Raw genomic sequence first — 226,768 nt, 5'->3', positions numbered from 1 at the left:
CCTGGGACGCGCATGACCGCCTTGGCAGCCCCGAAGGCGACCTCGCGCTGGCGCAGGTGGCGATCTACCTGGCCAGCACCGCCAAGTCCAACGCCGCCTATGTCGCCTTCGGCGAGGCGCGTGGCGACGTGGTGGCGCATGGCACCGCGGAGGTGCCGATGCACCTGCGCAACGCGCCAACGAAACTCATGAAGCAGCTCGGCTACGGCAAGGGCTACCAGTACGACCACGACCTGGAAGGCGGAATCGCCGCGGACCAGACCGGGTTTCCGGACGCGATGGGCGAGCGCGTGTACTACCGCCCGGTGGAGCGCGGCCTGGAGATCAAGCTGCGCGAGAAGCTGGAGCGGATCCGGGCGCGGCGGAAGTAACCGCCATTTCGCGCCGCGGTCCGTGCGACGGCCGCTACTCGCGAACCCGGCGCCCGCTGGCGTCGATCACCACCTCGCCGTCTTCCTTGGTGAACGGGCGGGACACCGGCGGCAGGATGTCGAGCACCACTTCAGAGGGCCGGCACAGGCGCGTGCCCAGCGCCGTCTGCACGAACGGACGGTTGATCAGGATCGGCTCGGCCAGCATCGCGTCCAGCAGCTGCGCATCGGACAAGGCGGGATCGTCGAGCCCGAGTGCGTCGTACGGCGTTCCCTTCCGTCGCAAGGCGTCGCGGATGTCCAGGCCCGCGGCCGCGATCAGCTCGACAAGGCGCTCGCGCGTGGGCGGATCCCGCAGGTACTCGATGACCACCGGTTCGATTCCGGCATGCCGGATCAGCGCCAGCGTGTTGCGCGACGTGCCGCAGGAAGGGTTGTGATAGATGACCGCGTGCATGGCTAGCTCTCCGCTGACGTTGCAACAGCGCCTGACGCCGCTGCCAGCTTCAGCGCGGCCAGGTCGCCCTTGCGCTCACTGTAGCGGCTGGTGAGGTAGTCGCTGCGGCCCCGCACCAGCAGCGTGAACTTGACCAGCTCCTCCATCACATCGACCACGCGGTCGTAATAGGGGGAGGGCTTCATCCGGCCGGCTTCGTCGAACTCCTGCCACGCCTTGGGCACCGACGACTGGTTGGGGATGGTCACCATGCGCATCCAGCGGCCCAGTTGGCGCAGGGCATTGACCACGTTGAACGACTGCGAGCCGCCGCAGACCTGCATCACCGCCAGCGTGCGTCCCTGGGTCGGTCGCATGCCGGCCTGCTCCAGCGGCAACCAGTCGATCTGGTTCTTGAATACCGCCGTCAGCGTGCCGTGGCGTTCCGGGCTCACCCAGACCTGGCCCTCGGACCACTGCGACCATTCGCGCAGCTCTCGCACCCGTGGATGGTCGTCACCCACGCTGTCCAGCAGCGGCAGCCCGTGGGGATCGAAGACGCGGGTGTCGGCTCCGAAGTGGCGCAGCAGGCGTTCCGCCTCGAGCGCGAGCTTGCGGCTGTAGGACTGCGGACGCAGCGAGCCGTACAGGATCAGGATGCGCGGAGGGTGCGCGGCTCCGTCCATGCCCAGCTTGTCGTGCGCAGGGATGTCCACCGCCGCGGGAGCCAGGTTGGCGAGATCGGAGGGCGCCAAGGCGATTGCTTCGTTCGGTTTCATTCCAGTATTCTAGAAACATGGAACTGAAGAACGCAACCACAGCGCTGGCCGCCCTCGGGCAACCCACCCGCCTGTCCATCTTTCGACTGTTGGTCGAGGCCGGCCCCGACGGACGCATGCCCGGCGAGATCGCCGAAGCGCTGGCGCTGCCCGGCGCGACGCTTTCATTCCACCTCAAGGAACTCAGCGCTGCAGGCCTGATCCAGGGAGAGCCGCGCGGCCGCCACATCTGCTACCGCGCCGACTTCGAGGCCATGAACGGCCTGGTCGAGTTCCTGACGCGCAACTGCTGCGGCGGTGACCCGGCGCGCTGCCAGCCTCCGGGCGCTGCAGCGGTCACGGCCAGGAAGGGACGGGCCCGCGCATGAGCAGCGTCAGCGAAGGCGTCGTCCCGGGCTCATCCCTGGCGCAGCGCATGGGACCGTTCGAACGCCACCTGACCTGGTGGGTGCTGGCCTGCATCGCGGTGGGCACCGGGCTGGGCTACGTGTTCCCGTCTGCATCCGCGGCGCTGGGTGCGATGGAGATCGCCCGGGTCAACCTGCCGGTCGCCGTGCTGGTCTGGCTGATGATCATCCCGATGCTGTTGAAGATCGACTACGGCGCGATGCGCGAGGTCGGCAGGCACTGGCGCGGCATGGGCGTCACCCTGTTCGTGAACTGGGCGGTCAAGCCGTTTTCGATGGCGCTCTTGGCTTGGGTCTTCATCCGCCATGTCTTTGCGCCGTACCTGCCGGCCGCGCAGCTGGACTCCTACGTCGCCGGCCTGATCCTGCTCGCCGCCGCGCCCTGTACGGCGATGGTCTTCGTCTGGAGCAACCTGTGCGATGGCGAGCCGGAGTTCACCCTGGGGCAGGTGGCGCTCAACGACCTGATCATGCTGTTCGCGTTTGCGCCGATCGTGGCGCTGCTGCTGGGCATTTCATCGATCACCGTGCCGTGGTCGACGCTGCTGCTGTCGGTGGCGCTGTACATCGTGGTGCCGGTGGTGATCGCCGGGCTCCTGCGCCGCTGGCTGCTGCGGCGCGGCGGCGAAGTCGCACTGCAGTCCACCCTGAAACGGCTGGGCCCGGTGTCGATGGCTGCACTGCTGCTGATGCTGGTGCTGCTGTTCGCCTTCCAGGGACGGCAGATCGTCGAGCAGCCGCTGATCATCGCGATGCTCGCGGTCCCGATCCTGATCCAGGTGTATTTCAACAGCGGCCTGGCGTACTGGCTCAACCGCAGGCTGGGCGTGGCGCACTGCGTCGCCGGCCCCTCGGCGCTGATCGGCGCCAGCAACTTCTTCGAGCTGTCCGTCGCCACGGCCGTGGCGGTGTTCGGCGTGCATTCGGGCGCGGCGCTGGCCACCGTGGTCGGCGTGCTGGTGGAAGTGCCGGTGATGCTGACCGTGGTGCGGATCGTCAATTCCAGCAAGGGCTGGTACGCGGCGGGTGCTGGGAACCGCCCGTCCTGAGTGCGGCGGGTCGGGCGCCGACCTCACTCAGCGCGTCGGCGGTGGCAGGCAGCCGAGCGCCGCCAGCGGCCCCGCCAGAGCCGGAATGTGCATCAGCCATGGCGCAACCATGGTCAGCACGCCGGCGGCGAGCACCACCAGGCCGAGTCCCAGACGCCACGAGCCGCGCTGCAGGTACTGGCCGATGCGCGCGCCCGACCACGTCAGCGACACCATCAGCGGCAAGGTGCCCAGGCCGAACGCGGCCATGGTCAGGGCGCCGTTGCGCGCATCGGCCTGCAGCCAGGCCGCGGCGAGCACGGTGGTGCTCAAGCCGCACGGCATCCAGCCCCACAGCACGCCAAGTGCGAGGCGCTTGGCGAGGGTGTCGGCTGGCAGCAACGGGCGCTGCAACGCGCGCAGGCGCTGCCAGATCGCCGACCCCGGGCGTCCGAGGAAGCCGAGGCGACCCTTGCGGTCGAGCAGCCGCAGCGCGACCACCACCAGCACCACGCCGACCAGCATGCGCGCGCCGAACGCGATCCACGGACTGCGCGCCACCGCCAGGATGCCGCCGCCGAGTGCTCCGGCGATCGCACCCGCCGCGACATAGCCGCCGACGCGTCCGAGGTTGGGCTGCAGCGCCGGCCACCAGCCGTTGCGGCCGCCCATCGCCGAAAAGCCGGTGGCGATGCCGCCACACATGGCCGCGCAGTGCACGCCCCCCAGCAGGCCGGCGAGCAGCGCGGCGCCGATGGCCAGCCAGTCAGTCGGCACGGTCCGGGCCTCCAGGTGGCCCGTTGCTGTCGCCGTCCACGGCCTGCGCGTTGCGTGGCGCATCCTCACCCGGCGCCCGGTCGTTGCTGTCGTCGCGCAGGATATCGATCGCTGCCGCGTCGAGGTTCTCGAACTGGCCCTTGCGCACCGCCCAGCGGAACGCCCAGACCGCGAGCAGCAGCAGCACCAGGCTCACCGGGATGAGGAACAGCAGGACGTTCATGGCGCGCGTGTCCGCGCCAGGCGCAACGCATTGAGGGTGACGATGAGCGACGACACCGCCATGCCCAGCGCCGCCACCCAGGGCGTGACCAGGCCAGCCGCAGCGAGCGGAATGGCGACGAGGTTGTAGCCCAGCGCCCAGGCCAGGTTCTGGCGCACGATGGCGCGCGTGCGACGCGCCAGGCCGATCGCGGCGGGAATGCGCAGCAGCGAGGGCGCGGTGAGCACCAGGCCGGCGGCGCGGTGGGCGAGGGCGGCGCCGCTGCCGATCGCGATCGAGACATCGGCTCCGGCCAGCACCGGTGCGTCGTTGAGGCCGTCACCGACCATGGCCACCACCTTGCCTCTGGCCTGCAACGCGCGCACGCCGCCGAGCTTGTCCTCGGGTGATTGGCGTGCAGCCGCATGGTCGATGCCGAGCATGTCGGCGAACGCAATCACCGTCGTCGCGGCATCGCCGCTCGACAGGTGCACTTCCACGCCCAGGTCACGGAGCGCGGCGATCGCCGGCGCCGCATCGGCACGCGCTGGCTCCTCGAGGGCGAAGCGGGCGGCAGCCTGCGCGCCGTCACCGAGCCACAGCGCGCCGTCGTCGACCCGTCCGGCGGCAAAGTCGGCGCGACCCATCCGCCAGGCGCGCCCCTCGACGGTGCCGGCGATCCCCAGGCCCGCGTGTTCTTCCACCGCAGCCACGGCCAGGCCGGCGTCCCGGCCTTCGAATGCGCGGGCAATCGGGTGGAGGCTGTCGCGCTCCAGCGCCGTCGCGATGCCGAGTGCGTCTTCGACATCGAGGCCGCCGAAGGCCTCCACGCGCGCCAGCGTGGGCCGGCCGCTGCCGAGGGTGCCGGTCTTGTCGAAGACGATATCGGTCGCCGCGGCGAGCGAGCCCAGCGCCTCGCCATCGGTCGACAGCACGCCGAGCTTCGCCAGCGTGCCGTGGGCGACGGCGAGCGCGGTGGGCACCGCCAGCGAGAGTGCGCAGGGGCAGCTGATCACCAGCAGGGCGATGGTCACCTCGAGCGCACGCGACGGATCGTGGATCCGCCAGCCGATGTAAACCGCTACCGCCGCCACCAGGATGCCGGCCACGAAGCGGCTGGAGAACGCGTCGGCCAGTTGCGCCGCGCGCGGGCGATGCGACTGCGCGCGTTCCACCAGCCACTCCAGCTCCGACAGCCGGGTGCCGGCGCCCACCTGTTCGACGCGAATGCGCGCCGGGGCTTCGCGGCAGACGGTGCCGGCGTAGATCGTGTCGCCCGGCGCATGCAGCACCGGATGGACTTCGCCGGTCAGCAGCGCCTCTTCGAACCGCGCGGCGGCATCGATCAGCGTGCCGTCAGCGGGCACGGTGTCGCCAGCCGCGATGCAGGCAATGTCGCCGGGCAGCAGGGCGGCAGTCGGCACCACCTCGCGGCTGCCGTCCGCCAGTTCGCGCGTCGCCAGCTCGGGGCGCGCACGCGCGAGCGTGTCGACCTGGGCCACGGCGATGCGCCGCGCGCGCTGCTCCAGCATGCGCGCGCCCAGCAGCAGGAACACGAACATCACCGCGGCGTCGTACCAGACGTGCGTGCCCCCGCGCAGCGTCTCGAACACGCTGGCGAAATACGCCAGCAGCGTGGAGCTGGCGATCAGCGTGTCCATGCCGAGGTGGCGGTTGCGCAGCTCGCGCAGCATGCCGGCGATGAACGGCCAGCCGCACCAGAACACCACCGGCGTCGACACCATGAAGGTGATCCAGCGCAGGAAATCGCGCGTGGGCACCGGCATCTGCTGGTAGATGTCCAGGTACAGCGCCTCGGCGAACATCATCGCCTGCATCGACGCCAGGCCGGCGATGCCCATGCGCAGCAGGTCGCGGTTGCGCTCGGCGCGGCGCGCGCGTTCACGGGCGATGCCCGAGGCGAGGTAGGGCACGTAGCCGAGCGCGGCCAGGCGCCGCAGCGGGCCGGAAAGCGTGGTGCGCGCCGGATCCCAGGCGATCCGGATGCGGCCGGTCACGGCGTTGGCGACGACCTCGCGGACGCCGGGCTCGCGCGCGACCGCGCGGTCGACCAGCCAGGCGCAGGCGGCGCAGCGCATGCCGTCGGTGAGTACGGTGATCTCGCGGCCGCCGTCCATGTCGCGCACGTGTCCGGCCTGGACATCGTCGCGGTCGAACGCGGCCAGCTGCGCCTCGAGATCGGTCGCGGCACGACCGCCCGACGCGGTGCGGAGGCGGTAGTAGTCCTCGAGGCTCGCGTCGCGGATCCACTGCGCGGCGGCGGCGCAGCCGTCGCAGCAGAAGCGACGCGGTTCGCCATCGATGCGCGCGGTGGCCGGCGCGGCCGGCAACGCTTCGCCGCAGTGGAAGCAGCCCGCGATGGTGGCGGGCGTGCCGCCCACGGCGGCGGCCGTGGCGACCGCGCCCGCGTTCACGTTACGGCTGCTCGCCGGAGATGGCCGGCTTCACGTGGGCGGCGCGCTGGCCCTTGGGCAGGCGTCCCTGGAGGCGCCACGGCCTGCCTTCGGGCATCACCTCGAGCTTCCAGTCGTGGTCGAGCGCGACTTCCGCCCCGGTGCGCCAGCCGTGCTCGCCCGGCAGCGCGCTCAGTTCGATGTCGTCTGCGGCGAGGGTCGGGTGGCGCAGCAGCACGCGAAGGTGCTGCGTGCGGTCGAACTTGCCGGTCACCGGCAGCACTTCGACGTAGCCCTCGTCGATGCGGACGATGGCGCTCAGGCCGAGCTCGCGGGCGCGGGCGTCAGGCCCCAGGTCGGAGACCTGGATCTGCGCGGTGCGCTGGACGACGTCGCCCACCGAATCGCTGGCGTCGCGGGTCGCCAGCCCGACCAGGATCACGCCGGCGACCACCGACAACAGCGGCAGCCCGATCACGAGCCACATCATCGGCTCGCGCCAGAAGGGACGTTTCTGCTGTTCAGTCATGGCATGGGTCCGAAGAAGCTGCTGTCGACCGTCTCGCTGGCATCGCCGGCGGCGGTTTCGACGCGGAAGGTCAGCGAGTGGCGACCCTTGAGGGAATCCGGCGCGACGACGATCACTGGGACGCTGATCACCTGCTGCGGGCCGGCGTGCACCGCATCCAGGCCGCTGCCGCGCAGCTCGATGCCGGGCGCGCCACCTTCGATCACGATGCGGTAGGTGCCGGCCTGGTCAGTCTTGTTGACCAGCTTGATGGTGTAGTCGTTCTCGACTTCGCCGCCGCCCACCGCGCGGTAGAGCGCATTGCGGTCGCGCAGCACTTCGACGATCAGCGGGCTGCGCATGTTCACGCCCGCGACCCAGGCGACGGACAGCACCAGCAGCAGCGCGCCGTACACCAGCACCCGCGGACGCAGGACACGCGTGGGCTTGTTGTCGATCGCATTCTGGGTGCTGTAGCGGATCAGGCCGCGCTCGAAGCCCATCTTGTCCATCACGTCGTCGCAGGCGTCGATGCAGGCGCCGCAGGCGATGCACTCGTACTGAAGACCGTTGCGGATGTCGATGCCGGTCGGGCAGACCTGCACGCACATGGTGCAGTCGATGCAGTCGCCCAGCGCCTCGGTGGCGAATTTCGGCAGCGGCTCCGCGACTTCGCCGATGCCACCGAGCGTGATGGTGCCCGCGGCCTGCACGCGGTTGTCGGCCGCGGTCGGATGCAGCGCGGCCCGGAACACGTAGTCGTAGGCGGTGATCTGGTCCAGCAGGCCGCGCGCGCGCTGCGCCACGCTGCCCAGGCCACGCCTGCGCGGGCCGCGCGGTTCGCCGCGCATCGGGTCGTAGGCGATGATCAGGGTGTTGCGGTCGAACATCGCGCTCTGGAAACGCGCGTAGGGGCACATGTACTTGCACACCTGCTCGCGCAGGAAGCCGGCATTGCCCCAGGTGGCGAGGGCGTAGAACAGTACCCAGAACGTTTCCCAGCCACCCCAGTCGAGTGTCGGCAGGCGCTCGGCCAGTTCGGTGATGGGCGTGAAGAAGCCGACGAACGTGAAACCGGTCCACAGCGCGAACACCACCCACAGCGTGTGCTTGGCGCCCTTGCGCAGGAGCTTCTCGCGCGTCCAGGGGCCGGCGTCGAGCCGCATGCGCTTGTTGCGCTCGCCCTCGGTCCAGCGCTCCATCCACAGGAAAACTTCGGTCCACACCGTCTGCGGGCAGGCGTAGCCGCAGAACAGGCGTCCGGCCAGCGCGGTGAAGAAGAACAGCGCCAGCGCCGCGATGATCAGCAGCAGCGCCAGGAACAGGAAGTCCTGCGGCCAGAACGTGAGCCCGAACACGTGGAACTTGCGCGCCGGCAGGTCGAACAGCACCGCCTGGCGGCCGTCCCAGCGCAGCCACGGAAACACGTAGAACATGCCGAGCAGCCAGAACACGGCGGCCACGCGCAGGGTGTTGAGGCGTCCGGAGACTTCGCGCGGATAGACCTTGCGCTCGCTGACATACATCGAGCCGCCATCGTCGCCGGCAAGCTCCAGGGGGATACGGCGGTTCATCAGTCTGGGGAGAGCGCCTTGTTGAACCGGCTGGCCGGGCGAAGCAGGATCCACGTGAACAGGCTGGACGCCGCGGTGGCCACCCAGAACATGAAGAACGCGATCGAATAGCCCAGGCTGCGACTGATCTCGACATCCGGGAATGTGATGTCACGCAGCATGAGCGGGTCGACGAAGGCGGAAAACACCATCGTCGCCACGGCCGCGGCGAAGAAACTCGGCCACAGGATCGCGCCGACCCGCTGCGCCATGGGGCGCGGCGGATGGTCGAACCCGGGGCCGGGCAGGTTGCTCATTGCGCGCCCAGTGGCTGGCCCTGGCTCGGCGTGGCCTCGGGGTTGGACAGCGACCATACATAGGAGGCCACCAGTCGCGAGCGGGTTTCGCCAAGCAGTTCGCGATGCGCCGGCATGACGCCGTGGCGGCCCTTGTTGACGGTCTCCATGATCGACTCCACCGAGTTGCCGTACATGGCGTAGCCGTCGGTCAGGTCGGGCGCGCCGAGGTCCTGGTTGCCCTTGCCGTCGATGCCGTGGCATGCGACGCAGACGCCCTCGTACAGGCCCTTGCCCTGTGCGGCGAAGAAGTCGTTCGCCGGGACGTCGCCGGCCAGTGCGCGGACGTAGGTGGCGACGGAGAGCACGGCGTTGTTGCCGCCCATGCCGGTGAGCACCGTGCCCCATTCCGGCATCACGCCCTGGCGGCCGTCGAGGATGGTCTCGAGGATGCGATCTTCCGACGCGCCCCAATGCCAGATGTCGTCGCTGAGGTTGGGGTAACCCACCGCACCCTGCGCGGACGAGCCGTGGCAGGTGGCGCAGGTGTTGGCGAAGATCGCCCGTCCCAGCTCGACCGCGCGCGGGTCGCCGGCAAGCTCGGAGATCGCACGGCCGTCGTAGGGCCGGAAGGTTTCAGCCAGCACCGCGTCCTGCGTGGCCTTGTCCGCGTCGTGCTCGATGGCCGAGCTCCAGTTGCCGAAGCCCTTGAAGTTGCCGAAGCCCGGATACCAGAGCAGGTAGGCGATCGCGTACAGGATCGTCAGGTAGAAGCCGATGATCCACCAGCGCGGCAGCGGCTTGTTGTACTCGGTGATGTCGCCGTCCCAGACATGGCCAGTGTCCTCGGGCTTGGGATCGCCCGGGTGGCGGCGGCTCGTCCACCTCAGCAGCGCCCAGCACCCCGCGAGGTTGAGCAACACCAGCGCGATGACGTAAATGCTCCAACCGGTGGTCATTGCCCGGGCTCCTCGGAATCGTCCTCAAGGGGCAGCCTGGCGGCCGCGTCGAACTCGGCCTTGTACGCAGGCCTCCAGATCCAGATCCAGCTGCCGACGAAGAGCAGCAGCAGCGCGAGGCTGATCAACCCGCCGATCATTGCGCCGCTCCCGTGGGTGCGTGCTTGCCCAGCCCCTGCAGGTACGCCACGACCGCGTCGAGTTCGGTCTTGCCGGCGACCGCGTCGGCCACGCCGGCGAGGTCCTCGTCGCTGTAGGGGTCGCCCAGGCGCCTGAGGCTGCGCATGTTGCGTGCAACCGCCTCGGCGTTGACCTCCGCATCCACCAGCCACGGGAAGGACGGCATGTTGGACTCGGGCACGACCGCGCGCGGGTCGATCAGGTGGACGCGGTGCCAGTCGTCCGAATAGCGGCCGCCCACGCGCGCCAGGTCCGGCCCGGTGCGCTTGGAGCCCCACTGGAACGGGCGGTCGTAGACCGACTCGCCGGCGAGCGAGTAGTGGCCGTAGCGCTCGGACTCGAAGCGCAGGGTGCGGACCATCTGCGAGTGGCAGTTGTAGCAACCCTCGCGGACGTAGACGTCGCGCCCGGCCAGCTCGAGCGCCGGATAGGGTTCGACGCCAGGCAACGGCTCGATGGCTTCTGCCTGGTACATCAGCGGCACGATCTCGGCCAGGCCACCGAACGAGACGGCGATCGCGACCAGCCCGATCAGCAGGCCGACGTTCCTCTCGATCTTCGCGTGCGGGTTCGGAGGCGGGGGAATCTTGTTTTCACTCATGTCAGGCAACCTGGCTGGAAGCGCGCGCGTCGGCGGGGTCGGGCGGCATCACCGGCTGCGGGGCCGGGGCCTTCGCCATCTGGAAGGTCTTCCAGGTGTTGACCGCCATCAGCAGCATGCCGGCGAGCACCAGCACGCCGCCGCCGAGGCGAACGAGGTAGTAGGGATAGGTGGCGTTGAGCGACTCGACGAAGCTGTAGGTCAGCGTGCCGTCGGCGTTGGTGGCGCGCCACATCAGGCCCTGCATCACGCCGGCGATCCACATCGCGACGATGTAAAACACCACGCCCACGGTGTGCAGCCAGAAGTGGGTATCGATCCACTTGATCGAGTACATCTCCTTCAGGCCCAGCACGCGCGGCATCAGCGAGTAGATGGAGCCGATGGTGATCATGGCCACCCAGCCCAGAGCGCCGGCGTGCACATGGCCGATCGTCCAGTCGGTGTAGTGCGACAGCGAGTTGACCGTCTTGATCGACATCATCGGCCCCTCGAACGTGGCGATCATGTAGAACGACAGCGCGACGATCAGGAACTTCAGGATCGGGTCCGTGCGCAGTTTGTACCAGACACCCGACAGGGTCATGATGCCGTTGATCGCGCCGCCCCAGCTGGGCGCCAGCAGCACCAGCGAGAACACCATGCCCACCGACTGCACCCAGTCCGGCAGCGCGGTGTAGTGAAGGTGGTGCGGGCCGGCCCACATGTACACCGCGATCAGTGCCCAGAAGTGGACGATCGACAGGCGGTAGGAGTAGACCGGGCGCCCGGCCTGCTTGGGCACGAAGTAATACATCATGCCGAGGAAGCCCGTGGTCAGCAGGAAGCCGACCGCGTTGTGGCCGTACCACCACTGCACCATCGCGTCGACCGCGCCGCTGTACACCGGGTACGACTTGCCCAGGCCCGACGGGATGGCGATGTTGTTGACGATGTGGAGCAGGGCGATGGTGATGATGTACGCGCCGAAGAACCAGTTGGCGACGTAGATGTGCTGCACGCGGCGCTTGACGATGGTGCCGAAGAAAAGCACCGCGTAGGCCACCCAGACCACGGTGAGCAGCCAGTCGATGGGCCACTCGAGCTCGGCGTACTCCTTGCCCTGGGTCATGCCCAGGGGCAGGGTGATGACGGCGAGTACCAGCACCAGCTGCCAGCCCCAGAACACGAACGATGCCAGCTTGTCCGAGATGAGGCGGACGTGGCAGGTGCGCTGCACCACGTGCAGGCTGGTGGCGAACAGGGCGCAGACGCCGAACGCGAAGATCACGCCATTGGTGTGCAGCGGGCGCAGGCGGCCGTAGCTCAGCCACGGGATGCCCTCGCCGAGCGTCGGCCAGTACAGCTGCGCGGCGATGAACACGCCCACGGCCATGCCGACGATGCCCCAGAAGACGGTCGCGACCGTGAACTGGCGCACCACCTTGTCGTTGTAATAGCCGGACCTGGCTGCTTCCTGGCCGCTGGCGGGCGTGGCCAGAGCGATGGCGGGGGGCGAGGACATTGTGCGGTGACCTTGGTTGCTTGGTGTGTATTCTCGGCTGCCCGTCGGGGCGCGACATTGATCGCGATCAATGCATGGCCCGCGGAGGCGGCGGCGGAGGCATTGCGCATGCGCCCGCCAGGCGCGAGGCGGCGGCGTTGCACCGCGCATTATAGACGCACCCCCTCCTGGAGGGGGCCCACCTCCGGCCCGCTACAGGTCAGTCCGTTGCAAGCGCGAGCTTGACCGCCGCCATGAAATCGGCGTCCGGGCGGCTGCCCATCCGCTCCGTGCGGGCGATGATGCGCCCGTCCGCATCCAGCAGTACCAGCGCACTGGTGTGGTTGAACTCACCGTCTTCCAGCAGCCGGTAGCGGATGCCGAGCAGTCCGGCGATGCTGCGCACGTCCTGTGGCCTCGGCCGGGCCAGCGTCCAGCGCGTGGTGTCGAGCTTACGCTGCGTGGCCACTTTCCTGAGCGCAGTGGGCGTGTCGCGCGCCGGGTCCATGCTGATCAGCAGCAGGCCCAGGCGTGCGCGCTCGGTGGCTGACAGCTGGCGTTCGATGGCCTTGCCGCTGTCGACGATCAGCGGGCAGATGTACTGGCACGAGGTGTAGAACATCGACACCAGTTGCACGGTCCCGCGCCGCTCGCGCCAGTCGAAGCTGCGTCCGTCCTGGTCCACCAGCGGCAGCGGGAGGGCGTAGACGGAGTCCTTGGGCGGCTGGGCCGCGAACGCGGGCGTGCAGACCAGCAGCAGGCACAGGCCGACGATGGCCAGCAACTTGTTCATGGCAGGTCCTTCGCGCAGCGGAAGCCCATGTTGGCAGTGGTATCGCGCGCACCGAGCGAGGACAGCATGGCCACCCGCATCAGCACCGCATAGTTGTCGCGATCGTCCATCGACAGCGCACCCGCGCCGCAGAAGCGCGCATTGTCGGCGTCACCCTGGTTGCGGTTGTCCTCGGCGATCATCAGTGCCGAGGCGTCTTCGGTCCATTCCCAGACCAGGCCGTGCAGTTCCTGCACGCCATAGGCATTCGGCGCCTGCAATCCGACCCGCTGCAGCGGCGCGTTGGACGGGCGCGAGTACCAGGAGAGGATGCGCTCGCGCCAGCGCGGGTCGCGGCGGGCGTCGGTGCGGGTTTCATCGGCCGCCGCTGCGTACTCCCATTCGTCCCAGGTGGGCAGCCGTGCGCCTTCGGCCTCGCAGTAGGCCTGCGCGGCGAACCAGCTGACCTGCACCACCGGCTGGTCCGGGCGCGCGGTCTCGCCAAGCGACACCGGGCCTGCCCAGTGAGACAGGTAGCGGGGTTCGGCCATCACCGAGGCGACGCGGTCACGCCGCCACTCCGGATGCGTGCGGACAAACGCGAGGAACCGTGCGTTGCTGACCGGAGTGCGCATCATCGCGAAGGGCGCGATGCGTGTGGGCCCGGTCCGGTCTTCGTACTTCAGCGCCGTGCGGAACGCCCCGCCGGGCAGCTTCACGTAGTCCCCGCCGCCGGCGGCGAGGCCGGCGAGGGGGAGCAGGAGCAGCAGCGCGGCGAGGCGGCGCATGGCTCAGTGGCCAGCTGAGGCGTTGGCGGGCTTGGTCTTGCGGATGGTCGCGGCTTCGGCCTTGGTCACGCGGCCACCGGGGTTGCCCCAGGTGTTGAGCACGTAGGTGGAGATGTTGGCGACTTCGTCGTCGGTCAGCTGCGACATCGGCGGCATGATCGAGTTGTAGTCGGTGCCGTTGACGGTCACCTTGCCCTCCAGGCCGTGCAGGATCACCCGCGCCACCGACGTCGGGTCGGCCGCGATGTAGTCAGACTTGGCCAGCGGCGGGAACACGCCCGCCATGCCTTCGCCGTTGGGCATGTGGCAGGTCGAGCAGGTGCCCGAGAACAGCGCCTTGCCGGCCGCGATCTGTTCCTCGACCGTCAGCTCGCCGGTCTTCTGCGCGGCCGCCGCAGTGGAGACGGCGGCGAGGTTGGGCAGCGCGCGGTCACCGATGTACATCTCGTCGACCTCGAGGCCGGAGTAGATCTCCTTGTTCTCCGGGCCGTCGGCCTTGAGGATGCCGAGCGCACCCTTGTTGAAGGCGCGGAACAGGCTGTGGTCGACCAGCACGTAGCTGCCCGGCACTTCCATGTGGAACTCCATCATCGCCGCGCCACCCGCAGGGATCAGCGTGGTCTGCACGTTTTCCTGGAAGTGCGTGCCGCCCTCGTACCAGACCTTGTCGAAGATCTCGCCGATCACGTGGAAGCTCGACACCAGGTTGGGGCCGCCGTTGCCGACGTACAGGCGCACCGTTTCGCCCACCTTGGTCGCCAGCGCGTTGTCGCCGGTGATGGCGCCTTCGCTGCCGTTGAACAGCACGTAGGTCGGGTTTTCATCGATCGCCCGCTCCATGTCGAACGGTTGCAGGCCCTTTTCGCGGTACTTGCCGGTCGTGTAGAAGTCGCCCTGCATCACGTAGTACTCGCGGTCCACCTTGGCCAGCCCCTCCGGCGGCTCGACCAGGATCAGGCCGTACATGCCGTTGGCCACGTGCATGCCCACCGGCGCGGTGGCGCAGTGGTAGACGTAAAGCCCGGCGTTGAGCGCCTTGAAGGTGAACTGCGTGCGGTGGCCCGGCGCGGTGAAGCTGGAGGCCGCGCCGCCTCCGGGGCCGGTCACGCCGTGGAGGTCGATGTTGTGGGGCATCTTGCTGTCGGGCATGTTGCGCAGGTGGAATTCCACCGTGTCGCCCTGTCGCACGCGGATGAAGCTGCCGGGCACCGTGCCGCCGAAGGTCCAGAAGGTGTAATCGACACCCTCGGAGATCGGCATCACCTTTTCGATGACGTCGAGCTCGACGATGACCTTGGCCGGGTGGCTGCGGCCGGTAGCTGGCGGCACGTGGGGCGGCGAGGTCAGCACGGCCTTGACCGGCTCGCCCTGCGGCGGCCCGAAGTCGCCCTTGCGCGAGCCACCGGTGTCCTTCTTGGCGGTTGTCGCGGCCTGCCCGGACTTGCCGGAAGCGGGAGCGCGCTCGCCGCTGTCGCAGCCGACGAGTAGAAGCGCGGCGAACGCCGCGACGAGAATCGTGGTCTTGCTGGCTGCACCCTTCATGGCTTGATTTCCTGGCGATCGGCTGGCTTGTGGAAACGGGACTGCGCGATACACATCATCCGTGGGCGGGTCGGACGGTCAGGCCGCGAACAGCAGCCAGAAGATGCCCGTCGGATGGTGGGTACGGGCGATCGTATATATGAATGCGAACACGGCCAAGCCCGCCAGGTAGCAGGCCAGGCGCACGCGCGGCGAGTTCCCACGCTTGAGCGCGAATGTGCCAAGCACGATATAGCCCACCAGCAGCACGACCTTGGCCACCAGCCAGCCGTTGGCGAACATCGCGCCGGGCAGGATGGTGAGCAGCATCAGCGCTGCGGTCAGCAGCGTGGTGTCGATGGTGTAGCTCAGGTAGCGCACGGGCGCGGCGAGTGCGAGGCGCGGCTGCCCGACCTGCACCAGAAGCCCTCGCGCGGCGAACAGCAGGCCGCTGGCCACCACCGTGGCCACGTGCACCGACTTGATCTGTGGATAGAACTCGATCATGGCTTACCCCGGCTTGCCGTCGGCACGTGGCGACAGGTAGATCCTCCCCAGCCGGAACACCCATGGCGCCAACGCCACGAGCCAGCCGGCCGCGGCCAGTGCCCACCATGCGGCCGCATCATCCACGACGTCGGCCGCGATGCGCGCCACGGTCACCAGTTGGATCCCTGCGAACGCGAACCAGGCCACCCCGGGCATCTCGATCTTCCGTCCCGAATGGCCCTGCGTGACCCGCGTCACCATGGCCACCAGGACGCTTCCGAAGAAACCGACGAACAGCGCATGCGCGGGTGCGCGCCCGAGGATGAAGCCCTCGCCGGCGAAGTAGACCAGGCTCTGCGCCGCGTAAAACGCGAACGTGACCGGCAGCCACGCCAGACCGAGGAACAGCACCGCGAGGATCCCGGGCTTGGGACCGCGCGGCCACCAGCGCCACAGCGCGGTCAATGACAACGCGAGCAGCGGCAGGTCGGCCAGCCATAGCCAGGCGTACGCATGCACCAACTCCAGACCGAGGTGCGCCAGGCAGGCTACCCAGAACGCGGCCAGCAACCAGAGCGGGCGCCAGGCCACGTAGCCCGGCACCACGTTGGCGGCGAAGAACGGGAACATCCGGTGCGCCACCGTCAGATACACCGGCAGCAGCAGCCCGAACGTACCGATCTTGATGCTGGCGAAGATCCACTGCGGCGACGCGCCGAGCAGGGTGGCCGCAAACGCCGCGATGCCGATCCAGCCCAGCACCAGCGCCGCGAAGCATGAGCGCGCGTGCCAGGTCGTGCCGCGTTCGCGCACCACCTGGTCGCCGAGGAAGCACAGGCCTGCAGTCCATCCGGCCAGCGTCATGATGATCCCGACTTCGATGCCCGCCGGAGCGCCCAGCGCCCCGGCCAGAGTGGCGACCTGTCCACCGAACAGGCCGAGGCCCACCGGCACGTAATGCCAGCGGGCCGCATCGGGCAGGGCCATCCAGCGCGGGAACACCGTCAACAGGAAACCGAAGATGAAGCTCGGCAGCATCTGGTACTGCATCACCAGCGCATGCAGCCAGCCCGCGTAGGGCTCGGGCTGGTGCATCTGCAGCAGCTGCGGCCAGCGCGACGACACCAGCCACGCCGTCCACCACGCCATCGCCAGCAGCAGGTTGCCGGTGCCGATGAAGAACAGCAGGCGGTGCGGCGCGACGGCCAGCCTCGCGAGCGGCGCCGTGGCGCCGTCGCGTGCCGTGGTGGGGGCAACGGCCATGCCTCAACCCGCCTCGGTTTCGCTGCCTGGCAGCACAGCCGGATCGCGACGGGGCGCGATCCACAGCCTGAGCACGAACCAGGTGAGGGCGAACGCACCCACGCTGAAGATCGTGTCGCCCGGAACCCGCATCCACACCAGCAGGTCCACGATCGGCTGCTGCATGAACTCCGCGGAACGCGCGTGCGCATAGCCGTGCTCGATCGCCGCCAGCAGCTGCATCGTGCCCAGCGGCAGCAGCGTCAGCAGGGCCATCAGCGCGAGGCCGATGTTGAGGCACCAGAACGAGACCTTCAGCGCCCGCGTATCCCAGACCATCTGCCCGCGCAGGCCGCGCAGGCAGAACAGCACCAGCGCTATACCGAGCATCCCGTACACGCCGAACAGCGCGGTGTGGCCATGCAGCGGCGTGAGGTTCAGGCCCTGCATGTAGTACAGCGACAGCGGCGGGTTGATGAGGAACCCGAACAGCCCCGCGCCCACCAGGTTCCAGAACGACACCGCGATGAAGAACATCACCGGCCAGCGGTAGCGCGCCATCCACGGCGTCGCCTTGCCGTGCTTCCAGGTCTGGTAGGCCTCGAAGCCGATGTAGGCCAGCGGCACGACTTCAAGCGCGCTGAAGCTCGCGCCCAGCGCCACCACCGCGGTCGGCGTGCCGACGAAGTACAGGTGGTGCAGGGTGCCCAGCACGCCACCGGCCATGAAGATGATGGTGGCGAACAGCACCGCCACCGTGGCCGTGGACGTCTTGAGCAGGCCCAGCTTGGTGAAGATCAGCGCCATCACCGCGGTCGCGAACACTTCGAAGAAGCCCTCGACCCAGAGGTGCACCAGCCACCAGCGCCAGTACTCGACCTCGGAAATGTGCGTGTGCTCGCCCCACATCAGCGCCGAGGCGAAGAACAGGCCGATCGCCGTGGTGGCCATGAACATCAGGCCGACGATATGCCGCGACTCGTTGTCCCGGTTGCGAAGTACGGGCCACAGCGCACGGCCCACCAGCGCCACCCACAGCAGCAGGCCGATGAACAGGTACCACTGCCAGAAGCGCCCCATGTCGGCGTACTCCCAGCCCTGGTGGCCGAACCAGAAGTTGTGCTCCAGGCCCAGCTTCTGCATTACCGCGAACCACTGGCCGGTGAACGAACCGACCACGATGATGATGAGCGACACGAACAGGAAGTTGACGCCGAACCGCTGGAACTTCGGTTCATGCCCCGACAGCAGCGGCGCGATGTACAAGCCGGTGCCCAGCCAGGCCACCGCGATCCAGAGCACGGAGAGCTGCGTGTGCCAGGTGCGTGACAGGGAGTAGGGCAGGATCTCCGAGAGCGCGAAGCCGTAGGCGTCCTGGCCTTCGACCTGGTAATGCGCGGTGATCGCGCCCAGCAGGATCTGCACCAGGAACAGCGCCAGCACCAGCCAGAAATACTTGGCCACCGCCCGCATCGAAGGTGTCAGGCGCAGCGCTGCGAACGGGTCGCTGGCCGGAATGGCGTGACCGCGCTCTTCCTTGTCGTGGCTTACCGCATGCCACCAGCCCAGCAGCGCGATGCCGGCGATCAGGAACAGCACGCTGAAGGCCGACCAGACCCACAGCGGCGCCGCCGGCCGGTTGCCGACCAGCGGCTCGCTCGGCCAGTTGTTGGTGTAGGTGACCTGCTGCGGCACCACACCGGACTTCTCCGGCACCATGCCGTCGCCGATCTCGCTGGGCCGCTCGGTGGTCGCCGCCCAGGCCGTCCACCAGAAGAACGCCGTCAGCGAACGCCGATGGTCGGCATCCGGAACGGTGTCGTTCTTCATCGCATAGGCTTCGCGGAGTCCGGCGGTGGCCGGATCGTTGCCGAACAGGCTCACGTAGTGCGATGCCACCTCGGTGATCGCCGACACGCGGTCAGCGTCGAGGGTGATCGTGCCGGTGGCCGCATCGTAGGTGTTGCGGCGGATTGATTCCTGCAGTCGCCCCTGCAGGCTGGCGCGCTCGACGGCGGGCAATCCGGCCCAGGTCGTGCCGCCGGCCTCACGTGCCCACAGGTCGAGCACGCCGACCGCCTCGCGGTGCAGCCAGTCCGCGCTCCAGTCCGGCGCGACATAGCCGCCGTGCCCCCAGATCGACCCCAGCTGCATGCCGCCGATCGATTGCCAGACCTGGCGGCCACGTTCGATGTCGGCGCGGGTGTAGACGACCTGGCCGGTCTCCGACACCACCTGTTCGGGCATTGGCGGAGCGGCGCGGAAGATCTCGCCTCCCGCCCACAGCAGCACGGAAAACGACGAGACCAGCAGTATTGCCAGCCCCAGCCAAAGCTTTCGATATATCCCCATGACACCCTCCGTTGCAGTCGGTGGATGATCGGCCCCACGCAGCGGATGCCGCCATGACCCAGGTCAAGCGCCCCGACTTGCATACCGTGGATCCGTCCCGCAACCACCATACCAACCCGCGCGGCGCGCCGTGAGGACTTGGTCTCAGGCCTGCGTCCAGAGCACCGGCGCGGCCAGCGCCTCGATCCGCTTGCGGTCGAGGATTTCCAGCTCTCGGCGGTCAACACCCAGCAGGCCATCGTCCTGCAGGCGCTTGAGTACGCGGCTGACTGTTTCCGGCGCGAGGCGCAGGTAATTGGCGATATCCGTGCGCGCCATGGTCAGTTGGAAGCGGTCGGGCGAGAACCCGCGCGCGGCCAGCCGGCGCGAAATCCCGATGACAAAGGCGGCCATGCGCTCGTCCGCGCTCCAGTCGCCGGAAAGCAGCGCCGCACGGCCGATGTCGCGGCTGAGCAGCCGGAACAGGTGCTTCTGCAGCCCTGGCAGTCGCGCGGCCAGCACCGAGATCTGCGGAAACGAGAACCGGCACAGCATCACCGTGTCCAGCGCCACCGCGTTGCAGGGGTAGGTGTCGCCGTCGATGCCGTCGAGGCCGATCACCTCGCCGGGCAGGTGGAACCCGAGCACGTGTTCACGGCCGTTGCGGTCGATGACGTAGGTCTTGACCGTGCCGGCGCGCACCGCCGCGATCGCCTCGAACGGGTCGCCGGTGCGGAACAGGTGTTCGCCGGCGTGCAGCGGACCGACGTGCTGCACCAGCATGTGCAGGTCACCCAGCGAGGCCTTGTCCATGCCCTCCGCCATGCACGCCTGGGAAAAGGCGCAGGTGGAGCAGAAGTGGTAGTCGTCACCGTCGTCGGCCAGCACGCTGGCGTCGAGGCGCGGAAACGCGACCTTGCTCACGCGATCGACACCCGCGGCGTCAGATGGCGCGGGAGAAGCGGGGCCGGGTGGAATCGGCCGGCGTGGCGTCTGGAGCGGGCAGGTAGTGGTCGAAGCACATCGCGATATTACGCAACAACAGCCGGCCGCGCGCGGTCACCACGATCCGGCCCGGCTCGAGGCGCACCAGGCCGTCCTCCTGGAGCGGGCGCAGGCGTTCGATTTCCGCCGCGAAGTACTCGGCGAACACGATGTCGTGGCGGCGCTCCAGCGCATCCACCGGCACCTCGGCCTGGCACATCAGTCGCTGGATGAGATCCGCACGCAGGATGTCGTCGGCACTCAGGCGCATGCCGCGGAACACCGGCAGCCGACCTTCGTCGATGGCGATCTGCCAACCCGGCAGGTCGCGCGGGTTCTGGCTGAAGGTGTCGCCGACGTGGCTGATCGCGCTGACGCCGAGGCCGATCAGGTCGCTGTCGGCGTGGGTGGTGTAACCCATGAAGTTGCGGTGCAGGCTGCCGCGCGCCTGCGCCATGGCGAGCTCGTCGTCGGGCAGGGCGAAGTGGTCCATGCCGATGTATTCGTAGCCGGCGGCGGACAGGCGCGTGATTGCCAGCTCGAGCAGGCCCAGTTTTTCCTCCGCGCCGGGCAGGTCCGCGGCATCGATCTGGTTCTGCGCGCGGAACAGCTCGGGCATGTGCGCGTAGCCATACACCGCCAGCCGGTCCGGCCGCATTTCCAACACCGTCTCGATCGTGCGCGCGAAGCCCGTCGGGTTCTGCTTCGGCAGCCCGTAGATCAGGTCCACGTTGACCGAGCGGAAGCCGTTGGCGCGGCAGGCATCGACCACCGCGCGCGTCTCCTCCACCGACTGGATGCGGTTGACGGCTTCCTGCACGATCGGGTCGAAATCCTGCACGCCGAAGCTCGCCCGGTTGAACCCGATGCGGCCGAGCTCGGCGATATCGGCTGGCGACACGAAGCGCGGATCGAGCTCGATCGAGATGTCGCTTTCCTCGGGCCGCGCGAAATGGAACTGGCGGCGCAACGTGTCGACCAGCTCACCCAGCTGGCCGGGTGCCATGAAGTTCGGCGTGCCGCCACCGAGGTGCAGCTGCACGACTTCGCGGTCGCGGTCGAACATCGACGCAACGAGGTCGATCTCGCGGTACAGGCGCGCCAGGTAGCTCTCGGCGCGCGACTTGTCGCGGGTGATGATGCGGTTGCAGCCGCAGTAGAAGCACGGGCTGACGCAGAACGGGACGTGGACATACAACGACAGCCGGCGCGGGATCGGGTCCCCGTTGCTGGCATCCACCGCTTCGCGCAGCTGGTCTTCCCCGAATGCGGCGCTGAACTGCGGCGCGGTCGGATAGGAGGTGTAGCGCGGGCCCGGGCGATCGTAGCGTCGCAGGAGCTCGGCGTTGAAAGGGAGGGAGGCGTCCATGGCGGATATCTTGTCCGCCAGCGGGGCAGGGCACCTTGATCGTGGTCAAGGCCTGCACACACCGTCTTCGACGTACGGAAACATGGGAATCGCGAACGGCTGCACAGGGCCGGGATCGGTGACATGCTGCGCGGGCGATTCCGCGGCGCGGTCGCGGTTTCGGTCACGCACCCCGGGACTGACTCAAGGACGAACACCATGGCAACGGAAAGGATTCCGCCGCAGAACCGTTTCACAGCGCCGGCGCTGGCTGGACTCCTGCTGCTGATGTGGGCGGCCTGGGCAATGCCTGCATGGGCGCAGACCGTGCAGAAATGCACCGGCCGCGACGGCCACGTCACCTTCACCAGCGGCGCCTGTCCCGACGGGCAGCGCCAGGCCGCGTCGTATGACGCGACGCCCGAGGTCATGACCGCGGAGCGAGCCGCCGAGCTGGAGCGTCGGCGCCGCCAGGACGACGCCAATTCCCGATATCTGGAATCGCTGACGCCACGCGGCGGGAGGTCGACGTCGGGATACTGGCCTTCACGGAGCGACGGCCGTCGCAGCGGATGCGATGCCGCGAAGGCACGTCGCGAAGACACGCTGCGCCGTGTGGGCCTCAAGCGCACGCACGATCTGCTGCGCAAGCTCGACGACCAGGTGTACGAGGCGTGCAAGTAGCGGAGCACGCAACAGGCATGGCGGCCGGGAACGATCAAGCCCGGTGAGGGGCGATGCGGGCACGTTCCTGGTTGCCTGACCTTCCCGTATTTACATAATGTGCATTATGCGAAGTTCTAGACATCCCTTGAACGTCGTCAAATCCCCACGGTCCCGAACAACTTCCCGATCCCTGCGGTCATCGCCATTGCCAGCGCGCCCCAGGCCAGGACGCGCAACGCGCCACGCGCGATTGCGGCCCCACCCATGCGCGCCGAGATGCCCCCGAGTACCGCGAGCAGGACCAGGGAGGTTGCCGCGATCACCAGCGGCAAGTTGCCCGCGGCCCAGAATGCCGCCACTGCCATGGGAGCTGCCGCGCCGACGCAGAACGAGCCCGCCGATGCCAAGGCAGCCAGCAGCGGTCGGGCCCGCGTTGATTCGAAGATGCCGAGCTCATCGCGCAGGTGCGCCGACAGGGGGTCCAGCGCGGTCAGTTCCCTGGCCACTTCGAGTGCCAATGAGGGACTCAGGCCCCGTTGCTCGTAGATGCCCGCCAACTCCTGCAACTCCGCCGCAGGCTGGGATTTCAGCTCTTTGCGCTCTTTCTCCGTATCGGCCCGCTCGGTATCCGATTGGGAGCTGACAGAAACATACTCTCCGGCAGCCATCGACAGCGCACCGGCAACGAGGCCTGCCAAGCCGGCGAGCAGGACACTCCTGATCGGGGCATCCGCGGCTGCCACGCCGACAATCAGGCTGCTCGTAGAGATGAGGCCATCGTTGGCGCCGAGGACCGCGGCTCGGAGCCATCCGATCCTGTGACTCCGATGCCGCTCCGCATGGCGCATAGCGTTCCGCCGGATTGTTGATGGATCCCAGGCCGATACCGGGTGCGTACTTACTGTACGCCGCATGGCCGAAGTCAGCACCTTCGATCGTTTTGCCAACGTAACCTCCCGCTTCGCGGGCCGGCTTTGCCGCTGCTTATTCCACTCTGCGTTGGGCCGGGATTTGCCACCTCCACCAGCAAAGCCATGACAGAGATGTCAACGACCCCGACCTCCGCCTTCCGCGTCACGTTCCTCGGCGCGGCCGGTACTGTCACGGGGTCCCGCTACCTGGTCGAGGCTGGCAGTTCACGGATCCTGGTCGATTGCGGCCTGTTCCAAGGCTACAAAGTGTTGCGGCTGAGGAACTGGGCACCCTTCCCTGTCGAGCCTGCGTCGATCGACGCGCTGATCCTGAGCCATGCGCATCTCGACCACAGCGGCTACGTGCCCCGACTGGTGCGTTCGGGATTCCGGGGGCGCGTGTGGTGCACGCAGGCGACCAGGAGCCTGTGCAATATCCTGCTGCCGGACTCTGGACACCTGCTGGAGGAAGAGGCGTCGTACGCCAACAAGAAGGGCAGCTCCAGGCATCATCCGGCAGAACCCCTCTACAGCGAGCAGGATGCCATCCTGAGCTTGCGGCGGCTGCAGGGCGTCGCGTTCGACGAACAGTTCGAGCCGGTACCCGGCGTGCAGGCAAGCCTGCGATACCAGGGCCATATCCTCGGCGCGGCAGCGGTGACACTCCAATATCAAGGCGGGCGCATCACCTTCAGCGGCGACATCGGGCGACCGGACGATGCGGTGATGCGTGCGCCTGCACCGCCTGCGGATTCTGACTGGATCGTCACCGAATCCACCTACGGCGACCGGACGCATCCGCCCGGCTCGCTCAGGGATGAGTTGCGTGACGTCCTGCGGCGTGTCGCCGCGCGCGGCGGCGTGGTGGTGATACCCGCATTCGCCGTGGGCCGCGCCCAGCTGCTGTTGCATCTCATTGCCCAGCTGCAGGGTGCCGGGGAGGTCCCGCCGATGCCCGCATATCTCAACAGTCCCATGGCCCGTGGCGTGACAGATCTGTACCGCGACTATCCAGAGCTCCATCGAATCGATGGAGTTGCGTTGGATGCGCTTCACCGGAATACACGGGTCGTCACCGACGCCGAAGAATCCAAGGCGCTCAACCGCCGCCACGGGCCGATGGTGATCGTGTCTGCAAGTGGCATGGCAACGGGTGGGCGCGTGCTTCACCATCTCGCTGCGTTCGCGCCGGATTCGCGGAACGCCATCGTCCTGTGCGGGTTCCAGGCGGGTGGCACACGTGGCGCGTCCATCGCTGCCGGCGCGACTACGGTGCGCATCTTTGGGCAGGACGTCCCGATCCGCGCCGAGGTCGTCCAGCTCTCCGCCGCGTCCGCACACGCGGACGCGGGCGAAATTCTCGACTGGCTGCGCTCTGCACCGCGTGAACCCAAGGGCGTGTTCATCACCCATGGCGAGCCCGGCGCCGCCGATGCACTGCGCGTCCGCATACAGCGCGAACTGGGTTGGCAGGCACATGTACCCGACTTCATGGAATCCGCAAGTTTGAATTGAAACGACGCGCCCTACCCACAACGCATCCGCATCGGATTCGCAGGCATCGAAGGAACAGGCATGAACCGCACCCTTGGCAAGACCTGTGTCGTCACCGGGGCCGCCCTCGGCATCGGTCGCGCGTGCGCGTTGCGACTGGCGGATGAGGGAGCCCGTCTTGCGCTGTTCGACGTCCTCGATAGCGACGGCATCGCACTACAGGACGAGATGCGCGCGAACGGGCACGAAGCGCGGTACTGGCACGTCGACGTCAGCAGCGAGGTATCCGTGCGCGCAGCCGTGGACGAGGTCGTCGCGCACTTCGGCGGCGTCGATGTGCTGGTGAACAACGCTGGCATATCCGGCATCAACAAGCCCACTCACGAGATAAGCGAGGCGGAGTGGGACCGGGTACAGGGCGTCAACGTCAAGGGCGTGTTCTTCTGCACCAAGCACGTGCTTCCGTGCATGCGGCGTGCCGGCAAGGGCAGCATCATCAACCTGTCGTCGATCTACGGACTGGTCGGCGCACCCGACGTGCCGCCGTACCACGCCTCCAAGGGCGCGGTCACCCTGATGACCAAGACCGATGCCCTGCTCTATGCGGCGGACGGGATCCGCGTCAACTCGGTACACCCGGGCTTCATCTGGACACCGATGGTGGCCCATTACCTGAGTTCCAGCGGGGCAACGGATCTGGACAGCGCGCGCAAAGAGCTGGGCAAGCTCCACGCACTCGGCCATGTCGGCGAGCCCGATGACATCGCCTGGGGTGTGGTCTACCTCGCATCGGACGAGTCGAAATTCATGACGGGAGCCGAACTGGTCATCGACGGTGGCTACACGGCGCGCTGACCGCGTCCTGTCTGGAAATGGGTATGCCGTCAGGGGGCTGCCCCTGCCGTGGCAACCGCAGCACCACCCGGGCACCACCCGCAGCGGAGCGCCCGGCGACAAGTGAGCCGCCGTGCAAGGTGGCGATCGCGTGCACGATCGACAGACCCAGGCCACTGCCGCTGCCGCCACTGCGGAGGAACCGGTCGCCCAGCCGCGAGACGTGTTCGTCGCGGATGCCGGCGCCGTCGTCCTCGACGCTCAGTTCGACCCAGTCGCCCCACCCCTGCACGCCGACCTGCACTTGACCGCTCCTGCGCCCGTGGATGATCGCGTTGTCCACCAGGTTGTGCACGGCGATCTCCAGCAGGCCGCGGCTGCCATGCACCATGGGCTCGCCTGGCGCCGAAAGCGACAGCGCGATGCCACGGGGAAGCGCGCGCTCGCCGGCCTCGGCCATCACCCTGCGCACCAGCGTCGCCAACGACAGCGGAGCGGCGTCCGGCAAGGCGTCCAGCGAGTCCACGCGGGCCAACGTCAGCAGTTGCGCCACCAGCCGCTCCATGCGCTGCAGGCTTTCACGGGCGCGCTGCAGGTGCAGCCGGCGGACCGCGGCGTCGCCGGCACTTGCGGCGAGGTCCAGCTCCATCTGAAGGACTGACAGCGGGTGTCGCAGTTCGTGCGCGGCGTCAGCGGTGAAGCGGCGCTCGCGCTCCAGGGCGGCGTTCAACGTGCCCACGAGCGCATCCACCCCTCGGGTCAGCTGCAGCAGCTCGTCGGGCACGTCGTCACGGCTCAGCACCGGCGTGAGCGCTGGCCGGGCGTCGATCGCGCGCGAGACCGCGCGCAGCGGCGCGAGGCCCGCGCGGAGCCCAAGCCAGGTCGCAAACGGCAGCAGGAACAGCAGCGCGGGCAGCGGCACCAGCATTGCCTGGACCAGTCCCCATAACAATTCGTCGCGATCGTGCAACGGCGCGGCGACCTGGATCCAATGCCGGCCTGCCGCGTCCCAGAGCTGGTACACGCGCCAGGCTTCGCCGGTGTGGCGCAGCGTGTGGAAGTGGGCGTCGCCCTCGTCGACATCGAGCGGCGGCAAGCTCGAAGCATCGAGCAGCACGCGGCCGTTGCGGTCGCACACCACGATCTCCGGGCGTGGACCCTCGTTGTCATGGTCGACGTCTTGCAGCCCGTCGCGCCGGATGAGTGCATCAGCGGGCATCGCGGCGATCACCGCGAATACGCTGGCGGCGGTGCGTTGCAGCTCGCGGTCGAACATCTCGGCTGTCTCGTGCTGCGCACCCTGGGCCAGCCACAGCCCCGCACCCAGCCACAGGACCACCACCGGCACGCCCACCCACCACAGCAGCCGGCGCTGCAGGGAGGGCCGCTTCACGGCTGCGTTCCGGCGGCATCCACCGCGGCATCCGGCGGATACAGCGCGTAGCCCACGCCGCGCAGCGTGCGCACCCAGCCCGGACCGAGCTTGCGGCGCAGGTGGTGGACATGGACCTCGATCGCGTTGCTGGCAACCTCCTCACCCCACCCGTAGACCGCTTCCTCCAATTGCGGGCGCGACAACGCCCGGCCGGGATGCGCGGCCAGCGACTCCAGCAGGGCGTATTCGCGCGGGGACAGTTCGAGCGGGGCACCCAGCAACTGCGCGCTGCGCGTGGACGGGTCGAGTTCCAGGGCACCGAGCCGTTGCTGCGGCGCCGGATCGCCGCCCCCGCGGCGCAGCAATGCGCGCATGCGCGCGGCCAGTTCCTCCAGGTGCACGGGCTTGACCACATAGTCGTCGGCTCCGCAGTCCAGTCCTGCAATGCGATCATCGATGGCATCACGCGCAGTCAGCAGCAACACGGGTGTGCGGTCGCCCCGGTGCCGCAGCGTGGCGATCAGCTCGACGCCGCTCATCCGCGGCAGGTTCCAGTCCAGGACCGCGGCCGCGTAGGGCGTCGTGTCGAATGCGTGCAATGCGTGCCTGCCGTCCTCGACCCAGTCGACCGCGTGGCCGAGGTGGCGAAGCCCGTCCGCCAGCGCGCGGCCCAGGGCACGGTCATCTTCAGCGAGGAGGATGCGCATGGCCCCACGCTAAGCCAGCGCTCCAGACACCGCCTTGATCCTGGGCAAGGGCCTGGCCCGCCCCCGCCCGGACCGACCGACGGGCGGAGGCACCCTGCGGCCCGACATCAGCGGGCGTCATCATCCAGCGCCCGCTTGCGGCCGTGCAGCATCGCGGCAATCAGGTTCTCGCGGTAATGCAGGCTCTCGGTGATCGCCGCCAACACGTGGAAGCCGATCAGGCAGAGCAGGCCCCAGGCCAGCGCCTCGTGCGTCTCCTCGAGCCACTCGGCGCCGCGGAACGCATCCCAGGTCTGCATCCAACCTGTCATGCCCACCGCGGCGACGCCTGCCATCAGCAGCAGCATCATCACCGCGGCGGCCGGGTTGTGGCCCAGTCGGCGGCGCGAGCGGCCGGCCAGCCGCTCGCGAACATAGCCCGCGACCGCGCGCGGCCCGCGCACCCAGTCACGGAAGCGCGCATGCCTGGGCCCGACCAGCCCCCACAGCACACGGAACGCGATCAAGCCCAGGGCGGTATAGCCCAGCAGCCGATGGGCGGTGTCACCCTCCTCCACCAGGAACGCAGCAAGGATGCAGGCCGCCAACGACCAGTGGACCAGCCGCAGCAGCGGATCCCAGACCTTGACCATCGGTTGGCCGGTGCCCTGACGGTGCCCGGCCGCGGAATGCAGGATCGTGCCCATCGCCGGCCTCCTCACTCATCGCCGCGTTGTTTGACGACGCGGCCATCGGTCGGGTCGTAGTAGATCTCCACTCGGCGGCGGTCCTTGTCCCTGCCGTAGATTTCGTAGCACGAGCCGGACACCTTGAACTTGTCGATGGTGTAGCCGGCCGCGGTGATGCGTTCTTGCATGGCATGTTCGGGCAGCCATTGGCTGCGCGGCGCATCGGTGCACTTCGGGCCGGCAAAGGCGGCTGGAGCCAGCAGCACGGCGGCAACGGCGACGGCGGGACGCAGGGCTTTCATGAAGGTTCTCCGTAAGCGGGCTGACTGCCCACGGAGGCATTGCAGCGCCACCGGCTTATGGGGCGCTTAAGAAGCGCCGGCCTCCCGGTCGCACGCGGTCACTTCTGTGGCGGCTTGTTGGTCTCGGGCCGGAACAGATCCTCGCTCGGAACCACGTGCATGCCGTCGGCGGCACCAACCGCCGCCTCGATCAGCGCCCTCGCGATGTTCGCAGCGGGATTGATCCGCCACCGCCGCGGCAGGATGGGCGCTGCAGCGCGGAGCACAGCTGCCATGGCGCGTTCACCAGGGCGGAACTCGTCGCGCTCGCCGCCGATCAGCCCGGGGCGCACGAACGTCAGCGACGTAAAACCGACCTGTGCCAGGTCGCGCTCCAGTTCGCCCTTGATGCGGTTGTAGAAGAATTTCGACGCGACATCCGCGCCCATTGCCGAGTTGAGCACACAGGTCGGCGTGCCGTGGCGCCTGGCGATGCGGGCGACGGCAAGCGGATACGCGTAGTCGACCTGGCGGAACGCCTCACGCGACCCGGCCGCCCGCAGCGTGGTCCCCAGCGTGCAGATCACGGCGTCCGCCTGCCACCAGCTGGCGGATTCTGGCAAGTGCTCGAAATCCACGCGGGGAGACAGCAGTCGTGGATGCGCGGGCAGGTCACGCCGCGCGGGAGCAGCCACGGATCCGATCCGGGGGTCGGCCAGCGCGAGCGCCAGGACGTGGCTGCCCACCAGCCCGGTTGCGCCCACAAGCAGCAGCTTCATGGATTACACCTACCTAATGTCATATGAATCCGTAGCTTATGCGATAGATCTCGAGTTGGTTATCACGCGAACCGCACCCCTGCTTGACCTTGGACCTTGCTCAAGGGTCCACACTACGCGCCATCAGGCACACCCGCGCACCCGGGGGCCATCCATCGTGGAGACTTCCCATGCATCGCTCGATCATCCGCAAGCGCCCGCGCACACTGCTCTTCCTGCTGCCGCTGGCGCTGCTCGCATGCAGCAACGCGAGCGTGCCCGCAGGACAGGCTTCACCCCGAGTCGCCGCAGCCGCACCGGCGAGCGCGGCCCTGCCCACGATGCTCGTGCACAAGAGCCCGAGCTGCGGCTGCTGCAGCGCGTGGATCGAGCACATGCGTGCCGCCGGCTTCGGCATCGAGGTGCGCGACGTCGACGACATGGGCCCGGTCAAGGAGTCACTCGGCGTGCCGTACAGCAAGGGGTCCTGCCATACGGCCGAGATCGGCGGTTACTTCATCGAGGGCCACGTGCCCGCGGAGGACATCAAGCGCCTGCTGGCGGAGAAGCCGGACGCCAGGGGCCTTGTGCTCCCGGGCATGCCGGCCGGCTCGCCGGGGATGGAAATGCCGGACGGACGGGTGCAGCCGTTCGTGGTCGAGCTGGTGGCGCGCGACGGCACGACGTCGGTCTACGCCCGCCACGGCGAGTAGGCGGCCATGCAGATCGGACAACTCAGCAAGCGCACCGACACGCCGATCGACACGATCCGCTACTACGAACGCAACGGCGTGCTGCCCGCGCCGGAGCGCCAGGCATCCGGCTATCGCAGTTTCGGCGACGACGATGTCGCACGGCTGCGCTTCGTGCGGCGTGCCAAGGGCCTTGGGTTCACGCTGCGCGAGATCCGCGACCTGCTGGCGTTGTCGTCCACCCGTGGCGAGGACATGGCGGCCGTGCGCCAGGCCGCGACCCTGCGCCTGGGCGAGGTCGAGCGCAAAATCGATGAGCTGGAGCGCATCCGCGACGGCCTGCGCGCCCTGGTGGACGCCTGCCCCGGCCACGGCGATGTCACGCACTGCCCCATCCTGTCCTCGCTTTCCGGTGAGGACCAATGACGAGGCATGACGAGGCCGCCACCCACGCCGGCAGTGCGTGCGACATGCACGCCGCCGGCGCCACTGCCGCGGCCAGGGACCCCGTGTGCGGCATGGCGGTCGACCCGGCGCGCAGCGCGCACCACGCCCGTCACGACGGCGTCGACCACCACTTCTGCTCCGCCGGCTGTCGCACGAAATTCGTGGCCGACCCGGTGCGCTACCTCTCCCCTGCCCCCGCCACCGTGTCTGACGCGCCGCCCGGCACGATCTACATCTGCCCGATGGATCCCGAGATCCGCCAGGAAGGTCCGGGCACCTGCCCGATCTGCGGCATGGCGCTCGAGCCCGAAATGCCGTCGCTGGAAGATAGCGGCAACCCCGAACTCGTCGATTTCTCGCGCCGCTTCTGGTGGACGCTGCCACTGACTGCGGCGGTCATGGTGCTGGCGATGTGGGGGCACCACCTGCACGCGCTGTCGACGGATGCGCGCACCTGGCTCGAGTTCGCGCTCACCGCGCCGGTGGTGATGTGGGCAGGTTGGCCGTTCCTCGAGCGCTGCGTGGCGTCGATCCGCAACCGCAGCCCGAACATGTGGACGCTGATCGGCGTCGGCGTGTCGGCGGCCTTCGTGTACAGCGCGGTTGCGACCATCGCGCCCGGACTGTTCCCGGAGGGCTTCCGCGCGCACGGCCGGGTCGGCGTGTACTTCGAAGCCGCGGCCACGATCATCTCCCTGACCCTGCTCGGCCAGCTGCTGGAACTGCGGGCGCGTGCCAGGACCTCGTCGGCGATGAAGGCGCTGCTGGGTCTCGCACCCACCACGGCGCGTCGGATGCGCGCCGATGGCGGCGACGAAGACATCCCGCTCGCGCACGTGCACGTCGGCGACCACCTGCGCGTGCGCCCCGGCGAAAAGGTGCCGGTGGACGGCGAGGTGATCGAGGGCCGCTCGCCGGTGGACGAATCCATGCTCACCGGGGAGCCGGTGCCGGTCGCCAAGGCACCCGGTGACCGCGTGGTCGGCGCCACGCTCAATGGCAACGGCGCGCTGGTGATCCGCGCCACGCAGGTCGGCGCCGACACCGTGCTGGCGCGCATCGTGCAGCTGGTCGCACAGGCGCAGCGTTCGCGCGCGCCGATGCAGCGGCTGGCCGACACGGTCGCCTACTGGTTCGTGCTGGCGGTGCTGGCGATCGCGGTGCTGGCGTTCTTCGCCTGGGGAATGTTCGGGCCGGAGCCGTCGTGGACGTTCGCGCTGCTCAACGCGGTGTCGGTGCTGATCATCGCCTGCCCCTGCGCGCTGGGCCTGGCCACGCCGATGTCGATCATGGTGGCGACCGGCAACGCGGCGAAGGTCGGCGTGCTGTTCCGCGATGCCGAGGCCATCGAGCGCCTTGCCGTTGTCGACACGCTCGTCGTCGACAAGACCGGCACGCTCACCGAGGGACGGCCGGCGTTCCGTGATGTGCTGGCTGCCGACGGCTTCGATGCCACGGAGGTCCTGCGGCTCGCTGCCAGCCTCGACCAGCTGAGCGAGCACCCGCTGGCCGATGCGATCGTCGCCGAGGCGCGTGCGCGTGGCCTGCCACTGTCAGCGGCCGAGGCGTTCGACTCCGACACGGGGACCGGCGTGCGCGGCCGCATCGACGGCCACGCGATCGCGGTCGGCAATACCGTGATGATGCGCGCAGCCGGCGCGGATCCCGCGCCACTCGCCGCTCGCGCCGACGCCTTGCGCGCGGAGGGCGCGAGCGTGGTCCACGTGGCCGTCGACGGCCGCCTTGCCGGCCTGGTGGTGCTGGCAGATCCGGTCAAGGCCAGCACCCACGAGGCGATCGCCGGCCTGCATGCCGCCGGCATCCGCATGGTCATGGCCACCGGTGATGGCGAAGCAACCGCACGCTCGGTGGCGCGCGAACTGGGCATCGACGAGGTCCACGGCGAGATGCGACCCGCCGACAAGTCGGCACTGGTCGCGCGCCTGCAGGGCGAAGGCCGTCGCGTGGTGATGGCTGGCGACGGCATCAACGACGCGCCGGCGCTGGCGTCCGCCGACGTCGGCATCGCCATGGGCACCGGCACCGACGTCGCCATGTCGAGCGCACAGGTGACGCTGGTCGGCGGCGACCTGCGCGGCATCGTGCGTGCACGGCGCATCGCGCAGGCCTCGGTGGCCAACATGAAGCAGAACCTCGGCTTCGCGTTCCTCTACAACGCGATCGGCGTGCCGGTGGCCGCCGGCGTGCTGTATCCGTTCACCGGCCTGCTGCTCAGCCCGATGCTGGCGGCGCTGGCAATGAGCCTGAGCTCGGTGTCGGTCGTCGCCAATGCACTGCGCCTTGGCGCGCGCCGCTTCCATTGAATCCCGGAATCCGCAGATGACACGAGACACACCGCTCGATCCCGCGCGCCGCCAGTTCGTCACCGGCGTCGCCGCCGCTGGCACGGTGCTGGCGTTCAACAGCTGGGCCGGCAACGGCCCCGCCATCGGGCGCGCGACGCCCGGCACCGAGCTGCGCGGCCGTGACTTCGACCTCGCCATCGGCTCCACCGAGGTCGACTTCACCGGCCGCGTGCGGCGTGCCATCACCGTCAATGGCCAGCTGCCCGCGCCGGTCCTGCGCTGGCGCGAAGGCGACACGGTCACCCTGCGCGTCGCCAACCGGCTGCCCGATGCGATGACCTCGATCCACTGGCACGGCATCCTGCTGCCGGCCAACATGGACGGGGTGCCGGGGCTCAGCTTCGACGGCATCGCGCCAGGCGAGGCCTGGCTCTACCGCTTCACGCTGCGCCAGTCGGGCAGCTACTGGTACCACAGCCATTCGCTGTTCCAGGAGCAGGCCGGGCTGTACGGCGCGATCATCATCGATCCGATCGCGCCCCTGCCCTACCGCTACGACCGCGAGCACGTGGTGCTGCTGTCGGACTGGACCGACCACGACCCCGCTGCGCTGTACCGGCGGATGAAGAAGCTGGCCGAGTTCGACAACTACTACAAACCGACTGTCGGCGATTTCGTGCGCGACGTGCGCAGCGACGGCCTGGCCGCCACCCTGCGCGACCGCGCCGCCTGGGGCCGGATGCGCATGACGCCCACCGACATCTCCGACATCAATGCACACACCTACACCTATCTCTGCAACGGCAGCACGCCGGCGGCGAACTGGACCGGGCTGTACCGCAGCGACGAAAAGGTGCTGCTGCGCTTCATCAACGCCTCCGCCATGACCTACTTCGACGTGCGCATCCCGGGCTTGAAGATGACCGTGGTCGCCGCCGACGGCCTGCCGATCCATCCGGTGAGCGTCGACGAATTCCGCATCGCGGTGGCTGAAACCTTCGACGTGATCGTGGAGCCGTCCGGCCAGGATGCGTGGACCATCTTCGCGCAGGACATGGGGCGCACCGGGCACGCGCGCGGCACGCTCGCCGTGCGACCGGGCCTGTCCGCGCCGGTCCCGGCCAACGATCCGCGCCCGCTGCTGACCATGGACGACATGGGCCACGGCGGCCATGCCGGCGGCGGCAAGGGCATGGAGGGCGGCTGCGGCGCGATGATGGCCGAGGGCGGCTGCGGCGCGCACATGGGCCATGGCGCAGGCGCCATGGCGATGCAGGCGCATCCGCCGCGCGAGGACGGCAGTCCGATCGTCGACATGCAGACCATGACGCCGGCGCCCAAGCTCGACGACCCCGGCATCGGCCTGCGTGACAACGGCCGGCGCGTGCTCACCTACGCGGACCTGCATTCGATCGGCGGCGATCCGGATGGCCGCGAGCCTTCGCGCGAGGTCGAGCTGCACCTCACCGGGCACATGGAGAAGTTCGCCTGGTCGTTCGACGCGCAGCCGTTCAGCGGCGCGGAGCCGCTGCGGCTCAACTACGGCGAGCGCATGCGCATCGTGTTGGTCAACGACACCATGATGACCCACCCCATCCACCTGCACGGCATGTGGAGCGATGTCGAAGACGCCGACGGGAACTTCCAGGTGCGCAAGCACACCGTCGACATGCCGCCGGGTACGCGGCGCAGCTATCGCGTGCGGGCCGATGCGCTCGGGCGATGGGCCTTCCACTGCCACCTGCTGTACCACATGGAGGCGGGCATGATGCGCGAAGTGCGCGTGGAGGAGTCCGCATGAGCCGCCTGGCGCCGATGGCAGCCTTCGCGACGCTGCTGCTGGCGGCTGGCGCGGATGCAGCTGCACAGCAGCACGCGCAGCACGCACAACAAGCGAAGCACCCGCAACCGCCGCAGCAGCATGGGGAGCCCGCGCCGGCTGGCCAGGCGACGCCGCCACATCACGCGCTCAGCCATGGCGACGACGCCAGCCAGCCGCACGTCCCCGTTCCCGCACCCACCGAGGCGGATCGCGCAGCCGCTTTCCCCGACCTCGCGCACGGCATGGAACACGCCTCGCCTCGCAACTGGCGCGTGCTGCTCGACCACTTCGAGTTCACCGACGGCGACGCTGGCCGCGGCCAGCGTGTCGAAGGAGAAGCCTGGTATGGCACCGACACCGACCGGCTGTGGCTGCGCGCCGGCGCGGAACGCGGCGGCGGGCGCACCCACCACGCCGACGTCGAGCTGCTGTACGGCCGCAGCATCGGCCCATGGTGGGACGTGGTCGCGGGCGTGCGCCAGGACATCCAGCCCGGACCGTCGCGCACCTGGGGCGCCATCGGCATCCAGGGCCTCGCACCCGGCCGCTTCGAGGTCGCCGCGACCGCCTATGTCGGCGAATCCGGCCGCACCGCAGCCCACCTGCAGCTCGAATACGACCTGCTGCTGACCAATCGCCTGGTACTGCAGCCGGTGCTCGGTGCCTGGCTGCATGGCGAGGACGACGCGGCGCGCGGAATCGGCTCGGGGCTGTCGTCGACCGAAACCGGCCTGCGCCTGCGCTACGAAATCCATCGCCAGTTCGCGCCCTACATCGGCATCGTCCAGGAACGGCGCCACGGGCACAGCGCAGATCTGCGCCGCGCGGCAGGTGCGGATGTCGACGACACGCAGTGGGTTGTGGGCGTCCGCTGGTGGTTCTGAAGAATTCGCATCACGCAGGTGTTGACGGTATCCGTCGCCACCCCTAGAATCTCGCGCTCACCAAGACGTGGGGCCATAGCTCAGCTGGGAGAGCGCCTGCATGGCATGCAGGAGGTCGGCGGTTCGATCCCGCCTGGCTCCACCAATCACAAGGTCCTTCGGGACCAGCGGTCAAAGATCCAGGTCCCCATCGTCTAGAGGCCTAGGACACCACCCTTTCACGGTGGACACCGGGGTTCGAATCCCCGTGGGGACGCCAACGTTGCATGAAAAAGCCCGCCATTGGCGGGCTTTTTCTTTATGCGGTGATCGCGCCGGCTGGCGCTGCGCGTTCAGCCGTGGTTTCCGCCGCCATCGCGGTTGGCGATCTCGGTCCAGTCGACCTCGATGCCCTTGCGATGCCCTTTTTCGACAAGCTTGAGGCCGGTCGCGTCGATGGTGAGGGTGTAGGCCTTGTCGCCGATCTGGACTTCGCGCTTCAGGGGCTTGTCGAGCTTGGTCGTCATGGAATCACCTCGGGGTGGGTTCTGGGGACGTGCCCGCCGATGCTAGCACCGCGCACGGCGCGTCGGATGAAGCCATGGCGGGCACAAGAGTCGCCACCCCGTGCCCCTGTTCGGCCAGGTATTGCAGCCATTTGCCGAGGAACGTGTTCATGCGCACGCGGTGGCCCAGCACCGCCTTGGGAGGCGGAAACATGCCGATGGTGTCCTGCCAGCGGCGCCCGACGTAGCAATGCGTCGCCTCCGCCTGGCGCGCATCGCGATACAGGCGTACGTAGACCGATGGATCCGGCTCGCCGGTCACCGGATCCGGCAGCGCGTCGTACGCCAGGCGCAGTTCGCTGGTGTAGGCATGGCGCGCGATCACGTCCAGCCGCAGGTCCAATCCGTCGCCGATCCGCGAAAGGTACGTGCCCCCGGCCAGGTCGCCGGGTTCGAACAGGCGCACCAGGCGCGCGTGGTTCTCGGCATACAGCGCCATCAGCCAGCCGAAGCGGCTGAGCTGCGGAACTTGGAGGTGGCGTGAGGCAAGACTGGACATGTCCCGATCCTACACGCAGCCGCCTGCACCGGGGCCGGGTCAGAACATCCCGCGGCGGATGCCCAGCGTGTTCATCACCTTGCTGGCGATTTCCTCGATCGAGGTGTGCGTGGTGCTCAGCACCGGCACGCGCTCGGCACGGTAAAGCGCCTCCGCCGCCGCCACCTCGCGCCTGCAGGTCTCCAGCTGCGAGTACTTCGAATTGGGGCGCCGCTCCTGGCGGATCTGCTGCAGTCGCACGGGGTCGATGGTCAGCGCGAACAGCTTGCTGCGGTGCGCGCGCAGCCGCGGCGGCAGGCGATCATGCTCCAGGTCCTCTTCGGTCAGCGGGTAGTTGGCGGCGCTGACGCCGTAATGCAGGGCCAGGTAGACGCAGGTCGGCGTCTTGCCGGCGCGGGAGACCGCGACCAGGATCACGTCGGCCGCGTCGTAGTTGATGGCGATGCCGTCGTCATGGGTCAGCGCGTAGTTCATGGCGTTGATGCGCCGGTGGTAGCTGTCGAAGTCGACCATGCCGTGCGCCTGCCCGACCCGCGATTGGCGCATCTGGCCCAGTTCAGCCTCGAGCGGCGCGATGAACGGCGCGAACACGTCCAGCACCAGCGCCCCACTCCCGGCGATCGCCTGGGTCAGGTCGGGATCCACGCAGGAATTGACCACGATCGGGCGCAGGCCGCTGGTCACGCCGGCCGCCTGGATGCGCGCGGCGATCTCGGTGGCGCGCTCCACGCTGTCCACGAAGGGAATGCGCTCGGTGGAGAAACGGGTGTCGGTGAACTGCGTCAGCAGGCTGTGGCCGATCGTTTCAGCGGTGATTCCGGTGCCGTCTGAGACATAGAAGACCGGGCGCGGCATTGTCATGCGTTGTTCCTGTGGGGAAAGCCGCGGGCATTGCGGCGTGCGGGCTTGCTAAAATAGCCAATGTCGGCCCCCGGCGCCCCTGGCGTCGTGGCTCCCTTCCCCGCGTGACCCCTTCGCATCTCCGGAGTGCCCGTTTTGAGCGCCAATATCCTGTGGCTTGACGACCTGCGCCTGACCGACCTTGCCCAGGTGGGCGGCAAGAACTCTTCGCTTGGCGAGATGATCGGCAACCTGGCGAGGCTCGGCGTTTCGGTGCCGGGCGGTTTTGCCACCACTGCGGATGCCTTCCAGGCGTTCGTCGCGCACAACGACCTGCACCAGCGCATCTTCGACAAGCTCGCGACGCTCGACGTCGAGGACGTACCGGCGCTCAACCGCGCCGGCACCGAGATCCGCGGCTGGGTGATCGACGCCCCGCTCCAGGCCGAGCTCGAGCAGGACATCCGCGACGCCTACGCCAAGCTCTGCGCCAGCAACGGTGGCGGCGAAGTCGCGGTGGCGGTGCGCTCATCGGCCACTGCCGAGGACCTGCCCGACGCCAGCTTCGCAGGCCAGCAGGAGACCTACCTCAACGTCACCGGTGCCGACGACGTGGTGGTCAAGGTCAAGGAGGTGTTCGCCAGCCTCTACAACGACCGCGCCATCGCCTACCGCGTGCACCACGGCTTCAAGCACGAGGACGTGTTCCTGTCGGCGGGCGTACAGCTGATGGTGCGTTCGGACATCGGCGCGTCCGGCGTGCTGTTCACGCTCGACACCGAGTCCGGCTTCCGCGACGTGGTGTTCATCACCTCCAGCTACGGCCTGGGCGAGAACGTCGTGCAGGGTGCGGTGAACCCGGACGAGTTCTATGTCTACAAGCCCACGCTGCGCCAGGGCAAGCCGGCGATCCTGCGACGCTCGCTCGGCGCCAAGCAGATCCGGATGGTGTATTCCGACCAGCCCGGCGAACGCGTGCGCAACGAGGACACGCCCGAGGCGCTGCGCAACCGCTTCTCGATCGACGATGCCGACGTGGCGGAGCTTGCCCGCCAGGCGCTGACCATCGAGGAGCACTACGGTCGCCCGATGGACATCGAGTGGGCCAAGGACGGCGCCAGCGGCAAGCTGTTCATCGTCCAGGCGCGCCCGGAAACCGTCAGGTCGCGTGCCAAGGCCACGCAGATCGAACGTTACCTGCTCGGCGCCCGTGGCCCCGTGGTGACCGAAGGCCGCGCCATCGGCCAGAAGATCGGCTCCGGCACCGCGCGCGTGGTGCGCACGCTCGACGACATGAACCGCGTGCAGCCGGGCGACGTGCTGGTCGCCGACATGACCGACCCCGACTGGGAGCCGGTGATGAAGCGCGCCGCCGCCATCGTCACCAATCGCGGTGGCCGCACCTGCCACGCCGCCATCATCGCCCGCGAACTCGGGGTGCCGGCGGTCGTGGGCACCGGCAACGCCCTGGACACGATCCAGGACGGCAGCATCGTCACCATCAGCTGCGCCGAGGGTGACACCGGCTACATCTATGACGGCGCCCTGCCCTTCGAGCGCATCACCACCGACCTCTCGTCGATGCCCGAAGCACCACTCAAGATCATGATGAACGTGGCCAACCCGGAGCGCGCGTTCGACTTCGGCCAGCTGCCCAACGCCGGCATCGGCCTGGCGCGGCTGGAAATGATCATCGCCGCGCACATCGGCGTGCACCCCAACGCCCTGCTGCAGTACGACCAGCAGGATGCGGACATCCGCAAGAAGATCGATGCGCGCATCGCCGGCTACGCGGGCCCGGTCGAGTTCTACGTCGACCGCCTCGCCGAGGGCATCGCCACGCTCACCGCGTCGGTTGCGCCGAACCCGGTGATCGTGCGCATGTCGGACTTCAAGTCCAACGAGTACGCCAACCTGCTCGGCGGCCAGCGCTACGAGCCGGAAGAAGAGAACCCGATGATCGGCTTCCGCGGTGCCAGCCGCTATGTCGATCCGTCGTTCTCCGATGCCTTCGCGCTCGAGTGCAAGGCGGTGCTGCGCGTGCGCGAGGAGATGGGCCTCGACAACCTGTGGGTGATGATCCCGTTCGTACGCACCCTGGACGAAGGCCGGAAGGTGCTCGACGTGCTCGAGGCCAACGGCCTGGTGCGCGGCCGCAACGGGCTCAAGATCATCATGATGTGCGAGGTGCCGTCCAACGCGCTGCTTGCGGACGAGTTCCTGGAGATGTTCGACGGCTTCTCGATCGGCTCCAACGACCTGACCCAGCTGACCCTGGGCCTGGACCGCGACTCGGCGGTCGTTGCCCACCTGTTCGACGAGCGCGACCCGGCGGTCAAGAAACTGCTGTCGATGGCCATCAAGACGGCGAAAGCCAAGGGCAAGTACATCGGCATCTGCGGCCAGGGCCCGAGCGACCATCCGGATCTTGCCGAGTGGCTCATGCAGGAAGGCATCGAGTCGCTGTCGCTCAACCCCGACACCGTGGTCGACACCTGGCTGAAGCTGGCCAAGTCGAAGGCCGCCGGCTGAGGCGAACGCCTGGCGCGGACATGCAAGGCCGGGCTTCGTGCCCGGCCTTCTTGTTGTTGGTGACCTAAGGAGCCCTGCGGTGGCCGCGAGGCCTTTGCGGCTCATGTCCCCCGGCATCCGCCTGGCGGCGGATACCTCCTCCTTTACTTCCCCGCGACGGCCTCACGGCCACTGCGGGGCTCTGTGCTGGCTGCCGGTACAGGAAGCATGCGCGAGATCGCGGGCCGTGGCTCTGCTTCTCGAACCACGGCGTATTGCGGCGCACCGGGTGCCAAGGCCCTTGAGGGGGAAGTCAAGGAGGAGGCGATGGCCGCAAGGCCATCGCCGGGGGACATGAGCCCTCAAGGGCCTTGGTATCCGGCGCCCGTAAGCAAGAGCGCCGCGCCCTTGTCTCTCCGGCGGATGAAGCGATGCGAGGGCGTTGGGAATCAGGCGCGGGGGGCGAAGGCGCCCATCGACTGGCGATAGTGGCGGAGCTCGGCGATCGAGTCCTGCACGTCGGATAGCGCGGTGTGCGTGCCGGCCTTGCGGATGCCCGCGAGGACCTCCGGAGCCCAGCGTCGCGCCAGCTCCTTGATCGTGCTCACGTCGAGGTTGCGGTAGTGGAAGTAGCGCTCCAGTCGCGGCATGCAGCGGTGCAGGAAACGGCGGTCCTGGCAGATCGAATTGCCGCAGATCGGCGACTGGTTCGGCCCGACCCATTCGCCGAGGAACGCCAGCGTGCGCTCTTCGGCCTCGGCCATGTCCACGCCTTCTTCGAGCACCCGGCGCCACAGGCCGGAGCGACCGTGCTGGTTGCGGTTCCAGTCGTCCATGGCTTCGAGCCGCTCGAGCGGATGCGCGATGGCCAGTTCGGGGCCGGTGGCCAGTACTTCGAGGTTGGCATCGGTGACGACAGTCGCGATCTCGAGGATCGAGTCCGCGCCGGTGTCGAGGCCGGTCATTTCAAGGTCGATCCAGACCAGCCTGTCATTCGCGCCCACGCCTGCTCCCTGCCATGTCTCGAGATGCGCATGATAACGCGCGGTCGCCGAGCTCAAGCCGTCGGGCGGCCGCGCTTGGCGCGGAAATACGCACGCAGCCGCGTGCCCGCTTCATCGGCCAGCACTCCGCCATGCACCACCACGCGATGGTTGTGGCGCGGATCGGCCAGCAGGTCGAAGACGCTACCCGCGGCGCCGGTCTTCGGATCCGTGGCGCCGAACACCACGCGTGCCACGCGCGCATGCACCATCGCCATGGCGCACATCGCACAGGGCTCAAGGGTGACGTACAGCGTGCAGCCGAGCAGGCGATGGTTACCCAGCGCCCTGCCCGCCTGGCGCATGGCGACGATCTCGGCGTGCGCGGTTGGATCGTGATCCCCGATGTTGCGGTTCCAGCCTTCGCCCAGCACCTGGTCCGCGGCGTCCACCAGGACCGCCCCTACCGGAATCTCGTCGAACTCGCGTTCCGCGCGCTCGGCCAGCGCGAGCGCGTGGCGCATCCAGCGCTGGTCGCGGTCGGCCTGGGTGTCGGTTGCGTTGGCAGGCATGTGCGCATTCTAGTGGCCTGCGCCCCCAGCCTGGAGCGGAAGCGAAGCTAGCGCGGCGAATGCCGCGGCTGGCGTCACTCCCACTCGATGGTGGCTGGCGGCTTGCCGCTGATGTCGTACACCACGCGCGATACGCCGCGCACCTCGTTGATGATCCGGTTGGACACCCGACCCAGGAATTCGTAAGGCAGGTGCGCCCAGTGCGCGGTCATGAAGTCGATGGTCTCCACCGCGCGCAGCGCGATCACCCACTCGTAGGCGCGCGCGTCGCCCACCACGCCCACCGACTTCACCGGCAGGAACACCGCGAACGCCTGGCTGGTCTTGTCGTACAGGTCCGCCAGGCGCAGCTCCTCGATGAAGATCGCATCCGCGCGCGCCAGCAGGTCGGCGTACTCCGGCCGCACTTCGCCGAGGATGCGCACGCCCAGGCCGGGACCCGGGAAGGGATGGCGGTAGACCATCTCGTGCGGCAGGCCGAGCGCCACGCCGATGCGCCGCACCTCGTCCTTGAACAGCTCGCGCAGCGGCTCCACCAGGCCCATCTTCATGTGCTCGGGGAGGCCGCCGACGTTGTGGTGGCTCTTGATGACGTGCGCCTTGCCGGTCTTGCTGCCGGCGGACTCGATCACGTCCGGATAGATGGTGCCCTGCGCCAGCCACTTGGCATTGGCGAGCTTGCCGGCCTGCTCGTCGAAGATCTCGACGAACAGGTTGCCGATGATCTTGCGCTTGGCCTCGGGGTCGGTGACGCCGGCGAGCGCCGCGAAATAGCGATCGCGCGCATCGACACGGATCACGCGGATCCCCAGGCCGTGCGCGTCGGACGCGTCGGCGAAGGTGGCCATGACCTGGTCGCCTTCCTGCCAGCGCAGGAGGCCGGTATCGACGAAGACGCAGGTCAGCTGGTCGCCGATCGCGCGGTGCAGCAGCGCCGCCACCACCGACGAATCGACGCCGCCAGACAGGCCAAGGATGACCTCGTCACCGCCGACGGCTTCGCGCACGCGCGCCACCTGGTCGTCGATGATGTGCTCGGCCGTCCACAGCGTGTCGCAGCCGCAGATCTCCACCACGAACCGGCGCAGCAGCTCCTGGCCCGACTTGGTGTGGGTGACCTCGGGGTGGAACTGCACGCCGTACCAGCGCTTGTCCTCGTTGGCGAAGGCGGCCACCGGCACGCGTGCGGTCCTGGCAGTGACGGTGAAGCCGGGCGGCGCGCGCGAGACGTGGTCGCCGTGGCTCATCCACACGTCCAGCCGCGGCGGCAGGCCGGCGTGGTCCTTCAGCTCGCCGAAAAGGCTGTCGGAGGCGACCAGCACGACTTCGGCGTGGCCGAACTCGCGCGCGTCGGCCGCCTCGGTCTCGCCGCCCAGCTGCTTGGCCATGGTCTGCATGCCGTAGCAGATGCCCAGCACCGGCACGCCGCTGTCGAAGACCTCCTGCGGCGCGACCGGCGCATCGGCGCCGGTGGTCGACTCCGGCCCGCCGGACAGGATGATGCCCTTCGGCGCGAACGCGGCGATCTCGGCCGGGTCATGGTCCCAGGCCCAGATCTCGCAGTAGGTGCCGAGTTCGCGCACGCGGCGCGCGATCAGCTGCGTGTACTGCGCGCCGAAATCGAGGATCAGGATCTTGTCGCGATGCGGGTCGGTCATGGGGTCTGGCTCGGTGGCGGCGCGGGAACTTCGCCGCCGTGGAAGGTGCATTGCTGGCGTTCGCGGTCCCAGCTGCCGGCGTTGCCGGTGCAGGAATCACGCAGCTGCCAGGCGCGGTACTCGCCGTAGGCGAACACGCCGGCGGCGACCAGCAGCAGCACCAGGAGTCCGGTGCCGAGGCGGCGCCGGCGCGGTGGCTTGCCGGAAGGTGCGGCCATGTCAGCCGGTCCTGTAGTTGGGCGGTTCCTTGGTGATCTGCACGTCGTGGACGTGGCTCTCGCGCTGGCCCGCGCCGGTGATCTTCACGAACTCCGGCCGGGTGCGCATGTCCTCGACCGTGGCGCAGCCGACGTAGCCCATGGTGGCGCGCAGGCCGCCGATCAACTGGTGGATCACGCCGCTCAGCGGGCCCCGGTACGGCACGCGGCCTTCGATGCCTTCCGGCACCAGCTTGTCGGCGTCGGCGGCCTCCTGGAAATAGCGGTCGCTGGAGCCCTTCTCCATCGCCGCCAGGCTGCCCATGCCGCGATAGCTCTTGTAGCTGCGGCCCTGGTAGAGCTCGGTTTCGCCCGGGGTTTCCTCGGTGCCGGCGAACAGGCCGCCGATCATCACCGTGGACGCGCCCGCGGCAAGCGCCTTGCCGATATCGCCGGAGTAGCGGATGCCGCCATCGGCGATCAGCGGAATGCGGTCCTGCAGCGCGGAGGCGACCATGTCGATCGCGGTGACCTGCGGCACGCCCACGCCTGCGACCACGCGGGTGGTACAGATCGAACCGGGGCCCACGCCGACCTTCACCGCGTCGGCACCGGCGTCCATCAGTGCCAGCGCAGCATCTCCGGTGACGATGTTGCCGCCGACGACCTCGATCTGCGGGTAGCGCTTCTTGGCCCAGGCCACGCGGTCCAGCACGCCCTGCGAGTGCCCGTGCGCAGTGTCGACGATGATCACGTCGACGCCCGCCGCGGCCAGCGCCTCGATGCGCGCCTCGGTGTCGCCGCCCACGCCGACCGCCGCGCCGACCAGCAGGCTTTCCGACGCATCCTTGGCGGCATTTGGGTTGTCGCGCGCCTTCTGGATGTCCTTGACGGTGATCAGGCCGCGCAGCTGGAAGTCGTCGTTGACCACCAGCACCTTCTCGATGCGGTGCTTGTGCAGCAGCTGCAGGACTTCATCGTCGGTAGCGCCTTCGCGCACGGTGACCAGGCGTTCCTTGCGCGTCATGACGTTGCGCACCGGATCGTCGAGCTTGGTCTCGAAGCGCATGTCGCGCCCGGTGACGATGCCGACCAGGTGGTCGCCGTCGACCACCGGCACGCCGGAGATGTTGCGCGCGCGGGTGAGGCGCAGCACCTCGCCGATCGAGGTCTCCGGGCCTACCGTGAACGGCTCGCGGATCACGCCGGCTTCGAAGTTCTTGACCTTGGCGACCTCGATCGCCTGGCGCTCGAGGCTCATGTTCTTGTGGATGATGCCGATGCCGCCGAGCTGGGCCATCGCGATCGCGAGCCTGGCCTCGGTCACGGTGTCCATGGCGGCCGACACGATCGGCATGTTGAGGCGCAGCGTGCGCGTCAGCCGGGTGGCGAGCGAGACGTCCTTGGGCAGGACGATGGAATGGGCGGGGACCAGCGAAATATCGTCGTAGGTCAGCGCTTCAGCCTGGATGCGCAGCATGGGCGGGCCAGTTGGGAGTGAAGCGCGCCATTGTACGCCGCCGCGGGCCGGCGGGTCGCCCCGCGCGGGCGGAACGCCCTATTCCGCGGCGTCGGCAGCCTCGGCGGCTTCCAGGGTGTTCTGCATCAGCGTGGCCACGGTCATGGGGCCAACGCCGCCAGGCACGGGCGTGATCCAGCTCGCGCGCGTGGCGGCTTCGGCAAAACCGACATCGCCGACCAGGCGGCCGTCGTCGAGGCGGTTGATGCCGACGTCGATCACCACCGCGCCCGGCTTGATCCAGTCGCCCGGGATCATGCCGGGCTTGCCCACGGCGACCACCAGGATGTCGGCTTCGCCCACGTGGCGGCGCAGCACCTCGGGCGGGGTGAACTTGTGGCAGCTGGTGACCGTGCAACCGGCGATCATCAGCTCCAGCGCCATCGGTCGGCCGACGTGGTTGCTGACGCCGACGATCGTCGCGCTCTGCCCGCGCACCGGGCGATCGGTCCACGCCAGCAGCGTGGTGATGCCGCGCGGCGTGCACGGGCGCAGCCCGAACTGGCGCAGCGCCAGGTGGCCGACGTTTTCCGGATGGAACCCGTCCACATCCTTGCGCGGGTCGATGCGGTGGATCAGGCGCGTGGCATCGGGGATGCCGGGCAGCGGCAGCTGCACGAGGATGCCGTTGACCGACGGGTCGGCGTTGAGCCGGTCGATCAGCGCCAGCAGTTCGGCTTCGCTGGTGCCTTCCGGCAGGTCGAAATCAAGCGCTCGGATGCCGACGATGCCGGCCGCGCGGCGCTTGTTGCGCACGTACGAGCGCGATGCCGGGTTGTCGCCCACCAGCACCACGGCCAACCCGGGCGGCGCGTGCCCGGCGGCGATGCGGCGGTCGACGCGCACCTTGAGCGCATCGAGGAGCTCATCGGCGATCCGCTTGCCGTCGAGGATGCGGGCCTGGCTGGAAGTCTCTGACATGCCTGTGCCGTGGGCGTGGGGCCGTCATTGTCCCCGATTCGGGGGTGCGCCTGCAGGGCAGCGCGGCACACCGGATCCAACCACGCAGTTGATGCAGCACTGCGGCGACGCAGGTGCCGCGGCAGGCGGCGGGACCGGGCGTGCCGGCAGCAATCGCGCCAACTCCGTCGCCGGACGCAGCTGCAGCAGCACCGCCCAGTCCTGGCGGTTGGCATTGCAGGCCGCCGGCGTGTCCGGTGTGCACGTGGCGCCATCGGCTGCACGCGCCGGCAGCTCGGCGAACTGCCCGCCAGGCGTGAGCGGCAGCAGTCGCATCGTCACGCCGTCCAGAACGTTGCCACCGACGAGATAGGCCGTGGCATCGCCCAGCTGCACGGCGACCACGATGTCGCAGTGCATGCCGAGCCCGGCGTCGTCGCCACTCAGCAGGCTGGCGAGCCCGGGGAACCCGTAGCTGCGCGCAGCCACACGCACGTAGCACAGCAGGTCGCCCTGCCCCGGCCGCACCGCACGCGGATCGGCAACCCGGTAGGCGCTGCCTTCGGGATCGCGATAGGCGTCGCGCACGTAGCCGACGTGACTTGCCGAACCCCGGAACCCCGGCAGCGCGGCGCGGCCCAGCACCCACGACACGAAAGCGGCCGACCACGGGGTGTCGACAATGAAGCCGCGGCAGGCGGGCGCCGCGTACGGGCCGCCGGCGCGCACGCAGTCGTTCGCGCCGGGGCGCTGAAGGGCCTGATACAGCAGGCCGCTGCCGCGCCAGTAGTCCACCACGCGCAGCCACGCCGGCTGGCCATTGGCGAGCAGCGCCGCCTCGGCCTCGCGCACCTGCGAGCCGGCCAGGCGCCCGTCGCGATCGATGAACGGCCGGAACCAGAGCTGGTGTTCGTCGCAGGCGATCGCGGCGACGCGGGTGACGGCGGCGGGCGCGCCCGTCTGCGCCCGCAGCAGCGGGCAGGGATCGGCGGCATGCGCGGGCCAGGCCGCGCCCAGCAGCCAGAAGACCATTACGCAACCCAGCACTCGCCAACTTGAAGGACTGGCCATCGATCGTCGCTCCCCGGATCAAGTACCCAGCCTAGGACATCGCGGCCGCCAGGCGCTCACGCGCTGGCGACAGCGGCGCGGCATCAGCCGCCGGCGCAGAACGCCGCGTAGTCGATGTAGCCGGGGAACGGCGTGCCCGGCGCGCATACCGCGCAGCCAGGATCCGCCGGCAGCCTGGTTTCGCGGAACCGCATGCCCAGGGCGTCGAAATGCAGCAGGCGGCCGGCGAGCGGCTCGCCGACGTGCAGCAGGAGCTTCAGCGCCTCGGTTGCCTGCAGCATGCCGATCACGCCCGGGAGTACGCCGAGCACGCCGGCCTCGCTGCAGTTGGGTGCGGACTCCGGCGGTGGCGGCTCGGGGAACAGGCAGCGGTAGCACGGCGCCTGACCGCGGTGGCGGCCCGCGTCGAACACGCTCACCTGGCCTTCGAAGCGGTGCACGGCGCCGTAGACCAGCGGTATGCCGAGCTTCACGCAGGCGTCGTTGAGCAGGTAGCGCACGGCGAAGTTGTCGGCACCGTCCACCACCAGGTCAATGCCCTCGAGCAGGCGCTCGACGTTGGCGGACGTGACCCGCTCGCGGATCGCCTCGACCTTGATGCGCGGGTTCAGCGCCGACAGGCGGGTCTCGGCCGAGTCGACCTTGGCCATGCCGATGTCGGCGTCGGTATGCAGGATCTGGCGCTGCAGGTTGCTGCGCTCGATGATGTCGTCGTCTGCGATGCGCAGGTGGCCGATGCCGGCCGCGGCCAGGTAGAACGCCGCGGGCGATCCCAGCCCGCCGGCGCCCAGCATCAGCACGTGGGAAGCCTCGAGGCGGCGCTGTCCACGCGAGCCCACTTCCGGCAGGAGCAGGTGGCGCGAGTAGCGTTCGTGGAAATCGCGGTCGACCTCGTGCGCCGCGGGACGCGTGACCGGCAGGCCTTCGGCGATCCAGCGCAGCGTGCCGCCGCGAACCGTGGTGACGTTGCGATAGCCGAGCCGCTGCAGCGCCTCGGCGGCGAGCATCGAGCGGCCACCGGTCTGGCAGATCAGCAGCAGCTCGGTATCGCGGTCCGGGAAGTGGAAGCCCGGATCGTCCTCGAGTTCGGCGCGGGGGATCCCGACTGCGCCGTCGGCCATGCCGGCTGCGTACTCGTGTTCTTCGCGCACATCGACCAGGCGGGCACCGGCAGTGAGTCGCCGCTGCGCTTCGCGCGGCGTGGTTTCGTTGGCAGGCATGCCGTGATTATCGCCCAACGCCGCCGCCTCGCCGACTGCGGGAAACCCGAGGTCGACATGATGCGCGCTTCGCGCGGTTCAGCACGGAAGCACGTCGACGAACGCTCCCGCGGGGTAGTCCCGCGCGCCCTCCTCGAGCACCAGAAGGACATCGGCATCCGCCGCCGCGCGCATCCGGTGCGAGCCGTCCGCGGGGCTCGGCTCGACCTCCGGAACACCGTCCGCGCCCTGCCCCAGCCGCCCGCGCAGGAACTCGAGGCGCTCGTGGCCCTTGTGCCACGGCGTCGCCAACCTTGCGCGCCAGCGCGGGCGTGCGGCGGTCCTGCCCTGCATGGCGTCGACCAGCGGGCGGCCGAGCGTCAGCCATGTCGCCAGCACCGAGACCGGGTTGCCGGGGAGGCACAGGAACAGCGCTTCGCCGAGGCCGCCGCCTTCCGCCAGCAGCACCGGCATGCCCGGCTTCATGCGGACCTTCCAGAACGCGATGCGCGCCTCGGCCTGCAACAGCGCCGGAATATGGTCCTTCTCGCCCACCGACACCGCGCCGCAGGTCAGCACCAGGTCGAAGGCATGCCCGGCGTGGCGCAGCGCGGATTCGACCTGCTCCGGATCATCGGGCAGCGTGGGCCACGCGACCGGCTCCAGGCCGTCGGCGCGCAGCAGGCCCATCAGCAGTTCGCGGTTGCTGTTGTGGATTTGCCCGGGCGCCAGCGGCAGTCCCGGCTCGACCAGCTCGTCACCGGTGGTGAATACGGCCACGGTCGGGCGGCGTGCGACTGGCAGCGTCGGAACACCTTGCGACGCGGCAAGCGCGACGCGCGCAGGGGTGAGCACCTCGCCCGCACGCAGCAGGAGGTCGCCGGGCACGCAGTCTTCGCCGGCCAGGCGCACGTGGCGGCCTGCCGCAGGCGCCACCAGCACATCAACCTTGTCACCGTCGACACGCGCGTCCTCCTTCATGGCCACGGTGTCCGTACCTGAAGGCAGTGGCGCGCCGGTGGTGATGCGGACGCACTCACCAGCGCCGACCAGGAACGGCTGCGCGCGGCCGGCAAACTGCTCGCCCACCAGCCGCAGCCGGGTGATGCCGTCGGGGACGAGGTCCACATGGCGCAACGCGTAGCCGTCCATCGCCGAATTGTCGAACGGTGGCTGGGCAATGCCGGCCACCAGGTCCGCGGCCAGCACATGGCCGTGCGCGCGCGCAAGCGACACGTCCTGCGCGCCCGTGGCACGGGCGACGCCCAGCGTGCGGACGATCGCCAGCGCTTCGGCGTGGCTGATCCGGCTCGGGAACGGGGCCTGATCGCTCATGGCGACGCGACGATGCCGGCGGCGGCCAGGTCCGCCGGCGTGTTGAGGTTGCCGAAGCGCACGCCTTCGAACCGCACACAGGCCATGGCGAGGCTCGACTGCAGGTCCTGCACCGCATGCGCGCCGGACGCGATGACTGCCGGCAGCGCCGCGCGCAGGGCGGCTACGCGCCACAGCGCGACCAGCGGCTGGACGCCATCATCGTCTTCGGCAAATGCGCCTTCAGCGCCCGCCGCACGCAGGCTGCGAAGCAGGCAGTCGTTCACCGAGAGCAGGTCGACCGGCAGCGTCAGCAGCCACGGCGTGGCGCATGCCTCGGCCAAGGCATCAAGGCCGCCGAGCGGTCCGATGCCGGTGAACCGGTCGGCGACGGCATCCATGTCGTGCGCCGCATAGCGGTCGTGATCGCGGTTGGCGCTGGCCAGCACCGCGTCCACTTCGCCACGGACGCGTTCCGCCAGCCGCAGCACCTGTGGCATGCCGCCGCGTTCGAGCCAGGCCTTGTCGATCCCGCCGAGGCGCGTGGCGCGTCCACCGGCCAGGAGCCCGAGCGTCGTCGCCCCGGCGTTCACTTCCCGCGCTTGACGTGGCGGATCATCCGCCGCTTCTTGACCACCTGCCGCGCGCTGAGCACGTTCTTGCGGTCCTTGTAGGGATTCTCGCCTTCCTTGAACACCAGTTGCACGGGCGTTCCGACCAGCTTGAAGCGCTTGCGGAAGAAGTTCTCGAGGTAGCGCTTGTAGCTGTCGGGCAACGTGCGCAGGCGCGTGCCGTGGATGACGATGGTCGGCGGGTTTTCACCACCGGGATGCGCGAAGCGCAGCTTGGCGGCATGTCCGCGCACCACCGGCGGCGGATTGGATTCGTACGCCACCTCGACCGCACGCGTGACTTCGGCGGTGCTGAACTGGCGCGTGGCCGAGGCGTGCGCGCGATGGATGGCGCGGAACAGCTCGCGCAGGCCGGAGCCGTGCAGCGCGCTGATGCGCACCGCCTCCGCCCACTCCACGAACGCCAGCTTGCGCGACAGCAGCGACTCGACCTGCTCGCGCTGGTAGTCGCTCTGCCCATCCCACTTGTTCACCGCCACCACCAGGGCACGGCCGGCATCGAGCACGGCACCCAGCACGCTGGCGTCCTGGTCGGTCACGCCTTCGTTGGCGTCGATCATCACCACGGCGACCTGGCACTGCTCGATCGACTGCAGGGTCTTGATGATCGAGAAGGTCTCCACCGCTTCGTCGACGCGCGACTTGCGGCGGATGCCGGCGGTGTCGACCAGCCGGTAGCGGCGGCCGTCGCGCTCGAGGTCGGCGGCAATCGAATCGCGCGTGGTGCCGGCGACTTCGGAGGCGATCATCCGCTCCTCGCCGAGGATGCGGTTGACCAGCGTCGACTTGCCGACGTTGGGGCGCCCGACGAAGGCGACGCGGACACGCTCCGGATCATTGTCCGGCACGGGGGCTTCGCCCTGCTCGGGCAACTTCGCCAGGATCTCGTCCACCAGGTCGTCGATGCCGTGGCGGTGCGCCGACGACACCGCGAAGACATCGCTGAAGCCGTAGCGCGAGAACTCCGCGAGCGATTCGCGCGCGTCGATGCCGTCGGTCTTGTTGACCACCAGGAACGTTGGACGCGACGCCTTGCGCAGCCAGGCGAGAATCTCGTCGTCGAGCGCCGAAGGGCCTTCGCGGCCATCGACGACGAACAGCACCAGGTCGGCCTCCTCGGCGCCGGCGCGGGCCTGGCGCGCGGTGGCGCCGGCCAGGTTGCCGGTTTCGAGATGGACATTGCCGGCAGAGATGCCGCCGGTATCGACCAGCGCGAAGGGACGGTCCTCGTCCAGCCGGCAGACCCCGTAATGGCGATCCCGGGTCACACCCGGCTGGTCATGGACCAGCGCGTCACGCGTGCGCGTCAACGCATTGAAAAGCGTCGACTTCCCGACGTTCGGGCGACCAACCAGAGCGACCAGTGGGAACATGGGTCAGTCAATGCGCCAGGCGCTGATATCGCCGTCGACGTCCTGCACCACGAGGATGCCGTCGGCCACCACCGGCGGACCAGCCAGGGCATTGCGGCCCGCACGCTCGCGCGCCACGAACTCGCCGTCCAGCAGGCGCATCCAGTGCAGGTAGCCATCGAAGTCGCCGACCACGGCATAGCTGCCGTGGATCCGCGCCGGACCCAGGTTGCGGTTGGTCAGAGCGGGCTGCCGCCAGTAGGAAGTACCGACGTACTTGTCGATGGCCCACACGGTGCCGGCCTTGTCACTCACGACGAGCCGGTCGCTGCCCACTGAAACGCCGCCTGCGCCACCGCTCTCCGCTGCCCAGATCGGGCGCCCGCTCGGCGCCTCGAAGGCCATCGTCCGGCCCTTGTAGCTGGTTGCGAACAGGACCGGGCCGTCGAGCACCGGAGCGCCGTCGACGTCCGCCATGCGATCGAGTTCGGTGCGGCCGTCGCCAAGCGAGATCGGTTGCTCCCAGAGCACCCGCCCATCGCCGAGCGCAAGCGCGACCACGCGGCCGTCGTCCAGGCCGACGAAGGCGTGCCCGGGCCCCAGGGTCACCGGCGCGTTGCCGCGCACGGTGAGCGAAGGCAGGTCCTGGACCCAGAACCAGCGCCGCTCGCCATTGGACGCGTCGAACGCGGTGACACGCCCTTCATTGGAGCGCACCAGTACCAGCCCCTGGCCGATCGTGGGCGCGGCAATGACTTCGCTGACGACCTTCGCCGTCCAACGTTCCGCTCCGGTGGCCGCATCCAGCGCCACCAATTCACCGTCGAGGCTGCCCACGACCACCAGCCCATCGCCGGCTCCCGGGCCGCCGGACAGGCGCAGGTCGCTTGCGTGATGCCAGGCCTGTGCCCCGGACTGCAGATCAAATGCGCGGACGCCGCCCTTGATCGAGGCAGCGAATACCCTGCCATCGGCCACTGCCGGGCCCTGGCGTACGCCGGTGGAGCCTTCGCCCTTGCCGGCGCTGGCCTTCCAGATGCGGGTGGGCGTTGCGGTGGCTTCGAACTTGACGAGCTCGGCCGGCTCGCCGGCCTTGGCGTCGTCGCCCTTGCCGCCAAACCAGCCCTTGACGGTGCTGCAGCCCGTGACCACGGCCAGGCAGACCAGGATGGTCGCGGCGCGGGTGGCGAATCGGGAACCGGCCCGGGTTGGGCTGGTGCGCTGTGCTTCGGTCATCGGGCGTCGCTCTCCGTGTGGGCCGGCACGCCGCCGGCATCGATCAACTTGATTTCGAGCAGGCGCCGCTGCGGCACCGCGGCGACATCAAGCGCGGCGAGGGCCGCGGTGTAGGCTTCGCGCGCATCGTCCGCACGACCGGCCACCATGTGTGCATCGCCTCGGGTTTCGAGGCTGCCGGCATCGGTGGCGTCGCCCAGCACCGCCAGCGCCTCGTCGGCCTTGCCCGCAGCGACATGCAGGCTCGCCAGGCGGCGCGCAACGACCGACTCGAGCGCGGGGCCCGGATCGGTGAGGGCGGACAGCGTCGCGGTGGCGGCTTCGGTGTCACCGGCATCGACCTGCGCTTTCGCCAGGTCAAGCGCGAGCAATGCCGCGAACGCGCCGTCGTGCAGGTCGGCAGCGGCTGCAAGCTCGCGGGCCTTGTCCAGATCACCGGCGGCAATGCTCGCGTTCACCGCGGCGTAGGCGTCGCTCTGCGCCATGCGCTGATCCAGGCGGTGGTCCTGCCACTGCTGGAAGCCCCAGACCAGGCCGAGTGCCACCGCAATGCCGGCGACAACGCCAAGGGCGTTTTCGCGCACCCACTGGCGAACACGCTCGCCCTGTTCGTGCTCATCGAGCAACTCGTCTACTGCCATGACCATCCGATCGGGCTGCGAGCCACCCGGCGTATCCGCGGGCAGCTATGGGAAGGAATGTGACCCGCGAACGGGTCCTCGGTTGCACGCGGATGGCCCGCCTTGCGGGCCACCGCTGCCGTGGCACCCCTGGTCAACGACCAGCGGGTACCAGCGATCCGTCAGAGGATACCGTAAAGCGGGCGACGTTCGCCCGAAGGAACGGTGCGAGGTCCAGCTCGGCCCCGTTGCGCCGCAGCTCGACCGCGGACGCGTTGCCGAACACCATGCCCCCAACCTCGCCGGTGGCGAAGCTGCGTGTGGTGCCTGCGCGCAGCAGCGACTGCTCGATGACGCGCCCGTCACTGCCGGTGATTTCCACCCAGCTGTCGTCGACCAGCCGCAGTTCGAGCGCCACCGCCGCGCTGCTGGAGCGCTGCGCGACCGGCGCCATCGAGGCAACCAGAGGCACAGGCTGGCGAGCCCCGGCGACCCCTGGCGCGCCGGACTGGCGAGCCGTGGAGGCCACAGGCACGTCAAGCGAGGCGGATTCGGCACCCTGCGTGGCGAGATGCGGTCTGGTGGCCAGCCACACCGGCAGTGCGATGGCTGCGGTGATCACCACGTACACCAGGCGCTTGGCGAACTGTTCGGCCACAATCTGCATGCGTGGCACGTAGGTGCGCGGCACCAGTGTCACCGGCTCCACCGGGGCGACCCCGACTACGGCCTGCATGGTGGCGGTGGACAGGCCCAGCAGGCGCGAATAGCTGCGCAACTGTCCGCGCACGTAGACCGGCGCGCCCAGCCGGCTCCAGTCCTCGGCCTCGAGCGACTCGACAACGCGCACCGGCATCCGCAGCCTGGCGGCAACGTCTTCGATGGAGAGGCCCGCGGCCTCGCGGGCATTGCGTAGGCGGCGGCCACAGCCGTAGTCGGCATCGGCGGCCACATTCTTGTCTGGCGGCATCATCGTGAACTGCTGTCCCCGGGCAGCACTGCCTGCGCGTGCGGGAATTCCGTCCGCAGGCGCTGAACATAACGAGCGGCGGCAGCCTTGTCGCCGAGCTTTTCCTCGATCTGTGACGCAAGTTGCAGCGCGGCCGGCGACGCCGGCCCCGCGTCCAGCCGACGTTGCGAGAATGCCCGCGCCTCGAAGTATTCCCCGCGCCCGTGCAAATGCCTGGCCAGCGCCTCCAGGCCGACGGCGTTGACCGGATCGAGGGCCAGTGCCGCGCGCAGGTCGCGCTCGGCGCGCCCCGGCTGGCCGCCGGCATCGGCACAGGCGCCTGCGTTGGCCAGCGCCGAGGCGGGGCTGGCGTAGCTGCGGTCGGCCAGGGCGCGGTCGAACCACGTGATCGACTCGGCGGCGCGGCCGTTGCGGCACAGCCAGGCGCCGTTGTTGTTCAAGGTGGCACCTGAGGGCTTGAGCTCGGCGGCGCGCGCATAGTGCTTGCCGGCATCGCGATCCTCGCCCTGGTTCTCGAGCGCCAATGCAAGCAGCGTGTGCGCATCGGCGTCGCGGCCGTCGACCTTCATCGCCTGTCGCGCCTCGCTGGCGGCGTCGGCGTACCGGCCCGCGTGCAATGCCTGTTCGCCACGCAGCAGGTGGCCGCGTGCGGACGTCTTGCCGCGCGACTTGCTGTCATCGCTGAAGTCGTACACGGGCGCGATCTGCGTCGAGTCGCCGCGCTGCGCGCTCGGCTTTATGAACGTGAGTCGCGAGCAGCCGGCGGCCACCAGCGTGCAGGCGATCACCAGGCCGAAGAATTCAAGCCGCCGCATCACCGCCCTCCCCGCCCGTGACCTGTTCGAGGTGCTTGCGGAACTCGGCCTGGCGGCGGGTGCGGTCGGCCACCTGGCCCTTGAGCTGGCCGCAGGCGGCATCGATGTCGTCGCCACGCGTGCGCCGCACCATGGTCAGCACCTGCGCATCGAGCAGCAGCTTCTGGAATGCGCGGATCTCGTCCTCGCCGGAGCGCTGGAAACGCGTGCCCGGGAACGGGTTGAACGGAATCAGGTTGACCTTGGCGGCATCCTTCACCTGGAGCGCGTTGCCGAACTGGCGCATCAGCCGGGCCAGCTGGCGCGCGTGCACCGGCTGGTCGTTGACGTCCTTCATCAGCGTGTATTCGAAGGTGATCGACGAGCGCGGCTTGCGGCGCACGTAGCGTTCGCAGGCGGCCATCAGCTCGGCGATGGGGTACTTCTTGTTGAGCGGGACGAGTTCGGTGCGCAGCTCGTCGTTGGCGGCATGCAGGGACACGGCCAGCGAGACGTCACTTTCTTCGGACAGCCGGTCGATCATCGGCACCATGCCGGCGGTGGAGAGGGTCACGCGCTTGTTGGCCAGGCCGTAGCCGAGGTCGTCGCGCATCACGCTCATCGCGCGCACCACGTTGTCGAAGTTCATCAGCGGCTCGCCCATGCCCATCATCACCACGTTGGTGAGGCGCCGCTGCTTGTGGGGAATGTTGCCGAGGTGCTTCGCCGCAACCCACACCTGGCCGATGATCTCGGCGGTGGACAGGTTTCGGTTGAAGCCCTGGGTCGCGGTGGAGCAGAACTGGCAGTTGAGCGCGCAGCCGACCTGGGACGACACGCACAGCGTGCCGCGCCCCTTGTCCGGGATGTACACGGTCTCGATGGCGTTCTTGCCATCCATGCCCAGCAGCCACTTGTGGGTGCCGTCGGTGGAAGGCTTGTCGAAATGCACCTGCGGCACGATCACCTCGGCGCGCTCCAGCAACTTCGCGCGCAGGGGCTTGCCGAGATCGGTCATCTCGTCGAAGTCGGTGACGTGGCGGTGGTGGATCCACTTCATCACCTGATGCGCACGGAAACGCTTCTCGCCGAGTTCGTCGGCGAAAAAGCGCTCCAGGCCCTCGCGATCGAGGTCGAGCAGGTTCTGCTTGTCTGTGGATTCGGTCACTGGGCTTCTAGGGTCAAGAGCATTTGCCACGGATCACGCGGATCAAGGGCGCGGCCACCGCGCAAATCCGTGGCAAAAAAGATCAACGAGCGTAAACGTCGGTCGACGGGAAGAAGTACGCGATCTCGACGGCGGCGGTATCCGCAGCGTCGGAACCGTGCACGGCGTTCGCGTCGATGGAGTCGGCGAAGTCGGCGCGGATCGTGCCCGCGGCGGCATCCTTCGGGTTGGTGGCGCCCATCAGGTCGCGGTGCTTGAGCACGGCACCCTCGCCTTCCAGTACCTGGATCATCACCGGGCCGCTGATCATGAACTCGACCAGTGCGTTGAAGAACGGGCGCTCGCGGTGCACGGCGTAGAAGCCTTCGGCCTCCGCGCGCGACAGCTGCTTCATTTTCGCGGCGGCGATCTTGAGGCCGGCCTTCTCGAAGCGGGCATAGATCTCGCCGATGACGTTCTTGGCGACGGCATCGGGCTTGATGATGGACAGGGTGCGCTCCAGCGCCATGGGAAATCTCCGGAAGGCGGGCCGCCATGTCTCAGGCAGTCCCAGAAGGTAACAGAAAAAACCCACGCAGGGCGCGGGTTTAGCCGATATGGCTAGTGTGATTCTACCGGAACGCACACGCCGCCTGCACGCACTTCCGACATGATCGGCGATTGACCGGAGCGGCGGCCTGCACCTAGTATCAAAACAAGCGTTTGATTCAGGAGCGGTTCCCCCGCAGCCATGGTGACCACCCAATTCTCGACCAAGGACAGGATCCTCGGAGCCGCCGAGGAACTGTTCGCGCTGCACGGCTTCGGCGGCACGTCGTTGCGCCAGGTGACCAGCCGCGCCGACGTCAATATCGCGGCGGTCAACTACCACTTCGGCAGCAAGGAAAACCTGATCAACGAGGTCTTCCGCCGCCGCATGGACGAGATGAGCCGGCGCCGCCTCGAACTCCTCGCCGAGGCCCGCGAGACCTCGCCCGGCGCCCTGGAGCCGCTGCTGGCGGCATTCATCGAGCCCGCGCTGGCGCTCGCCCGGGACCGCCAGGGCGGGGTTGCCTTCATCCGCGTGATCGCCCGCGCCTACGCCGAGAAAAACGACGGCCTGCGCAAGTTTCTGTCCGAACAGTACGGCCACGTGCTGCGCGAGTTCGCCAAGGCGATCGCCGAGTGCGTGCCGCAGCTGGACAAGGAGCAGCTCTATTGGCGCCTGGACTTCCTGGCGGGCGCGCTGACCTACGCAATGTCGGAGTTCGGCCTGATCAAGCGGCCCGCGACGGTCAGCGAGGTTGCGCACCGAAAGCGCGCCGCCGAGGAATTGATCCGCTTCGCGGCGGCCGGCCTCAAAAGCTGACGCGAGACCAACAATCAAATTGTTTGAAATCAATACACTGGAACATGTAGTTCAAGTTGATTGACAATCCACCAGGCCTCCCATCGGACGGCCTGGGCTGCATACCCGGCGATCCGCGCATGTCGGCACGGACCCGGACTGATGAACGAGTCCCTCATGGAGCCAGGAAACATGTCCGAGAAATTGCTTGTGCGCAGGGCCGCGGTACTCGGCGCCGGGGTGATGGGAGCGCAGATCGCGGCCCACCTGACCAATGCCGGCGTCGACACGGTGCTGTTCGACCTGCCGGCCAAGGACGGTGATCCGAACGGCATCGTCACCAGGGCGATCGCCAACCTCGGAAAGCTGAGCCCGGCCCCGCTGGCGTCGAAAGATCTCGCCACGGCGATCACCCCGGCCAACTACGAACTCGCGCTGCAGCGTCTCAAGGACTGCGACCTGGTCATCGAGGCGATCGCCGAGCGCATGGACTGGAAGCAGGATCTGTACGCGAAGATCGCGCCGTTCATCGCCGACCACGCCGTGCTCGCCAGCAACACCTCGGGCCTGGGCATCAACAAGCTGGCCGACGTGCTGCCGGAATCCCTGCGCAGCCGCTTCTGCGGCGTGCACTTCTTCAACCCGCCGCGCTACATGCACCTGGCGGAGCTGATTCCCGCGCGCAGCACCGACAAGGCCGTGCTCCAGGGGCTGGAGACGTTCCTGACCACCACGCTGGGCAAGGGCGTCGTGTACGCCCGCGACACGCCGAACTTCATCGGCAACCGCATCGGCGTGTTCTCGATCCTGTCGACCATCCACCACACCCGCGAGTCGGGGCTCGGGTTCGACGAGGTCGATGCGCTGACCGGGCCGCTGGTGGGGCGCCCGAAGTCGGCGACCTATCGCACGTCCGATGTCGTCGGCCTGGACACCATGGCCCACGTCATCAAGACCATGGCCGACACCCTGCCCGACGATCCCTGGCACAAGTACTTCAAGTCGCCGAAGTGGCTCGCCGCGCTTGTCGAGAAGGGCGCGCTGGGCCAGAAGACCGGTGCCGGCATCTTCCGCAAGGTAGGCAAGGACATCATGGTCGTCGACCCGGCGGCCGGTGATTACCGCCCCGCCGACCGCGCGGCGGCGCCCGAGGTGGTCGAAATCCTGAAGACGCGCGACCCGGTCGAGAAGTTCGCGAAACTGCGCGCCAGCGACCACCCCCAGGCCAAGTTCCTCTGGGCCACCTTCCGCGACCTGTTCCACTACAGCGCCTACCACCTGGCCGACATCGCCGAGACCGCGCGCGATGTCGACCTGGCAATCCGCTGGGGTTACGGCTGGTCGCTCGGCCCGTTCGAGACCTGGCAGGCGGCGGGCTGGAAGCAGGTCGCGCAGTGGATCGCGGACGACATCGTCGCCGGCAAGGCGATGAGCGACGCTCCCCTGCCCGACTGGGTGTTCGACGGCCGCGATGGGGTGCATTCGGCCGAGGGCAGCTACAGCCCGGGCAAGAACGCCCGGCTTCCGCGCTCCGCGCTGCCGGTATACAAGCGCCAGCGCTTCCCGGATCCGCTGCTGGGCGAGTCGTTCGCCAAGGGCGAGACGGTGTTCGAGAACGACGGCATCCGCATGTGGACCGACGGCAACGACGTCGCAGTGGCGTCGTTCAAGACCAAGATGCACACGGTGTCCGACCATGTGCTGGACGGCCTGCAGGAAGCGGTGGCGCGCGCCGAGCGCGATTTCGCCGGCCTGGTGATCTGGCAGCCGAAGGAGCCGTTCTCGGCCGGCGCGGACCTGGCCGGTGCGCTCGGGCTGCTGCAGGCGGGCAAGGTCGATGCGTTCGAAGCCATGGTGAAGAACTTCCAGGCCACCAGCCAGGCGATCAAGTATTCGCTGGTGCCGGTGGTGGCCGCGGTGCGCGGCCTGGCTCTTGGCGGAGGCTGCGAGTTCCAGATGCACAGTGCCCGAACCGTCGCCCACCTCGAGAGCTACGTCGGGCTGGTCGAGGCCGGCGTCGGCCTGCTGCCGGCCGGCGGCGGCCTGAAGGAGCTCGCGGTGCGGGCCTCGCAGGCCGCGGGGCCGAACGGCGACGTGTTCGCCGAACTCAAGCGCGTGTTCGAGACCGTCGCGATGGCCAAGGCTTCTGCCTCGGCGGTCGAGGCCAAGGAGCTCGGCCTGATGCGCGCCGGCGACCGGGTCGTGTTCAACGCCTTCGAGCTTCTGCACGTCGCGCGCCACGAAGCGGCGGCGCTTGCCGAAGGCGGCTACCGCCCGCCGATGCCCGCCCGCCAGGTTCGCGTGGCCGGTGACGTCGGCATCGCGACTTTCAAGATGCTGCTGGTCAACATGCTGGAGGGCCGTTTCATCAGCGAGTACGACTACGAGATCGCCAGCCGCATCGCCACCGTGCTGTGCGGAGGCGAGGTCGACCGCGGCGCGCTCGTCGACGAGGACTGGCTGCTGCGCCTCGAGCGCCAGCACTTCGTGGAGCTCGCGCAGCAGGAAAAAACCCAGGCGCGCATCGCGCACATGCTCAAGACCGGCAAGCCGCTGCGCAACTGACGCGCGCCCGACGACACAGGACAAGACCAACATGAGCAAGCAGATCCAGGACGCCTACATCGTCGCCGCCACCCGCACTCCGGTGGGCAAGGCGCCCAAGGGCGTGTTCCGCAACACCCGGCCCGACGACATGCTGGCGCACGTGCTGAAGGCCGTCGTCGCGCAGGCGCCGGGCATCGACGTCAACCGCATCGATGACGCCATCATCGGCTGCGCCATGCCCGAGGCCGAGCAAGGCATGAACGTGGCACGCATCGGCGTGCTGCTGGCCGGCTTGCCGGATGCACTGGCGGCGCAGACCGTCAACCGCTTCTGCGCCTCCGGCCTCCAGGCGGTCGCGCTGGCGGCCGACCAGATCCGGCTGGGCAACGCCGACCTGGTGCTCGCCGGCGGCACCGAGAGCATGAGCATGGTGCCGATGATGGGCAACAAGGTGGCGTTGTCACCCAGCGTGTTCCGCGACGACCACGTGGCCATCGCCTATGGCATGGGCATCACCGCGGAAAAGGTTGCCGAGGAATGGAAGGTCTCGCGCGAGGACCAGGATGCGTTCGCGGTCGACTCGCACCTCAAGGCGCTGGCGGCTGCCAAGGACGGCGAGTTCCGCGACGAGATCAGCCCCTACGAAGTGCTCTCGCGCCAGCCCGACCTCGGCGGCAAGACCATCCGCACGAAGAAGCTGCTCGTCGAGCACGACGAGGGCCCGCGTGCCGATACGTCGGCGGAAGGCTTGGCCAAGCTGCGACCGGTGTTCCGCAACGGCCAGTTCGGGGGCACCGTGACTGCCGGAAACTCCTCGCAGATGAGCGACGGTGCGGGCGCGGTGCTGCTTGCGTCCGAGCAGGCCATCAAGGACTACGGCCTGACGCCGCTTGCCCGCTTCGTGTCGTTCTCGGTGGCCGGCGTGCGCCCCGAAGTGATGGGGATCGGACCGATCGCGGCCATCCCGAAGGCGCTGAAACAGGCGGGCCTGACCCGTGACCAACTCGACTGGATCGAGCTCAACGAAGCTTTTGCCGCGCAGGCGCTGGCGGTGATACGCGATTGCGGGCTCGATCCGTCAAGGATCAACCCGCTGGGCGGTGCAATCGCGCTGGGGCATCCGCTCGGAGCCACGGGCGCGGTGCGCACGGCCACCATCGTCCACGGCATGCGGCGGCGGGCGCAGAAATACGGAATGGTGACGATGTGCATCGGCACCGGCATGGGCGCCGCTGGCATTTTCGAGGCGCTCTGACAGAACGGGATGATCCGCGCGATGCGATCAGCGCATCGCGCGGATCATGGCGAGTCAGCGCGCCCGGCCGTAGATCTCGACGCGGGTGCTGCCGTCGGGGTTCTGGGTGCGCGACACCACGGAGCTGGGCATCGCGGAACCGACGCTGGACATGTAGATCAGGATCCAGTCTTCCGCTTCGCCATTGCTGGCGAATTGCCCGTCGATTTTGCACATGCTGCTCTTGCAGTCCATGCTCAGGCTGGTCGGCCTGACGCCGGCCGTTTCGAAGCCGGATTGGCCGGCAATGCCCGCCAGCTCGGCTTCCTTCTGCGGTGCCCACGCCGGGTCCACCTGCTCGGCGGCGAACCGCTCGGCGGACTGCTTCTTCAAGGCGGCGGTGCGCGCCATCTGCTCGTCGCGACGCTGCGCGCGGCGTGCGACATGATCGATCAGCTGGGCTTCGGTCGAGGCGCCCTGCCTGGCCGGGGATCGTGACGGCCGGTTGCCGGGTGCCGGGGCGGTTTGTGCGACAGCATTCGCCGCGGGAGCCTCGGACAGGGCCGCATCTCGTGCGGGGTCACGCTGGCCGCGCATCGCGATCGTACCGATGACCACCGCGGCAACCAGCACCGCGGCGACGACGAGGGGGGTCTTGTTGTTGCGATTCATGCGTCGGCTTGGCCTCTGTGGATGCGGGCTGCACAGCCCTTGACACCCCTGAAACGAAAAGGCGCCGGATAGACCGGCGCCCCTGCGATTTCCTGCAACTGCTGGATCAGACCGCGTCGTCCGACGCCCAGTAGATGTAGGTATCGTTCACGCCCACGCCGACAGGCAGGTTGCAGCTGATGGCGACCAGGCCCGTGGCGAGGCCACCGCCGGGGAAGTCCTCGGCGTACCAGACCATGTTTTCGCTCTGGGCACCGGGCGCAATCACCTCGGTCAGGCTGATGAACTCGTTGTCACCAGTCTGCCACCCGGTCACGGCGGTGCAGGTCAGCGAAACCGGTGCAGCGGTGTTGTTGGTGAAGTAGGTGTCAACCATCAGCGCCGAATTGTCGACGGCTTCGTAGCTGTCGAACTCGAAGCCGCAGGTGATGAAGCTCGACGAGGTGCCTTCGTTCTGGATGGCGAGCGGGCGCTTGCGGATGGCGGTTTCGAACGCCGGCAGGGCGCCCTGGCAGCGGGCAGCCGGCTGCGAGCCATTGGCGTGCACAGTCTGGGCAGTGGCAGGAATGCTATAGGTCGCGGCTGCCGCGAGCGTCAGCGCGGCAAATGTGGATACAAGCTTCATGGAATGGATCTCTCCCTAGGGTGATGTGCAGTCACTTGACGTAGGGACGCACTGCGCGCCCCCCGACCCGGCGACTATAACCATACCTCCGTGAAGCTGTCACGCGCGCCTCGATCAATCTTTACTGCGAGTCGACTACGCCCAATTCAGCCAATGCATCTCGCATGAACCCCTGGGCCGCCTCACTGAGGAGTTCGTGGTCCAGTGCATGGCGTATGGTGGCCTCGATCAGGCCTATGTGGGTACCGCAGTCGAAGCGGGTGCCCTGGAACCGGTAGGCCAGCACTTCTTCCTCGGCCAGCAGGGCGGAAATCGCGTCGGTGAGCTGGATCTCCCCGCCCCGCCCGGGCGGCGTGTCCTCGAGCAGCGAGAAGATGCGCGGTGACAGGACGTAGCGCCCTACCACCGCCAGGTCGCTCGGGGCGTCCTCGGGTGACGGCTTCTCCACCATCGCGGTGATCCGGCCAACACGGTCCTGGAACTCGCGGGTGGCGACAATGCCGTAGCTCGACGTCTGTTCCCTCGGCACGGTCTGCGTGGCGATCACGCTGGCGCCGGACGCCTCGGCCAGGTCGGCCATCTGCGCCAGCGCCCCCGGGCCGCGGTTCCAGATCAGGTCGTCGGGCAGCATCACGGCAAACGGCTCGTCCCCGACGACCGCCTTGGCACAGAGAACGGCGTGGCCCAGCCCCAGCGCTTCGGTCTGGGTGACGAACACCGCGCGTACCCCAGCGGGAAGCACGTTGCGGATCACATCAAGCAATTCGTGCTTGCCCGCTTTTTCCAGCTTCTGCTCGAGCTCGTAGGCCTTGTCGAAGTAGTCGGCCACCGCGTGCTTGTAGCGGTTGGTCACGAAGATCAGCGTGTCGCAGCCGGCTTCCACGGCCTCGTCCACCGCGTACTGGATCAGCGGGCGGTCGACGATCGGCAGCATCTCCTTCGGAACCGTCTTGGTGGCGGGCAGGAACCTGGTGCCGAGCCCTGCCACCGGGAAAACCGCCTTGCGGATGCGTTGCGTCATGTCTTTCTCGCGTTCCTTGCGGGGAAAGCGACCACCGTGGCCGCCATCTTCTGTTCATCCTGCGCCTTGAGGGGCGCGAACTCGGGGACCGAGTCACGCAACAGCCGGCCCAGCGCTTCCACATCGTAGCGGCCCACGGCGTCGTGCATGCGCGCGATCGCCGCCTCGATGCGTTCGGTCACCACGTCGCGCGCTTCCGCCTGGAGGATCTTGGGATGCGCGGTCGGGCGGTAGCGCTCCTCCGCGTGGAACAACGTCTCGTGGAGTTTCTCGCCCTGGCGGAGGCCGGTGTACACGATCGCGATATCGCGCCCGGGCTGCTTGCCGGCCAATGTGATCATCTGTTCGGCAAGCAGGCGGATCGAGACCGGCTCGCCCATGTCGAGCGTGTAGACCGCCTCGATGGAGCCGATCGCCACCGCCTGGAGGATCAGCTGGCAGGCCTCGGGAATGGTCATGAAATAGCGCGTGACCTCCGGGTCGGTGACAGTCACCGGCCCGCCCTGGCGGATCTGTGCACGGAACAGCGGAACGACGCTGCCGGCCGAGTCGAGCACGTTGCCGAACCGGACCGTCACGAAACGGGTGTTCCCGCGCCTCGTCATCGCCTGGCACACCATCTCCGCCAGGCGCTTGGTCGCGCCCAGCACGTTGACCGGGTCCACGGCCTTGTCCGTGGAGATGAGTACGAACGCGCCCACACCCGCGGCCTGCGCCTCGCGGGCGACGGTCTCGGTGGCCAGCACGTTGTTGCGCACGGCTTCGCGCAGCTGCGATTCCAGTACCGGCACCTGCTTGTAGGCGGCAGCGTGGAACACCGCCTCCGGTGACGACAGCGCCAGCGCGTGGCGGACCACGGCCGGGTCGCCGCAGTCGCCAAGCACGGGAATGCATTCGATCTGCGGGAAGTCCCTGCGCAACTCGGCTTCGGTGGTGGCCAGCGCCAGCTCATCCATCTCTATCAGCGTGATCTGGCGGGCACCATGGCGGGCGCACTGGCGGCAAAGCTCGGCGCCGATGGACCCGCCCGCGCCCGTGACCAGCACGCTGCGCCCGCCGAGCCAGCCACGGATCGCCTTCCAGTCGGGCGTGACCGGCTTGCGGCCCAGCAGGTCCTCGATCGCGACCTCCTTGAGTTCACCCGGCAGCGACCGGCCTTCCAGCAGGTCGTTGAGCCGTGGCACCGTACGGAACGGAAGGCCGGTGCGCTCGCAGGCGGCGACGACGCGTCGCATGGTGGTGGCGTCGAGCGACGGCATTGCGATGACCAGCAGCTGCGCCGCGGTCTCCGGCGCGATGCGGCCAAGGTCCTCGATCTTGCCGAGCACCGGCAGCCCCTGCAGGTAACTGCCGCGAAGCTTGGCGGCATCGTCCAGGAACCCCACCGGCTGGTACGCGCCAGCACGGCGCAGGTCACGGACCAGCGCTTCGCCGGCTTGCCCGGCGCCAAGGATCAGCACGCGCAGTGCGGCCTGGTCGGTCCGCGAAGTGCCGTGGTCCTTCCATGCCCGGTACAGCAGCCTGGGCATCCCGAGCAGTGCCGACAGGACAACCGGGTAGGCGAGCATCACCGTGCGCGGAATCTGCCCGGCACGGTCGAAGACGAAGAACAGCAGCGGCACGATTGCGAGCAGGCCGAACATGCTCGCTTTCATGATGTTCACGAGGTCCGGGATGCTGGCAAAGCGCCACACGCCCCGGTAAAGGCCCACCTGCCAGAAGATCAATCCCTGGACCAGCAGGATGAGGGTGATCTCGGGTGTCAGTACCGCGCCGTCGGCGGTGCCGCCCAGCCCGGGTTGGCGGAAATAGTTGAGGCCGGACCAGGCCACCCACACCATCAACAGGTCGTGGGCGACAACGGCGTAGCGCGGCAATGCAATCCTGAACCTGTCCTTCCAGAAGGTCATCTAATGGCGATCCTGCTTGTCTGGGTGCCCGACGCTCCCCCGTGCAGCGCGCCATGCAACTGCCGCGACCAGCAGGCACACAGCCGCCGCGGAAAAACGAAATGATGCCACTCGCGACGCTGCGACAACTGCAAGCAGCAACGCACACGCTGTCCATGCGCCATATAGCAGTGTGACCGGTCGATGGTCGGCGAAGCTGAATGCCAGCTGCTGGTAGGAATGCTGCACGTGCGCCGTCCACCACGTCTCACCACGCACGATGCGCCAGGCCAATGTCAATGTCGCGTCAACCAGGAAGGCGGAGAGCGGCAGCAGGAGGACCGGAAGCAGCCCGGCTCCACCCACGTCGGACCATACGAGGACACTCGCCTGGACCGCAATGGCGTAGCCAAGCGTGCCGCTGCCGACATCCCCCAGGAAAATCCGCGCACGCGGGAAATTCATCGGCAGGAACCCCGCGCAAGCCGCGACCAGCACCAGGGCCAGGACAGCGCCTGCGCTGGCCATCCCCGAAAGCAGGGCGACCGCGAGCGCGACCAGCGCGGCCTGGCTCGCCGCCAGTCCGTCGATGCCGTCCATGAAATTCCATACGTTGACGAGTACCGGCACTGCGACCAGCGCGAACAGCGCCTGCCAGGGAAGTGCGCCGTTGGCAGCCAATGCAACCGCGATCAACGCGCCCGCCGCGACATGTGCCGCAAGCCGCCACCACGCCGACAGCGTCCGGTGGTCGTCGACGAAGCCAACGCCACCGACCAGCAGCAACCCCGCCAGGACGGCGGCCGCCAGCGTGACCGGCACCTGCAACAGCCACGGCGCAACCAGCCACGCCAACCCCCAGGCGAGGGCGATGCCGATCCCGCCACCGCGCGGAGTCGGCACCTTGTGGCTGCGCCGCTCGCCTGGATGGTCAAGCAGCTGGTGGCGCAGCGCATGCCAGCGGGCCCCGCGCGCACCGATGGCCGCGATCACCGCAGACGCCAGCAACCAGGGCACGAGCCAAGTCCACTCCACGCCGGCCACGCTCAGACCACTGCGTAATTCAAAAGCGGTTTGATCGTGCCCCATTCCTTGCAGGACGGGCATTGCCAATGGTGGCTTCGCGCGCCAAACCCGCAGCGATTGCAGCGATAGCTCGGATTTCGCACCAGCAGCTGGTCGGTGATGTGGCGCAGTTGTTCCAGCGTCTCACCGTGTTCGACGCCATCGGCGAGCGCGAGTTCGATCAGCGCGGCCTCGCCCCGGACCGAAGGTCGGTCCTTCAACTGCTGCGCCAGGTAGCCACGCGCGGCCGACACGCCCTCCTCCGCCTGCACCAGCCGGGTCAGTGCCAACACCGGCGCGACGCCGCTGTAGTGCTCGGCCATCTCGGTCAGGAACGTGCGCGCGCCGGGGCCATCACCGACCCGCGCATACGCCGCGAGCAGGGCTGGCAGGAGTTCGGGCAGGAAATCCGGATCATGGCGCGCGGCGCGCTCGAACGCGCGGATGGCGGCAGTGTCATTGCCGGCATCGATCTCCAGCTTTCCCTCGAGCATGCCGGCTCGCACCGAGGTCGAATCAGCCGCATAGGCGCGCGCGATCGCGGAACGTGCGGCATCGCGATCTCCGGCCACGCGCAGGCGCTCGGCGAGCTCGCATTCGAACTGCCCCACCAGCTTGCCCATCGGCTCGCCGGTCGCGGCCTCGTAGCGGGTGGCGTTCTCGATCGCCTTCGGCCAGTCGCGCTCCGACTGGTAGATGCCGATCAGGTGCTTCAACGCCTGCGGCGCGCGCTGGTCGATCTGCGCGAGGTCGGTGAACACGGTCTCGGCGCGGTCGAGCAGGCCCGAGCGCATGTAGTCCTCGCCCAGCGCCAGCAGCGCCTGCACCTTCTGCTGGTCGTTGAGGTCCGGGCGCTGCACCAGGCCCTGGTGCAGGCGGATGGCGCGATCGACCTCGCCGCGACGGCGGAACAGGTGGCCAAGCGCGACCTGGGTCTCGAAGGTGTCCTTGTCGAGCTCGGCGATATGCAGGAACAGCTCAATGGCCTTGTCCGGCTGCTCGTTGAGCAGGTAGTTCAGGCCGCGAAAATAGGTTGTTGAGAGCTTGCTGACCTGGCTGTCGCTGTGGCGCTCGCCGCCACGGCGGCCGATCACCCAGCCCGACAGCGCCGCGATGGGCAGCAGCAGGAAAAACCAGAACCACTCGGTGATGAAGGCCATCTCAGCTCGCGTCGGTGGGGGTGGCGCGCGCGCGGCGCAGGCGCTGCTGCAGCGGCAGGACAACGGAGGCCACGATCGCCATTCCGCCAAGGATGGCGCCAAGCAGCAGCGTGGCCAGCAGCGCGACCCCGAGGGTCGGGCGCAGCGTGGCGATGCCGAAGTCCACGGCGACCACTTGCGGGTTGAGCGCACCCACGGCAACGCCTGCGGCGAGGCATGCAAGGGCGAACAGGATTCGGAAAGGACGCATAGGCCGCTAGCTTAGCCGAGCCCACGTCCCGCAGACAGACGTGGAGCGGTCAGTCCTCGGGAGGCAATGGCATCACGTCGCTGACGCGCTCGCGAAGCTCCTTGCCGGGCTTGAAGTGTGGGACATGCTTGCCGGGCAATGCCACGGCATCACCGGTCTTGGGATTGCGCCCGGTGCGGGGTGGACGGTAATGCAGGGAGAAGCTGCCGAAACCGCGCACTTCGATGCGTTCGCCGGTGGCCAGCGAGCCGCCCATCATCTCCAGCAGCGACTTCACCGCGAGGTCGACGTCGTCGGCCTTCAGGTGCCCCTGGCGCTGGGTGAGGATTTCGATCAGTTCGGACTTGGTCATGTTGCCATCGTGGCCTCGACAACCGAAAGCGGCCTGGCTGGTGCCAGGCCGCTCCGGGTCTTGCTGGCTTACTCGGACTTGCTGTCCAGCTGCTCGCGCAGCAGGGCACCGAGCTTGGTCGTGCCACTGGAGGCATCCGACGCGGCGCGGTTGTACTCGGCCAGGGTGTCGGCCACTTCGGCCTCGTCCTTGGCGCGGATCGACAGCTGCAGCGTGCGGCCCTTGCGGTCCATGCCGGTGAACTTGGCCTCGATCGTCTCGCCCACCTTCAGGTGCTGGCTGGCGTCGTCGATGCGCTCATCGGAGATGTCGCGCGCGGCCACGTAGCCTTCCACGCCGTCGGCGATGTCGATGATGGCGCCCTTGGCGTCGACTTCGCGGACAGTGCCGGTGACCTTGGTGCCACGCGGGTGCGCCGCCATGAACTGGCCGAACGGATCCTGCTCGAGCTGCTTGACGCCCAGGCTGATGCGCTCGCGTTCCGGGTCCACCGCCAGCACCACGGCTTCCAGCGTGTCGCCCTTCTTGAGGTTGCGCGCCACGTCTTCGCCGCTGGTGTTCCAGCTCATGTCGGACAGGTGGATCAGGCCGTCGATGCCGCCGTCCAGGCCGATGAAGATGCCGAAGTCGGTGATCGACTTGATCTGGCCGTCGACCTTGTCGCCCTTCTTGTGGATGGCCGCGAAGGTCTCCCACGGGTTGGACGTGACCTGCTTGATGCCCAGCGAGATGCGGCGACGCTCTTCGTCGACGTCGAGCACCATGACCTCGAGTTCGTCACCCACCTGCACGACCTTCTGCGGGTTGACGTTCTTGTTGGTCCAGTCCATCTCGGACACGTGCACCAGGCCTTCGACGCCCGGCTCGATCTCGACGAACGCGCCGTAATCGGTGACGTTGGAGACCTTGCCGAACACGCGGGTGTTGGACGGGTAGCGGCGGGCGATGTTGTCCCACGGATCCTCGCCCAGCTGCTTCAGGCCCAGGCTGACGCGGTTGCGCTCGCGGTCGTACTTCAGCACGCGGACGTCGAGCTCGGCGCCCACTTCCACGACTTCGGACGGATGGCGCACGCGCTTCCAGGCCATGTCGGTGATGTGCAGCAGGCCGTCGATGCCACCCAGGTCCACGAACGCGCCGTAGTCGGTCAGGTTCTTGACGACACCCTTCAGCACGGCGCCCTCGACCAGCTTCTCCATCAGCTGCTCGCGCTCTTCCGAGTGCTCGCTCTCGACCACCGCACGGCGGGAGACGACCACGTTGTTGCGCTTGCGGTCGAGCTTGATGAGCTTGAACTCGAGCTCCTTGCCTTCCAGGTACACCGGGTCGCGTACCGGGCGCACGTCGACCAGCGAGCCCGGCAGGAACGCGCGGACGTCCTTGATGTCGACGGTGAAACCGCCCTTGACCTTGCCGCTGATGCGGCCGGTGATGGTCTCGTTCTTCTCGAGCGCTTCCTCGAGCTCGTCCCACACCATGGCGCGCTTGGCTTTCTCGCGCGACAGCACGGTCTCGCCGAAGCCGTTCTCGAGGGAGTCGAGCGCGACCTTGACGATGTCGCCCTCGGCGACGTCGATCTCGCCGGCGTCGTTACGGAACTGTTCGATCGGCACGATGCCTTCGGACTTGAGGCCGGCGTTGATCACCACCACGTCGGTCCGCACCTGGATCACGACGCCGGTGACGATGGAGCCCGGCTTCAGCTTGCCGAGGGCGGCCTCGCTCTGTTCAAACAGTTCAGCAAATGATTCGGTCATTGAAAAATTACCCGGTTGACGAAACAGACCGGCGCGCGATGCGCGGAACCCGGTCCACCCGTTGTCGGCTTGCGCGGGATTGCGCGTCGCCATGAGTGCTTAATGCACGGAAAATCCGCGCGGCAGGCGCCACGCGGGACCAACCTGCCTCGGAAGTTCAGCCCGCGCGCACCGGCACCAGGGCCAGGACGCGCTCGACGACCGTTTCGATGCCAAGGCCGGTGGTGTCGATGCGGACGGCGTCTTCGGCCGGCCGCAGCGGCGCCACCGCGCGATTGGCATCGCGGGCGTCGCGGGCGAGAATCTCTCGCAGCAGACCATCTAACGTAACAGAAACCCCCTTGTCCTTCAACTGCTTATAGCGCCTTTCCGCCCTCTCCTCTGCGCTTGCGGTGAGGAACACCTTGGTCGCCGCATCCGGAAAGATCACGGTGCCCATGTCACGACCGTCGGCAACCAGGCCCGGCGGCTTGCGGAACACCCGCTGGCGCTCCTTGAGGGCCGCGCGGACTTCGGGGATGGCTGCAATCGCCGAGGCCGCGGCTCCGGCGGTTTCCGTGCGCAGCTCGTCGGTGGCGTCGTGGCCGTTCACGAGCACGCGCAGCTCGCCGCGGTCGTCGTCGCGGAAGCCGATGTCGGTGTCGAATGCGCAGCGCACCAGCGCACCACCGTCGTCCAGATCGAGGTCGGCCCAGCCCGCGGCCACGCCGATGGCGCGGTACAGTGCGCCGGAATCCAGGTAGTGCCAGCCCAGCCTGCCCGCCACCGCGCGGCTGATCGTGCCCTTGCCGGAGCCCGAAGGTCCGTCGATCGTCAATACGGGTATGGCGTCCTGGGTCATGTCCGGCTCCGGGGGTGGGCGGCCATTCTAGACCGCCGCCGGCGGCAAACCGCGCGGGGGCTTGAGTCTGGACCAGAAAGCCCGGTAGAATTGTCGGCTTGATTGCCCCAACCCGTTTCGAGGTTTGTCATGAAGGTCCTGTCCTCACTCAAGTCGGCGAAGACCCGCCACCGCGACTGCAAGGTCGTTCGTCGTCGCGGCAAGATCTTCGTGATCTGCAAGTCCAACCCGCGCTTCAAGGCCCGCCAGCGCTGAGCCGCGCGGAGGGAGTCGCCGCGGACGCATGACATCGCGCCGTGGGCCAACTCCCGCTTCCGGAAGGCCGCAGAAATGCGGCCTTCCGCGTATCTGGTGCACGCATCCAGGCGTGACCGCGCGCCCGCTTCGCCCTGCTGCCACGCCGCGCCGGCGTGCGATCTGCTAAAAACGCTGCGGCTGCGTCGTGCAGCGCCCACGGGGAGATCCACCATGCGCCTGATCCTTGCGATGACCACCGCCGCCCTGCTGGCCTGCGCCGGCGCGGCGTCCGCCGACACCCTGCTTGTCGATCGCGCCCGGACGGAAACCGGCATTGCCATGCCGGCGAGAGGCATGAGCATGGCCGACGTGGAAGCGCGCTTCGGCGCGCCCAGCGAGCGCCTCGACCCGCGCGGCGGCCAGAAGCGGCAGTGGCCGACCATCAACCGTTGGGTCTATCCGGCGTTCACGGTCTACTTCGAGAAGACCCGCGTCGTCGATGCCGTGGCCAACCAGGCCACGCCGGGCGAGACCGGACCCAAGCCGCCCATCCGCTGAGCCCATGAACCAAGACAACCTGCGCTTCCCCGCGGAGTGGGAACCCCAGTCCGCGATCCTGCTGGCCTGGCCGCACGCCGGCACCGACTGGGCCGACCGCCTGGGCGACGTCGAGGACACCTATATCGCCCTGGTCGCCGCCATCACTCGCTTCCAGCGGGTGCTGGTGTGCGTGGCCGATGACGACGTCGAGGCCTATGCGCGCGCACGCCTGGCGTCGGCACGCATCGACATGGAGCGCGTGGCGTTCCTCGCCATTCCCTACAACGACACCTGGCTGCGCGACACCGGGCCGATCACGCTGGTTGGCGCGGGTGGCTTCCGGTTGCTCGACTTCCGCTTCACCGGATGGGGCGGCAAGTTCGAGGCGAGCGAGGATGACCGCTTGGTCGAGCGCCTCGCCGACTCGGGAATCTTCTTCAAGAATGATCGGCAACACATTGATTTTGCACTTGAAGGCGGCGCGATTGAAACCGATGGCGCCGGCACACTGCTGACCACCTGGCGCTGCCTGCACGAGCGCCACCCGGATGCCAGCCGCGACGACCTGTCCGCGCGCCTGGCGGCCTGGCTGAAGCAGGACCGCGTGCTCTGGCTCGACCACGGCTACCTCGAGGGCGACGACACCGACGCCCACATCGACACCCTCGCCCGCTTCGCACCCGGCAACGCCATCGTGTTCCAGGCCTGCGACGACCCCGGTGACCGCCACCATGCCGAGCTCGGCGCCATGGCCGATGAGATCGCGGCGCTGCGCACCGCCGACGGCGCGCCCTACACGCTGTACCCGCTGCCGTGGCCGCAGCCGGTCCTGGATGAAGGGCGACGGCTTGCGGCCAGCTATGCCAACTACCTCGTCATCGACGGTGCGGTCCTGATGCCCGCCTATGGCGACCCGGCCGACGACCGTGCCGCCACGGTGCTGGCCGCGGCGCACCCCGGCCGCGAAGTCGTGCAGGTGCCCTGCCGTGCGCTGATCTGGCAGAACGGCAGCCTGCACTGCATCAGCATGCAGCTGCCGCGCGGACTGGTGTAAGCGGGCGTTCGCGTTCCCGGCCCTACAATGGCGGGTCCGTCCGCCCACGGCAGCAGCAGAATGAAGAAGACCACCCTCCCCGTCGCCCTCGTGCAGGAGCGCAACCACGGCAACGCCGAGGCCAACCTCGCCGTCATCGAGCAGCGCGTGGCCGAGGCCGCCGCGCAGGGCGCGAAACTCGTGCTGCTGCAGGAACTGCACAACGGCGCCTACTTCTGCCAGCACGAGTGCGTCGACGAGTTCGACCTGGCCGAACCCATCCCCGGCCCGAGCACGGAGCGCCTTGGCGCGTTGGCCCGCCAGCACGGCGTGGTGCTGGTCAGCTCGCTGTTCGAGAAGCGCGCCGCCGGCCTGTACCACAACACCGCGGTGGTCTTCGACGCCGACGGCTCGACCGCCGGCAAGTACCGCAAGATGCACATCCCCGATGATCCGGGGTTCTACGAGAAGTTCTACTTCACACCGGGCGACCTCGGATTCGAGCCGATCGACACCGCCGTGGGCCGCCTTGGCGTGCTGGTGTGCTGGGACCAGTGGTATCCGGAAGCCGCCCGCCTGATGGCGCTGGCCGGCGCCGAACTGCTGCTCTATCCGACCGCGATCGGCTTCGACCCGAGCGACGACGCAGCGGAGAAGTCCCGCCAGCGCGATGCGTGGATCCTCAGCCATCGTGGCCATGCCGTGGCCAACGGCCTGCCGGTACTGTCGTGCAACCGCGTCGGCCACGAGCCATCGCCACTGGGCGCATCGGGCATCGACTTCTGGGGCAACAGCCACGTGCTCGGCCCGCAGGGCGAGTTCCTGGCCGAAGCCGGCAGCGATCCGACCATCCTCACCTGCGAAGTCGACCTGGGCCGCAGCGAGCACGTCCGCCGCATCTGGCCGTTCCTGCGTGACCGCCGCATAGATGCGTATGGCGACCTGCTCAGGCGCTACCGCGATTGAACGCTGATACGGACGTGCCGATGACTGCGCAGTCGATGGCCGATGCCGCCTTGGCGGGCCAACCGCACGCCATCGTGGAGCGCGACGGTGTGCGCTACACGTTGCTCGGCACCGCGCACGTGTCGCGCGCCAGCGTGGACGCGGTGCGCGCGGCCATCGCCAGCGGCCACTACGACGCGGTCGCCGTAGAACTCGACGAACAGCGCCTGCAGGCGATGACCGATCCCGACTCCCTGGGAAGGCTCGACCTGGTGAAGGTGCTGCGCGAAGGCAAGACGCCGCTGTTCGCCGCCAACCTGGCGCTCGCAAGCTACCAGCGCCGCCTGGCCGAGCAGATGGGCGTCGAGCCGGGCGCCGAGCTCAAGGCCGCGGCCGCCGACGCCCGTGCCCGCGGCCTGCCGCTGCAACTGATCGACCGCGACGTCGGCCTGACCTTCAGGCGCGCGATGCAGCGCCTCGGCTGGTGGGGGCGCGCCAAGGTCAGCGGCAGCCTGATGATGGGCCTGATCGCAAGCGACGCGGTCGGTGACGACGACATTGAGCGCCTCAAGCAGGGCGACGTGCTGGAAGCGAGCTTCAGCGAATTCGCCGGCGAGGTGCCGGAGCTTTACGAAGCCATCATCACCGAGCGTGACCGCTACATGGCCGCGCGCCTGCGCGAGCCGCCGGCGGGCGCCCACGAGGTGCTGGCCGTGGTTGGCGCCGGGCACCTGAAGGGCCTGGCGGCGCACCTGGCGGACGATCGTGAACCGCCGGACGAGGTACGCGCAGGCCTGGAGACCGTCAAGCCCAAGTCACGCGTGCCGTGGATGGAGATCAGCATCGCGGTGGTCGTGCTGGGCGGCTTTGCCTGGGGGTTCTGGCGCGGCGGCTTCGACGTCGGTGCCGACCTGATGCTGCAGTGGGTGCTGGTCACCGGAAGCCTGGGCGCGCTGGGCTGTGCGATCGCCGGCGGCCATCCGCTGAGCATCCTGGCCGCCTTCGTCGCGTCGCCGATCACGCCGCTGCACCCGGCGCTGGCATCGGGCACCGTCAGCGCGCTGGTCGAAGCCGCGCTGCGCAAGCCCACCTACGCCGACTTCATGGCCCTGCGCGACGACGTCGGCACGGTGCGTGGCTGGTGGCGCAACCGCGTGGCGCGCGTGCTGCTGAATTTCTTCCTGACCAGCATGGGCACCGCGATCGGCGTCTGGACCGGTGGCCTACGGATGCTCGGCAAGCTGTTCGGCTGATACCGCCCCGCGCCCGCCACGGGCGCGGCGCAGCAACCTCGCGGTGCCGTTGGCCAGGTCGTCGAGCATCGCGTAGATCGTTGGCAGGAACAGCAGGCTGACCACGGTCGAGAACGCCAGCCCGCCGGCCACGGCGCGCGCCATCGGCGAGTACGCCAGCCCGCCGAGCACCACGGTGTCGCTGAGCGAAATCGGCACCATCGCCAGGATCGCCGTGCCCATGGTCATCAGGATCGGGCGCAGGCGCTCGCGGCTGCCCTCGACCAGCGCGTCGGTGCGCGACATGCCGCGCCGGCGCAGGTTGTTGATGTGCTCCACCATCACGATGCCGTTGTTCACCACCACGCCCATCAGCACCAGGATGCCGATGAAGCCCATCACCGTGAACGACGTGCCGGTCAGCCAGAACAGCCAGAACACGCCGAGGATCGAGAACAGCACGCAGCTCATGATGGCCGCGGGGAACAGCAGCGACTCGAACACCGCCGCCATCACCACGTAGATCATCAGCAGCGCCAGCAGCAGGTTGAACATCATCTGCTGCATCGCCTTCTGGTCTTCCTCGAAGCCACTGCCCGAAAAACTGTGGCCATAGCCGGCCGGCAGCGAGAGCGAGTCGATCACGCTCTCCATGGCCTTGCGCGCCTGCTCCATCGTGGTCTCGCCTTCCAGGTTGGCCTGGATGCCGACCGCGGTCTGCCGGTCATGGCGCGCGATGCGGCTGTCGGTCGGCTGCACCTCCATGTCCACCATTGCCAGCAATGGCACCTGGCGCCCGTCGGCGCTGCGCACCATGAAGCCTGCGATGTCCGAAGGCTGGTACTGCTGCGCACCTTCGAAGCGCACCCACACCGGCACCTCGGAATCGCCGCGGCGGTACTCGCGCAGCTGGCTGCCGCGCAGCGCCATCGCCACGAACGACGACACCTGCTCGGCGCTGAAACCGAACGCGGCCGCGCGCTCGCGGTCCACGCGCACCGCCAGCTCCTCGCCGCGGTCGCCCTGGTCGACGCGCACGTCGCGCAGCTCGGGCCGAGCTTCGAGCATCGGCACCACGTCGTCGGCGATGTCGCGCAGCTGCGCGGCGCTGTCACCCACCAGCTGCACGCTGACGTTCTTGCCCAGCCCGCCGCCTCCACCGCCCTGCCCGCCGTTTCCGCGCACGCCGATCTCGGCGCGTGCCGAACGCGGCAGCGCCTTGCTGATCGCCTCGGCGAGCTCGCTGGTGTCCTTCACGTCGTCGTCGAAGGTCAGCATGGTGCCGGAATCGGTGTTTTCGCCGAACCAGGAATAGATCTGGATGATACGGAAGCGCTCGCGGTTCTCGTCGAGGAAGTCCTCCACGCGCCCGATCTCCTCCGACATCTGCGCGGTGGTGTAGCTGCCCTTCCACTGGTAATAGACGTTGAGTTCGCCCTGGTCCCCGCCGCCGAACATGTCGAAGGTGGTGCCCTTGATGGGCACCACGCTGGCCGCGATCACCAGCACGATGCCGGCCACGCTCCAGCCGCGATGCACCAGGGTCCAGCGCAGCAGGCGCGCGTAGCGCCCCTGCATGCGGCGGATCATGCCGCCCTTCTCCGCCAGCGCCGGCGGCGTGCGCATGCGCGCCGAGAGCATCGGGATCAGGCTCACGGCCACCAGCCACGACGCCAACAGCGACACCGAGATGGTGATCGCGATCTGCGCCATGAAGATGCTGATGTCGTTGGTTTCGCCCAGCAGGTTGGGCAGGAACACGATGCAGTGGCAGAGCGTGCCCGCCGACAGCGCGATGGCCACGTTGCGGGTGCCCACGATCGACGCGCGCCAGGTGTCACCCGGGTTGCGCTCGCGCTCCTGGTAGATGCTTTCCACCACCACCACCGCGTTGTCGACCAGCATGCCCACGGCCAGCAGCAGGCCCATCAGGCTCAGGATGTTGAGCGTGACGCCGAAGAAATGCATGAAGCCCAGCGTCATCACGAAGCAGATCGGGATCGCCAGGGTCACCATCAGCGTGGACGGCCAGTGGCGCAGGAAGAAGAACAGCACCAGGATCGACAGCAGCAGGCCGATTGCCCCGGCCTCGGCGAGCTCGAGCAGGGAGCTTGTCACCGACTCGCCCATGTCCTGCAGGACCTTGAATTCCACGCCTTCGAGTCCCGGCTCCGAGCCGGCGGCCCGCATCTCGGCCAACGCGTTGCGCGAGACCTCGACCAGGTTGGCATCGCGTTCCTTGTAGATCTCCAGGCCCACCGCGGCGCGTCCGTCCAGGCGACGGCGGAAATCCACGCGTTCCGGCTTGAGCTGCACCGTGGCCACATCACCGAGGCGCAGGCCGCTGGCATCGACGACCAGGTCGCGCAGCTCGGCCAGCTCGGTCACCTCGCCCTGCGGCTGCACGCGCAGGCGCACGCCGCCGTCCTCGATCATCCCGGCCGACACCGAGAAGTTCACCGTGCGCAGGCGCTCGGCGAGCGCATTGAGCGCGATGCCGTGCGCGTTGAGGCGGTCTGGGTCGATCGCGATCTCGACCTCGTTGGCCGGCGCGCCGTTGATCTCGACGCGCGCCACGCCCGGCACGCGTTCGATGCGGCGCTTGAGCTGGCGGTCGATCAGGTCGTACGACGATGACATGTCGACATCGCCGGCCAGTCGCACGCGCAGGATCGCCTGGTCGCCTGTGGACCACTTGAACACGAAGTAGCGCCGGAAGTCGTCGGGCAGCTCCTCGCGGATGGCGTCCAGCCGCTCGCGCGCCTCGGACGCCGTGATCGCGATGTCGCGGTCCCAGTCATTGAACTCCATGAACACGCCGGCGCCGTTGGCCGTGGCCTCGCCGCGCATGCGCTTGACGCCGGTCATCGTGGCCAGCGCCTCTTCGGCCGGCCGCAGCACGTTGCGCTCGACCTCTTCCGGCGTGGAACCCTCATACGGCAGCTGCACGAACAGGAACGGCGCCGACACGTCCGGCAGCGCCTCCAGCGGCAGACGGAACGACGCGATCAGGCCGACCACGAACAGCGACACGAACAGCATCACCGTGGTCACAGGGCGCCGCAGGCTGAACTCCGCGACGGTCATGCAGGCAGCCCGTCGTCGCTGGCATTGCCGCCGGACACGGCGCGCGCCCGGCGTCCGCGTTCCAGGTAATACGCGTCACCGCGGCGATCCAGGAGGTCGTAGACCACCGGGATCACCAGCAACGTCAGCAGCGTGGACACCAGCAACCCGCCGATCACCGTGATCGCCATCGGCGAGCGCACTTCCGCCCCTTCGCCGAACGCCAGCGCCAGCGGCATGAAGCCGAACAGCGTCGAGAGCGTGGTCATCACGATCGGACGCAGGCGCGAGCGTGCGCCTTCGACCAGGGCATCGCGCTTGGCCACGCCGGCCTCGCGCAGCTGGTTGACCTTGTCGATCAGGATGATCGCGTTCTTCACCACCAGGCCCACCATCAAGATCAAGCCGATGAACACCACCACCGAGACCGTGTTGCCGGTCAACAGCAGCGCCAGGATCGCGCCGACCATCGCCAGGGGGATGGTGAACAGGATCACGAACGGATGCAGCAGCGATTCGAACTGCGACGCCATCACCAGGTAGACCATGAAGATCGCCAGCGCGAACGCGAACAGCAGCGAGTTGAGCGAGTCGGCGAGCTCCTCGCCCTGGCCACCGACGTGCATGCCGATGCCGGCGCCGAGCGGGTTCTCGCTGACCAGGCGGCGGACGTCCTCGACCGCGGCTCCCAGGTCGATGTCGCGCAGGTTGGCCGACACCACCGCCACACGCACCTGGTCGGCGCGATGCACTTCGCTGGGGCCGGTGGTGGCGACCACATCGGCCACCGCAGACAGGCGCACCGGACGCGCGGATGCGGGATTGACGATCAGGTCGCGGATCGCCTGCACCGAGTCACGCTCGCCCTGGCGTGCACGCACCAGCACGTCGATCTTGCGGTCGCGGAAGTCGTAGCGCGTGGCGACCTCGCCGCGCACCGAGTTGACCACGGCATCCGCAACCTGGCGCGTGGTCAGCCCGAGCGCGCCGGCACGTTCCTGGTCGAACACGATGCGGATCTCCGGCGCGCCCTGCTCCACGGTCGACTTGACGTCGGCGTAGTGCGGGCTGTCACGGAGCAGTGCGGCAAGGCGCTGCCCCGCGGCCGCGAGTTCGTCGAGGTCCTGGCCGCGCAGCTCGATCTCCAGCGGACTGGAGAAGCTGAAAAGCGCCGGGCGGCTGAAATCGACCTGCGCACCGGGGTGCTCCTGCATCGTCGCGCGCAGGCCTTCGGTCAGCTCAGCCTCGAGGGCGCGGCTGCCGCCGTCCTCCATCACCACCGTCAGGCGGCCGATGTTCTCGCCGCTGTCGGTGGGGTTGGCATCCAGCCGCGTGCCGGTGCCGCTGACGCCGAACAGCACGGCGATGCCGTCATCGTCGGCGTGGGCCTGCTGCACCTGGCGGACCAACGCGTCGGTCTGGCGCAACGGCGTGCCGGGCGGCAGCCGCGCGGTCATCTCGAACCGGTCCTGGGCAAGCTGCGGGATCAGGTCGGTGCCCAGGGTGGGCACGATGGCCATGGTGGCCACGAACGCGGCAAGCGCCACGCCAAGCACCAGGCGCGGGCGAGCGAGCGCCGCAGGCAGCATGCGCAGGTAGCCGCCTTCGGCGCGCGCATACGGCGCCATCGCGACGCGACTGGCCGTGCGCATCGGCGGGCCGACGATCGCCGCCAGCAGACGCCCGGCGCGCACCAGTGCCCAGGCGATGCCGAAGAACAGGGCACGCAATGCCCAGCCGATACCACGTCCGGTCGCGGCGGCAGGTCGCTGCCAGCGCTTTTCCGGGCGCCACTGCGGGTGTGCTGCTTCCTCGGGGAACGCCAGTGGCGCGCGCGCCTTGAGCGCGCTCAGCATCGGGATCAGGGTCAAGGCCACCAGCAGCGAGATGCCGACAGCCAGCGCGATGGTCATCGCCTGGTCGCGGAACAGCTGCCCGGCGATGCCTTCCACGAACACCAGCGGCAGGAACACCGCGATGATGGTGAGCGTGGAGGCCACGACCGCCATGCCGACCTCGCGCGTGCCGACGATCGCGGCATCCAGCACGCCCAACCCCCGCTCGCGCGCCTTGGCGATGCTTTCCAGCACCACGATCGAGTCGTCCACCACCAGCCCCGTGGCCAGCGCCAGCCCGCCGAGCGACATCACGTTGAGGCTCAGGCCGAACTGGTCCATGAAGAAGAACGTGGTGATGATCGACACCGGCAGCGAAATGCCGACCACGAACGTGCTCCACGCGTTGCGCAGGAACAGGAAGATGATCAGGATCGCCAGCGCGCCGCCGATCAGTGCGTCGGTGCGCACGTCGGAGATCGCCGCGCGGATGAACTTCGCCTGGTCGTCCACCACCGCCAGCTCCACGCCCGACGGCAGCTGCTTGCGGATCTGCACCAGGCGCTGCTCCACGGCATCCGCCGTGGCCACGGTGTTGGCGTCGCCTTCCTTGTAGATCGCAAGCTCCACCGCCTCGCGACCGTCGAGGCGGATGATCGCCTCGCGCTCCTTGAAGCCCTGGCGGACCTCGGCGATATCGCCCAGCCGAACCGCGCGCCCATCGGCGACCGCACGGTTGGACGCCGACGCGGCGCTCTGCGCCGACATCGCCGCGGCCATCACCGAGGCGTCGCCGGATGCGGCCGCCAGGCGCGCCACTTCGTCGGCGCCGCCGCCGCCCGAACTACCGGTCTGCGTCGCCACCAGCATGCCGCGGATCTCGTCCACGCCCGCGAACTGGTTGACGGTGCGCACCAGGTAGCGCTGCGTGCCCTGCTCCAGCCGGCCGCCCGACAGGTTGATGTTCTCTTCCTTCAGGCGCTGCACCACGGCGTCGACCGACAGGCCGATCTGCGAGAGCTTCTGCAGGTCCAGCTCGACCTGGATCTCGTCCTCGAGGCCACCGCCCACCTTCACCGCTGCCGCACCGGGCACGGTTTCCAGTTTCTTCTTCAGGTCGTCGTCGGCGTAGCGGCGCAGCAGTGGCAGCTCGCGCATGACATCACCTTCGCCGCTGCTGCGCAGCGCGAGGCGCAGGATCGGCTCGGTCGCGGGATTGAAGCGCAGCAGCACCGGAGGCGTGACCTCGAGCGGCAGCTGCAGGGTCTCCATCTTGTCGCGGACTTCCAGGCTCGCCTGGTCCATGTCCGTGCCCCAGGCGAACTCGAGCACCACGTCGCTCTGGCCGGTGCGCGACACGGACTTCAGCCGGCGCAGACCCTTCACCACGCCGAGCGACTCTTCCACCGGCTCGCTGACCAGGGTTTCGATTTCCTGCGGCGCCGCACCCGTGTATTCGGTGCGCACGGTCAGCGTCGGATAGCTGATGTCGGGCAGCAGGTTGACCTTGAGGTTGCCGAGTGCGATCAGCCCGAACAGCAGCATGCTGACGGTCACCATCGCCACCGTCACCCGACGGCGCACCGAGAATCCAACCAGGCCGTCGGCACGCACGGTCCCGTCAACCCCGTCCGCGTGCTGCAGGTCGCGGCCCTCCCCGCCGCGGGTGCTCATCGTGTCTGCCCGTCGGCCTTGGCGCCGGCCTCGGTGGCCGCCGTGGCGACCACCGTGGGCGGATCACCAATGACCTGGACCGCGCTGCCATCACGCAGCGTCACCTTGCCCGCCGTGACCACGCGGTCACCGGCATCCAGGCCCTTGCGTACTTCCACGAAGGCGCCTTCGACATAGCCGGTTTCGATGGTGGTGCGGACGGCCTTTCCATCGCGCACCACGAACACCGCGGGGTCGCCCTCATCCTCGAGCAGCGCGGTGCGCGGGATGGCCAGCGCGTTGGCGCGGTTGTCGTAGTCGATGCCCATGCGCGCGAACATGCCGGGCTGCAGCGCACTGTCATCCGGATCAAAGGCGCAGACCACGCGGAACGTGCCGCTGCCCGCTTCGATCACCGGCGCGATGCGCGCCACCACGCCTTCGAACGTGCGGCCGGGCAGCGCATCGACCTGCATGCGAACCGGCAACCCGGCACGCAGCGTGGTCAGGTCGCGCTCGGGCACGTTGAGCGTGGCCTCGAGTCGCGAGTTGTCGACGATGCGCAGGATCGGGGTGTTGATCTGCACGAAGTTGCCGGTCTTGATGGATCGCGACGCAATGACGCCCGAAATCGGCGCGACCACGTTGGTGTACGACAGCTCGAGCTGCGCCAGGCGCCAGGCCGCGCGCGCGTTTTCGAGGTCGTAGCGCAGCTGGTCGTGATCGCCCACGCTCACCATCTGCTGGTCGACCAGCTGGCTGGCGCGACGGAAGTTGGCTTCGAGCTTGCGCATCTGCGCGTCGACCTGCGCCAGGTTGAGTCGTGCGCGGTCGGCATCGATGCGCACCAGCACCTGCCCGGCGCGCACCGCATCGCCTTCTTCCACCAGCACCTGCAGGGCGACACCCGAGGTCTTGGAGACCACCTGTGCTTCGGCGCGCGCTTCCAAAGTGGCACTCCCGCTGTAGCTCGCGGCGATCGCGCGCGGCGCCGCCGCAACGGCCTCGACCGGCACCGCTTCGGGCGCCTTTTCCGCGTCCTTCGCCGCGGCATCGGCGTCTCCGCGACAACCCTGCATGAGCAGGCTGGCGGACAACATGAGGACAGCGAGGCCGACGGTGCGGCGACGCGTGACAGCGGGACTCGGAAGCATGGATGGGCAGCCAGAATGGTGTGGTAGCAAGGTATAGCACCGGCCCCGGCGCGGATATCCGCCGAAGGTCATGGTGGCAAGCGGCAGGGCTGATCACGCGCGTGGCAACGAAGCGCCAACGCGTGGCGTTAACAGTCGCTGAGTCGGCGGCTATACTGCGCCGATTGCACGCGTCCGCAAGGCCGCTCGCGCCCAGCCATACCACCCAGCCTCAGGATGCGGACCCAGACATGATGCGACCGATGCCGATCGCCGCCTGCCTCGCCCTTGCCCTTGCCTCGTTTGCTCCCGCCGCCCTCGCGCAGCAGGCCGCCGCGGGCAACGCCGAGAGCGGGCGCATGCTTACCTATACGTGCGTGGGTTGCCACGGCATCGAGGGTTACAAGAACGCCTATCCGCACTACCACGTGCCGCGGATCGGCGGCCAGTCCAACGAATACCTGGTCAATGCGCTCACCGAGTACCGCAACGGCACGCGCAAGCACCCGACCATGCAGGTGCAGGCGCAGAGTTTCTCGGAACAGGACATCGCCGACATCGCCGCCTTCATTTCGGGACTGACGCCGTGAGCCGCCCCATGACGATCGCCAAAGCCGCAAGCCTCGCCCTGGTCCTGGTCGCGACCGTGGGCCTCGCCGCATGCGGCGACGGCACCACCGCCAGCGGTGTCGCGTCCGCCACCACAGTCAACGCGCTGCCGGTTGGCCGCATCGCTCAGGGCGAGCAGCTCGCCAACACCAAGGGCGCTGCCACCGGCCAGTCGTGCATCGACTGCCATGGCGCCGACGGCAACGTCCCGCTCGATCCCGCCTACCCGAAGCTCGGCGGCCAGTACCGCGACTACCTTGCACATGCGCTGCAGACCTATCGCAGCGGCGCGCGCGACCACGCGCTCATGTCCAGCCAGGCCCGCGGCCTGGACGACCAGCAGATCGCCGACCTCGCCGCGTATTTCGCCTCGCGTCCGGGCCAGCTCCGCGACCTGCACGGTGCGCACGCCGGCAAGTGACCCACACCGCCGCCGGGGCTCGTTCCCGGCAGCTGATGCATCCCGAAAGCCCGCCTGACGCGGGCTTTCTGGTTTGCCGGCATCGCGCCTGCAATGAGGCGTGTAAAGTCTTGACGCATCCACGCAGGCCGGTGCCGCAGACCTAAAGGGAGTGCGCCCATGGTGTTCCGCGTTTCGTTGATCCTGGTCTTCGTGCTGGCGCTGGTGGCCGGGCTGGCGCCGGAACCATTCGGGGCGATGACCGGCACGGCGCTGGCAACGGTGATCGAGCACGCCGGCTGGCTGTACCTGCTGATCGTGTTCCTCACCCTGGTGTTCATGGCCTACCTTGCCTTCGGACCGCTCGCCGCGCTCCGCATCGGTGGCCGTGACGCCGAGCCGCAATTCTCCCGGCCGACCTGGCTGGCGCTGCTGTTCGCCGCCGGCATGGGCATCGGTCTGGTGTTCTGGGGCGCGGCAGAGCCCGTCTCGCACCTGGTCAATCCGCCGGAAGGCCTGCCAGCGGACACGCCACAGGCCGCGCGTGCGGCGATGCGCTACACCTTCTTCCACTGGGGCCTGCACCCCTGGGCCATCTATGCCCTGATGGGACTGGCCATCGCCTGGTTCCAGTACAACCGCGGCGGTCGCGGACTGGTGAGCGACCTGCTGCAGCCGCTCATCGGCGACCGCCACCTGGGCTGGATGGGCGCGACGGTCAACATCGTCGCGGTCGTGGCGACCGCCATCGGCGTGGCCACCACGCTCGGCTTCGGCACCATGCAGATCAGCGCCGGCATGGGGCGCGTGTTCGGCCTGCCCAGCGGGCTCGGCATGCAGCTGTCGGTGATCGCCGTGTGCTTCGTGCTGTACATGGCGTCGAGCGCCAGCGGCGTGGACCGCGGCATCAAGTGGCTGTCGAACTTCAACCTCGTCCTTGCCGGCCTGCTTCTGCTGGCGGTGGCGTTGCTGGGGCCCACCGGCTTCATCTTCGAAACTTTCACCACCTCGTTGGGCAGCTATCTCGACCACCTGCTTGAGATGAGCCTCACGATGACTCCGTTCTCCGGCAGCAGCTGGGTGGCCGACTGGACGATCTTCTACTGGGCGTGGTGGATTTCGTGGTCGCCGTTCGTAGGCGCGTTCATCGCGCGCGTGTCGTATGGGCGCAGCGTGCGCGAGTTCGTGCTGGGTGTGATCGCGGTGCCCAGCCTGCTCGGCTTCGCGTGGTTCGCCACGTTTGGCGGCACCGCGCTGTGGGCGCAGATCTTCGGCGGCGCTGACATGGCCGGCGCGCTCGCAGTGGGGTACGAAACGGTGCTGTTCGGCATGTACGACATGCTGCCGCTGTCCGGGCTGCTGTCGGGCCTGACCATCCTGTTGCTTGTGATTTTTTTCGTGACCTCGGCTGATTCCGCGGTGCTGGTGCTCGGCTCGATGTCGAGCGAGTCCGCCGGGGATCCGACACTGGCACGCAAGTTCGCCTGGGGCATCGCCATCGCGGTGGTCGCTGCGGCCATGCTGGTCGCCGGCGGCCTCGAGGCCCTGCAGGCGCTGATCACCGTGGCGGCGCTGCCCTTCGCGCTACTCATGATCGCGGTCATGGTGGGTCTGAACCGCGTGCTGCGCCTCGAAGCGCTGCGCGAAAAGGCCGAGGCGCGACGCGCGCGGCGCGTGCTCGAGGACTGGGTCGCGCGCGAACAGGAGCAGCAGGCGCAGGCGATCGCCGACAAGGCGAACGGTGACGGCGGAGTGCCGGCCGCACCGCATCCACCAGGCCGCTGACCACGCGGCAGAACGACGCGCTCAGGGCGCGCTGCCGGGCTCCGGCCCGAGGCTGTCCTGGTCTTCCTGGAGTTCGCGCTTGAAGGGTACGTCTGGTGGCTTGCGCGCGCCCGCTTCGACATCCTGCATGTTGGGGTCGACGATGTCGCAGGCGCCGCCGAGCGCCAGCATTACCGTCACGCAGCGGATCGACTTGGAGCTCCCGGGAATCGGGATCCGCACCTCGGTGACGCTCTTGCGCACCCATTCGGCAAGCAGGCTTTCATGCGGCACCCAGTAGCGGTCCAGCGAGGTCGGCTCGTAGCCGATCGGCGGACGCTTGAGCCAGGTGCCATTGCGGTCGATCTTCTCGAAATCTTCGGTGATCGTGCCCGGCGGCAGGCCACCACCCACGCGCCCATCACCGGGAAGGCGCGCGCTGCCGTCGGCGTTGAACAGGCCCCGGCTTCCGGCCTGGCCACCGGCGACGTTGCGCGTGGAATCGCCCCGGTCGTTGCCGCGGCGCGACGATGGCAGGGCACCGGGTTTTGCGTCCGCGGCTGAACCTGCACCTGCGGCAGTCCCGCTGGCGCGCGCACCGCTGCCGGCGGCGTCCGGGCGCCCGCCTGCGGGTGCAGGCGACGCAGCCGTGGACGTGCCCGCCCCGGCCTGTGCGCTGCTGCCTGGCGCATTCGCGGACGTCGCTGTGGCCGCGGTCGCCGGTGATGCATCGCTGGCCGCTCGCTGCGTCGGCATCGGCACGCCCCGGTCGCGCACTGCGGGCGCCTGCGCGGCTGGCTGCCGGGTGGTGATCGTTGGAACCTCGCGCGCGGGCTGCGTGGAGATCCTGGCGGTATCCGGGGCCACTTCGATTTCGCGCTCGACCACCGCCACCCCGCGCGGCGAAGGCCTGGGCACCGCCACCTCGATCGGGCGCGTGCGCACCTCGGCCAGCACCGGGGTCACCGGCGCGGCCGCCACTTCGATCTCGCGGGTCCGGGCCACCACATCCCTCGGCGCGACAGGCGGAGCGTCGATGTCGATCGGCCGCGGCGGCGGCACGGTGAAGCGGGTATCGGGCACTGCCACCTCGGTGACCTGCAGCGGTGACGGTACCGGCTCGACCGCAGCTACCGGAGGCGCCTCGTCCAGCGCCTCGCCGCGCTCCGGCAGTGGTGCAGGCGGTGGCGCGGGCTGCGGCTCGCGGGCTGCCGCCGCGGATGGCGCAGCGGATGCCGATGCAGCAGGCGACGGTTCATCGTCACTGGTCGCCTGCGCGGCGCCGCCTCCGGCATCTTCTGGGGTGCCGGTGCCGATGAATTCCACCTGGATCACCTGCTCGCCTTCGCGCGCCGCTTCCGGCGCCGCGAACACGAAGAAGCGCGCATGCATCAACCACACCAGCGCGAGTGCGAACAGCAGATGCAGGAGGATGCTCAGCGTCATCGCCGCAACGCGCGTGCCGCGCTCGTCGCGGCTGGCCGGCTGCCAACCCTGGCGCCACAGTGTGGCGTAGGCGCGCCAGGGGCCCAGTACTTCGAGCACCTGCGCGGACGGCTGCGGCTCGCGTGCCATCAGGAGCGCGGCGATATCGCCGGCAGCCGCGCCTGCCACGCCGCGGCTGCGCGCCTGCGTTGCGATGAACCAGTCGCGCCAACCAGGTGGGAACTCGCCGACCGGAGGCAGTGGACGAAGGGAACGCCGGGTGCGCCGGCGCAGGGCTTCGATCAGTTCGGCGGAAGAGAACATCCGTCGCGGTCGAAGCGCGGGCGCGCGATCAGGCCGAAGCGCGCGGGATGTAGGGCGCGGCGCCGGTGTCGTGGTCGGTGGCGTCGCGCACGGCGGTCACCCCCGGCACGCGCTCCATCAGCGTTTTCTCGATGCCCTGCTTGAGAGTGACGTCGGCCATGCCGCAGCCGTGGCAGCCACCGCCGAAGCGCAGCAGCACCACGCCGTCGGCACGCACTTCCTCCACGTCGACATGGCCGCGGTGCTGGGCGAGCTGCGGATTGACCACGTGCTCCACCGTCCAGCGCACGCGTTCGACCAGCGAGGCGTCGGCATCGGGCTCCTGGCCCTTGATCTTGGGCGCGCGGATCTGCAGCTGCCCGCCCGTGGCCAGCGTGGCGTAATCGATCTCGGCGCCGTCGAGGAACGGCACGCTGGGCGCGTCCAGCCACAGGGTGAAGCCCTGGCAGTCGATCGCCCACTCGTCGCCCTGAAGTTCATCGGGCGCGGCGAACTCGAGCCTGACGTCGGCCTCGGGGGTGCCGGCACGCATCGCAGCCAGGCGTACGCCCATGCCGGACACGGCCTCACGCTCGATCAGCTTGCGGAAATGGGTCTGCGCGGATTCGGAGATCTGGATCATGGGCGTATTCTAGCCGCCCTGCCCGTCGTTGCCGTATACGCGTCGGGCGCGCGCACCGCGCCACACCTTTCGTTCAGCGCAGCCGGGGCATCCGGCCACAGGAGACACCATGTCCGACCTCATCCCGCTCGCCCAGGCCCACTGCATTCCGCGCAAGGGCAGCGAACACAAGCTCCACGAAGGCCGCGTCCACGAACTCATGCCCGAAGTCGCCGGCTGGTCGCTGGCGGAGAACGGCCAGGCGCTGACCCGAACCTTCCGCTTCCCCGACTACTACCGGACCATGTCGTTCGTGAACGCGCTGGCGCACATGGCCAACCGCGAGGACCACCACCCCGATCTCGGCGTGCACTACGACCGCTGCGTGGTGCGCTATTCCACCCACGACGTCGGCGGGCTGAGCGAGAACGACTTCATCTGCGCCGCGCGCGCGGACGCGATCGCCGGCTGAGGGTGCGTTGGCGGCGTGTAGCGCCGTGAGCTCCCGCCGGCGGCTAGCGCAGGCGGTCCAGCACCTCGCCCAGCTCGGGATCGAGCGGCGCGCTCAGCACGTACGGCGCCTTGCCGTCGTCGAGCGCGAACTCCAGCGACGCGGCGTGCAGGAACATGCGCCGCAGGCCGACCTGGTCGCGCAGGCGGCGGTTGACCTCGTGCTCGCCGTACTTGTCGTCACCGGCCACCGGGTGGCCGATATGCCGCGCATGGGCGCGGATCTGGTGGGTGCGGCCGGTCTCGATGCGCACTTCGCAATAGGAATGCCCACCCAGGCGTTCCAGCACCCGGAAGTGGCTGAGCGACGCCTTGCCCGCCGGGTTGACCTGGACATGGCGCTCGCCGCCCTGGCGCAGCCCGACGTGCAGCGGGGCATCCACGCTCATCACGCCGTCGGGCATGCGCCCGGTGAGCAGCGCCAGGTAGCGCTTGCGCAGTCCGGCGCCACCGTCCTCGCGCATCAGCGCCTGCAGCCCGGTCAGCGCGGAGCGCTTCTTCGCCACCACCATGAGGCCCGACGTGTCGCGGTCGAGGCGGTGCACCAGCTCCAGCGGCTCGCCCGGACGCAGGGCGCGCAGGGTCTCGATGACACCGAAACTGATGCCGCTGCCGCCGTGGCTGGCGATACCGGCCGGCTTGCTGATGGCGAGCAGGCGGGCGTCCTCGAACACGATGCTGGCCGCCATGGCATCCAGCAGGCTGCGTCCGGGCACGCCCTTTTCGCCGGCCTCCTCCAGCCTCACGGGGGGAATCCGCACCTCGTCGCCGGCCTCCAGCCGCCGGTCGGCCTTGACCCGCCCCCCGTTCACACGCACCTGGCCGCTGCGCACGATCTTGTAGACCAGCGAACGCGGCGCGCCCTTCAGCTGCCCGAGCAGGAAGTTGTCCAGGCGCTGTCCGTCGCGGTCGTCGGGGATCCGCACCGTGCGGACGCCGCCCGTGGCGGGTGGATCGGGGTGGCGCTCGGTCATTCGCTGGATCCTGTATGCATGCGGTGCCGGATGCCTGCTGCAACCGGCCTGGAGTCTTTTTCTGATACACTCACGCCGCGAGATAAGGTGCTGATTTCGCAGGAAGTTCACCGGCCAAAAGCCGGCCTTCCGCGGATCCCGTACAGCGCGCGGCCACTGCCCACGGGGCAGCCATGTTAGCGGCTGGACAGCAGTTCCTGTGATCGCCCGGTGCCACGGCACCGGCGCTGAACATGTCCCGAGCGGCGCGGACGCCCCTGCCTTGATGGCATCGGCATCCGCTGCCGCCGGCCCAAACTAAAATTCAAGAGTACAAGCGCTCCCGCGGCCCGCCGTGGTGTGCAGCGCTGGAAGCAACCGAGGTCGCCTTGGCGCTCACGCGCCGGCGGCAGGCCACATCCAGGCGAAACGCCCCGGCGTTCCGCGTGCGAGAGCGCGCGAGGAACGCACCATGAAACGCATGCTGATCAACGCGACGCAGGCAGAAGAGCTGCGCGTCGCCATCGTCGACGGCCAGAACCTGTACGACATCGACATCGAGCAACCGTCGAAGGAACACAAGAAGTCCAACATCTACAAGGGTCGCATCACCCGCATCGAGCCCTCGCTTGAAGCCGCCTTCATCGAATACGGCGCCGAGCGCCACGGCTTCCTGCCGCTGAAGGAAATCTCCCGCGACTACTTCGCCTCCGGCGTCGACCACAACAAGGCCGGCATCAAGGAGCTCCTGCGCGAAGGCCAGGAAGTCGTTGTCCAGGTGGACAAGGACGAGCGCGGCAACAAGGGCGCGGCGCTGACCACGTTCATCTCGCTGGCCGGCCGCTACATGGTGCTGATGCCGAACTCGCCCACCGCCGGTGGCGTGTCGCGCCGCATTGAGGGCGAGGACCGCGCGGAGCTGAAGAAGGCGATGGACGCCCTGCAGATCCCCGACGACATGGGCGTGATCATCCGCACCGCCGGCGTCGGCCGTGACGCCGAAGAGTTGCAGTGGGACCTCGACTACCTGCTGAGCGTCTGGCGCGCCGTGGCCGAAGCCGCGTTGAGCAAGCCCGCGCCGTTCCTGATCTACCAGGAATCGCGGCTGATCATCCGCGCGCTTCGCGACTACATGCGCGCCGACATCGGCGAGATCCTGGTCGACACCCCGGAGATGTTCGAGGAGGCCAAGGAGTTCGTCGAGCAGGTGATGCCGCACAACCTGCGCAAGCTCCGCTACTACACCGACGATGTCCCGCTCTTCAACCGGTTCCAGATCGAGTCGCAGATCGAGAACGCCTACGAGCGCACCATCCGCCTGCCCTCCGGCGGCGCGCTGGTGATCGACCAGACCGAAGCCCTGACCGCGGTCGACGTGAACTCCGCGCGCGCCACCAAGGGCGGCGACATCGAGGAGACCGCGTTCCACACCAACCTCGAGGCGGCTGATGAAGTCGCCCGCCAGCTGCGCCTGCGTGACCTCGGCGGCCTGGTGGTGATCGACTTCATCGACATGTCGTCGAGCAAGCACCAGCGCGACGTCGAGAACCGCCTCCAGAACGCGCTCAAGTACGACCGCGCGCGCGTGCAGATCGGGCGCATCTCGCGCTTCGGCCTGCTGGAGATGTCGCGCCAGCGCCTGCGTCCGAGCCTGGGCGAGTCCAGCCAGATCGTGTGCCCGCGTTGCGAGGGCCACGGCCGCATGCGCAGCATCGAATCGCTGGCGCTGTCGATCGTCCGCGTGGCCGAAGAACACGCCATGAAGGACAACACCGGACAGGTGCTGGTGCAGGCCCCGGTCGACATCGCCAACTACCTGCTCAACGAGAAGCGCAGCGCGCTGGCCGAGATCGAACAGCGCCACGAGTCGCCGATCGTGATCGTCGCCGACGAGCAGCTGCAGACCCCGCATTACGAGGTCACCCGCCTGCGCGCCAACGAGCTCGACGAAGACTCGGCCAAGCCGAGCTACCGCCGCGGCACGCCGCGCAAGGTCGCGACCATCGCGCTCACCAAGGCCAACCTCAACGTGCCGGCTCCGGCCGCCATTACCCACGTGCAGCATGCGCAGCCCGCGCCGGTGCGCGAGCCGCGTCCGGCGCCGGAAGCGCAGCCGGCGGTTGCGCCGGTGGCCGCGCCGGTAGCCGCGCCCGCGACGGGCGGCCTGATGGGCTGGCTGAAGTCGCTGATGGGCGGCGCGTCCGCCGCTGCGCAGCCGCAGGCCCGTGACGCTGGCCAGCAGGACGGACGCCGCAATGACCGCGGCGAGCGCGGTCCGCGCCAGGAGCGCGACGCGCGCGGCGGCAAGAACGCTGGTGCCCGTGACGGACGCGATGGTCGCCGCGACGGCCGTCGTGGCGAGCAGCAGTCGGGCCGCAACAGGCAGCAGGACAAGCCCCAGCAGCAGTCGCAGCCGCAGGCGGCGAAGCAGCCAGCGGGTGGTCAACAACAGCAGCAGGCCAAGCAGCCGCGGCCACCGCGGCCGCCACGCGCGGAAGGCGAGCGCGGGCAGCAGCAGGGCCGACAGCGTCGCGACCAGGCGAGTGGCGATGCACCGAAGGCCGTTGAAAGCCAGATGCCCGTGGTCGAGGACGCAACGCTGACGGCGGCCACCGGCGTGATCGCGGCTGCCGCCGCGACGCACGCTCCGGCCGCTTCGGCCGCTGCGGAAGCGCCGCGCGCTGCCTCGCAGCCCCGCCCGCTCCCGCCGGTGCCACAGGCTGCTGATGACGCCGGGGACGGCGACGACGAAGAGAGTCAGCGCGGCACGACCGATGCCACGGCGGATGACGACGGCTCCGACGGCCATGGCGAAGGCCCGCGTCGCCGCCGCGGTCGCCGCGGTGGCCGACGCCGCCGTCGCGGCAGTGGCGAAGGCGCCGCTGTCGAAGGCCAGGACGATGGCGTATCAGCCGAGGACGCGGGCGACGTTGCCCTCGCCGACAGCTCGCAGCCGGAATTCGACTTCGAGGACGATGAGGCCGCACCCGCCAAGCCGGCGCGCAGGCGCAGGCCGGCGTCCCCGGCGTCGGCCGCCGCCGCCGCGGTGACCGGCGTCGAAGCAGACACGGACATGGACGAGGCACCGGAAGTGGCTGACCCGCGCGACACCATGGTCGCAACGCCCGGGTCGGGCGCGACCGGAAGCGAAGCACCGGCAGCCGTTGCGGCGTCGACGCCGCACGCGTTCGAACCCGCGATCGAACCCGCTGTCGAGCCTGCCGCACCTGTCGCTCAGGACGCGCCGCAGGTGCCCGTGGACGTTGTCGACGCCCCGGTTGTCGCAGTGGAGCCCGATGTCGTGGTCGTCGCCGATCCGGTCATCGCGCCTGACGTGGTCATCGTGCCTGGCGTGATCGTCCAGCCCGACGCGGTCGCAGCACCTGGCGTGGTGGCAGCACCCGCCGCTGTCGTGCAGCCGGACGTGGCGGCCGAAGCGGCCCCGACCTCACTCGGCGCACAGCCGCGTGGCCTGTTCGACGCGGTGGAGCCGGCGCAGCCCGCCACCAGCGTCGAAGCCGATCACGGCAATACGGCCGGCGATCATGCCGATGCGAGCGAAGCTGCCGCCGTGGCCGCTGCTGACCTGGAAGTGGATGCCGGCACCGGCAGCGACGCCAACACGCATGCCGACGACCACGGCACCTCATCGGAGGACGACGACCAGGCGCCACGCGGCGCCTGATCGCCAACCGCCCCGCGTGCGCTAGATGGCGTGCGCGGGGTCGGTCATGCCGTATTGGCTGGCAAGCCTCGCAAGCGCGATGTTGTCGTGGATGCGCAGCTTCTCGAACAGCCGCGTCTTGTGGGTGTTGACGGTTTTCGCGCTCAGGCTCAGCCGACGCGCGATCTCTTCCTGGCGAAGCCCCTGCACCAGCAGCATCGCCACCTCGGTTTCGCGCGGCGACAGCGAATCGAACGGCGATTCATCGCCACCCAACCCCGACAGCGCCAGGTTGTGGGCCACGTTGCTGGCCAGGAACCGGCGCCCGTTGTACACCTCGCGGACCGCCCGTAGCAGCTCGGCCGCATCGCCACCCTTGCCGACATAGCCCGCCGCACCCGCGGCGATCATGCGCTTGGGCATCGGCCCGTCCTCGAGCACGGACACCACGATCACTCTCGGTCCGTATTCGCCGCGCACGATGCGCTCGGTGACTTCCAGCCCGCTGACTCCGGGCAGGTGCAGGTCACACAGCACGATATCGGGCTTCAAGGCGCGGATCTGTGGCAATGCCACCTCCCCGCTCTCCGCTTCGCCCACCACTTCGATGTCGGCTTCAGCCGACAGGATCATGCGCATCCCGGCGCGTACCAGTGCGTGGTCATCCACCACGTAGACCCTGATGGTCATCCTTGTCCCCTCTCCTGCTTGTTGCCCCTATGGCCGAGGCTACCCGCGCCCCCAAGGGGTCGCAAGGTGGAGGAACGGATTTGTTTGCGGCGCGTCTGTGACGCAGCGCCCATTCAGGGCAGCTGGCAGTGGCGGATTGGCGGAGAGAGTGGGATTCGAACCCACGGAAGGTTTGACCCTTCGGCGGTTTTCAAGACCGCTGCCTTAAACCACTCGGCCATCTCTCCGGGAAACGCAGGTGCAGTGCGTACATCGCGCGGCGCGGATTGTCGCACGCGCGCTGCCGCGCGGCACCGCTCAGGCCGCGGTGGGCGTGGCGTGCACGTGGCCCTCGGTCTCGCCACGACGGCACGAGCCGCAATCCACGCGCGAGGATTCGATCAGCGGCGGCAGCTTCTCGGCCAGGTAATCGATGAACACGCGCACCGCCGGCAGCATGCCGCGACGCGATGCGAACACCACGTGGGCGATGCCCTGCGGCAGCCGCCATTCGGGAAGAACCACCTCCAGCTCGCCATTGCGCACCGGCTCCGCGCACAGCGTCTCGGGCAGCATGGTGATGCCGAGCCCCTGCTTGGCCAGGGCCATCAGCATCGGGAAATCGAAACCCGCCACGCGTGGCTTCAGCTCGATGCGGCGCGTCTCGCCGGACGTGCCCTGCAGCTCCCAGCGCTGGCGCACCTCGTCCTCGCCCATGGTCATGGTGGTGTGGTCGTTCAACTCCTCCGGCGACGTCGGCCGCCCGGCGCGATCGAGATAGGTCGGGCTGGCGACGAGCAGTTCCTGGATCTGGCCGAAGCTGCGCATCACCAGGCTGCCGTCGTCGTCGAGCTTGTTGCGCACGCGGATGGCGACGTCGAAGCCTTCGTTGATCACGTCGACTCGGCGATTGCTGACATGCATCTGCAGCCGCACCTGCGGATGGCGCGCCAGGAATTCCGGCAGGATCTGCGGCATCTGCTGCTGCGCCAGGCCCACCGGCACGCTGACGCGCACCAGGCCGCGCGGCTCGGCGCTCAGCCGGTCCACGACCTCGCGCGCGGCCGTGGCCTCGGCGAGCATCGACTGGGCGTGGCGATACACGCTCTGGCCGACATCGGTGACCGCGAAGCGTCGGGTGGAACGCTGCAGCAGGCGCACACCGAGTTCGGTTTCAAGCTGGCTGATGCGCCGCGAGAGCCTGGATTTCGGAATGCCGAGCGCGCGTTCCGCTGCCGCGAAGCCGCCGTGGTCAACCACCATGGCGAAGTAATAGAGATCGTTCAGATCCTGCATGACGCATCCTCCGGAACAATGGACGCTATTTGATCAAGATTCTCTCTATTTTGCAACAATGAAGGCCAGGACCGCGCAACTGTCCCGTTTTCAGGACAACGTTTCCAGGCCAGCCATGTACGGCCGCAGCGCTTCCGGCACCGTGATCGAGCCATCCGCCTGCTGGTAGTTCTCCATCACCGCGATCAGCGCGCGGCCGACGGCGACCCCGGAGCCATTGAGGGTGTGCACGGGTTCGGGCTTGCCCGTTTCATCGCTGCGCCAGCGCGCCAGCATGCGCCGCGCCTGGAAATCGCCGCAGTTGGAGCACGACGAAATCTCGCGCCAGGTGTCCTGCGAGGGCAGCCACACCTCGAGGTCGTAGGTCTTCTGCGCCGAGAAGCCCATGTCGCCGCTGCACAGCAGCATGCGCCGGTACGGCAAGCCCAGCGACTCGAGCACCACCTCGGCGCAGCGCGTCATGCGCTCGTGTTCGGCATCGCTCTCGGCAGGCCGGGTGACCGACACCAGCTCGACCTTCTCGAACTGGTGCTGGCGGATCATGCCGCGGGTATCGCGGCCGTGGGCGCCTGCCTCGGCGCGGAAGCACAGCGAGTGCGCCGCCATGCGCAGCGGCAGGTCGGCGGCTTCGACGATCGTGTCGCGCACGGTGTTGGTCAACGGCACTTCGGCGGTCGGCACCAGATAGCGCCTGGACGCCGCCTCGCCCTCGCCAACCAGGGTCGCGAACAGGTCGTCCTCGAACTTCGGCAGCTGTCCCGTGCCGCGCATCGACTCGGCGTTGACCAGCAGCGGGACGTTGGTTTCCTCGTAGCCGTGGGTTCCCACGTGGAGGTCCAACATGAACTGCGCCAGCGCGCGGTGCAGGCGCGCGAGCTGGCCGCGCAGCACGGTGAAGCGTGCACCCGAGAGCCGCGCGCCGGCATCGCCGTCGAGCCAGCCGTGGCGCGCGCCGAGGTCGACGTGGTCGCGAACCTCGAAGTCGAACGTGCGCGGGGTGCCCCAGCGATGCTGCTCGACGTTGCCGGACTCGTCGCGGCCGGCCGGAACGCTCGCGTCAGGCAGGTTGGGGAGGCCGAGCGCGATGGCTTCCAGCTCGGCCTTGATGCGGTCCAGCCCGGCTTCGGACGCCTTCAGTTCCTCGCCCAGACCGGCAACTTCGGCGAGCAGCGGCGCGGCATCCTCGCCACGGGCCTTGGCCTGGCCGATGGCCTTGCTGCGCGTGTTGCGCAGGTTCTGCAGCTCCTGGGTCCGCACCTGGAGCGACTTTCGCTCGGTTTCCAGCCGCTCCAGCACGTCGGCGTCCAGGTCGAAACCGCGGCTCACGCGCAGTTGCAGGGCGAGCGCGCGGGGATCCTGGCGGAGAAGGTTGGGATCGAGCATCGGGTCTTCGGATTCGTGACGGACCGGGGATTATCGCGTGTCAGTGCCCCGATTGCTGCACTTGCGCGTGGCAGAATCGGCTGCACCGCGATCATTACGGCTCCAGATGCCCACACCCGCCCCCCCGCGCGCCAGCGTCCGCAAATCCTTTCCCCTGCCCTCATTGCGCGGCTGGTCGCTGGTCGCCGCCGCGATCGGCGTCGGCATGGCGTTGTTCCTGGTGATCTGGCTCGGCCAGCGCGACGACGACGGGTTCTACAGGACAGACGAACAGGCGCCAGCCGCGGCCTCGCCGGCGTTCCGACCCCTGCCCGCGCCTCCGCTTGGCGGCGCTCCTGCCGACACCACCCTGCCCGAACCCCCTGCGTCCTCGGCGCGGATAGAAGAACCTGCAGCGCCTGCCCCCGCGCAGCGATCGGAAACCCCGGCCGCCGCGGCGCCGCCGCAGCTTGCCGCCACCGAACTCTCCGCGAGTTCACCGGTGCCGATCGAAAGCCCCGGGCCCAGGTATCCGACGCGCGCCCTGCGGCGCGGTCAGTCCGGCGAGGTCCTGCTGCGCATCCATGTCGACGCCCGCGGCATGCCGGCGCAGGTCGAGGTCATTTCGAGCAGCGGCTCCACCGACCTCGATCGCGCTGCACGCGATGCGGTGCGACGCTGGCGCTTCCGCCCGGCGATGCGCAACGGCGCGCCGGCCGCGGGCGTCGTGAATGTGCCGATCACGTTCGACAGCGGTCGCTGAACAGGGGGCAGGCGCACACACGGGCGCAACCTGAACTGTGGAAGTCTCGCCGTACCCCGCTGCGAGGAACACGCCATGTCCGATCCGAACCCGCCGCCTGCCCCCAGGCCGCCAGCCGATCCGCGCTTGCAACGGGACACCGTTTCCGATCGCAAGAGCGCCAGTCCGCTGATCTGGATCCTGCTGCTGCTGGCCGTACTCGCCTTCGGCTGGTACGTGTACAACCAGCGCGGGAGCGTCTCCAGCGCACCTGAACCCGCTGCCCCGCCCGCGATCGATATCGGCGACAGCCAGGACGCCGCCGCAGAACGTGAACGCGCGGCCGATGAGGCGCGCCAGAAGAAAGAACGCGATCGCCAGGCCGAGGCAGCGCGCGCGCCCGCCGCGAAGCCGCCATCGACCCGCCAGCCGGACCGCGAGGCCACGCCGATTACCCGCGTGGAGCCGACTTACCCCGCTACCGCGTATCGCGCGCGCGAGGAAGGCACGGTGCTGGTGACGGCAAACGTCGACGCAAGCGGCGTACCGCTCAGCGTGGATGTCGCGCGCCGCAGCGGCTCGCGCGCACTGGACCAGGCGGCGGTGGCGGCGGTGCGCCAGTGGCGCTTTGAACCGGCGATGCGCGGCGGCAAGGCCGTGGCCTCGACCGTGGAGGTCCCGGTCAGTTTCCGCCTCGACCGCTGAAGGTCGCCCCAGGGGGCCGCGCGCTGGCGTACGCCGCGCGCGGCATTTTTCTGCTCGATCGCCGTCAGGCAGACGCGGGTGGCGCGCGCTCCAGCCCGAAGCCGAGCGCTCGGGCCAAGGTCTCGAACTCCGGGAATGACGTGGCCACGTTGGCAACGTCGGCAATCGCGACCTCGCCTTCGGCGCGCTGCGCCGCCACCGCGAACGCCATCGCCACGCGGTGGTCACCAAAGCTGTCAACGCTGCCGGCGCGCAGCCTGCCACCCTCGATGACCATGCCGTCGGACGTTTCCTGCACACGTCCGCCGAGCGCCGCCAGCCCCGCGGCCATGGCGCGGATGCGGTCGGACTCCTTGACGCGCAGTTCTGCCGCCCCGGTCACGCGCGTGGTGCCCTGCGCGCATGCGGCGGCAATGGCGAACACCGGGAGCTCGTCAATCATGTCCGGCACCAGCGCCTCCGGCAGCGCGATGCCCCGCAGCGGCGCGTGGCGCACCACGAGGTCGGACACCGGACCGCAGGCGCCGGCGCGGCGGTCGAGTTCGCGGATGTCGGCGCCCATCGCACGCAGCGCGTCGAGCAGCCCGGTGCGGCGGGGATCGACTCCCACCGAGCGCAACATGAGTACCGAGCCCGGCACCAGCGTCGCGGCCACGATCAGGAATGCCGCCGAAGAAAAATCACCGGGCACCTCGATGTCGCGCCCGCGCAGCCGATGGCCGCCCACGAGGCGCGCCATGCCCGGCGCGTATTCAACCGGCCAGCCGAACGCCGACAGCATGCGTTCGGTGTAGTCGCGGGTCGGATGCGGCTCATGCACTTCGGTGGCGCCGTCGGCGTACAGCCCGGCCAGCAGCACCGCCGACTTGACCTGCGCGCTGGCCACCGGTGAATCGAAGCGGATGCCACGCAAGGACCGCCCGCCAGCGATGCGCAGCGGCGGCCTCTCGCCGTCGTCGGAGTCGATCGCGGCGCCCATCGCGCGCAGCGGCGCCATGACCCGCAGCATCGGCCGGCGCGACAGCGACGCGTCGCCGCCCAGCACCGTGTCGAAGGACTGCCCGGCCAGCAGGCCGGACAGCAGCCGCATCGCGGTGCCGGAATTGCCGCAATCGAGCAGCGACGCCGGCGCGCGCAGACCGTCCATCCCGACGCCGTGGACGATCCGCGTGGACGCCGATGGCGCGTCGATGCGCACGCCCATCGCGCTGAAGATCGCCGCCGTGGCGCGGGTGTCCTCGCCTTCCAGGAAACCATCGATGCGCGACATGCCATCGGCCAGTGCCGCCAGCATCACCGCGCGGTGCGAGATCGACTTGTCGCCGGGAACGCTGGTATCGCCGGACAGCGCCCGCCCCGGCGCGGCCACCCAGTCCTCGCGTACGACGCTCATGGCAGGGCGTCCAGCGCCTGCAGCAGGCGCGCGTTGTCGGCGGCCGTGCCGACGGTGATCCGCACGCTCGCGGGCAGCCCGTAGCCGGCCATCGGTCGCAGCACGATGCCCGAAGCGAGCAACACGGCCTCGATGCGCGGCGTCGCGGCACCGGTCTCGACCAGCAGGAAATTGGCCTGCGACGGCGCGACCGTGAAGCCGCGCGCGCGCAACGCCGCGGCAAGCCGCGCGCGCTCCTCGCGGTTGCGCTGCGACGTGTCCTCGAGCCAGTCCTTGTCGCCGAGCGCCGCGATCGCGGCCGCCTGCGCCACCAGCCCTACGTTGAAGCTCTCGCGCACGCGTTCGAGCATCGCGGCCAGCGACGCGTTGGCGATCGCGTAGCCGATCCGCAGCCCTGCCAGCGCGTAGGCCTTGCTGAAGGTGCGGGTGATGACGAGGTTGCGGTGGCGCGGCAGCAGCGCCAGCGCGCTGGCGAAGTCCGCCGCATCGGCAAGCTCGGCATACGCCTCGTCGACCACAACCACCACGTCGTCCGGCACCGCGTCCATGAAGCGCGCGAATGCCGTCGTGCCGAACCAGGTGCCGGTCGGGTTGTTGGGGTTGTCGATGTAGACGAGGCGGGTGGCGGGCGTGATCGCCGCGCACAGCGCATCGAGGTCGTGGCCGCGCGGCATTGCCGCGCCAGGCGCGAACGCCGGCGCACGGCGCAGCGACGCGCCGACGGCGTGGGCCGCGATCGTGAACACCGCGAAGCCGTATTCGGGCACCAGAACCTCGTCGCCAGGGCCGGCGAACACCTGCGCCAGCTGCATCAGCAGCTCGTGCGAGCCGTTGCCCATCACCAGCTGCGCGGCATCCACGCCGTGGTGCGCGGCCAGTGCGCGCTTGAGCTCGCCGGCCAGCGGATCGGGATAACGGTGGATCTCGCCGAGCGCCGCTGCGGCCGCCTCGCGCGCGCGCGGGCCGGGCCCGTAGGGGTTCTCGTTGGAACCGAGTTCGAGCAGCGCACTGGGTGCGAAGCCGCGCCGCAGCGCGACGATGTCGTGCCCCGGGTCGTAGGCACGCAGGGCACGCACCGGCGCCACCGCACGCGCCAGCGCCCATGCGGCATCGTCGCTGCGACGGGCACGGTGGGCGTCGCCATCCAACTGCGCCATCACGGCACCGCCACCGGATACGATCCCAGCACGCGCACGTCGCCGGCGAACGCATCCACTTCAGCCAGCGCATCCTTCAACGGCGACTCGTCCACATGGCCGCTGACATCGATGAAGAACGCGTACTGCCAGAGCGCCCCGTGCTCGGGCCGCGATTCGATGCGGTTCATGCTGATTCCGTGCCGCGCGAGCGGCTCCAGGACCCGATACAGCGCGCCCGGCTGGTCGCGGATGGACACCAGCAGCGATGTGCGGTCGTTGCCGGACGGCGGGAACGATGCGCGCCCGATCACCAGGAAGCGCGTGGTGTTGTCGCCGCGGTCCTCGATCGGCCCGGCGATGGCCTTCAGGCCGTACACGTGGCCGGCGCTGTCGCCGGCGATGGCGGCGGCATCATCGGCGTTGCGCGCGCGACGCGCGCCTTCCGCATTGCTCGACACCGCGTGCGCCTCGACGCCCGGCAGGTGCTGCCGCAGCCAGTTGCGGCACTGCGCCAGCGACAGGCCGTGCGAATAGATGCGTTCGACGTCTTCCAGGCGACCGGTGCGCGACAGCAGGTACTGGTGCACGCGCAGCTCCACCTCACCGCAGATCTTCAGCGGCGACGTCATGAACAGGTCCAGCGTCGACTGGATCGTGCCCTGCCCCGAATTCTCCACCGGCACCACGCCGAAATCCGCGGCGCCGTCGGCGACCTCGTCGAACACCTCTTCCACGCTCGCCAGCGGCAGGCCGCGCGCGGAATGGCCGAAGTGCTTGTGCACGGCCTGCTGCGAGAACGTGCCTTCAGGGCCGAGGTAGCCGATCTTCAGCGGCTCCTGCTGGGCAAGGCAGGCGGACATGATCTCGCGGAACAGCCGTACCAGCACCTCGTCGGCGAGCGGACCGTCGTTGCGGTCCACCACGCGGCGCAACACCTGGGCTTCGCGCTCGGGACGGTAGTACTCGACGGCCGCGGCCAGCTTGCCCTTCGCGCGCCCGACCTGGCGCGCGAACAGCGCGCGCTCGGCGATCAGCGCCTGGATCTCGCGGTCGATGCCGTCGATCTGTTCGCGCACCGCGGCCAGGTCGGGCCTGGCCTTTGCCGCTGCGGTGCCGGACTCGTGCTTCGACGCCGCGGCGGCCTCGGCAGCGGAGACGGATCTGGCGTCCTTCGTCCCGGCCTTCGAGTGGCACTTGCCCGGTGTCGAGTCAACCATGGCGCTGCTGGAACGCCTGCATGTAGTCGACCAGCGCCGCCACGCCCGACACCGGCATGGCGTTGTAGATCGAGGCGCGCATGCCGCCCAGCACCCGATGGCCCTTGAGACCGATCAGCCCGGCCGCGCGCGCGCCGTCCAGGAACGCCGCATCGTGCGCGTCGTCGGCGAGGAAGAACGGCACGTTCATGCGCGAGCGCACCGCCGCGTCGACCTCGTTGCGGTAGAAGCCGCCCGAGCCGTCGATCGCCGCGTACAGCAGCCGCGCCTTCTCGGCGTTGCGGCGCGCGAACTCGGCCACCCCGCCTTCGTCCAGCATCCAGCGGAACACCAGGCCGGCCAGGTACCAGTTCCAGGTGGGCGGCGTGTTGAGCATCGACTCGGCGGCCAGCTGCAGGCGGTAGTCGAAGATGTCCGCGCGCGGCTGGCCGGCGCGCTCGAGCAGGTCGCGGCGCACGATCACCACCGCGATGCCGACCGGCCCGAGGTTCTTCTGCGCGCCCGCGTAGATCGCGCCGAAGCGCGAGATGTCGAGCGGCTCCGAGGCGATGCTGGAGCTGAAATCCGCGAACAGCGGCACGTCGCCGGTGTCCGGGAACGCGTGCCCACCGGCGTCAGCCGGGCGGAACTCGACGCCATGGATGGTCTCGTTGGCGGTGACATGCACGTAGGCCGCGTCCGGCGACAGGCGCCATTCGCCAGCCTGCGGGATGTCGCGGAAGCCGCCCGCCTCGCTGCTCGCCGCGACGTTCAGGTCGACGTAGGCGTGGGCCTGGCGCGTGGCGGTCTTGCCCCAGTGCCCGGTCAGCACGTAGTCGACGCGCTGCCCGGGGGCCGCGAAGTTCAACGGCAGCAACGCCTGCTGGGTGGTGGCGCCGCCGGGCAGGAACAGCACCGCGTAATCGTCCGGGATCGACAGCAGGGTGCGCAGGTCGGCTTCGGCGGCGGCGGCCACGGCCATGAACTCGGGGCCGCGGTGGCTGATCTCGACAATCGATGCGCCGGCATCACCCCACTCCAGCATGTCCTGCTGCGCCTGGCGCAATACGCTCTCCGGGAGTGCGGCTGGACCGGGGCTGAAATTGTAGGCGCGGGACATGGCGGGCTCCTTGATTTGCGCGCGCCATCGGCGCAGCGTGGGGGTGGACCGCAGTATGCCGCAGCGCAACAGCGGCGGCCGGATGGAGACCCGAAGCATGCGCCAGCGCGACATCCCCACCATCGCGAGCGATGAAATCACCGACGAGGCGGTCTATCGCGACCGCAGGCGCCTGCTGAAGACGCTGGCGCTGGCCCCCGCCCTGGTGGCGGCAGGCTGCCGTGGCGGTGAACCACCAGCACCGGTGGCAGGCCCCGCACCGTCCGCCGCCTCGCTGGCCGCGGGGCTGCGCACCGCCGAGGAGCAGACGCGCTACGAAGACGCGACCAGCTACAACAATTTCTACGAGTTCGGCAGCGGCAAGGCCGATCCGTCGCGCGCGGCGAAGACGCTGGTGACCTCGCCGTGGAACATCGAGGTTTCCGGGGAGTGCGCGAAGCCGGGCACCCTGGCCATCGAGCACCTGCTGGCCGGACTGGTCCCGGAAGAACGCGTCTACAGGATGCGCTGCGTTGAAGGCTGGTCGATGGTGATCCCGTGGCTGGGCGTCCCGCTTGGCGCGGTGCTGAAGCGGCTGCAGCCTACCGCCGCCGCGAAATACGTCGCCTTCACTTCGCTCGCCGACCCGCGGCAGATGCCGGGCGTCCGCAGCCCGATCATCGACTGGCCCTACCGCGAAGGCCTGCGCATGGATGAAGCCATGCACCCGCTCACGCTGCTCGTCACGGGGATGTACGGCAAGCCGCTGCCGCAGCAGAACGGCGCACCGCTGCGGCTGGTGGTGCCGTGGAAGTACGGGTTCAAGGGGATCAAGTCGATTGTCGCGATCGAGTTCACCCGCACCCGGCCGCGCACGGCCTGGAACGACATGCAGCCCCGGGAATACGGATTCTTCGCCAACGTCAATCCGGCCGTCGACCACCCGCGCTGGAGCCAGAAGACCGAGCGGCGCATCGCCGGCAGCGGCAACCGCCTGTTCGCCGAGCGCATCGCGACCCGGCCGTTCAACGGCTACGGCGAGCAGGTCGCCTCGATGTACGCCGGCCTGGACCTGGAGCGCTGGTACTGAACCGGTTGATCGCGGCCAAGACCGCCGTCCATGCGCTGGCGCTGGCGCCGCTTGCGCACCTTGCGTGGCAGGCCTGGCAGGTGGCCGGCGGCGCCGACATCGACGCGCTCGGTGCGGAGCCGGTGGCCGAAATCGAGCACCGGCTGGGTTTGTGGGCACTGCGCCTGCTGCTGGTCACCCTCGCGGTCTCGCCGCTGCGCGCGCTGAGCGGCCAGGCGGTGGTGCTGCGCTTCCGCCGCATGCTGGGCCTGTACGCATTCGCATACGCCACCCTGCATCTCGCCGCCTACCTGGCGCTCGACCTGCGTGGTTACTGGGCGCTGCTGTTCGAAGAGATCGTCAAGCGCCCCTACATCACCGTGGGGTTCGCCGCGTGGCTGTTGCTGGTGCCGCTGGCGGTGACATCGACCCGCGGCTGGATCCGACGCCTCGGGCGTCGCTGGGGGCAACTGCACCGCGTCATCTATCTGATCGCCGTGCTGGCGGTGCTGCACTTCTGGTGGATCGTGAAGTCCGACATCCGCGAACCGGCGCTGTATGCCGCCATCCTGGCTGTGCTGCTCGGGTGGCGCCTGTGGCGACGGGTCGCGCGCCAACGCGCGCCCGTACCCGCCCGCACCGGATCAGCCGGCGCCAAACAGCAGTAGCAGCGCGAGCAGACCCGCCAGCACCAGCGCAGCCAGCAGCAGCCACGGCAGGCGCATTCCACTGGTGCCCCGCGCCTGCGACGCAGGCACCTCCAGCGACCCGGGGTCATCGGCCTCCACGGACCGGCTGGCACGCGCAGGCGCCGGCGCTTCGACCACGAACCGATGGTGGGCATCGAACACCACCTGGTCACCGGCCTGGAGCACGGCATCGCGGACAGCCTCGCCATTCACCACGCTGCCTTCGGCCGAGCCGAGGTCGCGCAGCACCACTTCGCCGCCATGGATCTCCAGGCGCGCATGGCGGTCGGCGAAAGCCGGTTCGTCGATGCGGATATCGGCCTCGGGGGCACGCCCCACCAGGCGCGGCCGCTCGAGGGTAAAGCTGCGGCCGTGATACTGGCCGCCCACGCCACGCAGCACCACGCGGGCGTCGCCGGGCTCGGTGCCGCTGTCGTCGAAGCCGGCGTCGGGCTGCCGCGGTGGCTGCGCCGCGACCAGCCGCATCTCGGTGCCGTCGACGAAGATCGCATCGCCCACGCGCAGCATCGCCATGCGACGCACCGGACGGCCATTGACATGCACGCCGCGGGTTTCCGGGGGAACCGTGAGCCATACGCCGCGACGGTCGACGCAGAACGCGACCGCAGGCGATGAAGGCACCGGGCCCAGCGCGCCGTTGCCGCCGGCGATGCGGCCAATGCCGTGCACGCCCCCCGTGAGCGGGAGATCGGCGTCGTTGCCCGCGAATCGAAGCCTGAGCGTATCCATGCGGCAGGCAATCTAGCATGCGGCAAGGCTTGGAACGATGCCCGCGCGCCGGCAGAATGGCGTCCCACGCACACAGGTTGGATCCCATGTCCGGCATCGACATCCGCCACGCGCATTCCCTGCCGCCGGCCCAGGCGCGCGACGCCGTGCAGCAGGTCGCCGACAAGCTCGCCGACCGCTTCGGCGCCGAGTGCGCCTGGGAGGGCGACACCCTGCACTTCACGCGCGCCGGCATCGATGGCCACATCGCGCTGCTGCCCACCGAGCTGCACCTCAGCGCCAAGCTCGGCTTCCTGATGTCGGCGATGAAGGGACCGATCGAAACCGAGATCCGCCGCGTACTGGAAGAGCGCTTCGCCTGAGCTGCATCTGGCGCGGGCCGGCGGCTGCGGCTTTGCGTCTATCCTTCCCGCACCAAGAGGAGAGCCTGGTTTGGGTGCAGCAATGCAGTGGCTGGTATCGATCGCCGTGGTGCTGGCCGTGGGCGCGGCGGCCACCTTCATCATCCGTGGCGTCCTGCAGCGTCGTGACGAGGCCGCGGGCGGCATCGAGGCGCTCTCGGACATGTCCTGGCGGAGCTTCATCACCCTCGTGCTGGACGCGCTCGCCAGGCGCGGCTTCAGCCGCGTGGTGGACCGCGAGGCGCCGTCCGGCGACGGCGACTTCACGCTGGCGCGCGATGGCGCGCATTTCCTGCTGGCCTGCAAGCACGGCAGTGCGTTCGTGCTCGGCCGGCGTGACGTGGATGAGGTGGCCGCGGCCATGCGCATGCAAGGCGCCGCCGGTGGCCTGCTGGTCACCCAGGGGCGCGTGGCCGACGACGCCCGGGCGCCGGCGCGACGCGAGCAGGTCGAGCTGCTGGACGGCCCCACCCTGTGGCCGGAGCTCCGCGCACTGGTTCCCGCGTCGCTGCTGGACGAACTTGGCGCCACCGCGGCCGCGCGTGCGCGCCAGCGCACGCTGGCGGCCTGGCTGCTTGCGCTGGTGGCGGGCGTGGCGGTGTTCACCGCCCTGTCGCCATTCCGTCGCGACGCAGCTCTCGACGCGGGCGCGACCCTCACGCCCGCCGCGGAGCTGTCACCCCGCCGGGATGCGCCCGCGGCAGCTGTAGCGCCCGTGCCCGACCGCTACCCGGACGACGCCACGCTCGAACAGCAGCGCGCCGACATTGCCAGTGCGGTCTCCACCTTGGCGATGGTCGACCGCGTGATCTGGTCCACGTCGTCCACCATGGAAGTGTTCCTGGCCTCGGTGGATGCCGACCACGACCCGTTCACCGCCATCTGCCCGCTGATCGAGCGCTATCCGGCACTGGCCGCGTCACGCATCCAGTTGACGCCGCCGCATGGGCACGACGCGCAGGTGCGATTCCGCCAGTGCCGGAACTATTGAGGCCGGCGAAGGCCCGCCTGGCGCGGTCATCGAGCTGTCATCGCCACGACATCTTCGGGTCACCGCCGCAGGCTTGAATGACGCTACGGCCGCAATCACCAGAAGCTGAACCCCTCTCTCCTCTCCCTCCTGTTTCGCATTCTCGGGCCCGTAACGGGCCCTTTTTTATGGTCGCGGGACGCCTCGCGCACCGTCTGTCATGAAGCGGTCATAAAAACATCATCCAATGGCCGCACGCCCAACGGCGTTCCGTCCCTATGGAAACCCCGCCATGTCCCTGCCCAAGTTCCGTACTGCCTCGCTGGCGCTCGCTGTCGCGCTGTTCGCCGCCGCCTGCCAGCCCTCGACCGATGCGCCTGCGAATGGATCCAACGCTGCGCCAGGCACCGCCGACGCCGCCGGTGATGCGGTCGCCATGCAGGTCTCCGGCGCCGGCGCCTCGTTCATCTACCCGCTGCTCTCGCGCTGGTCGGCCGATTACAACGCCGCCACCGGCAGCCAGGTGAACTACCAGTCGATCGGTTCCGGCGGCGGCATCGCCCAGGTCAAGGCCGGCACCGTCGATTTCGGCTCCAGCGACAAGCCGCTGAGCAGCGAAGAGCTGGCCGAGGCCGGCCTCGGCCAGTTCCCGTCCGCGATCGGCGGCGTGGTGCCGGTGGTCAACATCGAGGGCCTGGCACCCGGCGCGCTGAAGCTCAGCGGCCCGCTGCTCGCCGACATCTTCCTCGGCACCGTCTCGACCTGGAACGATCCCGCGATCACCGCGTTGAACCCCGGCCTCGGCCTGCCCGCCGGCAAGATCAGCATCGTCCACCGCTCCGACGGCTCGGGCACCAGCTTCAATTTCACCAACTACCTGTCCAAGGTCAGCCCGGCGTGGAAGGCGAAGGTCGGCGAAGGCACCTCGGTGTCCTGGCCGCTCGGCGTCGGTGGCAAGGGCAACGAAGGCGTGGCCTCGTACGTGCAGCAGATCAAGGGCTCGATCGGCTACGTCGAGTTGGCCTACGCGCTGCAGAACACCATGCCGTACGCCTCGCTGCAGAATTCTGCCGGCAACTTCGTCGCGCCGAGCGCCGAGAGCTTCGCCGCGGCCGCGCGCACCGCGGACTGGGCCGGCGCCACCGATTTCAACCTGGTGATCACCGATGCACCCGGCGCCGAGTCCTGGCCGATCACCGCCACCAACTTCATGCTGATGCCCAAGCAGCCGAAGGATCCGGCGCGCAGCAAGGCTGCGCTGGCGTTCTTCAAGTGGGCGCTCGAGAACGGCCAGGCGCAGGCCGCCGACCTGCACTACGTCCCGCTGCCGCCCGAGCTGGTGCAGCAGATCGAGGCCTACTGGGCCGCCGAGTACAAGTGACGCCCGCGCCCGCCGCATCCACGGCGGGCGTCTTCGCATGCAGGGATCCCGATGAGCGCCACCACCCTCCCCGACAACGCCCCGCGCACGCGCGACCAGCGCGACGCGCGCGCAGACCGCTGGTTCCGCTACGCGCTGGTGGCCACCGTGGTCTTCGTGGTGCTGTCACTCGCCACCGCCGCGCTGGCGATGCTCTGGGGTGGCCGCGACGCCCTGCAATCGCAGGGCCTGTCGTTCTTCCTGTCGGCCGAATGGAATCCGGTCGAGAACCGCTACGGCGCGCTGGCGCCGATCTACGGCACGGTGGTCACCGCGATCATCGCCATGCTGGTGGCGGTGCCGGTGAGCTTCGGCATCGCGGTGTTCCTGACCGAGGTCGCGCCGCGCTGGCTGCGCGGCCCGGTGGGAACGGCAATCGAGCTGCTCGCGGGCATTCCGTCGATCATCTACGGCATGTGGGGCCTGTTCGTGTTCGTCCCGATGATGACCGAATACGTGACGCCCTGGCTCAACGACCACTTCGGCAGCCTGCCGCTGGTCGGCGCGCTGTTCCAGGGCCCGCCGCTCGGCATCGGCTTGCTCACCGCCGGCCTGGTGCTGTCGATCATGGTCATCCCGTTCATCTCCTCGGTGATGCGCGAGGTGTTCCTGACCGTGCCCGCGCGACTCAAGGAATCGGCCTATGCATTGGGCTCGACGAAATGGGAGGTCTGCTGGGACGTGGTGCTGCCGTACACGCGCTCTGCGGTGATCGGCGGCATCTTCCTCGGCTTGGGCCGCGCGTTGGGCGAGACCATGGCGGTCGCGTTCGTGGTCGGCAACAGCGTGCGCCTGACGCCGTCGCTGCTCGAGCCCGGTACCACGATCGCGGCGCTGATCGCCAACGACTTCGGCGAAGCCACCGACACCTACCGATCGGCCCTGCTGCTGCTCGGCTTCGTGCTGTTCATCGTCACCTTCGTCGTGCTCGCACTGGCCCGCATGATGCTCTCGCGGCTCGCACGCAAGGAGGGCAACTGATGTCGGCCCTGGTTGACCCGCGGCGCGCCGCGGACGGCCTGTACCTGCGCCGGCGCATCACCAGCGCGGCCGCGATGGTGCTGTCCTGCATCGCGGCCGTGCTCGGACTGGTATTCCTCGCCTGGATCCTGTGGACGCTGGTCAGCAAGGGCATCGCCGGCATCAACTGGCAGCTGTTCACGCAGGACACGCCACCGCCGATGGCCGAAGGCGGCCTGCGCAACGCGCTGTTCGGCTCCGCGGTGATGTGCGGGCTGGCGATCCTGATCGGTGCGCCGCTGGGCGTGGCCGCCGGCACGTGGCTTGCCGAGTACGGCAGCCGCAGCCGCATCGCCGGCACCGTGCGCTTCATCAACGACATCCTGATGTCGGCGCCGTCGATCGTCCTCGGCCTGTTCGTGTACACGCTGCTGGTGATGCGCAGCGGCGGCAACTTCTCGGCCTTCGCCGGTGCGGTCGCACTCGCCTTCATCGTGCTGCCGGTGGTGCTGCGCACCACCGACGAGATGCTGCGGCTGGTGCCCACGCAGATGCGCGAGGCGGCGCTGTCGCTCGGCGTGCCGCAGTGGAAGGTGACCGTGCAGGTCCTGTACCGCAGCGCGTCGGCGGGCATCGTCACCGGCATCCTGCTGGCGCTCGCGCGGATCAGCGGCGAGACCGCGCCCCTGCTGTTCACCGCCTTCGGCAACCTGTACTGGAACAGCAACATCATGCAGCCGATGGCCAGCGTGCCCACGGTGATGTACCAGTACGCCGCCAGCCCCTATGAAAGCTGGCAGCAGCTGGCCTGGGCAGGCGCACTGGTGCTGACCGTGTTCGTGCTGCTGACCGGCCTGCTGGCGCGCGCACTGCTGCTGCGCAAGCGCATCCCGAATGATTGACACCCTTTCTCCCCGGATCCCGTCGATGAATGACAGTTCCCCCCGCCACCCTGCCGCCGGGCGCATCGCGTTCTCCACCGCGACCCCGGAACGCGCCACGGCCGCCGGCAAGCCACCGATCAAGATCCAGGTGCGCGGCCTCGACTTCCATTACGGGAAGTTCCACGCCATCAAGGGCGTGAACATGGACATCCCCGAGAAGCGCGTGAGCGCGCTGATCGGCCCGTCCGGCTGCGGCAAGTCGACCCTGCTGCGCGTGTTCAACCGCATCTACGCCCTCTACCCCGGACAGGTCGCGAGCGGCAGCATCCTGCTCGACGGCGAGGACATCCTCGCGCCGAAATACCCCATGAACCGCCTGCGCAGCAAGGTCGGCATGGTGTTCCAGAAGCCGGTACCGTTCCCGATGACCATCTACGAGAACATCGCCTACGCCATCCGCCACCACGAGAAACTGTCGAAGAGCGAGATGGACGCGCGCGTCGAAGGTGCGCTGCGCCAGGGCGCGCTGTGGGACGAGGTCAAGGACAAGCTGCAGCAGAGCGCGCTTGGCCTGTCCGGCGGCCAGCAGCAGCGGCTGTGCATCGCGCGCGCCGTCGCGCTCAAACCCGAGGTGCTGCTGCTCGACGAGCCCACGTCGGCACTCGACCCCATCTCCACCAGCCGCATCGAGCAGCTGATCGAGGAGCTGAAGCTCGACTACACCATCGTCATCGTCACCCACAACATGCAGCAGGCCGCGCGCGTCTCCGACTACACCGCCTTCATGTACCTCGGCGACATGGTCGAGCACGACGCCACCGCGACCATCTTCTCCAACCCCTCGAAGCAGCAGACCGAGGACTACATCACCGGAAGGTTCGGATGACCATGCAGCCCCATGACCACATCCTGCGCGCCCAGGACGAAGAGCGCGAGCGCATCATCGGCGAGATCCTGCGCATGGGCGAGATGTCGGTCGCCCAGCTCGAGGCCGCGCTCGACGTCGTCGAACGCCGCGACGACCGCGCCGCCGAGCGCATCATCGCCAACGACGACGCCATCGACGCCATCGAGCGCGAAGTCAGCCAGGACGTGATGATGACTGCGACCCGCGGCCCGCTGGCACGCGACCTGCGCGAGATCCTCGCCGCGCTGCGCATCGTGTCCGACCTCGAGCGCATCGGTGACTACGCCAGCAACATCGCCAAGCGCTCCAAGGCGCTCAACCAGGCGCCGCCGCTGCCGCTGGCCGGTGGCCTTGCACCGCTGGGCGTGCTGGCCGCGCGCCAGGTGCGCGACGTGCTGGAGGCCTACCGCACTGCCGATGCCGAGGCGGCGCAGCGCGTCCGCGAGCGCGATGCAGAACTCGATGCCGCGTACACCCGCCTGTTCCGCGAGCTGCTCACCTACATGATGGAAGACGCGCGCGCGATCACCGGCTGCACGCACCTGCTGTTCATGGCCAAGAACCTGGAGCGGATCGGCGACCACGCCACCAACATCGCCGAGAACATCTGGTTCGTGGTGCGCGGCGAGGACAACCTGCCACCGCGCGAGAAGCGCGACGACACCAATACCACCTCCTGAATGGTGGCCGCGGGTGCTGCGATGCAGCACCCCGGGCTGCGGCATAATCCGGCCTCCCGGCATCCGCCGGACCTGATGGAGACCGACATGTCGAAGCCCACGATCAAACCCGTCGCCCTGGCCATGGCCTCGCTCGGCGGCATCGCCCTCTCCGGCTCCGCGTTCGCGATGCACCAGCTCGGCAGCGGCTACATGGCCGCCGGCACGGCGATCACCGCCGACGCGCCGGCCGATGATCCCGAGGCCAAGGCAGGCGAAGGCAAGTGCGGCATGACCAATGCCGACACCGACGGCGACGGCCGCATCTCCTCCGCCGAGTTCGCCGCGCGCCATCCCGACAAGGACGCCGCCTACTTCGCCGCCATGGACACCAACAGCGATGGCTTCGTCGACCAGGCCGAGCACGACGCCCACCACGCCGAGAAGAAGGCCGGCGACGGCAAGGCCGCGCATGAAGGCAAGTGCGGCGAAGGCAAGTGTGGCGAGGGCAAGTGCGGCGGCGCCGCCTGACCTGAGGCCCACCACCGGCGCGCGCCCGCTCGCGCGCCGGTGACCGTCATGATGCCCTTGCTCGACCCTCGCAGCGTTGGTCTGGGGCTGCGCCGCGGCCTGCTGGCGGAGCTGCGCGCAGCCCCTGCCGGCAGCTTCGACTTCCTCGAGGCCGCGCCCGAGAACTGGATCGGCGTCGGCGGCGCGCTTGGCGATGCGTTCGCCGAGCTGGCGGCCCGCCAGCCCATGGTCTTCCATGGACTGTCGCTTTCACTCGGCGGCCCGGCGGCGCTCGACGAAACCTTCCTGCACAAGCTGCGTCGCTTCCTCGACGCCCATCGCACGCCCGTCTACAGCGAACACCTGAGCGCCTGCGGCGACAGCCTCGGTCAGCTCTACGACCTGCTGCCGCTGCCGTTCACGGAAGCGGCGGTGCACCACGTCGCCGCGCGCATCCGCCGCACGCAGGACATCCTGGGCCGCCGCATCGCGGTGGAGAACATCTCCTACTACGCGGTCGTTCCGACCGGAGCCGCAGCGCCGCTGACGGAACTGGATTTCATCAATTCCGTGCTTGCCGAGGCGGACTGCGACCTGCTGCTCGACGTCAACAACATCGTGGTCAACGCGACCAACCACGGCTATGACGCGCACGCATTCCTGCGCGGGCTGCCGTCCGCGCGGATCGCCTACATCCACGTCGCCGGCCACTACGACGAGGCCCCGGACCTCAAGATCGACACACATGGCGCGGCGGTCGGCGACCCGGTGTGGGCGCTGCTCGCCGAGGCCTACCGCGTGCATGGCGCGCGCCCCACGCTGCTGGAGCGCGACTTCAACTTTCCGCCGTTCGACGTGCTGCTGGGCGAGCTCGCCACCGTGCGTGGCCATCTGACTGCAGCGACGGTGCGCGAACATGCCGCCTGACCGCGTCTCCGGCGACCAGCTCGGCGACGACGAAACGCTGCGCGCGCAGCAGGATGCGCTGGCCGCGTACATCCGCGACCCTGGCCGCACACCGCCACCCGCGGGCATCGAGGCGCGCCGCCTGAAGATCTACCGTGACCTGTTCTTCAACAACATCGAAGGCCTGCTCGGCGGAAACTTCCCGGTGATCAAGCGGGTCTACGGCGACCGCTGGCCAGCGCTGGCGCGCGACTTCTACCGCGACCACGGCGCACGCACGCCGCTGTTCACCGAGGTCGCGCGCGAGTTCCTCCGCTATCTGGAGGACAGCGGCGGCCGCGAGCCCTGGCTCGTCGAACTTGCGCACTACGAATGGATCGAGCTGGCGCTGCAGATCAGCGAGGCGCGGGTGGACGACATCGCCCACGACCCGCTCGATGCACCGGACACCGACGTGGATGCCGCGCTGCTGGCGGGTGCGCCGCTGCTGTCGCCGCTGGCCTGGCCGCTGGCATACGCCTGGCCCGTGCACCGCATCGGCCCGGATTTCCAGCCCGCGTCGCCACCGTCGCAGCCGACGCTGCTGCTCCTGCACCGCGAGGCCGACGGCCGTGTCCGCTTCCACGCGCCCAGCTCGTTGGCTTGGCGGCTGCTGCAGCGCCTGGATGAAGCGCCTGGCGCGAGCGGTCGCGACCAGCTGGTGGCGCTGGCAGGCGAAGCCGGCAGTGCCTGCGACGACGCCTTCCTCGCGCAGGGCGTGGCGATGCTCCGCCAGTGGCATCGCCAGGGCATCGTGGCCGGCGTGCGCCGGTGAGGGCCGGCCACGGCGCTCGGCTAGACTAGTGCCGGTGAACACCCTTCCCGAATCTTCCGCGCCCCCTTCCTTCGCCCCGATGTCGGCGCGCTTCCGCGGCTACCTGCCGGTGGTGGTCGATGTGGAGACCGGCGGCTTCGACTGGAACCGCCACGCACTCCTCGAGATCGCGGTGCGCCCGGTCGACCTGGACCACGCCGGCCGCTACGTGCTTGGCGAAGGCGCCAGCGCGCACGTCGTGCCGGCGCCGGGCACCACCATCGATCCGAAGTCGCTGCAGATCACCGGCATCGACCTGGACCATCCGTTCCGCTTCGCCAAGCCCGAGCGCGAGGCGCTCGACCACGTGTTTGCGCCGGTACGCGCGGCGATGCACAAGCATCGTTGCCAGCGCGCGATCCTGGTGGGCCACAACGCGCACTTCGACCTGAATTTCCTTAACGCCGCGGTCGCGCGCAGCGGGCACAAGCGCAACCCGTTCCATCCCTTCAGCGTGTTCGACACGGTCACCCTCGCCGGCTTGGTCTACGGGCAAACCGTGCTGGCGCGCGCGGTGCAGGCGGCAGGCATGGAGTGGAACAGCGACGAAGCGCATTCGGCCGTGTACGACACCGAACGCACCGGCGAGCTGTTCTGCATCATCGCCAACACCTGGGGCCTGCACGCCCAGCCGGCCGCTGCGACCAGCACCGGTGCCGGGCCGGACGCGGCCGACGCCAGCGGCGACATCCTGCCCGCCTAGACGCGCTGGCGGACCGCCTCGAACAGGCACACGCCGGCGGCCACCGACACGTTGAGGCTTTCAACGCCCGCGGCCGCGGCACCCGGCATCGGCAGCGACACCAGCTGGTCGCACATGTCGCGGGTCAGCCGCCGCAGGCCTTCGCCTTCGCCACCCAGCACCAGCGCCACGTTGCCGCGCAGGTCGATGCCGTACAGCGACGCGCCTGCATCTCCCGCCAGCCCGTAGATCCACACGCCCTGCTTCTGCAGCTCGCGCAGGCTGCGCGCCAGGTTGGTCACGCGCACCACCGGGATGCTGTCCGCGGCGCCGGCCGAGGTCTTGCGCACCGTGGCGTTGACCTGCACCGCCTTGTCCTTGGGGATCAGCACCGCGGTCACGCCCGCCGCGGCGGCGCTGCGCAGGCAGGCACCCAGGTTGTGCGGGTCCTGCACGCCATCGAGCACCAGCAGCAGCGCGCGACCCCCGGCCGCTTCCACCAGCTCCGGCAGCGCGTCCTCGTCAAACGTCTTCGCCGCGGCATAGCGCGCCACCGCGCCCTGGTGGCGCAATCCGCCGGCCACGCCGTCCAGCGCCTGCTGCGCCACGCGGCGCACGTCGATGCCGCGCCGGCGCGCGTTGTCCTCGATGTCGCCGATGCGCGCGTTCTTGCCGCCCGCCTCAAGCAACACTTCGCGCACGTTGTCGGCATCGTGCTCGATCGCCGACGCGACCGCGTTGATGCCGACGATCCACTGGTTCTGCTTGCTTGTCATAAGTGCCCTGGTGGTCGCGCTCAGTACTTCTTCTTGGCGCGCTTGGCCGGCTGGCCGCGCGTTGCGGGCGCACGCGGCTCGCCGGGTTCACCCGGCTTGCCCTGGCCTTCGCCGACCAGCCGGAAGTCGATCTTCAGTTCCTCGACGCTCGCCTTGAGCACCACGATGCGCACGCTGTCGCCAAGGCGGTATTCGCGCTCGGAACGCTGGCCCGTGAGGGTCTTGCGGATCGGGTCGAAGTGGTAGAAATCGTTGGGCAGCTGGGTCACGTGCACCAGGCCGTTGACCTTGGACTCGGCCAGTTCGATGAACAGGCCGAAGCTGGTCACGCCGCTCACCACGCCGTCGAACTCGCGGCCGACGTGTTCTTCCATCCATGCCGCACGGTAGCGCTCGTCGACTTCGCGTTGCGCTTCGTCGGCGCGGCGCGAACGCTCCGAGCACTGCAGCGACAGCGCGGTCATCTGGTGTGCGGAGTATTCGTAGTTGGCGGCCTTGCCACCGGTCAGCGCGTGCTTGATGGCGCGGTGCACCAGCAGGTCGGCGTAGCGGCGGATCGGCGAGGTGAAGTGCGCGTACGCCTCCAGCGCCAGGCCGAAGTGGCCGATGTTCTCGGGTGCGTACACCGCCAGCGACTGGCTGCGCAGCAGCACCGACTCCAGCAGTGCCGCGTCGGGGCGCTCGCGCACCGTCTCCAGCAGCTTGCGGTAGTCCTTGGGCTGCACCTTCTGCCATGTCGGCAGGCGCAGGTGGAACTCCTTGAGGAATTCCAGCAGGTCGGCGTACTTGGCTTCCGGCGGCCGGTCATGGTCGCGGAACGGAGCCGGGACCGCCGCTTCGAGCAGGAACAGCGCGGCCTGCACGTTGGCCGCGATCATGCATTCCTCGATCAGCTTGTGCGCGTCGTTGCGCTGGAGCATGCCGGCCTGGGTCACCTCGCCCTGCGGGCCGAGCACGAAGCGCACCTCGGAGGTCTCGAAGTCGATCGCGCCGCGCTGGCGGCGCGCCTTCTCCAGCACCTGGAACAGCTGGTGCAGCTGGCGCACCTGCTGCAACTGCTGGCCGATGAAGGCCTGCGCGGCATCACGGTCGGCATCGGGGACGCCTTCGCCGACCGCGTTCCAGACCTGGGTGTAGGTCAGGCGCGCGTGCGAGTTCATCACCGCCTCGTGGAACGACGACGACACCACGTTGCCCTTGCGGTCGACCTGCATGTCGCAGGCGAAGCACAGGCGGTCGACCTTGGGCTTCAGCGAGCAGATGCCGTTGGACAGCGTCTCGGGCAGCATCGGCACCACGTAACCCGGGAAATACACCGAGGTCGCGCGCTTCTGCGCTTCGACGTCGAGCGGCGCCGACGGGCGGATGTAGTGCGAGACGTCGGCGATCGCCACGATCAGCCGGAAGCCGTCGCGGTTGGGCTCGCAGTACACGGCGTCGTCGAAATCCTTGGCGTCCTCGCCGTCGATGGTCACCAGCGGCAAGGCGCGAAGGTCGAGTCGGCGGCTGGCGGATGCGGCGTCGACCTCGAGGGGCACGGCGGTGGCTTCGTCGAGCACCTCGGGCGGGAACTCGTGCGGGATGTCATGGCCGTGGATCGCGGCCTCCACCGCGATCGACGCGGTGAGCTTGTCGCCGAGCACCGCCAGGATGCGGCCGATCGGCGGCCGGTGGCTGTCGGGCGGGGTGACGATCGCGCAGACCACCAGTTGGCCGTCGCGCGCCTCCTGGCGCGCATCGGCCGGAATCTGCACGTTGCGCTGGATGCGCTTGTCGTCCGGCACCACGTAGCTGATGCCGGACTCCAGCGCGAAGCGGCCGATCAGGCGCTGTACGCGACGCTCCAGCACTTCGACAATCGCGCCCTCGCGGCCGCGGCGGTTGACGCCAGTGACCGAAGCGAGCACGCGGTCGCCATGCATCACCTTGCGCATTTCCGCCGGCGGCAGGAACAGGTCGTCGCCATGGCCGGTTTCCGGTCGCAGGAAACCGAAGCCTTCCGGGTTGGCGATCACCGTGCCCGGGATCAGGTCGAGCTGGCGCGCCGGCACGAAGCCGCCGCGCCGGTTCTTGAGGATCTGGCCGTCACGAACCATCGCGCCCAGGCGCTTGTCGAGCGCGTCGGCGCGATGCGGTTCGAGCAGGCCGAGGCGCTCGGCCAGCGCTGCTGCGTCCATCGGACCATCGGCGGCCGCGAGCACTTGAAGGATCGCTTCGCGACTGGCGATCGGATGCTCATAGCGGCCCGCTTCGCGCGCGGCCTGCGGATCCTGGAACGGCGTGCCGGCAGCGGGCGCCGGCGCCCTGGCCTGCCTCGGCTCCGGCGCGTCGCTGCGCGATGCTGCGTGCGGAGGCTGGGCCCTTGCGGTCGGAGCCTTCGGAGCCCTCGGGGCCCTCGGAGCCGGAGCCTCCGGAGCGGTCTCTGGAGCTGTCCCGCGCGTCGTGTCTCGCGGCGTGGCCGATGCACCACGCGATGAGGGTGACATCGCGCGCACCAGCGCGGGATCAGGCATCCAGCCCGGCAAGGCAGCCGGCTTCGCGCGCGGCGAGGGCGGGTGTGCGCCGTGTTTCTGCGTGGTGCCGGTCTTGCCCTTCGCGGGCTTCCTGTCCGACGCCTGGCCTGCCCCGGCCTTCGCGGATGGGGTGTCGCGGCCGTGGCCGCCCTTGCCTGTGGTCTTTGTCATCGGGCAATTGTACGCGCCGGCTGTGGTGAACTTCTCACGCAGCCGTTGACAGCGCAGCACTGCATTGCAACAATGCGCGCCCACCTGCCCGGGTGGCGGAATTGGTAGACGCACTAGCTTCAGGTGCTAGCGGGGGCAACTCCGTGGAGGTTCGAGTCCTCTTCCGGGCACCATCTACAAGTCGCGGGGCCATGCCCTTCGACGAGATGACACGAAACCCCGCGAAAGCGGGGTTTTTTGTTGCGCGTAGAATCGCAGGGCTTCCACAACAGCCGCGACCGCAGTCCCGATGAACGACACCGTCCGCCCCGTTTTCCACGGCTTCGAACAGATCCCGCTGCGCGAGTACGCCGAGCGCGCCTACCTCGACTATTCGATGTACGTGGTGCTCGACCGCGCCCTGCCCTTCATCGGTGACGGCCTGAAGCCGGTGCAGCGGCGGATCATCTTCGCGATGAGCGAGCTCGGCCTCGGCGCCGGCGCCAAGCCGAAGAAGTCCGCGCGAACCGTGGGCGACGTGATCGGCAAGTACCACCCGCACGGCGACAGCGCCTGCTATGAAGCACTGGTGCTGATGGCGCAGCCGTTCTCGTACCGCTATCCGCTGATCGAGGGCCAGGGCAACTTCGGCTCGGCCGACGATCCCAAGTCGTTCGCGGCCATGCGCTACACCGAGTCCAAGCTCACGCCGATCGCCGAAGCGCTGCTCGGCGAACTGGGCCACGGCACGGTCGACTGGGTGCCGAACTTCGACGGCACGCTCGAGGAGCCCACCTGGCTGCCGGCGCGCCTGCCGCACCTGCTGCTCAACGGCACCACCGGCATCGCGGTGGGCATGGCCACCGACGTGCCGCCGCACAACCTCAATGAGGTGGTCAGCGCCTGCGTGCGCCTGATCGACGACCCCGAGGCCACGGTCGCCGACCTCTGCGAGCACGTGCGCGGCCCCGACTACCCCACGGGCGCGGAAATCATCACCCCCGCGGCCGACCTGCGCGCGATCTACGAGACCGGCCACGGCAGCGTGCGTTCGCGCGCCACCTTCGAACGCGAAGGCGCCAACATCGTCATCACCACGCTGCCCTACCAGGCCAGCCCCGGCAAGGTGATCGAGCAGATCGCCGCGCAGATGCGCGCCAAGAAGCTGCCGTGGCTGGAGGACATCCGCGACGAGTCCGACCACGCCAACGCGGTGCGCCTGGTGCTGATCCCGCGCTCCAACCGCGTCGACGCCGACCAGCTGATGGGCCACCTGTTCGCCACCACCGACCTCGAGAAGAGCCACCGGGTCAACCTCAACATCATCGGCCGCGACGGACGACCGCAGGTCAAGGACCTGCGCACGCTGCTGATGGAGTGGCTGGCGTTCCGCGCCGACACCGTCACCCGCCGCCTGCAGCACCGCCTGGAAAAGGTGGAGCGCCGCCTGCACATGCTGGAAGGCCTGCTGGTGGCGTTCCTCAACCTGGACGAGGTGATCCGCATCATCCGCACCGAGGACGATCCCAAGGCCGTCCTGCAGGCGCGCTTCGCGCTCGACGACGACCAGGTGGACTACATCCTGGAAACGAAGCTGCGCCAGCTGGCGCGGCTCGAGGAAATGAAGATCCGCGGCGAGCAGGACGCGCTGGCCGCGGAGCGCGAGACGCTGGTGGCCACCCTCGGCAGCAAGGCCAGGCTGCGCAAGATGGTCAAGGACGAGCTGCTCGCCGATGCGAAGAAGTTCGGCGACGCGCGCCGCTCGCCGCTGGTCGAGCGCGGCGCCGCGCAGGCGCTGGCCGAGACCGATCTCGTGGCCAGCGAGCCGGTGACCATCGTGCTCAGCCAGAAGGGCTGGGTGCGTGCCGCCAAGGGCCACGACGTCGACGCGTCGGGACTGTCCTATCGCGAAGGCGATGCAGCGCTGCAGGCCGTGCGCGGGCGCACCTCGCAGCAGGTCGCCTTCCTCGACTCCACCGGACGCAGCTACTCCACCCTGGCGCACGGCCTGCCGTCGGCGCGCGGCAACGGCGAACCGCTGACCGGCCGCTTCTCGCCGGCGGCGGGCGCGGCATTCGTGGCGATGGCCAGCGGCGAGAACGACAGCCGCTTCGCACTGGCGTCATCGGCCGGCTACGGCTTCGTGACCCGCTTCGAGAACCTGACCGGACGGCAGAAGGCCGGCAAGGCGATGCTGTCGCTGTCGCCCGAGGCCCGCGTGCTGCAGCCGGCGCCGGTGGCCAACGTGGAGCGCGACCGCATCGTGGCCGTGACCAGCGCCGGACACCTGCTGGTGTTCCCGGTGTCGGAACTTCCCGAGCTCGATCGCGGCAAGGGCAACAAGATCATCGAGATCCCCAAGGCCAAGCGCGCCACCGAGCGCGTGGTGGCGATCGTCTCGGTGCCCGAGGGCGGCAGCCTGGCGGTGAAGTCCGGCGCGCGCACCATGAGCCTGTCCTGGCGCGAGCTCGAACCCTACATCGCAGCGCGCGGCAGCCGCGGTGGCCTGCTGCCACGCGGCTGGCAGAAGGTCGACGCGCTCTCGGTCGAATAAGACCGCATAATCGATCCTTCCTGAGGGGGAGGATCGTGCATGGTGCGCTGGTGCCTGCGGCTGGCGTCGTTGTTGCTGTTGTCGGTGGCGCTCGCGGCGCTGGCGGGATGGTGGGCGCTGCGCGCCAGCCTGCCGCAGCTTGACGGCACTGCCGGGCTTCCCGGCCTCGCGACCCAGGTCACCGTGACCCGCGACGCGCTCGGCGTGGCCACCATCGACGCGGGCAACGAAGCCGATGCAATGCGCGCGCTGGGTTACGTGCACGCGCAGGAACGCTACTTCGAAATGGACCTGATGCGCCGCACCGCGGCCGGCGAACTGGCGGCGCTGTTCGGGCCGGTCGCGCTGGACGCGGACCGAACACACCGCGTGCACCGCATGCGCGCGCGCATCGCCACCCACCTCGACGCCATCCTCGGCGACCGGCGCGCACAACTCGATGCCTATGTCGAAGGCGTCAACGCCGGGCTGGCCGCGCTCGACGCGCGTCCCTGGCCCTACCTGCTGCTGCGCACCGCGCCGGAGCCGTGGCGCGCGGAGGACTCGGCGCTGGTCGCGTTCGCGATGTATTTCGACCTGCAGGACGCCGGCAACGCCCGCGAGCTCGCGCTATTGAAGATGCGCCCGCACCTGCCGGAGCCGCTGTACGCGCTGGTGACCCACGCCGGCTCCAGCTGGGACGCGCCGCTGTTCGGCGATCCGATCGGCGATGCCGTGCTGCCCGATGCCGGAGCGGTCGACCTGCGCCAGCTGCCGGCGCAGGGCGCCGGCGACACCGGCGCGCTCCCCGATGCGCCGCAGCCCGGGAGCAACAACTTCGCTGTGGCCGGCACGTTGACCGCCGACGGCCGCGCGATCGTCGCCGACGACATGCACCTGGGCCTGCGCGCGCCCGGCACCTGGTTCCGCGCGCGGCTGCACTACGGCGATGCAGGCACGCCGTCCGGCGGCGTCGACGTCTCCGGTTTCACCCTGCCCGGCCTGCCCGCGGTGATCGTGGGCTCGAACCGCCACGTGGCCTGGGGCTTCACCAACAGCTATGGCGACTACCTCGACTGGGCGGTTGAAACGCCTTGCGGCGTTACGCCGACGCAGCAATGCGCCGCGGTGGAGACGCACCGCGAGACGATCGCCGTCGCCGGCGCCGATGCGGTCGTGCTGGACGTGCGCGAGACCGCCTGGGGCCCGGTCATGCACGAACTCGACGGCGGCCGCGTGCTCAGCCTGCGGTGGACGGCGCACCTGCCCGGCGCGGTCAACTTCGGCCTTGCCGGCATGGCGCGCGCCCGGGACATCGACCACGCGCTGGTGCTCGCCCGCGACGCCGCCATGCCCACCCAGAACCTTGTCATCGGCGACCGCGGCGGACGCATCGCCTGGCGGCTGATCGGACCGCTCCCGCAGCGCGCATCCGGCTGTACACCGATGTTCCCCCCGCTGGACGCAGGCACCGACGCGTGTCCTCCCTGGCCGGCCAGCACGCGCAACGCCCCGACCCTGGCCTCGCCCACCGCGGACCGCCTGTGGACGGCCAACAACCGCGTGGTGAGCGGGCCAGCGCTGGACCGCCTCGGCGACGGTGGCTACGCACTGGGTGCGCGCGGCGCGCAGATCCGCGACGCGCTGCGCGCCACCGGGACCTTCGACGAACGCGCCCTGCTGGCCATCCAGCTCGACGACCGCGCGCTGTTCCTCGAGCGCTGGTGGCAGCTGCTGCGCGAACGCGCGGCGGCATCCTCCACGCCGGCGATGGACGCGCTGGCCGACGCGGCCGCGACCTGGGAGGGGCGCGCCGATCCCGCATCCACCAGCTACCGCGTGGTGCGTGCCTGGCGCATCGCGGTCAACGAGCGCATCGCCGACGGCCTGCTGGCCCCCGCGCGCGCGGCACTCGCCGACGATTTCGCGATGCCAGCGCTGCCGCAGCTGGAAGGCGTCGCCTGGCCACTGGTGTCGCAGCGTCCGGCGCACCTGCTGCCGCGACGCTTCGCCAGCTGGGAGGCACTCTTCGAGGATGCCGCCGTGGCGGTTCGCGACGAATTGTCCGGACAGGGCCCGCTGGCCGAACGCAGCTGGGGCGAATACAACACCGCGCGCATCTGCCACCCGCTGGCTTCGGTGTTGCCGAAGCCGGTGCGCGGGTGGCTGTGCATGCCGGCCGACGCGCTGCCCGGCGACACCCACATGCCGCGCGTGCAGGGTCCGGCGTTCGGCGCGTCGCAGCGCATGGTGGTGTCGCCGGGTCGCGAGGCCGACGGCATCATCCACATGCCCGGCGGACAGAGCGGGCATCCGCTGTCGCCCTTCTGGGGCGCCGGCCACGACGACTGGGTGCACGGCCGCCCGACCCCGTTCCTGCCGGGCAAGGCCGAGCACGCACTGGTGCTGGCGCCACGCTGAGGCGCGCCGGGATCATCCGCTGGACCGCTGGTGCACGCCGAGCACCGCGCGTCCCGACGGATCGGTCTGGCCGGCGAAGGACGCATCCCAGGCGATCGCCGCGGGCGACGAGCAGGCGATCGACGGCCCGCCCGGCACGGTGCGCGCGCAGGCCGCGCCAGGGAACGCATCCTCGAACAGGCTGCGATACCAGTAGGCTTCGCGCGTCGCCGGCGGGGCGTGTGGAAACCGCTGCGCCGCGTCGGCGAATGCCCGCTCGCCGACGACCTGCGCGGCATGCGCCTTCAGCGCGTCGATCCAGCCGTAGCCGACGCCGTCGCTGAACTGCTCCTTCTGCCGCCACAGGATGCTGTCGGGCAGCAGCCCGTCGAACGCCTCGCGCAGCACCGCCTTTTCGATCGGCCGGCGTGCCGTGCCGCGCTCGCGCACCATCTTCTCGCCGGCGTCCATGCCCATCGCCAGGTCCAGGAACTCCAGGTCGAGGAACGGCACGCGCGCCTCGACGCCCCAGGCCATCATCGCCTTGTTGGCGCGCAGGCAGTCGTACTGGTACAGCGCATCGAGCTTGCGCACCGTCTCCTCGTGGAACGCGCGCGCGTCGGGCGCCTTGTGGAAGTACAGGTAGCCACCGAAGATCTCGTCGCTGCCCTCGCCCGACAGGACCATCTTCACGCCCATCGCCTTGATGCGCCGCGCCAGCAGGTACATCGGCGTGGATGCGCGCACCGTGGTCACGTCGTGGCTTTCGATGTGCCGGATCACCTCCGGCACCGCGTCGATGCCTTCCTGCAAGGTGTAGACGAAGCCGTGGTGCACCGTGCCGAGTGCAGCGGCCGCGACTTCCGCCGCTGCGAGGTCTGGCGAGCCCTCCAGGCCGATGGCGAACGAGTGCAGCCGTGGCCACCACGCTTCGGACGCGTCGTCATCCTCGATCCGCCGCCGCGCGAAGCGCGCGGCGCAGGCGGCGACCAGCGACGAATCCAGCCCGCCCGACAGCAGCACGCCGTAGGGCACGTCGCTCATCATCTGCCGGTGGACGGCGGCCTCGAAGGCGTGCCGCAGCGCGTCCGGTGCGACCACCACGCCGCGCGTCGCGTCATGGTCGCGCCACGCGGGAGAGAAGTAGCGGTGCAGCGTACCGGTCGCGGTGTCGTACCAGTGGCCCGGAGGGAACTGCGCCACGTCGTCGCAGTGCCGGGCCAGCGCCTTCATTTCGGATGCGACCCACAGCCGGCCGTCACCGTCGTGACCCCAGTAGAGCGGGCAGACGCCGATCGGGTCGCGCGCGATCACCGCGCGACCGCGCACGCGATCCCACAGGGCGAACGCGAAGATGCCGTTGAGCCGCGCCAGCCACGGGCCGATGTCATCCGCCTCTGCGCCGGTATCCGCGCGACCGGCGTGATGGCTGTACAGCGCGTTGATCACCTCGCAGTCGGAACCGGTCTGGAACGCGTAGCCATCCTGCAGCCCCTCCTGCAGCTCGCGATGGTTGTAGATCTCGCCATTGACCGCCAGCACCAGGCTGCCGTCGGCCGAACGCAGCGGCTGCGCGCCGCCGGCCGGGTCGACGATCGCCAGCCGCTCGTGCACGAGGAGTGCGGCCGGTTCGGCATGCACGCCGGACCAGTCCGGACCGCGATGGCGCTGCAGCGCCGAGAGCGACAGCGCCAGGGGACGCAGCAGGGACACGTCGGCCCCGGGGCGAAGGTCGAAGATGCCGAGGATGGAACACATGGCGTAGCTCCTTGTGCCGGCAATCACCGGCGGTGGAACGCCTGCGCGGAAACGAAAAACCCGCGCCGGGCGCGGGTTTCGGGTTGCCTGGCTGGTGTCGCCTGCCTAGTCGCCCGCCCGCTGGTCGCGCACGCGATTGTCCGAACCGCGATTGTTGCGGTTGCAGGCAGTGCGCGTGGCGGCGGGGTGGCGGGACATGGCCTCGAAACTAGCCTCCACTCCACGTGGCCGTCAAGCGCGCGTGACGCCCTCTTCCCTCCCACCCGCTGAACGCGTTCCGCACGGGTGCCGATGCATCACCCCCGATTCATCGCCTGGGGATCCAGAATGTCGCCACCCTCAAGGAGCGAACGAACATGACCCGGAACCACCGCATCCGCACGCTCGTACTCGCGCTGGGCCTTGGCCTGGCAGCCACCGCCGCCACCGCATCCGCCCAGACCATCGGCTACAACACCCGCACCGGCGATGTCTGGGTCGATTCACGCCTGGGCGAGATCAACGACTATGGCCGCCAGTACCGCGACCCGTTCATGGACGAGATGACCGGCTATTACGGAGCGCCGCGCCCGCTGCTGGTCGAACTGCTCGACCAGCGCCGCTGGGCCCCGGGCGACGTGTACTACGCGTGCGCGCTTGCGCATTCGCTGCGCATCCCGTGCCGCGACGTCGTGCGCGAGTACGACCGCCACCCCGGCCAGGGTTGGGGCGCGACCGCGCAGCGCCTGGGCATCAAGCCCGGTTCACCGGCGTTCCACGCGCTCAAGCGCGGCCAGGTGGATACCTACGGCCGTTGGGGCCATCCGATCGTGATCGACCGTGACGTGCGCGTCGACTGGTCGCGCCCGGATCGCCGAGGCGGCAAGGCTTCGCACGACAGGCCGGGCCGCGGGCACGCGGAGCATGCCGCGCCGGGCAAAGGCCAGGGTGCAAGCCAGGGCCGAGGCAACGGCAATGGCAAGGGCAGCCAGGGCAACGGCAAGGGCCGCGGCAATGGCAACAACGGAAACGGCAAGGGTCCCGGCAAGCCCTGAAAGTCGCGGCCGCGTGCCGGCCACCTGATCACTTCGACGGCCACCGCATTCCGGTGGCCGTCGCCGTTTGCGGCTCAGGCGGGAGCCAGCAGGTGCTCGATCAGCGCCTGGTAGATCCCGGGCAGCGCTTCGAGATCGGCGACCGCCACGTGCTCGTCGACCTGGTGGATGCTGGCGTTCACCGGGCCGATCTCGATGCACTGCGCACCCAGCGGCGCGATGAAGCGCGCATCCGAGGTGCCGCCACCCGTGCTCTCCTCGGGCTCGCTGCCGGTCATGCGCGCCAGCACCTCGCGCGCGGCGGCGCGCAGCGGCCCTTCCGGCGTGTGGAACGGCTCGCCGCTGCGATGCCAGCCAATGTCGAAGTCGAGGCCATGGCGGGCCAGCATCGATTCGATCGTCGACTCCAGCCGCGACGCATCCCAGTGCGGGTTGTAGCGCAGGTTGAAGTGCACCGTGAACTCACCCGGGATCACGTTGCCCGCGCCGGTACCGGCCTGCACGTTGCTGACCTGCAGGCTGGTGGGCGGGAAGCTCTCGAAGCCGTCGTCCCAGCTTCGCGCGGTCAGTTCCGCGAGCGCCGGCAATGCGGCGTGCACCGGGTTGCGGGCCTTCTCCGGATACGCGACATGCCCCTGGATGCCCCGCACCAGCAACGTCGCCGACAGCGAACCGCGACGGCCGACGCGCACCAGGTCACCGAGGCGCGAGCTCGATGAAGGTTCACCGGTAATGCACCAGTCGATGCGCTGGCCGCGTTCGCGGAACACCTGCGCCACCCGGCGCACGCCGTCGATCGCATCACCCTCCTCGTCGGAGGTCAGCAGCAGCGCGACGGTGCCGCGATGGTCCGGGTGCGCGGCCACGAAACGCTCCATGGCGACCACGAACGCCGCCACGCTGCCTTTCATGTCGGCGGTGCCGCGCCCGTACAGCCTGCCGTCGCGCACCTCGGGCACGAACGGGTCGCTGGCCCAGGTTTCGCGCGGGCCCGGCGGCACGACGTCGGTATGTCCCAGCAAGACCAGCACCGGCCCACCCTCGCCGTGCATGGCCCACAGGTTGTCGACCGCCCCGAAGCGCAGCGACTCGCAGGCGAAGCCGGCGCGCGCGAGGCGCCCGGCCAGCAGCTCCTGGCAGCCGGCATCGTCCGGCGTGACCGAGGGGCGCATGACCAGCTCCTTCGTCAGCGCCAGCACCTCGCTCATGCGTCCACTCCAAAGCGCTTCTTGAAGCCGTTGTCGCTGAAGCCCTGGCTGAGCACGCCGTCGTCGGTGACCACAACCGGGCGCCGGACCAGCTGCGGGTATTCACGCAGCAGCAGCTTCCATTCGGCATCCGAACCCGCCGCCTTGCGGTGCTCCGGCAGCTGCCGCCACGTGGTCGAGGCCTTGTTGACCAGCAGCGCGAAACCGCCGGCCTGCGCCGCCCAGTCCTGCAGCATCTCGGGTTCGGGTTTGCTGGCGCGATAGTCGACGAACGTATGCGCGATGCCGAACCGGTCCAGCCACTTGCGCGCCTTGCGGCAGGTGTCGCAGTTGTCGAGTCCGTACAGGGTGGTCATCGAATGCCTCCGCGCCCGCTCAGAGCGCGTGCCCGCGCAGCAGCTCGTTGACCGAGGTCTTGGCGCGCGTGCGCGCGTCGACCTGCTTGACGATCACCGCGCAGTACAGCGAATGCGTGCCGTCCGCGGCCGGCAGCGAGCCCGCCACCACCACGCTGCCCGGCGGCACCACGCCGTAGCTGGTCTCGCCGGTCATGCGGTTGTAGATGCGCGTCGACTGGCCGAGGAACACGCCCATGCCGATCACGCTGTGGTGGCCGACGATCACGCCTTCCACCACTTCCGAGCGCGCGCCGATGAAGCAGTGGTCCTCGATGATCGTGGGTGCCGCCTGCAGCGGCTCCAGCACGCCGCCGATGCCCGCGCCGCCGGAGATGTGGCAGTGCTTGCCGACCTGCGCGCAGGAGCCGACCGTGGCCCAGGTGTCGACCATGGTGCCGGTGCCGATGTGCGCGCCGATGTTCACGAACGAGGGCATCAGCACCACGTCCTTGTCGATGAAGCTGCCGCGCCGTGCGATGGCGCCCGGCAGCACGCGCACGCCGGCCTTGCGGAACGCGGCCTCGTCGAAGTCCTCGAAGCGCAGCGGGATCTTGTCCCAGTACGGCGACGGCCAGCCTTCCATGACCTCCATCTCCTGGACGCGGAAGTACAGCAGCACCGCCTTCTTGAGCCATTCGTTGACGGTCCAGCCGCCGGCGCCGTCCGGCTCGGCGACGCGCAGGCGACCACTGTCGAGGCCGTCGATCACGCGCTCCACCAGCGGCCGGGTCGAACCCTCGAGTTCCTCCGGCGTCAGCGTGGCGCGCCGTTCCCAGGCGCTGTCGATCATGAAGGCGAGGTCCTGCTCCGGCTTCCTCGCGGCGGGTTGGGCGGCGGCAGCCGGGGTAGCGGGCTTGCTGGCCTTCTTCGCGGACTTGGTCGCCGTCGTGGCCTTCCCCGCCGTCGATGACTCGGTGGTCTTCGCCAGGTCGGTCGTCTTCGCGGTCGCCGCCTTCTTCGCGGGCGGCTTCTTCTTCGTGGTCATGCGGGTGGTTCTCCATCGATCCTGGCCAGGAGCGCTTCGTGCAATCGGGCACATGCGTCCTGGTCCAGCGGTTTGTTGTCCTGTCCGGTGATCCGGAACACGTCTTCGGCGCGCGCGCCGAAGGTCGCGATGCGTGCGTCGTGCACGCGCAACCCCTGGCGGCGCAGCACATGCGCGACATCGGCAAGCAGGCCGGGCCGGTCGGTGCAGACCAGGCTGAGCACCGTGGCACCGCCGTCGCCGACGGTTGCGAAATCGACCTGCGGAAGTATGCGGAAATGGCGCAGGTGGCGCGGCTGCGCGCGGCGTGCGGGGCGCACGCGGTCCAGTGGCGCGGCCAGCACGGCCGCCAGCTCGCGCGCAATGCCCTGCACGTCACCTTCCACGCGCGCATCGGCGGGCAGCACCTGGAAGCTGTCGAAGATCGCGCCGCCGGGCCCGTCGAGGGCGCGCGCGTGCTGGATCTCCAGGCCCAACCGGTCGAGCGTGATCACGATTGCCGCGAACAGGCCGTCGCGGTCGTCGCCATGCACGAACACCTCCATCGCCTGGCTGCCGGCGGCCAGCAGGCGCGCGCGTACCACGACCCCGGCACCACCGGACTCGCGCAGCGCGCGCGCCTGCCAGGCGATCTGTTCGGGGCGTGCGCGCAGGAAGCTCGCCTCCGGGAACTGCCGGAGCAGGGCATCGGCCTCCGCCTCGGCCACGCCATCGGCGGCCAGCAGCGCCTTCGCCGCGGCGTGCGCCTCCACGATGCGCTCCCCGGCCGCCACGGGATGTTCCAGTCCGCGGCGCAACGCCAGGCGGGTGGCATTGCGCAGGTCCGCCAGCAGGCGGTCCTTCCAGGCGTTCCACAGCTTGGGCGAGGTGCCCGCGATGTCGGCGCAGGTGAGCAGGTACAGATGGTCGAGGCGCTCGCGATCGGCGACTTCGGTGGCGAAGCGGTGTATCACCGCGGGATCGCTGATGTCCTGCTTCTGCGCGGTGATCGACATCAACAGGTGCTTGCGCACCAGCCATTCGACCAGCGCGGTATCGCCCTCGCCCAGGCCGTGCGCCTCGCCGAAAGCGCGCGCATCGACCGCACCGAGCTCGGAATGGTCGCCGCCGCGGCCCTTGGCGATGTCATGGAACAGCCCCGCCAGCAGCAGGAGCTCCGGCTTGCGCAGCGTCGGCCAGACCTCGTGCGCCATCGAGAAGCGTGCGTCGGCATCGTCGCCGGCGAACGCCGCCAGGTTGCGCAGCACGGCCAGCGTGTGCTGGTCCACCGTGTACATGTGGAACAGGTCGAACTGCATGCGCCCGGACACCTGCGCGAAGGCCGGGATCCAGCGCCCCAGCACGCCCAGGCGCGCCATGCGTTCCAGCGTGCGCACCGGGACCGGCCCGCGCAGCAGCGCCATGAAGGCGGCACGCGCTTCGGGCGTGGCGTCGCCATAGGCCGGCAGCGCGGGCAGCGCCTCGGCCAGCGCGCGCGCGGTGTGCGTGTGCAGTCCGCGCAGCTCGCCGAGCCGCGCCCAGGTCGCGAACAGCGCGAACACCGCGCCGATGTCGCCATGCGGCCAGTGATGATCGCGCGCGGCGAGATAGCCGCGGCGCAGTTCGAAGTCGTCGTCCACCGGTTCGGGCGCGGCGGTGCCGTCGAAGTGCTCCTCGAAACGCTGCAGCAGGCGGTCGCCGATGCGGCGGACCACCGCGGCGCTCTGGTAGAAGCCCTGCATCATCTGCTCGACGCCGAGGTTGTCGCCGTCGTCGGAAAACCCGAGGCGCGCGGCCAGCGGCTTCTGGTGGTCGAAACGCAGGCGTTCCTCGGCGCGCCCCGCCACCAGGTGCAGGCCGAAGCGCAGGCGCCCGAGCGCGCGGCGCTCGCGGTCCAGGGCCGCGGCCTCGTCGGCGCCGACCTGGCCCAGCGCAACCAATGGCTGCAGCTCGTGCGTGCCGAACGCGCGCCGCGCCATCCAGCCCACCGTCTGCAGGTCGCGCAGCCCGCCCGGGCCTTCCTTGAGGTTGGGCTCGAGGTTGTCGGATGTGTCGCCGAAGCGCGCATGGCGCCGCGCGAGTTCGTCGGCCTTGGCTAGGTAGAAGTCGCGCGCAGGCCACGCGCGGTCCGGCGCGATGGCACGGGCCAGCGCGGCCACGGCATCCGCGTGCGCCACCAGCGCCCGCGCATCGAGCAGCGCGGTCATCACCGTCAGGTCGACGGCGGCGGCGGTGCACTGCTCGGGCGAGCGCGTGGCGTGGCTGGCGGCCAGTCCGGCGTCCCACAGCAGGGCGATGAAGCGCGCCAGCGCCTCGCGATGGCGCTCCTGGGCCTCCGGCTCCGCCAGCACCAGCAGGTCGATGTCGGAGTGCGGGAACAGCTCGCCGCGGCCGTAGCCGCCGACGGCGAACAGCGCCGCATCGGCGTCGGCGGGCAGGCAGCGCCGCCAGGCCGCGACCACGATCGCGTCGACCGCGCGCGCGCGCAGCGCGGTCAGGCGATCGGCGTCAATGCCGAGGTCGAAGCGTCCCGCGAGCTCCGCATCGCCCAGCAGCAGCGATTCGCGCTGTTCGAGCGCCCAGCCGGCATCGCCTTCACGCGGCGTGCAACCGGTCGCGTCCGGGGGCATGGGCGCGGCCGTGGACATCTCAGAGCCCGTTGTCGTCGCCGGGCAGGCGGGTCAGGATCTCGACCCCGTCGGCGGTCACCGCGACCATGTGCTCCCACTGCGCGGACAACTTGCGGTCCTTGGTGACCACGGTCCAGCCGTCGGGCAGCAGGCGCGTATGGCGCGCGCCCTCGTTGATCATCGGCTCGATGGTGAAGGTCATGCCCTCCTCCAGCACCAGGCCTTCGCCCGGGCGCCCGTAGTGCAGCACCTGCGGCTCCTCGTGGTAGACCAGCCCGATGCCGTGGCCGCAGTACTCGCGCACCACGCTGAAGCGCTCGGACTCGGCGTACGACTGGATGGCGTGGCCGATGTCGCCGAGGGTGGCGCCCGGCTTCACCGCGCGGATGCCGCGGAACATCGCCTCGCGCGTCACCTCCACCAGGCGCTTGGCCATCACCGACGGCGTGCCGACGAAATACATGCGGCTGGTGTCGCCGTGCCAGCCGTCCTTGATGACGGTGACGTCGATATTGATGATGTCGCCGTCCTTCAGGACCTTGGCTTCGTTGGGGATGCCATGGCAGATGACGTTGTTGACCGAGATGCAGGTGGTCTTGGGGTAGCCCTTGTAGCCGACGTTGGCCGGCGTGGCGTGCTGCACGTTGACGATATGGTCGTGGCAGATGCGGTCCAGCTCCTCGGTGGTCACGCCCGGCACCACGTGCGGGGCGACCACCTGCAGCACCTCGGCGGCCAGGGCGCCGGAGACGCGCATCTTCTCGATCTGTTCGGGGGTCTTGGGCTTGATCATGGCGGGCATTATCGCCCACCCGGCTGCCGACCCGCATGGCAAGGCGCGCCTGGTCCGCGACTACGCGGCATATGTGACGTGTTGCGGCAGTTCGTACGGCCGCGCGTCCCACGACCGTTCCTGCGGGTCAATCCCGCCCGGAACAGAACATATCGAGGCGCAAGCGGCCGACACCCCTGATTCTCCGATGGTTTCCCAGAGTTGGCACGACCTGTGCTTGACGGTCCCCGCCCGCAACATGTGCGGCGCATCACACTCACCGTGGGAACCACTATGCATCTCGCCAAGCAATCCATCACGTTTTCCGTTCTCGCCTGCGCCCTGTCCCTTGGCGTGATCGGAAACGCGAGCGCCGCCGAAGACAGCGCAACCTTCCAGGTCCGCCTCGTGATCCAGGAGTCGTGCACGATCAGCGCCACTCAGCCGACCGACATCGATTTCCTGAGCCACGTCCGTTCCACCGGCGCGCCGGCGACCGCGACCGGTACGCTGACGGTGAACTGCTCCGCGGGCACGCCCTACTCCATCGGCCTGAGCGGCGGCGCGAACACCCTAGCCAACGCCACGGCTCCGGCCGCGGGTGACCGTCGCATGGCCAGCGGCAGCGCGTTCGTGCCCTACGACCTGTACCGCGACGGCGGCTTCAGCAACTTCTGGGGCAACACCGCCGGCGTCGACATGCAGACCGGCACCGGAAACGCGGCAAACCAGGCGTTCACCGTGCACGGCCGCGTGCCGTCGACCAACTTCCCGGCGGGCAGCTACACCGACTCAGTCACCGCGCGCGTGGTGTACTGAGCATCCGCCCGGGAACACGATCGGCAGACATGACGCGACCGCAATTGCACCATCGACCGGCGTCCACGCGCCTGCCATCCCGATGGCTGGCGCTCGCGCTGGCCGGACTGGGCATGCTCGCAACGCTGCAGGTCGGCGCCGCCAGCCTGCAGGTCGCTCCCATCTCCGTCGAACTGGCGGCGGGGGAACAGGCCGAGGCCCTGTGGTTGAGCAACACCGGTGACCAGCCGATCCAGGCGCAGGTCCGGGTGATGGCGTGGTCGCAGGACGCCAGCGGCGACCGGCTCGATCCGAGCCGCGAGCTGCTGCCGAGCCCGCCGATCGTGGAGATCGCACCGGGCCAGCGGCAGCTGGTGCGAATCGTGCGGCCGCAGGCCGCAGCCGTCCCGTCGGAGCGCGCCTTCCGCCTGCTCGTCGACGAATTGCCCAGCCCGCAACAGTCGCCTTCGTCGGGCCTGCAGTTCCTGCTGCAGTACTCGGTGCCGGTCTTCGTGCTGCCGCAAGGCGCGACGCCGCAGGACGCGCCGGGCCCGCGCCCAGCCACCGACGTATCGGCGCTGTCGGCCAGCGTGGAGGGCACCGGGGACGACGCACGATTGACGGTGGTCAACCGCGGGACACGGCGCGTGCGGTTGAGCGAGCTGTCCAGGGTCGATGCATCCGGCGCGGAGGCGCCGCTGGTCGCGGGCCTGGTGGGCTACGTCCTCGCCGGCCAGCGCATGCAATGGCCGCTGTCCCTGCCGCCGGATGGACTCCGCGGCGCAAGCCTCAGGGTGAGACTGAATGACGACCAGGACCCGCAGATCCTGCCGCTTTCACCACCGACTCCCTGAGCTGTCCCTGCTGGCAATTGCCCTGGCGCTGGCCGCGATCCCGGTCGGGGTGCAGGCACGCGGCGCGGCCGCGCTCCTGCCGGATGAGGGCGACGCCGCACTGCTTGCCACGACGGCCGGCAGCCAGGAACTCTACCTCGACGTCTCGCTCAACGAGGTCGCCACCGGCACCCTGGCACGCTTCGTCCTGATCGACCGGAAGCTGCATGCCAGCGCGGCCACGCTGCGTGGCCTGGGGCTGCGCTGGCACGGAAGCGAAACGGCCCAGGGCCTGGTCGCGCTGGACACCCTGCCCGGACTGCAGGTGCAGTACGACGAAGCGCGGCAGCACCTGGCGCTGCTCGCGCCGGTGGAGCTGCTGGGTGGTGGGCAGCCGGCGCGCGGCGGCTACATCGCCCCCGCTCCGCTCCAGGCCGACCCCGCAAGCCGGATCCCCGGCCTGATCCTGAACTACGACCTGTACGGGCAGCACGACGACGACCATTCCAGCCTCAGCGCATGGAGCGAGCTGCGGCTCTTCGGCCTGGGACATGGCGTTTTCGTCAATACCGGCACCACGCGCGCCTTCCGTGCGCGCGGCGCGCGCGACGGGCACGAAGCCGTGCGGCTGGATTCCTTCTGGGAGTACGACGACCCGGAGCGGATGCTCACCGTGACCGTGGGCGACACGCTCACCGGGGCGCTGTCCTGGACGCGCCCGACACGCATCGGCGGCATCAGGGTCTCGCGCAACTTCGCCCTCCAGCCCTACCGGATCACCACACCGCTCGCATCGTTCGCCGGTGAGGCGGTGCTGCCTTCGACCGTCGACATCCTGATCAACGGCATCCAGCAGTCCAGCCAGCAGGTGCAGCCCGGCCAGTTCGTGATCGACAGCGCGCCGCTGCTCAGTGGCTCGGGACAGGCGCAGATGGTGATCACCGACATCAACGGCCAGCGCCGGGTGCTGGATTTCGCCCTGTACGGAACGCCGCAGCTGCTGGAGGCCGGCCTGTCGGACTGGTCCGTGGAACTGGGCGCGATACGCCGCGGCTACGGACAGGACTCCTTCGACTACGCCGGCGACCCGGTGTTCAGCGCAACCGGTCGCCGCGGCCTGAGCGACCACGCCACGCTCGAAGGCCACACCCAGCTCGCCCCCGGCCTGCAGCTGGCCGGCATCGGCGGCGGCTGGCGCCTGGGCGCGCGCGGCGGCCTGCTGACCGCGGCCGCTGCCGGCAGCCGTCACGACGGCGGCAACGGCACGCTGGGCAACCTCGGCTACCAGTGGAGCTCATCCGCGTTCAACCTGTTCGCCACCAGCACCCGGCGCAGCGCCGGGTACCGCGACGCCGGCAGCCTCGAGACCGGCGCGCTGCCGCGCCGCACCGACCAGGCCTTCGCCGGCTTCAACACCCGCCTGGGCCAGTTCGGCGCCAGCTACATCCTGCAGGCCGACCAGAACAACCAGGCGCGCCGCTACGCCACGCTCAACTGGTCGCGACAGCTGCCGCGCAACGCGATGCTCAGCCTCAGCTTCAGCCGCGGGCTCGACGACGACGCAGGCGCCGCCGCCTACCTGTTCTGGTCGATGCCGCTGGACCGCCGCACCTCGGTATCGACGACCGCCCGCCATGGCGACCGCAGCCAGGCGCTGTCGGTGGGCGCGCAGCGCTCGCCGCACAGCGACCTGGGCGGCTGGGGATGGCGCGCGCAGGCCACGGTCGGCGACCAGCCGGGCGCCCAGGCGGAAGTCTCACGCCTCGGCCAGCACGGCCAGTGGACGCTGGGCGCGAACCATTGGCGTGGCGAAGGCGAAGGCGAAATGCCGTCCGCCACCACGGCCTACGGCAGCGCCAGCGGCGGCCTGGTGCTGGTGCGCGGCCACGCCTACGCCATGCGTCGGGTCGACGACGCGTTCGCGGTGGTGGACACGAACGGGTTTGCCGATGTCCCGGTGCGCCTTGAGAACCGCGTCGTCGGGCACACCGACGACAACGGCCTGCTGCTGGTCAGCCGGCTCAATGCCTGGCAGGCCAACCGGCTGTCCATCGACCCGCTTGACCTGCCGGTCAACACGCAGCTGGGCGAAACCACCATCGATGCCGTGCCGCGGCGTCGCAGCGGGATGCTGGCGGCGTTCGCGTTGAAGCGCATCCAGCCCGTGGACCTGGTGCTGCGCGACCCTGCCGGTCGTCTGCTGCCTGCTGGCAGTGCCGTGTGGCTGGTGCCCGATGGCGGTGGCTTCGACGCGGCACGGGCGCCAGACACCGTGGTTGGCCACGGTGGCATGGTGTGGCTCCCGGACCTGCCAGCCGGGACGCGGCTGCATGTCCGGAGCGGAGACCAGTCGTGCATGGCCATGCCCACCCTACCCGCGGGCTCCGGAGCCCCCGAAGAACCAGGCGAAGTGATATGCCGATGAGCCGCTTCCAGCCCCCATCCAGCCGTTGCGCTCGCTCCGGACGCCTGCAGCAGCGCGCGCGGGCCGCCGCCAGGATCCTGGCCCTGCTGCTTGTCGCCGCCAGCGCCATGCTCCCCGTCCATGCACAGAGCTGCTGGATAGGCCAGAGCCTGGACATCGCGTTCGGCGTGGTCGATGGCTCGGGCAAATCCACGTCCAACAGCCTCTCGGTGACCTGCAACCGTGGAAGCGGGTCTCCCGCGCTCGCGTACCGCATCTGCATGTTCATCCCCGAAGGCAGCCCCATCCCGGGCATCAACCCCCGCTGGATGACCAACTACAACGGCGCGCAGATGGCCTACGACCTCTACGCCGACCCGGCCCATTCGCAGCTCATCCCGCCCACGCCCGGCAGCAGCGGCTACGTCCTGCACTCCACCGTGCTGTCGGTGCAGACGAACACTGGCGCGCAGGCCAGCGTCACCCTGCCCGTGCACGCCCGGGTGCGCGCGGGGCAGACCCTGCCGGCCACCTACGGATTCCAGAGCCAGATCGGCGGGGGTCGGATCCGGTACGTCTACAACAGCGGCAGCCCCGGAAACGCACCCACCGCCCCCAGCCCCGAGCAGTGCCTCGCGGGCACGGCGGCGGAGACCACCTTCTACACGCACGTCAGCGCGACCTTCGCCAACACCTGTCGCATCACCACCGCCACCGACCTCGACTTCGGCGCCGTCACGGCCCTCGCAGGCAACCGCGACCAGACCTCGACCATCCAGCTGCAATGCCCCACCGGCACGCCCTGGCGCCTGGGCCTGGACGACGGCAACCACGCCGTGGGCACCACCCGTCGGATGGCCGGACCGAATGGCAGCCACCTGCGCTACGAGCTGTACCGCGACCCGCAGCGCACGCAGCGCTGGGGTGGCAAGGCGATCGCGACCGACAACAGCATCGGCGCGGGCACCAACGCCACGCAGAGCCTGACGGTCTACGGGCGCGTCCCTGCCCAGCCGACGCCGGTACCCGGCAGCTACGCCGATACCGTCACGATCACCCTGACGTATTGAACTGCTGCACCCGGCTGAAGTGTGGACGGTGTCCGGAAAGCGGGCGACCCGGGTCGCAGATCGGGCCTGCGCCCGGACGGCTGCGGGAGGGTGGGCGGCATGATGGTCTGCACTCCGCACGCAATCCCCCCGGCACCGACCGATGTCCGCCCTCCGCACGTTCGCTTTCTGCCTCGCCATGCTGGCGGCGGGCGCCGCGGGCGCGAGCGACCGGACACGGTTGCAGGTGAGCCTGGTGCTGGTCGATGCCTGCACCGTCCACTCCCCGGGGAATGGAGGCGCGGATCCGGGCACGGTCCAGGTCGAGTGTTCGTCAGCCCAACCCTATCGGGTCGATGCCCGTGGCGCGGAGCGCGCGCCGACGAGGACCGGGCTGGCGAGGCCCGGCGAGATTCCGGGGCTGACGGTCACCTTCTGAGCCCGCGGCTGGGCCCGCAGCGCCTCCGCTTGCCCGGCAACTGCCGCGCGCGCTATGATCCGCCGGCTTTGTCGGCCGCTTGTTGCCGTCAGCTGCCCACGCCGGGCATGGCGCATCCCTTCGGGGGCGCAGGCGAATACACACCCGCTGCAACCACCCGTTCCGGGGTGTCCCCAGTCCACTAGGACCAGGGATCTGGATACGGAGGCAGCGGGGAGGCCCAACCCCGGAACCTTTCGCCACGTCGCCCATGCGGGCTACGGCGGTGAGCCGCCCCACCCTTCCGGCGGCCGGGTTCCCCATCAGGAGTCACAAGCAATGTCCCAGGTCACCATGCGCCAGATGCTGGAAGCCGGCGTCCATTTCGGCCACCAGACCCGCTACTGGAACCCCAAGATGGCGCCGTACATCTTCGGTGCCCGCGGCAAGATCCACATCATCAACCTCGAGAAGACCGTTCCGCTGTTCAACGACGCGATGAACTTCATCTCGGGCATCGCCCAGAAGCGCGGCATGATCCTGTTCGTCGGCACCAAGCGCAGCGCGCGCGATCCGATCAAGGAAGAAGCCGAGCGTTGCGGCATGCCGTACATGACCCAGCGCTGGCTGGGCGGCACGCTGACCAACTTCCGCACGGTGAAGGGATCGGTCTCGCGCCTGAAGACGCTGGAAGCCGGCGAGACCGACGGCAGCTTCGACAAGCTGGTCAAGCACGAAGTCCTCGGCCTGCGCCGCGAGCGCGAGAAGCTGCTGGCTTCGCTGGGCGGCATCAAGGAAATGAACCGCCTGCCCGACGCGCTGTTCGTGATCGACGTCGGCCATGAAGACATCGCCATCAAGGAAGCCAAGAAGCTCGGCATCCCGGTGATCGCGGTCGTCGACACCAACTACGACCCGGCCCTGGTCGACTACGCCATCCCCGGCAACGACGACGCCATCCGCGCCGTGCAGCTGTACGCCCGCGCCGCGGCCGACGCCGTGCTCGAGGGCAAGGCCGCCGCGCCGAGCGCCGCCAACGTGCGCGAGGAAGAGTTCACCGAAGGCGCCGATGGCGACAAGCCGCGCCGCGCCCCGGCCCGCAAGGCCAAGCCTGCCGACGCCGCCAAGGGCGCCGACGAAGCCGCGACCGACGCGCCTGCCGCCGACGCGGCACCTGCGGCCGAGTAAGCCACACCCACGCCCCAGCGGCGTGCCAGGCGGCCGCGCCATCGTGCGCGGCCGCCGACTATCGAACCCACAGCTACCGAGGTCCCCATGGAAATCACCGCAACCCTGGTCAAGGAACTGCGCGAGCGCACCGGCGCCGGCATGATGGAATGCAAGAAGGCCCTGACCGAGGCCGGCGGCAACGTCGACGCCGCCGCCGAGGCGCTGCGCAAGTCCGGCCTGGCCAAGGCCGACAAGAAGGCCGACCGCGTCGCCGCCGAGGGCCGCATCGTGGCCGCGCAGGCCGACGGCCGCGCCGTGCTGGTCGAAGTCAATTCCGAGACCGACTTCGTCGCCAAGGACGAGAACTTCCTCGCCTTCACCCAGTCCGTGGCCGACGCCGCGCTTGGCGTGCAGGGCATCGACGCGCTCAAGTCCGCCACCGTTGATGGCAAGACCGTCGACGAAGCACGCGCCGCGCTGATCGCCAAGGTCGGCGAGAACGTGCAGGTGCGCCGCATGGCCACCATCGCCAGCAGCGACAACGTCGCCGCGTACGTGCACGGCGGCCGCATCGGCGTGCTGGTCGAGCTGAAGGGCGGCGACGTCGAGCTCGCGCGTGGCCTGGCCATGCACGTGGCCGCGATGAACCCGCCCTACAACAAGGCGGCCGACGTTCCGGCCGAGTTCCTTGCCAAGGAAAAGGAAATCGAGCTGGCCAAGATGTCCGAGAAGGACCGCGCCAAGCCGGCCGAAATCCTCGAGAAGATCATCGGCGGCAAGGTCGCCAAGATCGTCAACGAGGTCTCGCTGTACGGCCAGGCCTACGTGCTCGATACCAACCAGACCGTCGAGCAGGTGCTGAAGGCCGCCGGCGCCGACGTCGTGCGCTTCGAGCGCCTGGCGGTTGGCGAAGGCATCGAGAAGGTGGTCGAGGACTACGCCGCCGAAGTGATGAAGCAGGCCGGCCTGGCCTGACCCGCCGCGCGGCGGAAACGCCGTGATGCAGAGGGGCCGCGGAGCGATCCGCGGCCTTTTTTTGTTGCGCGATCGGCCGCCTGCGGTCGCGCGATCGGATAGAATCCACGCCGCTGTCCGCCGGAGTATCCCCATGTCGCAACTCGCTTACCGCCGTGTCCTGCTCAAGCTGTCCGGCGAGGCTCTGATGGGTGAAGAGGACTACGGCATCGACCCCAAGGTCATCGGCCGCCTGGCGCGCGAGATCATCGAAGCCCAGCAGGCCGGCGCCGAGATTGGCGTCGTGGTCGGCGGCGGCAACATCTTCCGCGGCGCGGGCCTTGCGGCCGGCGGCATGGACCGCGTGACCGGTGACCAGATGGGCATGCTGGCCACCGTGATCAACGCGCTGGCGATGCAGGACGCGCTGGAGAAACTCGGCGCGCGCGCACGCGTCATGAGCGCGATCAAGATCAACGACGTCTGCGAGGACTACATCCGCCGCCGCGCGATCCGCCATCTCGAAAAGGGCCGCATCGCGATCTTCGCCGCCGGCACCGGCAATCCCTTCTTCACCACCGACTCGGGCGCCGCGCTGCGCGCGATCGAGATCGGAGCGGACCTGCTGCTCAAGGCCACCAAGGTCGACGGCGTGTACGACGCCGACCCGAAGAAGCACCCCGGCGCCACGCGCTTCGATCGCCTGACCTATGACGAAGTCCTCGGCCGCGACCTGCAGGTGATGGACACCGCGGCGTTCGCGCTGTGCCGCGACGCCGACATGCCGCTGCGCATCTTCGACATGGAGCAGCCGGGCCAGCTGCTGCGCATCCTGCGCGGCGAGCCGATCGGCACGCTGGTCCAGGGCCGCGGCTGAGCGTCACCTGTTCGCCGCTGGAATAGTGTCCGCGGCCCCGCGGTGGCAGGCTGCTGCCCATGCAAGCTCCACACGACCACGACCAAGAGCATGACATCGGCCACGGCCACGGCCACCACCACGGCCCCGCCCCGGGATCGTCGACGCGTGCCTTCGCCGCCGTCACCCTCGTCAACCTGGGCTACACCGCACTCGAGGCCGGCTACGGTTTCCTGACCAATTCGCTGGCGCTGCTTTCCGACGCCCTGCACAACCTCGGCGACGTGCTCGGCCTGGCGCTGGCCTGGGGCGCCGCGGCGATGGCCCAGTGGCCAGCCACCGAACGCCACACCTACGGCTGGCGGCGCGCCACCCTGCTCTCGCCGCTGGCCAACGCCACCCTGCTGGTCGGCCTGTCCGGTGCACTGGCGTGGGAAGCGGTGCGGCGCCTGTCCGCACCGCCCGAGGTCCCGGGCATGACCATCGTGGTGGTCGCCGCCATTGGCATCGCGGTGAACCTGGGCAGCGCGCTGCTGGTCCACGGCGGCCACGGCCATGACCTCAACCGCCGCGCCGCCTACCTCCACCTGCTGGCCGACGCGGCGATCTCCCTGGCCACGGTGGTTGCCGGCATCGGCATGCTGGCATGGGGCTGGGCGTGGCTGGACCCGCTCACCGCGCTTCTGGTGGGCGTGGTGGTGGCCGTGGGTGCCGCGCGCCTGCTGCGCGACAGTTTCGACGCCGCGATGGACGCGGTGCCGACCGGGATCGACCACGCCGCCGTACGCGCGTTCCTCGCCGGCCAGCCCGGCGTCAGTTCGGTGCACCACGTGCACATCTGGTCGCTCGGCGCAGGCGAAGTGGCGATGACGGCGCACCTGGTGCGACCGTCGGGCGACGACGACGACCACTTCCTGCATGCGTTGGGCGGATCGCTGGAGGCGCGTTTCGGAATCGGCCATGCCACGCTGCAGCTCGAACGTCGTGGCGAAGCCTGCGACAGGCAGGAGCATGGAGGGAGCGGCCCAGCGCGGGGCTGAGGCCGCGCGTCGCGGCATCGCCTATAATCCGCCGCTTGCTTACCCGCAGCGAGGCCACGATGCCCAACCAGATCAAGAAAGACGCGCAAGCGCGCATGGCGAAGAGCGTCGAGGCCCTGCGCCACGACCTGGGCAAGGTGCGCACCGGGCGCGCCTCCACCGCGCTGGTCGACCACCTGAGGGTCAACTATTACGGCTCCGACATGCCGCTGACGCAGGTCGCCTCGGTCACGGTCAGCGACGCGCGCACCCTGACCATCACGCCCTGGGAAAAGCAGATGGTCAGTGCCGTGGAGAAGGCGATCCTGGCCTCCGACCTCGGCCTGACGCCCAACACCTCGGGCATGGTCATCCGCATCAACCTGCCGGCGCTGACCGAAGAGCGCCGCCGTGACCTGACCAAGGTCGTGCACAGCGAAGGCGAGAGCGCGAAGGTCGCGATCCGCAACATCCGCCGCGACGCCAACCAGCAGGTCAAGGACATGCTGAAGGAGAAGGCGATCTCCGAGGATGACGAGCGCCGCAGCGAAACCGAGATCCAGAAGATCACCGACGAGGCGATCAAGGATGTCGATGAGGTGGTCAAGGCCAAGGAGCAGGAGCTGATGGCGGTCTGATGGCGGCACGATGAGCGCCTCCGCCACACCGCAACCGGTACCGCGCCACGTGGCCGTCATCATGGACGGCAACGGCCGCTGGGCCGCACGTCGCAAGCGCCCGCGCGCGATCGGCCATCGCGCCGGCGCGCGCGCGGTCAACCTGTGCATCGATTTCTGCATTGAACGCGGCATCGAAGCGCTGACGCTGTTCGCGTTCTCCAGCGAAAACTGGGGCCGCCCCGCCGACGAAGTCGGGGCGCTTATGAAGCTGTTCCTCAACGCCCTGGATCGCGAAGTCGGCGAATTGCACCGGCGCGGCGTGCGCGTGCGTTTCATCGGCGAGCGCAGCCGCTTCGACCCCGCCATCGCCAGCCGCATGCAGGCGGCCGAGGCGTTGACCGCGGGCAACACCCGGTTGGCGCTGTCGATCGCCGCCAGCTATGGCGGGCGGCAGGACATCGCCCGCGCCGCGCGTGAGCTGGCCGCGGAAGTGGCCGCTGGCCGCATGTCGCCCGAAGACATCGACGAGTCCGCACTCGCCGCACGCCTTGCGCTGGCCGACGTGCCGGCCCCGGACCTCTTCATCCGCACCGGCGGCGACCTGCGCATCAGCAATTTCCTGCTGTGGCAGCTGGCCTATACCGAACTCTGGTTCACCGACCTGCTGTGGCCCGACCTCGATGTCGCCACGCTTGAACAGGCGCTCGACGCCTTCGCCAGCCGCGAGCGCCGTTTCGGGCTGACCGGCGAACAGGTGGCCGTGGCCGCCGCCCCGACCACGGACACCCGGACCCAATGACCCGAACCCGCCTCATCGCCGCCTTCATCATGGGACCGGCCGCCATCGCGGCCGTGCTCCTGCTGCCGACCCAGTGGATGGTGCTGCTTGCCGCGGTCATCTTCCTGGCCGGCATGTGGGAGTGGTTCGCCCTGGCCGAGATCGAGGACACGCTGGCACGCGGCGCGCTGCTGGTGCTCAACCTGCTGCTGATGGTCGCCCTGGCCTGGGCCACCGGTGGCTCGGGCGGGACCATGGTGCTGTTCAAGCTCGCGCTGGTGGTGGGCGTGGTGTGGTGGCTGCTCGCCATGCTGTGGCTCGTGCATTACGACTTCGCCTCCGACCACGACACCAATGCGCGCGTGTTCAAGCTGGCGGCGGCGACGCTCGCGGTGATCCCCGCGTGGTGCGCACTCGCCCTGCTGCATCACGACGGACCGGGCTGGCTGCTGCTGGCCCTGGGCATCATCTGGGCCACCGATACCGGCGCCTATTTCGCCGGCCGTGCATGGGGCAAGCGCAAGCTGGCGCCGCGCATCAGCCCCAACAAGACCGTCGCCGGCCTGGTCGGCGGCCTGGCGGCGGGCATCGTGGTCGCGGTGCTCGGCGCCTGGCTGCTGGGCACGCAGCCGTCCCACTTGGCCCTCGTGGCACTGGTGGCGCTGTTGACCGTGCTGTTCTCGGTCGTCGGCGACCTGTTCGAGAGCCTGCTCAAGCGCCACGTCGGCGCCAAGGACTCGGGCAACCTGATCCCCGGCCATGGCGGAGTCATGGACCGCCTCGACAGTGTGCTCGCCGCACTCCCGGTGTTCGCGCTGGGCAAGTTCTGGCTGGGCTTCTGATGCAACGCGTGGCGATCCTCGGCGCGACCGGCTCGATCGGCGCGTCCGCGCTCGACGTCGTGGCGCGCCATCCCGATACGATGCGCGCCAGCGTGCTGGCCGCCGGCAGCAATGTCGCCGCACTGGTCGCGCTGTGCCGCAGGCATCGGCCGGACGATGCGGTGATCGCCGATGAAGCGGGCTTCGCGGCACTTCGCGACGGCCTCGCCGATGCAGGCCTGGCCACCCGCGCACATGCCGGCGCTGCGGCCATCGACGCGCTTGCCTCCGGGCCTGGCTGCGACACCGTGGTCGCCGCGATCGTCGGCGCCGCCGGCCTCGACTCCACCCTCGCCGCGGCACGCGCCGGCAAGCGCCTGCTGCTGGCCAACAAGGAATCGCTGGTGCTCGCCGGCGAGCTGATGATGGCCGCGGCCCGCGACGGCGGCGCGCGGATCATCCCGATCGACAGCGAGCACAACGCCATCTTCCAGTGCCTGCCGCGCGACGGCGCCGGCGCAGGCGTGCGGCGCATCGTGCTGACCGCATCCGGCGGGCCGTTCCGCGGACGCGATCGCGCCACGCTGGCCAACGTCACCCCGGCGCAGGCCGTGGCCCACCCGAAGTGGTCGATGGGGCCCAAGATCTCGGTGGATTCGGCCACGCTGATGAACAAGGGCCTCGAAGTGATCGAGGCCTGCCACCTGTTCGGCCTGCCGCCGGAGCGGGTCGACGTGCTGGTCCACCCGCAGAGCCTGGTGCATTCGCTGGTCGAGTTCATCGACGGCTCCACCCTCGCCCAGCTTGGACTGCCCGACATGCGCACGGCGCTCGCGGTCGGCCTGGGTTGGCCGGAACGGGTGCAGTCGGGCGTCGCTGGCCTCGACCTGCTGGCGCACGGGCGGCTCGACTTCGAGGCGCCCGACACCGCCGCCTTCCCCTGCCTGCGCCTGGCCTATGCCGCCCTGGCCGCTGGTGGAACAGCACCTGCGGTGCTCAATGCCGCCAACGAAGTCGCGGTTTCAGCCTTCCTTCAGGGCCGGGTAGGCTTCCTGTCCATTCCCGTGCTCGTCGAAGAGACATTGGAGGCGCTGCCTGCACGCGCCGCAGACACGCTCGACGCACTGCGCGAAGCCGACGCTGAAGCACGCCGCGTCGCCAGCGCCGCACTGTCCCGCCACCCCGCCTGACGCACACGGATCCGCGCCCCCCCATGAGTACGTTCCTCGGTTCGGTGTGGTGGATGATCGTCAGCCTTGGCGTGCTGGTGACGTTCCACGAGTTCGGCCACTACTGGGTGGCGCGCCGCAACGGCGTCAAGGTGCTTCGCTTTTCGATCGGCTTCGGCAAGCCGCTGTGGTCGCGTCGCGGTCGCGACGGTACCGAGTACGTGATCGCCGCGCTGCCGCTGGGCGGTTACGTGAAGATGCTCGACGAGCGCGAAGGCGACGTCGACCCCGCCGAGGCCTCGCAGGCCTTCAACCGCCAGTCGGTGTGGCGCCGGATCGCCATCGTCGCCGCCGGCCCGCTCGCCAACCTGTTGCTGTGCATCGCGCTGCTGTGGGCGATGTTCGTGATCGGCCGCCCTGATTTCCTGCCGGTGCTGGGCCAGGTCCAGGGCATCGCCGCCGAAGCCGGCTTGGCGCGCGGCGACACGGTGCTCGCCGTCGGCGAACGCGCCACGCCGACCTGGAGCGAGGCGGCGATCGCGCTGACGACGGCGGCCATGGACCGCGGTGACCTCGACGTGCGCGTGCGCACCGCCGCGGGCGACGAAGCCACCCGCACCCTGCGGCTGGCCTCGCTGCCCGCGGACATGGACGAGCGCCGCGCGGTCCGCGCCATCGGCCTGGTGCCGCGCAGCCACCTGCTGCCGGCGATCGTGGGCAGCGTGCGCGAGGACAGCGCCGCCTGGGGCGTGCTGGCCGACGGCGACCGCATCACCGCCATCGATGGCAGCCCCGTCGATTCCTTCGACGCCATCGGCCCGCTGGTGCAGGCCCTCGGCGAGCAGGGCGGCGCGGGCATGGTGGAGGTGCAGCGCGACGGCGAGCGCCTGGCACTGGAACTCACCCCCACCCTGGCTGAAGTGGAAGGCCGCGCGCCTTTCTGGGCGCTGGGCATCACTCCCGACACCGCGCAGGCGCCGACGCCGGATGCCCTGCTGCGCCACGGCCCGCTGGCCGCCCTGCCTGCCGCGGTGGCCGAGACCGGCCGCCTGGCCAGCGACTCGCTCGGCATGATCAGGCGCCTGCTGACCGGCCGCGCTTCGGCGGAGAACGTCTCCGGGCCGATCACCATCGCCCGCTATGCCAACGCATCGGCCAATCTGGGCGCCGCGTGGTTCCTCAGTTTCCTCGCCCTCCTCTCGCTGAGCCTGGCCATCATCAACCTGCTGCCGATCCCGATCTTGGACGGCGGTCACCTGTTGTATTACCTTATCGAGTTGGTCAAGGGCAGCCCGCTCGGCGAGCGCGCGATGGTTGCCGGCCAGTACGTCGGACTTGCGATGCTCGCCGGCCTGATGGGCCTCGCGTTCTACAACGACATTCTGCAACTGGTGCGCTGACGCCACCCGCAAGACCGCTGCACGACACGCACACCCCCGAACCGCCATACCCGGACGCATTTGATGACGCGATACCCGAAACGCCGCCTGCTCGCCCTCGCCCTGGCTTCGTCGCTTGCGACCCCGGCCCTGGCCCAGCAGCCGGTCGATCCGCAGGCCGCATTCGGCTTCGCGCCGCAGCCCGCCGCGCCGGCCACATCCGCCATGACCCGCGGTGCCTTCACGGTCAGCGACATCCGTGTCGACGGCCTGCAGCGCATCGGCGCCGGCACCGTATTCACGTACCTGCCGATCGAACGCGGCGATACCGTCGATGGCAGCCGTGTCGGCGACGCCATCCGCGCGCTCTACAAGACCGGGTTCTTCGAGGACGTCCGCATCGGCCGCCAGGGCGACATCCTGGTGGTGACGGTGACCGAGCGTCCCGCCATCAACAAGCTGACGCTTGCCGGCAACAAGGACATCAAGACCGAGGACCTCACCAAGGGGCTGCGCGACATCGGCCTGTCCGAGGGCGAGACCTTCGACCGCCTCGCGCTCGACCGCGTAACCCAGGAACTGACCCGCCAGTACAACAACCGCGGCAAGTACAACGTCGAGATCACGCCGACCGTGTCGCCGCTCGACCGCAACCGCGTCGACGTGACCATCAACGTCAAGGAAGGCAAGGCGGCCAAGATCAGCCACATCAACCTGGTCGGCAACGAGACCTTCGACGACGAACAGCTGACCGACAGCTGGGAGTCCGGCGAGAGCAACTGGCTGAGCTGGTACCGCCGCGACGACCAGTACTCGCGCGAGAAGCTCGAGGGCGATCGCGAGAAGCTGCGCAACTTCTACCTCGACCGCGGCTACGTCGACTTCAGCGAGGACAACATCCAGGTTGCGATCAGCCCCGATCGCCGCGAGATGTACATCACCGCCGGGCTCACCGAAGGCGAGGTGTTCACCGTCGACAAGGTCGAGGTGACCGGCGACACGGTGCTGCCCAAGGAGGAGATCCAGAAGCTGGTGCTGATGCAGTCCGGCATGTCGTTCTCGCGCGCCCTGCTCGAATTCAGTTCCGACCAGATCACCGCCACGCTCAGCAACATCGGCTACGCCTTTGCCCAGGTCAACGTGATCCCGGACATCGACCGCGAGAACCGCAAGGTGTCGATCAACCTGCAGGTCGTCCCGGGCCCGCGCGTCAGCGTGCGACGCATCGTGTTCAAGGGCAACTCGCGCACTTCCGACGAAGTCATGCGCCGCGAGATGCGCCAGTTCGAGGGCACGTGGTACTCGCAGGCCGCGATCGACCGTTCCAAGGTCCGCCTGCAGCGCCTCGGCTTCTTCGAATCCGGCAGCGTCAACGTCGAGAGCAAGCCCGTCACCGGCAGCAACGACCTGGTCGACGTGGAGTTCAGCGTCACCGAGACCACGTCGGGCAGCTTCATGTTCGGCCTCGGCTATTCGCAACTGAGCGGCATGACCACCTCTGTGCAGCTGTCGCAGAACAACTTCCTCGGCAGCGGCAACCGGATCTCGATCGAGGCGCAGCGCAACGTCTACCTGCAGCGCTACTCGTTCTCGTACGTGAACCCGTACTTCACCGACAACGGCCTGTCGCTCGGCTACAACGTCTGGTGGCGCGAGTTCGACAACTCTGAGTTCAACACCGCGCAGTATTCGTCGACCAGCCGCGCCGCGCAGGTCATGCTCGGGATCCCGATCTCCGAACACGACAGCTTCTCCGCCATGTTCGGCATCGACAGCAACCAGATCTTCGCCTTCCGCGGCAGTTCGCCGCAGTCGATCGTCGATTACATCGATGTCATCGGCCAGCGCACCTTCCACGCCTGGCGCGGCGAAGTGGGCTGGGCCCGCGACACCCGCAACGACTTCCTGCAGCCGAGCCGCGGCACCCTGCAGCGCGTCTCGGCCGAGGTCACCCTGCCCGGCTCCACCGCCGAGTACTACAAGCTCAACTACGAGTTCTCCAAGTACTGGCCCATTTCGCGCGCGCTGGTGCTCAACACCCGCGCCGAGATCGGCTACGGCGACAGCTATGGCAATGCGCTCCAGGGCATCGTCTTCGATCCCGACTCGCCCGAGGACACGGACGACCTGCCGCAGCGCCGCAACGCGATCGCCGACGGCCTGCCGTTCTTCGAGAACTTCTACGCCGGCGGCGCGCGCTCGGTGCGCGGCTTCCGCGACAACACGCTGGGCCCGCGCGAAACCGCGTTCAACAGCAGCTACCGGCAGGTGATCGGCGGCGCGGTGAAGACCATCGGCGCATTGGAGATGTTCTTCCCGACGCTGCTCGACTCGCCGGCAGCGCGCATCTCGGCGTTCGTCGACTTCGGCAACGTGTTCAAGGACGTCGACGCGTTCGACACCGGCGAGCTGCGTTCGTCGGCGGGCGTGGCGCTGATGTGGCGCGCACCGGTCGGCCCGATCTCGATCAGCTACGCGTTCCCGCTCCGCAAGAAGGAAGGCGACGAGATCGAGCGCCTGCAGTTCACCTTTGGCGGCGCGTTCTAACGGCGGGCATTCCATGCACTCGACGACGACCCTGACGGCGGCGGCGCTGGCCGAGCGCTTCGGGCTGGTGCTGCGCGGTGACGGCGAGACCGAGGTCGACGCGGTCGCCACGCTGTCCGGCGCCGGTCCGAGGCAGCTGTCGTTCCTCTCCAACCCGCGCTACCGCAGCCAGCTGGCGGGCTCGGCGGCGGGCGTGGTGGTCGTGGGCGAAGCCGATGCCGACGCCGATGGCCTGGGTCGCACCCTGCTGGTCGCCCGCGATCCCTACGTGGCGTTCGCGCACATCGCGGCACTGTTCGATCCGCCGCAGGCGCCGCGCCCCGGCGTGCACGCCAGCGCGGTGGTCGAGGCCGGCGCGCGCATCGATCCTTCCGCCGAGATCGGCCCCTTGGCTTTCATCGGCGAACGGTCGGTGGTCGGCGCCGGCGCGATCGTCGGGCCTGGCTGCGTGGTCGGCGAGGATTGCGTCGTCGGCGCGGGCAGCCGCCTCGTGGCGCGGGTCACGCTGGTACGCCGCGTCCGCCTTGGCGAACGCGTGCTGATCCACCCGGGTGCCGTGCTCGGCGCCGACGGCTTCGGGCTGGCGATGGACGGCGGCCGCTGGATCAAGGTCCCGCAGCAGGGCGGCGTTGTGGTCGGGGACGACTGCGAGATCGGCGCCAACACAACCATCGACCGCGGTGCCATCGAAGACACCGTGCTCGAGGATGACGTGCGCCTCGACAACCAGATCCAGGTCGGCCACAACGTCCGCATCGGCGCGCACACCGCGATGGCCGGCTGCGTGGCAGTTGCCGGCAGCGCGGTGATCGGCCGCTACTGCCTGGTCGGCGGCGGCGCCGGCATCGTCGGCCACATCACCGTCTGCGACCGCGTGGTGATCACCGCGATGGCGCTGGTCACCAGTTCGATCGACGCGCCGGGCGAGTATTCTTCCGGCACGCCATTGATGGACAACCGCAGCTGGCGCAAGAGCGCCGCTCGCTTCAGGCAACTCGACGCGCTGGCCCGGCAGGTGCAGCGACTCGACAAGGAGACACCATGACACCACCCGCCGTGCAGCTGCCGATCGGCGTCAACGCGATCCGCACCATGCTGCCGCACCGTTATCCGTTCCTGCTGGTCGACCGCGTGGTCGAGTTCGAGGCGCACAAGCGCGTCCTCGCCTACAAGAACGTCACGGTGAACGAAGCCTATTTCCAGGGGCACTTCCCCGACCGCCCGGTGATGCCGGGGGTGCTGGTGGTCGAAGCACTCGCGCAGGCTGGCGGCGTGCTCACGCAGCTGTCGCAGGGCGGCACCGCCGAGGGCCGCCTGTCGTACCTGGTCAAGATCGACAACGCGCGCTTCTCGCGCATGGTCGAACCGGGCGACCGCCTCGACCTCGAAGTCACCATCAAGCGCGAGATCCGCAACATGACGCTCTATTGCGGCCTCGCCAGCGTCGACGGCGAACAGGTCGCGAGCGCCGACATCCTCTGCGCCGAGGTCAAGGACTGAGATGGCCGCCACGACGATCCACGCCAGCGCGGTCGTCGATCCTGCTGCGCGGATCGGCGAAGGGGTCGACATCGGCCCGTTCACCTTCATCGGCGCCGGCGTCGAGATCGGCGACGGCAGCCGCATCGGCGCCCACTGCAGCATCCAGGGGCCCACCCGCATCGGGCGCGACAACCATGTCCACGGCCACGCGGCGATCGGTGGCGAGCCGCAGGACAAGAAATACCGCGGCGAGCGCGTCGAGCTTGAGATCGGCGACCGCAACGTCATCCGCGAGTTCGTGACCATCAGCCGCGGCACCGCGGGCGGCGGCGGCATCACGCGCATCGGCGACGACAACTGGTTCCTCGCCTACGCGCACGTGGCGCACGACTGCATGGTCGGCAGCCATTGCGTGTTTTCCAACAACGCATCGCTCGCCGGCCACGTCTCGGTGGGCGACCACGTGATCCTCAGCGGTTTTGCCGGGGTGCACCAGTTCTGCCGGGTCGGCGACCACGCGTTCGTCGGCATGGGGGCGTTCGTCAACGGCGACGTCGCGCCCTACCTGATGGTGGCGCAGGACGGCTACGGGCGGCCGCGCGGGATCAACGCCGAAGGCCTGAAGCGCCGCGGTTTCGACGGCGAACGCATCGCCGCGATCCGCCGCGCCTACCGCGCGGTGTACATGTCCGGCGACAGCCTCGATGACGCGCGCGCCAAGCTCGCGGCGATGGCCGCCGACAGCGAGGACGTGCGGCGCATGCTCGCCTTCATCGAGGCCGGCGAACGGCCGCTGCTGCGGTGAGCGCGCGCGCGCCGCGCTTCGCGCTGGTGGCCGGCGAGGCCTCGGGCGACCTGCTCGGCGCGGGACTGGTCGAGAGCCTTCAGGCGCGCTTTCCGGATGCCGTGTTCGCCGGTGTCGGTGGCGATGCGATGCGCGCGGCCGGCGTGGACACCTGGCACGACGCCGGCGAGCTGGCGGTGATGGGCCTCAGCGAAGTGCTGGCGCACCTGCCGCGGCTGCTGGCGCTGCGGCGCGGACTGCGCAAGCGCCTTGTCGACTGGCGTCCGGACGTGTTCATCGGCATCGATGCGCCGGATTTCAACCTCGGGCTCGAGCGCCAGCTCAAGGGCCGTGGCATCCGCACCGTGCATTACGTCAGCCCCTCGGTCTGGGCCTGGCGCCAGGGGCGCGCGGCGAAGATCGGGCGCAGCGCCGATCGCGTGCTGTGCCTGTTCCCGATGGAGCCGGCGATCTACGCCCGCCACGGCGTGGACGCGCGCTTCGTCGGCCACCCGATGGCCGACGCCATGCCGCTCGAGCCGGATCGCGCCGCCGCCCGCGCACGGCTGGGCCTGTCCGCAGATGCACCGGTGCTGGCCGTGCTGCCCGGCTCGCGGCTCGGCGAGATCGGACGCCTCGGCCCCGCCTTTCTCGCGGCTTCCGCTCTGGTCGGGCAGCGCATTCCCGGCCTGCAGGTCCTGGTGCCGGCGGCCAACGCCGCCTGCCGCGCCGCGCTGTCCGGCCTGCTCGCGGATCCCGCACACGCCCTGCCCGGCGCCCACCTGCTGGACGGACAGGCGCGCGACGCGATGTTCGCCGCGGACGTCGTGCTGCTGGCCTCCGGCACCGCGACGCTCGAAACCATGCTGGCCAAGCGGCCGATGGTGGTCGGCTACCGGATCTCGCCGACCACCCACGCCATCGTCAAGGGCCTGGGCCTGCTGAAGGTCGACCGCTATGCGCTGCCCAACGTGCTGGCCGGCGACACCATCGCCCCGGAACTGATGCAGGACGACTGCACGCCGGAGAAGCTTGCGGATGCGGTGCTGGCCTGGTTCGCCGACCCGGACGCGGTCGCGGCACTCGCGCCGCGCTACCGCGAACTGCACCTGATGCTGCGCCGCGACGCTTCGCGCGAGGCCGCCAACGCCGTGGCCGAACTCGTGGATGCAGGCCACCACGTCGCCGCGGGCGGCACGGCGCCCGCATGAGGCAGCGCCCGCCACGCGCCGGCGGCATCACCCGCAGCGGCGATCATTCCTGCGCCGCCGAGGCGACGCTGCTGGTCGCGGGCGTGGACGAAGCCGGGCGCGGCCCGCTGGCCGGCCCGGTCGTGGTGGCTGCGGTGGTGTTCGATCCCGCACGCCCGCGCGTCAACGGACTCGACGACTCCAAGCAGCTTTGCGCATCGCGGCGTGAAACCCTGTACGCGCGCATCGTGGAACGCGCGCTGGCCTGGCACGTGGTGACCATCGCCGCCGCCGAGATCGACCGCCTCAACATCTACCAGGCGACGATGCTGGGCATGCGCCAGGCCGTGGAAGGCGTCGCCCATGCCGCCGGCTGCGCGCGCATCGACGGCAACGCGCTGCCGCAGGGGCTGCCCTGCCCGGCAGAGGCCTGGGTCGGCGGCGATGCGCGTGACCGCAGCATCATGGCGGCGTCGATCCTGGCAAAGGTCACGCGCGACCGCGCTCTGCAGGCCCTCCATGCGCGCTATCCGCAATACGGGTTCGACGCGCACAAGGGCTATGGCACGCCCGCGCACCTGCATGCGCTGCGCGCGCACGGCCCCTGCCCCGAGCACCGCCGCAGCTTTGCGCCGGTGCGTGCGGCCGAGGCCCGCGACCTGTTCGCGGACCTCGGCGTGCCAGCCGCCTGATCGTCGCGCGCACTCACTCCAGGACCGGGCTCGCGCGGATCCGGGCCTCGGAAATTCCCGCCGCGCGCGCGCGTTCCAGCGCCTGGCGGGAGGCCTCGCGCATGCCCAGCATGGCCAGGCTCTCGGCGTTGTAGAGCGCGATCTCCGCGCGATCGCCAATGGTCGTGGCGCGCGAGTTCCGCACCAGCTCCAACGCCTCCTCGCGCTTGCCCAGGTTGGCGCAGTACCAGCCCAGCGCGGCCTGCGCATAGCCGTCTCCCTTGTTGATGCCCAGGTAGCGGCGCACGCGCTGCTCCGCCTGCATGTACGCCGCGCGCACCTCCGCGCGCGCGGCGCCGCTGGCGCGCAGGCCGTCGGCCAGGTTGCCCCAGTTGATGTAGTCGTCGGGGTCGAGTTCGAGCGCACGCCGGTACAGCGCGACCGCGCCCTCGTGGTCGCCCGCCTGGCCGCGCAGGAGCGCGAAGTTCGCCAGCACGTCGGCGCTGGGCGTGATCGCGATCGAGCGCTCGAAGGCGCGGGAAGCATCGTCATCCTCGCCCGCCAGCAGGTGCAGGAACCCGAGCGTGTTCCAGTTGCCGGCGTTGTCGGGGTCGAGCTCCAGCGCGCGGCGGTACGCGCGCTTTGCATCCTCCAGGCGCCCGTCGCGATAGGCCTGGTAGCCGATTTCGGCATGCACCTGCGCGTTTTCCGGCGCCAGCGCCAGCGCCTGGTCGAAGTGCTGCCGCGACCGCGCCGCATCGCCGCGCGCTGCCGCGATCTTGCCGAGGCCGACATGTGCAAGCGCCGCGCTCGCGGGCGCACGGCTGGCGGCCTCGAAATGCGCCTGGGCCTTGTCGAACTCGCCATCCACGCGCAGCAGGTTGCCCAGCGCCAGCGATGCCTCCGGCGGCACCGGGACCATCTCCAGCGCGCGCCTGCAGGCCACCAGCGCACGCTCGTGCGCCTTGGCGTCATTCCAGTACTCGAAGCGCCGCGTTTCGGTGGCGCACAGCGCCGCCTGCGCGCGGGCAAACCCCGCGTCCGCGGCAAGCGCGGCGCGGAAGGCATCCGCGGCCTGGCCACTGCGCTCGCGATCGAGCGGGGTGCGCGCGAGCTCGATTCCGCGCAGGTAGGCTTCGAATGCCGCCACGCTGCGGGTCGGCGCGAGGCGCTGCCGCAGCGACTCCCGCTGGGCCGGCACCGCGCCCAGCATGGACTCGACCACTTCGCCCGCGATCGCGCCCTGGGTGTCGAACAGTTCCGACATCGCGTGTTCATAGCTGCGGCTCCAGAGCACGTAGCCGGTGCCGGTATCGCTCAGCCGCGCATTGATGCGCACCCGGTCGCCATCGCGGCGCACGCTGGCGTCGAGCACGGCGCGGACGTCGAGCATGCGCCCGAGCTCGCGCACGTCGACGTCGCGGCGCGGATCAGCCGGGTCCATCAACGCCGCCACCTTGAGGCCCGGCACCGCGGCCAGCGCATCGTGCATTTCCACCGCGAGGCCCTCGGCAAACCACGCATCCTCGGCACTGCCGCCGAGCATGGAGAACGGGCGCAGCGCGATCGTTGCCGTGTTCGGCCCCGTCGCCTCCGGAGGGGCCAGGCGCCACCACGCCGTGGCGATGATCACCAGGAGCATGGCAACCCCTGCCACGCGGAGCCACGGCGACCGGCCGGCGCCACGCTCCTCCGCCACGTCGTGTACCGATGAAATTTCCACCAGCGACGTCTCGTCGGAAATTTCCTCCGCGGCAGGCAGCGCTGCGGCGGGATGGACGTCGGGAACGCACATGAAACGGTAGCCGACCGCATGCAGGGTCTGGATGTAGCGCGGATGCTCCGCATCGTCGCCGAGGGCCTTGCGCAACTGCGCGACCACGCGGTTCAGCACGCCTGGCGTGACGTGGCGATGCCCCCATACGTGGTCCAGCAGCTCATCGCGGGGAATCGCATGGCCGGGATGCGCAAGCAGTACCAGGAGCACCGCATAGGCCTTGGGCTCCAGCGCCACGGGCCGCCCACCGCGCATGACGCGGTGGGCGCCGGTGTCGACCTCGACGTCGCCGAACCTGTAGATGCGTGCGTCGTCCGCCATGGCAATGCCGGCCCTGTCCCGCCCAGCAGTGAGCCCCGGTAAGAACGTGGGAAGCGGACTGAACCGGCACACCGCATTCCCTCGCGCTTCCATCATGGTCTCCGTCCATTTCCGTCAAGCTTCCCGGTCGACAGAGGTGGACACTTGGATTCCCGCCCGACGGCGGCTCCAATCCGGAGAACGCCATGTACGTCCATCTCGACTCACTCCCGTTGCCCGCAGCCGATCCGTCCGGTCGCGCGCGCCGCAACCACATCGCCGGCCGCGTCCCCGACCAGCGAAGCATCGAACGGTTCCAGCGGGTCGCCAGTGCGCTGGCAGGCCCTGAGCAGGTGCCGCAACTGGACGGAATCGCCAGTGCGGCACGCCAGCTGCTGGACCAGCACGCGGACCGCACCAGACTGGCGGGTATCCGACAGCGCGCGCGCTGCCTGCGGGCCTTGCGCATGCTGGCAAGCGAACCGGCGTGGCAGCTCGATCCCGAACTCAGGGAGCGCATCCAGCTGATCGCGGACTACGCCACCGGCAGCGAACGCCTGTTGCCCGACGCCGTACCGGTGGTCGGTGGCCTGGACTACGCCCTGCTGGTCGACCTGGCCATGCCGCGGCTGATCGATGAACTCGATGCCTATCTGGATTTCCGCCGCCTGAGGATCGAAGAGGCGATCCTGCGCGGTGAACGCCCGCACGAGTTGGCGTTTGGCCGCGACGAATGGCTGGAGGCGCGCCAGGCCGAGTTGCGCTTGCTGGCGCACATCCTGGAACGCGGTCGGCAGACCTACCTGGAGGAAACCGGCGCCCCGCGGTTCCAGGTCCACTGAGGGCGATCCGCGCGGATCGGGCTGTCAAGCCTTGTCCGCGCGGGAGCGGGCACCTAACCTGCGTGTTGCCACGCCGGTCCTGCGATGTCCCCTCGTTTCGTCCACCTCAACCTGCACAGCGAGTATTCACTCGCCGACTCGACGATCCGCATCCCGGACCTCGTCAAGCGCTGCGTGGCCATGGGCCAGCCGTCGGTCGCGGTCACCGACCGCAACAACCTGTTCTCGCTGGTCAAGTTCTTCAAGTCGGCCGAAGGCGCCGGCATCAAGCCGATCGCCGGCGCCGACATCAGCATCGCCGACGGCAGCGACAACCCGGCCACACTTACCCTGCTCTGCCGCGACCATGACGGCTACCTGGCCCTTTCGCGGCTGCTGACGCGGGCGTGGATGGAAGGCCAACGCCACGATGGCGTGGTGGTGCGCCCGGAGTGGCTGCGCGAGGACCACCGTGGCCTGTTCGCGCTCGCCGGCCGGCATTCCCCGGCCGGGCATCTGGTTGCCGCCGGCAAGCACGACCTGGCCGAAGCCTGGCTGCGCGACTGGCGCGGCGTGCTGGATGACGGCCTGCACCTGCAGCTCGCGCGCTGCGGCTTTGCCGACGAGGCCGCGTTCAATGATTTCGCCCTGCACGCCGCCGGACCCTGCGACGTGCCGCTGGTGGCCGGAAACGAAGTGCGCTTCCTCGATGGCGACGGCTTCGACGCCCACGAGGCGCGCGTGTGCATCGCCTCCGGGCGCGCGCTCGACGATCCGCGCCGCCCGCACGACCACACCGCGCAGCAGTACCTGAAGTCCGCCGACGAGATGGTGGCGCTGTTCACCGACGCGCCGGACGCGATCGACAACGCCGTGGCACTGGCGCAGCGCTGCAATCTCGAGCTGCGCCTGGGCACGTACTACCTGCCGGCATTCCCGGTGCCGAGCGACCACACCCTGGATTCGTGGATCCGCAGCGAGGCGCGCGACGGGCTCGACAGGCGCCTGGCCGTCGCCCCGCTGGCGCCCGGCCACGACCGCGCCAGCTACGACGCGCGCCTGGACACCGAGCTCGGCGTGATCGTCTCGATGGGCTTCCCCGGCTACTTCCTGATCGTCGCGGACTTCATCAACTGGGCCAAGGACCACGGCATCCCGGTCGGGCCCGGCCGCGGCTCCGGCGCGGGCTCGCTGGTCGCCTGGGCGCTGGGCATCACCGACCTCGACCCGCTGCCCTACGACCTGCTGTTCGAGCGCTTCCTCAACCCCGAACGCGTGTCGATGCCGGACTTCGACATCGACTTCTGCATGGACCGGCGCGACGAGGTGATCGACTACGTCGCCGCCAAGTACGGCCGCGACCGTGTCAGCCAGATCATCACCTACGGCACCATGGCCGCGAAGGCGGTGGTGCGCGATACCGGCCGCGTGCTCGGCTTCCCGTACGGCTTCGTGGACAGCGTGGCCAAGCTGGTGCCGATGACGCTCGGCGTGTCGCTGGCCGACGCGCTCGGGCGCACCGAGAAGGGGCGCAAGGACGATGCCTGGCGCTCCGACGAACTCATCGCCCGCTACGGCGACGAGGACGACGTCCGCGACCTGATCGACCTCGCGCTGCAGCTCGAGGACCTGACGCGCAACGCCGGCAAGCACGCCGGCGGCGTGGTGATCGCGCCGTCGCCGCTGTCCGACTTCTGCCCGCTGTACGCCGAACACGATGGCGAAGGCCGCGGCCGCAACCCGGTCACGCAGTTCGACAAGGACGACGTGGAAAGCGTCGGCCTGGTGAAGTTCGACTTCCTCGGCCTGCGCACGCTGACGATCATCGACTGGGCGGTGAAGGCGATCAACGAGCGCGCACGCACCGGGGCGGATGCGTCGGCCGCGCCGCTCGACATCACCAAGCTGCCGCTCGACGACAAGGCCACCTACCAGCTGTTCGCGCGCGGCGACACGGTGGCGGTGTTCCAGTTCGAATCGCGCGGCATGCGCGAGCTGCTCAAGCGCGCCAAGCCCGACGTGTTCGAGGACATCATCGCACTCGCGGCGCTGTTCCGCCCCGGCCCGCTCGGTTCGGGCATGGACAAGGACTGGGTCGACCGCAAGCACGGCAATGCCGTGGTCACCTATCCCCATCCGTCGCTGGAAACGGTGCTCAAGCCGACCTACGGGGTGATCGTCTACCAGGAACAGGTGATGCAGATCGCCCAGGTCCTGGCCGGCTACTCGCTGGGCGGCGCGGACCTGCTGCGCCGCGCGATGGGCAAGAAGAACGCCGCGGAGATGGCCAAGGAGCGCGCCAAGTTCGAGGCCGGCGCCTCCGGCAACGGCGTCGACCCGAAGGTGGCGACGCAGATCTTCGACCTGATGGAGAAGTTCGCCGAGTACGGCTTCAACAAGTCGCACTCGGCCGCCTATGCGCTGGTCGCCTACCAGACCGCATGGCTGAAGGTGCACCACCCGGCGGAGTTCATGGCCGCGGTGCTGTCGTCGGACATGGACAACACCGACAAGGTGGTGATGTTCCTCGACGAGGCGCGCAAGCTCGGGCTGGACGTGCAGCCGCCGGACGTCAACGCGTCGGGGTACATGTTCGAAGCCATGGATGGCGGCACGCTGCGCTATGGGCTGGGCGCGGTGAAGGGCGTCGGCCAGGGCGCGTGCGAGGCGATCGCGGAGGAGCGCCGCAAGGGCGGCCCCTACGTGGACCTGCTCGACTTCTGCCGGCGCGTGGAATCCGCGCGCCTCAACCGGCGCACGCTGGAGGCGCTGGTCAATGCCGGCGCGCTCGACGCGCTCGGGCTCAACCGCGCTTCGCTGACGCTGCAGCTGCCGGAGGTACTGAAGGCCACCGAACAGCTGGCACGCGAACGCGAGGCCGGGCAGGCCTCGCTGTTCGGCGGGTTCGCCGAGCCGCAGGCGGCGGCACGCATCGAGCTGCGCGAGACCGCGGAATGGCCGCTGCAGCAGAAGCTGGCGGGCGAGCGCGAGACGCTTGGCCACTACCTCAGCGGCCATCCACTGGACCCGTACCGCGAAGAGCTGAAGGGCCTCGTCGGTTGCGACCTCGGCCAGCTCGATGCGCTGTGGGAGTCGGGCGCATCGTCACGCGGCGGCGGCAAGGATGGCGGCCGCGGCGGCTGGCGCCAGGAGGTCACGGTGGTGGTTGCCGGCCAGGTCGCCGGCATGCGCAAGCGCGGCGAGTCGCAGGCGTTCGTGCACATCGAGGACGGGCGCGGGCGCCTGGAATGCGCGTTCTTCTCCGAGGCCTGGTTCGAGAACGCTGCGCTGCTCACCCGCGATCGCATCGTGATCGTCGAAGGCGGGCTGCGCGAGGACGAGTTCAGCGGCGGGTTTTCGCTGCGCGCGCGCCGCGCCTGGGATTTCCAGCAGGTCTGCGAGCAGGCCGCGCAACGCATGTCGCTGCGCCTCGACCTGCGCGTGGCCGGCGTGCTGGAACGCGTCGAGACATTGCTGGCGCGCCACCGTCCCGGCCCCACTCCGCTTCGCTACGACCTGCTTCTCGTCAGCGGGGCGGCCGGCAGCCTCGACGTCAACGGCACGCAGTCGGTGCGCGTGGATCCGGCCATGGTCGGCGAGCTGCGCGCGCAGCCGGGCGTCAAGGCGGTGCGCGTGGCGGTGGGCCCGCGGCCCTGGTCGCAGTAGGCGACGCACTACCGACCGCACGCCCGGGTACGGCCTTCGCGGGCGCCGTCGGCTAGACTGGCCGCTTTCCCGCGCCAAGACCGTCGATGAACCCGAACTACCTCGACTTCGAACAACCCATCGCCGACCTCGAGGCGAGGATCCAGGACCTTCGCCGCGCCGGGTCCGGCTCGGCGGTCAACGTCGACGCCGAACTGCGCACGCTGCAGGACAAGCTGCGCCTGCGCACCGCGCAGATCTTTCGCGACCTGTCGCCGTGGCAGGTGTCGCAGCTCGCGCGCCACCCTGCGCGGCCGTACACCAACGACTACATCCGCTTCGTTTGCGACGAGTTCCAGGAGCTGGCCGGTGACCGCGCGTACGCCGACGATCCTGCGATCGTCGGTGGGCTGGGCCGCATCAATGGCCGCTCGGTGATGATCATCGGCCACCAGAAAGGCCGCGACACCAAGGCCAAGGTGCGCCGCAACTTCGGCATGCCGCGCCCCGAGGGCTACCGCAAGGCGCTGCGCCTGATGAAGATGGCGGAGCGCTTCAAGCTGCCGCTGCTGACCTTCATCGACACGCCCGGCGCCTACCCCGGCATCGGCGCCGAAGAGCGCGGCCAGTCCGAGGCGATCGCCCGCAACCTGATGGAAATGGCCGAGCTCCGCACGCCCATCCTGTGCACGGTGATCGGCGAAGGCGGCTCCGGCGGCGCGCTCGCGGTCGGCGTGGGCGACCGCACGCTGATGCTGGAATACAGCACCTACTCGGTGATCTCGCCCGAGGGCTGCGCCTCGATCCTGTGGAAGGACGCCGGGAAGGCGCGCGACGCCGCCGAACAGCTGGGCCTCACCGCCAAGCGCCTGCTGGGCCTTGGCCTGGTGGACAAGCTGGTGCGCGAGCCGATCGGCGGCGCGCACCGCAATCCGAAGCAGATGGCCAAGCGCCTGAAGGCCGTGCTGCTCAACGAGCTCGACGCCTTCGAGGGCATGTCCAGCGATCAGCTGCTGGACAGGCGCTACAAGCGCCTGCGCAGCTACGGCGCCTACGAAGCCGCCTGATCGGTTGGCACGCGCGCCTGGGCCGCCTAGCCGCCCCAGGCGCGCTGGTACTGCACCGGCACCACGGGCGTGACGCCCAGGACCCTCGCGGCGCGCATCGGGAAGTACGGATCGCGCAGTGATTCGCGCGCCAACAGCACCACGTCGGCGTCGCCCGAGGCCACGATCCGCTCGGCCTGCGCCGCTTCGGTCACCAGGCCGACGGCGCCGGTGGCGATATCCGCCTCGCGGCGGATGCGCGCCGCGAACGGCACCTGGTAGCCGGGTCGGGGTTCGATCTGCTGGCGCCGGTCCAGTCCGCCGCTGGACGCGTCGATCAGGTCCACGCCCAGCGCCTTGACGCTGCGCGCCAGCTCCACGCTCTGCTCGACGTCCCAGCCGCCATCGACCCAGTCGGTGGCCGAGATCCGCATCCACAGCGGCAGGCGTTCCGGCCAGACCTCGCGCACCGCAGACACCACGTCGCGGACGATCCGCGTGCGGCCCTCGAAGCCGCCGCCCCAGGCATCGCCGCGCCGGTTGGCGAGCGGCGACAGGAACTGATGCAGCAGGTAGCCGTGCGCGGCGTGGATCTCGACGAGCTTGAAGTCGGCTTCCAGCGCACGCGCCGCTGCCGCGCGGAAACCAGCGACCACGCGCGCGATTCCCTCCGCATCGAGCTCCTGCGGCTGCGGGTAGTGGTCGGCATAGGCCGCGGCCGACGGCGCCACGACGGTCCAGCCGCCGTCGGCGACCGGCACCGCGCCATCGCCACGCCACGGCGCGTGCGTGCTGGCCTTGCGCCCGGCATGCGCCAGCTGCATCGCCGGCACCGCGCCCTGTGCGGCAATGAACCGCGCGATCGGCGCCCAGGCCGCGGCCTGGGCTTCGTTCCACATGCCGGCATCCTGCGGCGAGATGCGTCCCTCGGGGCAGACCGCGGCCGCCTCGGTCATCACCACGCCGGCGCCACCCGCGGCGCGGCTGCCGAGGTGCACCAGGTGCCAGTCGCCCGGCAGGCCGTCGACCGATGAGTACATGCACATCGGCGAGACGGCGATGCGGTTGCGCAGGACGATGTCGCGCTGGCGCAGTGGCTGGAACAGCTGGCTCATCGGGGTCTTCCGCGGACGTGGCGGACCACTGTAGGCCGAGTGCGCTCCCGGGCGTGCGGGCGCTGGCGGATCACTGCATCGCGGGCACATGGCAACATCGCGGGATGGCCTCGCCTCCGCCCTCCGACCGCATCGCCTTGCCCGATTGCCCGGTGGCCACCGGCGCGGTGCTGGTGGCCCTGAGCGGCGGGCTGGATTCCACGGTGCTGCTGCACCTGCTGGCCGCGGACGCCTCGATCCGCGCGCGCGGCCTGCGCGCGGTCCACGTCCACCACGGGCTGCACGCCGATGCCGACGCCTGGGCCGTCCACTGCGCGCGCGCCTGCACCGCGCTCGACGTGCCGCTGCAGGTGGCGCGGGTCGACGTGGCACGTGACGCCGGGCGCGGGCTGGAGGCTGCGGCGCGCGCGGCGCGGCACGCCGCTTTCGCCGACGCGCTGGGCCACGGCGAGGTGCTCGCGCTGGCGCACCATCGCGACGACCAGGCCGAGACGTTCCTGCTGCGCGCGCTGCGCGCGTCCGGCCCCGACGGCCTCGCGTCGATGCGTGCCTGGCGCGGCTTCGCGGCCGGCTGGCTGTGGCGCCCGCTGCTGGCGCTGCCGCGCGCCACGCTGCATGCCTGGGCCATGCGCCACGGCCTGGCGTGGCTTGAGGATCCGGCAAACGCGGACCCGGCCCACGACCGCAACTACCTGCGCCACCAGGTCATGCCGCTGCTGCGCGCACGCTGGCCGGAGGCCGATGCTGCGCTCGCGCGCTCGGCAACGCTGTCCGCCGAAGCGAGCGACCTTCTGGCCCAGGGTGACCACGCGGCCCTGGCTGCGGCGCGCGACGCCGGACAAACGGACCGCACACAGCGCGAAACCGCAGCCGCCCCGCCAGTCGACCCGGGCCTGTCCATCACCGTCCTGCAGGCGCTGCCCGCGGCGCGGCGCGCGCGCGTGCTGCGCGCCTGGATCATCGAGCTTGCACTGCCCCCGCTGCCGGCAACCGGCGTCGCGCACATCACGGCCGACCTGCTGCACGCGCGCAACGACAGCGTGGCGGCCTTTGCATGGTCGGACGCCGTGGTCCACGCCTGGCGCGGCCGCCTGCATGCCGGCCAGCGGCTGCCTCCGCTTCCCGCGGACTGGGAGGCCGGGTGGGACGGGCGCGCGCCACTGCCGCTGCCCGGCGGGGGCGCGCTGTCGCTCGTCGGCGCGGAATGTTTCGATACCCCGCTGAAAGCGCATGCGCGGCGCGGCGGCGAACGCATCGTGCTCCCTGGCCGCACGCATTCGCACGCGCTGAAAGACCTGCTCCAGGCAGGTGCGCTGCCGCCCTGGCAACGCGCGCGCATGCCGCTGCTGTCCGCGCCCGACGGCACCCTGCTCGCCGCCGGTGACGCCGTGCTCTCGGCACGCCTGGAGACGTGGCTTCGCGCCCGCGGCGCCGGCCTGCGCTGGTGGCACATGGCGTAAACTGGCGCCATGCCACGCAAGCCCGCCACCACCAACGACACCTCGCCCGTCGCCGACTTCGAAGCTTCGCTCGACCTGCTCGAGCAGCTCGTCGAGAAGATGGAACACGGCGAGATGAGCCTCGAGGATTCGCTCGCCGCGTATGAGCGCGGCGTCGGCCTCTACCGCCGCTGCCAGCAGGCGCTTGAACAGGCCGAGCTTCGCGTGCGCCTGCTTACCGATCCACAGCAGCCGGAGCGCGCAGAACCCTTCCCGGGCCGCGATCTCGACGATGCCTGACCCGGAAGCGAGGGCGGCCCGGCTCGAGGCGTGGCGCCAGCGCATCGACGCCGTCCTCGAGCGCACACTGGACCAACACCCGGCTGCCGAGCCACGCCTGCACGCGGCCATGCGCCATGCCGTGCTGCTCGGCGGCAAGCGCATGCGACCGCTGCTGGTCTACGCCACCGGCACCGCGTTCGGCGCAGGCGAGGACGCGCTGGATGCCGCGGCCGCGGCGATCGAGCTGATGCACGCCTATTCGCTGGTGCATGACGACCTGCCGGCGATGGACGACGACGCCCTGCGGCGTGGCCAGCCCACCGTGCACGTCGCCTTCGACGAGGCCACCGCGATCCTCGCCGGCGACGCGCTGCAGGCGCTGGCGTTCGCGGTACTGGCGGATGCCGCCGTGGGCGACGCCGCGCGCGTGGCAATGCTGCGCGAGCTCGCCGTGGCCGCCGGCGGCGCCGGCATGTGCGGCGGGCAGGCGCTCGACCTCCAAGCCACCGGCGACACATCGGCCACGCTGGCCGCGCTGGAGCACCTGCATGCGCTCAAGACAGGCGCGCTGATCCGCGCCGCCGTGCGCATGGGGGCGATCGTCGCCGGCGCCGATGCCGACGCGCGCATGCGCCTGGATGCCTACGCCGACGCGCTCGGCCTGGCGTTCCAGGTGCGCGACGACCTGCTCGATGTCGAAGGCGACAGCGCCACCCTCGGCAAGACCGCCGGCAAGGACGCGGCACAGGACAAGGTCACGTTCCCGGCGCTGGTCGGCCTCGATGCGTCACGCGAGCGCCTCGCCACGCTGGCGGCCGCGATCCGCTACGCGCTGGCGCCCTTCGGCCCGCGCGCGGCGATCCTCGCCACGCTCGCCGAGTTCGCGATCAAGCGCAGGCACTGACGCGCGCGGATCAGAACAGGCGCATCGTCAGCGGGTAGCGATAGGCCTCGCCGTTCCACGCCTTCACCGCGGCGATGATGCTGCACACCAGCCACATCAGCGCGATCGCGGCCATCGCGACCATCAGCACCAGGCCGGCAGGCGCGGTGAGGATGATGCCGATGCCGAGCGTAAGCACCGTGGCCCCGACCAGCACCACGCCGATCGCGAACGCGATGCAGGCATAGATGAACATGCTGAGGTTGAAGTTCAGCGCCTCGCGGGCGTGGGTGGCGACGAACGACGAATCGCCGCGCTTGAGCAGGTAGACGGCGCCCGCGCCCAGCATGCCGGCCACGCCGGCGATCCAGCTGGTGCACAGCGCAAGGACCAGGGCGGCAATGTGCGCCAGCGCCGCCCACTGGCGCTCGCTGCCGGTGGCGGGGGTGCTGGCGAGATGGGTGGTCTGTTGCATCGCGGTCTCCTGGCCGGTGCATCCGGCATCCCCATAGCATGGGGATGCCGCGATGGAGCGCAACCCAACCGATGGCACCCGGTGCCGCCGTGGCGTCAGGCGCGCGCTAGCGGCTCATTCACCCGCGACGGTCATGCCGCCGATGAGGATCGAACCCGTGCGGATGTGCGAGCGGGTGTCGACGTCGCGCCCCACCGCTTCGATGCCGGCGAACATCTCGCGCAGCTTGCCGGCGATGGTGATGCCGTCCACCGGGAAGGCGATCGCGCCGTCCTCGATCCAGAACCCCGCGGCGCCGCGCGAATAGTCGCCGGTAACGATGTTCACGCCCTGCCCCATCAATTCGGTGACCAGCAGGCCGCGGCCCATGCCGCGCAGCATGTCGTCGAGGTCGCCGGCATTGGCGGCCACCTCGAGGTTGTGCACGCCGCCGGCGTTGCCGGTGGTCTGCAGCCCAAGCTTGCGCGCCGAGTAGCTGCCCAACACGTAGCGCTGCAGCACGCCGCCGGCGACCAGCGACGATTCGCGGGTGGCCACGCCTTCGCTGTCGTAGGCCGACGAGCGCAGCCCGCGCTGCAGGAACGGCCGCTCGTCGATCGCGAACCAGTCGGGGAAGAGCTGCTCGCCGACGCTGTCCACCAGGAAGCTCGCACCGCGGTACAGCGCGCCGCCGGAGACCGCACCCAGCAGGTGTCCAACCAGCGAACGCGCGACCTCGGAGGCGAACAGCACCGGATAGCGGCCGGTGGCCAGCGGCTTCGGACCCAGGCGCGCGGCGGCGCGCTGCGCCGCCAAGCGGCCGATCGCGGCCGGCGACTGCAGATCGTCGGCGGCGAGCGCCACGCTGTACCAGCCGTCGCGCTGCATGGCATCGCCTTCGCCGGCGATCAGCGCGCAGCCGATGCTGTGGTGGCTGTCGCGCTCGGCGCCGACGAAGCCGTGGCTGTTGGCATAGACGCTGAGCGACGTGCCGCTGCCGACCGACGCACCGTCGGAGTTGGCGATGCGCGGATCGGCGTCACGGCCGGCCTGCTCGCAGGCCAGCGCCAGGTCGATCGCGTGGTCGGCGTCCAGCGCCCAGGGGTGCCAGGTGTCGAATTCGCGCACCTCGCGCGCCATCAACGCCGCGTCGGCGAGGCCGGCCGCGTCGTCATCCTCGGTATGGCGCGCGATAGCGCAGGCCTGCGCCACGGTCGCTTCCAGGCTCTCCGGCCGCAGGTCGGCGGTGCTCGCGCTGCCCTTGCGCTGGCCGAAGTACACGGTCACGCCGATGCCGCGGTCATGCGTTGATTCGACGGTTTCGACAGCGCCCATGCGCACGTTGACGTTCAGGCCGCGCTCCTCGGAACACGACACCTCGGCCTGGCTGGCGCCGGCGGCGCGCGCGCGGTCCAGGAGCTCCGCGGTGATGCCCTGGAGCTGCGCCAGGCGCTCGCGGCTGTCGTCCGTGGCGGGCGTGACTACGGTCGGCTGGGTCTGCAATGGATTATCCTTCATGGTCTATACGGGGTGCGGCACATGCGCGGAAAGAACGAAGACACCGGCGAATTCCTGGGCGCGAGCCGCAGCGCGCAGCGCCGCGAGGCGCTCGACGTGCTGGCGCTCGCGCAGCAGCTGGTGGCGCTGGACCCGGGCCGCCTGGACAAGCTGCCGCTGGGCGACGACCTGCCGGAGTTCATTGAACGCGCGCGGCGCATCACCTCGCACATCGCGCGCAAGCGCGAGATCGCATTCCTGGCCAAGCAGCTGCGCCGCGAGGACGACGAGGCACTGGACGCGATCCGCGACGCGCTTGAAGTGGACGGTGAAGCCGCGCGCATCGATGCCGCGCGCCTGCACCGTGCCGAAGACTGGCGCGAGCGCCTGCTCGGCGACGACGGCGACGCCGCGCTGGCCGCGCTGCTGGAAGAATTCCCCGGCGCCGACCGCCAGCGCCTGCGGCAGCTGGTGCGCAACGCGCTGGCCGAACGCAAGGCGAACAAGCCACCGCGCGCGTTCCGCGAGCTGTTCCGCGAAGTGCGCGCGCTGCTGCAGCCGGCCGATAGCCAGGACGACCACTTCGGTGAAGGCGACGACGACGGCGACCGGGAAGGCGACGACAGCACGCCCTGACGGGGGATCGCCGGGACCGCGCGCCGGCATCAGGCGCGCGTGCCGCCGACGGTGATGCCGTCCACGAGCAGCGACGGCTGGCCCACGCCCACCGGCACGCTCTGGCCGTCCTTGCCGCAGACGCCCACGCCGTCGTCCAGCGCCATGTCATGCCCGACCATGCGCACCTTCTGCATCGTTTCCGGGCCATTGCCGATCAGCGTGGCGCCCTTCACCGGCGCGGTGACCTTGCCGTCCTCGATCAGGTAGGCCTCGGTGGCCGAGAACACGTACTTGCCGCTGGTGATGTCGACCTGGCCGCCGCCGAAGTTGACCGCGTACAGGCCCTTCTTCACCGAACGGATCATGTCCGCCGGGTCGTCCTGGCCGGCGCGCATGTAGGTGTTGGTCATGCGCGGCATCACCAGGTGCGCGAACGACTCGCGGCGGCCGTTGCCGGTGGGCGCCACGCCCATCAGGCGCGCGTTGAGCGTGTCCTGCATGTAGCCGGTGAGCACGCCGTCCTCGATCAGCGTGGTGCACTGCGTCGGCGTGCCTTCGTCGTCGACGTTGAGCGAGCCGCGGCGATTGTCCAGCGTGCCGTCGTCGACGATGGTCACGCCCGGCGCGGCGACGCGCTGGCCCATGCGCCCGGCATAGGTGCTGGTGCCCTTGCGGTTGAAGTCGCCCTCCAGGCCATGGCCGACGGCCTCGTGCAGCAGCACGCCGGGCCAGCCGGGGCCGAGCACGACCGGCATGATGCCGGCCGGCGCGTCGATGGCGTCGAGGTTGACCAGCGCCTGGCGCAGCGCCTCGCGCGCGAACTGCTCCGGTCGGCCATCGCCGAGCAGTTCCTCGTAGGAGTAGCGGCCACCGTAGCCGGCGTAGCCGCTCTCGCGGCGGCCGCCCTGCTCCACGATCACCTGCACGTTGAGCCGCACCAGCGGACGCACGTCGCCGGCGACCACGCCGTCCGAACGCGCCACGAGGATCGTGTCTACGCCGCCCGACAGGCTCACCATCACCTGCTTCACGCGCGGGTCGGCGGCGCGCAGCAGGCGGTCGACCCGCCGCAGCGCCTCGACCTTGGCGTCGTTGCCCATGGCATCGATCGGGTCGGTGGGCGCGTACAGCGAGCGTGCGCCCGCCGGTACCAGTGTCCTGGCCGCGTGTTCGTGTCCGCTGCGCGCGATGGCGCGCGCCGACTGCGCCGCCGCAAGCAGCGCCGCACCGTTGATGTCATCGGAATAGGCGAACCCGGTCTTCTCGCCGCTGATCGCGCGCACGCCCACGCCCTGCTCGATCGAATGCGAGCCGTCCTTGACGATGCCGTCCTCGACCGTCCAGCTCTCGCGGCGCGCGTGCTGGAAATACAGGTCGCCGAAATCGATGCCCGGCCCCAGCAGCTGGCCGAACGCGCGTTCGAGGCCCCCGCCGTCGAGGCCCGCGGGCAGCAGCAGGCGGGCTTCGGCAAGGGCAAGGGCTTGGGTCATCAGCTGGAGTCCGGGAAGGCGTTGCAGGGGAGATGCGGGCGTACGGCAGCGAATCAACCCGACGCGGGCACCACCGGACCCGCGCGCTCCGCTGGCGGCGGCTCGCGAACCTGCACCTCGACCTTCGGATCCTTCCACGGCCCGGTGACGTGGTAGACCTTGGCGCCCACGCGGCCCAGCGGCCGCTCGAACACCGCGTTGGCCACGGCCCCCACGGCGGCACCGACCGGCCCGGCGGTGAGCGCACCGACCGCGGTGAGCAGCCCGCCGGTGCGCGGCACCACCTCGATCACCTGGTCGTAGGTCTGCGCGCGCAGGTCGGCCGTGCCGCGGATGCTGATTTCGGCCGCGGCGCCATCGATCAGCATGTCGTCGCTGCGCGCCTGCCCGGCGCCGAACGCGACCGTGCCGCCGATGCGGTTGAACGCGAAGCCCTTGGCGAAGAAGTCGCGGAAGTCCAGGGTGAGGCGCCTCGGCAGTTCGGTGATGCTGAGCAGGCCGAGGACCCGGCCGGCGCCGGGCTCGACTTCCACCAGGCGGCCATCCTTCACCGTCAACGCCAGGCTGCCCTCGAGGGCGTCGAGCCGGAAACCGGCCGGGCCGCCCGGCCAGGTCGCGTCGAAGTCCGCTTCGCCTTCGCCACCGTCGAGGCGCTGGCCCAGGCCGAAGCCGGACAGCAGTGCGCCGAAGTCGCGACTTGCCAGCGACACCTTCACGCGCGTGCGCGCGGCCTGGCCGCGCCCCAGCCAATCGCCTTCGACCTCGACACGCTGCCTGCCCCGCACCGCATGGAACTCCTGCACCAGCAGCCCATCCGCCGTCTGGCGCGTGCGCAGCCGGGCCGTGCCCAGCGCGGCAGCGCCGAACCGCAGGTCGTCGACGGTGATGTCCAGCGGCGGGATGCGCGCCGGGTCGATGTCATCGGCGGCCGCGGCCTCGCCCTCCCCGTCGGCGCTCGGCGTGCCACCGCCCGCGCGCGCACCGGGTGCGGGAAAATGCAGCCGCTGCAGGTGCGCGGTCAGCGCGGCGCCGGAACGTCGCGGCAGCAACAGGCCACCGGCCAGCGCCGGCCCGTCGAAGCGCACCGAGGTTCCCGCCGCCACCGGCTCGGCCAGCACGCGCGTCTGCGTGAAGCCGCTGCCCAGCAGCTGCAGGCGACCGGCCAACACGTCGATCCGGCGCAGTGCGAGCCCTTCGCCAGCGTCGGCGTCCGCGTCGCCACCACCCGCCAGGCTCGCCCAGTCGAGCGCGTCCAGCACCGGCGTGCTCCCGGTGACGACCAGGCCCGACGCCGGGGGCTCGCCGTCAATGCGCCCGCGGCCCAGCACCGCGCGCACCCCGGTCTGGTTGCCGCGGCTGCGCGCGCGCAAGGCGACCCGGTTGCCCAGGGCCACGTCCACGTCGCCCTCGCCTAGCGGCAGGTCGACATCGATGCGTGCCGCCAACGGCGTGGCCGCCGGCTTGTCGAGCGGCGCCGGCAGCATCAGCTGCGTGCCCACCAGGTCCGATCGCAGCTGCAGCCGTCCGCCGCCTCCGTCGCTGCCGGCATCCACCGGGATCGCCACTGCGAGTGTCCACTGCGATCGCCCGCGCAGGCGATCGCCGAGCCAGGCCAGCTGCGGCGCACGGGCGGCGAGTTCGGACGCGGCCAGGCTGGCGCCGAGCTCGGCCTCGAAGGCGTTGCCGCGATCGGCGACATGCCCGGTGCCGGCACGCAGGGCCAGCGTGCCGGCCAGGCCTTCGCGGCGCACGCGAAGCGCATTGGCAACGAAACCGTTCTGGTCGTAGCGTGCCTCGCCGCGGACATCGTCGAACGCGACGTCCCAGCGTTTTTCGCCCAGCGTCGCGCCTTCCAGCAGCACGCGCCCGGAAACCGCCGGCCGTATCGGGTGCTGGTGCAGCGGCAGGTCCAGGGCGAACGCCGCGCGCATCGGGCCCGCGGCGGACAGTCCCTGCAGCAGCGCTTCGCGGCCCTCGCGCAGCGGGCTGGCGCGCAGCAGCGCGAGGACCGGCGCAGCATCGCCGGCGATGTCGGCGCGCACCAGCAGCGGCGCATCGCCGAAATGGGCGATGCGGCCGGACAGTGTCGGCAGCGGCACTCCGGCCAGCTGCGCACGTCCCGACACCGAAAATCCATCGGCGATGAAGTCGACCACGCCGTCGAGGCCGTTCGCGGCCGGCCAGTCGGGATCGAAGCGCAGCACCACGTCGTCGAGTCCCGCGCGCGCGTGGAACAGCCCAGGACCGGCGGTCTTGCCCGCGGCGCTGAACGGCCAGTCGTCGAGGTCGCCGGACAGCACGGCACGCCCGCCGCGCACGTGGCCGCCGACCAGGGCCGTGTCCAGCCAGTCCACCGCCGCCCGCGGCATGCGGTGGCGGACCCAGAAGCGCTTGGCCACCGGGATGTGGGCATCGTCGATGGCCGCCGCCAGGTCCACGCGCGGGCGCGTGCCGTCGCCCTGGAAGACCAGGCCACCGCGCACATCGGCGCCGTAGCCTTCGCCGCTGACGCGCAGCGCCGGCGTATCGACGTGCCAGCCCGCGCCGTCGCGCCAGGCCGTCACCCTGCCCGCGAGGCGCACCGCGTGCGCCGGCGGGCCGAAGCCGCGCGGCCAGTCGAAGCGCATGACGGCCTTGCGGTCGAACGCGAACGTCACGCCGTCGGCGTCGCCGACCAGGGTGCCGGAGAGTCCGGACACGCCAGGGGCATCGCCGACCGCGTCGAACCGCAGGTCCTCCACCTGCGCGCGCGCACGGAAGCGGCCGCTGGCATCGCCCGCGACCTCCACATCACGCAGCACGCCACCCGGACGCGTGTCGAGAAGCCAGTCGGAGAGTGCGGGCGGCATGGCGCCTGCGAGCGCGGCCAGCGCCAGCAGCGGTCCGGCATCGATGCGCTCGGCGACCAGCGCGCGACGCGCACCGTCGGCGACCAGCAGGCCGTCGAGCACCTGCGCATCCGCGCCGGCCCCGACCCGCAGCCGCGGCGCGTCGACGCGCCAGCCGCCCGCGAGCGCGAGCCAGCGGGCGTCGATCTCGACGCGACCGAAATCAAGCGATGGCGCGGCGGAGCCCGCCACTGCGTTGCCGCGCAGGCGCACACCATCCAGTTTTCCGGAGACCCGGAGGTCGGTGACACGGTTGCCGCGCAGGTCCGCCCATGCCTGGATCCTGCCGGTTCCCGCCGCCGTCCCCACGCCCACCGCGCGCAGCCCCGACCAGGCCGCCAGGTCGGCATCGCGCAGCGCCAGCCAGGCGCGGCCATCGCCACGGCTGCGATCGAGATCGGCCGAAATGTCCAGCGGCGAGACGCCCTTGCGCATCCAGGCGCGCGCCGCGACGCGCACGCGCTCACCGTCCACGCGCAGGCGCAGGTCGACCTCGCTCAGGGCCGCATCGATGCCGAGCGCGGGGGCCAGCACCGCCAGGCGGCCATCGATGACCTGCAGCTCGCCGAGGCCTTCGAGTGCAGCGAAGGGATCGCCACCCGACTGCGCCTGGCCCGGCAGGCCGCGGACCTGCCAGCGCCCGTCATCGTCGCGCTCCAGCGTGAGCTCCAGCCCGCGCAGCCGCAGCTCGGTGAACGAGCGCCCGGGCAACAGGCCGGCGTATTGGGAGACAAGGACTTCCGCCGCGCCGATCGGGATCGCGTGCGGGCCGTCGCCGATGCGCAGGCCGTCCAGTCGCAGCAGCGGGCCGCGCCGGGTCCACTCGGTCTCCACGTGGTCGAACGCGACCGTGCGCCCGGCGCGCTCGCCAAGCCAGGCGGCGATGTGGTCGGGGTGGCGCTCGGCCAGCGGCAGCAGCTGGCTGGTGATGCCGGCGCCCAGCGCCATCAGCACCAGGCCGATGGCCAGTACATACCAGGCGCCGCGCCTTGCGACGCGCAGGCCACGGCGCAGCGGCGTCGGCGGCATCAGGCCCACGCCGCGCGCCCGGCGTGGCTAGAGCAGCACCACATCGAACTGTTCCTGGAAATACTGCTCGTCGGCCTGGAAGCGGATCGACTTGCCCAGGAACTCCTCGAGTTCGGCGACCGCCGCCGACTCCTCTTCGGTGATCCGGGTGACGACTTTCGGCGAGGCGATCACCAGCAGGCGCTCGGCATCGAACTGGCGCACCGCGCGCACGATCTCGCGGAAGATCTCGTAGGTCACGGTCTCGTCGGTCTTGAGCATGCCGCGCCCGCCGCACTCGTGGCAGGTCTCGCTCAACTGGCGCTCCAGGCTTTCCACCGTGCGCTTGCGCGTCATCTCCACCAGGCCCAGCGGCGAGAAGTCGTAGACCGTGGTCTTGGCGTGGTCGCGCAGCAGCGATTTCTCCAGCGTGCGCAGCACCTGGCGGCGATGCTCGGCATCGACCATGTCGATGAAGTCGATGATGATGATGCCGCCCAGGTTGCGCAGCCTGAGCTGGCGCGCGACCGCCTGCGCGGCTTCCAGATTCGTGCGGTACACCGTCTCCTCGAGGTTGCGCTGGCCGAGGAACGAGCCGGTGTTCACGTCGACCGTGGTCATCGCCTCGGTCTGGTCGATGACCAGGTAGCCGCCGGACTTCAGCGGCACCTGCTTCTCCAGCGCGCGGCCGATCTCGTCCTCGACGCCGTACAGGTCGAACACCGGGCGCGCGCCGCTGTAGTGCTCGATCCGCTCGGCGAGCCCGGGCATGTACTGCGCGGCGAACACCTGCAGGCGATCGCAGGTCTCGCGCGAATCCACCTTCACCTTTTCCACGTCGCGGCGCATCAGGTCGCGCACCGCGCGCATCGGCAGGGTCAGGTCCTCGTAGACGCAGGTGCCGACGCGCGCGCTGGCCACCTGCCCTTCGACCAGCAGCCAGGCGCGTGCCAGGTAGGCGATGTCCTCGGCCAGCGCTTCAGAAGGCTGGCCCTCGGCGTTGGTGCGCACGATGTAGCCGTGCTGGTTGCCCGCCGAGAACCCGGTCACCAGCGACTTGAGGCGCGCACGTTCGGCTTCGTCCTCGATCCGCGCGGACACGCCGACCACGGTCGACTGCGGCAACAGCACCAGGTAGCGCGACGGGATGCTGATCTGCATCGTCAGCCGCGCGCCCTTGGTGCCGATCGGATCCTTGACCACCTGGACCACGATGTCCTGGCCGTCGCGCAGCAGCTCGCTGATCGGCGGCGTGGCCGCGGGCTGCGGCGGCTCGTCGCCGACCAGCTCGGGCGGGCGCAACGAGCGCATCACGTCGTTGGCATGCAGGAACGCGGCGCGCTCCAGCCCGATGTCGACGAAGGCCGCCTGCATGCCGGGCATCACCCGCTGCACCTTGCCCTTGTAGATGTTGCCGACCACGCCGCGCCGCCAGCCGCGTTCGATGTGCAGCTCCTGCAGCATGCCGTTCTCGACCACGGCCACGCGCGTCTCGCGCGGGGTCACGTTGACCAGGATCTCCTCGCTCATGCCCGGCCGCCGGCGCGCGGCGTGCGCGCGTTGATCCCGAAGCCGCGCAGCAGTTCGGCGGTCTCGTGCAAGGGCAGCCCCATCACCCCGGAATAGCTGCCCGCCAACCGTGCGACGAAGCGTTCGGCGCCGCCCTGGATGGCGTACGCGCCGGCGCGGCCCATCGGCTCGCCGCTGGCAACGTAGTCCGCGATGTCCTCGTCCGAGAGGTCGGCGAACGTGACGTCGGTCGCCACCAGCACCGAAGCCTCGCGCCCCGCCGACACCAGCGAGACCGCGGTCAGGACCTGGTGGCTGCGTCCGGACAGGCGTCGCAGCATCGCCGCCGCCTCGGCGGCGTCCGCGGGCTTGCCGAACACCGTGTCATCGAGCACCACTTCGGTATCCGAGCCCAGCACCACCGCAGCGGGCACCGCGACCACGCGCAGCAGCCCGGCCCCGGCCTTCTCGCGCGCGACGCGGGCCACGTAGCTGGCGGGCGCTTCGCCCGGCGCACGCACTTCGGCGACTTCGACATCGAGCACGCCGAAGTCGAGGCCAAGGCGCGCGAGCAGTTCGCGGCGGCGGGGGGATTGCGAGGCAAGATGCAGCATCCGGCAAGGATACCGCGCATGAACGCCGGCCCGACGCGCGCGCGCCGGCCAACCCCGGAGCGGCTCACGACCCGTTCACTGCATGAGCAAGACCCTTGTTCCCTTCGTTCTGGAGACCACGATGCCCCATTCCGCCCTGCGCCCGCTGCTGCTCGCCTGCGCCCTCGCCCTCGGTACCACCGCCATGACCGCTTCCGCACAGACTCCGGCCATGCAGGCCGCCAGCGATGCCACCCTGCTGTCGGTCTCGGCGCGCGGCCAGGCGAGCCGGGTGCCCGATGTCGCCACCGCATCCGCCGGCGTGGTAACCCAGGCCACCGACGCCAGCGCGGCGATGCGTGCCAACGCCGCACAGATGACCAAGGTGATGGCCGCCATCCGCGACGCCGGCGTGGCGGAAAAGGACATCCGCACCACGGGGATCAGCGTCAATCCCGAATACCGCTACGCGGAAAACAAGGCGCCGGAGATCACCGGCTACCGCGCCAGCAACACGGTCAGCATCAAGGTCCGCGACATCGACCGCCTCGGCAAGGTGCTCGACGCGCTGGTCGCCAGCGGCGCCAACGACATCAACGGCCCCGCGTTCGAGATCGACCAGCCCGAGGCGGTCTACGACGAGGCGCGCCGTGCCGCGCTCGACCTCGCGCGCGCGCGCGCCGCGATGTATGCCAAGTCGCTGGACCTGCGTGTCCGCCGCATCGTCAGCATCAGCGAAGGCGGCGGCTTCCAGCCCCCCCAGCCGATGATGATGATGAAGTCGATGGCACGCGATGCCGAGTCCACACCGGTGTCGCCGGGCGAGACCACGCTGGATGCGAACCTCGACGTGGTCTTCGAACTGGGGCGCTGACATGGGCGGATCCGATCGCAAGCAGGCGCCACCCTCCCCCGATCCTCGGCCGGGCAAGAACCCGGGCTACGCCGAACCGCAGCCGCGTGATCGCACCGAAGCGGGCCGCGGTGCAAAGCCTCGCCCGGACCCCGAAGACGGCGGCCTGGCACCCGACCGCGAAAACGACCCCGCGCCCGGCGGCGACTGAGTCCCCGCCGCACTGATCCGCCGCCGGTCGCCTGCGGGCGGCCGTGCGTCGCTGCGCGCCTTGCCGCGACGCGATGGACCGGGCAGCTTGGACGCGTAGTCCAGTCGCGCCACGCGGCCCAGACAACCCCTCGGCCGCGTCCCGCGCGTTGGCATGCATGCCGGACATCAGCCGGTGCATCCGAGGGAGGTGGTCCATGGTCCTGCATCCCGTTATCCACGGTCGCGACGCCGCACGCCCCGATCCTGTCCGTATCGCGGGCATCAGCGGCACCCTGCTGCTGAACTCGGCGGCGTTCCTGCTGCTGCTGGCGCCGATGACCCGGACGCTCGAGGTGCCTCGCGCCGAGGCGCCGCCGGTCGTGGTGCTGGTCCCCGACCGGCCGAAGCCGCCTGATCCGCCGCCGGTCGAAGTGGCGGTGGTGCGCCCGCAGCCCACCGCCCCCGCGCCAACATTCGCCCCGCGCATCGAGGCGCCCGCCATGCCGCCGGCAATAGTGGTGGAACACGGCAGCGTCGCGGTGGATCCGGAGCCTATGGCCGAATCCGCCGCCGCCGGCAGCGTGCTGCCGGCACACGGCCCGGTCACCGGCATGCGCCTCGAGTACGGCGAGGCGAGTGCTCCGCCCTACCCGCGCGATGCGCTGCGCGATGGCGCCGAAGGTACGGTGATGCTGCAGGTCCTGGTGGGGGTCGACGGTCGGCCGCTGGAGGTCACGATCCACGCCGGCAGCGGCCATCGCCGGCTCGACGAGGCCGCGCGCCGCCACGTGCTGCGCCACTGGCGCTTCCGTCCGGCGCTGCGCGGTGGCGAGCCGGTGCAGGCGCTGGGCCTGGTGCCGATCGAGTTCGTCCTCGACCGCGGCTGAGCCCCACCGCGCCTAGGCGCGGTGGTAGGGATGGTTGGCGAGCAGCGCGGCCGCACGGTACAGCTGCTCCGCCAGCACCAGGCGCACCAGCATGTGCGGCAGCGTCAGCGGGCCCAGCGACCAGGTTTCGTCGGCGCGGGCCAGCACCTCGTCGGCGTGGCCCTCGGGCCCGCCGACGAGGAAGGCGAGGTCGCGCCCCTGCCCCCGCCAGTGCTCAAGCCGGGTCGCCAGCGCTTCCGAGTCCCAGGCGCGCCCGCGGCTATCCAGCGCCACCACGTGCACGTCCCGCGGCAGCGCGGCGAGCACGCGCTGGCCTTCATCGCTGGTCGCGCGCACCGCATCGCGGCCCTTGCCGCGCAGGCCGGGCGTGATTTCGACAAGTTCCAGCGGCAGCCAGTGCGACAGCCGCTTGCGGTATTCGGCAAAGCCCTCCGACACCCAGCCCGGGGGGCGCTCGCCAACGGCGACCAGGCGCGCTTTCATCGGCTCCGCGCGGCGGCCGCCAACAGGCGGATCAGCCCCGCGTCTGGCGGGGCGCGGCGCCTGCGTCGTGGCCGGCATCGGCGTCGGCGTCGCGGCCCGGCGGCTCGTCGCCCACGGTCCACAGGCGCTCGAGCGCATAGAACTCGCGTACCCGCGGCAGCATCAGGTGCACCACCACGTCGCCCAGGTCGACCAGCACCCACTCGGCCTCACGCTCGCCCTCCACGCCCAGCGGCTGGCAGTCGAGGCGCTTGGCGAAGCGGACCACCTCGTTGGCGATCGCCTTGACGTGCCGCGTGGAGGTGCCGGATGCCACCACCATGTAGTCACAGACGCTGGTCTTGCCGCGGACATCGATCTCCACGACGTCCTGGGCCTTCAGTTCGGCGACCGCCTCGAGCACGGTGGCCAGCAGCACTTCGACTGCGGGGGGCGGGTTGGGCAGACTGGTCTTGATGACTTGGGTGGGGGTGGTCAATGGGGTCGACTCGTTGGCGTGGCGGCGATTATAGCGAAGCGGCGGTCCCGGACCCGGGCCCGCCGACATACAGCCGATGTTGGCGGATATGTGCGGCAACGGCCGCCGGCACCATCGGCGGCCAATCCTCCCCGGCGGCGATGCGGCGCCGCACTTCGGTGGAGGATTCGTCGCGCAGTTCGGGCAAGGCGAGCACGGCGTAGCCACCGGCCGGTGAATCCGCAAGCGCGCTGGCCTCGCGGCGCCGGAACTCGATGCCACGGTGCACCGTGAACGCCAGGCGCTCCACGGTCGCCGCGTCCAGCGGCGCACCCGGGCGCTCCACGGCGAGCACGTGGCCGTGCGCGAACAGCTCCCGCCAGCGGTGCCAGCGGTCGAGCTGCAGCAGCGAATCGCCACCGACCACCCAGGCGATCGGCCGGTGCGGGCCCTGTTCGGCACGGATCAGGCGCAGGGTGTCCACGCTGTACGACGGCCCGTCCCGGCGCAGTTCGCGCCGATCGACCCGCATCCCCGGCTCGCCCGCGATTGCCAGCTCCAGCATCTCCGCGCGCGCCTCGGCGTCGGCGTGCGTGCGCGCCTTGTGCGGCGGATCCGCGGCGGGCAGCAGCACGACTTCGGCGCCAAGCCGGTCGCGCACCGCGCACGCGATGGCCACGTGGCCGAGATGCACCGGGTCGAAGCTGCCGCCGTAGCAGGCCAGCAATGTCACGCCGCGAGCAGCGGCAGCGCGCGCGCGTCGGCGACCGCGAGCAGCAGGCGCTCCAGCACCTGCCAGGCGTCGCCCTCGCCGCGCCCCTTGGCGATGCGGTCGATCCGTCCGGCCACGGCCACGAAGCGCTCCCAGCGCGCCGCCGGATGGCGTGCCAGCGCGCGCTTGTACGCCGCCTGCTTCGCATCCCAGACCCGCTGCACCTTGAATTCCGCGGCCAGGTTGCCGCCACGCGCCTGCACCCGCGCCAGCGCCGCCGCGCGCTGCAGCTCCATCACCACCATGCCCATCAGCGCCGGGACCGCTTCGCCCTCGGCGCGCAGCCCTGCGAGCATGCGCACGGCCTGCGCGCCTTCGCCGTTGAGCGCGGCGTCGACCAGGCGGAACACGTCGAAGCGCGCGGCGTCGGCCACCAGCACCTGCATGCGCGCGGCATCGATCACGCCACCCTCGGCCAGCAGCACCAGCTTGTCGATCTCCTGAGCGGCGGCCAGCAGGTTGCCGTCGACGCGTTCAACCAGCAGCTGCACGGCGTCGCGATCGGCGCGCACGCCGCGCCGCCGCAGCCGGGCCTCGACCCAGCCGTGCAGCTCATGCGGCTTGATCGCCCAGGCCACGGCAATGGAACCGGCACGCGCGACCGCCTCGCTCCACTTGCCGCCGTGCTTGCCACTCCATTCGCCGCCGGTGACCAGCAGGCAGGTATCGGGCGGCGGGTCGGCGCAGTAGGCGGTGATGACCTCGGCGCCCTGCTTGCCCGGCTTGGTGGTGGGCAGGCGCACCTCGATCACGCGCCGTGCCGAGAACAGGCTGGGCGCGCGCAGGCTCGCCTCGAGCCCGTCCCAGTCGATGTCACGACCTTCGACATCGAACACCTCGCGCTCGGCGAAGCCCTCTTCGCGCGCCCGGGCGCGGATCGCATCCGCCGCCTCGAGCACGCGCAGGGTTTCCGGGCCGGCGACCAGGTAGACCGGCGCCAGGGGCGCTCCGGCAAGCCCGGTGGCCAGCTGCTCCGGCGTCAGTTCCCTGGCCATCGCCGCCGATCCAGCCCGCTCAGGGCGTGCCGGCGGCGGGATCGTCGACGGCGGGCGCGACGGCCGGAACCGCGCGGCCGGCTTCGGCTTCGACCGCACGGCTGCGGGTGACCGCATCGATGCGACGCAGCACGGATGACGCCATCTCGCGCTGCAGCTCGCGTGACAGCAGCTCGCGCTCGCTCTCCGAGCCGGTGGAATCCTGGGGCAGCGATACGTAGTCACGCGACAGCTCGATCACCTGCTGCGGCACCAGCATGCCGCCGCTGCCGTCGACCAGCGAGAACACCGCCGCGTAACGCAGCGTGTATTCCTGGGCGCGACCGAACTGGTCGACGCTGAGCGGCTGCGACTCCCACTGTTCGGAGTGGATCCGCAGGACGGAGGCGCCGGGGCTGTCGCCGGTCGGCACTTCGATGCCGGCACGCTCCAGCGAGCGCGACAGCGACTGCGCCAGCGCGCTGTAGGGGTCCTGCGCGGTCACCCGCACCCGGTCCAGGTCCGGCGGCAGCGTGAGCGCGTCGCGAAGGTGGAAACCGCAGGCGGGGAGCGCGAGTACCAGCAGCGCCAGTACGAAGCTACGGAGATGGGAACGGGTCATCGGCGGAGTCTGTACGAGGCGGCCAAGCGCGGCAAGCGGGGACGTCGCGTTCATGAAGCCACCACGTTGACGATCTTGCCGGGCACCACGATCACCTTGCGCACCGACAGCCCTTCCAGCATGCGGGCGACGCCGGGCTCGGCGAGCGCGGTGGCCTCGATGACCTCGCGCGCGGCATCGGCGGCGACTTCGATGGTGCCGCGCAGCTTGCCGTTCACTTGCACCGCGAGGGTCAGCGCGTCGCGCACCAGCGCCGCCGGATCGACGACCGGGAACGCGACGTCCTCCAGCACCGTCTCCGCATGGCCGAGGACCTGCCACAGCGCATGGCAGGCGTGCGGCGTCACCGGATTCAGCAGCAGCACCATCGCCGAGAGCGCCTCGTGGCGCACGGCGCGGCCGCCCGGCGACGCGTCGTCGAACTTCGCTACGTGGTTCATGAACTCCATCAGCGCGGCAATCGCGGTATTGAAGCTGTGGCGGCGGCCGTAGTCGTCGCCGACCTTCTGGATGGTCTCGTGCAGCTGGCGCCGCAGGGTGCGCTGCGCGGCCGTGGGTGGCGACACGTCCCCCGCAGGCAAGGGAAGCGTGTCGGCGTGCTTCTGGACCTCGCGCCAGAAGCGCCGCATGAAGCGCGACATGCCCTCCACGCCGGCCTCGTTCCACTCCAGCGAGAGCGTCGGCGGCGAGGCGAACATCGAGAACAGGCGCACGGTGTCCGCGCCGTACTTGTCGACCATCGACTGCGGATCGACGCCGTTGTTCTTCGACTTCGACATCTTCTCGGTGCCGCCGACGGACACCGGCTGCCCGTCGCTGCGCAGGTGCGCGCCCACCACGCGGCCGCGCTCGTCGCGCTCCACCTCGACATCCGCCGGGTTGATCCAGTCGCGCGCGCCGTTGGCGGCCTCGCGGTAATAGGTGTCGGCGACCACCATGCCCTGGGTCAGCAGGTTGACCGCGGGTTCGTCGCTGTCCACCAGGCCCTGGTCACGCAGCAGCTTGTGGAAGAAGCGGAAATACAGCAGGTGCAGGATGGCGTGCTCGATGCCGCCGATGTACTGGTCGACCGGCGTCCAGTACCTGCCGCGCGCATCCACCATGTCGGCGGCGCCCGGCGAGGTGTAGCGGGCGTAGTACCAGCTCGACTCCATGAAGGTGTCGAAGGTGTCGGTTTCGCGCTCGGCCGGCTGGCCGCACGTCGGGCAGCTGGTGCGGCGCCATTCCGGGTTGGACTTGAGCGGCGACTGCACCGTTCCGGAGGCGAAGGCGGCCTCGACATCCTCCGGCAGCACCACCGGCAGCTGGTCCTCGGGCACCGGCACCGCGCCGCAGGCACCGCAGTAGACCACCGGAATCGGGCAGCCCCAGTAGCGCTGGCGGCTGACGCCCCAGTCGCGCAGGCGGAAGTTGACGCGCTTGCGACCGCTGCCTTCGGCTTCGAAGCGCGCCGCCAGCGCCGCGAAGGCGGCGTCGAAATCCATGCCGTCGTAGTCGCCGGAATTCACCAGCGTGCCGCGCTCGGTGTACGCGCCGCGCTGCTCGATGCCGTCCAGGAAATCGCGGACCATCGCCACCGCGGCCGAGGTGTCCCAGGCGTCGACCGAACCGCCGGCCAGCGCCGCCTGGAACGGATCGGCGTCATGGGCGACGTCGCTGGCCACCTCGCGCAGCGCATCGGCCACGCCCGGCGGCACGATCACCGGATGCACGGGCAGTCCATAGGCCTTGGCGAACTCCCAGTCGCGCTGGTCGTGCGCCGGCACCGCCATCACCGCGCCGGTCCCGTAACCCATCAGCACGAAGTTGGCGACGTAGATCGGCACGTCCTCGCCGGTGACCGGATGGATGGCCCACTGACCGGTGGCCATGCCGCGCTTTTCCTGCGCCTCGAGCTCGACTTCCGACACCCCGCCCTGGCGCAGGTCGGCGAGGAACGCGGCCAGCTCGGGATTGCCCTGCGCGGCCTTCAGCGCCAGCGGGTGCTCGCCGGCGATGCTGATGAAGGTCGCGCCCATCAGCGTGTCCGGGCGCGTGGTGTACACCACCAGCGGGGCGTCCTCGCCATCCACGCGGAAGGCGATCTCGAGGCCTTCGCTGCGGCCGATCCAGTTGCGCTGCATGGTCTTGACCGGATCCGGCCAGCCGTCGAGCGTGTCCAGCCCGTCGAGGAGCTCCTGGGCGTAGTCGGTGATGCGCAGGAACCACTGCGGGATCTCGCGCTTCTCGACCACCGCACCCGAGCGCCAGCCGCGGCCGTCGATGACCTGCTCGTTGGCGAGCACGGTCTGGTCGACCGGATCCCAGTTCACCACCGAGTTGCGGCGGTAGGCCAGGCCCTTTTCCATCAGCCGCACGAACATGCGCTGCTCGTGGACGTAGTAGTCGGGATTGCAGGTGGCGAACTCGCGCGACCAGTCGATCGCGTAGCCCAGCGACTTCAGCTGGGTGCGCATGTGGTCGATGTTGGCGTAGGTCCACTTCGCCGGCGCGGTGCGGTTCTTGATCGCGGCGTTCTCGGCCGGCAGCCCGAACGCGTCCCAGCCCATCGGCTGCAGCACGTTGTGGCCGGTCATGCGCTTGTGGCGGCTGATCACGTCGCTGATGGTGTAGTTGCGCACGTGGCCCATGTGCAGCGCACCGGACGGATACGGCAGCATCGCCAGGCAGTAGAACTTCGGCTTGGCGCTGTCCTCGGACACCTCGAACGCGCGCTCCCGCTCCCAGAAGCCCTGCGCCGCCGCCTCGACGGCCTGTGGCTGGTAGCTGGAAGGATCGGGGCTTTCGGAGGTGTTGGACACGTGGCGGGAACCGGCGGGAGGGGGCCCGGAAGCCTACCGCAGCGCACCCCGGGCCGCCATGCGCTTGCCGCTGGCGTACGCGCGGCGATGGCACAATGCCGCAACTCCCGTGCGAGCCCGCCCCGTGCTGCAGGCGTCTGTCTCCAGGCTGCGCCCCTACCGCACACCTGCGTTCGCCCTGGCGCTCGCGCTGCTGGTCGGTGTCTGCCTGGCTACGGTGTTGGGCGTCAGGGGCCTGGTGGAGAGCCGGGACTGGGTGGAACACAGCTACAAGGTGATCGGCGCGCTCGACCAGGTCCAGTCCACGCTCCACGGCGCGGAAGCCGGCGCGCGCGGATACCGCCTTGCCGGGCACCCGGGAATGCTGGCCGAGTACATGGCCAACATGGAAGACAACGAACGCGCGCGCGAAGCGCTGGTCGTCGCTGCCGCGGACAATCCCACGCAGCTGGGCCTGGCCAGGCGCATCGACGCCCTGTCGGAGACGCGGATCGCCGACCTGCAGCGGCTGGTCGACATCCAGCAGCGCGACGGCGCGCCTGCGGCCATCCGCGCCATGCGCCCCGCTGAAAGCGTGGCCGCCCACCAGGTGTTCATTGCCGCCAGCACTGCATTGCGCGCCGAGGAAACGCGCCTGCTGGAGGAGCGACTCGGCACCAGCCGGCGGAACGCCGTCCTGCTGATCAGCTTCGTGGTGCTCGGGCTGGCGGTGTCGCTGGGGCTGATGATCGCGCTGCTGCGCAGCCTGACCGTCGAGAACAGCCGCAGTCGTCACCTCGAGGCGGAGGCGCGCATGGCCATCGCGCGCACCGAGTGCGCGCAGGCGCGCGCCGAACGTCTCGGCGCGCAGCGCCAGAAGCTGGGTGCCTACGCCGGCATGCTGCAGAGCTGCCAGAACCTCGATGAAGCCATGGAGGCCACGGCGTTCACCCTGCGGCAGCTGGTGCCGTGGCTGGGCGGGCGCTGCTACGTGGCCCGGGCGTCGCGCGATTTCCTGGAGACCGCCGCGCACTTCGGCCAGGAAGCGGTCGCGAGTGGCGACCTGATCGCACCCGGCGACTGCTGGGGCATCCGCCGCGGCCAGCCGCACCACGTCGACGGACACAGCGGCGGGCAGCGCTGCGCGCATCTCGACCACACCGGCAGCCTGGCCGGCGTGTCGTCGCTGTGCGTGCCGCTGGTCGCGCAGGGCGACACCCTGGGCATGCTCCACGTCAACGCCCAGGCCAATGGCAACGAGGACGACAACGACGTCGAGATGGTCACCTCGGTCGGCGAGCAGCTGGCCATGGCGATCGCCAACCTGCGCCTGCGTGAAACGCTGCGCGTGCAGTCGCTGCGCGATCCGCTGACCGGCCTGTTCAACCGCCGCTACCTCGAAGAGAATCTGGCGCGCGAACTGCAGCGCTGCGAGCGCCGCAACCTGCCGCTGTCGCTGCTGATGATCGATGTCGACAACTTCAAGCGCTTCAACGACCAGCATGGCCACGCTGCGGGCGATGCCGTGCTGTCGCACGTCGGTCGCACGCTGGAGGCGCTGGTGCGCGGCGAGGACCTTGCGTGCCGCTATGGCGGCGAGGAATTCACCCTGATCCTGCCCGAGGCGGACGCGGCCACCGCGATCACCCGCGCCGAGACCATCCGCCGCACCGTGGCGATGACCACCCTGCTGCACATGGGCCAGACCCTCGGGCCGGTGACGCTCTCGATCGGCGTGGCCAGCTTTCCGGCCGACGGCGCCACGCCGGAAGTGCTGCTCGGCCTGGCGGACGCATCGCTCTATCGCGCCAAGGCCGAAGGGCGCGACCGCGTTGTGCACGCCACCGCCACCAGCTGAGGCCGCACCGCTACCCGGCTTGCCGCGTGCGTCGATCGCCGGTGACGGCCGTCCAGCCCACCCATGCAAGCCAGGCGAACCACGCGGCGAACGCGATGCGCTGCACCAGCGCCGCCGGCATGGCATCGCCCGCCAGCGAGGCAAACACCAGCACCGCGACCCCAGCCGCTGCATGCAGGGCCGCAGTCGCCGGACGGACGCGCGCGCCAGCCAGCGCCAGCAGTGCCGTCGCGGCCACGAAGGCGATTTCCCAGATCGCCCACGCCGCGCCGTGCAGGCGGCTGCGCGCCTGGTCGGGCGCGTCAAGGTCCAGCGGCAGCAGGCCCTGCGCGACGAACGCGAGCGCCGCCAGCAGCGCTAGGGTCCAGCCGAGGCGCGCGGCAAGCGCGGCGTGCCCGGTCAATGCACCACGTGCACGCAGCGCCAGCATCGCGGCCAGCGCCCCGGGAATGACGAACGCAAGCAGATTGAAGCCCAGTGCGTGCGGCACGCCGGTCGCGCCCAGCACCGCGACCGGATGCAGGTGCTGCGCGAAGCCATCCAGCGCCAGGCCGAATCCGCCGAGCGCCAGCGCGAAGCAGGCCGCCGCCACAAGGCCCGCCCAGCGCCAGGCATCGCGCCGCCTTGCATGCGTGTGCAACCTGTTCCGCGCTGTCGCCATGCGCCCATGTGCCTGGTCCGGGGGAGCGGCATCGTCGCCCCGCGCGCTTGCAAACGGCAAGCGCTGGCACAATCTCCTGTCGATCGCCGATTGGATCCCGCCATGTCCCCGCACACCGCTTCGCCCCACGTCTTCGATGCCACCGCCGACAACTTCGAGGCGGAAGTCCTTGAGCGCTCGCTGCGCACGCCGGTCCTGATCGACTTCTGGGCCGAATGGTGCGGCCCGTGCAAGACCGTCGGGCCGATCCTCGAAAAGCTCGCGGCGGACTACAACGGCGCCTTCGTGCTGGCCAAGATCGATGTCGACAGCCAGCAGGAGCTGGCCGGTGCGTTCCAGGTCCGCTCCATCCCCACCATCATCCTGGTCAAGGATGGGCAGCCGGTTGACGGGTTCCCCGGCGCGCTGCCCGAGGGGCAGCTTCGCGAGTTCCTGAAGCAGCACGGCATCGAGCCGGCCGCCGCCGAAGCCGAGGCAGCCGAGGCCGCCCCGCCGCCGCCGCCCGATCCGCATGCCGAGGTCCTGCGCCTGCGCCACGCGAGCGAAGCCGCGCCGGCCGATGACGCGCTGAAGCTCGAGCTCGCACTCGCACTGCTCGCCACCGGGGTCACCCAGGAGGCCAGCCAGCTGCTGGACGCCCTGCCCGCCAATCTCGCCACCGACGACCGTGCGGTGCGTGCACGCGCCAGCCTGGACTTCGCCGCGCTGCTGCGCGATGCGCCGTCGGTCGAGGTGCTGGAGATGGCGATTTCCCGTGACCCCGCCGACCTGCGCGCGCGCCACCTGCTCGGCGCGCAGCACATCGTGGCCGGCCGCCACGAAGCGGCGCTGCAGCAGTTCATGGAAATGCTGCGCCGCGACCGCGCCTTCGACGACGGCCTGCCGCGCAAGGCGCTGATCGAGGCGTTCCGCGTCATCGACGATGACACGCTCGTCGCCCGCTACCGCCGGCAGATGTCGGCGCTGCTGCTGTCCTGACGGCGTGCGCGCGTCCACGCTGCGGTGGGGCATGAACCTGTGGCCGCCGTTCCTGTTCGCCGGGATCCGCATCACCGCGATTTCGGAGGACTTCCGCCATGCGCGCGTGCGCATGCGCCAGCACTGGTTCAACCGCAACTACGTCGGCACGCATTTCGGCGGCAGCCTGTTCGCCATGACCGACCCGTTCTGGATGCTGCTGACCATGCGTTCGCTGGGCCGCGGCTACATGGTCTGGGACCAGGCCGCGGAGATCCGCTTCGTGAAGCCCGGCCGCGGCACCGTCGAGGCGAGCTTCGACCTGGGCGACGACGTGCTCGAGGCGATGCGCACGGCGACCGCCGACGGCGGCAAGCACCTGCAGTGGTTCGACACCCGGGTCCACGACGCCGATGGCGACGTGGTGGCCACGGTGCGCAAGCAGGTCTATGTGCGCCGCAAGCAGGCCGCGAACGGAGGCGCCGGGGCGTGACCCGGGTCGCATCGCGCTTCATGCGCGCCTGACACGCAGCCGGTATCCTCGCTGGTGCCACAGGGGGGCCTGATGTCGCAAGCCAATGATCACGGCGTACATGCGCCGATGCCAATGCCGATGCCGGAGATATCCGGCTATCGACTCACGCGCGTGCTCGGCGCGGGCGGCATGTCCACCGTCTACCTCGGGGAGCAGCGCTCGCTGGGCCGCGAGGTGGCGATCAAGGTCATGCTGCCCGACGCGCTGACCGACGAGGTCAGCCGCCGCCGCTTCGAGAACGAAGCGCGCACCGTTGCCCGCCTGGACCACCCCAACATCGTCGGCATCCACGACGTCGGCAGGACCAGCGAGGGCCTGCCCTACTACTCGATGCCGCACATGGCCCACGGCCACCTCGGCCAGCGCGACCTGCGCGGCAAGGAACCCCAAGTGCGCGCCATCCTGCAGGCGCTGCTGGACGCGCTGCGCCATGCCCACGCACGCGGCATCGTGCATCGCGACGTCAAGGCCGAAAACGTGCTGTTCGACGACACCGACCGGCCGCAGCTGGCCGATTTCGGCATCGCCCTGCGCCGCGGCTACGGGTCACGCGTCACCACCGCGGGCCTGGCCGTGGGCAGTACCGCCTACATGCCGCCGGAGCAGGCGCGCGGTGAAGCGGTGGATGCCCGCGCCGACCTCTACAGCGTTGGCGTGCTGGCCTGGGAGATGCTGGTCGGGTCGCTGCCGTACAACGCGCCCGATGCCCTGTCGATGGCGGTCATGCACGTCCAGGACCCGATCCCCCGCCTGCCGCGCCAACTGCGCCACTGGCAGGGGTTCATCGACCGCGCCCTGTCGAAATCGCCGGATCGGCGCTTCAGCGATGCCACACAGATGCTCGCCGCGCTGGACAAGGTGGTCGAGCGCAGCGGGCGCGGACCTGCGGACGTCGGCCATGAGCTGGGCAAGCGCCTGCGCGCGCTGCCCGCCATGGTCTGGCTGGTCGCGGGGCTGGTCGTCGCCGCGGGGATCGGCCTGGCCACGCGCGAGAGCGGCGGGCAGCAGGCGTTCTATCGCGCCGGCGACAACGGCGATGCCGCGGCGATCTCCGCGACGGCGGGCATCGGCCCCCTCGCCACGGGCATCGACGCCGCGAACCGGAATGCCATGCCCGGCAACCCCGACGACGCGCTGCTGCGCGCGGCCCCCGAGTCCGACGCCGAAACCTGGCTGGTCGCGGCGGACCGACAGCTGCGCGAACACAAACTCACCGCGCCCGCCGGCGACAACGCCTACACCAGTGTCCTCAACGCCTGGCAGGCCGACAGCGGCCACCTCAAGATCGCCGCCTCCGCGGATGCGCTGATCGCCGCGCTCGCCCGCGAGGCCGAGCGCGAGATCCTCGGCGGCGACGATGCAGGTGCCCGCCGCAGCGTCATGCAGGCGACCCAGCTGGCGTCGCGCACCGCGCGTTCCGACGGCCCGGCGCTGGTGGCCCTGCGTGAACGCGCGCGCAAGGCCATTTCGACCCGTGTCGACTCCGCAGCTTCCGACTACGACCGCACTGCCGCGCTGGCGGCCGTGGAGTCAGGCCGCCGGATGGGCCTTGAGGCGCGTGCACTGGCGGCGCTCGACACGCGCGCGCGCAAGATCCCGCTGGCCGGCGAGCGGATCGAAGGCGGAAGCATTGATACGGTCCTGGTGCAGCAGGGCGGGATGCGCCTGGCGGCGATGCGCCGTGCGGTCAGCCGCGCCGACTACACCGAATTCGCGTCGGCGACCGGCCGCGAACCGGCGCGCTGCCGCGAGCGGGCCTCGCTGCTGCGCGTGATGGCGCCGCGCAACTGGCGCAGCCCCGGATTCGACCAGGGCGCGGGCGACGCTGTTGTCTGCGTGTCCTGGGACGACGCATCCGCGTATGCCCACTGGATCGGCAAGCGCGACGGCCGTTCGTACCGCCTGCCCACCTCATCGGAATGGCGACGCCTGCCCGCGACCGCGGGGGGATCGCGCGCGGTCGCCGAGTGGAACGTCGATTGCAGCGGCAGCTGCGAGTACCGCGTGACCAGCGGCGGCAGCTGGCGGGAGGATGCCGGCGACAGGCGCGAGGGTGGCCGCGGCTACGACGACGTCGGATTCCGGCTCGTCCGCGACCTTTGACCGCGGCGGAAATACGGGCCCACAAATGAAAACGCCACCGGGCGGCTGCCCGGTGGCGTCGAAGCGGTTGCCTCGGCGTGAATCAGGCGCGCGTGTCGCGCCTGCCCGCACCCGGGCCGCGGCCGCGGCTGCCGGGGACCTGCGGTCCGGCGTGCGGCTGCGCACTGCGCGGCTGCGCCTTGCCATGGCCACGATGCGCCGAGGGCCGCGCCGGACGCTGGTCGCCCGCCGGGCGCCCGCCACGGCCACCGTTCGGCGGCCTCGGCGCGTCGAGGCGGATCGGGCGGCTCGGCTCGAAGCCGGGCACCACCACCATCTCGATCTCGGCCTTCAGCATCTTCTGGATGTCACGCAGCAGCGCGCCCTCTTCGGGTGACACCAGCGACAGCGCCTCGCCCGTCGCGCCGGCGCGGCCGGTGCGGCCGATGCGGTGCACGTAGTCCTCGGCCACCATCGGCAGGTCGTGGTTGATCACCAGCGGCAGGTTCGGGATGTCCAGGCCGCGGGCGGCGACGTCGGTCGCCACCAGGATGCGGGCACGTCCGGACTTGAACGCGTCGAGCGCCTTCTGCCGCTGCGCCTGGCTCTTGTTGCCATGGATCGCCACCGACGGCAGGCCGGACTTCTCCAGCTGTTCGGCCAGGCGATTGCAGCCGTGCTTGGTCTTGCCGAAGATCAGCACCTGCTCGGTGTGGCGCTTGGACAGGATGTCGACCAGCAGGTCGCGCTTGGCGGCCGAGTCGACCGGGTGGGCGCGGTGCACGATGGTGTCGGCAATGGTGTTCTGCGCGGCCACCTCGACCTGGCGCGGATCACGCATGAATTCCAGCGCCAGCGCCTTGATGCGCGCCTCGAACGTGGCCGAGAACAGCAGCGTCTGGCGCTCCTTGGGCACGCGCGCAAGCACGCGCTTGATCGACGGCAGGAAGCCCATGTCGAGCATGCGGTCGGCTTCGTCGAGGATCAGCATCTCGACCGCGTCGAGCTTGGCGTGGCCGGACTGCATGTGGTCCAGCAGGCGACCCGGGCAGGCGACGAGGATGTCCACGCCGCGGCGCAGGTTGTCGATCTGCGGCTGCATGCCGGCGCCACCGAAGATCGTGGTGACGTTGAGCTTCATGTGGTGGCCGTATTCCTTGATGCTCTCGGCCACCTGCACCGCGAGCTCGCGGGTCGGCACCAGCACCAGCGCGCGCGGCTTGCGCGGGCCACGGGCGGGGGTTTCCTTGCCCAGGCGCTGCAGCAGCGGCAGGCCGAAGGCGGCGGTCTTGCCGGTGCCGGTCTGGGCCGCGCCGAGCACGTCATGGCCGGCGAGGATCAGCGGGATGGCCTGTTCCTGGATCGGGGTGGGCTGGGTGTAGCCGCTGGCGGCAAGCGCGCGCAGCAGGCCTTGCGAGAGCCCAAGGCTCTCGAAAGTCCGGATATCGGACGTCATGGAACAACTCCTGGTTCGACAGTTCGCCCGGCGATTTCCGTGATCCGCGCGGCGGGCAATCAATTTTTGACGGCGACCGGAGGGACCGGGCCGTGTCTGCGCTACGAAAGACGTGCGGGAGTAAAAGAGGCCGTGGTGTCGCCCTGGGGCGGCCGCGGCTTGGCAATGACCGGAGATACGGACTGCCGTGCGCCAACCCGGGCATCATACGGCATGAATGCGCTGTCCGTGGCAGGCGGCGGCGCGGACAGCCTGTCCGGTTCATGGCACGACGCCGGCGCGGCGCGCGCGCATACTCGGCCGACCCGCCTCCGGACGCCACACGCGCGCTGAACCGATGCCGCTGGACGCCGCCACCGACACCTCGCAACTCGTCCCCGTGGTGGCGCTGCTCGGCGCGGCGGTGATCGCCGTGCCGCTGTTCCGCCGGTTCGGACTGGGCTCGGTACTGGGCTACCTGGCGGCGGGCATGGTGATCGGCCCGTTCGGGTTCGGCTGGTTCGTGAGGCCCGCGGCGATCCTGCACGTCGCCGAACTCGGCGTGGTGATGTTCCTGTTCGTGGTCGGCCTGGAGATGCGCCCCTCGCACCTGTGGAGCCTGCGCCGGCAGATCTTCGGGCTCGGGCCGCTGCAGATCGCGAGCTGTGCCGCCGCGCTGGCCGGCGTCGGCCTGCTGCTCGGGCTGCCCACGCCGGTGGCGTTGATCGGCGCGGCCGGCTTCGTGCTGACGTCCACCGCGATCGTGATGCAGGTGCTCGCCGAGCGCGGCGACATCGCCACCCCGCGCGGGCAGAAAATGGTGTCGATCCTGCTGTTCGAGGACCTGCTGATCGTGCCCCTGCTGGCGCTGGTGGCGTTCATGTCGCCGCTGCCCGAGGCCGCTGGCGGCGCTTCGCGGCTGGCATCGGTGGCCATGGCGGTCGCCGCGCTGGTCGCCCTGGTGGTCGCCGGGCTGTACCTGCTCAACCCGCTGTTCCGCCTGCTGGCGGCGTCGCGTGCGCGCGAACTGATGACCGCAGCCGCCCTGCTGGTGGTGCTGGGCGCGGCGCTGCTGATGGAGATGGGCGGGCTGTCGATGGCCATGGGCGCGTTCCTGGCGGGCGTGCTGCTGTCGGAGTCCACCTTCCGCCACGAGCTCGAGGCCGACATCGAGCCGTTCCGCGGCCTGCTGCTCGGCCTGTTCTTCCTCGCCGTGGGCATGTCGCTCGACCTGGCGGCGGTGGCCGCGGACTGGCGCCTGGTGGCGCTCGCGGTGCCGGCGATGATGCTGGCCAAGGCGCTGTGCATCTACCTTGTGGCTCGGTTCATGCGCAGCAGCCACGCCAACGCCCTGGACCGCGCCGTGCTGATGGCGCAGGGCGGCGAGTTCGCGTTCGTGCTGTTCGCCGCCGGCGAATCCGCCGGGATCATCGGCGGCGGCGCCAACGACAGCCTGACTGCGATCGTGGTCCTGTCGATGGCCCTCACCCCGCTCGCGGTGCTGCTGGTCCGGCGCGGGACGCGGGCCGCGAACGCGTCGCTGGACGGCATCGATGCCGCCTCCGGCCAGAGCGGCAGCGTGCTGATCATCGGCTTCGGCCGCTTCGGGCAGGTGGTCAGCCAGTCGCTGCTGGCGCGCGACATCGACGTGACCATCATCGACAGCGACGTCGACATGATCCGCAACGCGGCGGGCTTCGGCTTCAAGGTCTACTACGGCGATGGCACCCGCCTCGACGTGCTGCGTGCCTCGGGCGCCGGCAGCGCGCGCGCGATCGCGGTCTGCGTCGACGACCAGGGCGCGGCCGACCGCATCGCCGCGCTGGCGCGCAACGCGTTCCCGCAGGCGCGCCTGCTGGTGCGCGCCTACGACCGCGTGCACGCCCTGCAGCTCGCCATCGCGGGCGTCGACTATTCGGTGCGCGAGACCTTTGAATCCGCGGTGCAGTTCGGCGAGGCGGCGCTGCGCCAGCTCGACGTGGATCCGGCCGAGGCGGCGCGCGTCACCGCCGAAGTCCGCCGCCTCGAGGCCGAGCGCTTCCAGCTGGAGCTCTCGGCCGGCATCGGCGCCGGCATCGGCATGATGCGCACCAACACCGGCGCCGGGCCCAAGCCCACGCCGCTCACCACACCGCGCCGCCAGGCGCAGGTGCTGAACCCGGAGGGCGAGGCGGGCCCAGGCGCGCAGGCACCCGAGGCCGAGGAGACCGATGGCGCGCCCACGCCATGACCTCCGACACCCTTTCCGCCACGCCGGCGAGGCGTAAAGTTGCGCGTCGGCCCGGATAGGGGCCGCGCCCTTTCCCATGCCCAGTCGGGCGGAGCACACCGTGAGCCACAAGTCCAAATCCACGCCCCAGATCCTGCTGCTGTCGCTGGCGGTCACCGTCGCGCTCGCCGCGTGCCAGCGCGAGGCGGCCGCCCCGGTCGCAACCACCGCAACCCCCGACGCCGCGCCGGCGCCCGCCGCGCTGACGCTCGATGAATCCAAGCTTCCCGGTGTCAACAGCTTCAAGGCCTCGGACCTTGATCCGTCGGTCGAGGCCTGCGTCGACTTCGGCGGGCACGTCAACGGCACCTGGCTTGCCGCCAACCCGATCCCGGGCGACCGCACCTCGTGGGGCGCGTTCGAGATGCTCGACGAACGCTCGCAGGCCGTGCAGCGCCAGCTGGCCGAGCAGGCCGCGGCCATGCCCGGCGCCGGCGGCGTGGAGGCCATCGTCGGCAACTTCTGGTCCACCGGCATGGACGCGGAGAAAATCAACGCCCAGGGCATCGCCCCGATCCAGGGCGAGCTGGATGCGATCGCCGCGCTCGACAGCCAGGACAAGATCGTCGGCTACCTGCGCACCAGCGCGGCCAAGGGCCAGAACACCCTGTTCGGCTTCGGGGCCGAGGCGGACTTCAAGAAGTCCGACATGAACATGGCCTACGCCATGCAGGGCGGCCTGGGCCTCCCGGACCGTGGCTATTACTTCGACGCCGACAAGAAGGACAAGCTCGACGCCTACCAGCAGCACATCGCCAAGGTGCTGGAGCTGTCAGGCGTTGCCGCCGCCGATGCGCAGGCCCAGGCGAAGGACGTGATCGCGTTTGAAACCCGCCTCGCCAAGCCGTCCAAGTCGAGCGAGGAGATGTCGCGCGACGTGTCGCTGTACTACAACCCGGTGAGCATCGCCGACGCCGACAAGCTGACCCCGAACTTCCCGTGGGCGCCGTTCTTCGAGTCGCAGGGCGTGGCCACGCCGGCGACGTTCTCGCTGGCGATCCCGGCGTTCCACGCCGAGATCAGCAAGATGCTGGCCGACGTGCCGCCGGCGCAGTGGCAGGCCTACCTGCGCTTCCACGCGGTCGACGGCGCGTCGCCCTACCTGTCCGACGCGTTCGCGCAGGAACACTTCAACTTCTACAGCCAGGTGCTGCGCGGCCAGAAGGAAATGAAGGAGCGCGGCAAGCGCGTGCTCGATGTCATCGAGACGCAGGCCGGCGAGGCGCTGGGCCAGATGTACGTGAAGGTGGCGTTCCCGGCCGAATCCAAGGCGCAGATGGAGACCCTGGTCAAGAACCTGAGCGACGCGCTGAAGCTGCGCATCGAGAACCTGGCCTGGATGTCGGACGAGACCAAGGCCAAGGCCATGGAGAAGTGGGCCAGCTTCACGCCCAAGATCGGCTACCCGGACAAGTGGCGTGACTGGAACGGCCTGACCACCGGCCGCGACAGCTACATCGGCAACGTGCTGGCCGCCAACGAGTTCAACTACAAGTGGAACCTGTCCAAGATCGGCAAGCCCGTGGACAAGACCGAATGGGGCATGCCGCCGCAGATGGTCAACGCCTACTACAACCCGCTGCAGAACGAGATCGTGTTCCCGGCGGCGATCCTGCAGCCGCCGTTCTTCGACCCGGCGGCGCCGGCGGAGATGAACTACGGCGGCATCGGCGCGGTGATCGGCCACGAGATGATCCACGGCTATGACGACCAGGGCAGCCGCTTCGGTCCCACCGGCAACTTCGAGAACTGGTGGAGCGAGGCGGATGCCAGCGGCTTCAAGAAGCTCACCGACCAGCTCGTGGCGCAGTTCGACGGCTACGAGGCGGTGCCGGGCAAGAAGGTCAACGGCAAGCTGACGCTCGGCGAGAACATTGCCGACCTCGGCGGCCTGGCGGTGGCCTACGACGCGATGAAGAAGGCGACCGACGGCACGACCGATGCCGGCACCGATGGCCTGACGCGCGACCAGCGCTTCTTCGCCAACTGGGCCACGGTGTGGCGCCGCAACTTCACCGACCAGGAGCTGGCGGTGCGCCTGAACACCGACCCGCATGCGCCGGCCAACTTCCGCGCCATCGGTGCGCCGTCGAACCTTGGTTCGTTCGCCGCCGCGTACTCGTGCAAGCCGGGCCAGCCGATGGTGCGCAGCGGCAAGGACCAGGTCGTCATCTGGTAAGCGCCTGACGCGAGCAATGCGTGAAGGAAGGCCCGGCAAACGCCGGGCCTTCCGCGTTTGCGGGGCTGCGAGCGGAGTTCATGGCCTGCCCTGCACGGCTTGGTAGACTGCCGCGATCCCACTGCTGGACCTTCAGATGCCGAAGCACAAGCCGCTCGTCCTTGCCCTCGCCGCCAGCCTGCTGCTTGGCCTCGCCGCCCCCGACGCCGACGCACAGCGCCGCCGCGCCGCCAAGGCGCCGGCCGGCCCGACCGCCTGCGGTGATTTCTACGCCTTCACCAACAAGGACTGGCTGGCCGCCACGCCGGTGCCGGCGACCGGCACGATCTCGGCCTTCGGCGAACTGCAGCAGCGCGTGCTCGAGCAGCAGCGCGAACTGCTGTCGACCGCGATGACCGCACCGCAGGGCAACGTGCAGAAGCTGCTCGGCGATTTCTGGGCCAGCGGGCTGGACGAAGCCGCGGTGGAAGCCGATGGCGCCAACCCGATCGCACCGCTGCTCGACCGCATCAACGGCATCAAGCGCGCCAAGGACATCCCGCCGTCGATCGCCGCGCTGCACCAGGTGGGGATCCCGGTGGCGTTCAACTTCAGCGCCGACGTCGACCTGGCCGATCTCGAGCGCCACGTCGGCTACTTCGCGCAGGGCGGCACCGGCCTGCCCGACCCGGCCTATTACACCCGCGAGGACGCCGACGCGCGCGCGCTGCTCGGCCGCTACAACAACTACGTGCAGAAGATCCTCGCCCTCACCGGCACCGCCGAGAAGGACCTGGCCGCCGAAGCGCAGCAGGTGATCGACCTGGAGACCCGCATCGCGCGCGCCTCCAGGCCCATCCCCTCGCTGCGCGATCCGCGCCGGAACTACGCGCTGGTCGCCACCGACACGCTCGGCAAGAGCTACAAGCGCCTGCAGCTGGATGCCTTCCTGACCGCCCAGGGCGTCACCGACGACAGCGTGTCGATCGCCAACCCCGAGCTGTTCGCGGCGCTTGACGGCCTGGTCGGCAGCCTGAAGCCGGCGCAGTGGAAGACCTACCTGCGCTTCCAGGTCGGCGACGCCATGGCGCCGTACCTGTCGAAGGGGTTCCGCGACGCCGAATTCGACTTCCGCGGCCGCGTGCTGCGCGGCGAGACCCAGCAGCCCAGCCGCGAGCTGCTCACGCTGGCGGCGATCAACCACGCCGCCGGACAGATGGTGGCGCGCGAGTACGTCGGCCGCTACCTGCCCGAGGCCAGCCGCACGCGTGCCGAAACCATTGCCGGCGAAGTCCGCGATGCCCTCGTCCGCTCGCTCGACCGCAACGCCTGGATGGACGACGCCACCAAGGCCGAGGCCGGCAAGAAGCTCGCTGCGCTCAAGATCGAAGTCGGTGCGCCGCGTCGCGACGTCGACTACACCGTGCAGCCGATGGGCCGTGGCAGCTTCGGCGGCAACATGCTGATCGCGTCCACCTGGCACCACCGCGAGGAAATGAAGCGCATCGGTCGCGGCAACGCCCAGCGCCGCTGGGGGGTGCAGCCGCACCAACCCGCGCTGGCCTACGACGCTGCCCACAACCGGCTGGTCATTTCCGCCGCCGTGCTGCAGGCACCGGTGCTGGACATGTCCCGTGACGGCGCCGCGCATTACGGCACCTTGGGCGCCCTGGTGGCGCATGAGTTGAGCCACGCGATCGACGGCAAGGGCCGCATGCTCGACGCCTCCGGCACCGTGCGCGACTGGTGGACGCCCGGCACCAACGCCGCGTGGAGCGACCGCCTCAACCGCCTGTCGGCGCAGTACGGTGCTTACGACGTCCCCAACCTCGCAGGCCGCAAGGTCAACGCCACGCTGACCCGCGACGAGAATGCCGCCGACCTGGCCGCGGTCGAGCTGGCCTGGGATGCGCTGCAGCACGCGCAGCCGGCGCTGGAAAAGGACGGCAGGCAGGCGTTCTACGCCGCATGGGCCGGGCTGTGGCGCCAGCAGCCGTCGGCCGCCTTCGCCGAACAGCAGGCGGCCAGCGAATCGCATGCGCCGGGCAAGTGGCGCGCCAACGGTCCGCTGGCCAACCAGCCGGCCTTCAGCGAGCTGTTCGCCTGCAAGGCCGGCGACGCCATGCGCCGCAAGGACGAGGAACGGGTCTCGCTCTGGCGCTGACCGCGCCAGCCACGCGACGGGTATTCAGAACCGTCGCGTGGGCGCGCGCCGCTTGAACGGCGGCTGGCCGCGCCAGTTGCGGATCAGCAGCCAGCCGAACAGCATGCCGCCGAGGTGCGCGAAATGCGCCACCCCGGACTGCGTGCCGGTGATGCCCATCAGCAGTTCGATCGCGCCGTAGACCAGCACCAGCGTGCGTGCCTTCATCGGGATCGGCGGGATCAGCAGCATCACCCGCTGGTTCGGGAACAGCATGCCGTAGGCCAGCAGCAGCCCGAACACGCCGCCCGACGCGCCCACCGTGGGGAACGCGCCACTGCCCTGCGACACCGCCCAGCTCACCACCCCGAGCTGGCACAGCCCCGCGCCCGCCACGCACACCAGGAAGTAGGTCAGGAAGCGCTTCTGGCCCCAGGTGTATTCGAGCTGTGCGCCGAACATCACCAGCGCCAGCATGTTGAACAGCAGGTGCGCCAGGTTGCCGTGCAGGAAGCCATAGGTCAGCAGCTGCCAGGGCTGGAACGTGTGCGCGCCGGCCATCAGGTCGAAGGCATTGGTGCCCAGCGGCCACAGCATCAGCGGTGCGAACGCCACGCTGCCCAGCACCGACTGCAGCAGGAACACACCGGCGTTGGCGATCAACAGCCCCTTGGTGACGGGCGGCAGGTTGTTGAGCATTCCCGATCCTTGCACGGACAGACTCCATGATAACGGTTGCGCACACGCGATCCGGTCGTGGCGCTCACGCCGGGCCCCAGATGTCGGCGTCGAGCGAGCGTGCCGCGCGCGGCATGCGCACCCTGCCCTCCACTACCGCGACGCCTTCGGCGCGCAAGCGCCTCGCCTGCTCGATCCACTGCGCGGAGTCGCGCGGGAACGCGATACGCCCGTCGCTGCGCAGCACGCGATGCCAGGGCAGGCGCGGATCGTCGTTGCCGGCCAGCACGCGCGCAGCGAGCCGCGCACGCCCCGGCAGGCCAGCGCGGCGCGCCACCTCGCCATATCCCGCCACCTCGCCCGCGGGGATCGCGCGCACGGCGGCAAGGATCAGTTCGGCAGCGGTCGGCGCGTCCATTGCGCTAGCATAGCCAGCACGTCCTTCCCCCGGTCCCCGCCATGCAGAACTTCGAACAGGTCCGCCGCCACGTTGCCGGCAACGGGTTCAAGGTGACCATGCAGGAGCCCTACGTGCTCTGCGTGGAGCTGTCGCTCGACGCCGGCCGTCGCCACCAGGCGATCTTCCTTTCCGAACTGCACGACGACGATGGCCGCTGCTACCTGCGCGCCAGCACCGCCGTCGCACCGATCACCGGCATCGATGCGCGCCGCGCGCTGTCCTTCAACTGGGGCACGCGCGTCGGCTACCTCGCGATCGGCGAACTCGACGGCGTGCCCTACCTGCAGCTGTGCGAGAACCGCCCGTACGAGAGCCTGGACGCGGCCGAGCTCGGCCGCCTGGTGCTGGAGATCGGCGGCATGGGCGACCGCCTGGAGCGCGCGCTCGGCGCCGACGGCGACCTGCTCTGACAGACCGCCGGGTGCCGGCGGTCACGCCCCTCAGGCAAACAGCTTGAACAGCAGGTAGGCGATGCCACCCGACATCGGGATGGTCAGGATCCACGCCCACAGCATCTTGTGCACCACCGACCACTTGATGGCATTGAGCCGCTTGGCGGTGCCCACGCCCATGATCGCCGACGAGATGTTGTGCGTGGTCGACACCGGGATGCCCAGCGACGACGCCGCCAGGATCACCGAGGCCGCGCTGGTCTCGGCCGCGAAGCCGTGGATCGGGTGCAGCTTGACCAGCTTGTGGCCCAGCGTCTTGATGATCCGCCAGCCGCCCGCAGCGGTGCCCGCGGCCATCACCAGCGCGCAGCTGATCTTGATCCAGGTGTCGATGTCACCCTCTGCCAGCGCCGCGTCCGAGGGGTGCAGGAAGGCCAGCCACGCGGGCAGCGAATCCAGGGTGCCGGCCGACTGCGCACTGACCAGCGCCAGGGCGATGATGCCCATGGTCTTCTGCGCATCGTTCATGCCGTGCGCGAAGCCCATGCCGGCGGCGCTGACGATCTGCGCCTTGCCGAAGAAGCCGTTCACCCAGCGCGGCCGGGCGATGCGCGCCAGCCAGCCGCCACTGCGCGCCATCATGGATATGGTGAAGAACAGCACCCCCATCAACAGGAAGCCCGCCGCGAACCCCAGCACCGGCGAACTCACCATCGGCACGATCACCTTCCACAGCACGCCGGCGCTCTGGTAGAGCGGCTCCGCCGGCTGCGACCAGATGATGCTGTCGAAATTGTTGGAGGCCGCGGCCAGTGCTGCGCCCATCAGCCCGCCGATAAGCGCGTGCGACGACGACGACGGCAGGCCCCACCACCATGTGATCAGGTTCCAGACGATGCCGCCGAGCAGCGCGCACAGGATCAGCTGCGAACCGACGTCGACCACGCCGGCGTCGATCAGCCCCGAGGAGATGGTCTTGGCGACCGCGGTGCCGGCGAGCGCGCCGATCAGGTTCATGCCCGCCGCCATGCCGACCGCCTGCATCGGCGACAGCACCTTGGTGGCGACCACGGTGGCGATCGAGTTGGCGGTGTCGTGGAAGCCGTTGATGTACTCGAACGCGAGCGCCACCACGACCACGGTCATCACGAGGGCGAGCATGGCGCGGCCTCAGCTGTTCTTCAGCACGATGCCGAACGCGACCACGCCGGCCTCGCGGCAGCGGTCGATGGCTTTCTCGAGGATCTCGAAGAACTCCTTGAGCAGGAACATCTGCCGCGCATCGAGCTTGCCGGAGTAGATGTCGCGGTACAGCTCGAGCATCAGCCGGTCGGCCTCGTTCTCCAGCGCGCGCAGCTCGTCGTTGAGCGACTTCATCGGCTCGAGCTTCAGGTGGCGCAGCTGCTGGACCATCTTCAGCACCACGACGGCGGCCTGCTCCAGCATCGCCGCGCGCGGCGCGAAGTCGATGTGCTCCAGGTGCTGGGTGGCCATCGAGTAGCGGTCGGCGAACTTCTCGATCTGCTTGGGAATCTTGTACAGCGCCGAACCCAGCGCCTCGATGTCCTCTCGCTCGATCGGGGTGATGAAGCTGTCCACCAGCGCCTGGCTGATCTTTTCAGAGGCTTCGCGCTCGCGCAGGCGGGCCAGCTTGAAGGCATCCAGGGCCGGCTGCCGGTCGGCTTCCTTCAACATCTGGTGCAGGGCGCGGGCCGCGTCCAGGGCGGCTTTTGCCGCTTCCTCGAGCAGCGTGTAGAACTGGTTGCCTTGGCCGAACATGGTCTGCAGGGAAAACATGGCGCGCTGCCTCGTCGCAGTCGAATGGGATACACCCGGCGTCGCGGGCGGCGAATTATGACTGTTTAAAGACCGTTGCGCCCGGCATTTCCCGTGTCGGGCTGCTGTCGTCGCGCCTGTTATGATCGCCCCGCGCACCGCGCGCCCCCTCCCCCGGAACCCGATGGAAAGCGAATCCAGACCGCCGCAGCGCCGCCAGGCCCCCGTGCCTGCCGCGCTGCCGACACGCCACGGGGGCCCGCGCCCCGCCGCTTGCCGACGACAGGATCCGCCGCCGTGCTCCAACTCCTGATCGTCATGGCGCTGATCGCGCTGAACGGCTTCTTCGCGATGTCGGAGATGGCGCTGGTCACCGCACGCACGTCACGGCTGCGGCAGCTGTCCGAGACCAGCCGCGGCGCACGCGCCGCGCTCAAGCTGGCCGAGCACCCCGACAACCTGCTGTCCACGGTGCAGATCGGCATCACCCTGATCGGCGTGCTCACCGGCGTGTTCGGCGGGGAAGCGATCGGGCAGATGATCGCCAGCTGGCTTGCCGACGTGTTCCCGACGGCCAGCGAGTACGCGCGCCCGATCGGCATCGGGACGGCGGTCGGGCTGATCACCGCCGGCTCGGTCATCTTCGGCGAGCTGATCCCCAAGCGCCTGGCGCTGACCAATGCGGAGGGCATTTCGATCGCGGTGGCGCTGCCGTTGCAGGCGCTGGCAACCGCCGCCAAGCCGGTGGTGGCCACGCTGGGCGCGATCAACCGCCTGGTGCTGCGCGTGCTGGGCATCCGCGACGACAACCGCAACGCGATCTCGGAAGAGGAGATCCGCATGCTGGTCAGCGAAGGCCACGAGCAGGGCGTGATCGACGCCGACGAGCGCAACATGATGAACCGCGTGCTGCGGCTCGGCGACCGTTTCGCGGAGAGCCTGATGACGCCGCGCACCCGCATCGCCTGGCTCGATGCCGCCAAGAGCTTCGAGGACAACCTGGCGATCATGCGCGCCACCCCGTTCTCGCGTTACCCGGTGTATCGCCGCGACGACAGCGACGTGGTCGGCGTGCTGGAGGTCAAGTCACTGATCGACCGCATCGACACGGGCGAGTTCGACCTGTTCAAGGACATGCGCGAACCGCTGTTCGTGTCCGAGTCCACGCCGGCGCTGAAGCTGGTGGAGATCCTGCGCGAGGGCCAGCAGTCGCTGGCACTGGTGGTGGACGAGTACGGCGACGTCACCGGCATCATCAGCGTCAACGACGTGCTCGAAGCCGTCATCGGCCGCACCTCCAGCGGCGAAGGTGCCGACTCGCACCCGCTGGTGGTCGAGCGCGAGGACGGCTCGTGGCTGGTCGATGGCGCGCTCGGCGCCGACTCGCTGCGCGAACTGCTGGGCGGAGGGCCGCTGCCCAACGAGGACGAACACGACTACAACACCGCAGCCGGCATGACCATCGCCCACTTCGGGCGCATCCCCAACGCGGGCGAACATTTCGAATGGGGTGTGTGGCGCATGGAGGTGGTCGACCTCGATGGCCCGCGCGTGGACAAGCTCCTGCTGCAGCGCACCGACGCCGCCAGTCCGGTCGGCGATGGCTGACCACGACGGCACGGGGCGCAGGACGCACGCGAAGCCGCCACAGGCCAGCGTGCGCACCCTCCTTGCGACACTGGTGGCCGGGCCGGAAGACGAGGCGCTGCCGCTGCGCACGCTTCTTGATGGCCTTGGCCGCAGCATGTTCGGGATGCTGCTGTTCATCGCCACGCTGCCGGCGTTCCTGCCCATTCCCGGCCTGGCCGGCGCGCTCAGCGGGCCGCTGGTGAGCCTGGTCGGGCTGCAGCTCCTGCTTGGCCTGCGTCGCCCCTGGCTGCCCGGCTTCGTTGCCAGGCGCGGTCCCAGGCGCGGCACCCTGGCGCGCTTCGAGCACAGGATCTCGCCCTGGCTGGCGCGCCTCGAACATCTGGTCCGGCCGCGCCTGGCGGGACTGATCGACCATCGCGCGGCCACCATGTTCACCGGCGTGCTGCTGGTGCTGCTGGGCGTGCTGCTGGCGTTGCCGATTCCGTTCACCAACTACGTGTTCGGCGTGTTGCTGCTGGCGTACGCGCTGGCGCTGCTGGAACGCGATGGCGTGCTGCTGCTGGTGTCGTGGGGCGCCGGCCTGGCGGCCATCGTGATCTTCGGCGTGACCGGCGGCACGCTCGCGGCATTGGCCACGGAATGGATCGACCGGCTCTTCTGACGCCTCAGGCCAGCAGGCGGCGGAAGTCGTGCACCGTCATCGGATAGCCCAGCCAGTAGCCCTGCGCAAGATCGCAGCCGCGCTCGCGCAGCACGTTGAACTGGCCTTCCTTTTCGACGCCCTCGGCGACCACGGTGATGCCGAGCGAGTGCGCCATGGCGATGATCGCGGTGGTGAGCGCCAGGTCGTCCGGATCGCGCAGTACGTCGGCGATGAAGCTGCGGTCGATCTTCACGCCATCCACCGGCACCCGCCGCAGGTGGCTCAGGCCGGAGAAGCCGGTGCCGAAATCGTCAAGCCAGACCTTCACCCCGGCGGTGCGCAGCCGTGACAGCAGGCTGCTGACCCGCAGTTCGTCGCCGATCACCGCGGTCTCGGTCAGTTCGACGTGCAGGCAGCCGGCTGGCAGGCCGGTTTCCTCCAGCACCCGCTCGACCTGTCCGGCGAGGTCGCCGGTGCGCAGCTGCCGCGCCGATACGTTGACCGAGACGAACAGCTCTTGGCCCGGGAAGTCACGTCGCCAGCGCACCGCGTCCTGGCAGGCCGCGCGCAGCACCTGCGGGCCGATGACCTCGATCAGTCCGCTCTGCTCGGCGACGTCGATGAACACCGACGGGGCAACCATGCCGTGCTCCGGATGGTGCCAGCGCAGCAGCGCTTCGGCGCCGACCAGCCTGGTGTCCTCGAGCCGGAACACGGGCTGGTAGGCGATGCTCAGCTCACCGCGCTCCCACGCGCCGCGCAGGTCCTGTTCCATGCGCACGCGGCGCTCGACCGCCTGGTCCATCGCGCGGCTGTAGAAGCGGTAGCAGTTCTTGCCGGCCACCTTGGCCTGGTACATCGCGATGTCGCCGTTCTTCATCAGCATGCTGGCGCCGACCGCGTCGTCGGGGAACAGGGTGATGCCGATCGACGTCCCCAGGAACACCTGACGGCCGCGCACCAGGATCGGACGGCTCAGCTCCGCCACCAGCGTCTCCGCCAGCCGGCTGGCCGCGGTGCGGATGCCGCCCGGGGCCAGCGCATCGGATTCGATCAGCACCACGAACTCGTCGCCGCCGAAACGCGCGAGGTGCGCGCCCGCGCCGCCGTGGCGCTCCACCGCCTCCTGGATGCGCGTCGAGAACTGCACCAGCACCTCGTCGCCGGCGTCGTGGCCGAGGGTGTCGTTGATGCGCTTGAAGTCGTCGATGTCGGCGAACAGCAGCGCCAGCTGGCGACTGGCGCCGTGCAGCTCCATCAACCGGCGATCGAGCACCTCGCGGAACGCCAGCCGGTTCGACAGCCCGGTCAGCGCATCGGTGTAGGCCATGCGCCGCATCTCGCGGTCATGGCGCACGATGCTGTCGCCCATGCGCCCGAAGGCGCGCATCAGGTCGCCGAGCTCGTCGCGCCGACCATCCCTGGGGATGGCTGCGGCGAAATTGCCGGCTTCGATCTCGCGCGCGGCGTCGGCCAGCTGCCTGATCGGGCGCACCAGCGTGCGCTGCAACAGGAAGCTGATACCGCCGCCGAACACGACCAGCGCCGCCATCAACGCGGCGATCCAGCCGGCATGGCGGCGCCCGATCTCGCTCAGCCGCGCGCTCATGCCCTGCACCGCGCGCGCTTCGTCCTTGGCCACCGACGCCACCGAATAACCGATGCGCAAGCCACCGAGGCGCTGGTCGCCAAGCCGCACCGGCGTCGACACATCGAGGACGCTGTCGCTGGACTGCACGTGCGGACCGGTGCCGGCGATGGCCTCGTAGGCAAGCGCGTCGTCCATCACCTGACCGAACGTGGCGATGTCGCCCGATCCATCGTGGATCACCGCGCCCGTGTTGTCGTAGACCACGGCATAGGCGACATCGGGCTGTTTCATCACCGCGCGCAGCAGCGCGCCGATCTGGTCCAGGTCGAAGTAGTACAGCGGGTTGACCAGGCTCGCCGCCAGCTGCACCACGGCGGCCTCTCCGCGTTCGGCCAGCCGGTCGAAGGCCAGCGCGTGCATCGACTCCTCGCTCAGCGCCAGCACCTCCTGGCGCATCACGTCCTGGCGATGAAGGACCAGTGCGACCACACCCAGCACGACCAGCAGCGCAACCACCACCGCGGCCAGGAAGCGTGCATGCAACCCGTCGCGCAGCCTCATTCGATCTTCGCCCCGACACGCGACACGCCGGCACGCAGCAGGTCGAGCGAACGCGCGGTCGCGGCGTCCATCGGCAGGAACCGGGTGGTGTTGAAGAAGCGCAGCAGTGCCTCGCTGGCATCCGGATCGTTCGCTGCGGCGGCCAGCACCTCGCGCAGGCGTGCCTTGACCGCAGGATCCATGTCGCCGCGGGCCATCTCCAGCGCGCGCGGGAACTCGGGGGTGACATGGAACACCACCAGGTCGCCCCGGTAGCTGGCCGGCATGCGCTGCGCGCTGTCCCAGTCGAGATTGCTGAGCGCGCCGGCATCGACCAGCCGCTTGTGCACCCAGGTGGCGATGTTGAGCTCCGAGCGCGCGAACAGGTAGCCCACCGAGCCTTGCGCCGGGCGATCGCCCGGCGACAGCAGGATCTCCATGGGCAGGCCGCGACTGATGAGCTCCATGGCCGGCAGGTAGTAGGCGCTGGTGGAGTTCAGGTTCTGGAAGGCGATGCTGCGCCCGCGCAGGTCGTCAAGGCTGTCGATGCCGCTGTCGCGGCGCGCGAAGAACACGGTGCGGTAGCTGCTCACGCCGCTGCGCTCGGTGAGCAGCAGCGGCTCCGCGCCGGCGCGCGTCTGCAGCTGCAGGGCGCTGGCCGTGGTCTCGGTGACCCAGTCGACGCGCCCACGGCGCAGGTAGCTCTCCATCTGCTTCAGGTCGCGCGCCATCAGGATGCGCCCCTCGCGGATGCCCACATCCGCCATCCGCGGCACCACGTAATCAAGCAGCGGCTTGAGCTGGTCGTAGTGCGCGGCGGGGTCGTCGCTGATGCGTCCCAGGACCAGCACGCCGGCATCGCTCGCCGCCGCCGTGTGCAGCAACGCGAGGAAGCACAGGACCATCGCGGCTGGCAGGTGGCGCAGTCGGCGGAACATCGCGGTCAAATGAGGCTCGCGTCACAGTGGCGGTGCAGCCTGGCAGCCTAGCGGAAATCACCTCCACTGGCACCTGCCGATCATCCCCCGGGGCCGGGCGGCGATGCCAGCCGCGCCATGCGCTGGGCGTCGGCCAGCACGCCGCGCAGCAGGCGCACCTCACGCGTGTCCAGGGCACAGCGCAGGAAGATGCGTCGCAGCTTGCGCAACGCCGACTCCGGTGCCCTGCCCTTGTGGAAATCGATTGCATCGAGGGTGTCGCCAAGCTGGGCGAAGAACCCCTCCAGCTCGGCGTGGCTGGCTGGAGGCTCGCGCTGCTCCTCCTGTGGCGCGAGGGCCACGGCATGGCCGCCGTCGGCCAGGGCCGCCATCCGCAGTTCGTAGGACAGCACCTGCACCGCGGCGGCCAGGTTGAGCGAGCTGTAGTCGGGATTGGCCGGGATATGCACCGCCGCATGGCACAGCTGCAGCTCGTCGTTGTCGAGCCCGGTGCGCTCGCGCCCGAATACCAGCGCCACCCGTGCACCGGATGCCGCGGCGCCGTGCAGGCGCGCGGCAGCGGCGCGCGGCGCCAGCTCCTCCAGCGCGATGCGCCGGCTGCGCGCGGTGCAGCCCAGCACCAGCGCGCAGTCGGCAACCGCTTCGGCGAGGCTTCCGACGATGCGCGCCGCGTCCAGCACGTCGTCCGCGCCCGCGGCCATCGCGATGGCATCGCCATGCGGATAGCGCTCCGGCGCCACCAGCACCAGGCGCTCCAGGCCCATGGTCTTGATCGCCCGCGCAGCCGCGCCGATGTTGCCCGGATGCTGGGTCCCGACGAGGACGATGCGGATTTCGCCGCCTTGCTGCGCGATGTTCATGGGTGCGAATGGTAAACTGCGCGACGGCCTCGAGCCGCCCGTTCTTTCCCCCTGCTGTCCATCCCAAGCGCCCGGAGCCTGCCCGCGATGCTACAACCTGCTGTCAACATCATGGTCAAGGCGGCCCGCGCCGGCGGCAACGTCCTGCTGCGCAACATGAACAAGCTCGACGCACTCAACGTGGTCGAGAAGGAACGGATGGACTACGCCAGCGAGGTCGACGGACTGGCCGAAGCCGCCGTGATCAAGGAGCTGCGCCGCGCCTATCCCGAATACGCCGTGCTCGGCGAGGAAGGCGGGGCCATCAAAGGCAACCGCGGGCCGAGCCGCTACACCTGGGTCATCGACCCGCTGGACGGCACCAGCAACTACCTGCGCGGCTTCCCGCACTGGTGCGTCTCGATCGCGCTGTGCGAGGGTGCCGAGCCGCTGCACGCGGTGATCTTCGACCCGCTGCGCAACGAGCTGTTCACCGCCAGCCGCGGCAGCGGCGCGCAGCTCAACGGCCACCGCATCCGCATCGGCGAGCGCAAGGACCTGACCGGCGCCACCATCACCACCGGCTTCGCGCCGCGCGAACGCGCGCGCGTGGCGGCGCAGTTCGACTGCATGCGCCAGGTGCTGGCGACGGCCGAGGACATCCGCCGCACGGGCTCCGCCGCGCTCGACCTGGCGTACGTGGCCGCCGGGCGCACCGACGGCTACTTCGAGGCCGGCGTACAGGTCTGGGACGTTGCCGCCGGCATCCTGCTGGTCCGCGAGGCCGGTGGCCGCGTCAGCGACTTCCGCGGCGCCGCGCTTGGCCCGATGCACATCGCCATGCAGAGCCGCCAGGTGCTGGCCGGAAACCTCAAGCTGGCCGACGCGCTGCAGAAGACCATCGAAGCCTCGGGCTACGCCGCCGCGTTCTGAGCATGGCGCTGGGCGTGGCGCTGGGCGTGGCGCTGGGCGTGGCGCTGGGCGTGGCGCTGGGCGTGGCGCTGGGCGCGGGTGCCGGGTGCCAAGGCCCTTGAGGGCTCATGTCCCCCGGCGATGGCCTTGCGGCCATCGCCTCCTCCTTGACTTCCCCCTCAAGGGCCTTGGCACCCGGTCCGCCGCAGTACGCGGTGGTTCGAGGAGCAAAGGCCACAGCCGGGGGGGCACGCGCATGCTTCCTGCACCTGCAGCCAGCCCAGAGCCACGAAGTGGCCGGGAGGCGTTCGCGGGGAAGTAAAGGAGGAGGCATCCGCCGCAGGCGGATCCGGGGGACATGAGCCGCGAAGGCCTCCCGGCCACTACCGGGCGCTCCACGCCCCTACCGCCCCCCGGAAACCGCAGAAGAAAAAACCCCGCGAGATGCGGGGTTTTTTGTCTTCGCACCCTGCCCCGCAATCCGGGGCAAGGAGTCGCGGGCGATCACGGCCTGCGTGCGAGTTCCGCGTCGTCGCGTGCCTTCGGCAGCAGGTCCTGCTTGGTGACCTTCAGGAAGCCCATGGTGAGCAGCGGGCAGGCCGCGAAGATCGACGACAGCGTGCCGAACACGATGCCGATCATCATCGCCGACGACATGCCCTGCAGCGAACCGCCGCCATACAGGTACAGCGCGAACACCGTCAGGAACGCCGCCACCGAGGTGATGATGGTGCGCGACAGGGTCTGGTTGATCGACGCGTTCAGCACCTCGTGCGGCGGCGCGCGCATGCTGCGGAAGTTCTCGCGCACGCGGTCGAAGACCACGATGGTGTCGTTGATCGAGAAGCCCATCACCGACAGCAGGCCGGCCAGCACGGTGAGGTCGAACTCGCGCCCGGTGAGCGCGAAGAAGCCGGCCACGATCAGCACGTCGTTCAAGGTGGTGACGATGGCCGCGACCGCGAACTTCCACTCGAACCGGAAGCCGATGTAGATCAGGAAGCCGACCACCACGAACAGCAGCGCGTACAGCCCGTTCCAGGCCAGCTCGCGGCCCACCTGCGGGCCCACGAACGCGTTGCTCTGGATGGTCGCCTGGTTGCCCTCGGCGGAGGCCGCCGCACGGACTTCCTCGGCGGTGCGCGCGTTGGCGTCGGCGCTGGTCTCGCCGTCGCGCGGCTGCAGGCGCACCAGCAGGTCGCTGCCGCTGCCGTAGGTCTGCACCTGCGCGCTGGCGTAGCCGGCCGCCTCCAGGCGTTCGCGCACGCCGTCGACGTCGGCCGCCTGCTGGAAGCGCAGCTCCACCACGGTGCCGCCCGTGAAATCCAGCGCGTAGTTGAAGCCGATGCCGGCGATCGCCGCGATCGAACCGATGGTGAGCGCCAGCGACACCAGCACCGACACCCAGCGCAGGCGCATGAAGTCGATGTTCGGGGTGGCCGGGATGAGCCGCAACGGGAAAATGGTCATGGTCGTGTTCCCGTCAGATGGGCAGGGTGGTGAGTTTCTTGCGGCCGCCGTAGACCAGCGTGGCGATGCCGCGCGACACCGTCACCGCGGTGAACACCGAGGTCAGGATGCCGATCACCATCGTCACCGCGAAGCCCTTCAGCGGCCCGGTGCCGAACGCGAACAGCGCGATGCCGGCCAGCAGCGCGGTCATGTTGGAGTCGAAGATGGTGCCGGAGGCCTTGTCGTAGCCGGTCGCGATCGCCGCCCTCGCTGGAAGCCCGGCACGCAACTCCTCGCGTATGCGCTCGTTGATGAGCACGTTGGCGTCGACCGACATGCCGATCGACAGCGCCAGCCCGGCGAAGCCCGGCAGCGACATGGTGGCGCCGAACAGGCTCATCACCGCCACCACCATCAGCAGGTTGAGCAGCAGCGCGATACAGGTGAACAGGCCGAACATGCGGTAGTAGATGCCGAAGAACAGCAGCGTGAACACGAAGGCGTACATCACCGCCTGGGTGCCGCGCTCCACGTTCTCCTTGCCCAGGCTCGGGCCGACGATGCGCTCCTCGATGAAGTCCATCGGTGCCGCCAGCGAACCGGAACGCAGCAGGCGCGCCAAGCCGTCGGCCTCGGCCTTCTCGAGGCCCGTGGTCTGGAACTGCTTGCCGAACACGCCGTTGATGTTGGCCACCGAGATCACTTCCTCGCTGACCCGGAAACTGCGCACTTCCTCGCCGGCGGCGTTGGTGGTCAGCTGCGGGATGCGCTCGATGTACACCACCGCCATCGGCTTGCCGACGCTCATCGAGGTGAAGTCGAACATGCGCTGGCCGCCGAGGTTGTTGAGCGTCACGCTCACCGCCGGCATGCCGTTCTCGTCGAGGGTCGACTGCGCGGTCACCATCTGCTCGCCGGAGGCGATCACGCGCTTGTTGAGCAGCACCGGGATCGGGCGGCCGTCGACGCCGACGTCGCGGCGGTAGTACACGCGCGCCTCGGGCGGCACGTTGCCGCTGGCGACCGCGTCGAAGGGGTCGCCGTCCACCACCGCGCGGTATTCCAGCGTGGCGGTCGCGCCGATCATGCGCTTGGCCTCGGCGGTGTCCTGCACGCCGGGCAGCTGCACGACCACGCGGTCGGCGCCCTGGCGGGTGATCACCGGGTCGCCCACGCCGATCTCGTCGATGCGGTTGCGCAGCGTGGTGATGTTCTGGTCGATCGCGTCGGTGGAGATCTGGTTGAGCTCGACGTCGGGCACGCGGACGGTGATGCGCTTGCCCACCGCCTCGCGCAGCAGCGTCGGCTGCGCGGTGGCCAGCAGGCCCATGGCGCGGTCGGCGTCGGCGGCGTCGGCGAGGTTGGCGACGGTCACGCCGCCGGCCGTGCGCTCGACCGAGTCGTAGCGGATGCGGTTGTCGCGCAGCACCGCGCGGATCTCGTCGGCGTAGGCGTCGAGGCGCTTGTCCAGCGCCGCCTTCTGGTCGACCTGCAGCACGAAATGCACGCCACCCTGCAGGTCAAGGCCCAGCAGCATGGGCTTGGCGCCCACGGCTTCGAGCCAGGCCGGCACGGTGGACGCGAGGTTCAGCGCGACGATGTAATCCTCGCCCAGCACCGGACGCAGCGCGTCCGACACCAGGGTCTGGTCGGCCAGGCTGGTCAGCCGCACCATCATTTCCTTGTCGTCGGTGTCCACCGCCTTCGCGGTGACCCCCGCCTCGGCCAGCGCGGCGTCGACCTTGCCGCGCAGCTCGGCGCCGATGGTCGCGCCGCGGTTGGCGGTGATCTGCACGGAGGGATCCTGCGGATAGATGTTGGGCAGCGCGTACAGCGCGCTCAACAGCACCACGAGGAGGATGACGACGTACTTCCAGCGGGGAAATTCAAGCATGGCTTCGTCTTGCGGGAGGTCTTCCCGCGGACGGGAGCGACATGGTCGGGGCCCGGCGGCGGAACCGCGCGCCGGGCTCGGGGGAGCGTGTTCCGGCGGTCAGGCCGCCTTGAGCGTGCCCTTGGGCAGGACGTTGCCGACCGAACCCTTCTGCACGCGGATCTCGACGCCGTTGGCGATCTCGACGGTGAGGAAGCTGTCGCCGATGTTGCGCACCACGCCGGCGATGCCGCCGCTGGTGATCACTTCGTCGCCGACCGCGAGCTTCTCGAGCATGCCGCGATGCTCCTTGGCGCGCTTCATCTGCGGGCGGATCATCAGGAAGTACATGATCAGCAGCAGGATCACCGGGAACGCGAGGGTGGTGAGCATGCTCGGCGCCGCGGCCGGGGCGGCGGCCTGGGCATAGGCGGGGGCGATCAGCAGGTCGAGCGGGTTGGGCAGGCTCATGGGTTCATCCATCAAGACGGAAATCAGCGGGGAAGTATGCCATGCGGCCGGCGGCGGGCGCTTTCAACGCCTGATGCAGGCCGCGCGGTCAGCCTGGCCGGGCGGCCGCGGCCGCGCGTACGGCATGGAAGGACTCGCGGAAGGCCTGGAAGGTTCCCGCCTCGATCGCCGCTCGCATCCCCGCCATCAGCGACTGGTAGTACCAGAGGTTGTGCAGGGTGCCGAGGATCGGGCCGAGCATCTCGTTGCAGCGGTCCAGGTGGCGCAGGTAGGCGCGGCTGTAGCCGCCGGCGCAGGTCGGGCAACCGCAGCCCTCCTCGATCGGCCCGTTGTCGCGGTCATGGCGGGCGTTGCGGATGCGCACCGTGCCGGTGGACGTGAAGTAATGGCCGTTGCGCGCGTTGCGGGTTGGCATGACGCAATCGAACATGTCGACGCCGCGCGCCACCGCTTCCACCAGGTCCTCGGGCCGGCCCACGCCCATCAAGTAGCGCGGATGGTCTTCCGGCAGCTGCGGGCAGGTGTGTTCGAGCATCGCGTTGCGCTCGGCCTCGGTCTCACCCACCGCCAGGCCGCCGATCGCGTAGCCGTCGAAGCCGATCACCTTCAGCCCTTCCGCCGACCGCGAGCGCAGGTCGTGGTGCACCCCGCCCTGGACGATGCCGAACAGCGCCGCGTCGTTGCCCTCGTGGGCGCGCCGGGAGCGCTCGGCCCAGCGCAGCGACAGCTCCATCGAGCGATCCACCACGCCGGCGTCCACCGGCTTTCCGTCGACGTGCACCGGCGGACATTCGTCGAAGATCATCACGATGTCGGAGCCGAGCACCTTCTGGATGTGCATCGACTCCTCGGGCCCCAGAAACACCTTCGAGCCGTCGGTGGGCGCCGAGAAGGTCACGCCGGCTTCGGTGATCTTGCGGCGGTGCGCCAGCGAGAACACCTGGAAGCCGCCGGAGTCGGTGAGGATCGGCCCGTCCCAGCGCATGAAGCCGTGCAGGCCGCCGTGCGCTTCGATCACCTCCAGCCCCGGCCGCAGGTACAGGTGGAAGGTGTTGCCAAGGATGATCTGCGCCCCCAGCGCCTTGACCTGCTCCGGCAGCAGGCCCTTGACCGTGCCGTAGGTGCCGACCGGCATGAACGCCGGCGTTTCGATCACGCCACGCGGGAAGGTGAGGCGGCCGCGGCGGGCGCCGCCGTCGCGGGCGGACAACTGGAACTGCATGCGGGACATGGACGGTGCTGCCGGCGCGTGGACAAGGCCGGCCATTGTCGCGGATCAGGCGCGGCCGCGGAAACCGCGTTCAACGCGGGAAACGCACCAGGCCGTCTTCGTCCACGCGCAGGCTGATCCCGCCGCCTGGCGTATGGGCTTCCAGGAGATCGATCTCGACCACGTAACCACCGGGCAGGCGCACGCTGCCCGCGTGCCCCGGCCCGCGGAACCCGGCCGCCAGCAACTCGCCGTGGATCGCGCCCGCCGCGTCCGGGTGCAGCGCGTCGGGACGCAGCAGCACGTCGTCGTCGCCCGGCAGCCCGAGCGACGAGGCCGGCACCAGCGTGCCGCGGCCAATGAAACCGGCCACGAAGCGGTCGGCCGGCCGCCGGTACAGCGCCTCGGCAGTGTCCCACTGCAGGATCCGGCCGCGGTCCATCACCCCGATGCGGTCGGCCATGGCGAATGCTTCCGCCTGGTCGTGGGTGACCATCAGCACCGTCGTGCCCGCGGCCTTGAGCAGCGCGCGCAGTTCCAGCGCCAGGTGTTCGCGGGTATCGGTGTCGAGGTTGGAAAACGGCTCGTCGAGCAGCAGCAGCGCCGGGCCCGGCGCCAGCGCGCGCGCGAGTGCCACGCGCTGCTGCTGGCCGCCGGACAGCTCGTGGGGATAGGCCGCGGCCGACATCGACAGGCCGACAAGTGCGAGCAGCTCCGCCACCCGCGCGCCGCGCGCCGCGCGCTCCAGCCGCTGCAGGCCGAACGCGACGTTGGCCGCCACGTCGAGGTGCGGGAACAGCGCGTAGTCCTGGAACATCATGCCCACCCGGCGCTGCTCCGGCGGCAGCGAAAGCCGTGTGCTGGACACGCAGTCGCCATCCAGGGTGATGGATCCGGCGCGCACCGGCTCGAAGCCGGCGATCGCACGCAGCACCGTGGTCTTGCCGCAGCCGGACGCGCCGAGCAGGCAGCCGATGGTGCCCGCCTCCAGGCGCAGCGAAAGGCCGTCGACCACCACCTTCGGCCCCCCGCGCGCCGGATAGGCCACGTCGATCACGTCCACGTCCAGCAGCGGTGCACTCACGACGCGCGCTCCTGGCCGAAGCGCAACCCGGTGCGCGCCAGCAGCACCACCGGCAACAGTCCCACCAGCACGATCAGCAATGCCGCCACCGCCCCTTCCTCATAGGTGCCACGCGATGCCTCGGCATACAGCCAGGTCGCAAGCGTCTCGAAATTCAGCGGCCGCAGCAGCAGCGTCGCCGACAGTTCCTTCATCGCGTCCACGAACACCAGCAGCGCGGCCGCAGCCAGCGACGGGCGCAGCAGTGGCAGGTGCACGCGGCGCAGCGTGGCGCCCGCGCGGTGGCCGAGGCTGGCCGCGGCCTGGTCGAGCGACGGCGGGATGCGCGCCAGGCCGGACTCGATGCCGCCGGCCGCAATCGCCAGGAAGCGCAGCATGTACACCAGCACCAGCGCCGCCACCGAGCCCATCAGCAGCATCCGCGGCTCCATGCCGAACACGTGCAGCGCAAGGTTGGCGCCATCGTCGAACCACGCCAGCGGCATCAGCAGGCCGATCGCCAGCACCGTACCGGGCACGGCATAGCCGAGGCTTGCCGCACGCAGCCGCAGCGCGGCCGGGCGTTCGCGGCGACGGCCCTGCGCCAGGCGCAGCGCCCACGCCATCACCAGGCCCGCCAGCACCGTGGCCAGCGTCGCCACCACCGCCACCAGCACCGTGTTGCGCGTGCTCGCCAGCAGCTGCGGCGACACCCCGCCGTCGCCCATCCGCGCCACGGTTTCCACCACCAGGTAGCCCGCGGGCAGCACGAATCCCACCACCACCGGCAGCAGCGCCAGCGCGAAAGCCAGCGCGGCACGGCCACCGCGCAGCCGCAGGGGCTGCATCGGCCGCGGCCGCTGCCCGGACGCGTAGCGCTGGCGGCGGCGTGCATGGCGCTCCAGCGCGAGTAGCGCCACCACCACCACCAGCATCGACAGCGCGATCTGCGCGGCGCCCGGCAGGTCGCTGCGCGTGATCCAGGTGGTGTAGACCGCCACCGTGAGCGTCTGTACGCCAAGGAATTCGGATGCCCCGATATCGTTGAGCGCCTCCATCAGCGCCAGTGCGGTACCCACCGCGATCGCCGGCCGCGCCAGCGGCAGCGCCACGCGCCGGAACACCGCCGCCGGCGAGGCGCCCAGCGTGCGCGCGGCCTCGATCAGCCCGGCCGCCTGGGTCATGAACATCGCACGCGTGGTCAGGTACACGTAGGGGTAGAGCACGAAGCCGAGCAGCACGATGCAGCCGGCCAGCGAACGGATGTCGGGCAGGCGGAAGTCGCGCGGGCTGTCGTAGCCCAGCAGCGAGCGCACCATGCCCTGCACCGGCCCCAGCGGGTGCAGCAGGTCGAGGTAGGCGAACGCCACGATGTAGGTCGGCACCGCCAGCGGCAGCAGCAGCGCCCAGGCCAGCGTGCGTCGGCCGGGAAACTCGTAGGCGGTGACCAGCCAGGCCGCGCCGGTGCCGATCGCGACCACCAGCACGCCTACGCCGGCCAGCAGCAGCAACGTGTTGCGGGCGGCGGTCGGCAGCACGTGCACCACCACGTGCGACCACATGCCGTTGCTGCCCTGGAGTGCGGTCCAGGCCAGCGACAGCAGCGGCAGCAGCACCACCACGGCAATGCCCGCCGCGGCCAGCTGCCAGGGGTCCAGGCGGCGCAGCGCCGCGGCGGCACCGCGGCTTGCGTGAAGGTTCATGCCGAGAGGGCCGACCGGGCCGGCCAGGTTGGCCGGCGCCGTGCTCAATTGTCGAAGCCGACCTTGTCGACCAGCTCACTCGCCTGGCGGCGATGGCGCACGACCTCGGTCAACGGCAGCGGGTCGATGCGCAGCTCGCCGAAGCTCGCCACCACCGGATCAAGCTCCACGCCGGCCTTCACCGGGTACTCGTAGTTCGCGCGTGCATACAGACTCTGCGCCTCGTCGGAGACCAGGTACTCCATCAGCCGCACCGCGTTGTCGCGGTTCGGCGCGTATCGCGCCACGGCCGCTCCGCTGATGTTGACGTGCGTGCCGCCGCCATCGGCGCCGGCGAAGACCGGGCGGATCACCTTGATGGCCTCGCCCCACTGGTGCTGCTCGGAACCGGGCTCGGCGTTCTTCATGCGACCGACGTAATACGCGTTGGCCAGGCCGATGTCGCAGATGCCGGCGAGGATGTCGCGGGCCACGTCGCGGTCGCCGCCGGCCGCCTTGCGCGCCAGGTTGGCCTTGACGCCGCGCAGCCAGGTTTCGGTGGCCTCGGCGCCGTCGTGCGCGATCATCGCCGCGAACAGGCTGGTGTTGTACGGGTGCTGGCCGGAGCGGATGCACACCCTGCCCTTCCACTTCGGATCTGCAAGGTCCTCGTAGGCGAAGGAGTCCAGCGCCAGGTCGCGGTGTGCGTACAGCACGCGGTCACGCAGCGATAGCGCGAACCAGTGGCCGTCCGCGCCGCGCAGGTGCGCCGGAATGGCGGCCTCGAGCACGTCGGAACCGATCGCCTGGGTATGGCCCGCCTCGACGACATCCAGCAGGTTGCCGGTGTCCACGGTCATCAGCACGTCGGCCGCCGAACGCTCGCCTTCCGCCTTCAGGCGCTCCATCAGCCCGTCCTTGAGCAGCACCGTGTTGACCGTGATGCCCGTATCGCGGGTGAATGCGTCAAGCAGTGGCTGGATCAATCCCGGCTCGCGCGTGGTGTAGAGGTTCACCTCGCCCGCCGCGGCATCGGCCTGCGGCGTCGTGGCGCCGGCATCCTCCGCGGACGGCGCCTGCTTGCCGCAGGCGGCGAGCAGCAGCGCGGCGCATGCGGCAGCGAGAAGTGCGGCGGGACGGTTGGATCGGGACGGCATTTGCACGGGAGCTCCTGGGATCGTTCGCGGGCGTGGCCACGGCTGCAGCCGTAACGGGCGGTAATGAGAATCACTATTGTCTCACCGGTCGCCGGCAGCGGCTAGCCACAGGCGTGCGGGCCGGGCTCGAGGCCGGAGCCCGGCCGAAAGCGCCTACAATCGCCTGCTTTGCGCGGACCCCCCATGGCCCCCAACGCCACCGTCTACAAGGTCGAGCTGCAGGTCAGCGACATGGACCGGCACTACTACGCCCTGCACAACCTCACCCTGGCGCAGCACCCGTCCGAAACGCCCGGCCGGCTGATGGTGCGCCTGCTGGCGTACGCGCTGTTCGCCGAAGAGCGCCTGGAGTTCGGCCGCGGCCTGAGTAACGAGGAAGAACCCGACCTCTGGCGCCGCGACTACACCGGCGACATCGAGCAGTGGATCGACCTGGGCCAGCCCGATGAAAGCCGCATCCGCAAGGCGGCAGGACGCGCCAGGCAGGTGGTCGTGGTGACCTACAGCGGCGGCGGCGCCGCGATCTGGTGGGGCAAGAACGCGGCCGCGCTGGCGCGCATTAGGAACCTGGTCGTGGTCGACATCGGCGCCGACACCGTGGCCGCGATGGAAGGCCTGCTCGAACGCGGCATGCGCCTGACCGCGATGATCCAGGACGGCGAGCTGCAGCTGATGAGCGATGCGGCCAACGTCGTGTTCACCCCGCGCTGGCTGCAGGGCGGCCCTCAGTCCTCCGGATAAAGCAGCATCGCGTCGCCGTACGAGAAGAAGCGATAGCGCTCGCGCACCGCATGCGCGTACGCCGCGAACACCCGGCCCTTGCCCGCGAACGCCGACACCAGCATCAGCAGGGTCGATTCCGGCAGGTGGAAGTTGGTGAGCAGCACGTCGGCCGAGGTGATGCGGTAACCGGGGAAGATGAAGATGCTGGTCTCCCCCGCGAACGGCCGCAGCACGCCGTCCACGGTCGCCGACTCCATCGCCCGCACCACCGTGGTGCCCACCGCCACGACGCGCCCGCCGGCCGCGCGCGTCGCGTGCACCTGGTCCACAAGCTCCGCACCGACGTTGATCCACTCGCTGTGCATGTGGTGGTCGCGCACGTCGTCCACGCGCATGGGCTGGAACGTACCGGCGCCGACGTGCAGGGTGACGTGGCCGAAGTCGACGCCGCGCGCGCGCAGCGATTCCAGCAGCGCTTCGTCGAAATGCAGGCCCGCGGTGGGCGCGGCCACCGCACCCGACTCGCGTGCGAACACCGTCTGGTAGCGCTCCGCGTCGTCGGCGCCGGCATCGCGCTGGATGTAGGGCGGCAGCGGCAGGCGGCCGGCCTTCAGCAACCACGACTCCAGTGCCCCCTCGACATGGAAGCGCAGGTGGTGGAAGGCGCCGTCGCTTGCCAGCACTTCGGCCTCGCCGCCGGCGTCGAACAGGATCCGGTTGCCGGGTTTCGGCGTCTTGCTGGCGCCCACCTGCGCACGGGCCTCGTTGCCCGGCAGCAGGCGCTCGATCAGGATTTCCACGCGCCCGCCGGTGCCCGCCTTGTGGCCGAACAGGCGCGCCGGGATCACCCGTGTGTCGTTGAACACCAGCAGGTCGCCGCTGCGCAGGAACTCCGGGAGGTCACGGACGTGGCGGTCTTCGAACGTCGCCACCGCAGGCGGCACCACCAGCATGCGGCTGGCCGAACGCTCGGCCAGAGGCGCCTGTGCGATCAGCGCCTGCGGCAGGTCGAAATGGAAATCGGACTTCTTCACTGCAGGGGTTCCGTCAGCGCTGGAATTTGGTGGAAAGGACGAGCGACGAGGTGGTGCGCTCAACACCGTCGAGCGCACCGATGTGGTCGGTCAGCGCATCCATGTCGCCGATCGTCGGCACCACGGCCTGCGCCACCAGGTCCCACGGTCCGCTGACCGACTGCAGGCTGCGGAGTTCCGGCATGTTCCGCAGCGCCTCGACCACCGCCGGCGCCTGCTTCGGGAACACGGTGACCATGATCAGGGCGCGGATGCGCTCGCGCTCGTAATCATCCTTCACCCGCACCGTGTAGCCGGCAATCACGCCCATGCGTTCCAGGCGCTCGATGCGGCTCTGGACCGTGGTCCGCGACAGTTGCAGGCGACGTGCGATCTCGGCGGTGGACGCGCGCGCGTTCTCGCGCAGCAGCGACAGCAATGCCTCGTCGGAGCCGGTCAGTTTCATCTCGCCCATTCCGTACGTCGATTCGACGAAAGCTACCCGACTATTGCGCAATTCGCACCTACCAAGCGCCGAACCCATGGCGATAATAGAAGGCGAGGCGCCGGAGGGTGCCACTCCAACCCGAGGATCCGCACCATGTCCGTGACCGCCAAGCTCGCCACGCTCCGCGCCCGCAAGGGCCACCGCCGCACCACCGGCCTGGATGACGCCACCGTGGAGCGCCTGGCCGCGGGCCATGCCGACCTCGCCGCCGTGATCGACGCGGCCGCCGCGGAATTCTCCCGTATCGAAGCCGAGTTCGGCGACCTCCTCGACCTCGACGAGGATGCGCAGATCCAGGCGGTGCAGGCGGGCTACGTCAACTTCTATCCGCAGGACGGCGTGAATCCGTATGTCGCACTCGTCGCGCGCGGGCCGTGGATCGTGACCCTCAAGGGCGCGGTGCTGTACGACACCGGCGGCTACGGCATGCTCGGCTTCGGCCACGCGCCGCAGGCGGTGATCGATGCGATGGCCAAGCCGCAGGCGATGGCCAACGTCATGACGCCCAGCCTGTCGCAGCTGCGCCTGGACCGCGCGCTGCGCGCCGAGATTGGCCACAGCATCGGCGGCTGCCCGTATGCCGCCTTCATGTGCCTCAACTCCGGCTCCGAGTCGGTGTCGCTGGCCGCGCGCATCGTCGACACCAACGCCAAGACCATGACCGACCCCGGCGCCCGCCACGCCGGCCGCACGATCAAGCGCCTGGTGGTCAAGGGCGCGTTCCACGGTCGCACCGAGGCGCCGGCGCTGTACTCCAACTCCTCGCGCAAGGCCTACGAGGGCGCGCTGGCGAGCTACCGCCACGAGGACAGCGTGATCGTCGTGCCGCCCTACGACCTGGCGGCGCTGAAGCAGGCCTTCGCCGATGCCGATGCGAAGGGCTGGTTCATCGAGGCGATGTTCCTGGAGCCGGTGATGGGCGAAGGCGATCCCGGCCGCGGCGTGCCCGTGGCGTTCTACGCCGCCGCGCGCGAGCTCACGAAGGCGCATGGTTCGCTGCTGCTGGTCGACTCCATCCAGGCCGGCCTGCGCGCCACCGGCGCGCTGTCGATCGTCGACTACCCCGGCTTCGAGGGGCAGGATGCGCCGGACATGGAGACCTACTCCAAGGCGCTCAACGCCGGCCAGTACCCGCTGTCGGTGCTGGCGGTCACCGCACGCGCCGCGGGTATCTACAAGCGCGGCACCTACGGCAACACCATGACCGCCAATCCGCGCGCCGCCGATGTCGGCGTCACGGTGCTCGGCCTGGTCACACCCGAAGTGCGCGCCAACATCCGCACCCGCGGCCAGCAGGCGCTCGAGAAGCTCGAGGCGCTCAAGGCCGAGCTCGGCGGCCTGATCACCAAGGTGCAGGGCACCGGCCTGCTGTTCTCCTGCGAGCTGGCACCGGGCTTCAAGGGCTACGGGGCGGGTTCGTCGGAAGAGTGGCTGCGCGAGCGCGGCCTGGGCGTGATCCACGGCGGCGAGAACTCGCTGCGCTTCACCCCGCGCTTCGAGATGTCGGAAGACGAGCTGGACCTGGTGGTGTCGATGGTCAAGCGCGCGCTGCTGGAAGGGCCCCGGGTGCAGGCTGCGGCCTGATTACCTCTCGCCGCTACTCCGTGGCCTGAGGGGCGTTGGAGGCCTGGCGGGCCCTGTGGTGGCCGTGAGGCCTTCGCGGCTCATGTCCCCCGGCATCCGCCTCGCGGCGGATGCCTCCTCCTTGACTTCCCCGCGAAGGCCTCACGGCCACTTTGGGGCCGGGTGGCGGCTGTGGGTGCGGGAGAGCAAAAGCCAAGCCGGAGCGCAAGGCCCGGGGTCGCGGGGTGTGCCTTTACACACCGCGTAATGCGGCGCAGCGGGTGCCAAGGGCCTTGAGGGCGAAGTCAAGGAGGAGGCATCCGCCGCAGGCGGATCCGGGGGACATGAGTCCTCAAGGCCCTTGGTACCCGCCACCCAAGTGAAGCGCCCTACTCCCAGCAGCGGTCCGTACGGCCTTTCAGCGTCGCCGAGCGGCCGCAGTCACGCTGCCCGATGCGGCCGTCGGTGTGCTCGACGATTCGCCGCCCCGTGGCCCGGTCGCCGAGCAGCGAGAAGGCGTCGTACAGGCGGCCGGTGGCGGTGCGTGCCTCGTAGCGGAGCGTGTCGCCGTCGATGCGGATGACCTGGAAGAGCTGGGTGTCTTCGGCCACCGGCGCCATGGTCTCGCGGGCTTCCATCGAGAGCAGGTACTGCTTGGCACCGGCCACCGACACCACGTACTGCGGCGTCGCCTTGCCGGCATCGCCTGCGCGGCGACCGTAGGTGTGGTCGTGGCCCTGCAGCACCAGGTCGACGGAATGGCGCTCGAGCACCGGCATCAGGTGCCGGCGCAGCACGCGGTTGTCGCGACCCTCGCGCGGCGAATACATCGGCTGGTGGATGGCCACGATCGTCCAGGCGCGCGGGCTGTCGCGAAGCACGCCGTCGAGCCATGCGGCCTGCGCCTTGGCGGTACCGAGATCCAGCGCCGAGGTGCCGTCGAGCACCACGAAACGCGCGTCGTGCATGTCGAACCAGTAGGTGGTCGCCTCCGCGCCGGGCGCGCCGTTGCCGGGCAGCGCGAACATGTGCGGCCAGTGCGCGCCCAGCACGCGGCGCTCCTGCGGCGTGTCCTCGAACTCCTCGAAATACTCGTGGTTGCCGGCCAGGGGCGCGAGCAGCATGGTCGACGCCAGCGGTGCCGCGATGTCGGACCACTCGCCCCACTCGTTGTCGTCTTCGCCGTCGCCACCGCTCACCAGGTCACCGGCGAACAGCGCCAGCCGCGCCTTGGGGGCGTGGCGCATCGCCTCCAGCACCACGCGCGTGACGAGGCTGGCGTTCTTGTTCTGGGTGTCGCCGAAGTACAGGAATTCGAGAGGCGTACCCGGAGCCGCCGCCGTGCGCAGCTGCCGCCACGGGCTCCACCAGCCGTTGCCGCCCTGCACGCGGAATGCGTACAGCGTGTCGGGCTGAAGACCGCCCACCGTTACCTGGTGCTGGTGACCGGCGCCGTTCTCCGTGGTGAACGCACGGCTGTGCGCCGCCAAGCTGCGCGTCACGCCCATGTCGGGCGAATCACCGGCGACCACCAGCTCCAGCCTTGGCGCATCCACGCCGTAGGCAGTGCGCCACGACACCTGGAAGCCCGTCGCAGGATCCTCGGCCGGTGAGGCGACGATGCGGTCGGGGTGTGCGGCCGGCGCGTAGCGCAGATCGCCGGCGGGCACGAGGGTGTTGGGCTCCACTTCGCGGGTGTCGCCCGCTGCGGTGCCTGTCATGTCTCGCGACGCCGCCGGGCTGGCCACGGCCAGCGCGAAGAGCACCGCCAGCAGCAGGCGGCCTGCGCCGCGCGACGCCACGCCACCCACGGTCAGCGCGTTCATCGGGTGCATGCCGGCAGGTCGAGCGCGGACGCGATCTCGCGCCAGTCGATCGCCACCGCGCCCTGGTCGTCGTGCACCGCATACAGCACGCCGTCGGGGAACTGCGCGGTCGGTGCGTAATGCAGCCAGATGCCGTCGGTGTTGGCGACCGTCGGCCCTGCGACTGCACCCGCATGCTCCAGCGTGTCGCGCGCGAACAGATGGAATGCGGTGCTGCCCTTGCCCTGTTCGGTGGTGATCCACCAGCCACCACCATCCGCGCAGGTCTTGAGCACGATGCCCTCGGCCTGCGCCTGCAGGAACTCTGCACCGATGGTGCGGCCGCTGAACGCGCCCGCCAGGTCGTAGACCTTGAACTCGTTGGCGTAGGTCTCGTCTTCCTCGGCGATCAGCAGGCGGTTGTTGGCAGGATCGCCCCACAGGGACTCGACGACGCGCAGTGCGCCATCAGCTGACGTGTCGCCGAAGCCACCGACATGGCGGACCGCGAAGCCGTCGCCCCGCGGCGAGAGGGCGAAGCGCTGCACGCGTCGACCGAGTTCCTGCAGCGGCGGCAGGATGTCATCGCCGGCCGCGTCCACGCCGGCCATGTAGGCGTCGGTGACATACACCTCGTAGCCGCCGTCGAGCTTGCCCACCCACAGGCCGTACGGCAGCTGCAGCACGTCGGTGCCGAACTCGGCCACCGTCTCCATGCCCGGCAGGCGCAGCACCTGCACGCGCCGGTTGTCGCGCTCGACCACGAACGCGAAATCATCGACCACGGCGATGCCGTTCGGCCGGTCGAACTGGCCCGCGCCCGCGCCGCGCCCGCCGACATGACGCAGGAATGCACCCGTGCCGCCGTCGTACACCACCAGCCGATGCGTGGCCTTGGCTGTGGCCAGCAGCAGCACGTTGCCATCGGCGCCGGTCCAGCTGGCAACCGAGTCGATGTTGTCGTCAGGCGTCATCGGCGTGGCGAAGGCTTCAGGCACAGCGACAGCATCGATGCTTGTGGCCGGACGCGCGGCTTCCCGTGCGCGGTCGGCGCGGTCTTCGCCATCCTCGACCGCCGGCTTGCCGGAACAGGCAGCAAGCAACAGGACGGAAACGGCAACGGAAATCAGGCGCTGGGGCATCGGGGATCAACCTTGGATCAGGGGCGCGCGTGTCACGCAAGCGAAACATCATCCCCGCGCTCCATGACGACTGGATTGCAGGGCATCGGACCCGGCAACGGTCACATGCATGCCATGCGCGTGCCATTCAATACGCCGATCACTTCGCTTCCGGATCCGCTGCATGAACCGCATCTTCAAGGCCACCCTTCTTTCGCAGGCGCTCATGCTTGCACTGGTGGCACCGGCCGCACTTGCACAGGCCACGGCCCCCGATGGCTCGGCCGATGCGGCAGGCGAACCCAGGCAGCTCGATTCGGTTGTCGTGCAGGGCGAGATCACCTATCGCAACCGCACCACCGACACGGCGCCGGTGCTCAGCTACGACCTCGAGTATTTCCAGCGCTTCGAGCCGAACACGGTGGGCGACATGGTCAAGCGCCTGCCCGGCGCGGCGTTCGTCGGCTCCGACATCATGGAGTTCGACGGCGTGCAGCTGCGCGGCATGGGCGGCGGCTACACCCAGGTGCTGATCAACGGCAAGAAGGTGCCGGGTGCGGGCGACGACCGTTCGTTCTGGGTCGACCGCATCCCGGCGGACATGGTCGACCGCATCGAGATCCTGCGCAGCAACAGCGCCAACCGCTCCGGCGACGCCATCGCCGGCGCGATCAACATCATCCTGCGCGACGCCTACGAGTTCGACGGCGGCTACCTGCGCGTCGGCGTGAACCGCGCGCACGACGGCGAAGTGAATCCGACGTTCGGCGCCGTCGCCAGCGGCGAGGCGCTCGGCGGCCGCATCCTCGCCGGCATCAACGTGCAGGACCGCTACCGCGCCAAGTTCAAGCGCTCCGACCGCTTCACCGATCCATCGATGGAGGAACTGGCCAGCTGGGAGGACCAGACCGAAGTGAAGGACGGCCGCGACTATTCCGGCAACCTGTCCTGGACCGCGGACGTGGGCGACACCGGGCGTTTGAGTGTCGACGGCTTCTACGTGAAGACCGATCGCGACGTGACCGAAGTGTCCTTCGAGGAGGAATACGACGACGGCGAAGTGATCACCTCCAACGTGCCGGGCCTTGCCACGGTGAACCAGAAGAACTGGGGCCTCGGCGCCGAGTACCAGTTCGACATGGCGGGCGGCCGCACCACGCTGAGCGTCGACCACGCGCGCTTCGAGGACGACAGCATCGAAAGCGAGGAGGCGCATGCCTATGTCGACGGCGAGTGGGACGAATCCGATGCCGAGGCCGAATCGCTCGATGCGAAGGACGCCGAAACAAGCTTCACGATCGCCCACAAGCGCCCTGTCGGCGCCGCGGACATGGAATTCGGCCTCGACTACCGCACGAAGAAGCGCGACCTCACCTACTCCTACTACGAGGGTGCGGCCGACAACGAGGGCGACACGCTGGTCTACGCGCTCGATGGCGTTGTCGCCAGCGTGATCGAGGAAAAGCGCCTCGACCCCTACCTCATGTTCTCCGGCACGCGCGGCATTCTGTCCTGGGAGACCGGCCTGCGCCTGGAGACCACCAGGTCGGACATCCGCTACAGCGAGGACGGCGAGGTCGAAGGCGCCGCGAGCAAGGATTACAACGAACTGCTGCCGTCGCTGCACCTGAAGTGGGCCCTGACCGATGCCGACCGCCTCAGCCTGTCGCTGGCCGGCAGCATCAAGCGCCCCGACTTCAACGAGCTGGTGCCGGCCCTGCTCGACGGCGAATTCGGCGACAACGACTACATCGGCAATCCGCAGCTCGACGCGGAAACCGCCAACGGCCTCGACTTCGGCTACGAACGTCGCCTCGGCAAGCGTGGCGTGGTGGGCATCAACCTGTTCTACCGCGACGTCAGGAACCTGATCGAACTGGTGAATACCGGCGAGCCGAGCGAGGAAGCGCGGGACGCCTGGGACGACATGGTGGAGGACGGCGACTACGCCAGCGTCGAGGACGCCATGGCGGCGGAACCGGCCAAAAGCTGGCTGTTCACGTCCGCCAACGTCGGCGACGGCAAGGTCTACGGCGTCGAGTTCGACCTGTCGACCCCGCTGTCGGCGTTCGGCATGGACAGCACCGGCGTGTTCCTGAACTACGCGTACGTCAAGTCGGACGTCGAAGACTTCATGGGCACGCGACGCTTCAACAACCAGGCCCGGTCGGCGTTCAACGTCGGCTTCATCCAGGACGTGCCCTCGCTGGCCGCGAGCTTCGGCGTGACGTATCGCAAGCAGGGCGACGCGTACGAGCGCATCGTTGGCGAGGAAGTCACCATCCGCTACGGCGAGGACCTGGAAGCGTTCGTCGAGAAGCGCTTCGGCAACAGCCTGTCGCTGCGCCTGTCGGCCGCCAACCTGCTGGATGCGTCGAAGGACGAGTTCTTCCACAAGTTCGACACCCTCGGCGACCAGCTGGCGCGCGACCACAAGGAGTACGAGCTGGAGACGGAGGAAGCCGGCCCGGCCTGGCAGCTGGTCATGCGCTGGGCGTTCTGACCCGCTTGCTGCAGACTTCCCGCATTCGCACGCCGGGAACCCCGCATGAAGATTGTCGAAGTCCGCCATCCGCTGGTGCAGCACAAGCTCGGCCTGCTGCGCCGCGCCGACAACAGCACCAAGACCTTCCGCGAGCTGTCGGCCGAGGTGGCCACGCTGCTCACCTACGAGGCCACCGCCGACCTCGAAACCGAAGAGGCCGAGGTGGCCGGCTGGGCCGGCCCGGTGCGCGTGACGCGCATCAAGGGCCGCAAGGTGACCCTGGTGCCGATCCTGCGCGCGGGGCTGGGCATGCTGCCCGGCGTGCTGGATCTGATCCCGGCCGCCAAGGTCAGCGTGGTCGGCATCAAGCGCGACGAGGCGTCGCTCGAGGCCGTGCCGTACTACGAGAACCTGGTGGGCGAAATGGCGGACCGCACCGCGCTCATCCTCGATCCGATGCTGGCCACCGGCGGAACCCTGATCGCGACCGTCGACATGCTCAAGGCCGCCGGCTGCAGCCGCATCAAGGGGCTGTTCCTGGTGGCGGCGCCGGAAGGGCTGCGCGCGCTGCAGGCACGGCACCCGGATGTCGAAGTATTCACCGCCGCGATCGACGAACGCCTGGACGCCACCGGCTACATCCATCCCGGCCTCGGCGACGCCGGCGACAAGATCTTCGGCACCCGCGCCTGAGTCCATCGGCACGGTGCGCCACTGGCCGGGCCGGTGGCCTGCCTGGCGCACGCCTGGCGTTGGGCCAAGTGTGGCCAGCCCCTTGTTCACGCTGTTTTCGGGTCCTGCCGGCTCCCGCCGGTCGCATGCGACCGACGGCGCACTGGCCGGTGCGCATTGGCTGTTCGGACGCAACCGCCTCGACATCGAAAGCCACCAGCTGATCCGCGACGGCTACCGCACGCAGCTCGACGAACGCGCCTTCGCGGTGCTCACCTGCCTGCTTCGCCACGCCGAGCAGGTCGTGCCACGCAGCACGCTGGTGGCCGAAGCCTGGCCGGGCGTCGCCCATGTGAACGACAGCGCGGTGTCCAAGACCATGCGCCGGCTTCGCATCGCACTCGGCAGCGAAGCCGGCCGGAGCCTGTCCACCGTCTACGGCGTGGGCTACCGGCTGACGACGCCGGCGGTCCTGGTACCGGCCGGGGCAACCCTTCCACAGGGCGGAGCCGGGACCAACGGCACGGCGGTGTCGGTTCCAGGTGCGCCACGTCCCCGGCTGCCAGGCCCTGGCGTACCGGAGCCGGCGCGCGCGCAGGACATTCCCGCGCAACCCGAAATCGCGACCGCCGCAGGCGTCCGCCCTGAAGCAGCCAGTGTGCGCGAACGCACCGACCGCGCCCGCCGACACCGCATGGTGGTCATTGCAGTGTTGCTGCTGACGGCGCTGCTGGCCGCCTGGCTGCTGCTCGCGCCCGTGGCACGCTGACCGCCGGGTTCAGCCCGTGGCGCCCAGGCTCCGCGCCTGCAGCCCTGCCATGCGGTGCTCCGCCGTGAACCGGCCGCGGTCGTCGCGCGCCAGCTGTGCCAGTGCGAATTCCGGGTCATGCGTAAAGAACAGGTGCACGTTGCGCGCCAGCTTGTCCTCCAGGAACGCCTGCTTCTCGTCGATCAGGGTCTCCGCGCAGCGGTCGTAGCCCATGGTGATCGGCACGTGCACCCAGGGCAGTCCCGGCACCAGGTCGGCGCAGAACACCACGCCGCCGTGCGGCTCGCCGTCGCGCAGGTCCGGGCCCAGGATCTCGGCCAGCATCATCCCCGGCGTATGCCCGTCGCTGTAGTGGAAGCGCACGCTGTTGCCGAGCGCCGGCGTGTGCACGCCGTCCACCAGCTCCAGGCGCCCGCTGGCCTCCAGCAGGCCTGGAAGCTCGGGGATGTAGCTGGCACGGTCGCGCGAATGCGGGTGCGTCGCGCGTTGCCACTGCTCGCGGCCGACCACGAAGGTGGCGTTGGGGAACAGCAACGATGGCGCGGCACCCTCCGACCAGGCGGCCAGCAGGCCGCCGGCGTGGTCGAAGTGCAGGTGGCTCAGCACCACCACGTCGATGTCCTCGTGGCTGAAGCCCGCGGCCGCCAGCGAGTCGAGCAGCACGTGGCGGTCCTCGGTGACGCCGAAGCGCTCGCGCAGCTTTGGCTCGAAGAACGCGCCGATGCCGGTTTCGAACAACACCGTGCGACCGGCGAGTGGCGTGGCCAGCAGGCAGCGCGTGGCGAGCGGGATGCGGTTGGCGTCATCGGGCGCCGCCCACTTGGCCCAGACCGCGCGCGGCGCGTTGCCGAACATCGCGCCGCCATCGAGCTTCTGGGTATTGCCGTCGATCGACCAGAGTTTCATGGGCCGATAGTAGACCTTCGCGCGCCTCAGTCGGCCGAAGTCGTGCCGAAATGCAGCATGAAACGGCCATCTTCGGGATCGGTCGCCACCACCTCGACCGGCGCCATGGTTCCATCCAGCGCCAGCCTGCCCTGCCCGCTGGCATCGGGCTCGGCACTCGGCAGCCGCAGCCGGCTGCCACGCCAGGCCTTGACCGTCACCAGTGCCCCCGCGGCGGCGACCCGGAGCCTGGTCCGCGCGTCGGCAGGAAGCGCGACATTGCGGCCGGCGGCATCGTCGAGCGCGTCCTGCTGCAGCACGAACAGCGGCTCACCATCGGCTTCGACCGCGAAGCGCCAGTCGGTGGTGCCGACCGAGCCATCGCGCAGCACGACGATGCGCTCGAGCTGCAAGCCGAGGCGGCGTTCGGCCGGCGCGACCGGCGGGGCATCGGCAGCGCCCGCGATGCTTGAGGGCGAGGAAGGTGCCGGCGCAGCGGCGATGGCCGCGGCAGGCGCGTCCTGCAGGGCTCGGGCGCGACGCTGGGCGTCGAGTTCAAACAGGTTGCCGATCAGCG

200 protein-coding genes, 4 tRNA genes and 3 pseudogenes (2 of these 207 running past the window's edge) are annotated in these 226,768 nt (G+C 69.8%); 92 read left to right on the top strand and 115 right to left on the bottom strand.

Annotated elements, in window-relative coordinates:
* Positions 1 to 371, top strand: partial view of a replication-associated recombination protein A gene (locus JGR64_RS06940; protein WP_233348092.1) — the final stretch only. It extends 940 nt beyond the left edge of the window; only the last 371 of its 1,311 coding nucleotides appear in the window; the start codon falls outside the window, past its left edge; its stop codon occupies positions 369 to 371.
* Between the two features lie 34 nt (positions 372 to 405).
* Here the strand turns inward: JGR64_RS06940 and arsC are convergent, their stop codons facing one another.
* Positions 406 to 828: an arsenate reductase (glutaredoxin) gene (arsC, locus tag JGR64_RS06935; protein ID WP_199372653.1), complete on the bottom strand. Its 423-nt coding sequence runs from the start codon at positions 826 to 828 to the stop codon at positions 406 to 408.
* A gap of 2 nt (positions 829 to 830) precedes the next feature.
* The gene (gene arsH / locus JGR64_RS06930; protein WP_199372652.1) at positions 831 to 1,586 is read right to left on the bottom strand and encodes an arsenical resistance protein ArsH; all 756 of its coding nucleotides are present in this window, start codon (positions 1,584 to 1,586) and stop codon (positions 831 to 833) included.
* 17 nt (positions 1,587 to 1,603) lie between these two features.
* Between arsH and JGR64_RS06925 the strand changes: the two genes are divergently transcribed.
* Together JGR64_RS06925 and arsB are read left to right on the top strand one after the other, a co-directional pair.
* A complete protein-coding gene (locus JGR64_RS06925; protein WP_199372651.1) occupies positions 1,604 to 1,954 on the top strand; it encodes a metalloregulator ArsR/SmtB family transcription factor in 351 nt (116 codons plus the stop codon).
* The gene (gene arsB / locus JGR64_RS06920) at positions 1,951 to 3,042 is read left to right on the top strand and encodes an ACR3 family arsenite efflux transporter (RefSeq protein WP_233348000.1); all 1,092 of its coding nucleotides are present in this window, start codon (positions 1,951 to 1,953) and stop codon (positions 3,040 to 3,042) included. The genes JGR64_RS06925 and arsB overlap by 4 nt, the downstream gene beginning before the upstream one ends.
* Positions 3,043 to 3,069: 27 nt before the next feature.
* Here arsB and JGR64_RS06915 read toward each other — a convergent pair whose 3' ends face one another.
* From JGR64_RS06915 to hemN, 18 genes are all read right to left on the bottom strand, one after another.
* A complete protein-coding gene (locus JGR64_RS06915) occupies positions 3,070 to 3,798 on the bottom strand; it encodes a sulfite exporter TauE/SafE family protein (RefSeq protein WP_199372650.1) in 729 nt (242 codons plus the stop codon).
* Complete coding sequence (gene ccoS / locus JGR64_RS06910; RefSeq protein WP_199372649.1) at positions 3,788 to 4,021, bottom strand: cbb3-type cytochrome oxidase assembly protein CcoS; 234 nt, start codon at positions 4,019 to 4,021, stop codon at positions 3,788 to 3,790. Before ccoS ends, JGR64_RS06915 begins: the two co-directional genes overlap by 11 nt.
* Positions 4,018 to 6,435 (bottom strand): heavy metal translocating P-type ATPase, encoded by a 2,418-nt coding sequence (locus JGR64_RS06905; protein ID WP_234446927.1) that lies wholly within the window; start codon positions 6,433 to 6,435, stop codon positions 4,018 to 4,020. Before JGR64_RS06905 ends, ccoS begins: the two co-directional genes overlap by 4 nt.
* Position 6,436: 1 nt before the next feature.
* A complete protein-coding gene (locus tag JGR64_RS06900; protein WP_199372648.1) occupies positions 6,437 to 6,943 on the bottom strand; it encodes a FixH family protein in 507 nt (168 codons plus the stop codon).
* Positions 6,940 to 8,496 carry a 4Fe-4S dicluster domain-containing protein gene (locus JGR64_RS06895; protein WP_199372647.1) on the bottom strand — a complete coding sequence of 519 codons (1,557 nt, stop codon included), beginning with the start codon at positions 8,494 to 8,496 and terminating at the stop codon, positions 6,940 to 6,942. Before JGR64_RS06895 ends, JGR64_RS06900 begins: the two co-directional genes overlap by 4 nt.
* Entirely contained in the window at positions 8,496 to 8,792 is a 297-nt protein-coding gene (locus JGR64_RS06890) for a hypothetical protein (RefSeq protein ID WP_199372646.1), read from the bottom strand. Before JGR64_RS06890 ends, JGR64_RS06895 begins: the two co-directional genes overlap by 1 nt.
* Positions 8,789 to 9,730 (bottom strand): cytochrome-c oxidase, cbb3-type subunit III, encoded by a 942-nt coding sequence (ccoP, locus tag JGR64_RS06885; protein WP_199372645.1) that lies wholly within the window; start codon positions 9,728 to 9,730, stop codon positions 8,789 to 8,791. Before ccoP ends, JGR64_RS06890 begins: the two co-directional genes overlap by 4 nt.
* Entirely contained in the window at positions 9,727 to 9,870 is a 144-nt protein-coding gene (locus JGR64_RS06880) for a cbb3-type cytochrome c oxidase subunit 3 (protein WP_199372644.1), read from the bottom strand. Before JGR64_RS06880 ends, ccoP begins: the two co-directional genes overlap by 4 nt.
* Positions 9,867 to 10,511, bottom strand: a complete 645-nt coding sequence (ccoO, locus tag JGR64_RS06875) for a cytochrome-c oxidase, cbb3-type subunit II (protein WP_199372643.1) — start codon at positions 10,509 to 10,511, stop codon at positions 9,867 to 9,869. The genes JGR64_RS06880 and ccoO overlap by 4 nt, the downstream gene beginning before the upstream one ends.
* Position 10,512: 1 nt before the next feature.
* Positions 10,513 to 12,015, bottom strand: coding sequence for a cytochrome-c oxidase, cbb3-type subunit I (gene ccoN / locus JGR64_RS06870; protein WP_199372642.1), 1,503 nt, complete (start codon positions 12,013 to 12,015; stop codon positions 10,513 to 10,515).
* A 199-nt stretch (positions 12,016 to 12,214) separates the two neighbouring features.
* Positions 12,215 to 12,787 carry an SCO family protein gene (locus JGR64_RS06865; RefSeq protein ID WP_199372641.1) on the bottom strand — a complete coding sequence of 191 codons (573 nt, stop codon included), beginning with the start codon at positions 12,785 to 12,787 and terminating at the stop codon, positions 12,215 to 12,217.
* Complete coding sequence (locus tag JGR64_RS06860; protein WP_199372640.1) at positions 12,784 to 13,554, bottom strand: formylglycine-generating enzyme family protein; 771 nt, start codon at positions 13,552 to 13,554, stop codon at positions 12,784 to 12,786. Before JGR64_RS06860 ends, JGR64_RS06865 begins: the two co-directional genes overlap by 4 nt.
* A gap of 3 nt (positions 13,555 to 13,557) precedes the next feature.
* A complete protein-coding gene (gene nirK, locus JGR64_RS06855) occupies positions 13,558 to 15,096 on the bottom strand; it encodes a copper-containing nitrite reductase (protein WP_199372639.1) in 1,539 nt (512 codons plus the stop codon).
* 78 nt (positions 15,097 to 15,174) lie between these two features.
* Positions 15,175 to 15,582, bottom strand: a complete 408-nt coding sequence (locus JGR64_RS06850; RefSeq protein ID WP_199372638.1) for a SirB2 family protein — start codon at positions 15,580 to 15,582, stop codon at positions 15,175 to 15,177.
* A 3-nt stretch (positions 15,583 to 15,585) separates the two neighbouring features.
* A complete protein-coding gene (locus JGR64_RS06845; RefSeq protein WP_199372637.1) occupies positions 15,586 to 16,827 on the bottom strand; it encodes an NnrS family protein in 1,242 nt (413 codons plus the stop codon).
* A gap of 3 nt (positions 16,828 to 16,830) precedes the next feature.
* A complete protein-coding gene (locus JGR64_RS06840) occupies positions 16,831 to 19,158 on the bottom strand; it encodes a nitric-oxide reductase large subunit (protein ID WP_199372636.1) in 2,328 nt (775 codons plus the stop codon).
* Between the two features lie 144 nt (positions 19,159 to 19,302).
* Positions 19,303 to 20,061 carry a cyclic nucleotide-binding domain-containing protein gene (locus JGR64_RS06835; protein WP_234447014.1) on the bottom strand — a complete coding sequence of 253 codons (759 nt, stop codon included), beginning with the start codon at positions 20,059 to 20,061 and terminating at the stop codon, positions 19,303 to 19,305.
* A gap of 19 nt (positions 20,062 to 20,080) precedes the next feature.
* Positions 20,081 to 21,490, bottom strand: a complete 1,410-nt coding sequence (gene hemN, locus JGR64_RS06830; protein WP_199372635.1) for an oxygen-independent coproporphyrinogen III oxidase — start codon at positions 21,488 to 21,490, stop codon at positions 20,081 to 20,083.
* 123 nt (positions 21,491 to 21,613) lie between these two features.
* On the opposite strand from hemN, the gene JGR64_RS06825 reads away from it, so the two are divergent.
* The gene (locus JGR64_RS06825; protein ID WP_199372634.1) at positions 21,614 to 22,153 is read left to right on the top strand and encodes a hypothetical protein; all 540 of its coding nucleotides are present in this window, start codon (positions 21,614 to 21,616) and stop codon (positions 22,151 to 22,153) included.
* 137 nt (positions 22,154 to 22,290) lie between these two features.
* Here JGR64_RS06825 and JGR64_RS06820 read toward each other — a convergent pair whose 3' ends face one another.
* Positions 22,291 to 22,983, bottom strand: a complete 693-nt coding sequence (locus JGR64_RS06820; RefSeq protein WP_199372633.1) for a VIT family protein — start codon at positions 22,981 to 22,983, stop codon at positions 22,291 to 22,293.
* A 186-nt stretch (positions 22,984 to 23,169) separates the two neighbouring features.
* Between JGR64_RS06820 and JGR64_RS06815 the strand changes: the two genes are divergently transcribed.
* Positions 23,170 to 24,561 (top strand): MBL fold metallo-hydrolase, encoded by a 1,392-nt coding sequence (locus tag JGR64_RS06815; protein ID WP_234447013.1) that lies wholly within the window; start codon positions 23,170 to 23,172, stop codon positions 24,559 to 24,561.
* Between the two features lie 60 nt (positions 24,562 to 24,621).
* A complete protein-coding gene (locus tag JGR64_RS06810) occupies positions 24,622 to 25,395 on the top strand; it encodes a glucose 1-dehydrogenase (RefSeq protein WP_199372631.1) in 774 nt (257 codons plus the stop codon).
* Here the strand turns inward: JGR64_RS06810 and JGR64_RS06805 are convergent.
* The 5 genes from JGR64_RS06805 to JGR64_RS06785 form a co-directional block, all read right to left on the bottom strand.
* Positions 25,367 to 26,767: an ATP-binding protein gene (locus JGR64_RS06805; protein WP_199372630.1), complete on the bottom strand. Its 1,401-nt coding sequence runs from the start codon at positions 26,765 to 26,767 to the stop codon at positions 25,367 to 25,369. The genes JGR64_RS06810 and JGR64_RS06805 overlap by 29 nt on opposite strands.
* On the bottom strand, positions 26,764 to 27,456 hold the full coding sequence (locus JGR64_RS06800) for a response regulator transcription factor (protein WP_199372629.1): 693 nt from the start codon (positions 27,454 to 27,456) through the stop codon (positions 26,764 to 26,766). The genes JGR64_RS06805 and JGR64_RS06800 overlap by 4 nt, the downstream gene beginning before the upstream one ends.
* Positions 27,457 to 27,563: 107 nt before the next feature.
* A complete protein-coding gene (locus tag JGR64_RS06795; RefSeq protein WP_233347999.1) occupies positions 27,564 to 28,142 on the bottom strand; it encodes a cytochrome b/b6 domain-containing protein in 579 nt (192 codons plus the stop codon).
* 11 nt (positions 28,143 to 28,153) lie between these two features.
* The gene (locus tag JGR64_RS06790) at positions 28,154 to 28,426 is read right to left on the bottom strand and encodes a PepSY domain-containing protein (RefSeq protein ID WP_199372628.1); all 273 of its coding nucleotides are present in this window, start codon (positions 28,424 to 28,426) and stop codon (positions 28,154 to 28,156) included.
* A 98-nt stretch (positions 28,427 to 28,524) separates the two neighbouring features.
* A complete protein-coding gene (locus JGR64_RS06785) occupies positions 28,525 to 29,184 on the bottom strand; it encodes an NAD-dependent dehydratase (RefSeq protein ID WP_199372627.1) in 660 nt (219 codons plus the stop codon).
* A 320-nt stretch (positions 29,185 to 29,504) separates the two neighbouring features.
* Between JGR64_RS06785 and JGR64_RS06780 the strand changes: the two genes are divergently transcribed.
* From JGR64_RS06780 to JGR64_RS06750, 7 genes are all read left to right on the top strand, one after another.
* Positions 29,505 to 29,876 (top strand): DUF411 domain-containing protein, encoded by a 372-nt coding sequence (locus JGR64_RS06780; protein WP_199373218.1) that lies wholly within the window; start codon positions 29,505 to 29,507, stop codon positions 29,874 to 29,876.
* Positions 29,877 to 29,882: 6 nt separating this feature from the next.
* Positions 29,883 to 30,281 carry a heavy metal-responsive transcriptional regulator gene (locus JGR64_RS06775; protein WP_199372626.1) on the top strand — a complete coding sequence of 133 codons (399 nt, stop codon included), beginning with the start codon at positions 29,883 to 29,885 and terminating at the stop codon, positions 30,279 to 30,281.
* Between the two features lie 44 nt (positions 30,282 to 30,325).
* On the top strand, positions 30,326 to 32,626 hold the full coding sequence (locus tag JGR64_RS06770; protein WP_199373217.1) for a heavy metal translocating P-type ATPase: 2,301 nt from the start codon (positions 30,326 to 30,328) through the stop codon (positions 32,624 to 32,626).
* A 16-nt stretch (positions 32,627 to 32,642) separates the two neighbouring features.
* The gene (locus JGR64_RS06765) at positions 32,643 to 34,409 is read left to right on the top strand and encodes a copper resistance system multicopper oxidase (protein WP_199372625.1); all 1,767 of its coding nucleotides are present in this window, start codon (positions 32,643 to 32,645) and stop codon (positions 34,407 to 34,409) included.
* Positions 34,406 to 35,314, top strand: a complete 909-nt coding sequence (locus tag JGR64_RS06760; protein WP_233347997.1) for a copper resistance protein B — start codon at positions 34,406 to 34,408, stop codon at positions 35,312 to 35,314. The genes JGR64_RS06765 and JGR64_RS06760 overlap by 4 nt, the downstream gene beginning before the upstream one ends.
* Before the next feature lie 69 nt (positions 35,315 to 35,383).
* Positions 35,384 to 35,459 (top strand) — tRNA-Ala (locus tag JGR64_RS06755).
* A gap of 38 nt (positions 35,460 to 35,497) precedes the next feature.
* Positions 35,498 to 35,573, top strand: a tRNA-Glu gene (locus JGR64_RS06750).
* Positions 35,574 to 35,646: 73 nt separating this feature from the next.
* Here JGR64_RS06750 and JGR64_RS06745 read toward each other — a convergent pair.
* The 3 genes from JGR64_RS06745 to JGR64_RS06735 are packed head-to-tail and all read right to left on the bottom strand — an operon-like array spanning position 35,647 to position 37,219.
* A complete protein-coding gene (locus JGR64_RS06745; protein ID WP_199372624.1) occupies positions 35,647 to 35,820 on the bottom strand; it encodes a hypothetical protein in 174 nt (57 codons plus the stop codon).
* Positions 35,821 to 35,824: 4 nt separating this feature from the next.
* Positions 35,825 to 36,358: a DUF1249 domain-containing protein gene (locus JGR64_RS06740; protein WP_199372623.1), complete on the bottom strand. Its 534-nt coding sequence runs from the start codon at positions 36,356 to 36,358 to the stop codon at positions 35,825 to 35,827.
* A 39-nt stretch (positions 36,359 to 36,397) separates the two neighbouring features.
* Positions 36,398 to 37,219, bottom strand: coding sequence for a pyruvate, water dikinase regulatory protein (locus tag JGR64_RS06735; RefSeq protein ID WP_199372622.1), 822 nt, complete (start codon positions 37,217 to 37,219; stop codon positions 36,398 to 36,400).
* A gap of 135 nt (positions 37,220 to 37,354) precedes the next feature.
* Between JGR64_RS06735 and ppsA the strand changes: the two genes are divergently transcribed.
* Positions 37,355 to 39,730 (top strand): phosphoenolpyruvate synthase, encoded by a 2,376-nt coding sequence (gene ppsA / locus JGR64_RS06730; protein ID WP_199372621.1) that lies wholly within the window; start codon positions 37,355 to 37,357, stop codon positions 39,728 to 39,730.
* Positions 39,731 to 40,158: 428 nt separating this feature from the next.
* On the opposite strand, the gene orn is transcribed toward ppsA, so the two are convergent.
* The 17 genes from orn to ndk form a co-directional block, all read right to left on the bottom strand.
* Positions 40,159 to 40,713, bottom strand: a complete 555-nt coding sequence (gene orn, locus JGR64_RS06725; protein WP_255531436.1) for an oligoribonuclease — start codon at positions 40,711 to 40,713, stop codon at positions 40,159 to 40,161.
* A gap of 53 nt (positions 40,714 to 40,766) precedes the next feature.
* Entirely contained in the window at positions 40,767 to 41,264 is a 498-nt protein-coding gene (gene tadA / locus JGR64_RS06720) for a tRNA adenosine(34) deaminase TadA (RefSeq protein WP_199372620.1), read from the bottom strand.
* Positions 41,265 to 41,338: 74 nt separating this feature from the next.
* The gene (gene guaA, locus JGR64_RS06715; protein WP_199372619.1) at positions 41,339 to 42,922 is read right to left on the bottom strand and encodes a glutamine-hydrolyzing GMP synthase; all 1,584 of its coding nucleotides are present in this window, start codon (positions 42,920 to 42,922) and stop codon (positions 41,339 to 41,341) included.
* Complete coding sequence (locus JGR64_RS06710) at positions 42,919 to 43,140, bottom strand: hypothetical protein (protein ID WP_199372618.1); 222 nt, start codon at positions 43,138 to 43,140, stop codon at positions 42,919 to 42,921. The genes guaA and JGR64_RS06710 overlap by 4 nt, the downstream gene beginning before the upstream one ends.
* Position 43,141: 1 nt before the next feature.
* The gene (gene guaB / locus JGR64_RS06705; RefSeq protein WP_199372617.1) at positions 43,142 to 44,599 is read right to left on the bottom strand and encodes an IMP dehydrogenase; all 1,458 of its coding nucleotides are present in this window, start codon (positions 44,597 to 44,599) and stop codon (positions 43,142 to 43,144) included.
* 78 nt (positions 44,600 to 44,677) lie between these two features.
* Positions 44,678 to 45,559 carry a bifunctional methylenetetrahydrofolate dehydrogenase/methenyltetrahydrofolate cyclohydrolase FolD gene (gene folD / locus JGR64_RS06700; protein WP_199372616.1) on the bottom strand — a complete coding sequence of 294 codons (882 nt, stop codon included), beginning with the start codon at positions 45,557 to 45,559 and terminating at the stop codon, positions 44,678 to 44,680.
* A gap of 24 nt (positions 45,560 to 45,583) precedes the next feature.
* Complete coding sequence (locus tag JGR64_RS06695; protein ID WP_199372615.1) at positions 45,584 to 46,570, bottom strand: DUF2272 domain-containing protein; 987 nt, start codon at positions 46,568 to 46,570, stop codon at positions 45,584 to 45,586.
* Between the two features lie 122 nt (positions 46,571 to 46,692).
* A complete protein-coding gene (moeB, locus tag JGR64_RS06690) occupies positions 46,693 to 47,829 on the bottom strand; it encodes a molybdopterin-synthase adenylyltransferase MoeB (RefSeq protein ID WP_199372614.1) in 1,137 nt (378 codons plus the stop codon).
* A gap of 78 nt (positions 47,830 to 47,907) precedes the next feature.
* Positions 47,908 to 49,143: a gephyrin-like molybdotransferase Glp gene (gene glp / locus JGR64_RS06685; RefSeq protein WP_199372613.1), complete on the bottom strand. Its 1,236-nt coding sequence runs from the start codon at positions 49,141 to 49,143 to the stop codon at positions 47,908 to 47,910.
* Positions 49,140 to 49,715: an NTP transferase domain-containing protein gene (locus JGR64_RS06680; RefSeq protein ID WP_199372612.1), complete on the bottom strand. Its 576-nt coding sequence runs from the start codon at positions 49,713 to 49,715 to the stop codon at positions 49,140 to 49,142. Before JGR64_RS06680 ends, glp begins: the two co-directional genes overlap by 4 nt.
* Complete coding sequence (der, locus tag JGR64_RS06675; RefSeq protein WP_199372611.1) at positions 49,712 to 51,127, bottom strand: ribosome biogenesis GTPase Der; 1,416 nt, start codon at positions 51,125 to 51,127, stop codon at positions 49,712 to 49,714. The genes JGR64_RS06680 and der overlap by 4 nt, the downstream gene beginning before the upstream one ends.
* Before the next feature lie 3 nt (positions 51,128 to 51,130).
* Positions 51,131 to 52,342, bottom strand: a complete 1,212-nt coding sequence (gene bamB / locus JGR64_RS06670) for an outer membrane protein assembly factor BamB (protein WP_199372610.1) — start codon at positions 52,340 to 52,342, stop codon at positions 51,131 to 51,133.
* A complete protein-coding gene (locus tag JGR64_RS06665) occupies positions 52,339 to 52,983 on the bottom strand; it encodes a tetratricopeptide repeat protein (RefSeq protein ID WP_199372609.1) in 645 nt (214 codons plus the stop codon). Before JGR64_RS06665 ends, bamB begins: the two co-directional genes overlap by 4 nt.
* A gap of 133 nt (positions 52,984 to 53,116) precedes the next feature.
* On the bottom strand, positions 53,117 to 53,932 hold the full coding sequence (locus JGR64_RS06660) for a RodZ domain-containing protein (protein WP_199373214.1): 816 nt from the start codon (positions 53,930 to 53,932) through the stop codon (positions 53,117 to 53,119).
* On the bottom strand, positions 53,932 to 54,747 hold the full coding sequence (locus JGR64_RS06655; RefSeq protein WP_233347995.1) for a tetratricopeptide repeat protein: 816 nt from the start codon (positions 54,745 to 54,747) through the stop codon (positions 53,932 to 53,934). Before JGR64_RS06655 ends, JGR64_RS06660 begins: the two co-directional genes overlap by 1 nt.
* Entirely contained in the window at positions 54,734 to 55,894 is a 1,161-nt protein-coding gene (rlmN, locus tag JGR64_RS06650; protein WP_234447012.1) for a 23S rRNA (adenine(2503)-C(2))-methyltransferase RlmN, read from the bottom strand. The genes JGR64_RS06655 and rlmN overlap by 14 nt, the downstream gene beginning before the upstream one ends.
* An 82-nt stretch (positions 55,895 to 55,976) precedes the next feature.
* On the bottom strand, positions 55,977 to 56,402 hold the full coding sequence (gene ndk, locus JGR64_RS06645; RefSeq protein WP_199372607.1) for a nucleoside-diphosphate kinase: 426 nt from the start codon (positions 56,400 to 56,402) through the stop codon (positions 55,977 to 55,979).
* Between the two features lie 222 nt (positions 56,403 to 56,624).
* Between ndk and JGR64_RS06640 the strand changes: the two genes are divergently transcribed.
* The 3 genes from JGR64_RS06640 (at position 56,625) to JGR64_RS06630 (ending at position 61,023) form a co-directional block, all read left to right on the top strand.
* Positions 56,625 to 57,242, top strand: coding sequence for a TetR/AcrR family transcriptional regulator (locus JGR64_RS06640; protein WP_199372606.1), 618 nt, complete (start codon positions 56,625 to 56,627; stop codon positions 57,240 to 57,242).
* 171 nt (positions 57,243 to 57,413) lie between these two features.
* Positions 57,414 to 59,786, top strand: coding sequence for a 3-hydroxyacyl-CoA dehydrogenase/enoyl-CoA hydratase family protein (locus tag JGR64_RS06635; RefSeq protein WP_199372605.1), 2,373 nt, complete (start codon positions 57,414 to 57,416; stop codon positions 59,784 to 59,786).
* Positions 59,787 to 59,817: 31 nt separating this feature from the next.
* Positions 59,818 to 61,023, top strand: a complete 1,206-nt coding sequence (locus tag JGR64_RS06630; RefSeq protein ID WP_199372604.1) for an acetyl-CoA C-acyltransferase — start codon at positions 59,818 to 59,820, stop codon at positions 61,021 to 61,023.
* A 54-nt stretch (positions 61,024 to 61,077) separates the two neighbouring features.
* Here JGR64_RS06630 and JGR64_RS06625 read toward each other — a convergent pair whose 3' ends face one another.
* The 10 genes from JGR64_RS06625 to cmk form a co-directional block, all read right to left on the bottom strand.
* The gene (locus JGR64_RS06625) at positions 61,078 to 61,674 is read right to left on the bottom strand and encodes a hypothetical protein (RefSeq protein ID WP_199372603.1); all 597 of its coding nucleotides are present in this window, start codon (positions 61,672 to 61,674) and stop codon (positions 61,078 to 61,080) included.
* A gap of 106 nt (positions 61,675 to 61,780) precedes the next feature.
* Positions 61,781 to 62,299: a hypothetical protein gene (locus JGR64_RS06620; protein ID WP_199372602.1), complete on the bottom strand. Its 519-nt coding sequence runs from the start codon at positions 62,297 to 62,299 to the stop codon at positions 61,781 to 61,783.
* A 121-nt stretch (positions 62,300 to 62,420) separates the two neighbouring features.
* Entirely contained in the window at positions 62,421 to 63,320 is a 900-nt protein-coding gene (gene galU / locus JGR64_RS06615; protein WP_199372601.1) for a UTP--glucose-1-phosphate uridylyltransferase GalU, read from the bottom strand.
* Positions 63,317 to 65,230 (bottom strand): nucleoside-diphosphate sugar epimerase/dehydratase, encoded by a 1,914-nt coding sequence (locus JGR64_RS06610; protein WP_199372600.1) that lies wholly within the window; start codon positions 65,228 to 65,230, stop codon positions 63,317 to 63,319. The genes galU and JGR64_RS06610 overlap by 4 nt, the downstream gene beginning before the upstream one ends.
* The gene (locus JGR64_RS06605) at positions 65,231 to 66,316 is read right to left on the bottom strand and encodes a hypothetical protein (RefSeq protein WP_233347994.1); all 1,086 of its coding nucleotides are present in this window, start codon (positions 66,314 to 66,316) and stop codon (positions 65,231 to 65,233) included. It lies immediately after the preceding gene.
* Positions 66,256 to 67,434, bottom strand: coding sequence for a lipopolysaccharide assembly protein LapB (gene lapB / locus JGR64_RS06600; protein ID WP_199372599.1), 1,179 nt, complete (start codon positions 67,432 to 67,434; stop codon positions 66,256 to 66,258). Before lapB ends, JGR64_RS06605 begins: the two co-directional genes overlap by 61 nt.
* A gap of 1 nt (position 67,435) precedes the next feature.
* Positions 67,436 to 67,684, bottom strand: a complete 249-nt coding sequence (locus JGR64_RS06595; protein ID WP_199372598.1) for a lipopolysaccharide assembly protein LapA domain-containing protein — start codon at positions 67,682 to 67,684, stop codon at positions 67,436 to 67,438.
* 49 nt (positions 67,685 to 67,733) lie between these two features.
* Complete coding sequence (locus JGR64_RS06590) at positions 67,734 to 68,036, bottom strand: integration host factor subunit beta (protein ID WP_199372597.1); 303 nt, start codon at positions 68,034 to 68,036, stop codon at positions 67,734 to 67,736.
* A gap of 68 nt (positions 68,037 to 68,104) precedes the next feature.
* The gene (rpsA, locus tag JGR64_RS06585; protein WP_199372596.1) at positions 68,105 to 69,793 is read right to left on the bottom strand and encodes a 30S ribosomal protein S1; all 1,689 of its coding nucleotides are present in this window, start codon (positions 69,791 to 69,793) and stop codon (positions 68,105 to 68,107) included.
* Positions 69,794 to 69,950: 157 nt separating this feature from the next.
* The gene (gene cmk / locus JGR64_RS06580; RefSeq protein ID WP_199372595.1) at positions 69,951 to 70,634 is read right to left on the bottom strand and encodes a (d)CMP kinase; all 684 of its coding nucleotides are present in this window, start codon (positions 70,632 to 70,634) and stop codon (positions 69,951 to 69,953) included.
* 129 nt (positions 70,635 to 70,763) lie between these two features.
* Here cmk and ykgO point away from each other — a divergent pair, with 129 nt between their 5' ends.
* The 5 genes from ykgO (at position 70,764) to JGR64_RS06555 (ending at position 74,642) form a co-directional block, all read left to right on the top strand.
* Positions 70,764 to 70,889: a type B 50S ribosomal protein L36 gene (ykgO, locus tag JGR64_RS06575; protein ID WP_057628212.1), complete on the top strand. Its 126-nt coding sequence runs from the start codon at positions 70,764 to 70,766 to the stop codon at positions 70,887 to 70,889.
* 213 nt (positions 70,890 to 71,102) lie between these two features.
* Positions 71,103 to 71,429, top strand: coding sequence for a hypothetical protein (locus JGR64_RS06570; RefSeq protein WP_199372594.1), 327 nt, complete (start codon positions 71,103 to 71,105; stop codon positions 71,427 to 71,429).
* Between the two features lie 4 nt (positions 71,430 to 71,433).
* Positions 71,434 to 72,465, top strand: a complete 1,032-nt coding sequence (locus JGR64_RS06565; protein ID WP_199372593.1) for an agmatine deiminase family protein — start codon at positions 71,434 to 71,436, stop codon at positions 72,463 to 72,465.
* 60 nt (positions 72,466 to 72,525) lie between these two features.
* A complete protein-coding gene (locus tag JGR64_RS06560) occupies positions 72,526 to 73,410 on the top strand; it encodes a carbon-nitrogen hydrolase (RefSeq protein WP_199372592.1) in 885 nt (294 codons plus the stop codon).
* 20 nt (positions 73,411 to 73,430) lie between these two features.
* Complete coding sequence (locus tag JGR64_RS06555) at positions 73,431 to 74,642, top strand: TraB/GumN family protein (RefSeq protein WP_199373211.1); 1,212 nt, start codon at positions 73,431 to 73,433, stop codon at positions 74,640 to 74,642.
* Here the strand turns inward: JGR64_RS06555 and JGR64_RS06550 are convergent.
* The 3 genes and pseudogenes from JGR64_RS06550 to JGR64_RS06540 form a co-directional block, all read right to left on the bottom strand.
* Positions 74,613 to 77,708: an efflux RND transporter permease subunit gene (locus JGR64_RS06550; RefSeq protein WP_199372591.1), complete on the bottom strand. Its 3,096-nt coding sequence runs from the start codon at positions 77,706 to 77,708 to the stop codon at positions 74,613 to 74,615. The genes JGR64_RS06555 and JGR64_RS06550 overlap by 30 nt on opposite strands.
* A pseudogene (locus JGR64_RS06545) lies at positions 77,705 to 81,124 on the bottom strand (efflux RND transporter permease subunit); the annotation flags it as partial. The pseudogene JGR64_RS06545 and the gene JGR64_RS06550, both read right to left, overlap by 4 nt.
* A gap of 68 nt (positions 81,125 to 81,192) precedes the next feature.
* Entirely contained in the window at positions 81,193 to 82,329 is a 1,137-nt protein-coding gene (locus JGR64_RS06540) for an efflux RND transporter periplasmic adaptor subunit (RefSeq protein ID WP_199372589.1), read from the bottom strand.
* Between the two features lie 233 nt (positions 82,330 to 82,562).
* Between JGR64_RS06540 and JGR64_RS06535 the strand changes: the two genes are divergently transcribed.
* The 3 genes from JGR64_RS06535 to JGR64_RS06525 all read left to right on the top strand — a co-directional run bounded on the left by JGR64_RS06535 (position 82,563) and on the right by JGR64_RS06525 (position 85,102).
* Positions 82,563 to 82,898, top strand: a complete 336-nt coding sequence (locus JGR64_RS06535) for a cytochrome c (protein WP_199373210.1) — start codon at positions 82,563 to 82,565, stop codon at positions 82,896 to 82,898.
* Positions 82,899 to 82,906: 8 nt separating this feature from the next.
* Positions 82,907 to 83,338, top strand: a complete 432-nt coding sequence (locus tag JGR64_RS06530; RefSeq protein WP_199372588.1) for a c-type cytochrome — start codon at positions 82,907 to 82,909, stop codon at positions 83,336 to 83,338.
* Positions 83,339 to 83,497: 159 nt separating this feature from the next.
* Entirely contained in the window at positions 83,498 to 85,102 is a 1,605-nt protein-coding gene (locus JGR64_RS06525) for a BCCT family transporter (RefSeq protein ID WP_199372587.1), read from the top strand.
* A gap of 21 nt (positions 85,103 to 85,123) precedes the next feature.
* Here the strand turns inward: JGR64_RS06525 and JGR64_RS06520 are convergent, their stop codons facing one another.
* Positions 85,124 to 86,830 (bottom strand): hypothetical protein, encoded by a 1,707-nt coding sequence (locus JGR64_RS06520; RefSeq protein ID WP_199372586.1) that lies wholly within the window; start codon positions 86,828 to 86,830, stop codon positions 85,124 to 85,126.
* A 28-nt stretch (positions 86,831 to 86,858) separates the two neighbouring features.
* Positions 86,859 to 87,452, bottom strand: a complete 594-nt coding sequence (locus JGR64_RS06515; protein WP_199372585.1) for an NfuA family Fe-S biogenesis protein — start codon at positions 87,450 to 87,452, stop codon at positions 86,859 to 86,861.
* A gap of 109 nt (positions 87,453 to 87,561) precedes the next feature.
* Between JGR64_RS06515 and JGR64_RS06510 the strand changes: the two genes are divergently transcribed.
* Positions 87,562 to 87,903: a 4a-hydroxytetrahydrobiopterin dehydratase gene (locus JGR64_RS06510; protein WP_199372584.1), complete on the top strand. Its 342-nt coding sequence runs from the start codon at positions 87,562 to 87,564 to the stop codon at positions 87,901 to 87,903.
* Between the two features lie 43 nt (positions 87,904 to 87,946).
* On the opposite strand, the gene JGR64_RS06505 is transcribed toward JGR64_RS06510, so the two are convergent.
* Entirely contained in the window at positions 87,947 to 88,915 is a 969-nt protein-coding gene (locus JGR64_RS06505; RefSeq protein WP_199372583.1) for an RluA family pseudouridine synthase, read from the bottom strand.
* A gap of 451 nt (positions 88,916 to 89,366) precedes the next feature.
* On the opposite strand from JGR64_RS06505, the gene JGR64_RS06500 reads away from it, so the two are divergent.
* The gene (locus JGR64_RS06500; protein ID WP_199372582.1) at positions 89,367 to 92,579 is read left to right on the top strand and encodes an Rne/Rng family ribonuclease; all 3,213 of its coding nucleotides are present in this window, start codon (positions 89,367 to 89,369) and stop codon (positions 92,577 to 92,579) included.
* A gap of 21 nt (positions 92,580 to 92,600) precedes the next feature.
* Here the strand turns inward: JGR64_RS06500 and JGR64_RS06495 are convergent, their stop codons facing one another.
* The 4 genes from JGR64_RS06495 to serS all read right to left on the bottom strand — a co-directional run bounded on the left by JGR64_RS06495 (position 92,601) and on the right by serS (position 95,906).
* Positions 92,601 to 93,248: a response regulator gene (locus JGR64_RS06495; RefSeq protein WP_199372581.1), complete on the bottom strand. Its 648-nt coding sequence runs from the start codon at positions 93,246 to 93,248 to the stop codon at positions 92,601 to 92,603.
* A 137-nt stretch (positions 93,249 to 93,385) separates the two neighbouring features.
* Positions 93,386 to 93,475: transfer RNA gene (locus tag JGR64_RS06490), tRNA-Ser, on the bottom strand.
* Between the two features lie 70 nt (positions 93,476 to 93,545).
* Positions 93,546 to 94,523, bottom strand: coding sequence for a LysR substrate-binding domain-containing protein (locus JGR64_RS06485; RefSeq protein WP_199372580.1), 978 nt, complete (start codon positions 94,521 to 94,523; stop codon positions 93,546 to 93,548).
* Between the two features lie 90 nt (positions 94,524 to 94,613).
* On the bottom strand, positions 94,614 to 95,906 hold the full coding sequence (gene serS / locus JGR64_RS06480; protein WP_199372579.1) for a serine--tRNA ligase: 1,293 nt from the start codon (positions 95,904 to 95,906) through the stop codon (positions 94,614 to 94,616).
* A 163-nt stretch (positions 95,907 to 96,069) separates the two neighbouring features.
* On the opposite strand from serS, the gene JGR64_RS06475 reads away from it, so the two are divergent.
* Both JGR64_RS06475 and JGR64_RS06470 read left to right on the top strand, forming a co-directional pair.
* A complete protein-coding gene (locus JGR64_RS06475) occupies positions 96,070 to 96,648 on the top strand; it encodes an energy transducer TonB (protein WP_234447011.1) in 579 nt (192 codons plus the stop codon).
* A 75-nt stretch (positions 96,649 to 96,723) separates the two neighbouring features.
* Positions 96,724 to 97,332: an energy transducer TonB gene (locus JGR64_RS06470; RefSeq protein WP_199372577.1), complete on the top strand. Its 609-nt coding sequence runs from the start codon at positions 96,724 to 96,726 to the stop codon at positions 97,330 to 97,332.
* 64 nt (positions 97,333 to 97,396) lie between these two features.
* Here JGR64_RS06470 and aroA read toward each other — a convergent pair whose 3' ends face one another.
* From aroA to serC, 4 genes and pseudogenes are all read right to left on the bottom strand, one after another.
* Complete coding sequence (gene aroA, locus JGR64_RS06465; RefSeq protein WP_199372576.1) at positions 97,397 to 98,725, bottom strand: 3-phosphoshikimate 1-carboxyvinyltransferase; 1,329 nt, start codon at positions 98,723 to 98,725, stop codon at positions 97,397 to 97,399.
* The gene (gene hisC / locus JGR64_RS06460; RefSeq protein ID WP_199372575.1) at positions 98,722 to 99,882 is read right to left on the bottom strand and encodes a histidinol-phosphate transaminase; all 1,161 of its coding nucleotides are present in this window, start codon (positions 99,880 to 99,882) and stop codon (positions 98,722 to 98,724) included. The genes aroA and hisC overlap by 4 nt, the downstream gene beginning before the upstream one ends.
* Positions 99,882 to 100,994, bottom strand: a pseudogene (pheA, locus tag JGR64_RS06455) (prephenate dehydratase); the annotation flags it as partial. The gene hisC and the pseudogene pheA, both read right to left, overlap by 1 nt.
* A 79-nt stretch (positions 100,995 to 101,073) precedes the next feature.
* Positions 101,074 to 102,180, bottom strand: a complete 1,107-nt coding sequence (gene serC, locus JGR64_RS06450) for a 3-phosphoserine/phosphohydroxythreonine transaminase (protein WP_199372573.1) — start codon at positions 102,178 to 102,180, stop codon at positions 101,074 to 101,076.
* 97 nt (positions 102,181 to 102,277) lie between these two features.
* Here serC and msrP point away from each other — a divergent pair, with 97 nt between their 5' ends.
* Positions 102,278 to 103,249, top strand: a complete 972-nt coding sequence (gene msrP / locus JGR64_RS06445) for a protein-methionine-sulfoxide reductase catalytic subunit MsrP (RefSeq protein ID WP_199372572.1) — start codon at positions 102,278 to 102,280, stop codon at positions 103,247 to 103,249.
* 5 nt (positions 103,250 to 103,254) lie between these two features.
* Positions 103,255 to 103,896 carry a protein-methionine-sulfoxide reductase heme-binding subunit MsrQ gene (msrQ, locus tag JGR64_RS06440; protein ID WP_199372571.1) on the top strand — a complete coding sequence of 214 codons (642 nt, stop codon included), beginning with the start codon at positions 103,255 to 103,257 and terminating at the stop codon, positions 103,894 to 103,896.
* Here msrQ and JGR64_RS06435 read toward each other — a convergent pair.
* Positions 103,873 to 104,667, bottom strand: coding sequence for an FHA domain-containing protein (locus JGR64_RS06435; RefSeq protein WP_199372570.1), 795 nt, complete (start codon positions 104,665 to 104,667; stop codon positions 103,873 to 103,875). The two genes, msrQ and JGR64_RS06435, sit on opposite strands and share 24 nt — an antisense overlap.
* 86 nt (positions 104,668 to 104,753) lie before the next feature.
* On the opposite strand from JGR64_RS06435, the gene JGR64_RS06430 reads away from it, so the two are divergent.
* The 11 genes and pseudogenes from JGR64_RS06430 to rnt form a co-directional block, all read left to right on the top strand.
* Positions 104,754 to 105,029 (top strand): polyhydroxyalkanoic acid system family protein, encoded by a 276-nt coding sequence (locus tag JGR64_RS06430; protein ID WP_199372569.1) that lies wholly within the window; start codon positions 104,754 to 104,756, stop codon positions 105,027 to 105,029.
* Between the two features lie 82 nt (positions 105,030 to 105,111).
* Positions 105,112 to 106,059: a restriction endonuclease gene (locus JGR64_RS06425; RefSeq protein ID WP_199372568.1), complete on the top strand. Its 948-nt coding sequence runs from the start codon at positions 105,112 to 105,114 to the stop codon at positions 106,057 to 106,059.
* Positions 106,060 to 106,330: 271 nt separating this feature from the next.
* On the top strand, positions 106,331 to 107,419 hold the full coding sequence (pstS, locus tag JGR64_RS06420) for a phosphate ABC transporter substrate-binding protein PstS (RefSeq protein ID WP_199372567.1): 1,089 nt from the start codon (positions 106,331 to 106,333) through the stop codon (positions 107,417 to 107,419).
* Positions 107,420 to 107,470: 51 nt separating this feature from the next.
* Positions 107,471 to 108,439, top strand: coding sequence for a phosphate ABC transporter permease subunit PstC (pstC, locus tag JGR64_RS06415; RefSeq protein ID WP_199372566.1), 969 nt, complete (start codon positions 107,471 to 107,473; stop codon positions 108,437 to 108,439).
* Positions 108,439 to 109,320 carry a phosphate ABC transporter permease PstA gene (gene pstA / locus JGR64_RS06410; RefSeq protein ID WP_199372565.1) on the top strand — a complete coding sequence of 294 codons (882 nt, stop codon included), beginning with the start codon at positions 108,439 to 108,441 and terminating at the stop codon, positions 109,318 to 109,320. Before pstC ends, pstA begins: the two co-directional genes overlap by 1 nt.
* A gap of 25 nt (positions 109,321 to 109,345) precedes the next feature.
* Positions 109,346 to 110,188: a phosphate ABC transporter ATP-binding protein PstB gene (gene pstB / locus JGR64_RS06405; protein ID WP_199372564.1), complete on the top strand. Its 843-nt coding sequence runs from the start codon at positions 109,346 to 109,348 to the stop codon at positions 110,186 to 110,188.
* Positions 110,185 to 110,889 carry a phosphate signaling complex protein PhoU gene (gene phoU / locus JGR64_RS06400; RefSeq protein ID WP_199372563.1) on the top strand — a complete coding sequence of 235 codons (705 nt, stop codon included), beginning with the start codon at positions 110,185 to 110,187 and terminating at the stop codon, positions 110,887 to 110,889. The genes pstB and phoU overlap by 4 nt, the downstream gene beginning before the upstream one ends.
* 87 nt (positions 110,890 to 110,976) lie before the next feature.
* Positions 110,977 to 111,399, top strand: a complete 423-nt coding sequence (locus tag JGR64_RS06395; RefSeq protein WP_199372562.1) for a hypothetical protein — start codon at positions 110,977 to 110,979, stop codon at positions 111,397 to 111,399.
* A gap of 51 nt (positions 111,400 to 111,450) precedes the next feature.
* The gene (locus JGR64_RS06390; protein ID WP_199373209.1) at positions 111,451 to 112,305 is read left to right on the top strand and encodes a DUF692 domain-containing protein; all 855 of its coding nucleotides are present in this window, start codon (positions 111,451 to 111,453) and stop codon (positions 112,303 to 112,305) included.
* Positions 112,295 to 113,098, top strand: a complete 804-nt coding sequence (locus JGR64_RS06385) for a putative DNA-binding domain-containing protein (protein ID WP_199372561.1) — start codon at positions 112,295 to 112,297, stop codon at positions 113,096 to 113,098. The genes JGR64_RS06390 and JGR64_RS06385 overlap by 11 nt, the downstream gene beginning before the upstream one ends.
* 79 nt (positions 113,099 to 113,177) lie before the next feature.
* Positions 113,178 to 113,753: pseudogene (gene rnt, locus JGR64_RS06380) on the top strand (ribonuclease T); the annotation flags it as partial.
* 83 nt (positions 113,754 to 113,836) lie between these two features.
* On the opposite strand, the gene rlmB reads toward rnt, so the two are convergent.
* Both rlmB and rnr read right to left on the bottom strand, forming a co-directional pair.
* Positions 113,837 to 114,595 carry a 23S rRNA (guanosine(2251)-2'-O)-methyltransferase RlmB gene (rlmB, locus tag JGR64_RS06375; protein WP_199372559.1) on the bottom strand — a complete coding sequence of 253 codons (759 nt, stop codon included), beginning with the start codon at positions 114,593 to 114,595 and terminating at the stop codon, positions 113,837 to 113,839.
* 20 nt (positions 114,596 to 114,615) lie between these two features.
* Entirely contained in the window at positions 114,616 to 117,108 is a 2,493-nt protein-coding gene (gene rnr / locus JGR64_RS06370; RefSeq protein ID WP_199373208.1) for a ribonuclease R, read from the bottom strand.
* A 257-nt stretch (positions 117,109 to 117,365) separates the two neighbouring features.
* Between rnr and JGR64_RS06365 the strand changes: the two genes are divergently transcribed.
* The 3 genes from JGR64_RS06365 to JGR64_RS06355 all read left to right on the top strand — a co-directional run bounded on the left by JGR64_RS06365 (position 117,366) and on the right by JGR64_RS06355 (position 122,212).
* Positions 117,366 to 117,452 (top strand) — tRNA-Leu (locus tag JGR64_RS06365).
* Positions 117,453 to 117,568: 116 nt separating this feature from the next.
* On the top strand, positions 117,569 to 119,812 hold the full coding sequence (parC, locus tag JGR64_RS06360) for a DNA topoisomerase IV subunit A (protein ID WP_199372558.1): 2,244 nt from the start codon (positions 117,569 to 117,571) through the stop codon (positions 119,810 to 119,812).
* Between the two features lie 39 nt (positions 119,813 to 119,851).
* Positions 119,852 to 122,212 carry a penicillin acylase family protein gene (locus JGR64_RS06355; protein WP_199372557.1) on the top strand — a complete coding sequence of 787 codons (2,361 nt, stop codon included), beginning with the start codon at positions 119,852 to 119,854 and terminating at the stop codon, positions 122,210 to 122,212.
* A gap of 12 nt (positions 122,213 to 122,224) precedes the next feature.
* Here the strand turns inward: JGR64_RS06355 and asnB are convergent, their stop codons facing one another.
* On the bottom strand, positions 122,225 to 123,949 hold the full coding sequence (asnB, locus tag JGR64_RS06350) for an asparagine synthase B (RefSeq protein ID WP_199372556.1): 1,725 nt from the start codon (positions 123,947 to 123,949) through the stop codon (positions 122,225 to 122,227).
* 356 nt (positions 123,950 to 124,305) lie between these two features.
* On the opposite strand from asnB, the gene JGR64_RS06345 reads away from it, so the two are divergent.
* Complete coding sequence (locus tag JGR64_RS06345; protein WP_199372555.1) at positions 124,306 to 124,983, top strand: hypothetical protein; 678 nt, start codon at positions 124,306 to 124,308, stop codon at positions 124,981 to 124,983.
* A 74-nt stretch (positions 124,984 to 125,057) separates the two neighbouring features.
* Here the strand turns inward: JGR64_RS06345 and dapE are convergent, their stop codons facing one another.
* The 5 genes from dapE to map are packed head-to-tail and all read right to left on the bottom strand — an operon-like array spanning position 125,058 to position 130,985.
* Positions 125,058 to 126,191: a succinyl-diaminopimelate desuccinylase gene (gene dapE, locus JGR64_RS06340; protein WP_199372554.1), complete on the bottom strand. Its 1,134-nt coding sequence runs from the start codon at positions 126,189 to 126,191 to the stop codon at positions 125,058 to 125,060.
* The gene (locus JGR64_RS06335; RefSeq protein WP_199372553.1) at positions 126,188 to 126,547 is read right to left on the bottom strand and encodes a Spx/MgsR family RNA polymerase-binding regulatory protein; all 360 of its coding nucleotides are present in this window, start codon (positions 126,545 to 126,547) and stop codon (positions 126,188 to 126,190) included. Before JGR64_RS06335 ends, dapE begins: the two co-directional genes overlap by 4 nt.
* 19 nt (positions 126,548 to 126,566) lie before the next feature.
* Entirely contained in the window at positions 126,567 to 127,574 is a 1,008-nt protein-coding gene (dapD, locus tag JGR64_RS06330) for a 2,3,4,5-tetrahydropyridine-2,6-dicarboxylate N-succinyltransferase (protein WP_199372552.1), read from the bottom strand.
* On the bottom strand, positions 127,571 to 130,183 hold the full coding sequence (glnD, locus tag JGR64_RS06325; RefSeq protein WP_199372551.1) for a [protein-PII] uridylyltransferase: 2,613 nt from the start codon (positions 130,181 to 130,183) through the stop codon (positions 127,571 to 127,573). The genes dapD and glnD overlap by 4 nt, the downstream gene beginning before the upstream one ends.
* 19 nt (positions 130,184 to 130,202) lie before the next feature.
* A complete protein-coding gene (map, locus tag JGR64_RS06320; protein ID WP_199372550.1) occupies positions 130,203 to 130,985 on the bottom strand; it encodes a type I methionyl aminopeptidase in 783 nt (260 codons plus the stop codon).
* A 264-nt stretch (positions 130,986 to 131,249) separates the two neighbouring features.
* Between map and JGR64_RS06315 the strand changes: the two genes are divergently transcribed.
* The 20 genes from JGR64_RS06315 to JGR64_RS06220 all read left to right on the top strand — a co-directional run bounded on the left by JGR64_RS06315 (position 131,250) and on the right by JGR64_RS06220 (position 151,918).
* The gene (locus tag JGR64_RS06315) at positions 131,250 to 131,774 is read left to right on the top strand and encodes a spore coat U domain-containing protein (protein WP_199372549.1); all 525 of its coding nucleotides are present in this window, start codon (positions 131,250 to 131,252) and stop codon (positions 131,772 to 131,774) included.
* A gap of 29 nt (positions 131,775 to 131,803) precedes the next feature.
* Positions 131,804 to 132,607, top strand: a complete 804-nt coding sequence (locus JGR64_RS06310) for a molecular chaperone (protein ID WP_199372548.1) — start codon at positions 131,804 to 131,806, stop codon at positions 132,605 to 132,607.
* A complete protein-coding gene (locus JGR64_RS06305; RefSeq protein WP_199372547.1) occupies positions 132,558 to 135,011 on the top strand; it encodes a fimbria/pilus outer membrane usher protein in 2,454 nt (817 codons plus the stop codon). Before JGR64_RS06310 ends, JGR64_RS06305 begins: the two co-directional genes overlap by 50 nt.
* On the top strand, positions 135,008 to 136,060 hold the full coding sequence (locus JGR64_RS06300) for a spore coat protein U domain-containing protein (protein WP_199372546.1): 1,053 nt from the start codon (positions 135,008 to 135,010) through the stop codon (positions 136,058 to 136,060). The genes JGR64_RS06305 and JGR64_RS06300 overlap by 4 nt, the downstream gene beginning before the upstream one ends.
* Positions 136,061 to 136,202: 142 nt before the next feature.
* Positions 136,203 to 136,478: a hypothetical protein gene (locus JGR64_RS06295; RefSeq protein ID WP_199372545.1), complete on the top strand. Its 276-nt coding sequence runs from the start codon at positions 136,203 to 136,205 to the stop codon at positions 136,476 to 136,478.
* Positions 136,479 to 136,796: 318 nt separating this feature from the next.
* Positions 136,797 to 137,645, top strand: coding sequence for a 30S ribosomal protein S2 (gene rpsB / locus JGR64_RS06290; protein WP_199372544.1), 849 nt, complete (start codon positions 136,797 to 136,799; stop codon positions 137,643 to 137,645).
* Between the two features lie 87 nt (positions 137,646 to 137,732).
* Positions 137,733 to 138,602: a translation elongation factor Ts gene (gene tsf, locus JGR64_RS06285; protein ID WP_199372543.1), complete on the top strand. Its 870-nt coding sequence runs from the start codon at positions 137,733 to 137,735 to the stop codon at positions 138,600 to 138,602.
* Between the two features lie 133 nt (positions 138,603 to 138,735).
* Positions 138,736 to 139,458: a UMP kinase gene (gene pyrH, locus JGR64_RS06280; protein ID WP_199372542.1), complete on the top strand. Its 723-nt coding sequence runs from the start codon at positions 138,736 to 138,738 to the stop codon at positions 139,456 to 139,458.
* A 59-nt stretch (positions 139,459 to 139,517) separates the two neighbouring features.
* Positions 139,518 to 140,477 (top strand): cation diffusion facilitator family transporter, encoded by a 960-nt coding sequence (locus tag JGR64_RS06275; protein ID WP_199372541.1) that lies wholly within the window; start codon positions 139,518 to 139,520, stop codon positions 140,475 to 140,477.
* 59 nt (positions 140,478 to 140,536) lie between these two features.
* Entirely contained in the window at positions 140,537 to 141,094 is a 558-nt protein-coding gene (gene frr, locus JGR64_RS06270) for a ribosome recycling factor (protein ID WP_199372540.1), read from the top strand.
* Positions 141,095 to 141,104: 10 nt separating this feature from the next.
* On the top strand, positions 141,105 to 141,875 hold the full coding sequence (gene uppS, locus JGR64_RS06265; RefSeq protein WP_199372539.1) for a polyprenyl diphosphate synthase: 771 nt from the start codon (positions 141,105 to 141,107) through the stop codon (positions 141,873 to 141,875).
* Positions 141,872 to 142,696, top strand: a complete 825-nt coding sequence (locus tag JGR64_RS06260) for a phosphatidate cytidylyltransferase (protein WP_199372538.1) — start codon at positions 141,872 to 141,874, stop codon at positions 142,694 to 142,696. The genes uppS and JGR64_RS06260 overlap by 4 nt, the downstream gene beginning before the upstream one ends.
* Positions 142,681 to 143,865 (top strand): 1-deoxy-D-xylulose-5-phosphate reductoisomerase, encoded by a 1,185-nt coding sequence (locus tag JGR64_RS06255; RefSeq protein ID WP_199373207.1) that lies wholly within the window; start codon positions 142,681 to 142,683, stop codon positions 143,863 to 143,865. The genes JGR64_RS06260 and JGR64_RS06255 overlap by 16 nt, the downstream gene beginning before the upstream one ends.
* 23 nt (positions 143,866 to 143,888) lie before the next feature.
* The gene (gene rseP / locus JGR64_RS06250; protein WP_199372537.1) at positions 143,889 to 145,244 is read left to right on the top strand and encodes an RIP metalloprotease RseP; all 1,356 of its coding nucleotides are present in this window, start codon (positions 143,889 to 143,891) and stop codon (positions 145,242 to 145,244) included.
* Between the two features lie 63 nt (positions 145,245 to 145,307).
* Positions 145,308 to 147,770: an outer membrane protein assembly factor BamA gene (gene bamA / locus JGR64_RS06245; protein WP_199372536.1), complete on the top strand. Its 2,463-nt coding sequence runs from the start codon at positions 145,308 to 145,310 to the stop codon at positions 147,768 to 147,770.
* Between the two features lie 13 nt (positions 147,771 to 147,783).
* A complete protein-coding gene (gene lpxD / locus JGR64_RS06240) occupies positions 147,784 to 148,815 on the top strand; it encodes a UDP-3-O-(3-hydroxymyristoyl)glucosamine N-acyltransferase (RefSeq protein WP_199372535.1) in 1,032 nt (343 codons plus the stop codon).
* Positions 148,812 to 149,270, top strand: a complete 459-nt coding sequence (fabZ, locus tag JGR64_RS06235) for a 3-hydroxyacyl-ACP dehydratase FabZ (protein ID WP_199372534.1) — start codon at positions 148,812 to 148,814, stop codon at positions 149,268 to 149,270. Before lpxD ends, fabZ begins: the two co-directional genes overlap by 4 nt.
* 1 nt (position 149,271) lies before the next feature.
* Entirely contained in the window at positions 149,272 to 150,057 is a 786-nt protein-coding gene (gene lpxA / locus JGR64_RS06230; protein WP_199372533.1) for an acyl-ACP--UDP-N-acetylglucosamine O-acyltransferase, read from the top strand.
* Positions 150,054 to 151,247 carry a lipid-A-disaccharide synthase gene (gene lpxB, locus JGR64_RS06225; RefSeq protein WP_199372532.1) on the top strand — a complete coding sequence of 398 codons (1,194 nt, stop codon included), beginning with the start codon at positions 150,054 to 150,056 and terminating at the stop codon, positions 151,245 to 151,247. Before lpxA ends, lpxB begins: the two co-directional genes overlap by 4 nt.
* On the top strand, positions 151,244 to 151,918 hold the full coding sequence (locus JGR64_RS06220) for a ribonuclease HII (RefSeq protein ID WP_199372531.1): 675 nt from the start codon (positions 151,244 to 151,246) through the stop codon (positions 151,916 to 151,918). The genes lpxB and JGR64_RS06220 overlap by 4 nt, the downstream gene beginning before the upstream one ends.
* Before the next feature lie 13 nt (positions 151,919 to 151,931).
* Here JGR64_RS06220 and JGR64_RS06215 read toward each other — a convergent pair whose 3' ends face one another.
* The gene (locus JGR64_RS06215) at positions 151,932 to 153,995 is read right to left on the bottom strand and encodes a tetratricopeptide repeat protein (RefSeq protein ID WP_199372530.1); all 2,064 of its coding nucleotides are present in this window, start codon (positions 153,993 to 153,995) and stop codon (positions 151,932 to 151,934) included.
* 185 nt (positions 153,996 to 154,180) lie between these two features.
* Here JGR64_RS06215 and JGR64_RS06210 point away from each other — a divergent pair, with 185 nt between their 5' ends.
* From JGR64_RS06210 to JGR64_RS06200, 3 genes are all read left to right on the top strand, one after another.
* A complete protein-coding gene (locus JGR64_RS06210; protein WP_199372529.1) occupies positions 154,181 to 154,816 on the top strand; it encodes a hypothetical protein in 636 nt (211 codons plus the stop codon).
* A gap of 84 nt (positions 154,817 to 154,900) precedes the next feature.
* Entirely contained in the window at positions 154,901 to 158,461 is a 3,561-nt protein-coding gene (dnaE, locus tag JGR64_RS06205; protein ID WP_199372528.1) for a DNA polymerase III subunit alpha, read from the top strand.
* 86 nt (positions 158,462 to 158,547) lie between these two features.
* Positions 158,548 to 159,507 carry an acetyl-CoA carboxylase carboxyltransferase subunit alpha gene (locus JGR64_RS06200; RefSeq protein WP_199372527.1) on the top strand — a complete coding sequence of 320 codons (960 nt, stop codon included), beginning with the start codon at positions 158,548 to 158,550 and terminating at the stop codon, positions 159,505 to 159,507.
* A gap of 26 nt (positions 159,508 to 159,533) precedes the next feature.
* On the opposite strand, the gene JGR64_RS06195 is transcribed toward JGR64_RS06200, so the two are convergent.
* On the bottom strand, positions 159,534 to 160,601 hold the full coding sequence (locus tag JGR64_RS06195) for an NADH:flavin oxidoreductase/NADH oxidase (protein ID WP_199372526.1): 1,068 nt from the start codon (positions 160,599 to 160,601) through the stop codon (positions 159,534 to 159,536).
* A 104-nt stretch (positions 160,602 to 160,705) separates the two neighbouring features.
* Between JGR64_RS06195 and tilS the strand changes: the two genes are divergently transcribed.
* The 3 genes from tilS to ispA are packed head-to-tail and all read left to right on the top strand — an operon-like array spanning position 160,706 to position 163,226.
* On the top strand, positions 160,706 to 162,061 hold the full coding sequence (tilS, locus tag JGR64_RS06190) for a tRNA lysidine(34) synthetase TilS (RefSeq protein ID WP_199372525.1): 1,356 nt from the start codon (positions 160,706 to 160,708) through the stop codon (positions 162,059 to 162,061).
* 9 nt (positions 162,062 to 162,070) lie between these two features.
* Positions 162,071 to 162,340 (top strand): exodeoxyribonuclease VII small subunit, encoded by a 270-nt coding sequence (locus JGR64_RS06185; protein ID WP_199372524.1) that lies wholly within the window; start codon positions 162,071 to 162,073, stop codon positions 162,338 to 162,340.
* A complete protein-coding gene (gene ispA / locus JGR64_RS06180; RefSeq protein ID WP_199372523.1) occupies positions 162,333 to 163,226 on the top strand; it encodes a (2E,6E)-farnesyl diphosphate synthase in 894 nt (297 codons plus the stop codon). Before JGR64_RS06185 ends, ispA begins: the two co-directional genes overlap by 8 nt.
* Before the next feature lie 10 nt (positions 163,227 to 163,236).
* Here the strand turns inward: ispA and JGR64_RS06175 are convergent, their stop codons facing one another.
* Together JGR64_RS06175 and pmbA are read right to left on the bottom strand one after the other, a co-directional pair.
* Positions 163,237 to 163,680, bottom strand: a complete 444-nt coding sequence (locus JGR64_RS06175; RefSeq protein ID WP_199372522.1) for a DUF4870 domain-containing protein — start codon at positions 163,678 to 163,680, stop codon at positions 163,237 to 163,239.
* A 114-nt stretch (positions 163,681 to 163,794) separates the two neighbouring features.
* On the bottom strand, positions 163,795 to 165,177 hold the full coding sequence (gene pmbA, locus JGR64_RS06170) for a metalloprotease PmbA (protein ID WP_199372521.1): 1,383 nt from the start codon (positions 165,175 to 165,177) through the stop codon (positions 163,795 to 163,797).
* Positions 165,178 to 165,198: 21 nt separating this feature from the next.
* On the opposite strand from pmbA, the gene yjgA reads away from it, so the two are divergent.
* On the top strand, positions 165,199 to 165,792 hold the full coding sequence (yjgA, locus tag JGR64_RS06165; protein WP_199372520.1) for a ribosome biogenesis factor YjgA: 594 nt from the start codon (positions 165,199 to 165,201) through the stop codon (positions 165,790 to 165,792).
* A gap of 29 nt (positions 165,793 to 165,821) precedes the next feature.
* Here the strand turns inward: yjgA and tldD are convergent, their stop codons facing one another.
* Genes tldD through JGR64_RS06145 form a run of 4 tightly spaced genes read right to left on the bottom strand, consistent with a single transcriptional unit; the run spans position 165,822 to position 173,283 of the window.
* Complete coding sequence (tldD, locus tag JGR64_RS06160) at positions 165,822 to 167,267, bottom strand: metalloprotease TldD (RefSeq protein WP_199373206.1); 1,446 nt, start codon at positions 167,265 to 167,267, stop codon at positions 165,822 to 165,824.
* 50 nt (positions 167,268 to 167,317) lie between these two features.
* Positions 167,318 to 171,181, bottom strand: coding sequence for a YhdP family protein (locus tag JGR64_RS06155; protein ID WP_199373205.1), 3,864 nt, complete (start codon positions 171,179 to 171,181; stop codon positions 167,318 to 167,320).
* 27 nt (positions 171,182 to 171,208) lie between these two features.
* Positions 171,209 to 172,690 carry a ribonuclease G gene (gene rng, locus JGR64_RS06150; protein WP_199372519.1) on the bottom strand — a complete coding sequence of 494 codons (1,482 nt, stop codon included), beginning with the start codon at positions 172,688 to 172,690 and terminating at the stop codon, positions 171,209 to 171,211.
* Complete coding sequence (locus JGR64_RS06145) at positions 172,687 to 173,283, bottom strand: Maf family nucleotide pyrophosphatase (protein ID WP_199372518.1); 597 nt, start codon at positions 173,281 to 173,283, stop codon at positions 172,687 to 172,689. The genes rng and JGR64_RS06145 overlap by 4 nt, the downstream gene beginning before the upstream one ends.
* 121 nt (positions 173,284 to 173,404) lie before the next feature.
* On the opposite strand from JGR64_RS06145, the gene JGR64_RS06140 reads away from it, so the two are divergent.
* From JGR64_RS06140 to JGR64_RS06130, 3 genes are all read left to right on the top strand, one after another.
* The gene (locus JGR64_RS06140) at positions 173,405 to 174,136 is read left to right on the top strand and encodes an SIMPL domain-containing protein (RefSeq protein WP_199372517.1); all 732 of its coding nucleotides are present in this window, start codon (positions 173,405 to 173,407) and stop codon (positions 174,134 to 174,136) included.
* A 1-nt stretch (position 174,137) separates the two neighbouring features.
* On the top strand, positions 174,138 to 174,326 hold the full coding sequence (locus JGR64_RS06135) for a hypothetical protein (RefSeq protein WP_199372516.1): 189 nt from the start codon (positions 174,138 to 174,140) through the stop codon (positions 174,324 to 174,326).
* Between the two features lie 196 nt (positions 174,327 to 174,522).
* The gene (locus JGR64_RS06130; protein WP_199372515.1) at positions 174,523 to 175,194 is read left to right on the top strand and encodes an energy transducer TonB; all 672 of its coding nucleotides are present in this window, start codon (positions 174,523 to 174,525) and stop codon (positions 175,192 to 175,194) included.
* 12 nt (positions 175,195 to 175,206) lie between these two features.
* On the opposite strand, the gene rlmH is transcribed toward JGR64_RS06130, so the two are convergent.
* Genes rlmH through leuS form a run of 6 tightly spaced genes read right to left on the bottom strand, consistent with a single transcriptional unit; the run spans position 175,207 to position 181,303 of the window.
* Positions 175,207 to 175,677: a 23S rRNA (pseudouridine(1915)-N(3))-methyltransferase RlmH gene (rlmH, locus tag JGR64_RS06125; RefSeq protein ID WP_199372514.1), complete on the bottom strand. Its 471-nt coding sequence runs from the start codon at positions 175,675 to 175,677 to the stop codon at positions 175,207 to 175,209.
* A gap of 31 nt (positions 175,678 to 175,708) precedes the next feature.
* Positions 175,709 to 176,155, bottom strand: a complete 447-nt coding sequence (gene rsfS / locus JGR64_RS06120) for a ribosome silencing factor (RefSeq protein ID WP_199372513.1) — start codon at positions 176,153 to 176,155, stop codon at positions 175,709 to 175,711.
* A 28-nt stretch (positions 176,156 to 176,183) separates the two neighbouring features.
* Positions 176,184 to 176,867: a nicotinate-nucleotide adenylyltransferase gene (gene nadD / locus JGR64_RS06115; RefSeq protein ID WP_199372512.1), complete on the bottom strand. Its 684-nt coding sequence runs from the start codon at positions 176,865 to 176,867 to the stop codon at positions 176,184 to 176,186.
* The gene (gene holA, locus JGR64_RS06110) at positions 176,864 to 177,901 is read right to left on the bottom strand and encodes a DNA polymerase III subunit delta (RefSeq protein WP_199372511.1); all 1,038 of its coding nucleotides are present in this window, start codon (positions 177,899 to 177,901) and stop codon (positions 176,864 to 176,866) included. The genes nadD and holA overlap by 4 nt, the downstream gene beginning before the upstream one ends.
* A 19-nt stretch (positions 177,902 to 177,920) precedes the next feature.
* Complete coding sequence (gene lptE, locus JGR64_RS06105) at positions 177,921 to 178,502, bottom strand: LPS assembly lipoprotein LptE (protein WP_199372510.1); 582 nt, start codon at positions 178,500 to 178,502, stop codon at positions 177,921 to 177,923.
* A 50-nt stretch (positions 178,503 to 178,552) separates the two neighbouring features.
* On the bottom strand, positions 178,553 to 181,303 hold the full coding sequence (gene leuS / locus JGR64_RS06100) for a leucine--tRNA ligase (RefSeq protein ID WP_199372509.1): 2,751 nt from the start codon (positions 181,301 to 181,303) through the stop codon (positions 178,553 to 178,555).
* Between the two features lie 124 nt (positions 181,304 to 181,427).
* On the opposite strand from leuS, the gene JGR64_RS06095 reads away from it, so the two are divergent.
* The gene (locus JGR64_RS06095) at positions 181,428 to 183,140 is read left to right on the top strand and encodes a diguanylate cyclase (RefSeq protein ID WP_234447010.1); all 1,713 of its coding nucleotides are present in this window, start codon (positions 181,428 to 181,430) and stop codon (positions 183,138 to 183,140) included.
* A 10-nt stretch (positions 183,141 to 183,150) separates the two neighbouring features.
* Here JGR64_RS06095 and JGR64_RS06090 read toward each other — a convergent pair whose 3' ends face one another.
* Positions 183,151 to 183,801: a DUF998 domain-containing protein gene (locus JGR64_RS06090; RefSeq protein WP_199372507.1), complete on the bottom strand. Its 651-nt coding sequence runs from the start codon at positions 183,799 to 183,801 to the stop codon at positions 183,151 to 183,153.
* A 102-nt stretch (positions 183,802 to 183,903) separates the two neighbouring features.
* Between JGR64_RS06090 and trxA the strand changes: the two genes are divergently transcribed.
* The 3 genes from trxA (at position 183,904) to JGR64_RS06075 (ending at position 187,396) form a co-directional block, all read left to right on the top strand.
* Positions 183,904 to 184,779: a thioredoxin gene (gene trxA / locus JGR64_RS06085; RefSeq protein ID WP_199372506.1), complete on the top strand. Its 876-nt coding sequence runs from the start codon at positions 183,904 to 183,906 to the stop codon at positions 184,777 to 184,779.
* A 4-nt stretch (positions 184,780 to 184,783) separates the two neighbouring features.
* Positions 184,784 to 185,251, top strand: a complete 468-nt coding sequence (locus tag JGR64_RS06080) for a DUF4442 domain-containing protein (protein WP_199372505.1) — start codon at positions 184,784 to 184,786, stop codon at positions 185,249 to 185,251.
* A gap of 72 nt (positions 185,252 to 185,323) precedes the next feature.
* Entirely contained in the window at positions 185,324 to 187,396 is a 2,073-nt protein-coding gene (locus JGR64_RS06075; RefSeq protein WP_199372504.1) for a bifunctional serine/threonine-protein kinase/formylglycine-generating enzyme family protein, read from the top strand.
* An 82-nt stretch (positions 187,397 to 187,478) separates the two neighbouring features.
* Here JGR64_RS06075 and JGR64_RS06070 read toward each other — a convergent pair whose 3' ends face one another.
* Entirely contained in the window at positions 187,479 to 188,831 is a 1,353-nt protein-coding gene (locus JGR64_RS06070) for a DEAD/DEAH box helicase (RefSeq protein WP_199372503.1), read from the bottom strand.
* Between the two features lie 337 nt (positions 188,832 to 189,168).
* Between JGR64_RS06070 and JGR64_RS06065 the strand changes: the two genes are divergently transcribed.
* The 3 genes from JGR64_RS06065 to JGR64_RS06055 all read left to right on the top strand — a co-directional run bounded on the left by JGR64_RS06065 (position 189,169) and on the right by JGR64_RS06055 (position 195,401).
* Positions 189,169 to 191,040, top strand: coding sequence for a monovalent cation:proton antiporter-2 (CPA2) family protein (locus tag JGR64_RS06065; protein ID WP_199372502.1), 1,872 nt, complete (start codon positions 189,169 to 189,171; stop codon positions 191,038 to 191,040).
* A gap of 133 nt (positions 191,041 to 191,173) precedes the next feature.
* Complete coding sequence (locus JGR64_RS06060; protein ID WP_199373204.1) at positions 191,174 to 193,258, top strand: M13-type metalloendopeptidase; 2,085 nt, start codon at positions 191,174 to 191,176, stop codon at positions 193,256 to 193,258.
* A 136-nt stretch (positions 193,259 to 193,394) separates the two neighbouring features.
* A complete protein-coding gene (locus tag JGR64_RS06055; protein ID WP_199372501.1) occupies positions 193,395 to 195,401 on the top strand; it encodes a M13 family metallopeptidase in 2,007 nt (668 codons plus the stop codon).
* 24 nt (positions 195,402 to 195,425) lie between these two features.
* Here the strand turns inward: JGR64_RS06055 and JGR64_RS06050 are convergent, their stop codons facing one another.
* Together JGR64_RS06050 and JGR64_RS06045 are read right to left on the bottom strand one after the other, a co-directional pair.
* Complete coding sequence (locus tag JGR64_RS06050) at positions 195,426 to 196,079, bottom strand: rhomboid family intramembrane serine protease (RefSeq protein WP_199372500.1); 654 nt, start codon at positions 196,077 to 196,079, stop codon at positions 195,426 to 195,428.
* A gap of 64 nt (positions 196,080 to 196,143) precedes the next feature.
* The gene (locus JGR64_RS06045; RefSeq protein WP_199372499.1) at positions 196,144 to 196,476 is read right to left on the bottom strand and encodes an MGMT family protein; all 333 of its coding nucleotides are present in this window, start codon (positions 196,474 to 196,476) and stop codon (positions 196,144 to 196,146) included.
* A 41-nt stretch (positions 196,477 to 196,517) separates the two neighbouring features.
* Here JGR64_RS06045 and JGR64_RS06040 point away from each other — a divergent pair, with 41 nt between their 5' ends.
* A complete protein-coding gene (locus JGR64_RS06040; RefSeq protein WP_182821513.1) occupies positions 196,518 to 196,928 on the top strand; it encodes a hypothetical protein in 411 nt (136 codons plus the stop codon).
* Positions 196,929 to 196,958: 30 nt separating this feature from the next.
* On the opposite strand, the gene JGR64_RS06035 is transcribed toward JGR64_RS06040, so the two are convergent.
* Positions 196,959 to 198,071: an inorganic phosphate transporter gene (locus tag JGR64_RS06035; RefSeq protein ID WP_199372498.1), complete on the bottom strand. Its 1,113-nt coding sequence runs from the start codon at positions 198,069 to 198,071 to the stop codon at positions 196,959 to 196,961.
* Positions 198,072 to 198,080: 9 nt separating this feature from the next.
* Positions 198,081 to 198,707: a DUF47 family protein gene (locus tag JGR64_RS06030; RefSeq protein WP_199372497.1), complete on the bottom strand. Its 627-nt coding sequence runs from the start codon at positions 198,705 to 198,707 to the stop codon at positions 198,081 to 198,083.
* Positions 198,708 to 198,983: 276 nt separating this feature from the next.
* On the opposite strand from JGR64_RS06030, the gene JGR64_RS06025 reads away from it, so the two are divergent.
* Both JGR64_RS06025 and JGR64_RS06020 read left to right on the top strand, forming a co-directional pair.
* The gene (locus JGR64_RS06025; RefSeq protein ID WP_199372496.1) at positions 198,984 to 200,294 is read left to right on the top strand and encodes a hemolysin family protein; all 1,311 of its coding nucleotides are present in this window, start codon (positions 198,984 to 198,986) and stop codon (positions 200,292 to 200,294) included.
* A complete protein-coding gene (locus JGR64_RS06020; RefSeq protein WP_199372495.1) occupies positions 200,287 to 200,937 on the top strand; it encodes an exopolysaccharide biosynthesis protein in 651 nt (216 codons plus the stop codon). The genes JGR64_RS06025 and JGR64_RS06020 overlap by 8 nt, the downstream gene beginning before the upstream one ends.
* 4 nt (positions 200,938 to 200,941) lie before the next feature.
* Here the strand turns inward: JGR64_RS06020 and JGR64_RS06015 are convergent, their stop codons facing one another.
* The 3 genes from JGR64_RS06015 to JGR64_RS06005 form a co-directional block, all read right to left on the bottom strand.
* Positions 200,942 to 203,071 (bottom strand): GGDEF domain-containing phosphodiesterase, encoded by a 2,130-nt coding sequence (locus JGR64_RS06015; protein WP_199372494.1) that lies wholly within the window; start codon positions 203,069 to 203,071, stop codon positions 200,942 to 200,944.
* Positions 203,068 to 203,988, bottom strand: coding sequence for a phosphate/phosphite/phosphonate ABC transporter substrate-binding protein (locus JGR64_RS06010; protein WP_199373203.1), 921 nt, complete (start codon positions 203,986 to 203,988; stop codon positions 203,068 to 203,070). The genes JGR64_RS06015 and JGR64_RS06010 overlap by 4 nt, the downstream gene beginning before the upstream one ends.
* Before the next feature lie 80 nt (positions 203,989 to 204,068).
* Complete coding sequence (locus JGR64_RS06005) at positions 204,069 to 204,848, bottom strand: RNA methyltransferase (RefSeq protein ID WP_199372493.1); 780 nt, start codon at positions 204,846 to 204,848, stop codon at positions 204,069 to 204,071.
* An 87-nt stretch (positions 204,849 to 204,935) separates the two neighbouring features.
* Between JGR64_RS06005 and JGR64_RS06000 the strand changes: the two genes are divergently transcribed.
* Entirely contained in the window at positions 204,936 to 205,760 is an 825-nt protein-coding gene (locus tag JGR64_RS06000) for an inositol monophosphatase family protein (RefSeq protein ID WP_199372492.1), read from the top strand.
* A 483-nt stretch (positions 205,761 to 206,243) separates the two neighbouring features.
* Here the strand turns inward: JGR64_RS06000 and secF are convergent, their stop codons facing one another.
* From secF to JGR64_RS05965, 7 genes are all read right to left on the bottom strand, one after another.
* Entirely contained in the window at positions 206,244 to 207,209 is a 966-nt protein-coding gene (gene secF / locus JGR64_RS05995; RefSeq protein WP_199372491.1) for a protein translocase subunit SecF, read from the bottom strand.
* Positions 207,210 to 207,222: 13 nt separating this feature from the next.
* Entirely contained in the window at positions 207,223 to 209,085 is a 1,863-nt protein-coding gene (gene secD, locus JGR64_RS05990; protein ID WP_199372490.1) for a protein translocase subunit SecD, read from the bottom strand.
* Positions 209,086 to 209,184: 99 nt separating this feature from the next.
* On the bottom strand, positions 209,185 to 209,535 hold the full coding sequence (gene yajC, locus JGR64_RS05985) for a preprotein translocase subunit YajC (RefSeq protein WP_182821537.1): 351 nt from the start codon (positions 209,533 to 209,535) through the stop codon (positions 209,185 to 209,187).
* A gap of 88 nt (positions 209,536 to 209,623) precedes the next feature.
* On the bottom strand, positions 209,624 to 210,766 hold the full coding sequence (gene tgt / locus JGR64_RS05980; RefSeq protein ID WP_199372489.1) for a tRNA guanosine(34) transglycosylase Tgt: 1,143 nt from the start codon (positions 210,764 to 210,766) through the stop codon (positions 209,624 to 209,626).
* A 70-nt stretch (positions 210,767 to 210,836) separates the two neighbouring features.
* A complete protein-coding gene (locus JGR64_RS05975; RefSeq protein ID WP_199372488.1) occupies positions 210,837 to 211,829 on the bottom strand; it encodes an ABC transporter ATP-binding protein in 993 nt (330 codons plus the stop codon).
* A complete protein-coding gene (locus JGR64_RS05970) occupies positions 211,826 to 213,511 on the bottom strand; it encodes an iron ABC transporter permease (RefSeq protein ID WP_199372487.1) in 1,686 nt (561 codons plus the stop codon). Before JGR64_RS05970 ends, JGR64_RS05975 begins: the two co-directional genes overlap by 4 nt.
* Positions 213,512 to 213,555: 44 nt before the next feature.
* A complete protein-coding gene (locus JGR64_RS05965) occupies positions 213,556 to 214,647 on the bottom strand; it encodes a Fe(3+) ABC transporter substrate-binding protein (protein ID WP_199372486.1) in 1,092 nt (363 codons plus the stop codon).
* A 183-nt stretch (positions 214,648 to 214,830) separates the two neighbouring features.
* Between JGR64_RS05965 and JGR64_RS05960 the strand changes: the two genes are divergently transcribed.
* Positions 214,831 to 215,388: a YaeQ family protein gene (locus JGR64_RS05960; RefSeq protein ID WP_199372485.1), complete on the top strand. Its 558-nt coding sequence runs from the start codon at positions 214,831 to 214,833 to the stop codon at positions 215,386 to 215,388.
* Here JGR64_RS05960 and queA read toward each other — a convergent pair.
* Both queA and JGR64_RS05950 read right to left on the bottom strand, forming a co-directional pair.
* On the bottom strand, positions 215,373 to 216,404 hold the full coding sequence (gene queA / locus JGR64_RS05955) for a tRNA preQ1(34) S-adenosylmethionine ribosyltransferase-isomerase QueA (RefSeq protein WP_199372484.1): 1,032 nt from the start codon (positions 216,402 to 216,404) through the stop codon (positions 215,373 to 215,375). The two genes, JGR64_RS05960 and queA, sit on opposite strands and share 16 nt — an antisense overlap.
* A gap of 13 nt (positions 216,405 to 216,417) precedes the next feature.
* Positions 216,418 to 216,849 carry an Lrp/AsnC family transcriptional regulator gene (locus JGR64_RS05950; RefSeq protein WP_199372483.1) on the bottom strand — a complete coding sequence of 144 codons (432 nt, stop codon included), beginning with the start codon at positions 216,847 to 216,849 and terminating at the stop codon, positions 216,418 to 216,420.
* Positions 216,850 to 216,984: 135 nt separating this feature from the next.
* Here JGR64_RS05950 and JGR64_RS05945 point away from each other — a divergent pair, with 135 nt between their 5' ends.
* Complete coding sequence (locus JGR64_RS05945; protein WP_199372482.1) at positions 216,985 to 218,475, top strand: aminotransferase class III-fold pyridoxal phosphate-dependent enzyme; 1,491 nt, start codon at positions 216,985 to 216,987, stop codon at positions 218,473 to 218,475.
* Between the two features lie 368 nt (positions 218,476 to 218,843).
* Here the strand turns inward: JGR64_RS05945 and JGR64_RS05940 are convergent, their stop codons facing one another.
* Both JGR64_RS05940 and JGR64_RS05935 read right to left on the bottom strand, forming a co-directional pair.
* Positions 218,844 to 220,280 (bottom strand): metallophosphoesterase family protein, encoded by a 1,437-nt coding sequence (locus JGR64_RS05940; RefSeq protein WP_199372481.1) that lies wholly within the window; start codon positions 220,278 to 220,280, stop codon positions 218,844 to 218,846.
* Positions 220,277 to 221,401 carry a phytase gene (locus tag JGR64_RS05935; protein WP_199372480.1) on the bottom strand — a complete coding sequence of 375 codons (1,125 nt, stop codon included), beginning with the start codon at positions 221,399 to 221,401 and terminating at the stop codon, positions 220,277 to 220,279. The genes JGR64_RS05940 and JGR64_RS05935 overlap by 4 nt, the downstream gene beginning before the upstream one ends.
* A gap of 163 nt (positions 221,402 to 221,564) precedes the next feature.
* Between JGR64_RS05935 and JGR64_RS05930 the strand changes: the two genes are divergently transcribed.
* The 3 genes from JGR64_RS05930 to JGR64_RS05920 all read left to right on the top strand — a co-directional run bounded on the left by JGR64_RS05930 (position 221,565) and on the right by JGR64_RS05920 (position 225,306).
* On the top strand, positions 221,565 to 223,883 hold the full coding sequence (locus JGR64_RS05930) for a TonB-dependent receptor (RefSeq protein ID WP_199372479.1): 2,319 nt from the start codon (positions 221,565 to 221,567) through the stop codon (positions 223,881 to 223,883).
* Between the two features lie 45 nt (positions 223,884 to 223,928).
* Positions 223,929 to 224,558 carry a uracil phosphoribosyltransferase gene (gene upp, locus JGR64_RS05925; RefSeq protein WP_199372478.1) on the top strand — a complete coding sequence of 210 codons (630 nt, stop codon included), beginning with the start codon at positions 223,929 to 223,931 and terminating at the stop codon, positions 224,556 to 224,558.
* A gap of 82 nt (positions 224,559 to 224,640) precedes the next feature.
* Complete coding sequence (locus JGR64_RS05920; protein ID WP_199372477.1) at positions 224,641 to 225,306, top strand: winged helix-turn-helix domain-containing protein; 666 nt, start codon at positions 224,641 to 224,643, stop codon at positions 225,304 to 225,306.
* Positions 225,307 to 225,315: 9 nt separating this feature from the next.
* Here the strand turns inward: JGR64_RS05920 and JGR64_RS05915 are convergent, their stop codons facing one another.
* Positions 225,316 to 226,212 carry an MBL fold metallo-hydrolase gene (locus JGR64_RS05915; RefSeq protein ID WP_199372476.1) on the bottom strand — a complete coding sequence of 299 codons (897 nt, stop codon included), beginning with the start codon at positions 226,210 to 226,212 and terminating at the stop codon, positions 225,316 to 225,318.
* Positions 226,213 to 226,238: 26 nt separating this feature from the next.
* Positions 226,239 to 226,768 carry the 3' portion of a hypothetical protein gene (locus JGR64_RS05910; RefSeq protein WP_199372475.1) on the bottom strand. Its footprint extends 88 nt past the window's final position, so the window shows 530 of its 618 coding nt (coding positions 89–618); its start codon lies off the right edge, out of view; the stop codon is at positions 226,239 to 226,241.

Origin of the sequence: Luteimonas sp. MC1572 (genome assembly GCF_016615815.1) — a bacterium.
GTDB lineage: Bacteria > Pseudomonadota > Gammaproteobacteria > Xanthomonadales > Xanthomonadaceae > Luteimonas.
This window is presented reverse-complemented; position numbering and strand designations above follow the sequence as displayed.

Excerpts from the sequence above, each read along its gene's own strand:
- JGR64_RS06220 (WP_199372531.1), top strand. The coding sequence starts at position 151,244 with ATGAGGCAGCGCCCGCCACGCGCCGGCGGCATCACCCGCAGCGGCGAT.
- hemN (WP_199372635.1), bottom strand. The coding sequence starts at position 21,490 with ATGGACGCCTCCCTCCCTTTCAACGCCGAGCTCCTGCGACGCTACGAT.
- JGR64_RS06260 (WP_199372538.1), top strand. The coding sequence starts at position 141,872 with ATGACCCGAACCCGCCTCATCGCCGCCTTCATCATGGGACCGGCCGCC.
- JGR64_RS06655 (WP_233347995.1), bottom strand. The coding sequence starts at position 54,747 with ATGCGGCGGCTTGAATTCTTCGGCCTGGTGATCGCCTGCACGCTGGTG.
- JGR64_RS06535 (WP_199373210.1), top strand. The coding sequence starts at position 82,563 with ATGCGACCGATGCCGATCGCCGCCTGCCTCGCCCTTGCCCTTGCCTCG.
- guaA (WP_199372619.1), bottom strand. The coding sequence starts at position 42,922 with ATGACCGACCCGCATCGCGACAAGATCCTGATCCTCGATTTCGGCGCG.
- secF (WP_199372491.1), bottom strand. The coding sequence starts at position 207,209 with ATGACCATTTTCCCGTTGCGGCTCATCCCGGCCACCCCGAACATCGAC.
- JGR64_RS06630 (WP_199372604.1), top strand. The coding sequence starts at position 59,818 with ATGAGCAAGCAGATCCAGGACGCCTACATCGTCGCCGCCACCCGCACT.
- rpsB (WP_199372544.1), top strand. The coding sequence starts at position 136,797 with ATGTCCCAGGTCACCATGCGCCAGATGCTGGAAGCCGGCGTCCATTTC.
- JGR64_RS06510 (WP_199372584.1), top strand. The coding sequence starts at position 87,562 with ATGTCCGACCTCATCCCGCTCGCCCAGGCCCACTGCATTCCGCGCAAG.
- phoU (WP_199372563.1), top strand. The coding sequence starts at position 110,185 with ATGACCATGCAGCCCCATGACCACATCCTGCGCGCCCAGGACGAAGAG.
- lapB (WP_199372599.1), bottom strand. The coding sequence starts at position 67,434 with ATGGCCTTCATCACCGAGTGGTTCTGGTTTTTCCTGCTGCTGCCCATC.
- uppS (WP_199372539.1), top strand. The coding sequence starts at position 141,105 with ATGAGCGCCTCCGCCACACCGCAACCGGTACCGCGCCACGTGGCCGTC.
- JGR64_RS06130 (WP_199372515.1), top strand. The coding sequence starts at position 174,523 with ATGGTCCTGCATCCCGTTATCCACGGTCGCGACGCCGCACGCCCCGAT.
- JGR64_RS06895 (WP_199372647.1), bottom strand. The coding sequence starts at position 8,496 with ATGAACCGCCGTATCCCCCTGGAGCTTGCCGGCGACGATGGCGGCTCG.
- lpxD (WP_199372535.1), top strand. The coding sequence starts at position 147,784 with ATGCACTCGACGACGACCCTGACGGCGGCGGCGCTGGCCGAGCGCTTC.
- JGR64_RS06785 (WP_199372627.1), bottom strand. The coding sequence starts at position 29,184 with ATGAAGCTGCTGCTTGTGGGCGCAACCGGGCTGGTGGGCAGCCACGTC.
- JGR64_RS06765 (WP_199372625.1), top strand. The coding sequence starts at position 32,643 with ATGACACGAGACACACCGCTCGATCCCGCGCGCCGCCAGTTCGTCACC.
- JGR64_RS06005 (WP_199372493.1), bottom strand. The coding sequence starts at position 204,848 with ATGAACATCGCGCAGCAAGGCGGCGAAATCCGCATCGTCCTCGTCGGG.
- JGR64_RS06710 (WP_199372618.1), bottom strand. The coding sequence starts at position 43,140 with ATGGCCGCACCTTCCGGCAAGCCACCGCGCCGGCGCCGCCTCGGCACC.
- JGR64_RS06660 (WP_199373214.1), bottom strand. The coding sequence starts at position 53,932 with ATGCCGCCAGACAAGAATGTGGCCGCCGATGCCGACTACGGCTGTGGC.
- JGR64_RS06590 (WP_199372597.1), bottom strand. The coding sequence starts at position 68,036 with ATGACCAAGTCCGAACTGATCGAAATCCTCACCCAGCGCCAGGGGCAC.
- JGR64_RS06195 (WP_199372526.1), bottom strand. The coding sequence starts at position 160,601 with ATGAGCCAGCTGTTCCAGCCACTGCGCCAGCGCGACATCGTCCTGCGC.
- JGR64_RS06505 (WP_199372583.1), bottom strand. The coding sequence starts at position 88,915 with ATGACCGAGCGCCACCCCGATCCACCCGCCACGGGCGGCGTCCGCACG.
- JGR64_RS06900 (WP_199372648.1), bottom strand. The coding sequence starts at position 6,943 with ATGACTGAACAGCAGAAACGTCCCTTCTGGCGCGAGCCGATGATGTGG.
- JGR64_RS06430 (WP_199372569.1), top strand. The coding sequence starts at position 104,754 with ATGTCCGGCATCGACATCCGCCACGCGCATTCCCTGCCGCCGGCCCAG.
- serC (WP_199372573.1), bottom strand. The coding sequence starts at position 102,180 with ATGTCCCGCGCCTACAATTTCAGCCCCGGTCCAGCCGCACTCCCGGAG.
- pstC (WP_199372566.1), top strand. The coding sequence starts at position 107,471 with ATGAGCGCCACCACCCTCCCCGACAACGCCCCGCGCACGCGCGACCAG.
- rlmB (WP_199372559.1), bottom strand. The coding sequence starts at position 114,595 with ATGACAAGCAAGCAGAACCAGTGGATCGTCGGCATCAACGCGGTCGCG.
- JGR64_RS06595 (WP_199372598.1), bottom strand. The coding sequence starts at position 67,684 with ATGCGTCCTTTCCGAATCCTGTTCGCCCTTGCATGCCTCGCCGCAGGC.
- JGR64_RS06300 (WP_199372546.1), top strand. The coding sequence starts at position 135,008 with ATGAGCCGCTTCCAGCCCCCATCCAGCCGTTGCGCTCGCTCCGGACGC.
- JGR64_RS05935 (WP_199372480.1), bottom strand. The coding sequence starts at position 221,401 with ATGCCCCAGCGCCTGATTTCCGTTGCCGTTTCCGTCCTGTTGCTTGCT.
- fabZ (WP_199372534.1), top strand. The coding sequence starts at position 148,812 with ATGACACCACCCGCCGTGCAGCTGCCGATCGGCGTCAACGCGATCCGC.
- JGR64_RS05970 (WP_199372487.1), bottom strand. The coding sequence starts at position 213,511 with ATGAACCTTCACGCAAGCCGCGGTGCCGCCGCGGCGCTGCGCCGCCTG.
- JGR64_RS06565 (WP_199372593.1), top strand. The coding sequence starts at position 71,434 with ATGAACCAAGACAACCTGCGCTTCCCCGCGGAGTGGGAACCCCAGTCC.
- rseP (WP_199372537.1), top strand. The coding sequence starts at position 143,889 with ATGAGTACGTTCCTCGGTTCGGTGTGGTGGATGATCGTCAGCCTTGGC.
- rpsA (WP_199372596.1), bottom strand. The coding sequence starts at position 69,793 with ATGACCGAATCATTTGCTGAACTGTTTGAACAGAGCGAGGCCGCCCTC.
- JGR64_RS06200 (WP_199372527.1), top strand. The coding sequence starts at position 158,548 with ATGAACCCGAACTACCTCGACTTCGAACAACCCATCGCCGACCTCGAG.
- JGR64_RS06760 (WP_233347997.1), top strand. The coding sequence starts at position 34,406 with ATGAGCCGCCTGGCGCCGATGGCAGCCTTCGCGACGCTGCTGCTGGCG.
- parC (WP_199372558.1), top strand. The coding sequence starts at position 117,569 with ATGAACGACACCGTCCGCCCCGTTTTCCACGGCTTCGAACAGATCCCG.
- glp (WP_199372613.1), bottom strand. The coding sequence starts at position 49,143 with ATGAGCGATCAGGCCCCGTTCCCGAGCCGGATCAGCCACGCCGAAGCG.
- JGR64_RS06495 (WP_199372581.1), bottom strand. The coding sequence starts at position 93,248 with ATGACCATCAGGGTCTACGTGGTGGATGACCACGCACTGGTACGCGCC.
- tgt (WP_199372489.1), bottom strand. The coding sequence starts at position 210,766 with ATGTCCCGCATGCAGTTCCAGTTGTCCGCCCGCGACGGCGGCGCCCGC.
- JGR64_RS06530 (WP_199372588.1), top strand. The coding sequence starts at position 82,907 with ATGACGATCGCCAAAGCCGCAAGCCTCGCCCTGGTCCTGGTCGCGACC.
- JGR64_RS06155 (WP_199373205.1), bottom strand. The coding sequence starts at position 171,181 with ATGCCGCCGACGCCGCTGCGCCGTGGCCTGCGCGTCGCAAGGCGCGGC.
- cmk (WP_199372595.1), bottom strand. The coding sequence starts at position 70,634 with ATGACCCAGGACGCCATACCCGTATTGACGATCGACGGACCTTCGGGC.
- JGR64_RS06550 (WP_199372591.1), bottom strand. The coding sequence starts at position 77,708 with ATGACCGTCGCGGAGTTCAGCCTGCGGCGCCCTGTGACCACGGTGATG.
- JGR64_RS06470 (WP_199372577.1), top strand. The coding sequence starts at position 96,724 with ATGTCCGATCCGAACCCGCCGCCTGCCCCCAGGCCGCCAGCCGATCCG.
- JGR64_RS06345 (WP_199372555.1), top strand. The coding sequence starts at position 124,306 with ATGACCCGGAACCACCGCATCCGCACGCTCGTACTCGCGCTGGGCCTT.
- JGR64_RS06385 (WP_199372561.1), top strand. The coding sequence starts at position 112,295 with ATGCCGCCTGACCGCGTCTCCGGCGACCAGCTCGGCGACGACGAAACG.
- JGR64_RS06825 (WP_199372634.1), top strand. The coding sequence starts at position 21,614 with ATGCTGCGCGGGCGATTCCGCGGCGCGGTCGCGGTTTCGGTCACGCAC.
- JGR64_RS06845 (WP_199372637.1), bottom strand. The coding sequence starts at position 16,827 with ATGGCCGTTGCCCCCACCACGGCACGCGACGGCGCCACGGCGCCGCTC.
- dapE (WP_199372554.1), bottom strand. The coding sequence starts at position 126,191 with ATGAGCGAGGTGCTGGCGCTGACGAAGGAGCTGGTCATGCGCCCCTCG.
- JGR64_RS05960 (WP_199372485.1), top strand. The coding sequence starts at position 214,831 with ATGGCCCCCAACGCCACCGTCTACAAGGTCGAGCTGCAGGTCAGCGAC.
- JGR64_RS06880 (WP_199372644.1), bottom strand. The coding sequence starts at position 9,870 with ATGATCGGCGGGTTGATCAGCCTCGCGCTGCTGCTGCTCTTCGTCGGC.
- JGR64_RS06925 (WP_199372651.1), top strand. The coding sequence starts at position 1,604 with ATGGAACTGAAGAACGCAACCACAGCGCTGGCCGCCCTCGGGCAACCC.
- JGR64_RS06775 (WP_199372626.1), top strand. The coding sequence starts at position 29,883 with ATGCAGATCGGACAACTCAGCAAGCGCACCGACACGCCGATCGACACG.
- JGR64_RS06425 (WP_199372568.1), top strand. The coding sequence starts at position 105,112 with ATGCAGTGGCTGGTATCGATCGCCGTGGTGCTGGCCGTGGGCGCGGCG.
- pstB (WP_199372564.1), top strand. The coding sequence starts at position 109,346 with ATGAATGACAGTTCCCCCCGCCACCCTGCCGCCGGGCGCATCGCGTTC.
- JGR64_RS06010 (WP_199373203.1), bottom strand. The coding sequence starts at position 203,988 with ATGTTCCGCCGACTGCGCCACCTGCCAGCCGCGATGGTCCTGTGCTTC.
- JGR64_RS06215 (WP_199372530.1), bottom strand. The coding sequence starts at position 153,995 with ATGGCGGACGACGCACGCATCTACAGGTTCGGCGACGTCGAGGTCGAC.
- JGR64_RS06790 (WP_199372628.1), bottom strand. The coding sequence starts at position 28,426 with ATGAAAGCCCTGCGTCCCGCCGTCGCCGTTGCCGCCGTGCTGCTGGCT.
- JGR64_RS06185 (WP_199372524.1), top strand. The coding sequence starts at position 162,071 with ATGCCACGCAAGCCCGCCACCACCAACGACACCTCGCCCGTCGCCGAC.
- upp (WP_199372478.1), top strand. The coding sequence starts at position 223,929 with ATGAAGATTGTCGAAGTCCGCCATCCGCTGGTGCAGCACAAGCTCGGC.
- galU (WP_199372601.1), bottom strand. The coding sequence starts at position 63,320 with ATGACGCAACGCATCCGCAAGGCGGTTTTCCCGGTGGCAGGGCTCGGC.
- JGR64_RS06695 (WP_199372615.1), bottom strand. The coding sequence starts at position 46,570 with ATGGTCTTCTGGCTGCTGGGCGCGGCCTGGCCCGCGCATGCCGCCGAT.
- pstA (WP_199372565.1), top strand. The coding sequence starts at position 108,439 with ATGTCGGCCCTGGTTGACCCGCGGCGCGCCGCGGACGGCCTGTACCTG.
- JGR64_RS06135 (WP_199372516.1), top strand. The coding sequence starts at position 174,138 with ATGGGCGGATCCGATCGCAAGCAGGCGCCACCCTCCCCCGATCCTCGG.
- JGR64_RS06865 (WP_199372641.1), bottom strand. The coding sequence starts at position 12,787 with ATGAACAAGTTGCTGGCCATCGTCGGCCTGTGCCTGCTGCTGGTCTGC.
- ykgO (WP_057628212.1), top strand. The coding sequence starts at position 70,764 with ATGAAGGTCCTGTCCTCACTCAAGTCGGCGAAGACCCGCCACCGCGAC.
- JGR64_RS06620 (WP_199372602.1), bottom strand. The coding sequence starts at position 62,299 with ATGAAGCTTGTATCCACATTTGCCGCGCTGACGCTCGCGGCAGCCGCG.
- JGR64_RS06040 (WP_182821513.1), top strand. The coding sequence starts at position 196,518 with ATGCAGAACTTCGAACAGGTCCGCCGCCACGTTGCCGGCAACGGGTTC.
- JGR64_RS05965 (WP_199372486.1), bottom strand. The coding sequence starts at position 214,647 with ATGCCGTCCCGATCCAACCGTCCCGCCGCACTTCTCGCTGCCGCATGC.
- JGR64_RS06515 (WP_199372585.1), bottom strand. The coding sequence starts at position 87,452 with ATGATCCAGATCTCCGAATCCGCGCAGACCCATTTCCGCAAGCTGATC.
- tilS (WP_199372525.1), top strand. The coding sequence starts at position 160,706 with ATGGCCTCGCCTCCGCCCTCCGACCGCATCGCCTTGCCCGATTGCCCG.
- aroA (WP_199372576.1), bottom strand. The coding sequence starts at position 98,725 with ATGAGCGTCGTACGCGAGGACTGGGTGGCCGCGCCGGGGCGGGCGCTG.
- JGR64_RS06740 (WP_199372623.1), bottom strand. The coding sequence starts at position 36,358 with ATGTCCAGTCTTGCCTCACGCCACCTCCAAGTTCCGCAGCTCAGCCGC.
- JGR64_RS06800 (WP_199372629.1), bottom strand. The coding sequence starts at position 27,456 with ATGCGCATCCTCCTCGCTGAAGATGACCGTGCCCTGGGCCGCGCGCTG.
- pyrH (WP_199372542.1), top strand. The coding sequence starts at position 138,736 with ATGTCGCAACTCGCTTACCGCCGTGTCCTGCTCAAGCTGTCCGGCGAG.
- JGR64_RS06770 (WP_199373217.1), top strand. The coding sequence starts at position 30,326 with ATGCACGCCGCCGGCGCCACTGCCGCGGCCAGGGACCCCGTGTGCGGC.
- JGR64_RS06625 (WP_199372603.1), bottom strand. The coding sequence starts at position 61,674 with ATGAATCGCAACAACAAGACCCCCCTCGTCGTCGCCGCGGTGCTGGTT.
- JGR64_RS06635 (WP_199372605.1), top strand. The coding sequence starts at position 57,414 with ATGTCCGAGAAATTGCTTGTGCGCAGGGCCGCGGTACTCGGCGCCGGG.
- glnD (WP_199372551.1), bottom strand. The coding sequence starts at position 130,183 with ATGCCCCCGGACGCGACCGGTTGCACGCCGCGTGAAGGCGATGCCGGC.
- hisC (WP_199372575.1), bottom strand. The coding sequence starts at position 99,882 with ATGGCGCAGTTGGATGGCGACGCCCACCGTGCCCGTCGCAGCGACGAT.
- JGR64_RS05915 (WP_199372476.1), bottom strand. The coding sequence starts at position 226,212 with ATGAAACTCTGGTCGATCGACGGCAATACCCAGAAGCTCGATGGCGGC.
- ccoS (WP_199372649.1), bottom strand. The coding sequence starts at position 4,021 with ATGAACGTCCTGCTGTTCCTCATCCCGGTGAGCCTGGTGCTGCTGCTG.
- JGR64_RS06640 (WP_199372606.1), top strand. The coding sequence starts at position 56,625 with ATGGTGACCACCCAATTCTCGACCAAGGACAGGATCCTCGGAGCCGCC.
- JGR64_RS05930 (WP_199372479.1), top strand. The coding sequence starts at position 221,565 with ATGAACCGCATCTTCAAGGCCACCCTTCTTTCGCAGGCGCTCATGCTT.
- JGR64_RS06850 (WP_199372638.1), bottom strand. The coding sequence starts at position 15,582 with ATGATCGAGTTCTATCCACAGATCAAGTCGGTGCACGTGGCCACGGTG.
- tsf (WP_199372543.1), top strand. The coding sequence starts at position 137,733 with ATGGAAATCACCGCAACCCTGGTCAAGGAACTGCGCGAGCGCACCGGC.
- JGR64_RS06030 (WP_199372497.1), bottom strand. The coding sequence starts at position 198,707 with ATGTTTTCCCTGCAGACCATGTTCGGCCAAGGCAACCAGTTCTACACG.
- pstS (WP_199372567.1), top strand. The coding sequence starts at position 106,331 with ATGTCCCTGCCCAAGTTCCGTACTGCCTCGCTGGCGCTCGCTGTCGCG.
- serS (WP_199372579.1), bottom strand. The coding sequence starts at position 95,906 with ATGCTCGATCCCAACCTTCTCCGCCAGGATCCCCGCGCGCTCGCCCTG.
- JGR64_RS06295 (WP_199372545.1), top strand. The coding sequence starts at position 136,203 with ATGTCCGCCCTCCGCACGTTCGCTTTCTGCCTCGCCATGCTGGCGGCG.
- holA (WP_199372511.1), bottom strand. The coding sequence starts at position 177,901 with ATGGCCAGGGAACTGACGCCGGAGCAGCTGGCCACCGGGCTTGCCGGA.
- JGR64_RS06840 (WP_199372636.1), bottom strand. The coding sequence starts at position 19,158 with ATGGGGATATATCGAAAGCTTTGGCTGGGGCTGGCAATACTGCTGGTC.
- lptE (WP_199372510.1), bottom strand. The coding sequence starts at position 178,502 with ATGACCCGTTCCCATCTCCGTAGCTTCGTACTGGCGCTGCTGGTACTC.
- map (WP_199372550.1), bottom strand. The coding sequence starts at position 130,985 with ATGCCCGCCATGATCAAGCCCAAGACCCCCGAACAGATCGAGAAGATG.
- JGR64_RS06355 (WP_199372557.1), top strand. The coding sequence starts at position 119,852 with ATGGTGCGCTGGTGCCTGCGGCTGGCGTCGTTGTTGCTGTTGTCGGTG.
- dnaE (WP_199372528.1), top strand. The coding sequence starts at position 154,901 with ATGTCCCCTCGTTTCGTCCACCTCAACCTGCACAGCGAGTATTCACTC.
- JGR64_RS05950 (WP_199372483.1), bottom strand. The coding sequence starts at position 216,849 with ATGAAACTGACCGGCTCCGACGAGGCATTGCTGTCGCTGCTGCGCGAG.
- JGR64_RS06390 (WP_199373209.1), top strand. The coding sequence starts at position 111,451 with ATGCCCTTGCTCGACCCTCGCAGCGTTGGTCTGGGGCTGCGCCGCGGC.
- JGR64_RS06570 (WP_199372594.1), top strand. The coding sequence starts at position 71,103 with ATGCGCCTGATCCTTGCGATGACCACCGCCGCCCTGCTGGCCTGCGCC.
- secD (WP_199372490.1), bottom strand. The coding sequence starts at position 209,085 with ATGCTTGAATTTCCCCGCTGGAAGTACGTCGTCATCCTCCTCGTGGTG.
- JGR64_RS06065 (WP_199372502.1), top strand. The coding sequence starts at position 189,169 with ATGCCGCTGGACGCCGCCACCGACACCTCGCAACTCGTCCCCGTGGTG.
- JGR64_RS06090 (WP_199372507.1), bottom strand. The coding sequence starts at position 183,801 with ATGGCGACAGCGCGGAACAGGTTGCACACGCATGCAAGGCGGCGCGAT.
- ccoO (WP_199372643.1), bottom strand. The coding sequence starts at position 10,511 with ATGAGTGAAAACAAGATTCCCCCGCCTCCGAACCCGCACGCGAAGATC.
- JGR64_RS06795 (WP_233347999.1), bottom strand. The coding sequence starts at position 28,142 with ATGGGCACGATCCTGCATTCCGCGGCCGGGCACCGTCAGGGCACCGGC.
- rlmH (WP_199372514.1), bottom strand. The coding sequence starts at position 175,677 with ATGAAAGCGCGCCTGGTCGCCGTTGGCGAGCGCCCCCCGGGCTGGGTG.
- ccoP (WP_199372645.1), bottom strand. The coding sequence starts at position 9,730 with ATGACCACCGGTTGGAGCATTTACGTCATCGCGCTGGTGTTGCTCAAC.
- nirK (WP_199372639.1), bottom strand. The coding sequence starts at position 15,096 with ATGAAGGGTGCAGCCAGCAAGACCACGATTCTCGTCGCGGCGTTCGCC.
- JGR64_RS06525 (WP_199372587.1), top strand. The coding sequence starts at position 83,498 with ATGGTGTTCCGCGTTTCGTTGATCCTGGTCTTCGTGCTGGCGCTGGTG.
- JGR64_RS06070 (WP_199372503.1), bottom strand. The coding sequence starts at position 188,831 with ATGACGTCCGATATCCGGACTTTCGAGAGCCTTGGGCTCTCGCAAGGC.
- JGR64_RS06315 (WP_199372549.1), top strand. The coding sequence starts at position 131,250 with ATGCATCTCGCCAAGCAATCCATCACGTTTTCCGTTCTCGCCTGCGCC.
- frr (WP_199372540.1), top strand. The coding sequence starts at position 140,537 with ATGCCCAACCAGATCAAGAAAGACGCGCAAGCGCGCATGGCGAAGAGC.
- JGR64_RS06210 (WP_199372529.1), top strand. The coding sequence starts at position 154,181 with ATGTACGTCCATCTCGACTCACTCCCGTTGCCCGCAGCCGATCCGTCC.
- tadA (WP_199372620.1), bottom strand. The coding sequence starts at position 41,264 with ATGCCTGCCAACGCAACCGACACCCAGGCCGACCGCGACCAGCGCTGG.
- JGR64_RS06605 (WP_233347994.1), bottom strand. The coding sequence starts at position 66,316 with ATGCCCGTCCTGCAAGGAATGGGGCACGATCAAACCGCTTTTGAATTA.
- yjgA (WP_199372520.1), top strand. The coding sequence starts at position 165,199 with ATGCGCGGAAAGAACGAAGACACCGGCGAATTCCTGGGCGCGAGCCGC.
- bamA (WP_199372536.1), top strand. The coding sequence starts at position 145,308 with ATGACGCGATACCCGAAACGCCGCCTGCTCGCCCTCGCCCTGGCTTCG.
- ndk (WP_199372607.1), bottom strand. The coding sequence starts at position 56,402 with ATGGCGCTGGAGCGCACCCTGTCCATCATCAAGCCCGATGCCGTCGCC.
- guaB (WP_199372617.1), bottom strand. The coding sequence starts at position 44,599 with ATGCTGCGCATCCAGGCTGAAGCGCTGACCTACGACGATATTTCGCTG.
- dapD (WP_199372552.1), bottom strand. The coding sequence starts at position 127,574 with ATGACCACGAAGAAGAAGCCGCCCGCGAAGAAGGCGGCGACCGCGAAG.
- ispA (WP_199372523.1), top strand. The coding sequence starts at position 162,333 with ATGCCTGACCCGGAAGCGAGGGCGGCCCGGCTCGAGGCGTGGCGCCAG.
- lpxA (WP_199372533.1), top strand. The coding sequence starts at position 149,272 with ATGGCCGCCACGACGATCCACGCCAGCGCGGTCGTCGATCCTGCTGCG.
- JGR64_RS05940 (WP_199372481.1), bottom strand. The coding sequence starts at position 220,280 with ATGAACGCGCTGACCGTGGGTGGCGTGGCGTCGCGCGGCGCAGGCCGC.
- JGR64_RS06075 (WP_199372504.1), top strand. The coding sequence starts at position 185,324 with ATGTCGCAAGCCAATGATCACGGCGTACATGCGCCGATGCCAATGCCG.
- JGR64_RS06560 (WP_199372592.1), top strand. The coding sequence starts at position 72,526 with ATGAAGAAGACCACCCTCCCCGTCGCCCTCGTGCAGGAGCGCAACCAC.
- JGR64_RS06055 (WP_199372501.1), top strand. The coding sequence starts at position 193,395 with ATGCCGAAGCACAAGCCGCTCGTCCTTGCCCTCGCCGCCAGCCTGCTG.
- trxA (WP_199372506.1), top strand. The coding sequence starts at position 183,904 with ATGTCCCCGCACACCGCTTCGCCCCACGTCTTCGATGCCACCGCCGAC.
- pmbA (WP_199372521.1), bottom strand. The coding sequence starts at position 165,177 with ATGAAGGATAATCCATTGCAGACCCAGCCGACCGTAGTCACGCCCGCC.
- JGR64_RS06485 (WP_199372580.1), bottom strand. The coding sequence starts at position 94,523 with ATGCAGGATCTGAACGATCTCTATTACTTCGCCATGGTGGTTGACCAC.
- JGR64_RS06435 (WP_199372570.1), bottom strand. The coding sequence starts at position 104,667 with ATGGATACGCTCAGGCTTCGATTCGCGGGCAACGACGCCGATCTCCCG.
- JGR64_RS06275 (WP_199372541.1), top strand. The coding sequence starts at position 139,518 with ATGCAAGCTCCACACGACCACGACCAAGAGCATGACATCGGCCACGGC.
- JGR64_RS05945 (WP_199372482.1), top strand. The coding sequence starts at position 216,985 with ATGTCCGTGACCGCCAAGCTCGCCACGCTCCGCGCCCGCAAGGGCCAC.
- JGR64_RS06555 (WP_199373211.1), top strand. The coding sequence starts at position 73,431 with ATGACTGCGCAGTCGATGGCCGATGCCGCCTTGGCGGGCCAACCGCAC.
- yajC (WP_182821537.1), bottom strand. The coding sequence starts at position 209,535 with ATGAGCCTGCCCAACCCGCTCGACCTGCTGATCGCCCCCGCCTATGCC.
- JGR64_RS06500 (WP_199372582.1), top strand. The coding sequence starts at position 89,367 with ATGAAACGCATGCTGATCAACGCGACGCAGGCAGAAGAGCTGCGCGTC.
- JGR64_RS06735 (WP_199372622.1), bottom strand. The coding sequence starts at position 37,219 with ATGACAATGCCGCGCCCGGTCTTCTATGTCTCAGACGGCACCGGAATC.
- JGR64_RS06045 (WP_199372499.1), bottom strand. The coding sequence starts at position 196,476 with ATGGACGCGCCGACCGCTGCCGAACTGATCCTTGCCGCCGTGCGCGCG.
- JGR64_RS06780 (WP_199373218.1), top strand. The coding sequence starts at position 29,505 with ATGCTCGTGCACAAGAGCCCGAGCTGCGGCTGCTGCAGCGCGTGGATC.
- JGR64_RS06540 (WP_199372589.1), bottom strand. The coding sequence starts at position 82,329 with ATGCTTCCGAGTCCCGCTGTCACGCGTCGCCGCACCGTCGGCCTCGCT.
- JGR64_RS06745 (WP_199372624.1), bottom strand. The coding sequence starts at position 35,820 with ATGACGACCAAGCTCGACAAGCCCCTGAAGCGCGAAGTCCAGATCGGC.
- JGR64_RS06610 (WP_199372600.1), bottom strand. The coding sequence starts at position 65,230 with ATGACCTTCTGGAAGGACAGGTTCAGGATTGCATTGCCGCGCTACGCC.
- JGR64_RS06815 (WP_234447013.1), top strand. The coding sequence starts at position 23,170 with ATGACAGAGATGTCAACGACCCCGACCTCCGCCTTCCGCGTCACGTTC.
- JGR64_RS06890 (WP_199372646.1), bottom strand. The coding sequence starts at position 8,792 with ATGAGCAACCTGCCCGGCCCCGGGTTCGACCATCCGCCGCGCCCCATG.
- JGR64_RS06820 (WP_199372633.1), bottom strand. The coding sequence starts at position 22,983 with ATGCGCCATGCGGAGCGGCATCGGAGTCACAGGATCGGATGGCTCCGA.
- asnB (WP_199372556.1), bottom strand. The coding sequence starts at position 123,949 with ATGTGTTCCATCCTCGGCATCTTCGACCTTCGCCCCGGGGCCGACGTG.
- rng (WP_199372519.1), bottom strand. The coding sequence starts at position 172,690 with ATGAGCGAGGAGATCCTGGTCAACGTGACCCCGCGCGAGACGCGCGTG.
- moeB (WP_199372614.1), bottom strand. The coding sequence starts at position 47,829 with ATGCCTGCCAACGAAACCACGCCGCGCGAAGCGCAGCGGCGACTCACT.
- JGR64_RS06050 (WP_199372500.1), bottom strand. The coding sequence starts at position 196,079 with ATGCTCAACAACCTGCCGCCCGTCACCAAGGGGCTGTTGATCGCCAAC.
- JGR64_RS06810 (WP_199372631.1), top strand. The coding sequence starts at position 24,622 with ATGAACCGCACCCTTGGCAAGACCTGTGTCGTCACCGGGGCCGCCCTC.
- JGR64_RS06035 (WP_199372498.1), bottom strand. The coding sequence starts at position 198,071 with ATGCTCGCCCTCGTGATGACCGTGGTCGTGGTGGCGCTCGCGTTCGAG.
- JGR64_RS06020 (WP_199372495.1), top strand. The coding sequence starts at position 200,287 with ATGGCTGACCACGACGGCACGGGGCGCAGGACGCACGCGAAGCCGCCA.
- JGR64_RS06140 (WP_199372517.1), top strand. The coding sequence starts at position 173,405 with ATGCCCCATTCCGCCCTGCGCCCGCTGCTGCTCGCCTGCGCCCTCGCC.
- JGR64_RS06860 (WP_199372640.1), bottom strand. The coding sequence starts at position 13,554 with ATGCGCCGCCTCGCCGCGCTGCTGCTCCTGCTCCCCCTCGCCGGCCTC.
- JGR64_RS06520 (WP_199372586.1), bottom strand. The coding sequence starts at position 86,830 with ATGTTCTCTTCCGCCGAACTGATCGAAGCCCTGCGCCGGCGCACCCGG.
- msrP (WP_199372572.1), top strand. The coding sequence starts at position 102,278 with ATGCGCCAGCGCGACATCCCCACCATCGCGAGCGATGAAATCACCGAC.
- arsC (WP_199372653.1), bottom strand. The coding sequence starts at position 828 with ATGCACGCGGTCATCTATCACAACCCTTCCTGCGGCACGTCGCGCAAC.
- JGR64_RS06335 (WP_199372553.1), bottom strand. The coding sequence starts at position 126,547 with ATGACCACCCTGTACGGACTCGACAACTGCGACACCTGCCGCAAGGCG.
- JGR64_RS06145 (WP_199372518.1), bottom strand. The coding sequence starts at position 173,283 with ATGCTGCATCTTGCCTCGCAATCCCCCCGCCGCCGCGAACTGCTCGCG.
- JGR64_RS06305 (WP_199372547.1), top strand. The coding sequence starts at position 132,558 with ATGACGACCAGGACCCGCAGATCCTGCCGCTTTCACCACCGACTCCCT.
- bamB (WP_199372610.1), bottom strand. The coding sequence starts at position 52,342 with ATGACCGAAGCACAGCGCACCAGCCCAACCCGGGCCGGTTCCCGATTC.
- der (WP_199372611.1), bottom strand. The coding sequence starts at position 51,127 with ATGTTCCCACTGGTCGCTCTGGTTGGTCGCCCGAACGTCGGGAAGTCG.
- rnr (WP_199373208.1), bottom strand. The coding sequence starts at position 117,108 with ATGCCTGATCCCGCGCTGGTGCGCGCGATGTCACCCTCATCGCGTGGT.
- JGR64_RS06665 (WP_199372609.1), bottom strand. The coding sequence starts at position 52,983 with ATGGCAGTAGACGAGTTGCTCGATGAGCACGAACAGGGCGAGCGTGTT.
- JGR64_RS06000 (WP_199372492.1), top strand. The coding sequence starts at position 204,936 with ATGCTACAACCTGCTGTCAACATCATGGTCAAGGCGGCCCGCGCCGGC.
- JGR64_RS06310 (WP_199372548.1), top strand. The coding sequence starts at position 131,804 with ATGACGCGACCGCAATTGCACCATCGACCGGCGTCCACGCGCCTGCCA.
- JGR64_RS06395 (WP_199372562.1), top strand. The coding sequence starts at position 110,977 with ATGTCGAAGCCCACGATCAAACCCGTCGCCCTGGCCATGGCCTCGCTC.
- folD (WP_199372616.1), bottom strand. The coding sequence starts at position 45,559 with ATGTCAGAGACTTCCAGCCAGGCCCGCATCCTCGACGGCAAGCGGATC.
- arsB (WP_233348000.1), top strand. The coding sequence starts at position 1,951 with ATGAGCAGCGTCAGCGAAGGCGTCGTCCCGGGCTCATCCCTGGCGCAG.
- ccoN (WP_199372642.1), bottom strand. The coding sequence starts at position 12,015 with ATGTCCTCGCCCCCCGCCATCGCTCTGGCCACGCCCGCCAGCGGCCAG.
- arsH (WP_199372652.1), bottom strand. The coding sequence starts at position 1,586 with ATGAAACCGAACGAAGCAATCGCCTTGGCGCCCTCCGATCTCGCCAAC.
- JGR64_RS06175 (WP_199372522.1), bottom strand. The coding sequence starts at position 163,680 with ATGCAACAGACCACCCATCTCGCCAGCACCCCCGCCACCGGCAGCGAG.
- JGR64_RS06015 (WP_199372494.1), bottom strand. The coding sequence starts at position 203,071 with ATGAGGCTGCGCGACGGGTTGCATGCACGCTTCCTGGCCGCGGTGGTG.